Source organism: Streptomyces sp. CNT372 (assembly GCF_000377145.1).
Genome location: NZ_KB897779.1, coordinates 1 through 230,135 on the forward strand (window position 1 = coordinate 1; position 230,135 = coordinate 230,135).

Sequence of the window (230,135 nt, forward strand, 5' to 3'; positions counted from 1 at the left end):
GACACATCACAGGGAGCGGAACCAGCCGGGCGGAAAATACCCGACGGTTCACAGCGTCCTCGCTGTTGTGTTTCTTCAAAGGAACCTCGACCAACCAACAACTCACGTCGGCTGGACGGGGTATCAACTAATCTGGCGTTGATTTTTGGCACGCTGTTGAGTTCTCAAGGAACGGACGCTTCCTTTGTACTCACCCTCAGAACTTCTGTGGGCTTTCCTCCGGGCGCTTCCCTTCGGTCTTGCGTTTCCGACTCTATCAGACCGTTTCCCGATCCGATTTCCTCGGTTTCACTTTCCGCTTTCCGGCCTTTTCGGCCTTCCGGCGGTTCCGACTCTATCAGACTCTTTCGGGCCTGATTCCCAGTCAGCGGGATTGCTTCAAAGGCGTTCGCTTTCGCGCTTCCTTTTCGGCGGTTCCGACTTTATCAGAAGCATTTCGGCCGATCGAAATCAGCCGGAAGGATCCGGATAGAGATTCGGAGGGATGCTCCCGGATGGCGGATACCGCGTCGGGAGCGAGTGCGACTCTAAATGTTCACGCCCGGACAAGTCCAGTCCGAGGCAACCGTTAGAATCTACCTCCCCACGAGGGCCGTGTCAACAGTCTTCCTGGGGCGAAGAGGACCTTAGCAGCTCACGGCGGTGCCACGCACATCCTCCGCTCGCGTGCCGCTTCAGGCCGCGGTGGGCACCTCGGCGCTCCGGTCCGCCTCCTCCACGTCCCCGGTGTCGCCCTCGCGGGCAGCACGTCCGCCCAGGACGTAGACGTAGGCCAGGAAAGCCACCTCGGCGGCGACGCCGATCGCGACGCGTGCCCAGGTCGGAAGGCCGGACGGGGTCACGAAGCCCTCGATCACCCCGGAGACGAACAGCACCAGGGCAAGGCCGATCGCCATTCCGAGTGCGGCCCGTCCCTGCCTCGCGAGCGCTGTCCGGCGGCTCAGCGGGCCCGGGTCGATGACCGTCCAGCCGAGGCGGAGCCCTGTGCCCGCGGCGACGAACACCGCCGTCAGTTCCAGCAGACCGTGCGGCAGCACCAGCCCGAGGAAGGTGTCGAGCCGGCCTGCCGAGGCCATCAGGCCGATGCCGATACCGAGGTTGAGCATGTTGAGGAAGAGGATCCAGATCACGGGCAGGCACAGGAAGGCGCCGAGAGTGAGGCACATCGCCGCGGCCTGCGCGTTGTTCGTCCAGACCTGGGCGGCGAATGAGGCGGCCGGGTGGCTGGAGTAGTACGTCTCGTAGTCGCCGCCCGGCTTGGTCAGCTGTCGCAGCTCGTCCGGGGCGGCGATGGCTGACTGGACCTCGGGGTGCGCGCCGATCCACCAGCCGATCACCGCGGCGAGCAGCGTGGAGAGGACGGCCGTCGGTATCCACCAGTGGCGGGAGCGGTAGACGGCGGCCGGGAAGCCCGCGGTCAGGAAGGTGACCACGTCCCGCCAGCCGACGCGCCTCGTCCCCGTGACGGCGGAGCGGGCGCGGGCCACGAGCTGGGTGAGGCGTCCGACGAGGATCGGGTCGGGGGTACTGGACTGGATCAAGGAGAGGTGGGTGGCCGTGCGCTGGTAGAGCGCGACCAGCTCGTCCGCTTCGGCACCGGTGAGGTTCCGTCCCCGGCTCAGCAGAAAGTCGAGGCGGTCCCACTCTGCACGGTGGGCGGTGACAAAGACGTCGAGGTCCATGGTGGGCTGCTGCTCCCGGCACTTGGTGCGTACGGTCCGTCCTACTGCGGCGCGCTGCCGGTCAGCTTGGCAGACTGTCCCACAACCGGGGGCGGGAAGGCCGAGGAGCGCGAGGGGTGGCTGCGGTGAGCGGGCTGGTGACGGGGGACGCGGTCGTCCTGGGGCTGCATCCGGCGCGGTTGCCGAGCCGGGCACTCGCGATCGTGATCGATCTGGTCGTCGTATGGGCCGCCTATCTGATGGTGATGATGGGCATCGCCATGCTGTCGCTCGCTCTCGACGAGGCCGCGGCCACGGCCCTGTCCATCGCCGCGTTCCTTCTGGTTCTCGTCGGCACGCCGATCGCCGTGGAGACGCTGAGTCACGGACGTTCCCTCGGCAAGCTGGCCTGCGGGCTGCGTGTGGTGCGGGACGACGGCGGGCCCATCCGCTTCCGGCACGCCCTGGTACGCGGGGCGATGGCGGTGGTGGAGATCCTGCTGACCTTCGGCGTGATCGCGTGCATCGCCTCCCTGGCCTCCGCGCGCGGGAGGCGGATCGGGGACGTGTTCGCGGGGACGCTGGTGGTGCGCGAACGGGTGCCCGGGCGCCGGGACAACTCCTTCGTGCCACCTCCGCCGCCCTGGCTGGCCGGACGGTTCGGAGAGCTCGATCTCTCCGGTGTGCCGGACGAGTTGTGGCTCGCGATCCGGCAGTACCTGACCCGGATGAGGCAGCTGGATCCGCAGGTGAGCTGGTCCATGGCCCAGCGGCTTGCCGGGGACCTGGCAGCGCGTACGGGCTCGTCGGTGCCGCAGGGTGTCCCGCCGGCGGCGTATCTGGCGGCCGTGGTGCAGGAGCGGCAGGTGCGGGACGGGCGGCGGGCTCACGCGGCCGCCGCCCGGCGGGCCGAGGGTGTGCGGGCAGCGGCGGAGCGGTCGGCCGAGGCCCGGGCCCCGGAGACCTCACAGGGCCCGCCTGCACCAGTGGCCCCCGAAGCCTCAGCGGGAACGCGGCCGGAACCCTCACCGGCAGTGGACCGGGCCGCGCCGACGAGCACGGGCGGCACCGCGGGCGTTCGGGACAGGGGATCCGGGCCGGACCGGGCGACCGGCTTCGCGCCGCCGGCGTAGCGGGACGGGGCCTCTCGGCGGCGTCCCGCCAGGTCGGGGAAGCAGGTCGGGGAGCAGGTCAGGGGAAAACGGACGGCGGAGTGTCGAGGTCCTCCAGCTCGATTCCCGGCGCCGCGAGCACCACGTCCCCCGCGATGTGGAGAGTGTGGCGTGCCCCTGTGCCGAGGTCGTCGACGCGGTACTCGTCCACGGTCAGAGGACCGTTGTCAGTGGCGTGCGCTTCACTGTTCACCAGGGCCCAGGAGTGGTCGACGGTACGGGGTGCGAGGACGGGGTCCGTGAAGGCGACCAGGCGTACGCGGGTCGCCGGGGAATCGGGGTCGAGGCGCAGCAGCCGGGCGACGGCGACGAGGAACGCGGGGGAGGTGCCGGTGAAGGCGTGGGCGCGCACGTTGCCTTCGCTGGCGTGAGCGCCGCTGGGGTCCGTACGCACCCAGGTGACGCCGTCGAGTGCGGCGCCGCGGACCTGCCAGTCCGCCGCGTGGAGTTCGAGCCGGATGGGGCGGCCGAGATCGTCGAGGGCCAGATCGACGGTGCCGGTCTGCTCGCCGGAGGGGGTGAGTGTCCGGGAGACGTAGCGCCAGCCGGAAGGGCCGGGGGCGCACTGGAAGTGTTCTTCACCGAGGGGGGTGTGATCGTGCGGATCATGGAGCGAATAGCGACCGCGGGGCATGAGGCAGAGGTCCTTGGGCGATGAGGCGCGGCGCCGCGGGCGGCCGCGGGCGGTACGGAGCAGGCCCCCGGCACGGGGGTGCGGGGGCCTGCCTGGTACGTCACGTCCGCTGCCGGTTGCGGCCTGCGGGCGGAGGCCGCCGGCCGCAACCGGTGAGCGCGGGGCTCAGTAGCGGTAGTGGTCCGGCTTGTACGGGCCGTCGACCTCGACGCCGATGTACGCCGCCTGCTCGGGGCGCAGGGTGGTCAGCTTGACGCCCAGCGAGTCCAGGTGGAGGCGGGCGACCTTCTCGTCGAGGTGCTTGGGGAGCACGTAGACGTCGGTCGGGTACTCCTGCGGCTTGGTGAACAGCTCGATCTGGGCCAGGGTCTGGTCCGCGAAGGAGTTGGACATCACGAAGGAGGGGTGGCCGGTCGCGTTGCCGAGGTTCAGCAGACGGCCCTCGGACAGGACGATCAGGACCTTGCCGTCGGGGAACGTCCAGGTGTGGACCTGGGGCTTGACCTCGTCCTTGACGATGCCCGGGAGCTGCGCCAGGCCGGCCATGTCGATCTCGTTGTCGAAGTGGCCGATGTTGCCCACGATGGCCTGGTGCTTCATCTTGGCCATGTCGGCGGCCATGATGATGTCCTTGTTGCCCGTGGTGGTGATGAAGATGTCGGCCGTCTCGACGACGTCGTCCAGCGTGGTGACCTGGTACCCGTCCATCGCCGCCTGGAGGGCGCAGATGGGGTCGATCTCGGTGATGATCACGCGGGCGCCCTGGCCGCGCAGGGACTCGGCGCAGCCCTTGCCCACGTCGCCGTAGCCGCAGACCACGGCGGTCTTGCCGCCGATGAGCACGTCGGTGGCGCGGTTGATGCCGTCGATGAGCGAGTGGCGGCAGCCGTACTTGTTGTCGAACTTGGACTTCGTCACGGCGTCGTTCACGTTGATCGCCGGGAAGAGGAGGGTGCCGTCGCGGTGCATCTCGTAGAGACGGTGCACACCTGTGGTGGTCTCCTCGGTGACACCGCGGATCTCGGAGGAGAGCTGGGTCCACTTCTGCGGGTTCTCGCCGAGGGTGCGGTTGAGGAGGGTCAGGATGTGCGCGAACTCCTCGCTGTCGGCGGTCGACGGGTCCGGAGCGGAGCCCGCCTTCTCGAACTCGACGCCCTTGTGGACGAGGAGGGTGGCGTCACCGCCGTCGTCGAGGATCATGTTGGGGCCGCCGGTGGGCGTGTTCGGCCAGGTCAGCGCCTGCTCCGTGCACCACCAGTACTCCTCCAGCGTCTCGCCCTTCCAGGCGAAGACGGGCACGCCCTGCGGGTTCTCGGGGGTGCCGTCGGGGCCGACCGCGACGGCCGCGGCCGCGTGGTCCTGGGTGGAGAAGATGTTGCAGGAGGCCCAGCGGACCTGGGCGCCGAGAGCGACCAGGGTCTCGATGAGCACGGCGGTCTGCACGGTCATGTGCAGCGAGCCGGTGATGCGGGCACCGGCCAGGGGCTGGGCCTCCGCGTACTCCTTGCGGATCGACATCAGGCCGGGCATCTCGTGCTCGGCGAGGGTGATCTCCTTGCGGCCGAAGGCGGCGAGAGAAAGGTCGGCGACCTTGAAGTCCTGGCCGTTGGCGACAGTCGACATGCGAACTGCTCCTCGTGGTTCGGGTCGAGGTGTGTGGGCTGGCTCTGGCTCTGCTGCGGCCTGGGCATACGAATGCCCGGGCACCGGCAGGACAGTCCGTCGGAGGCCCTCTCTCCCTCGGCCGGCCCTCCGGGGACCGCCCGACCGCCATCAGCAGCGACGTCTGATACCTGTGACGAATCTACACCGATCAGCGCAGCGGACCCCAGCCCGCCGGGGTCGGGTTCCAGCCGGATTCGAGTGTCCCGGCGGGCTCGCCGGTGACCGGGAGGGGCGGGAGCGGGACCGGACGGGATCGCGGGCCCGCCCCGGGAGCGGGACCGGACGGGACGGGATCGCGGGCCCGCCCCGGGAGCGGCGGGCGTCCCCCGGGGGCGGTGGGCGTCCCTCCGGAGTCAGTCGGCGTCCCCGGCCGGGGGTTCGGCCGGGGACGGGGAGGTGGCCGACGGCTCGGGCGAGGACGCGGCGGACTCGCGGTAGATGTCGGGCTCCAGGTAGATGACCCGGGCGATCGGCACGGCCTCGCGGATACGGGCTTCGGCGGCGTCGATCGCCTCGGCGACCTCATGGGCCGACTCGTGCCGCTCCACCGCGATCTTGGCGGCGACCAGCAGCTCCTCGGGGCCGAGGTGCAGCGTGCGCATGTGGATGATGCGCGTCACGGTGTGGCCGTCGACGGTCGCCGCCTTGATCTTCTCGATGTCCTCCAGCCCGGCCGCCTCGCCCAGCAGCAGGGACTTGGTCTCCGCGGCGAGCACGATCGCGATGACGATCAGCAGGATGCCGATGCAGAGGGTCCCGATGCCGTCCCAGACGCCGTTGCCGGTGAGCAGCGCGAGTCCGACGCCGCCGAGGGCGAGGAAGAGGCCGACGAGCGCGCCCAGGTCCTCCAGCAGGACGACCGGGAGCTCGGGGGCCTTGGCGCGGCGGACGAACTGGGTCCAGCTCAGCTTGCCGCGGACCGCGTTGGACTCCTTGATGGCGGTCCGGAAGGAGATCGTCTCGGCGATGATCGCGAAGACCAGGACGCCGACCGGCCAGTACCAGGCCTCGATCGGGTGCGGGTCGTGGATCTTCTCATAGCCCTCGTAGATGGCGAACATGCCGCCGACGGAGAAGAGGACGATGGAGACGAGGAAGGCGTAGATGTAGCGCTCGCGGCCGTAGCCGAAGGGGTGCTGGGGAGTGGCCTCGCGCTGGGCCTTCCTTCCGCCGAGCAGCAGCAGGCCCTGGTTGCCCGAGTCGGCGAGGGAGTGCACGCTCTCGGCGAGCATCGACGAGGAGCCACTGAACAGGAACGCGACGAACTTCGCCGCCGCGATCGAGAGGTTGGCCACGAGTGCGGCCACGATCGCCCTGGTGCCGCCTGACGCGCTCATAGGTTCCGGATGTCCCTTCGTACCGACGACGGTCGCCTGCTGCCGGGGACCTCCCGGCCGTTGCGGTGGGCCATTGTCGCAGCCCCCGGGGAGCCCTCGGGTTCAGGCCACCACGGTCGCGCGGAACAGGGTGCCGGCGCCGTCCCCGGCACCCGCGACCCGGACCCGTTCCCCGGCCGGAACGAACGCCGACTCGCCCGCCGCGAGAGTGAGTTCACCCGTGCCGTCAGTGCTGTCCGGACCGCCGGCGCCCCCCTCGGGACCCGGGTCCTGGGTGCCGAGCGCGCTCACCGCGCCGGCCGTGCAGAGGAGGATCTGCGGGCCGGAGGTGGTCAGGTCGACGGCCTCCGCGCCGGGGGCGAGGACCAGCCGGGAGAGCCGGAACTCCTCGGCAGGCGTGTCGTAGACCTCCTCGCCGCCGGGCGTGGCCTCGGGGCGCAGCACCCCGGGGTCGCTCGCCTCGAAGCGCACGATGCGCAGCAGTTCGGGGACGTCGATGTGCTTGGGGGTGAGACCGCAGCGGAGGACGTTGTCGGAGTTGGCCATGATCTCGACGGCGAGCCCGTCGAGGTAGGCGTGCGGCACGCCCGCGCCGAGGAACAGGGCCTCGCCGGGCTGGAGGCGGACGTGGTTGAGGAGCATGGCCGCGATCACGCCCGGGTCGCCCGGGTAGTGGCGGGCCAGGGAGGCGTACGGGGCGTAGGGGCCGCCGAGGCGTTCCGCGGCGGCTGCGGCCTCGTGCACGGTCGCGGCCATCTCCTCGCGGTCCGCGCCGAGCACGGCGGTGAGGACCTCGCGCAGGGCGGACTCCTCGGGCTGGGCGTGCAGGAGGTCGACATACGGCTTGAGCGAGTCGACGTCGAGACCGGCGAGGAGGTCGGCGCTCTCGGCGGGCGGGCGGAAGCCGCAGAGCCCGTCGAACGGGGTGAGGGCGCAGACCAGTTCGGGCTTGTGGTTGGTGTCCTTGTAGTTGCGGTGGGGCGCGTCGACGGGGATGCCGGCCGCCTCCTCGGCGGCATGGCCCTCGGCCGCCTGGGTGCGGTCGGGGTGCACCTGGAGGGAGAGCGGTGCTCCGGCGGCGAGGACCTTCAGCAGGAACGGCAGCCGGGGGCCGAAGGCGGTGACTGCGGCGGGCCCGAGTTCGCGTTCGGGCGCCTCGCCGATCACCTCGTCGAGGGGGCCGCGCGGGGTGCCGGACGGCGCGCCGGGGTGGGCGCCCATCCACAACTCGGCCTGCGGTTCGCCGGTGGGGGCGGTGCCGAGCAGTGCCGGGATGGCGGTGGTGGATCCCCAGGCGTAGGGGCGCACGGTGTTGACGAGGCGGTCCATGGTGGTCCCTGGCTCTTCCTTGGTCCTGTTCGGCGGTGCGGCGTAGAGGCGGTCCGGCGTAGGGGCGGTTGGCGTACGGGCGGAGTCGGGCGGGGTGGTGGCGGCGTACCGGCGGAGATGGTGCCCGCCCGGTGCGGCTCCCCCGGAGACGGCGGGTTACACGCGTACGGACGGCGCGTTACGCGGGTCCGCTGTTCCCCGTGGCTCCCGCGCCGGTACCGCCGGAGTCCCCCGCGTCCGCGAGCGACAGGTACACGGCGGCGAAGTCGGTGACGGCGAGGAGTTCGGCGATGGACTCGAGTTCGGTGCCGGGTTCGGGTTCCAGCTCGCTCAAGGGCGTGTCGTGGCCGAGGGCCAGCTCCCGGGCGGCCGGGGCGGCGCTCAGCCCCCCGACGGGCCGGTCCCGCAGCAGGACCACCCGGGCTCGCAGGGCCTGCTGCTCCTCGACCCGGTCCCGGAAGAAGTCGTCGAGGTCGGCGCCCGCGGCGAACCCGCCGGCCAGGAGGACACCGTGGGCGGGCAGCGCCTCCGGCAGTTCGGCGGCGAGCGCCGGCCGTCCGGCGAGCTCGGCGAGGACGGAGGCGAAGCGCCGCCCGGCCGGGCCCGCGCCCGCGCCCTCGGTCCAGATCAGCGGCAGGCTGTCGGCCAGCTCGGCGGCGAGGGTCTTGGCCGGGTTGCTGTAGGTGGCGATGGCGGGGCCGCACCGCTCGGCCGTGCGGTCGAGGCGGTCGGCCACCTTGTCGAGGACCTCGGGGGACGCCTCCAGCAGACCGACGCGGTCGAGCAGGACGAGGAGCGGTGTGAACAGCGCCCACAGGGCCCCCGGGCTAGCCGCCTGGCCCTCCTCGTAGACCAGCTCGTGCGGTGCCGTCGCCATGGGCACGACCAAGCCGTGGGCGCCCTCGACGGCTTCGGCGAGCGGGGAGCGCTCCGGGGTGACGGCGACGACGGTGCAGCCGCGGCGGTATGCCTGCTCGGTGAGGAGCGCGAGGGCGGGTTCGCTGCCGTCGGTGGTGACGACGAGCAGCAGGTCCACGGGTCCCGCCCAGCCGGGCAGGGACCAGCGCAGGGCCCCGGCGGCGTGCGCGACGCCGGTGGGCCGCAGCGGGATCACCGGGGCGGACGCGCCGGCCAGGGCGCCGATCAGATCGGCGACGCCGACGGCGGCCGTGCCGGGCCCGGCCACCAGGACGGTGCGCGGACGCCCCTCCGGGGTGAGCGCCGCGATACCCGCCTCGGCGGCGTGCCGTGCGGCGGTGCGGACGCGTGCCCCGGCCTCGGCGGCGCCGCGCAGCAGACCGCGGTGATCGATGCGGGCGAGAGCGTCCGGCGCGTCGAGGAGTGACTCGTCGAGCATGGGATGGGGCCTCCGATCGCCGTACGCGGGCGGGGGGTCTGCGGTTGTGGCCGGTCCGGACGGGCGGACCGGGCGGAACGGCGGCCGCCTCGGGCCGAGTGCCCGGGTGCCGTCGGGTACCGGCCGGGCGAGCCGTTCCCGGACCGTCGCCGGGCCGGGCGGCCGTGGTGGCCGGTGCCGGCCGGGCGGCCGGTGACCGTGACCGGTCAGGCGCGATCGGTGGCCGGGCCCGGCGGGTCGGGCCGGGGCCGGTCAGGCGGGGCGGCGGGCCTCGTCGACCAGCAGGACCGGGATGCCGTCCCGGACCGGGTACGCCAGGCCGCAGTCCGCGCCGGTGCATACCAGCTCGGGGTTCTCGTCCGCCGTGCGGTCGTCGAGCGGAGCATGGCACGCCGGGCAGGCGAGGATCTCCAGGAGGCCGGCTTCGAGCGGCATGGCGGTGGTGTCCCTTCGGGGGCGGGTCGCAGGTCGAACGGGCCGGGGCTCCGGTGCGGGACCCGCGGTCACGGTCGTACTGATCAGGTCTCGTCAGCCTACCGCCGGGCGGAGGGCCGAGGCTCGTTCTGGCGTGGCCGTTCCGCCGGGCCGCCCCGGGCCCGGCGGAACGGCCGGGGACGGCTCGGCCGCCGACACGGGTCGGCAGACGCCCCTCGGGCGCCGCCGGCCGGTGAGGCTCACACCGGCGCCGCCGACCGGTAAGGCTCACGCCGGCGCCGCTCAGGCGCCGCCGCGCACCAGCGCCAGCACCTCGTCGCGGATCTTCGCCATGGTGGCCGCGTCCCGGGCCTCGACGTTGAGGCGCAGCAGCGGCTCGGTGTTGGAGGCGCGCAGGTTGAACCACCAGTCCCCGGCGGCGACCGTCAGGCCGTCCAGGTCGTCGGTCGTCACGTCGTCACGGCCCGCGAAGGCCGCCCGCACGGCGGCCGCGCGGGCGGTCTGGTCGTCGACCTCGGAGTTGATCTCACCGGAGGCCGCATAGCGGTCGTACTCGGCGACCAGGTCGGACAGCGGGCGCTCCTGCTCCCCGAGGGCCGCGAGCACGTGCAGGGCGGCGAGCATGCCGGTGTCGGCGTTCCAGAAGTCGCGGAAGTAGTAGTGCGCGGAGTGCTCGCCGCCGAAGATCGCGCCGGTGCGGGCCATCTCCTCCTTGATGAAGGAGTGGCCGACCCGGGTGCGGACCGGCTCGCCGCCCTGTTCGCGGACCACCTCGGGGACCGACCAGGAGGTGATCAGGTTGTGGATCACCGTGCCGCCCGGGTGTTTCGCCAGCTCCCGGCGGGCCACCAGGGCGGTGATCGCGGACGGCGAGACGCCCTCGCCTCGCTCGTCCACCACGAAGCAGCGGTCGGCGTCGCCGTCGAAGGCGAGGCCGAGGTCGGCGCCCTCGGCACGCACCCGGGCCTGGAGGTCGACCAGGTTCGCGGGGTCGAGGGGGTTCGCCTCGTGGTTGGGGAAGGTGCCGTCGAGCTCGAAGTACAGGGGCACCAGGGTCACCGGCAGGCGGCCGAAGACCGACGGGACGGTATGGCCGCCCATGCCGTTGCCCGCGTCGACGACCACCTTGAGCGGACGCATGCCCGCGAGGTCGACCAGGGAGAGGAGGTGGGAGGCGTAGTCCTCCAGGGTGTCCCGCTCCGTCACCGTGCCCTCGGCGGAACCGGTGGAACCGCTGGAACCGGCGGAAGCGGTGGGCGCGGGCTCCGGCGCGGTCCCCGCGGCCGACCAGCTCTCGACGAGGGCGCGGATGTCGGCGAGGCCGGTGTCCTGGCCGACCGGGGCGGCGCCTGCCCGGCAGAGCTTGATGCCGTTGTACTGGGCCGGGTTGTGCGAGGCGGTGAACATCGCGCCGGGCAGGCCGAGATGGCCGGACGCGTAGTAGAGCTGGTCGGTGGAGCAGAGTCCGATCAGGGTGACGTCCGCGCCCTGCCGGGCCGCCCCGCGCGCGAAGGCGCCGGACAGGCCGGGGGACGAGGGCCGCATGTCGTGGCCGACGACGATCGCGTCCGCGCCGGTCACCCGCACGAAGGCGGCACCGAACAGCTCGGAGAGGCCCTCGTCCCACTGGTCCGGCACCACTCCGCGGACGTCGTACGCCTTCACGATCTTGGACAGATCGGCAGCAGCCACGTTCCCCATCCCCCATCTCCCTGAAGTCTCGGCGATCGCAACAAACTACCCGCAGGGCGGCGCACCGGTCCGCCCGGATCGCACCTTTGCGCACCGCGGTGTCCGCAAGGTTTCACGTGCGGTGCTTCCGGGTGCCAACGCGACTGTTTGCGGCGCGGGTTGAGGAATCCGGTGTGTCGGGTCAGCAGCGGCAAGTCGCCGGACCGAGGACCGAGCCGAGGAACGTACCGATGAACGGACCGAGGAGCAGGCCGAGGACCGGGTTCAGTTGTCCGGGGAACGCAGGACCCGCAGATGCCCCCGGCGCGCGACCTCCATCGGGTCCGCCGTGCGTCGTCCGCCACCCTGTCCGCCCGCCTCGGCCGTACGCCCCTGGGGCCGGGCAGCCTCACGGACGGCGTTCGCCAGGGCTTCGAGATCGTCGCCGCTGGGACGCGCGGGGGCGGAGCCGTCGGTGAGACGCACGACCTCCCACCCGCGGGGCGCCGTGAGCCGCTCGCTGTGCTCCGCGCACAGGTCGTAGCAGTGGGGCTCGGCGTAGGTGGCGAGCGGGCCGAGGACCGCAGTCGAGTCGGCATAGACGTACGTCAGTGTCGCGACGGCAGGGCGGCCGCACGCGGTGCGAGAACATCGACGTACAGGGCTCACGACGTTGGACGGTACCGCACTCTTGAGCGGGCTGCGACGACTCTCCATCAGGTCACTCCCCCGTGTCGTGGTGTGGCATCCGGCAGTACGGCCGTCATGGCAACTGCCCTGACCTGCACGGAAAGAGAACCACACGGAGGACGACCGGACCACGTGCGGTCACGACTTGGGGTGAATCACGCCAATCGGCACGAGATCATCGATCGTACGGAGCGCACATTCGAGCCCAACCTCGGCCGAAACGTTCAACTGGCGACAACTCGTGTGCCGGACGCCGCCCGGCGATCGCTCCCGGCGCGGGAGAGTTACCCTGCGTGAGTGAAGGACAGCCCCGTACCCCCACCGCCACCGACCGATCCGAGGCCACGACACCGCGACCGCCACGGCCGGGGGATGCGCGGGCCCGTCGCCCCGCCGCAGGTCCCGCTCGCCGCGAGCCGGGCCGAGACCTTCCGCGATCTGGTGCAGGACTCGGTGGACCGCCTTGAGCGGCGCTGGCCCCAGCTCGCGGACGTCGACTTCCTGGTCCTGGAGGTGCCCGGCACCCAGGACGACGCGGTTCCGCTCGGCGGCGCGGTCCCGGCGGCCAAGGACCGTCCGGCGCGGATCATGGTCTACCGCAGGCCCGTCGAGATCCGGACGAAGAGCCGCGACGAGCGGGCACTGCTGGTGCACGAGGTCGTCGTGGAGCAGGTCGCCGAGCTGCTGGGCCTCTCCCCGGAGTCGGTCGACCCCCGCTACGGACAGGACTGACCGGACCGCTGCCGGGGCGGGCCGCCCCGGAGAACACAGGGCCGGGCCGCCCCGCACAACACAGGGCCGGGCCGCCCCGCACAACACCGGCCCGGACCGAGAGTCGGACAACACCGGGCCGACCGGGAGCAGAGGACGCCGCCCCGGGACCCCGCCGCCGCCCAGCCCCCGGCGGCTCAGTCGTCCAGGACCGAGAGGTCCTGCCGCGCCTCCGGCACCGACACCGTCCCCCGGTCGTCCAGCAGGTTCTGCACCGTGAACATCGGGATGCCGTCCTCCGGGATCTCCAGCAGCCGCGAGGCGTGCACCGGGCCGCCCGACAGGGTCCGCACGGTGACCGCGTAGGCGCCCTTGAGTCCCTCGGGCACCGGCGAGGTGATCGTCAGCGTCGTCCGGGACTTGACCGTGTACTTCTTCACCACCTGGGTGCCCGCCTCCGTACCGGCCGAGGCGGTGACCTCGACCTCGGCCGCCCTGCCCGGCGCGGTGATCGACAGCAGGGAGCCCCGGGACCGGTTGTCCGCGGCGGTCGCGCGCTCGCCGACGGGACCGGCCGCGGGGATGAAGGCGGTCTCCTTCTTCTCGTCCTTGCCGCGCACCACACGCAGCGCCGCCACCACGGGAACCGGTCCGCCGCCCTCGGCCGGGCTCAGGAGCAGGGACGCCGCCTCGCCCTTGGTGAGGTCGTCGAGGTCCAGGCGGGCGGTCATGCCCGACTTCACACGCAGGGTCTCGCGGCCGGCCGGGGTGATCGTCCCGGTGGGGCCCGCGAGTTGGACCTTCAGGGCCGCGTCGTCGTCTCCGGGCGCGAAGGCGACCAGTTCCACGGCCGTCGCGTCCGCAGGGACACCGGGCAGGACCACGGTGCCCGCCGGATCGCCGGAGGCGGCCAGCCAGTCGCTCCCCTCCGTGGCGTGGGCCGCGCGCACCACGGCCCCCACGCGGCCGGTCCGGGTGGTGACATGGACGGTGACGTCCTCGGCCTTGTCCGTGGTCAGCGTCGACAGCAGCACCGGTACGGCCGCACCCGGCGGGATGGTGACGCCGTCGCCCAGGGTGCTCTTGAGCTTGCCGTCCGTGCCGTACAGCTCGATGTCGGCGACGGCGCTCGCGTCGTCGGGGTTGGTGAGGTGGAGGTAGTCCTGGCGCTTCTCGGCGAGGGAGGCGCCGGGGAACCAGAAGTCGGTGTCGGGGGCGGTGCAGCTCACGCCGAGGAGCCCGCGGCCGTCTCCGGCGGAGACGGAGGTCGTCTGCTGGGTGGTCCAGCCGGGTGCGAGCGCGCCGGATGCGGTGCCGACGAGGGCCGGTGCGTCGCCCCCGTCCGCGTCGGCGGCGACGGGCTTGCCGGGTTCCTTGACCGAGACGACGGGCTTGCCTCCGGGGCCCTTCCCCGGCTCGTCCTTCTCGTCCTTCTCCTCGCCCTCCTCCCCCTTCTTGTCCGCGTCGTCCCCGGCCCTGTCGTCGGTGTCCGCCAACACGGAGGCGGAAGCGCGCAGTTCGGCCGCCGTGGCCTCGCCGTCGGCGGAATCACGGGCCGCGCCGCCGTCTTCGGCCCCGGCCGGGGTGTAGGAGATGTACCGGGTCTCGGCGAGCTCCGAGGTGCCCGGGGCGGGGCACAGCATGCTGGACCGCTCGACGGGCAGCCGGGCGGCGGTGGGGGCGGGGCCGCCTTCGCCACCGTCCGGCGCCGTCAGGGAGGCGACGCCGGTGACCGCAGCGAGAGCGGTGGCCACCGCGATCAGGGAGATGGTCGTGCGCTTCACTCGGACTCGCCTCGCGTCGTGCCGGGGGCCTGGGAGGGGGGTTCGGGGTACCGGTCGCCGTATCCGTACGGGTCACGGCCGTCCCGCGCGGGCTGCTGGTACGGGTCGCCGCCCCAGCCCTGCTCACCGGGGTACGGCTGCTGCCCGTCGCCCGCGGAGCCGGCGGGGTAGGGGTGGTCCGCGTACGGAGCGTCCGGATACGGAGCGTCCGGATACGCGGGGGACGCGGCGTCCGGGTAGGCCGGGTACGCGGCGTCCGGTTGGCCGTAGCCGCCGCGCTGGTAGGCGTCGCCGGGACCGTACGCGTACGGGTCCCGGGCGTCCCAGCCGCCGTACGGCTCACCCTCGCCCTGCCCCTGCCCCTGGCCTTGGCCCTGATCGGGGGCCGCCGGAACGGACGCGTACTGCCCGTCCCGTCCGTACGGCCCGGCGGCCCCGTAGGACTCCGGCTCCGGCCCGGGCTCCGGCGGGTACCCCGGTCCATCGTCCCCGGCACCCGCATCGGCCGCTGCCGCCTCCGCCTCCGCCTGCGCGCGCAGCCGCCGGGCCCGGCGGCCCTCGCCGGCCTCGGCCTGCGCCGGGACCGCCGGCGCCTCCTCGGGCAGGTCGTCGTCGATCTCCCGCCGCCGGCCCGGCAGGGCCAGCACCACCAGCACCAGGGCGAGGAAGGCCTGCGTCCAGATCCAGGCGGTGTGGGTCGCCGGGTCCTCGTGGGTCAGCACCAGCCGGCCGCCCTCGGCGGGCAGCTCGAAGCCCTGGGCCCAGCCGTCCACCGTGGTCTTCGTCAGCTCGCGGCCGTCGAGGGTGGCCCGCCAGCCCGCGGAGGCGGTGTCGGCGATGCGCAGCACGCGCCCCGCGCCGCCCTTGGGGATCTCGGCGCGCGCGCCGACCCGGTCGGAGGCGACGGGCAGCGGGTCGGCGCCCTCCTCGACCACCGTCGCGCGCGCCACCTGCCGGTCCACCCGCCACAGCGCACTGCCCTGGAGCTGGCTCAGCCGGCTCAGGCCGGGGGTGGCGTCGAGGACGCGGCTGGTCTCGCGGGGGACGCCGTCGCGGACCAGGACGTAGCGGATCGCGTACCCGCTGAGCTGGTTGGTCTGGTCGGCGCCGGAGCCCGCGACCAGGTTGGCGACGATCCGGTCCAGCCGGGGGTCGCTGCCGCCCGCCTCGGCCAGCTCGGCGTCGCCGAGGCGTCCGCCGGAGCCGCGGACCAGGGTGTAGGAGACCTCGGCCGCGGAGGTGCCGCCCAGGACGAGGGTGCGCGGCTGGTCGCGGGTGCCGCTCTCCTCGGCGACGAACGCGGGCACCTGGACGGGGTCCCGGCGGCCGATCGGGTCGGCCGCGCCGTTGATCATCCAGTTGACGGCGGCGGCGACGGGGGCGAGCGCGGCGGCCAGGGCGATCAGCGCGGCCAGCGGCTGCCGCCAGCCGAAGTTCTGCGCGGCGACCCGGGTGCGGCCGCCCTCGCCGCCGAGGACGGCGGCGGTCAGCAGCGCGAGGCCGTACACCAGAGTGAGCGGCCCGGCCCAGCCGGAGCCGTTGGCGACGACGGCGTACAGGAGTGCGGCGAGGGCGACGGCCCACGCGGTGCGGATGGCGAAGACGCGCTCGGCGCGCAGCAGGGCGCCGAGTGCCGCGGCGACGATGCCGAGCATCAGGATGCCGCTGGTGGTGCCGGGCCCGCCGGGGCTGATGCCGAGCAGGTCGAACGCGCCGGCCGAGCCGCTGCCGAGGTCCAGCCCGGCCTCCCGGAAGAACCGGGACGGGGACGTCAGCAGGTCCAGCGACCACGGGGCGAGGACGAGGATCGGGGTGCCGGTGGCGGCGAGGAAGCGCAGCAGGTAGGCGAGGAGGTCGCCGCGCCGCAGCACCAGGACGGCGAGCCCGGTGGCGACGGCCAGCGGCCAGACGACGGGGGTGAACGCGGTCGCGAAGGTCAGCAGCAGCGCATACGCCCAGGTCGCCCGCCAGCTCCCGCGGGCGCCGCCCTGGGCGCGCAGCCCGTGGGCGGCGACGGCGGCGCGGGCGATCAGCGGCAGCACGATCGCGAGGACGGCGGTGCCGAGGCGGCCGGCGGCGAGCGCGCCGGTGGCGGCGGGCAGGAAGGCGTAGGCGATGCTCGCCCAGGCGCGCAGCAGCCGGGACTCGACGAGCGGCCGGGAGGCGAAGTACGCGGTGAGGCCGGCGAGCGGCACCGAGCAGACCAGCAGCACGGTGAGCGCCAGCCCGGTGGAGCCGAGGAAGAGCCAGGACAGCACGGCGAGGACGGCCAGGTACGGGGGCGCGGTCTGGGTGCCGCCGGTGCCGACGGGGTGCCAGCCGTCCGCGTAGCGGGCCCACAGCTCGCCGACGCTCTCCGGGGCGGGCAGCAGCGCGCCGCCGGCCAGGGCGCCGCCGCCGTAGAGACCGCGGCAGGCGATCAGGGAGACCAGCAGCAGGACGCCGAAGAGGACGGGGGCGGGCTTGTGGGCGATCTTCTTCAGCCGGGAGAACTGCTCGATCTCCATGTAGTCGGCCTCGTCCCCGCCGGGGCCGGTTTCGACGACACCGCGGCGGGAGCCGCCCGAGTCCCCGTCCAAGCGGCCGAAGTTGGCGGCGACCTGCTCGACGGTGGCCCGTACCGTCGCGCCGGGCGGCGGGAAGAGGGGACGCAGTTCGCGGGCGTCGACCTCCCGGCGGGAGCGGCGGCGCCGGCCGGCGAGGATCCTCTCGGGCCGCAGCAGCACGCCGGAGAGGCCCATCACCTCGTCGACGGCCTGCCCGGGGATTTTGCCGACGAGGTAGGCGAGGGTGCGCAGCAGGGTGCCGACGATCAGGCGCAGCAGCACCCAGGGGAGGGCGATCCCGCGCGCGTTGGTCAGCAGGGTGTAGACGGCGCCGGCCTTGTCGACCCGGTGCGGGCTGGCGACCGAGCGCCCGGCGCAGTCGACGGTGCGGCGCTCGCGGGCGGACGCCTCCGCGTGCCGCAGCACGGCGTCGGGGGCGACGAGGACCCGGTGGCCGGCGGAGTGCACCCGCCAGCACAGGTCGACGTCGTCGCGCATCAGCGGCAGCCGGCGGTCGAAGCCGCCCAGCTCCTCGTAGACGTCGCGGCGGATGAGCATGCCGGCGGAGGAGACGGAGAGGACGGAGCGGACCTGGTCGTGCTGGCCCTGGTCCTGCTCGCGCCGGTCCAGGCCGGTCCAGCGGCGGCCGCTGTTGGCGATGGAGACGCCGGCCTCCAGGAGCTGCTTGCGGTCGTACCAGCCGCGCAGCTTGGGGCCGACGACGGCGGCGTACTCGTCGGAGTCGGCGACGCGCAGCAGTTCGGCGAGCGCGGTGGGCTCGGGCGCGCAGTCGTCGTGCAGCAGCCACAGCCACTGGACGGGTTCGCCGTGCGGCAGTTCGGGCAGCTCGTACGCCTCGTCGTGCCAGGTCCGGGTGACCGGGTCCCATCCGCTGGGGCGCTTGAGGTAGGGCAGGTCGTCCGGGGTGAGGACACCGGCGGTGCGGGCGGCCTCGTCGACGGCCGTGCCGAAGCCGGTGCGGCGGGCGAGGTGCAGGACACGGTCCGGGCCGAGGGCCTCGGTGAGCAGCGCTGCCGAGTCGTCGGCGCTGCCGGTGTCGGCGGCGACGGCGTTCTGCACGGGGCGTTCCTGGCCGAGGAGCCCGGCGAGGGCGTCGGGGAGCCAGCGGGCGCCGTCGTGGGAGACGAGCACGGCGGTGACGACGTGCCGGGGGAACTCGGGCGCGCGCGCCGGGACAAACGCTGCGGTGGTGGCGGACATCGAGGTACGGGCCCTCCGGCCGGGGGGTCGCCCCGAAGGGGCGTCGGTGCGTCAGGGACGGGGCCCCACACTAACGGCTGGCATGACGACGGTCCGCCGCCCGTGCGCGGGGCACGGACGGCGGACCGTTGCGTATGCGGGGATTTGTCCCTGTTTGCCGGGCACCGGAACGCCGGACGACGGCGGGGCGGGCGCCGGGCCGCCGGGCGACGGCGGGGTGCCCGCGGGTGCCGGGCGACGGCGGGGTGCCGCGGATGCCGGGCGGGGGGTGGGCGCAGGTGGGCGCCCGCCGGACACACGCCTCAGACGGCCGCCTTCTTCAGGCGGCGGCGCTCCCGCTCGGAGAGCCCGCCCCAGATCCCGAAGCGTTCGTCGTTGTTGAGGGCGTACTCAAGACATTCGGAGCGGACCTCGCAGGCGAGGCAGACCTTCTTGGCCTCTCTGGTGGACCCGCCCTTCTCGGGGAAGAAGGACTCGGGATCGGTCTGGGCGCACAACGCGCGCTCCTGCCAGCCGAGTTCCTCGTCCGCGTCCTCGACCAGCAGTTGCTGGAACAGCTCGGTCATCTGCGCCCCTCGTCTGTCTGTGCGTCCCCGTGATGTTGCCGGTATCGCCGCGATGGTTTACCGCAACGATCGTTTTCGGCCGAACGACACGAGTGAAATTACAAGTGTGTGGCTCCGAGCGAGTCAAGCCACGATCTGCTACTGGGCCCCGTATTCACTCTGCGGAACCAAGGCTATGCGGAAAGTGTTCAAATCACCAAAAACCTGACACATGCCAGCGGCCAACCCTTCGACGCCGTCTCAGGGAGAGAGACGTCCCGGACGGCGATCATGCTGCAATCGAGCCACCGAAGCGATCCGGATCACAGGAAGATCACAGGGCCCAACGACGTTTGCCCGCACGGTTGCTGGCGCATGTCTCCCGGGTCCCGGCTGCACAAACCTTTCTCTGGATTCAGTAACCGGATGTGATGAAACATTGCGGCCAAACCGGCCAATGAGTTGACAGTCGGTAAGGGGAACCGCCACCTTTGAGGGCATGCCAGTGACCTCAGCGCCCTTCGCGACCCGCCGCCGCGGGTTCCGCAGCGCTGTCCAGGCCCACTGTCGCTGTTGTCGCACCAGCTGTTGATCCAGCCACTGACGCCGTAGAAGCCCCCGGGGCTCCGGCTTCACCCCGCTTCTCCCGCACACCGCCTCCCGGCGGCACCCGCGCGGCCCTACGGCCCGCGCCGATCGTTCCGCGTCACCCGCCGACCTCCCCAGCCCGTCTGCCGAGGACCCCCGCACGATGAACAGCGACAGCGACCTCCAGATCGCCGGCGACATCCTCGCCGTCCAGCACCTGCTCCAGCCCGCCGCCGAGCACCCCTCCACCGTGGCCGGATTCGCCGGTCTCGCCCGCGAGATCGCCGCGGACCGCTCCCAGTGGGAGCACCTCGTCCGGTACGACGCCACCTCCCGCTGGTACCACCGGCTGCGCACCGGCCCGGGATACGAGGTCTGGCTGCTGAGCTGGGTCCCCGGCCAGGGCAGCGGGCTGCACGGTCACGGCGGTTCCTCCGGCGTCCTGACCGTCCTCACCGGAGAGCTGACCGAGCGCTCCCCGAGCGCGGGCAACGGCGAGGGCGGTGGCGCCGGCCGCGAGCGCAGGCTGACGGCCGGCTCACAGCGGGTGTTCGCGCCGGGTTACGTGCACGAGGTCACCAACGACTCCCTGGAGGGCGCGGTCAGCCTGCACGTCTACCACCCGGGCCTGACGGAGATGCCGATGCACCGGGCGTCGGCCCGCTGCACCGAGGAGCCCGCGCCGCTCGCGCAGGCGTGACGAGGTACCGACGTGCCGACGTACTGACGACGTGCCGACGTGACGAGCGGTGCGCGACGGCCGACGTGACGAGCGGTGCGCGGCGCCCGGTCCGGGACCGGACGGTCGGAGTGACCGGCCGGTGGACGGTGGGCGTCCGGCGGCAGTGACCGGCCTGCGACACTGTGCGCATGCGCATTGTGGTTCTGGCCGGCGGTATCGGCGGCGCCCGTTTCCTTCGCGGTCTGAAGCAGGCCGTGCCCGGGGCGGACGTCACGGTGATCGGCAACACCGGTGACGACATCCATCTGTTCGGGCTCAAGGTCTGCCCCGACCTCGACACCGTGATGTACACCCTCGGCGGTGGCATCAACGAGGAGCAGGGCTGGGGGCGTTCGGAGGAGACCTTCCAGGTCAAGTCCGAACTCGCCGCCTACGGTGTGGGACCCGAGTGGTTCGGCCTCGGCGACCGCGACTTCGCCACCCACATCGTCCGCACCCAGATGCTCGGCGCCGGCTACCCGCTCAGCGCGGTCACCGAGGCCCTGTGTGCCCGGTGGAACCCCGGTGTACGGCTGCTGCCCATGTCGGACGACCGGGTGGAGACCCATGTCGCCGTCACCCTCGACGGGGAGCGCCGGGTGGTCCACTTCCAGGAGTACTGGGTCAGGCTCCGTGCCTCGGTGGACGCCGAGGCGATCGTGCCGGTCGGCGCCGACCAGGCGAAGCCCGCGCCCGGGGTGCTGGAGGCGCTCGCCGCGGCGGACGTGATCCTCTTCCCGCCGTCGAACCCGGTCGTCAGCATCGGCACCGTCCTCGCCGTCCCCGGCATCCGCGAGGCGATCGCCGAGGCGGGGGTGCCCGTCGTCGGCCTCTCCCCCATCGTCGGGAACGCGCCGGTGCGCGGTATGGCCGACAAGGTGCTGGCGGCGGTCGGCGTCGAGGCGACTGCGGCTGCGGTCGCGCGGCACTACGGCTCGGGGCTGCTGGACGGCTGGCTGGTCGACACGGTCGACGAGGCGGCGGTCGCGGACGTGGAGGCGGCCGGGATCCGCTGCCGCGCGGTGCCGCTGATGATGACCGACGCGGAGGCCACCGCGGCGATGGCCCGCGCCGCCCTCGCCCTCGCCGAGGAGGTCCGCGCGTGAGAGGCGACGGCCTGCGGGTGTGGGCGCTGCCCGGTATCGGGGAGGTCCGGGCCGGGGACGACATCGCCAAGGCCGTCGCGGTCGCGGTGGGCGCCGCGGGCGCGGACACCGGCTCCGGCCCGGCGGACGGACCGGCGGACGGGCTGCGGGACGGGGACATCCTGCTGGTGACCTCGAAGATCGTCAGCAAGGCGGAGGGGCGTCTCGTCGAGGCCGCCGACCGCGAGGCGGCGATCGACGCGGAGACCGTCCGCGTGGTGGCCCGGCGCGGCCCGCTGCGCATCGTCGAGAACCGGCAGGGCCTCGTCATGGCCGCCGCCGGGGTCGACGCCTCCAACACCCCCGCCGGCACCGTGCTGTTGCTCCCCGAGGACCCGGACGCCTCGGCCCGCGCGATCCGGCGCGGACTGCGCGACCAACTCGGCGTGGACATCGGGGTCGTCGTCACCGACACCTTCGGGCGCCCCTGGCGGACCGGGCTCACCGATGTCGCGATCGGCGCGGCCGGCGTGCGGGTCCTGGACGACCTGCGCGGCGGGACGGACGCGCACGGCAACCCGCTCAGCGCGACGGTGGTCGCCACGGCGGACGAGCTGGCGGCGGCGGGCGACCTGGTCAAGGGCAAGGCGGCGGGGCTGCCGGTGGCGGTGGTCCGCGGACTCGGGCACCTGGTCGGCGAGGACGCCGACGACGGCGCCGGGGCGCGGGCCCTGGTGCGGCCCGCCGCCGAGGACATGTTCCGCCTCGGCACCTCGGAGGCCGTACGGGAGGCCGTCACCCAGCGGCGCACGGTCCGCGCGTTCACGGCCGAGCCGGTGGACGGCGCGGCTGTCCGGCGCGCGGTCGCCGCGGCGGTCACCGCGCCCGCCCCGCACCACACCACGCCGTGGCGGTTCGTCCTCCTGGAGTCGGCCGAGGCGCGGGTGCGGCTGCTGGACGCGATGCGGGACGCCTGGATCGCGGACCTGCGGCGGGACGGCAAGTCCGAGGAGTCGATCGCCCGCCGGGTCCGGCGCGGCGACGTCCTGCGGAACGCGCCCTGCCTGGTGGTGCCCTGCCTGGTCGCGGACGGCGCCCACATCTACGGGGACGAGCGGCGGGACGCGGCCGAGCGCGAGATGTTCGTCGTCGCGGCGGGGGCGGGCGTGCAGAACTTCCTGGTCGCACTGGCCGGGGAGGGGCTGGGCTCGGCCTGGGTCTCGTCCACGATGTTCTGCCGCGAGGTCGTGCGGGAGGTGCTGGACCTGCCGGCGGACTGGGACCCGATGGGGGCGGTGGCCGTCGGGCACCCGGCGCAGGCGCCGAAGGCACGGCCCGCCCGGGAGGCGTCCGACTTCATCGAGACACGCTGACGGGAAGGGTGCCGGCGCCTGCCCCGGAGGGCGGGCCGACCCGCCCGCCACCGGGCGGGGGCCCGGCGACCTACCAGCGGGCGATGTCCACGCGGCGCATCTTGGGCTCCCGGCGGGGCGGGGTGCGCCCCGCCAGCAGGACGAGGCGGGCCGCGCGGTGGCGCTGCCCCGCGTAGGGCGCGAGGAGTTCCAGCATCGCCGCGTCGTCCGCGTCCCGGTCCCCCGCGAGGGCGTATCCGACGATCCGGGGCAGGTGGAGGTCGCCCACCGTGATCGCGTCCGGGGCGCCGTGGCTGCGCTGGACCGTCTCCGCGGAGGTCCACGGGCCGATGCCCGGGACGAGTTCCAGACGGGCCATCGCCTCGGCCGGGGCCATGGTCACCGCCTCCTCCAGCCGGCGCGCCACCCGCACCGCGCGCAGGATCGTCGAGGCGCGCTTGTCGTCGACGCCCGCCCGGTGCCACTCCCAGGACGGGATCAGGGCCCAGGTGCGCGGTTCGGGCATGACATGCAGCTCCGGCGCGCCCGCCCCGGCCCCCGGCCCCGGCGCGGGCTCCCCGTGGGCGCGGACCAGGAGCCGCCAGGCCCGGTACGCCTCGTCGGTGGTGACCTTCTGCTCCAGGACGGACGGGATCAGGGACTCCAGCACCAGCCCGGTCCGCAGCAGCCGCAGGCCGGGCCTGCGGTGGCGGGCGGCGGCGACGAGGCGGTGGTGCGGGGTGAACGCGTCCGGCTCGTCGGCGGCGCCGAGGAGTTCGGGCAGCCGGTCCAGCAGCCACTCGGCGCCCGCGCCCCACGCCTCGGCCTCGACCGTCCCGCCGCACGGCGCCACCCGCAGCGTGCCCGGCCCCGCCGGGGTGCGCGTGGCACGCCACACGGAGCCGTCCGGGGTGGTGCGGAAGGTGGGGTCGGCGGGGCCGCGCCGCAGCGGGCCGAGGACCAGGCCGAGGTCGAGCGGCCAGGGCGGGACCCAGCTCCGGGTGCGGGCCGGAGCCGGGGCGGTGGAGCCGGTCGTGGTCCCGGCGGCGGGACCGGTCGTGGCCCCGGCGGCGGAACCGGTCGTGGCCCCGGCGGCGGTCTGGCGGGGCAGGCGGGCGGCGCCGCGCCGTGTGCCGGTGCGGCGGCTGCCCGGTTCGAAGCGCCCTGCCATGGCGCCAGGCTACTGGTCGGAGGAGAAACGGACCGAGCCCGCGGGCAGGACCGCGTCGCACCAGACGCGCACGCCCTCCCGGAGTTCGTTGTCCTCGCCCACGACCGCGCCGTCACCGACGACCACCCCGGACAGCACCGCCCGTGAGCCGATCCGCGCGCCCTCTCCTATCAGCGAGCCGGAGACGACGGCGCCCGGCTCGACGACCGCCCCGGCGAGGACCGCGCTGCCGTCGACACGGGCGCCCTCACCGATGACGGCACCCTCACCGACCACGGTGCCGCCGGTCAGCTTGGCGTCCGGGGCCACCCGCGCGGACGGCAGGACCAGCCGGTCGCCGCAGCGTCCGGGCACGGCCGGGGAGGGGGCGCGGCCCAGCACCAGGTCGGCGGAGCCGCGGACGAAGGCGCCCGGCGTGCCGAGGTCGAGCCAGTAGGTGGAGTCGACCATGCCCTGGAGGTGGGCTCCCGAGGCGAGCAGGTCCGGGAAGGTCTCCCGCTCGACGGAGACCGGCCGCCCGGCCGGGACGGAGTCGATGACGGAGCGGCGGAAGACATAGGCGCCGGCGTTGATCTGGTCGGTGACGATCTCCTCGGGGGTCTGCGGCTTCTCCAGGAAGGCCGTGACACGTCCCGTGGGATCCGTCGGCACCAGCCCGAAGGCGCGGGGGTCCTCGACGCGGGTGAGATGGAGGGACACGTCGGCACCGGTGGAGCGGTGGGTGCCGACGAGGGCCGGGATGTCCAGCCCGGTCAGGATGTCGCCGTTGAAGACGAGGACGGGGTCCTCGGGTCCCGAGTGGAGACGGGAGGCGACGTTGCGTATCGCGCCGCCGGTGCCCAGCGGCTCCACCTCGGTCACGTACTCGATGTGCAGCCCGAGGGCGGAACCGTCGCCGAAGTACGGTTCGAAGACCTCGGCGAGGTAGGAGGTGGCGAGCACGATGTGCTCGACGCCCGCGGCCCGGGCCCGGGCCAACTGGTGGGTGAGGAACGGGACACCGGCTGCTGGGACCATCGGCTTCGGTGTGCGGACGGTGAGCGGACGCAGCCGGGTGCCCTTGCCTCCGACCAGGAGAATCGCTTCTGGGGCCTGGTTCAAATCGGTCTCTGCTTCCTGCTGGGGCCGGGCGCGGTCGCTGGTTGGACCGGCCAGTGTAGGGGCAGTCCTGGCGACGGCCCCGGGCGGCGGGTGCGGCGGGCGGCGGCCCGCGCACGGCCCCGGCAGCGGCGCCTCAGCGGCCCTGGTAGGAGGCCGACGCGGTGCGCACGGAACCGAGCTTGTCGTACAGCTTGCCGCCGGGGCAGTCGGTGTTGAAGCCGTCGCGGTGTCCCGAGACGGTGTTCATCGACACCTTGACGCCCTTGGCGTACTTGCCGCTCCCTCCCGAGGTGAGGGTCACCTTGCCCTTCGGGTTCACTCCGTGCAGGCCGAGCTTCCAGGCGGTCAGCTTGGCCGCCGCCGTCACCACCGCCTGCGGCGGATTGGTGGAACTGTACGTCCCGAGTACGGCGATTCCGGTGCTGTTGGTGTTGAAACCGAGGGTGTGTGCCCCGAGGACCGGCTTGGCCACGCCTCCGGCCCGGCCTTCGTAGATGTTTCCGCACTTGTCGACGGCGAAGTTGTAGCCGATGTCCCGCCAGCCGCTGCTCACCGTGTGGTAGCGGTAGATACTGCGGATAACGGAGGGGGCCTGGGCGCAGGTGTAGTTGTTGCCCGTGGCGCTGTGGTGCACGAACGCGGCCTTGACGGTGCTGGTGTAGGCGAAGGTCTTCTCGCGCAGCGACTCGTCGGCGCCCCAGCCCTTGCGGGTGACGATGGCCGGGCGGGGCCCGATGTACGCCTGAGCCGTGACCTCGTCGACGACGAGAGCGCCGCTCGCGGCCGCTTCGGCCTCGGTCTCGGAGCGGCTGAGCTCGGGGATGAGGAGTCCGTCGCTCTGGGTGCGCCCGGCGGTGCCGTCCTCGGGTCCCGGGGGCGGTTCCCCGGTGCCGGGGCCCTCCGGGTCGTCGCCGGGGTCGACGAGTTCCAGGCGCAGTCCCTCGGGGAGTTCGCCGTGCCTGCCGTCGGCCGCCAGGACGCGGACCTCGACGCCGTCCGAGGCGCCGACCCAGAGAGGGGCGGTGGAGCCGCGGACGCTGCCGGAGTCGCTCTCGGCGGTGCCGGGGTCGGCGGCGTGGTCGGTGTTGTGGGTCTCGACCTCCTGCCAGCCGGACCAGTCACCGGTACCGATGGACCGGGTGCGGACCTCGACGGTGCCGTCGAGTTCGGCGGAGGAGTCCTCCCAGACCAGGCCCAGGAGGGAGAACGGCTCGGTCTCCTGGCGCGGCAGGCCCAGGGGGGCGGCGGCGCCCGAGCGTTCGGAGGGGTCGGAGGAGCTCAGCGGTTCCAGGGGTACGGAACGGGTGCTCCCGGGGGTGCCGGACGCGTCGTCGGATATCGCGGCGGCGACCGGGGTGAGGGTCAGAGGGAAGGCGAGCGCCGCTGCGCACGCCACCGTGATCGTTGATGCCAGATGTCCACGCATGCCAGCGATCCTGGAAGCGCCACGCCGTCCCCGCCTGCCGAAGGAGCCCGGCCGGGGGGCCGCCGACCGGGGGACCCGGTTCACCGGGACGGACGCCCCGGCGCGCGGGCCGGGCGTAGTCTTGCGCGCGTGAACGCCAGCGACCGCACCCCTGCCGACCTGCTGCGATCCGCCCTCGCCGCGGACCCGGCCCGCCCCTTGGTCACCTTCTACGACGATGCCACCGGTGAGCGCGTCGAATTGTCGGTTGCCACCTTCGCCAATTGGGTGGCGAAGACCGCCAATCTGCTCCAGGGTGACCTCGCCGCGGAGCCGGGAGAGCGGGCCGCCCTGCTGCTGCCCGCGCACTGGCAGACGGCGGTGTGGCTGCTGGCCTGTTCGTCGGTGGGGGTGGTCGCGGACGTCGGCGGGGACCCGGCCGCGGCGGACCACGTGGTCGCCGGGCCGGGCGGGTTCGAGGCGGGGCTCGCCTGCCGGGGCGAGCGGATCGCCCTGTCGCTCGCCCCGCTGGGCCGCAGGTTCCCCACCCCGCCCGAGGGTTGGGCCGACTACGCGGTGGAGGTGCCGAGCCAGGGCGACCGGTTCGCCCCGTTCGTCCCGGTGGACGCGGACGAGCCCGCACTCGTCGTCGGGAGTGAGCGGTTCACCGGCGCCGAACTGGTCGCGCGGGCGCGCGCGGACGCGGAAAGGCGGGGGCTGACGGACGGGTCCCGGCTGCTGTCGGAGCTGGCGTACGACACCTGGGAGGGGCTGTCGGCCGGGCTGTACGCGCCGCTGGCGGCCGGGGGTTCGGTCGTGCTGTGCCGGAACGCGGGCGGGTTGTCCGAGGAGGAGCTGGCCAAGCGCGTCGAGAGCGAGCGGGTGACCGCGACGGCCCGCTGACGGGCGAGGTGGGGCCCCGGGCGGGCGCGGGTCCGGTACGACCAACACTCCGGAAGCCCCGAGTCCACTCGTGTGGCGGACCGTCGGGCCCGGCCCTCCCCGCCTGGAGGTGAACTCCGGTGGATGATCGGCGACAAGAGTGTTTCATCGCACAACCAAGCGCCGGGTTCGGCCGTCTAGACCTTCGATCGGCGGCCCAGCGCGCTGCCGACGCCATGAAGGATGGATCCACACGTGACGGACAAGGCCGGCACTTCCGGTGACGGGTCCGCGACCCCCGACGAGGGGGACGCGGCCAAGCCGTCCGACGACACGGCGGCTGACGCCCAGCCGTCCGACGCACGGCCGTCCGACGCCCGGGCGGCCGGGGGCGACGGCGAGCTGCCCGGCCAGAGCGGCCGGTCGCGCTACTGGCTGCGGTGGGTCGCGCTCGGCACCTCCGTCGTGGTGCTCGCCGCGGCCGGCGCGGGCTGGTGGTTCTACCAGAAGCTCGATTCCAACATCACCACCGACACCTCCGCCGCCGCCGAGTTGGAGACCTACGAACGCGAGCGCCCCACCCCCGTCGCGACCGGTGCGCTGAACATCCTGCTGATGGGCTCCGACACCCGCGAGGGCGAGGGCAACGAGGAGTACGGCAAGGACGAGGCCGGCAGCCAGCGTTCGGACACCACGATCCTGCTGCACATCTCCGCCGACCGGCAGAGCGCCACCGCGATGTCCGTCCCCCGGGACCTGATGGTCACCATCCCCAGCTGCCGCAAGCCGGACGGGAAGCGCACCCGGGAGCAGATCGCCCAGTTCAACTGGGCCTTCCAGTTCGGCGGGGCGGCCTGCGCGATCCGGACCGTGGAGAAGTTCACCGGGGTGCGCATCGACCACCACATGGTCATCGACTTCCGCGGGTTCAAGGACATGGTGGACGCGGTGGACGGCGTCGAGGTCTGCCTGCCGGAGCCGATCGACGACAAGGCCGCCCGCCTCGAACTGCCCGCCGGCCGGCAGACCCTGCACGGCGAGGAGGCCCTCGGCTACGTCCGGGCGCGCAAGTCGCTGGGCGACGGCAGCGACACCGAGCGGATGGAGCGCCAGCAGCAGTTCCTGGGCGCGCTGGTGAAGAAGGTGCAGAGCAACGGCGTCCTGCTGAACCCGACCCGGCTCTATCCGGTGCTGGACGCGGCCACCAAGTCGATCACCACGGACCCGGGACTCGACTCGCTGCGGGACCTGTACGACCTGACCCGCTCACTCCGCAGCGTACCGACCGAAAAGGTGCAATTCCTTACCGTCCCGCGGCAGCCGTACCATCTCAACCCGAACCGGGACGAGTTGGTTGAGCCGGACGCGAGCGAGCTGTTCGAGCGGCTGCGCGAGGACACCCCCGTCACGGTCGTCCCCAAGAGCGAGAAGGAGAAGGAGGAGGAGAACGGCAAGACCCCCTCGCCCGACCCGACCTTCTCCGGCACGACGGCGGCGGAGGGCATGTGCGGGTAAAGCAATGGCCAAACACCAACCGAGAGCACAGGCGTATTGCGCGAATTGCCCGCTTGTAAGGCGTGAGGAATTTGTCACGGGCGTCGCTCATCCCTGAACTGGGCGGATAGTGTGACGCGATCCGGTACTTCCGACCCCGTGTCGCGCACTGCTGGATCGAAGGACTGAGCGCCTGGAGGGGGAGGCGCCCCGCGTGGCACCCGACGGAGGACTCAAGCAACCGTGGATGCGCAAGGCCGTGGACAGGCGGACGACATCGACCCCGCCGACCAGTGGGTGATGAACCCGGAGACGGGCAACTACGAACTGCGACTGAACCAATCCGGTACGCAGTCGACAGGTTCCCGCGCGTCCGCGTCCGCCGCAAGCGGCCCCGGCGGATCATCGCGGAAAGACGCGCGGACCGGCACCCCCCAGGCCACCGCCACCCGCAGCCGCACCGAGGCCCGGCGCTCTCGGGACACCCGGGCCCCGGAGGTCCCCGGCCAGCGCAGCCGGCGCGCGGGCGGCTCCACGAGCGGCTCCACGGGCGGCGGCCGGGTGCCGCAGCAGGCGGGCAGCCGACGCAAGCGCAAGCCGGCGAAGTCGCGGAAGAAGAAGGTCCTGCTGTGGACCGGCGGCACCCTGGCCCTGCTGATGGCGACCACGGCCACGGCCGGCTACCTCTACTACGAGCACCTGAACGCGAACATCACCTCGATCGCCGACGACGGCGCGGGCACCGGCGGCTTCAGCAAGGACCGCGCGATCAACATCCTGGTGATCGGCACGGACAAGCGCACGGGTGAAGGCAACAAGGGCTACGGCGACAACGACAGCCCGGGCCACGCCGACACCACGGTGCTGCTGCACGTCTCCAAGGACCGCACCAACGCGACCGCGATGAGCATTCCGCGCGACCTCATCACGGACATCCCGGACTGCCCCACGACCCAGGAGGACGGGTCCCAGGAGGTCATCCCGGGCGAGCGCAACGTCCGCTTCAACACCAGCCTGGGCCAGTCCGGCCGCACGCCGAGCTGCACCATGCGCACGGTCACCGAGATGACCGGCATCCCCATAGACCACTTCATGGTGGCCGACTTCAACGCGGTCAAGACGCTCTCCTCGGCCGTGGGCGGGGTGCCGATCTGCCTCGCCAAGGACATCAAGGACCCCAAGTCCCACCTGGACCTGCCCGCCGGCGAGCACACCATCGAGGGCGAGGAGGCCCTCGCCTTCGTGCGCACCCGGTACACCGTGGGCTTCGGCGGCGACCTGGACCGCATCAAGATCCAGCAGCAGTTCCTCAGCGCGCTGATGCGCAAGCTGAAGTCGAACGACACCCTCACCAGTCCGACGAAGCTGGTGAAGCTCGCCGAGGCCGGCACCAAGGCGCTGACCGTCGACTCCAAGATCAACGACATCATGAAGCTCCGCGACCTCGGCCTGGAGCTGGGCAAGTTCGACATGAAGAACCTGACCTTCGCCACCGTGCCGGTCGTGGACAACCCGGCCGAGACGGTGAAGGCCACGGTCGTCCTGGACACCCCCAAGTCCGACGCCCTGTTCTCCATGGTGAAGAACGACATCTCCCTCACCGAGGTAGAGCAGGAGAAGAAGGAGGCCAAGGCCAGGCAGGCCCAGCTCCTCAAGGGCGAGCGGGCCGAGGCGTCCGCGGTCCGGGTCGACGTCTTCAACGGCGGCGGCCCCACGGGCTCCGCGCAGAGGACCCTGGACTGGCTGCAGAACTCCGAGGGCGTCCTGAAGTCCACCAACAAGGGCAACGCCCCGGCCGAGGTCGCCAGGACGCAGCTGGAGTACGCGCCCAACCAGGCCGACCAGGCCCGCAAGCTGGCCGACCTGATGGGCCTGCCCGCCGCGGCGCTGAAGCCGGGCACCGAGGACGCCGAGGGGCTGGAGGCGATGACGCTGACACTGGGCCCCGACTTCCAGGGCGCGGGGGTGCCCATCAGCGGGCCCGCAAAGCTGCCGAAGGACGTTTCCCAGGTCCAGGCGGACAAGCAGGTCTGCGCCAAGTGACACCGAGGCCGCGGGGACGCCGACGTCCGCGCGGCCGGCACGCGGACGGAGACCTGTCCACGTGACCGCCACGGGGACGGCGTCGTCCGCGTGACCACCACGAGGACGGCGTCGTCCGCGTGGCAACGCAGCCCATGGGGACCGGCGGTCCCCATGGCATCGCAGCCGGGCTCATGGGGAGAGCCCGCACACAGGGGAGCCAGGGGTGGGACAGAGCAGGGTGCGTGAGGAGGGGACGCGGCGACGTGGACCACGCGCGGCCGGTGATCTCGGCTGGGACGAGAGCCAGTACGGCGACGCGTCCGGGCACGTCCCGGGCAGCCGCAGGGCTCCCGACGACGAGCAGGACGGCCCGGAGGACGGCGGGAGCGGCGCACGGCGCGCGGGAGCGGGCGGCGGACGCCGCAGCGGCCCGCGCCGCCGGGCGAAACGCGGCCGCCGGCGCATAGGCCGGTGGATCGCCCTCTGCCTCTCGGTGCTGATCCTCGGCACCGCCGGCGCGGGCTACCTCTACTACGAGCACCTGAACAGCAACATCCGCAAGGGCGAACGGAGTTCGGCCGACTCGGACGTGAAGAAGAGCGCACCCAACGCGGCGGGCCAGACCCCGCTGAACGTCCTGCTGATCGGCTCCGACAGCAGGAACTCCAAGGCGAACCTGAAGCTCGGCGGCTCGAAGCAGAGCGTCGGCGCAAAGCCGCTGGCGGACGTCCAGATGCTGCTCCACGTGTCGGCCGACCGGAGGAACGCCTCGGTCGTCTCCATCCCCCGCGACACCAAGGTCGACATCCCCACCTGCACCGATCCGGAGTCCGGGGAGAAGTTCGGCGCCACCCGGGACCTCATCAACACCACCCTCGGCCGCGGCGGCCCCGGCTGCACCCTGGCCACCTGGCAGGAGCTGACCGGCATCTACATCGACCACTGGATGATGGTCGACTTCGCGGGCGTGGTGTCCATGGCGGACGCGATCGGCGGCGCCGAGGTGTGCGTCAAGGACAACGTCTACGACGGCCCCAAGCCCGGTGTCCCCGGCGGCTCCGGGCTGCGGCTGGAGAAGGGGACCTGGCCGGTCCAGGGCGAGCAGGCCCTCCAGTGGCTGCGCACCCGGCACGCCTTCGAAAGCGACTTCGGCCGCTCCAAGGCCCAGCACATGTACATGAACTCGGTGATCCGGAAACTGAAGGAGCAGAACGCCTTCACCGACACCGGACAGCTCATGGACCTGGCCGAGACCGCCACCAGGTCCCTCCAGGTCTCCGAGGAGGTCGGCACCGTCAAGAAGCTGTTCGACCTCGGAATGACCCTCAAGGACGTGCCGACGGACCGGATCGCGATGCTCACCATGCCGCGCGTCCCCGACCCGGCCAACCCGAACGCCCATGTCCTGCCCGCCCCCGAGGAGACGGACCGGCTCTGGGAGATGCTCCGCGAGGACGTCCCCGTGGACGGGAAGGAGCCGACCTCCAAGCCCAAGCCGGCGCCGAAGGACGAGGCCGCCGAACCGTCCGACATCGGGATCATGGTCCGCAACGGCACCGGCGTGAACGGCCCGCCCGCACCCCGCCGGGCTGCCGCGGTCACCGGCCTGCTGGCCGGGAAGGGCTTCACGGGCGCCCGGGCGGACGCGACACCCGAGACCGCCCGGCGCACCCAGGTCCTCTTCCCCAGCGCCGACCTCGAAGGCGACGCCCACGCGGCGGCGAAGGCCCTGGGCATCCCGACGAGCGCGGTGCGCAAGTCGACGGAGGTGTCCGGCGTGACCCTGATCGTGGGCGCGGACTGGCGCACCGGCGACACCTTCCCGAAGCCCGAGTCGGCCGGACCGCCGAAGGACACGGAGACGGTCATGGGCGACGACGACAAGGCGTGCATGGACATCTACGCGCCCTACCGCTTCTGAGGCCGTCCTCGTACGGCACGGCCCCGGCCGCCCCTTCGAGGGGGCGGCCGGGGCCGTGCCGTGTCGTGTCGTCCGGGGCCGTGTCTCCTGCCGGGAGCGGCCCGGGTCGCGGGTCGGCCGAGGGCGCGCCGTCCGGGAGGGGCTGTCAGGCCGTCCGGGCCGTCAGGCCGTCTCGGTCTCGGTGGTGCGCGTCACGGCGGGGCGGCGGCTCGCGATGACCTTCTTCGCCAGGGACCGCGGGCTGGTCAGGAAGCCGTAGCCCCAGGACATGTGCATCGTGGCCAGCGCGACCGGGATCCGGAGCCGGGCCTTCGGCGACAGGCCGCGGCCCGCGGGCACCGAGCCCACCGTGATCGCCGCGAGGTACCCGCCCGGGACCACCAGCGCCCACGGAGTGAGCGCCGCGCCCGCGACCAGCCCGGCCGCGATGGCGCACACGGCGACCGGCGGGGCGAGATAGCGCAGGTTGATCGAGCCGGGGTGGTAGCGGGCGACCACATGGCGCCAGCGACCGTAGTCCTTGTACTGCTTGGCCAGCGCGCGCACCGAGGGACGCGGCCGGTACTGGACCTTCAGCTCCGGCGAGAACCAGATGAGTCCCCCGGCCTCGCGGATCCGGAAGTTCAGCTCCCAGTCCTGGGCGCGGATGAACTCGGTGTTGTAGCCGCCCTGCCTCTCCAGTGCCTCCCGCCGGAACACGCCCAGGTACACCGTCTCCGCCGGGCCCGCCGCGCCGCCGGTGTGGAAGGCCGCGTTGCCGACGCCGATCCGGGAGGTCATCGCGGCGGCGACCGCCTCCTCCCAGGCGTTCTCGCCCTCGGCGTGCATGATGCCGCCGACGTTCTGCGCGCCGGTCTCCTCCAGGAGGCGGACCGCGGTGGCGATGTAGTCCGGCGAGAGCATGCCGTGCCCGTCGACGCGGACGACGACCGGGTGCCGGGACGCGGCGATCGCGGCGTTCAGCGCGGCCGGGGTGCGTCCCGTCGGGTTCGGCACGGTGTGGACGCGGGGGTCCTCACGCACCAGTTCGGCGGCGATCTCGTCGGTGCGGTCCGTGGACGGCCCCAGCGCGATCACCACCTCCATCTCGCCGTCGTACTCCTGCTGGAGGATGTGACGGACCGAGTTGCGCAGATGCCGCTCCTCGTTGAGGACCGGCATGATCACGGAGACAGGGGGCGTGGCGTTCATCGCCCGCCACGTTACCGCGTTACCGCGTACGGGGGACCCGCAGGCGCGGCGGCCGGGGCCGGGGAGCGCGCACGCCTACGGTGCTGAGGATCCCCCTGTCGTCCGCGGAGGTGTCCCGTGCCCCCAACGCCCCGCCCCGGCCGCCCGGACCCTCGTGCGCCGCAGCCGCCCCGACGGCGTCCGGCGCCCCGCCCGGCCGGGGCCGGCGGGCGGGGCGGAGCCACCGGGAAACCCGCCGGGCAGGGCGGACGGGCCCGGCCCGCCGGACGCACGGGACGGCCTCGCTGGGGTGTGCGGGTCGTCACCTCCCTCTCGGTCCTGGTCCTGGGCATCGGCGGCATCGGGCACGCGGTGGTGACGAGCCTGGACAGCGGGATCGAGCGGGTGGACCCCTTCCGGGACATGAAGAACCGGCCGGACGGCGGCCACGGTATGAACATCCTGCTGGTGGGGACGGACGGCCGGGACCGGATCACCGCCGAGGAGAAGAAGAAGTACCGCCTGGGCGGCGTCGGCTGCCGCTGTACCGACACGATCATGCTGGTGCACATCTCCCAGGACCGGGAGCGCGCCAGCGTGGTGAGCCTGCCGCGGGACAGCTACGCGGAGATCCCCGACCATGTCGACGCCACCACCGGCAAGCAGCACAAGCGCCACCCGGTGAAGCTGAACGCCGCGTTCACCGAGGGCGGGCCCTCCCTGACCGTGCGGACCGTGGAGCACATGACAGGGGTGAAGATCGACCACTATCTGGAGGTCGACTTCACCAGCTTCATGCGGACCGTGGACACGGTCGGCGGTGTGGAGATCTGCACGGCCCGCCCGATGAAGGACTCCTACACGGGTCTCGACCTGGCAGTGGGCACCCATAAGCTCAACGGCGGGCAGGCCCTCCAGTATGTGCGCTCCCGCCATATCGACGGAGCCGCCGACCTGGGGCGGATGCAGCGGCAGCAGCGCTTCATGGCCGCGCTCATCCACCAGGCGACCAGCAACGGTGTGCTGCTCAACCCGGTGAAGTTCCGCTCGGTGGTCTCGACGATGCTCGACTCGGTGCGGGCCGACAAGAACTTCGGCCCCGAGCAGATGCTCGCCCTCGGCCGGGCGATGAAGGGATTCTCCCCCGCCTCCTCGGAGTTCACCTCGGTGCCGGTCGGCGATGTGAGCCACCCGGTCAAGGGCATCGGCTCCACCGTGAAATGGGACACCGCGAAGGCGAAGAAGCTGTTCCAGCTGGTGCGGGACGACAAGCCGCTCGCGCCGCGGCGCCCGAAGCAGCCGAGGGCGGCCCTGGTGGACGTCCCCCCGGACCGGATCCGGGTGCAGGTCTACAACGGCACGGCGACTCCGGGGCTCGGGGACCGGGTCGACAAGGCCCTCGACGCGACGGGCTTCGCGACCACCCGCTCCCCGCTGAACGCCCCGGGCACCGCGGGCGCCCCGCTGGCCAAGACCTATGTGACGTACGACCCGCGCTGGGACCGGTCGGCGAAGTCGCTCCAGACGGCGCTGGGCGGCTGCGAACTGCGCCCGGCGAAGGGGCAGGGCCCGACGATGAAGGTGATGGCGGGCGCGGACTACAAGGGCGTCACCCCGGTCCGCGCGGAGGACCGCAAGCCGGGCGCCTTCGGCGCGGTGACGGGCGACCAGGTGGTGTGCCCGTAACCCATGTGGACCGGGCACATGTGGACCCGGTCCGTGTGGACCGGGCACATGTGGGCCGGGTCCATGTGGACCGGGCACATGTGGACCCGGTCTATAGGGCGCCGGCCCGTGTGGACCCCGTCCATGCGGGCCCAGTTCGTGTGGACGGGGTCCGTGTGCGTCCCGCCTGTGTGGGCCCGCTCCATAGGGCGCCGGCCCATGTGGACCCGGCTCGTGTGGACCGAGCTCCTGGTGGGCTCAGTCGTCGATGCCCTCGGCCGCGCGCTTCTCGCGCAGCTCCTTGATCGCCCGGCGGCGCGCCAGCCGGTGCGTACGCCGGATCTGCGCCTCCTGGTAGCGACGGCGGTCCCGCTCCGTCTCCGGCACCACCGGCGGCACCACCCGCGGCTTCCCGTCCCCGTCCACCGCCGCGAAGACCAGGTACGCGGAACCCACCTGCGTCGCCGGCGTCGACTCGTTCCAGCGCTCTGCCAGGACGCGGACGCCGACCTCCATCGAGGACCGGCCCGTCCAGTTGACCTGTGCCTTCACATGCACCAGGTCACCGACCCTGACCGGCTCCAGGAACACCATCTCGTCCATGGAGGCCGTGACCGCCGGCCCGCCGGAGTGGCGGCCCGCCACGGCGCCCGCCGCGTCGTCGACCAGTTTCATGATCACGCCACCGTGCACCGTGCCCAGGAGGTTGGTGTCGCTGCCGGTCATGATGTGGCTGAGGGTGGTGCGGGACGCCGAGGTCGGCTTGCCCGGAATCTCGCTCTCCGGGCGGGGGGCCTGATCTGTCATGCCCTCCACCTTATGCCGGTCCGCGACCACCGCCGTCCGCGTCGGCCGGGGCCTTCGTCCCACCCGGCGCGGGCCCTTCGTTCCGGGGCAACGGGACCCCCGTTCCAGGACAACAGGACCCCTGCTCGGGGACAAAAGGGCCGCATTGCATCAGCTTCGCTACAGGCCCGGTGTGATTTACCACTCGGCCTGTCCGGGTGGGTCGAGCCACCGGCACACTGTTGCGCATGAGTGACTGGCATGGAGGCAACTCCCGCGGCGACGCCGCGGGCGGGGGCGGATGGTCGGACGACGGCGACGGCCGCGGCTACGGGCAGGGCAGCGCCGGGCAGCCCGAGAGCGCCCGCGTGATGCGCCACGTCCAGCGCCCCTCCACCCCCCGGCGGGGCTCCGTGCCTCCGCAGCAGCGCGGGTACGACCAGGGCGGCGGCCAGGGGTACGCCGAGCCCGGGTACGACAGCGGCTACAACACCGGCCAGGTCTACGGCAGCCCGCCCGGCGGCGGGCGGGTGCCACCGCAGGGCGGCGACCCGTACGGCCGCCCGGCCCCGGCTCCGGACTGGCGCCGCCGCATCAAGATCGGCGCGATCGTCGCTCTCGTCGCTGTGCTGGGCACCACCATCGGCACGTACTTCTGGGCGGACGGCAAGGTCCGTCGCGAGGTCGACCTGTCCAAGGTCATCGAGCGGCCCGGGGAAGGCGACTGCACCACCTACCTGATCGTCGGCTCGGACAGCCGTGAGGGCCTGTCCGCCGAGGAGAAGAAGCGGCTGCGCACCGGCTCCGCCGAGGGCAAGCGCACCGACTCCATGATGATCCTCGCCAAGTGCGGCAGCGGGAACACGATGATCTCCCTCCCGCGCGACTCCGACGTCGAGATACCGACCTTCGTGGGCTCGGAGTCCGGCAAGACCTTCCCCGGCACCGGCAGACGCGTGAAGCTCAACGCGGCGTACGCGGAGGACGGTCCGGAGCTGCTGGTCCGCACGGTCGAGCACAACACCGGTCTGCGGATCGACCACTACGCCGAGATCGGCTTCGCGGGGTTCGCGAACATCGTCGACGCGCTCGGCGGTGTGGAGATGAACATCGAGAAGGGCTTCAAGGACAAGAAGTCCGGCGCCGACTTCAAGGCGGGCACCCAGACCCTCGACGGCGAGCAGGCCCTCGCGTTCGTCCGCACCCGGTACGCGTTCGCGGGCAGCGACCTGGACCGCACCAAGAACCAGCAGAAGTTCCTCTCCACGCTGGCGAACCAGGCGGCGACGCCCGGCACGATCCTCAACCCCTTCACGCTCTACCCGACCCTCGGCGCGGGCCTGGACACCCTGATCGTCGACAAGGACATGTCCCTGTGGGACCTGGGGTCGATGTTCTTCGCGATGAAGGGCGTCAGCGGCGGTGACGGGAAGTCGATGAACATCCCGATCTCCGGCAGCCGCGGCGGCAACCTCGTCTGGGACAAGGCGAAGGTGCAGCAGCTGGTTAAGCAGATCCAGAACGACGAGAAGGTCACCGTCACCAGCCAGTGACCGCGCACGGCGAGGGGCCCTTACCGCATCGGCGGCTTCCGGTGGTACGGGCCCCTCGCCGTGTCCGGCCGGCTCCGGCACGGTCCTGGAAACACCTGCGCTCCGGGCCCCGGTCTGCGGCAGGATCGGTCCGTGCCGAACGAACCCGACGCCACCGCCATCGAGTTGAGCCAGGACGAACTCCGCGAGATCACGGGCTACGCGGCCGCGTGCGCCCGCGCGGTCCTGCCGGTCTTCGAACAGGACCGCCCCGAGGACCCGCGCCCGCGCGAAGCCCTCGACGCGGCGGGGCTGTTCGCCGGGGGCGGCCGGCGCACGGCGGCACTGCGGCAGAGCGCGTGGGCGGCCTACCGGTCCGCGCGGGAGGCCGCGTCGCCCGCCGCGGCCGAGGCTGCACGGGCGGCGAGCCATGCGGCGGGGGCCGCGTTCCTGCACCCCCGGGCCAGTGCCCACCAGGTGAAGCACGTCCTCGGCGCGGCGGCGCACGCGGCGCTCGTCGCGGAGCTGCTGTCCGGCGGGGACGGGGCCGCCGCCACGACGGCGCTGGAGCGGGCGCACCGCGACGCGCCCCCGGCGGTCGCCGCGGTCCTCGGCCGGCTGCCCGCCGCGCCGCCCGGGGGCGGGCGGGTCGGCGAACTCGTCCGCGCGCTGGACGCGGCGCTCCGCGCCTGAGCGGGGCCCTCGCGGGACAGGTGGGTCGGCGACCCACCGATGAGTTCCGGTGCCGCCCGCCGTCTACCCCTCAACACGATGAACCGGACCACACCGCCCCCGGAGGCACCCCATGAGGAAGATCGTCGCGCAGCTGTTCATCTCGGTCGACGGCGTCGTCGAGGACCCGCACGAGTGGCACTTCCCCTACTTCAGCGACGAGATGGGCGCGGCCGTGGACGCGGTGCTCGGGCAGGCGGACACGCTGCTGCTCGGCCGGGTCACCTACGACAGCTTCGCGGGCGCCTGGCCGGAGCGGGAGGCGGCCGGGGGCGAGGACGCGCCGTTCGCGAAGAAGCTCGGGGACGCGCGGAAGATCGTGGTCTCCCGGCGGACCCTCGACTTCACGTGGCGCAACTCCGAGCAGTTGCGGGGGGACTTCGAGGAGGCGGTCCGCGCGCTGAAGAGCGAGCCGGGCGACGACCGGATCGCGGTCAGCGGTTCGGTGTCGGTGGTGCGCTCCCTGCTCGCCGCGGGACTGCTCGACGAGCTGAACCTGCTGGTGCACCCGGTCGCGGTGCGCAAGGGCGAGCGCCTCTTCGACGAGGGCGACACGCCGGTGCCGCTGAAGCTGCTCTCCGCGGAGACCTTCGGGAGCGGGGTGCTCAACCTGGTCTACGGACCCGAGCCGGCCGCCGCCCCGGAGGCCGGTTACGAGGACGCGAAGGCGCATCTGCCGCAGTCCTGAGGAGGGGTGGTCGGCGGGCGCGCGTCCTGCGGCGTCAGACGCGGGCGTACTCGAGGAGCTGGCTGGTGTTCGTGCAGGTGCTGTGCGTGGACTGGCTGGTGGACGAGACCTGCACGGCGGAGGAGCTGCGGGACGTCTGCATCGGCGTGGTCCTCGGCGCCGTCCGCCCCTTCCTGTCCGAGGACCCGGCCGGCGACGCCCCGCGCCACGCCCCGGCCAGTGACCGGCCGGGGCGTCGCCGTGAAGGCTGGCGCGTTACGGCAGGTTGCGCGCCATCACGATCCGCTGGACCTGGTTCGTGCCCTCGTAGATCTGCGTGATCTTGGCGTCGCGCATCATGCGCTCGACCGGGTAGTCGCGGGTGTAGCCGTAGCCGCCGAGGAGCTGGACCGCGTCCGTGGTGACCTCCATGGCCACGTCGGAGGCGAAGCACTTGGCGGCGGCGCCCTGGAAGGTGAGGTCGGCGTCGCCGCGCTCGGACTTGGCGGCGGCCGCGTAGGTGAGCTGGCGGGCGGCCTCGATCTTCATGGCCATGTCGGCGAGCATGAACTGGATGCCCTGGAAGTCCGCGATCGGCTTGCCGAACTGCTTGCGCTCCTGGACGTAGCCCTTGGCGTAGTCGAGGGCGCCCTGCGCGATGCCGAGGGCCTGGGCCGCGATGGTGATGCGGGTGTGGTCCAGGGTCTTCATCGCGGTGGCGAAGCCCGTGCCCTCCTCACCGATCATGCGGTCGGCCGGGATGCGGACGTTGTCGAGGTAGACCTCGCGGGTCGGGGAGCCCTTGATGCCGAGCTTCTTCTCCGGGGCTCCGAAGGACACGCCCTCGTCGCCCTTCTCGACGACGAAGGCCGAGATGCCCTTGGAGCGCTTGGCCGGGTCGGTGACGGCCATCACCGTGTAGTACTCGGAGACGCCGGCGTTGGTGATCCAGCGCTTCACGCCGTTGAGGACCCAGAAGTCCCCGTCGCGCACGGCCTTGGTCTTCATGCCGGCCGCGTCCGAGCCCGCGTCCGGTTCTGAGAGGCAGTACGAGAACATGCCGTCGCCGTTGGCGAGGGGCGCCAGGTACTTCGCCTTCAGCTCCTCGGAGCCGGAGAGGATCACCGGCAGGGAGCCGAGCTTGTTGACCGCCGGGATCAGGGAGGAGGACGCGCAGACCCGGGCGACCTCCTCGATCACGATGACGGTCGCCAGGGCGTCGGCGCCCGCGCCGCCGTAGGACTCCGGTACGTGCACGGCGTGCAGGTCGGAGGAGACGAGGGCGTCCAGCGCCTCCTGCGGGAAGCGGGCCTCCTCGTCCACCGCGGCGGCGAAGGGCGCGATCTTCGCCTCGGCCAGGGAGCGGACCGACTCGCGGAGCATGTCGTGCTCTTCGGACGGGCGGTACAGGTCGAAGTCGGCCGATCCTGCCAAGGTGTCTCACTCCCCAAGATGCTAACTACCGTTAAGTAACCCAATTTTAGACGGGCCGCGGGGCCGGGGCATAGGTGAGTTTGGCGACAGCCCCGGTCAGGCCCGGATTCCGGGCCCCGGCTCCGCACCCGGGCCCCACGGACGGCCGCCCGTCGGGCCCCTCCCGCCGCGCGGTTATGCTCGGGCGCGCACGCCCGCCCGCATCAGTACTGGAGCACCGCATGGCCCTCAAGATCACCGTGATCGGCACCGGCTACCTGGGCGCCACCCATGCCGCCGCGATGGCCGAGCTCGGTTTCGAGGTGCTGGGGCTCGATGTCGTCCCCGAGAAGATCGAGCTGCTCTCCTCGGGCCGGGTGCCCATGTACGAGCCCGGTCTGGAGGAGCTGCTGGGGCGGCACGTCGCCGGGATCGAGGGCTCCACCGGGCGGCTGCGGTTCACCACCTCCTGGGAGGAGGTGGGCGCCTTCGGCGACGTCCACTTCGTGTGCGTGAACACCCCGCAGAAGCACGGCGAGTACGCCTGCGACATGAGCTTCGTGGACTCGGCCTTCGCCTCCCTCGCCCCGCACCTGGGCGGGCAGGCACTGGTCGTGGGCAAGTCGACGGTGCCGGTGGGCAGCGCGGACCGGCTGGCGCGGCTCCTCGCCGAGCAGGCGCCGGGCGAGGTGGAGCTGGCGTGGAACCCGGAGTTCCTGCGCGAGGGTTTCGCCGTGGACGACACCCTGCACCCGGACCGGATCGTGGTCGGCGTCCGCGGCGAGCGCGCCGAGAAGCTGCTGCGCGAGGTGTACGCGACGCCGATCGCGGAGGGCTCGCCGTTCGTGGTCACCGACTATCCGACGGCGGAGCTGGTGAAGACCGCCGCGAACTCCTTCCTCGCCACCAAGATCTCCTTCATCAACGCCATGGCCGAGGTCTGCGAGGCGGCCGGCGGCGACGTGGCCAAGCTGGCGGAGGCCATCGGGCACGACGACCGCATCGGAAGGAAGTTCCTGCGGGCGGGCGTCGGCTTCGGCGGCGGCTGCCTGCCCAAGGACATCCGGGCGTTCATGGCCCGCGCGGGCGAACTGGGCGCGGACCAGGCACTGACCTTCCTGCGCGAGGTCGACTCGATCAACATGCGCCGCCGGGGCCACATGGTGGAGCTGGCGCGTGAGGCGGTCGGCGGCGGCTCGTTCCTGGGCAAGCGCGTCGCGGTGCTGGGCGCGACCTTCAAGCCCGACTCGGACGACGTCCGGGACTCCCCGGCGCTCAACGTCGCGGGCCAGATCCAGCTCCAGGGCGGCCAGGTCACGGTCTACGACCCCAAGGGCATGGAGAACGCCCGCCGCCTCTTCCCGACCCTCGCCTACGCGGACACCGCCCTGGCGGCCGTACGCGGCGCGGACGTGGTGCTGCACCTGACCGAGTGGCGCGAGTTCCGCGAGCTGGACCCGGCGGAGCTGGGCGCGGCGGTCACCTCCCGCATCCTGCTGGACGGCCGCAACGCGCTGGACGCGGAGGCGTGGCGCGCGGCGGGCTGGACCTACCGGGCGATGGGCCGCCCGCGCGCCTGAGCCACGTCGACGGGCCCGAGCGGCGAGGTGCCCGAGCGCGGCGCCGGCTCCCGGCGGAAGCCGGCCCGGCGCTGGCGGCCTGAGTCCCGCCCGGCACGGCCGGGCGACACCGCATTCCGCCGACCGTGCCGGACGGGGCCGGGCCCACCGCATCCCGCTCGCCCTGCCCACCGGGCCCGAGCGCGGCGCCGGCTCCCGGCGGAAGCCGGCCCGGCGCAGGCGGCCTGCGCCCGGCACGGCCGTGCGCGCCGCGCCCCGCCGACCCGCCGAACGGGGCCGGGCCGGAACCCGCAGGGGTTCCGGCCCGGCCCCGTTCACGCGCCGTCGCCCGACGCCGCCGCCCCGGCTCGGCGTGCCCGGGCCCGGTAGGTGCGCATCTTGGTGCGGGCGCCGCAGACCGACATGGAGCACCAGCGGCGGCGGCCCGCCGGGCTGCGGTCGTAGTAGGCCCACTGGCAGTCCTCGGCCTCGCACGCCTTGAGCCGGAGCCAGGTGCCGGCGGCCGTGCCCTCCGCGATCGCCAGGGCGACCCGGCCGTGGAGGGTCGGCGGGTCGCCGGCCCTCAGGGCCGCCTCGCCCGCAGGGCCTACGCTCACCCGGAGCAGGGCCCCGGCGAGCAGGGCGTCGAGGGTGGTGGAGGTGCCGTGGCCCGCGTGGGCCAGGCAGGCGGCACGCAGTGCCTCCCGCAGCGCGCGCGCCGCGTCGATCTCCTCCGTGCCCGCGTCCGCCAGGCCGAAGCGCGCGCGGTTGGCGGCCGATTCCAGGGTGTCCGCGCCGGTCCCGACGTCCAGCGTGTTGACCAGGGCCTCGACGAGCGCGAGGCCGCCGGGCGCGGATTCCCTGTCGTTCATGCTTGCGACGTTACCGCCTTTGGGGGAGCATGCAGTAACGGTTACCTGTTGAGGCGCAGTACCGGTAACGCAGTACCGAAAGCGCGGCGCGGGTACGCGCCCAGGGCAGGTAACGCCGAGCCGGGAGACCGGCAGACCGGAGGAGCAGTCATGAGCATCGCCAAGCTGGGGGCCGTCGTCCTGGACTGTCCCGACCCCGTCGCGCTGGGCCGCTTCTACGCGGAGCTGCTCGGGGGCGAGATCGAGGACGACGGCGACGGCTGGGTCGACCTCTCGGGCGGGGCGGCGCCCCTCGCCTTCCAGGCCGCCCCCGGGTACACGCCCCCGAAGTGGCCGTCCGCCGAGCACTCGCAGCAGTTCCATCTGGACGTGACCGTGGACGACCTGGACGCGGCGGAGGCCCGGGTGCTGGCGCTGGGCGCGACCGCCCTCGACGCGGCCGACCACGCGCGTAGCTTCCGGGTGTACGCGGACCCGGCCGGGCACCCGTTCTGCCTCTGCGCCGGCTGAGGGACGGGACCCGTCCCGGGCCCGGGCTCAGCCGTTGAGCGAGTCGATCACGGCCCGGGAGGGCGCCGGGCGCGCGGCGGCCGTGCGGGCGGCGAACTCCGTGCCGCGCAGCACCCGGAGCACGTTCGCCCAGGTCAGCCCGGTGACCTCGGCCTCGCTCCAGCCGCGTTCCAGCAGCTCGGCGATCAGCCGGGGGAAGCCGGAGACGTCTCCGAGGCCGGGACCGTGGGGCAGGCCCGTGTCGTACGCCCCGGTCAGCGCGACGGTCTCGGCCCCGGCCACCGCGCGGACGCGGTCGAGTGCGTCCGCGACCTCGGCCGGGGTCCCGGTGCACGGGACCATGCAGACGCCGTGGCCCGCCCGCAGGGCACGCAGCAGGTCCTCGTCCAGCGGCTCGGGGTGGTGGGAGACCAGCGCCGGGGCCCGGGTCACGGCGAGGACGCGGCGCAGGGTCTGAGCCGGGCAGCCGGAGAGGTCGAGCAGGACACCCAGGCGGTTCGCCTCGCGCACCACCTCGTGGCCGAAGGGCGTCAGGCCCCCGGGACCGCCGGTCCAGCGGCTGCCGACCGGGGTGAGGGAGCGCACGCCGAGGGTGTGCAGGGCGCGCAGGGCGGCGAGTGAGTCGCCGAGCGCGGGGCCGGGCGCGGGCCCGAGCAGTACGGCGGTCCGGCCCCGGTTGCGGGCGTCGGCCACGTCGTCGGCGCGTACCGCGACGACCAGGCCCTCCGGGGCGCTCCGCACGGTCTCGCGGACGACGTCGATCAGGTCCAGCACCCCGGCCAGGTCCCCGGCCCCGGCGGTCCCGGAGTCCGCGCCGGGCGGGTGGAGGCACCAGAACTGGGCGCCGACTCCTCCGCGCCGCAGCCGGGGGACGTCGGTCTCCAGCAGGCTCTCGCCCGCTTCGAGGTCATGGAAGTGCATGCTCCGCAGAACGGGGGCGAGCCCGCTGCGGCCGTCCACGACGGGGTGCTCCCGCAGCAGCTCGCGGGCGCGTGCGAGGAAGCCGGGGACGCCGGGCGGGGCATCGGGGCCGGGCTCCGGGCTGCCGGTGGTGGGCGCCGGGCTGCCGGTGGTGGGCGCCGGCGGGTCCGGGTACGCGAGGTCGGCGTCGAGGGCCGCCAGCACGGCGAGGCCGTCGCCGTCACCGTCGCCGAGGCCCGGGGCGACGCGCCGGTCCGGGGCCTCGGCGCCGCCCGAGGGGTCGACGGTCGTCAGGGACGCGGACGACGCCGAGGGGGACTGGTCGGTGGACGTGGCGTCCTGCGGTTCTGCCATGGCGTGCTCCGGATTCTCGCCGGCCTGTGCCGCCGCCGCGGACTGCCCGGGAGGCCGGGGCCGGGCGGCGTTACGCCGCGCCTGGGCCGGGGCGGCGTTACGCCAACCGTGGCACGGGAGGACCGGCCGGTCGCGGCGGGGGCGGCTTCCGGTGGGCCGTTCGAGGGGCGCCCCCGCGACACGGGCGCGGACGGCGCCCGTACCGCGGGCGGTCCCGGCGGCGGGAGCGGCCGACGGCCCGGCCACGGGGTCCGTCGCGCCGCCCGGTCCGGCCCTCAGCCCTCCTCGTCGAGCCCGTCGAGCACGTCGATCGTCGCGTTCGACGGGCCCCGGACCGACCGCAGGTCCCGTGCCACGTCCTCCGCCGCCCGCAGCACCCGGACCGCGTTCTGCCAGGTCAGCTTGGCCAGGTCGGCGTCCGACCAGCCGCGGTGGAGCAGCTCCGCGACGAGGTTGGGGTAGCCCGCCACATCGTCGAGACCGGACGGCGTGAACGCCGTGCCGTCGAAGTCGCCGCCGATCCCGATGTGGTCGATCCCCGCGACCTCCCGCATGTGGTCCAGGTGGTCGGCGACCGTCGCCGCGGTCGCGGCCGGCCGGGGGTTGGCCGCCTCGAACGCCTCGTGGATCTTCATCGCCTCCGGCGTGGTCTCCAGCGGGTGCAGTCCGTGGGCGCGCATGTTGTCGTCGGCCGCCCGGGTCCAGTCCACAGCCGCGGGGAGGATGAACTTGGGCACGAAGGTGGCCATCGCGACGCCCCCGTTGGCGGGCAGCTGGGCCAGCACGTCGTCGGGGACGTTGCGCGGGTGGTCGCAGACGGCGCGGGCCGAGGAGTGCGAGAAGATCACCGGCGCGGTGGTGGCCTCCAGCGCGTCGCGCATCGTGGTCGCGGCCACGTGCGAGAGGTCGACGAGCATGCCGAGGCGGTTCATCTCGCGCACCACCTCGCGGCCGAACGGGGAGAGCCCGCCGACCCGGGGCTCGTCCGTCGCGGAGTCCGCCCAGGCGATGTTGTCGTTGTGCGTGAGGGTCATGTAGCGCACGCCCAGCGCGTACAGGGCGCGCAGGGTGGCCAGGGAGTTGTTGATCGAGTGGCCGCCCTCGGCGCCCATCAGGGAGGCGATCCGGCCCTCGCCGCGCGCGGTCTCCATGTCCTCGGCGCTCAGGGCGCGCGCAAGGTCCGCCGGGTAGCGGGTGAGGAGCTGGCCGACGGCGTCGATCTGCTCCAGGGTCGCGCTGACCGCCTGGTCGCCGGCGAAGTCGCTGCGCACGTACACCGACCAGAACTGGGCGCCCACCCCGCCGGCCCGCAGCCGGGGGAGGTCGGTGTGCAGCCGGCCCGTCTGGTCCCCGGCGATGTCCAGGCGGTCCAGGTCGTAACGGACGTGCCGGCGCAGCGCCCAGGGCAGGTCGTTGTGGCCGTCGACGACGGGGTGGGCGGCGAGCAGGTCGAGCGCCCGGGGCAGGAGATCCGTGGGGGACGTCATGGGGTCTTGCATGCCCACGCCGTCAGCCGCCGAAGCCGAACGAGTCGGCGCCGGCGACCTTGGTGCGCAGCCTCTTGCCCTTCTCGGTCGCCTGGTCGTTCAGTTCCTGCTGGAACGCGGTCATCCGGGTCATCAGGTCCGGGTCCTGGGTGGCCAGGATGCGGGCCGCGAGGAGACCGGCGTTGCGCGCGCCGCCGACCGAGACGGTGGCCACCGGGACCCCGGCGGGCATCTGCACGATGGAGAGCAGGGAGTCCATGCCGTCCAGGTACTTCAGCGGCACGGGTACGCCGATCACGGGCAGCGGGGTGACGGAGGCGAGCATGCCCGGCAGATGGGCCGCTCCCCCGGCACCCGCGATGATCGCCTTGAGGCCCCGGCCGGCCGCCTCCTCGCCGTAGGCGATCATCTCGCGGGGCATGCGGTGGGCGGAGACGACGTCGACCTCGTAGTCGATCTCGAACTCGTCGAGGGCCTGGGCGGCGAGCTCCATGACGGGCCAGTCGGAGTCCGAGCCCATGACAATGCCGACGACAGCGCTCATTCGGTGATCGTCCCTCGCAGGTAGCCGGCGGCGTGACGGGCGCGGTCCAGCACGTCGTCGAGGTCGTCGCCGTAGGTGTTGACGTGGCCGACCTTGCGGCCGGGCTTCACGTCCTTGCCGTACATGTGGATCTTGAGCTGCGGGTCCCGGGCCATGCAGTGCAGATACGCCTGGTACATGTCCGGGTAGTCGCCGCCCAGGACATTGCACATCACGGTCCACGGGGCGCGGGGACGCGGGTCCCCCAGCGGCAGGTCGAGGACGGCCCGGACGTGGTTGGCGAACTGCGAGGTGATCGCGCCGTCCTGGGTCCAGTGGCCGGAGTTGTGGGGGCGCATCGCGAGCTCGTTGACGAGGATGCGGCCGTCGGTGGTCTCGAACAGCTCGACGGCGAGGTGACCGGTCACGTCCAGTTCGCGGGCGATCCGCAGAGCCAGCTCCTGCGCCCGGCCGGCCAGCTCCTCGCTGAGTCCGGGCGCGGGCGCGATCACGGTGTCGCAGACGCCGTCGACCTGGCGGGACTCGACGACCGGGTACGCGACGGCCTGGCCGTGCGGGGAGCGGACGACGTTCGCGGCGAGCTCGCGCACGAAGTCGACCTTCTCCTCGGCGAGGACCGGCACCCCGGCTCTGAACGGGGCCTCCGCGTCGGCCTCGGAGCGCACGAACCACACACCCTTGCCGTCGTAGCCGCCGCGCACGGTCTTGAGGATGACGGGGAAGCCGCCGACCTCCTCGGCGAAGGCGGCCGCGTCGGCCGGGTCGGCCACGATGCGGTGCCGGGGGCAGGGGGCGCCCAGCTCGGTGAGCCGCTCGCGCATCACGCCCTTGTCCTGGGCGTGCCGCAGCGCGTCCGGGCCGGGGCGGACGGGAATGCCGTCGGCCTCCAGGGCGCGCAGGTGCTCGATGGGCACATGCTCGTGGTCGAAGGTGATCACATCGCAGCCGCGCGCGAAGGCGCGGAGGGTCTCCAGGTCGCGGTAGTCGCCGACGACGACGTCGCCGACGACCTGGGCCGCCGAGTCCTGGGGCGTGTCACTGAGGAGCTTGAACTTCAGGCCGAGGGGGATGCCCGCCTCGTGGGTCATACGGGCGAGCTGACCGCCGCCGACCATGCCGACTACCGGAAACGTCACCCCTTCAGGGTATCCGCCGACCGGAGCGCCCCCGTTCGCCGTATGTTCCGACAAGCGGTGTAGCGGACGTCACATGCACCCCGTGACTCCCGGGCGCCACGGGGAGGCCCTGGTTAGCATGGCGGTGTCGACACTGCCGCTCGACGCCGCCGACGGACGAGGCTGGACACCCACCATGAGCCAACGAGGCGGAGGACCGGGCGGGCGGCTGCGGCGGCTCGCCCGCGAGGCCGCCAAGTTCGGCGCGGTCGGCGGTGCGGGCCTCCTGGTCAACCTGGGCGTCTTCAATCTGCTCCGGCACACCACGGACCTCCAGGTGGTGCGCGCCTCGGTGCTGGCGACCGTGGTGGCCATCGCGTTCAACTACGTCGGCTTCCGCTACTTCACCTACCGGGACCGGGACAAGAGCGGCCGGACCCGGGAGCTGAGCCTCTTCCTGCTGTTCAGCGCGGCGGGCCTGGTGATCGAGAACGGCGTCCTGTACGCGGCGACGTACGGGTTCGGGTGGGACACGCCGCTGCAGAGCAACATCTTCAAGTTCCTGGGCATCGCGGTGGCGACCCTGTTCCGCTTCTGGTCGTACCGGACGTGGGTCTTCCGGGCGTTGCCCGCGCGGGAGGCGGTGCAGCAGGCGGAATCGTTCCTGGAGCAGCGCGGAACGCACGGGGCCCGGCGGACACCGGCCGGACGCCGCTGACACCTCCCCGGCACGGTGGCGCTCACCGGACGGTGGGTTTCTCCTCGCCCCGCTCGCGCGGTGACCGGCTGAGGAAGAGGGCGAAGACCGGCGGGTGCTGCTGGAGGAGTTCGAGCCGCCCCCCGTCCGCCTCCGCGAGGTCCCGGGCGACCGCGAGGCCGATACCGGTGGAGTTGCGGCCGCTGATGGTGCGTTCGAAGATCCGCGCGCCGAGCTGGGCGGGGACGCCGGGGCCCTCGTCGGTGACCTCCACGACCGCCTGGTTGCCGGTGACCCGGGTGCGGACTGCGACCGTCCCGCCGCCGTGCATCAGGGAGTTCTCGATCAGCGCGGCGAGGACCTGGGCCACCGCGCCGGGTGTACCGACCGCGCGCATCCCGTGCCGTCCGGAGTGCACCACGGCCCGCCCGGCGCTGCGGTAGGCGGGGCGCCACTCCTCCAGTTGCTGCTTGACCACCTCGTCGAGGTCGAAGGAGACGGCGGAGCCGATCCGGGGGTCCCGGGAGTTGGTGAGCAGCCGCTGCACCACGTCGGTGAGGCGTTCGACCTGGGCCAGGGCGATGCTCGCCTCCTCCTTCACGTTCTCCGGGTCCTCGGTGAGGGTGATCTCCTCCAGTCGCATCGACAGCGCGGTGAGCGGGGTGCGGAGCTGGTGGGAGGCGTCCGCGGCGAGGCGGCGCTCGGCGGTGAGCATCCGGGCGATCCGCTCGGCGCTCGCGTCGAGGACGTCGGCGACGCGGTCCAGTTCGGGCACGCCGTAGCGGCGGTGGCGGGGTCGCGGGTCGCCCGAGCCGAGGCGTTCGGCGGTCTCGGCGAGGTCGGTCAGCGGGGAGGCGAGGCGGTTGGCCTGGCGGACGGCGAGGAGCACGGCGGCGACCACGGCGACCAGGGCCACCGCGCCGATGATCAGCAGCGACCTGCCCACCTCGCGGGTGACGGCCGAGCGGGACTCCTCGACCACGATGTCCGTGCCCTGCTCCCCCTGTTCGGTGGCCCGGATCACACTGCCGGTGGGGCGCTTGCCGATCTCGATGGGCGCGCGGCCGGGGATGCGGATCTCGGCGTACCGGGTGATGTCGCCCTGCTGGGCGATGATGTCGGGGTTCACCGGCTCGCCGCCCACCAGCCGGGAGTCCACGATGCTCGCGAGCCGCAGCGCCTCGGACTCCACGCTCTCCTGGGCGCTGCTGCTGATGGTGCGCGTCTCGACGAGGACGAGGGAGACGCCGAAGACGGCGATGACGACGAGCACCACGGCGAGCGTGGAGTTGATCAGACGGCGGCGCATGTCTCCTGCGTATCAGGACTTCTCGAAGCGGAAGCCCACGCCGCGCACGGTGGCGATGTAGCGGGGGTTGGCCGCGTCGTCGCCGAGTTTCTTGCGGAGCCACGAGATGTGCATGTCGAGGGTCTTGGTGGAGGACCACCAGGTGGTGTCCCAGACCTCGCGCATCAGCTGGTCGCGGGTGACGACCCGGCCCGCGTCCCGGACCAGGACCCGCAGCAGGTCGAACTCCTTGGCGGTGAGCTGGAGCTCCTCGTCGCCCATCCAGGCGCGGTGCGACTCGACGTCGATCCGGACTCCGTGGGTGGCGGGCGCGGGCATCGGCTCGGTGGCGCCGCGGCGGAGCAGGGCCCGGACGCGGGCGAGGAGTTCGGCGAGCCGGAAGGGCTTGGTGACGTAGTCGTCGGCGCCGGCGTCGAGGCCGACGACGGTGTCCACCTCGTCGGCGCGGGCGGTCAGCACCAGGATCGGGACGGTGTGACCGTCGGCGCGCAGCCGCCGGGCGACCTCCAGGCCGTCCATGCCGGGCAGGCCGAGGTCCAGGACGACGAGGTCGATGCCGCCCGCGAGTCCGGCGTCGAGGGCCGCGGGCCCGTCCTCGCGCACCTCCACCTCGTAACCCTCACGGCGCAGGGCGCGGGCGAGGGGCTCGGAGATGGATGCGTCGTCCTCGGCGAGCAGTACACGCGTCATGAACCTGATGGTAGTCCGCACGGCGGGACGCCGGGGCGGGACGGAGAGGCCCATGACCTGGGACGGGCACTCCCTGGCGCTACCTGCCACTCAGAGGTGGCATCCTGATGACGACCTTCGATTCAGTGCAGCTGGTTCCGTATTTACCTGTGATCCATCTCTCAAGTCCTTCCATATGCGGCAGTGTCGTGGCGTATGGTGGCGAGACGTCTGAAGTAGTGCCCGGGGACCTTTGGCACGCGAGTGCACCAAAGGTCCCTTTGCTGCGCGGGGTTGGCCCCAACCGACGCCGTGCGGCGCACCAGAAGTGAATGACCTGTGGGCCGGGCCCTGTGCGCGAGGACGTGCGCGGGGTGTGGATCCCGGGGTGTGACGCCGCCCGTTTCCCGCTCGCCGGGACGCCCCCAGGCGTGGGCGCGCGGCCCGCCCCCGGTGCCGGCTGCCCCCACCGGGCGCACCACCGCTCACAAGGCGGCGCGTCCCGACACGAACAAGGATCGACATGGCGTCCAGCCTGACGAAGGACTCGGCCGGCACCCCTGGCTCCGAGAAGACCTTCTTCGGCCACCCCCGCGGTATGGCCACGCTCTTCATGACGGAGATGTGGGAGCGCTTCTCCTGGTACGGGATGCGCGCCATCCTCGTGCTCTACCTGGTCGCGGGTGTCCTCGACGGCCCGCTGGCGGGCCGTGAGGCGCTGGCAGCCTCGATCTACGGCGTCTACAACGCGGTCGTCTACATGGCGGCGATGCCCGGCGGCTGGATCGCCGACCGGCTGTGGGGCGCGCGGAAGGCCGTCCTCGTCGGCGGCATCGTCATCGCCCTCGGCCACTACACGCTGGCGATCCCGTCGGACGCCGCGTTCTTCGCCGGTCTGGCGCTCATCGCCGCCGGTACCGGCCTGCTGAAGCCCAACATCTCCGCGATGGTCGGCGGCCTCTACGAGGGCCAGCCGAGCGCGCGCCGCGACGCGGGCTTCACCCTCTTCTACATGGCGATCAACATCGGCGGCATGGCCGCGCCGCTGATCGTCGGCTACCTCGGTGAGAACGTCAACTGGCACCTCGGCTTCGCCGTCGCCGGTGTCGGCATGACCCTGGCCGTCGTGCAGTACGTCCTCGGCGGCCGCCACCTCGGCGACGTCGGCAAGGAGCCCGGCACCCCGGCCTCGCCGGAGGAGAAGCGCACCGTGCTGCGCAAGGTGCTCCTGTGGGGCATCGTCGCGGTGGCCGCGCTGGCGGTGGACATCGCCCTCGGCACCTACGACATCGAGCACATCGTGAACGTGCTCGCGGTCCTCGGCATCGTCGTGCCGGTCGTCTACTTCGTCGCGATGTACCGCAACCCGGCCCTGACGGCCGCGGACCGCCCGAAGATCCAGGCGTTCGCGTGGTTCTTCGCCACGGCCGTGCTGTTCTGGATGATCTACGACCAGTCCGGTTCGCTGCTGACGCTGTTCGCGGACGGCAAGACCGACCGCATGATCGGCGGCTGGGAGTTCCCGGCGTCCTGGTACCAGTCGGTCAACCCGGCCATGGTCATCGTCCTGGCGCCCGTCTTCGCGGGCCTGTGGGTCGCGCTGGCCAAGCGCAACCGCGAGCCCAGCACCCCGATGAAGTTCGCCCTGGCGATGCTCCTCATCGGCGGCTCCTTCGCCATCATGGGCCTCGCGGGCGCCGCGGCCGCGAACAGCGAGACCGGCAAGGTCACGGTCTTCTGGCTGCTGAGCGTCTATCTCGTCCAGACCATCGGTGAGATGTGCCTCTCGCCGGTCGGCCTCTCCCTCTCCACGAAGCTGGCGCCGAAGCAGTTCGTCGGCCAGATCATGGGTCTGTGGTTCCTCGCCACGGCGACGGGCAACGCCCTCAACGGCTGGACCACCAAGCTCAACGCCCCGCTGGGCGACGCCCTGTACTACTCCCTCTGGGCGGTCATCGCGGTGGCCACGGGCCTGGCCTTCATGATGGCCGGCCGCAAGATCCGCGCGCTGATGGGCGACGTGCGCTGACGACGTCCCCACCCGTACACGGCGAAGGCCGCCGCGCCGGAAAGGTGCGGCGGCCTTCGCCGTGTACGGGTACGCGTGCGCGTCTGCTCCTGCGTCTGCGACTGCGACTGCGACTGCGTCAAGAACTAGGCGGGGGCCGCCAGTTCGGCCCAGACCGTCTTGCCCGGGGAGTCCGGGGCGCGCAGGACGCCCCAGTCGAGGCAGAGGCGCTGGACGATGAACATGCCGTGGCCGCCCGGACGGCCCGCGCGGTGGGGGGTGCGGGGTGCGGGCTGGCCGGTGCCGTCGTCGGTGACCTCCAGGCGGAGGACCTTGCCGTCGGTGGCGACGCGGAGTTCTTCCGGGCCCTCGGCGTGCAGGCAGGCGTTGGTCACCAGCTCGGAGACGACCAGCAGGACGTCCTCCGCGGCGGCCCGGCGGTCGGCGGTGGCGGCAGGCAGCCAGCCCCAGTCGTACAGGGCCTGCCGGGTGAAGTCGCGGGCCATCGGGACGATGCCGCTCGCGTTGCGCAGCGTGAGGCGGCGCGTCGTGCCGCCCGCCGCTGCCGGGGCGGATACGGCGGGTGCCGCGCCCGCGCCCCCCGGCTCGGGGCCGAGGTCGCCCGGCGGCTGCTGCCGGGTGGTGCTCATCAGCGCTTCACCTCACCGATTCACCGGTTCACCAGTTCACATTGCTTGAGTACGCACGGTGGCGCGCGGGTGGCTCCCGGACGTCGTGCGTGCCGTGGGGTTCTCCTGCCCGGTCGAATCGGGACAACACCCACGAGGTCGCCGTTGCCCGCGTGAGACGTGCAACAGGCGGGAGGGCCGGTTCAGTCGGCCAGGGCCGCTTCCAGGGAGTCGTGCACGGTGAAGACCGCGTCCGCTCCGGTGATCTCGAAGACCCTCGCCACCACGGGCTGCATCCCGGCCAGATGGATCCCTCCTCCGCCGGCCTCGGCACGGAGCCGGGCCCCCAGCAGGACATTGAGCCCGGTGGAGTCGCAGAACTCGAGCGCGGAGCAGTCGACCACCAGCCGTACCCGGCCCCGGTCGATCGCCTCGTCCAAGGGGACACGCAGCAGCTCGGCCGTGTGGTGATCCAACTCACCCGCCGGCCGCACAATCTCGCTGCGCCCCTCGGTCCGAACCTCGACCTGAAGTCGGCCCCGGTTCACGCTGCCGACCGTCTCGCGGTCCATGCCCGTCCCTCTTCGCCGTGTCGTCGCTGCTCATCCACCGTCATGCCACATGTCACATCCCTCGCGGCGGGCAAGGGAACGACACCCGCCGAACATTACGCCTTTGCCGGTCCCACGGGTAGTCGAACCAGCCAACAATACGCACATACCGGACATTAGCCACTTGCGATCGGTCCCGCCGAACCGATAGGGCTAGTAAAGACACCAACCGACACGGCCGGCCTTGGAGGCGCCGCTCACCGCAGCAGCATGCACGGCATCGGCAGCCATACGCCGAGAACGATGGAGGACACCATGTCACCCCGGCTCGACGAACCGCGTACCCCCACCGCGCCGTCGGCAATCCACGAAACCGTCCCGGGCCCGCGCCACCACGCCGGCACGGAGGCCGCCGCCGAGGCGGACCCGGCCCCCGAGGGTCTGAAGGGCCTGGAAGGCCTGCCCGAGATCCCGGCGGCCGGCGAGCTCAGCGCGGTCGACGCGCGGGCCCTGTCCCGGACGCTCTTCGACCGGCTCGCCACCCTGGAAGAGGGCACCCACGAGCACGCGTACGTACGCGGCACCCTGATCGAGCTGAACCTCGCCCTGGTCAAGTTCGCCGCGTCCCGGTTCCGGACCCGCAGCGAGCCGATGGAGGACATCGTCCAGGTCGGCACGATCGGCCTCATCAAGGCGATCGACCGCTTCGAGCTCAGCCGGGGCGTCGAGTTCCCGACCTTCGCGATGCCGACCATCATCGGCGAGATCAAGCGCTTCTTCCGGGACACCTCCTGGTCGGTGCGGGTGCCGCGCCGGCTCCAGGAGCTGCGTCTGGACCTCGCCAAGGCGGGCGACGAGCTCGCCCAGCGGCTGGACCGCGCTCCGACCGTCGACGAGCTGGCCGGGCACCTCGGCATCCCCCGGGACGAGGTCCTGGAGGGCATGGCCGCGAGCAACGCGTACACCGCCAGCTCGCTGGACGCGCAGCCCGAGGACGACGAGGGCGAGAGCACGCTGGCCGACCGCATCGGCTACGAGGACCACGGCATCGAGGGGATCGAGTACATCGAGTCCCTGAAGCCGATGATCGCGAGCCTGGCACCGCGCGACCGCACGATCCTGTCCCTGCGCTTCGTGGCCAATATGACGCAGTCCGAGATCGGCGAGGAGCTGGGCATCTCGCAGATGCACGTCTCGCGTCTGCTGACGCGGACGCTGGTGAAGCTGCGCAAGGGGCTGACCGCCGAGCAGTGAGCCGGGCACGGCCCGTGACTCGTGCGCGCCGGTGAGCCGGGCACGGCTCGTGACTCGTGCGCGCCGGTGAACCGCGCCGCGGCCGGACCGGGCGGCGCCGCCCGGGAAGGCACCCGCAAGGGCCCGTTCCACGCCGGAACGGGCCCTGCGCATGTCTGCGGCCGTACCGGGCGCGCACCCGGGAGAGACTGGGCCCCGCTCTCCCCGCCGACCCCGCCGCCCACCCGAGAGGACCCGTCATGTCCGCCATGTCCGCCGTGCCGGCCGCGCCACCCGTCATCGCAGTCACCGGAGCCGGCGGCCGCCTCGGCGGGCGGGTGGCCCGCCGGCTCGCCGCGGCGGGCGCCGCGGTCCGGCTGCTGGGCCGGGACCCGGCCCGGCTGCCCGAACTGCCGGGCGCGGTCGCGGCCCCGCCCGCGGCCTACGGCGACGGCGAGGCGATGCGGCGGGCCCTGGACGGCGTGACGACGCTCTTCCTGGTCTCGGCGCGCGAGTCCCGCGACCGGGCCGCGGAGCACCGCACGGCGGTGGACGCGGCGGTCGCGGCGGGTGTGGAGCGGATCGTGTACGTCTCGTTCACGGGCGCGGCCCCGGACGCCACGTTCACCTTCGCGCGCGACCACTTCCACACCGAGCAGTACATCCGGTCGACGGGCCTGCGGCGCACCTTCCTGCGGGACAACCTCTACCTGGCCGCGATCCCGGCGATGACGGGCGCGGACGGGGTCCTGCGCGGCCCGGCCGGCCGGGGACGGGTCGCCGCCGTGGCGCACGACGACATCGCGGACGCGGCGACGGCCGTCCTCCTCGACGACCACGGCGCGCACGAACGGGCGGTGTACGACCTGACCGGCCCGACGGCCTTCTCCCTCGCTGAGGCGGCGGCCGAACTCAGCCGCGTGACCGGCCGCACGATCCGCTACCTCCCCGAGTCCCGCGAGGAGGCGTACGCCTCACGCGCCGGCTACGGCGCGCAGGACTGGGAGGTCACCGGCTGGGTGTCCTCCTACGAGGCCATCGCGGCAGGCGAGATGGCCCTCGTCTCCGACACGGTCCCCCGTCTCACGGGCCACCCCGCCCAGTCCCTGCACACCTATCTGACCTCCCACCCACGCAGCGTGGCCCACCTTCTGGGCTGAGGGCCGGGCGCACCCGTCGCGGACGGACCCATGGGGACCGGGCCCCTGCACACGGCCCGGAACGAGCCGGGCGCACCCGCCGCGCGGCGGCGGGACCGGGACCCGAGCCCCTGAGCGCGCCGCCGACCGCCCTGCGGGCAGTGGCAGCCGGGGCGGGCTCGGCCCGGCGGGCACCGGTCGAGCAGGCGCCGTCCCGGCTCGCCCGGACGAACGGCGAAGGCCGGGGCCACCCGCCGAGCAAACCGCGCGCGGTGGTCACCCCGCAGCGGACGACCTGGAGCACGCCGGCTCCGGTCGGGGCACAGACCCCGGAACGCCGGCCGCAACCGGACCGGTGTGGCCGGGGGCCACCGGCCCCGGGCACGCCCACCGCACACGGCCAGGAACGGGCCGGGCGCACCCGCCCGCGCGGCGGCGGGACCAGGACAGGGCGGGCCTCACGGGACCGCCCCCAAGGCGCGCGCCGCCGTCAGGCGGCCCGGCGGCCCTCGCGCCAGACCTCGGAGGTGAGGGGGACGCCCGGACGGTAGGCGAGGTGGACGTGGCTCGGGGCGGCGAGGAGGGTGAAGTCGGCGCGGGCGCCCGGGGAGAGGCGGCCGATGTCGGTGCGGCGCAGGGCCGCCGCGCCGCCCGCCGTCGCGGACCACAGGGCCTCGTCGGGGGTCATGCCCATGTCCCGTACCGCCAGGGCGATGCAGAAGGCCATCGACGAGGTGTACGACGAGCCCGGGTTGCAGTCCGTGGAGAGGGCGACCGTCGCGCCCGCGTCCAGCAGCCGGCGCGCGTCGGGCCACTCGGCGCGGGTGGAGAACTCCGCGCCCGGCAGCAGCGTGGCGACCGTGGAGCTGTGGGCGAGGGCGTCCACGTCCGCGTCGGTCAGATGGGTGCAGTGGTCGGCGGAGGCGGCGTCCAGCTCGACGGCGAGCTGCACCCCCGGGCCGTACGAGAGCTGGTTGGCGTGCACCCGCGGGACCAGGCCCTTCGCCTTGCCCGCGGTGAGCACCGCCCGCGCCTGGTCCCCGTCGAACGCGCCCTTCTCGCAGAAGACGTCCACCCAGCGCGCGTACGGGGCGCAGGCGTCCAGCATCTCGCCGGTGACCAGGGCGACATAGCCCGCCGGGTCGTCCGCGAAGTCCGGCGGGACGATGTGCGCGCCGAGGTAGGTGACCTCCTCGGTGTGCCGGGCGGCGATGCGCAGGGCGCGGGCCTCGTCCTCGGTGGTCAGCCCGTAGCCGGACTTGGTCTCGAAGGTGGTCGTGCCCTGGCGCAGCGCCTCGGTGAGGTGGTGGACGAGGTTGGCCTCCAGCGCGTCGTCGCTCGCGGCGCGGGTGGCCGCGACGGTGGTGCGGATACCGCCCGCCGAGTACGCCCGCCCGGACATCCGCGCGTTGAACTCGGCGGTCCGGTCCCCGGCGAAGACCAGGTGGGAGTGGGAGTCGACGAAGCCGGGGACGCAGGCCCGCCCGCCCGCGTCGTGGCGGACGTCGGCGTCCGGGGCCGCGGCCGCCGGTCCGGTCCAGGCGATGTGGCCGGACGGGTCGACGACGAGGGCCGCGTCCTCGATCAGGCCGAGCGGGCTGCCGTCGCCGAGGGCCGGGTCGTTGGTGACGAGGCTGCGGATGCCGGTGACGAGGGTGGTGGTCATGGGTCCTTCCGGGGTGGGTTCGGGACGGCCGACGGCGTACGGCGTACGGCGTGCGGACGGCGGACGGCGGACGGCGGACGGCGCGTCACGACCGCAGCGCGGCCACCGCCCCGGCGAGCGCGCGGGCCGCGTCCGGGACACGGGTGTGGACGCCGTCACGGACGATCCGCTCGCCGCCCACCACCACCTCCCGCACATCGGCGGCGGTCGCCGCGAAGACCGCGGTCTCGGCGCCCAGGCGCGACACCGGCCCGGCGGTGCGCACGGAGTCCAGCGCGACGGTGGTGAAGTCGGCGAGCTTCCCCGGCTCCAGCAGACCCGCGTCGGCCCGCCCGAGGGCCGCGTGCCCGTCCTCGGAGGCCGCCCGGAGCAGCGCGGCGGCCGTCCAGTGGCCCCGGGTGCGGCTGCGCAGCCGCTCGTTCAGCTCCATCGCGCGGGCCTCCTCGAAGAGGTCGATCACCGCGTGGCTGTCGCTGCCCAGGGAGAGCGGCGACCCGGCGGCGTGCAGCGCGGGGGCGGGGCCGATGCCGTCGGCGAGGTCGCGTTCGGTGGTCGGGCACATGCAGGTGCCGGTGCCGGAGCCGCCGATCAGGGCGATGTCCGCGTCCGTGAGGTGGGTGTTGTGGACGCCGGTGGTGCGCGGCCCGAGGACGCCGTGGTCGGCGAGGACGGCGGCCGGGGTGCGGCCGTGGGCGGCGAGGCAGGCGTCGTTCTCGGCGGTCTGCTCGGAGAGGTGGACGTGCAGGGGCGCGCCCCGCTCGGCGGCCCACTCGGCGACGGTGGTGAGCTGGTCGGCGGGGACGGCCCGCACGGAGTGGATGGCCGCGCCGATCCGGACGTGCTCGTTCCCCTTGAGCAGGGAGACCCGCTCGGCCCACGCCTCGGCGGTGCCGTCGGAGAAGCGGAGCTGGTGCCGGTCGGGGGCCGCGCCGAAACCGGAGGAGAGGTACGCGGTGTCCAGCAGGGTGATCCGGACGCCCGCCTCGGCGGCGGCCGCGATCAGCGCCTCCCCCATGGCGTTGGGGTCGGCGTAGCGGGTGCCGCCGGGCGCGTGGTGGACGTAGTGGAACTCGCCGACGGCCGTGATCCCGGCGAGGGCCATTTCCGCGTACACCGCCCGCGCGAGGGCGAAGTAGCTGTCCGGGGTGAGCCGGGACGCGACCTGGTACATGACCTCGCGCCAGGTCCAGAAGGTGCCGCTGCCGACCTGGACCGTGCCGCGCAGGGCCCGGTGGAAGGCGTGCGAGTGCGCGTTGGCGAGCCCGGGGAGCGTCAGCCCGCGCAGCACCGCCGCGCCGGGCGGGGGCGTCGTGGCTCCGGTGCGCACGGCGGTGATCCGGCCGCCGGAGACCTCCAGGGCGACGCCCGGCTCGACGTGGTCGCCGAGCCAGGCGTGCTCCAGCCAGTACGTGGTCACCTGCACGCCATGCCCTCCAGTACGTCGGCGAGTGCGCGGACCCCGGCCACGCAGTCGTCCTCCCGGGCGTGCTCGGCCGGGGAGTGGGAGACGCCGGTGGGGTTGCGCACGAACAGCATGGCGGTCGGGACGGTGCCGGAGAGGATTCCGGCGTCGTGTCCCGCGCCCGTGCCGAGGACCGGCACCGCGCCGCCGAGCAGCTTGTCCAGCTCGTCGCGGAGGGCGTGCCCGAACTCGATGACGGGGGTGAACGACTCGCGGACCACGGCCAGCTCCACCCCGTCCCGCTCGGCCCGCTCCCGGGCGGCGCGCTCCACGCCGGCGACCACGGTGTCCAGCGCGGCCTGGTCGGGGGCGCGGGAGTCCAGCCAGCCGCGCACCAGGGACGGGATCGCGTTCACGCCGTTGGGTTCGACCGCCACCTTGCCGAAGGTGGCGACCGCGCCGGCGAGTTCGGCCTCGCGGCGGGCGGCGAGGACGGTCTCCGCGTAGGTGAGCATCGGGTCCCGCCGGTCCACCAGGCGGGTGGTGCCGGCGTGGTTGGCCTCGCCCCGGAAGTCGAAGCGCCAGCGGCCGTGCGGCCAGATGGCACTGGCGATGCCGACGGCGTCACCGCTCAGGTCCAGCGCCCGGCCCTGCTCGACGTGGAGTTCCACGAACGCGCCGATGCGGCCCAGGCGTTCGGGGTCGGCGCCGATGGCTGACGGGTCGTACCCGGCGGTCTCCATCGCCCGGGGCAGGCTGATCCCCTCCGCGTCGCGCAGCTCGTACGCGGCCTCCCGGGTGAGCTGCCCGGCGGCGAGCCGGGAGCCGACACAGGCGAGCCCGAACCGGGCGCCCTCCTCGTCGCCGAAGTTGACGATGCCGAACGGTCGCGTGAACCGGGCACCCCGGTGGCGGAGTTCGTCGAGGGCGGCGAAGGCCGAGACGACTCCGAGGGGGCCGTCGAAGGCGCCGCCGTCCGGCACCGAGTCCAGGTGGGAGCCGGTGACCACGGCGTCCCCGGCGGCCGGGTCGCCCAGCCAGGCCCACTGGTTGCCGTTGCGGTCGGTCTCCACGGCCAGGCCCCGGGACTCGGCCTCGGCCCGGAACCAGGCGCGGCACTCGGCGTCCGCGCCGGTCCAGGCGTAGCGGCGGTAGCCGCCGGACTCCGGGTGGCGGCCGAGGGGGGCGAGGTCCGCCCACATGCCGTGGAAGGAGGTGCTCACGCGCCCTCGCCCCCGGCGGCAACGGCGTTCCCGGAGCCGTCGGCGCCAGCCTCGCGCATGGGCACCCGGACGCCCTTGTCCGCCGCGACGGTCTCGGCGATGTCGTAGCCCGCGTCCACATGGCGGATGACGCCCATGCCCGGGTCGTTGGTGAGGACCCGGCGGATCTTCTCCCCGGCGAGCGCGGTGCCGTCGGCGACGGTGACCTGCCCGGCGTGGATCGAGCGGCCCATGCCGACGCCCCCGCCGTGGTGGAGGGAGACCCAGGAGGCGCCGGAGGCGACGTTGACCATGGCGTTGAGGAGCGGCCAGTCGGCGATGGCGTCGGAGCCGTCGAGCATGGCCTCGGTCTCGCGGTACGGGGAGGCGACCGAGCCGCAGTCCAGGTGGTCGCGGCCGATGGCCAGCGGGGCGGCCAGTTCGCCGCTCGCGACCATGTCGTTGAAGCGTTCGCCGGCCTTGTCGCGCTCACCGTAGCCGAGCCAGCAGATCCGGGCGGGCAGGCCCTGGAAGTGGACCCGCTCGCCGGCCATCCTGATCCAGCGGGCGAGGGACTCGTTCTCCGGGAAGAGGTCGAGGATCGCCCTGTCGGTCTTCGCGATGTCGGCCGGGTCGCCGGAGAGGGCGGCCCAGCGGAACGGGCCCTTCCCCTCGCAGAACAGCGGCCGGATGTAGGCGGGGACGAAACCGGGGAAGGCGAAGGCCCGCTCGTAGCCCGCGAGTCGCGCCTCGCCCCGGATGGAGTTGCCGTAGTCGAAGACCTCGGCCCCCGCGTCCATGAAGCCGACCATGGCCTCGACATGGCGGGCCATGGACTGGCGGGCGCGGCCGGTGAAGCCCGCCGGGTCCTTGGCGGCCGCGTCCGCCATCTCGTCGAAGTCCATGCCGAGGGGGAGGTAGGCGAGGGGGTCGTGGGCGCTGGTCTGGTCGGTGACGATGTCGACCGGCGCGCCCTCGGCGAGCATCCGGGGCAGCAGCTCGGCCGCGTTGCCCAGCAGGCCGATGGAGAGCGGGCGGCGGGCGTCCCGGGCCTCGACCGCCAGGCGCAGGGCCTCTTCGAGGGAGTCGGCCCGCACATCGAGGTAGCGGTGTTCGATCCGGCGCTCGATGGCGCGCGGGTCGCAGTCGATGCAGATCGCGACGCCGTCGTTCATGGTGACGGCGAGGGGCTGGGCGCCGCCCATGCCGCCGAGCCCGGCGGTGAGGGTGATGGTCCCCGCGAGGGTGCCGCCGAACTTCCTGGCGGCGACGGCGGCGAAGGTCTCGTAGGTGCCCTGGAGGATGCCCTGGGTCCCGATGTAGATCCAGGAGCCGGCCGTCATCTGGCCGTACATGGTGAGTCCGAGCTGCTCCAGGCGCCGGAACTCCTCCCAGTTCGCCCAGTCGCCGACCAGGTTGGAGTTGGCGATCAGGACGCGCGGGGCCCACTCGTGGGTCTGCATCACGCCGACCGGCCGGCCGGACTGGACGAGCATCGTCTCGTCCTGCTTCAGCGTGCGCAGGGTGCGCACCATCGCGTCGAAGGAGCGCCAGTCACGGGCCGCCCTGCCGGTGCCGCCGTAGACGACGAGCTTGTCCGGGTGCTCGGCGACCTCGGGGTCGAGGTTGTTCTGGAGCATGCGCAGGGCGGCTTCCTGCTGCCACCCCAGGGCGCTCAGGTCCGTACCGCGCGGGGCCCGTACGGGGCGGGGTCCTGACATGGCGGTGCCTCCTCGGAACGCGTCGTGACTCGACGGCTGCGTGTTCAACTGGATATTCACATCCTGACCAGCTGAATAGTTCTAGTCAACCACCCGGGCGCCCCTGCGGGCCCCGGGGCCGGATGATTGGCTGGCGGGCATGACTCCAGAGCTCCGGGACCGGGCCGTCCGCGCCGCCGTGGAACAGGGACTGCTCAGCGACGAGCAGCCGGTGACCGCCCTCATCGACGTGGCCGGGGTGCGTGCCTCGGCGGCCGGGCTGCGGGAGGCGTTCGCCGCCGTCACCGACGCGCCCGTGCTGCACGCCTTCGCCGTCAAGGCGTCCCCGCTCGTCCCGGTGCTGGCCCTGCTGGCCGCCGAGGGCATCGGCGCGGAGGTCGCGAGCCCCGGTGAACTGGAGCTGGCCCGGGCCGCCGGGCTGCCGCCGGAGCGGATCGTGCTGGACTCACCCGCCAAGACGACCGCCGAACTGCGCGAGGCCCTGGCCCTGGGCGTCGCCGTCAACGCCGACAACGCGCAGGAACTCGCCCGGCTGGACGCCCTGCTGGCCGCGGCCCCCTCCGTCTCGCCGATCGGACTGCGGGTCAACCCCCAGGTCGGGGGCGGCTCGATCGGTGCCCTGTCGACGGCCACCGCGACCTCCAAGTTCGGTTTCGCGCTCGGCGACCCGGGAGCCCGGGCCGCCCTCGTCCGCGCCGTCCTGGACCGGCCGTGGGTGACCCGGCTGCACATCCACTCCGGCTCCCAGGGCATGTCCCTGACCCGCATGGCGGACGGGGTCCGCGCCGTGCACGCCCTCGCCGAGGAGATCAACGCCGCTGCCGGGCACCGGCGGATCGACACCCTCGACATCGGCGGCGGCCTGCCGGTCAACTTCGCCTCCGACGAGCACACCCCCACCCACCGGGAGTACGCCCGGCGCCTCGCCGAGGAGGTCCCCGGGCTGTTCGACGGGAGCTACGGCATCGTGACCGAGTTCGGCCGGTCCCTGGTCGCCAAGCACGGCCTCGTCCTCGCCCGGGTCGAGTACGCCAAGACCTCCGGCGGCCGCCCGATCGCGGTCACCCACGCCGGGGTCCAGGTCGCCACCCGCACCGTCTACGACCCGGTGTCCTGGCCGCTGCGGCTCCTCGCGTACGACGCCCGGGGCCTGCCGCGCACCGGAACGCCGGTCGAGCAGGACGTGGCCGGGCCGGCCTGCTTCGCGGGCGACCTGATCGCCGAGCGGCGGGCCCTGCCGCCGCTGGAGCAGGGGGACGTGGTCGCCGCCCTGGACACCGGCGCGTACTACTTCGCCAGCCACTACGGCTACAACAGCCTGCCCCGGGTGGCCGTGCACGGCTGGACCGCCGGGCCGGAGGGGATCGCCTTCCGGACCGTCCGCGAGGCCCAGTCCCGGGCGTCGATCGCGGCGGAGGCGGGGGCGGCGCACCGCGACGCCCTCCTGGGCTGAGCACCGGCCCCGGCGGGGCCGGGGGCGGACCGGGGGCGGCTGTCGCACCCCGGTGGTTCCATGGATCCATGACTACCAGCACCGTCGTCGTCGAGCGGCTGATCCAGGCACCCCCCGGGCCCGTGTGGGAGGCGCTGACCGACCTGAGCGGCTGGGAGGACACCCTCACCGGCGTGGAACGGATCGAGGTGCTCACCCCCGGCGGCTTCGACGTCGGCACCCGGTGGCGGGAGACCCGGCGGATGATGGGCAAGGAGGCCACCGAGGAGATGTGGGTGACGGCCAGCGAGCCGCCCGAGCGCTATGTGGTGGAGGCCGAGTCGCACGGCACGCACTACGTCTCGGAGTTCCGCCTGCTGACCTCCGGGCCGGAGACGACGACCGTGCGCCTGACCTTCTCCGCCGTCCTGCCGGGCGGGGTGCGGGGGCTCGCCGCACGAGTGCTGGGTCCGATCGCCGCGCGCGGAGTGCGCAAGGCGCTGCTCCAGGACCTGGACGACGTCGCACGGGTGGTGGAGACCCGCAGCCGCTGACCGGCCCCCTGCCGGCAGACCGCCTCCTCCCGGCTCCGCCGGGGCGTCGAAGACCGCCGGCGCCGCCCCGTGAAGACCGGCGCCGCGCCGTGAAGACCGACGCCGTGCCGGCCCTCGTCGAGCTCAGCGGTCTGCCGGTGATCCGTCCATGTCCGCGCCGGGGCGCTGATCGCCCTTTGCGTTGTCCTGCAGGACGTGAACAGGCTGTTCATGCGGCTGCGGCCGGAGGGCCGAGGGCCCCGGGCACCCCGCCGGCCGGGCGCCCGGCGGTTTTTGGCCGGGAAGCCTACCGACCCCGGGCAACTTCCGTTGGAAAATGCCAGAACTCCCCACGGACGAAGCCACGTTGCGTAACCTCTCCGTCACCGGTGCGCATCCGTGCGCAGCGTACCGAGGCGGGAGGGGAGTTCCACGTGCCCGGAATCGACGAGTGTCTGCTCCAGGCCATGGTGGTGCCCGGAGCGCGGGGTGCGGCCATCGTGGACTGGACCAGCGGTCTCGCCCTCGGCGCGGTCGGCGAGAGCCCCGGCGGCGACGCCGAGGCGACAGCCGCCGAGACGGCCGAACTGGCGCGCATGGCGGCGGAGTTCCCGTCCTTCGCCCCCGACGGACCGGACGGCGGACGGGCCTTCGGCGCCCCCGGCGGACCGCGCGGCCTCGGCCAGGTCCCGAGCGGCTTCCGGCCGGCCGGCACGCCACCCGGCGGGGGCGGCGCGGACGAGGGCGCCAAGGGGCTCCCCGTCGAGGACCTGATCGTCACCACCCGCACCGGCTACCACGTACTCAGGTTCGTGGAGACGACCTTCGACAGCAGTGTCTTCCTCCATCTGTGGCTCGACCGGGACACCGGGAACCTGGCCCTGGCCAGACTCCGGATGGCCGAGATCGCCGAGCGGCTGGTGCTCGGATGAGCCCGGCCACCGTCACCGCCCCCGCCACCGCCGCGAGCGCGGTCTCCCCGATGCTCGACCGGCTCGCCTCGGAACGCGCCACCGGCGCCCTCGTCCGCGACCACGGCGCCCTCTACCTGGTCGACGGACAGGTGGTGCACGCCGAGAGCCCGGCCGCGCCCGGACTCGACGTCCTGCTCACGGCGAGCGGGCGGCTGCCGGCCGAGGGCTGGCAGGAGGCCGTGGCCGAGGCGGGCGCCCGCCGGGAGGTGGCCCGCTTCCTCGTCGACAGCGGCCAACTCGCCGACGGGGAGCTGGAGATCTGCCATCTGGCCGCCCTCCACGACGCGGCCTTCTTCGCCCTGGCGCCGACCAGCGGACCGACCCGGTTCCGGTACGGGGTGTGGCACTGGATCGGCAGCATCCGGCCCGTACCGGCGGCGGACGTCGCCCGCGAGGCGCTGCGGCGCCGCGGTCTGCTGGACTCCGTGTGGCCCTACCCGGAAGTGGACACCGCCCCCCTGCGGCCCGCCCCCGCCGGCCCGGGGGCGTCCCCGCGCCAGCGCGCCCTGCTGGACCTCGCGGACGGCGTCCGGACCCCGGCAGCCATCGCGCGGACCCTGGGCCGCCCCGCGTTCAACACCCTGGTCGAGGTACGGCGGATGGCCGCCGCCGGGCTCGTCGAGACCCCGCCGGACCCGCTCGCCCAGGCCCCCGTGCGGCTCCCGGACTGGATTCCCCGGGTCTCCGACGACCCGGACATCGCCCTGTTACGCCGGCTCCGCGACGCACTGGAGGCAACCCTGTGAACCACCGCCCGACCCACCGGGCCCGGCGCGATCCGTCATGAGGCGTGCGCTGCGGCTGCGCGCCGAGAGGAGACTGCTCATGACGGCCGAGGCCGAAGTGCTCGGCGAGATCAGACGGTTGCGGGCCCGGCTGCCCCAGCTCACCGGGGCGCTCGCGGCCAGCGCCGACGGACTGGTGCTGGCGACGGACAGCCCCGAGGCGGAGCACGTGGCGGCGCTCACCGCCGCCGCGCTCGGGGTCGCCCTGCGCCTGACCGAGGCGACCGGTCAGGGCGGCTTCAAGGAGCTGCTCGTCCGCGGCGAGACCGGCTACGTCGCGACGTACTCGGCCGGTTCCTCGGCCGTGCTGACCGTGCTGGCCGAACCGCGGATCAACGTCGGCCGGCTCCATCTGGAGGCGCGCCGCGCCGGAGCCCGCATCGGAGACCTGGTCGACGGCGCCCTCGAACGGACCCAGGACGCCTGACCCATGGCCACCACACCGTCGGGGACGCCCTCGAACCCACCCGTACCACCGGTACCGCCTCTACCACCGGCACCGCCTGCACCACCGGCACGTCCCGCACGTCCCGCACCCCCCAAGACCCCACGCACACCGAAGACCACCGGCAGCACCAGAACCACACGGAAGGAAAGTGCGCCTGTCATGGCCAATACCGAAACCGCACTCAAGGAAGCGATGACGATCGAGGGCGCCGTCGGCGCCGCGCTCGTCGACTACACCAGCGGCATGGCGCTGGGCACCATCGGCGGCGGCAAGGAACTCGACCTCAACGTCGCCGCCGCCGGCAACACCGACGTGGTCCGCGCCAAGGTGCGCACCATGGAGCACCTGGGTCTGAAAGAGGACATCGAGGACATCCTGATCACCCTCGACACCCAGTACCACATGATCCGGCTCCTCAAGAGCCGCAACTCCAACGGCCTGTTCCTCTACCTCGCCCTCGACAAGGACCGGGCCAACCTGGCCATGGCCCGGCACCAACTCCGGCGGATCGAGGCGGATCTGGAGGTCTGACCGGGCGGCCCTCAGCGACGCCGCGCCCCACCGGGCGCGGCGTCGCCCGCCGCGACCCCCGTCGTGCGGAAGCCCTTCACCGCCCGGCCGCCGGGGCCGCCGGTCAGCCAGTCCGTGCGCACCCACAGCAGGGTCTCGCCGTCCCGCTCGCGGCGGCCGAGCCACACCGCCTTCGCCCACAGGCCCGCACCGGCCCCGGCCAGCACAAGACCGCCCGCGGCGGGCAGGGCGAACGAGGAGGCGAGGGCGGCCGGGAACGCGAGCAGCAGCCACCAGCGCCGGGCCCGGCGGCGCAGGCGCAGCGTCACCCGCCGGTCCTGGAGCAGATCGTGGCGGCCGGCCCGGTCGGCGCGGTCCGCGAGCTGCGTATAGCGCCGCCGGCGCACCAGGGCGACGACGACGGCCGTCACCAGGAACAGCACGGCGCCCGCCAGGATCCCGATCCGCCGCCCGGTGAGACCGGGGACGGCCGTGCCGAGGGCGGCGGCGAGCAGGCCCAGCCACCACAGCGGGGCCGCGCAGGCGCGTACGGCCACCGCCACCCGCGCCAGGGACTGCGCCCCGCGCTCACCCCGGGGCACGCGCCGCGCGCGCTCCCCCGTCTGCGTGCCCGCCGCCTTCCGCGGCGCTCCGCCGCCCGTCCGCGCCGCGCGTGCTGCCCGTGCTGCCCGTGCTGCCCGTGCCATGCAGGTGCTCCCTCCGCCCGGCCGCGCGCCGGGTCCGTCCGCAGGGTGGTGTGCCGGGCGGGCACGGTAGCGGCGCAATCTGAGCGGAAGCTGAGAATCCGCGCCGACGTCCCCCCGCGACGGGCGGGCGCGGCGGTCCGGCGGTCTCCGGCGGCACAGGACCCCCCGACGGGCGGCCCCCGGCGGACAGCACCCCGCCACGAGCGCGAACCCGGCGACCTGCAGCCCCGGCGATCGGCGGCGATTCCCGGCGACGGGCGGGGACCGCGGCCCGGCGGTCTCCGGCGGCACAGCGCCCCCCGACGGGCGGCCCCCGGCGGACAGCACCCCGCCACGGGCGGGGACCGCGGCCCGGCGGTCTCCGGCGGCACAGGACCCCCCGACGGGCGGCCCCCGGCGGACAGCACCCCGCCACGAGCGCGAACCCGGCGACCTGCAGCCCCGGCGATCGGCGGCGATTCCCGGCGACGGGCGGGGACCGCGGCCCGGCGGTCTCCGGCGGCACAGCGCCCCGGGGGCCCCGGGACGGACGGCCCCGCCGCCCCACCTACGCGGCCCCGAGCGGGCCGCCCCCTCCGCCCGCCTCAGTCGACGAACAGCCCACGCTCCGCCGCCTGCGCGTCGAAGTCCTCCAGACGGGCCTGCGCGTCCGGGAGCCCGTCGCACATCGCCTCCAGCAGCACCCGGCCCAGCAGCATCGGCGCGCAGGCCGTGTCGAAGGCCAGCCCGGTACCGACGGCGGCCGGGATCAGCAGGTCGCTGTGCGCGGCCACCGGCGCGAACGCCGAGTCGGCGACGGTCACCACGGTGAGCCCCGCGCCCCGCGCGTACTCCAGCGCCTCGACGACCTCGCGCGGGTGGCGGGGCAGCGCGAAGCAGAGCAGCGCGCTCGCGCCGGCCCGCCGGGCGCTGTCGATCCGGTCGGCGAGCATCGAGCCGCCCTCGTCCAGCAGCCGTACGTCCGGGTGCACCTTGGCGGCGAAGTACGCGAAGCCGCGCGCCTGCGAGGAGGCGGCGCGCAGCCCGAGAACGGGCAGCGGCCGGGAGGTGGCGAGCAGCCGGCCGGCCCGCTCCACCGGCTCGGGTTCGGCGAGCATCGCCGCGAGGTGCTGGAGGTTCTCGATCTCGGCCTGCACCGCCTGCTGGTACTCGTTGGGCGCGTCCTCGTCGGGAACGGCGGTCTCCGGCGGGGCGACCTCGCGCAGATGCCGGCGCAGCGCCGGATAGCCGTCGAAGCCGAGGGCGACGGCGAACCGTGTCACGGACGGCTGGCTGACCCCGGCGAGCTCCGCCAGCTCCACACTGGACAGGAAGGGCACGTCACCGGCCCTGCGGACCATGCTGTGCGCGATGCGCCGCTGGGTCGGGGTGAGCCGGTGCCCCTCGAAGAGCACCTGCAGCCGCGCGGCCGGGCTGTCGCTCATGTCCTGCCCCCTCGTCCGACCCCCGCCGCCGGGCCTTGCTGCCTATTCAGCCACCCTGAACTCTGCATGACGATATACAGGCCGGGCAAGCGGAACACCCCGCCCCGCGCCCCGGCCGGGAACCCCCCGAGGAAGACGGGGGTTGTCCCCACTGACGCGCGCGGGCCCGTGCTCGTAACGTGGGCGGCATGGACGCCCGGGACCCGGAGCTCAAGAAGGAGCTCGACGCAACCCTGAACGCCCGCCGCGAGCTGGGCGAGGAGTACGACGCGGCCCTGGTCGAGTCGTTCCTGGAGAAGGTCGAGCAGCGCCTCGACAGCACGGTGGACCGCCGTGTGCGCCGGCAGCTCGCCGAGCGGCAGATGGTCGTCGCACGGGGCGGGGCGCGCCCGGCGGCCCGCTCGTCCGGGTCGGACTTCGGGGAGCGCTTCGGTTTCGCGATCGTCACCCTGGTGCTGGCGGTCCCGCTCTCCGCGATCGGCGCGGCCCACGCGAACCTGGCCGGGCTGCTGGTGACCTGGCTCGGCATCGTGGGGGTGAACGCGGCACACGCGGCGCACCGGTGGCCCTGGCAGCGCGGGCGGGGCCCTTCGGGCCCGGAGGGCCGCCGGGACGACTGAGCCGCGCGGGAACGGCAACCCGGCGACGACGACAACACACGCGACGGTGGCGGGCGGATCTCCGAAGGATCCGCCCGCCACCGTCGTACGGGTGCGGCGGGGACCGCCGCACCCCCGGCGGACCGGGGGGCGGGACGACGGCGGTCCCCGCGAGGGACACGGACCGGGTCAGGGCCGGTCTCCGCGTCCGGGGCGTCCTGGAGGTCCGGGAGCCGCTCCGTAGTCCTGGACGCCGTCCGTGCCGGCCGGGTCACCTGCCCGGTCCCCCTGCCGACATCCACCAAGGTGCCGGACGCGTGTTAAGCCGGTGCTGCGCGGGCGTGACGCGCTCGTACCTTTTCGGCGAAGGCCGACGCGGCCCGCGCGGGCCCGGGTGGGGGCAGCCGCGCGGGCCCGCGCCTCACTTGGCGTCGCCGGCCAGGAAGGCGAGCAGGTCCTGACGGCTGACCACGCCGGTCGGCTTGCCCTCGACCAGCACGATCGCGGCGTCGGCCGCGTCGCCGAGGACCGACATCAGGTCCGCGACCGGCTCGCCGGAGCCGACCTGCGGCAGCGGCGCGGACATGTGCTTCTCCAGCGGGTCGTTCAGCGAGGCGCGCTGGGTGAACAGCGCGTCCAGCAGCTCCCGCTCCACGACCGAGCCGATGACCTCGGCGGCCATCACGTCCGGGTGGCCCGCGCCCGGCTTCACGATGGGCATCTGGGAGACGCCGTACTCGCGCAGCACCTCGATCGCCTGGCCGACGGTCTCCTCGGGGTGCATGTGCACCAGGCTGGGCAGCGCGCCGCCCTCCTTGTGGCGGAGCACGTCGGCGACCGAGGCGCCGCCGCTCTCCAGGAAGCCGTAGTCGGCCATCCACTCGTCGTTGAAGATCTTCGAGAGGTAGCCGCGGCCGCTGTCCGGCAGCAGCACCACGACCACGTCGTCCGGGCCCAGCTCGCGCGCCACGCGCAGGGCGGCGACGACCGCCATGCCGCAGGAGCCGCCGACGAGCAGGCCCTCCTCCTTGGCGAGGCGGCGGGTCATCTGGAAGGAGTCCTTGTCCGAGACGGCGACGATCTCGTCCGTCACGTTCGCGTCGTACGCGGTCGGCCAGAAGTCCTCGCCCACGCCCTCGACCAGGTACGGACGGCCGGAGCCGCCGGAGTAGACGGAGCCCTCGGGGTCGGCGCCGACGATGCGGACCTTCCCGTCGCTGATCTCCTTCAGGTACCGGCCGGTGCCGGAGATCGTGCCGCCGGTGCCCACGCCCGCGACGAAGTGGGTGATCCGCCCCTCGGTCTGCTCCCACAGCTCGGGGCCGGTGGTCTCGTAGTGCGAGCGCGGGTTGTTCGGGTTGGAGTACTGGTCCGGCTTCCACGCCCCGGGGGTCTCACGGACCAGGCGGTCGGAGACGTTGTAGTACGAGTCGGGGTGCTCGGGGTCGACGGCGGTCGGGCAGACCACGACCTCGGCGCCGTACGCGCGCAGCACGTTGATCTTGTCCGTGGACACCTTGTCCGGGCAGACGAAGATGCACTTGTAGCCCTTCTGCTGGGCCACGATCGCCAGGCCGACGCCGGTGTTCCCGCTGGTCGGCTCGACGATGGTGCCGCCGGGCTTCAGCTCGCCGCTCTGCTCGGCGGCCTCGATCATCCGCAGCGCGATGCGGTCCTTGACCGAGCCGCCGGGGTTGAAGTACTCGACCTTGGCGAGGACGGTCGCCGAGATGCCTTCGGTCACGTTGTTCAGCTTCACCAGCGGGGTGTCGCCGACGAGACTGATCATCGAGTCGTGGATGCGCACAATGTTCTCCGGGGTCTCCGTAATGGTCCCGCCAGCGTATGCCGGATGCGGACGTGATTGGGCGACGGCCCGTACGGGGCAGTTACGTCTTGTACGGGCACGACTGCGGCCCGCAGCGGTCGCGAGGAGGTTGGCTGTGTCGAGGGCGAGGGTGGCCAGGCGCATCGCGGCGGGGGCGGCATACGGCGGGGGCGGCATCGGGCTCGTCGGTGCGGCGGCCGTGGGGGTGCTGCTGGCGGAGGTCCAGCTGGCGAAGCGCTCCGTGGGCGGCGGGACGGCGCCGGTGCCGCCGAAGGGGAACGGGCTCTACGGGCTCTCCTTCGGCCGGGCGAACCCGCTGCACCTCGCCGTCCTGGGCGACTCCACGGCGGCGGGGCAGGGGGTGCGGCGCGCGGGCCAGACCCCGGGCGCCCTGCTGGCCTCGGGACTGGCGGCGGTCGCGGAGCGTCCGGTGGAGGTCCGCAACATCGCGCTGCCGGGGGCACAGTCCGACGATCTGGAACGCCAGGTCACGCTGCTGCTCGCGGACCGCACCCGCACCCCGGACGTGGCCGTGATCATGATCGGGGCGAACGACGTCACCCACCGGATGCCGCCCACGCAGTCCGTGCGGTACCTGGCCGCGGCGGTGCGGCGGCTGCGCACGGCGGGGGCGGAGGTGGTCGTGGGCACCTGTCCGGACCTGGGCACCATCGAGCCGGTGTACCAGCCGCTGCGCTGGCTGGCCCGCCGGGTGAGCCGGCAGCTCGCGGCGGCCCAGACGATCGTGGCGGTCGAGCAGGGCGGGCGCACGGTCTCCCTCGGCGACCTGCTGGGCCCGGAGTTCGCGGCCAACCCGCGCGAGATGTTCGGCGCGGACAACTACCACCCGTCCGCGGAGGGGTACGCGACGGCGGCGATGGCGATGCTGCCCACGCTCTGCGCGGCACTCGGGCTCTGGCCGGAGACGGACACCCTGGACGCCGGCCGGGACGAGGACGTCCTTCCGGTGGCCCGGGCAGCGGCGGAGGCCGTGTCCGAGGCGGGCACGGAGGTCAGCGGCGTCCGCGCCCCCTGGGCCCTCCTCAAGCACCGCCGCCGCCGTCGCCTCCCGGCGACGGAATCCGGGCCGGAAACCCCCGCCGCCACCCCGTCCGACCACCCGCCCCGCACCCAGGACCACGCGGGCCCCCGCTGACCGCGCACGACGCTCTGCGCCGCCCGGCGCTGGCCGCCGGCGGCCCGGCCTGGGGGCCGGCCCCACCGAGCCCGCCCGGCACGGTGCGGCGCGCTCACCACCCGGCCGACGCGGCTGGGGCCGGAACCCGGGCGGGTGGCCCGGCCTGGGCGGGCGGAGACCCGGTTTACGGGCGCGCGAGCGCCCCCTCGTGGCACACTCGTACTGAGCAAGCGCCCGCTTAGAAAAGAGGCCCGCATCACACGGCTCGCGCCGTGACCGCGGGCATACGGACCGGTAACTTCCCAGACAGCCCGCCCTGACTTCCCATGGAGCCGTGATGCCCGAAGCCGTGATCGTCTCTGCTGCCCGCTCGCCCATCGGCCGGGCCTTCAAGGGGTCCCTGAAGGACCTGCGGCCGGACGACCTGACCGCCACGATCATCCAGGCCGCGCTGGCGAAGGTGCCCGAGCTGGACCCGCGCGACATCGACGACCTGATGCTCGGCTGCGGCCTCCCCGGCGGTGAGCAGGGCAACAACCTCGGCCGCATCGTCGCCGTGCAGATGGGCATGGACCACCTGCCGGGCTGTACGGTCACCCGCTACTGCTCCTCCTCCCTCCAGACCTCCCGGATGGCACTGCACGCCATCAAGGCCGGCGAGGGCGACGTCTTCATCTCGGCGGGCGTCGAGATGGTGTCCCGCTTCGTGAAGGGCAACTCCGACAGCCTGCCGGACACGCACAACCCGCTCTTCGCCGAGGCGGAGGCCCGCACCGCCGCGGTCGCCGAGTCCGAGGGCTCGACCTGGCACGACCCGCGCGAGGACGGCCTCGTCCCGGACGCGTACATCGCGATGGGCCAGACCGCCGAGAACCTGGCTCGCTGGAAGGGCGTCACCCGCGAGGACATGGACACGTTCGGCGTCCGCTCGCAGAACCTCGCCGAGGAGGCCATCAAGAACGGCTTCTGGGAGCGCGAGATCACCCCGGTCACGACGCCCGACGGCACGGTCGTGAGCAAGGACGACGGGCCCCGCGCGGGCGTCACCCTGGAGGGTGTCCAGGGCCTGAAGCCGGTCTTCCGCCCCGACGGCCTGGTCACCGCCGGCAACTGCTGCCCGCTCAACGACGGCGCCGCCGCGCTCGTCATCATGAGCGACACCAAGGCGCGCGAGCTGGGCCTGACCCCGCTCGCCCGGATCGTCTCCACCGGCGTCTCGGGCCTCTCCCCCGAGATCATGGGCCTGGGCCCGGTCGAGGCGTCGAAGCAGGCGCTCCGGCGGGCCGGGCTGACCACGTCCGACATCGACCTGGTCGAGATCAACGAGGCCTTCGCCGCGCAGGTCATCCCCTCGTACCGGGACCTCGGCTTCGACCTGGACAAGGTCAACGTGAACGGCGGCGCGATCGCCGTCGGCCACCCCTTCGGCATGACGGGCGCCCGGATCACCGGCACGCTCATCAACAGCCTCCAGTTCCACGACAAGCAGTTCGGCCTGGAGACGATGTGCGTGGGCGGCGGCCAGGGCATGGCCATGGTCATCGAGCGGCTGAGCTGAGCCGTAGCGGAGGGTAGGGGTCGCCCGAGGAACGAGGGCGGCACTCCCCCACCCTCCGGCCGGGGGTGCCCCCAGCCCGCAGCGGTGGCGAACCTCAGCGCGACCACCAGCACGCGCGGCTGAGCCGAGCCGTAGCGGAGGGCCCGGCCGCGGCCGGGGATCCCGGTTCGTGACGCAATCTCCCCCAGGATGTGACCTGTCTCCTGGGGGAGAGGTCTTTTGGCAGGTCACAGGGTTGCACCGCTAAACATGGGGCCAAAAGTCCTGTCCATTTCGTGACGTAATGCACTGACAGAACGCGCCGGCTCATCGCAAGCTGAGGTAGGAAGTCGGGGGTATCGAGTGAAACCGGGAGTACGTCAGTGAGCGCCATGTCTCTTGCCCTGCTGCTGACCACGGCCGCCGCCACGGCCGTGGGCGCCGCTGCCCTGCACGCCGCCCACGGGCTCCGCAAGCAGGTCACGGCGCTGCGCACCGAACTCGCCGCGTCGTACGGCGTCGGCCGCACCGCGTCCGTCCCCCAGGCCCGCACCAGCGACACCGCCGAGATACGCGCGGCGGTCGCCGAGGCGCTCGCCGAGGAGCGGGAGCGGGAGCTGGCCGAGGCGCGCGCGTTCTGGGCGGCACAGGAGGCCAGGGACGCCGCAGACGCCTCCGCCCGCTTCCCCGGCGACTCCGCCCCGCTGGGCGGGCTGACCGGCTTCACCGGCATCAGCGAGGAGGTCACCGCCTTCTACGTGCCCCGCCAGGCCGACTTCGCCGGTCTGGAGGCCATGGACCTGGACGCCGTCGAGGCGCTGGACGACATGGCCGAGCTGCCCGAGGCCGCCGAGTTCGCGGAGGACTCCCCCGAGCTGGCCGCCGCCCGCCGCCGCCACCCCTCGCACCCGGACTTCGTCCCCGTGCAGACCCCCGTGGTCACCGACCACGAGCGCACCGTGGCGCGCCTGGAGGAGCTGGCCGAGTCCGGCACCGAGCTGACCGACGTCCGCCCGGGCCCGCTGGGCACCCTGGACGTGTACGTCTTCGCCGACGGCACCACCCTCTGCATGACCCCCGGCCACCGGGAGACCGCCGAGCAGCTGGCCGAGGCCCTGCGCGCGGGTGACACCCCGGTCCTGCTGGGCGGGTCCGGTGTCTCCGGCGCCTACGCCCTGACCTTCGCCTGCGGCGAGGAGAGCGTCTACATCCTCGCGGACCGGGTCATCGCGTCCCACTGAGCACACGGGCCCCGCGGGCCCGCCGGCGCGCCGCCGGCGCCGGGTCTCCGCGTCAGGCCCCCGCCCGTCCCGCGGCCGACTCCACCAGGGAGACGGCCGCACGCAGCTGCTCCTCCACGTCGGCCCCGCCCGCCCCCGCGTCGGCGGCCCGCAGCGCTTCGGCCAAATCCCGGCCCGCCACCAGCAGTTGGTCGGCCACCGCGAACACACCCGCGTCCGGCATGATCAGCGGCTCCCGTCCGCCGGGCCCGCCCGGGGCCTCCAGACGCTGCGCACGCAGGGACAGTTCCCGGGCGAGGGCGAGTCCTTCAGCCGCGGCGCCGCGCTGGAGCCGGCTCTGCGGAGCCGCCCGCAGCCGGTCGGAGAAGCGCACCACCGCATCGGTGAATTCCGTCGTATCGAGCACTCCGCGACCCTATGCGCCCTCTCGGGGCTGTTGCCAACGGCCGGACACTCGGGCACGGTGGCGGGAAGAGCACCACGCGCAATGCGTCCGGAGGCGCCGATGTCCCATGCATTCTCCGAAGAGACCCATCGAAACCTGCTCTCCCGCATCCCCGCTTGCACCGGTCGTGAGATCTCCGACTGGCTCCGCACCGTGGAGGAAGGCCCGTCCCTCTTCCGTTTCGAGGAGAAGGTGAGCTGGCTCCGCGGCGAACACGACCTCTCCTACGGCCACGCGAAGGCGATCATCCACGAGTACGACATGCGCCGCGCGGCGCGCAAGCTCCTGTAGCCCCGGCCACGCGAACGCCCACGCCTCGCACAAGCACAAGCACCCGCACCCGCACCCGCAAGCGAAAGGGCCCGCCCGGCAGTCGCCGGACGGGCCCTTCGCTGTGCTGTGCCACCGCGCCGGGGCGCGGAGCGGGAGGGTGCGTCAGTCGTCGCCCTGGAGGATCGACAGCAGACGCAGCATCTCCAGGTAGATCCACACCAGGGTCAGGGTGAGGCCGAAGGCCGCCAGCCAGGACTCCTCGCGCGGGGCGCCGTAGGTGATGCCGTCCTCGACCTGCTTGAAGTCCAGGGCGAGGAAGCAGGCGCCGAGGATGATGCCGATGACGCCGAACAGGATGCCCAGGCCGCCGCTGCGGAAGCCGAGGCCGTCACCGCCGCCGAAGACGGCGAACAGCAGGTTCACCATCATCAGCAGGATGAAGCCCATCGCGGCCGCCATCACGAAGCCGTAGAAGCGGCGGGTGACGCGGATCCAGCGCATCTTGTACGCGATCAGCACACCGGCGAAGACCGCCATCGTGCCGAGCACCGCCTGGGCGACGACGCCGTTGGCGATGTACGTGGAGACGGCGCTGGAGATGACGCCGAGGAAGACGCCCTCGAACGCGGCGTACGACAGGATCAGCGCGGGCGAGGCCTTGCGCTTGAACGCCTGCACGAGCGCCAGCACCATCGCGACCAGCGCGGCGCCGATGGCGATGCCGTACGACCGGCCGATGTTGGCCTCGTCGACCGGCAGCAGCACCCACGAGAGGATCGCGGTGAGCACGACCGTGCCCAGCGTCATCGCGGTGCGGGTGACGACGTCGTCGATCGTCATCGCGCCCGGGCGGGCGGGGGCCTGCGGGGCGCCGGCCTGGGTGTCCGCCGACGGGGCGTAGGGGTTCGTCGCGTACGGGTTGGTGCTGGGCTGGGCGTACGGGTCGCCCGCGCCCTGGGCGTACGGGTTCGCTCCTGCGGCGGGGCCCCCGGCCTGCGGCTGCTGCGCGTTGAAGCCGGCGTAGCCGTTGTCGCGGCTGAACCCCCGTCGCGAGAAGACCGGGTTGCTGCTCCTCATCTCACTCCTCCATGGCCACCGTGCGCGGCCTTGCCACAAGAGTAATGGGCGAGCAAAAGAATGACTCTAGTGCCCAGGGAGGATCTTTCGGCAATCGTTGCCCGATCCGCCAGGTGGGGGCCGTTGCCGGGGGCACCGCGGGGCCGGGCCGGGGCCCGCCCGGACGTGGAGGGGCGGCTCTTCGCGGCCTTGTGACCTTGTGACCTCGTGACAGGAGGGTTCACGCCGCGCCCGGGGGCCGCGGTTGGGCCGTCCGGGCCCCGGCGGGGGCGCCCTGGGAGGCGCCGGGCCCGGGTGCCGGGCCTCCCGGCGGTCCGAGGCGCAACCCCCGTCGGCCGTCAGCGGGCGGCCGGCGGGGCGATGGTGCGGGCGACGAGCTCCCGCAGCCGCGTCTCCAGGGCCCGCGGCGCGTCCGGGGTGAGCGAGGCCAGCGCGACCATCGCGGTGACGATCACGTCGCACAGCTCGCTGTGCACGTCCTCCCAGGTGTGGCTCGCCCCCTTGCGCGGGTTGGCGCCCATCGCCCCGTGCACCGCCTCGACGACCTCGCCGAACTCCTCCCCGATCTTGATCACCCGCAGCAGCCGCGCGGCCTCCCCGGACACCGGCACGGCCTCCGCGTCCAGCCACTCCACCAGCCGCCGCACATCGGCCCACGTACTCGCGTCCATCGCGCCCTCTCCCGCCCGGCCGCGCTCCGCACGGACCCGCGCACGCCTGCGCGGCGTGGTGCCCGGAGCCGGACTCGAACCGGCACGCCCCCGAGGGGCAGCGAGGTTTAAGCTCGCCGTGTCTGCATTCCACCATCCGGGCGTGCACGCGGTAGGCGTCAGCACAGGACCCTATCGGTGGTGATCGATCCGCCCCCGGGGTCCGTGGCCCGATGTTGCCCTGGACGGTGGGCTCCTGAGGGGCCGTCAGGGCAGGTGGGGCCGGTCGGTGCGGAGCAGGGGCGGCGTCCGGTGGGGGTCGGCGGGGGCGGGTGATTGACGGAAAAGCGCCGCCCGCGGGATCCGGCGCCGTGATGAGCCCGTGGGAGGGACGCCGTCATACCCGAGGATGACGGCGGGGCGGGTCCCGTCCGACCGCAGAGGGCCCCGGAAAGGGGCATCGGGAGTGACGATCCGGGGCAGCGGAGCGGACACGATGGAACGGTCCCCTTCAGCACGTCCCGACAGGAGCACTTCCGTGACCACCACCTCCCTCGCTCACCGCGCCACCGTCGTGGCCGCCCGCGCCACGGAACTGTCCAAGGTGTACGGACAGGGCGAGACCCAGGTGGTCGCCCTGGACCGGGTCAGCGTGGACTTCAAGCAGGCCGAGTTCACCGCGATCATGGGCCCCTCGGGCTCGGGAAAGTCGACGCTGATGCACTGCGTCGCCGGTCTCGACAGCTTCAGCTCGGGCTCGGTGCGCATCGGTGAGACCGAGCTCGGCTCGCTCAAGGACAAGCAGCTCACCCAGCTCCGCCGGGACAAGATCGGCTTCATCTTCCAGGCGTTCAACCTGCTGCCCACGCTCACCGCGAAGGAGAACATCACCCTCCCGATGGACATCGCGGGCCGCAGGCCCGACGCGGAGTGGGTGCAGCGGGTCATCGACATGGTCGGTCTGCGGGACCGGCTCGGGCACCGGCCGACCGAGCTCTCCGGCGGCCAGCAGCAGCGCGTCGCCGTCGCCCGCGCCCTCGCCTCCCGCCCGGAGATCATCTTCGGTGACGAGCCCACCGGGAACCTGGACTCCCGCTCGGGCGCCGAGGTGCTCGGCTTCCTGCGCAACTCCGTGCGCGAACTGGGCCAGACCGTGGTGATGGTCACCCACGACCCGGTCGCCGCCTCCTACGCGGACCGCGTGGTCTTCCTGGCCGACGGCCGGATCGTCGACGAGATGCTGAACCCGACCGCGGACGGCGTCCTCGACCGGATGAAGGACTTCGACGCCAAGGGCCGCACCAGCTGACACGCGCCGCCCCGGCGTCCGGCCGGCGCGTCCGCGCGCCCCGGCCCGCCACCCGGTGACCGGCTCCCCCTCCCGCCGGGCACCGCCCCCAGGAACCCCTCTCAGTCGTCGGACCCGCGGCCACCGCGCCACGGGCCCTGTCCGGCCTGCGCCGGCATCCCTCCCCAGGACTCACCATGTTCCGTACCGCCCTGCGCAATGTGCTCGCGCACAAGGCCAGGCTGCTGATGACCGTGCTCGCCGTGGTGCTCGGCGTCGCCTTCGTCTCCGGCACCCTGGTCTTCACCGACACCCTCTCCCAGGCCTTCCGCAACCAGTCCGCGAAGAGCTACGACGACGTGGCCGTCGCCGTGACCTCCTACGCGAGAGCGGACGAGCCGGGCAAGGAGCCCGGCCTCTCCCAGAAGACGGTCGACGAGATCCGCGGCCTGGACGGCGTCGCCAGTGCCTACGGCCGCGTCGACGGCTTCGCCGGCGTCGCCGACCCGGACGGCAGGCTGATCGGCGTCGGGTGGTCCAACAAGGGCTCCAACTTCGCCCCCGGCAAGGACGGCAAGGACCCGGCCTACACCTTCACCGAGGGCTCCGGCCCCGTGCGGGCCGACCAGGTCGCCCTGGACAAGGACTCGGCCGCCAAGGGCGAGTACCGGGTCGGCGACCGGGTACGCGTCGCGACCAACGGGCCGGTGCGGGAGTACACCCTCAGCGGGGTGTTCACCACCAAGGACGGCGCGGTCAACGCGGGCGGCAGCCTGGTCCTCTTCGACACCCCCGTCGCGCAGAAGCAGTACCTGACGCCCGGCTACTTCAGCACCCTGACCGTCACCGCCGCCCCCGGCGCGGACGCCGGCGCGATCCTGGACGCCGTCGAGCCGCTGGTCCCCGAGGACGCCGAGGCCCAGACCGGTCAGGCGCTCGCCGACCAGGAGGCCCGGGACATCGAGCGGGGCCTCGGCACGCTCAGCCAGGTACTGCTCGCCTTCGCCGGCATCGCCCTGTTCGTCGGTGTCTTCCTGATCTCCAACACCTTCACCATGCTGGTCGCCCAGCGCACCAAGGAGCTGGCCCTGATGCGGGCCGTGGGCGCCTCCCGCAGGCAGATCACCCGCTCGGTGCTGCTGGAGGCCGCGCTCGTCGGACTCGTCGCCGCCACCGCCGGCTTCGCCCTCGGCATCGGGCTGGCGCTGGGGCTGCGCTCCGGTATGAACGCCTTCGACATGAAGATCCCGGCCGGGCCGCTGGTCCTCTCGGCGACGCCGGTCGTGGCCTCCCTCGCGGTCGGTGTGCTGATCACCATGCTGGCCGCGTGGCTGCCCGGCCGCCGGGCCGCGAAGATCCCGCCGGTTGCGGCGATGAGCAGCGTCCACGCGGCCGCCACCACCAAGTCCCTGGTGGTGCGGAACTCCGTCGGCGCGGCGATCACCGCCCTCGGCGCCTTCGGGATCGTCGCGGGCGCCGGCACGGCCGGTGAGACGGGCCGCTACTACATCGCGGCGGGCGCGTTCTTCGCCCTCATCGGTGTGATCATCCTGATTCCGCTGCTGTCCCGGCCGGTCATCGCCCTGGTGCGGCCGCTGCTGGTGGGCCCGTTCGGGGTGTCCGGCAAGCTGGCGGGCCTGAACGCGGTCCGCAACCCGCGCCGCACCGGCGCGACCGCCTCCGCCCTGGCGATCGGTCTGACCCTGGTCACCGGCCTGTCGGTGCTCGGTGTGACCGTCGGGCAGGCGATCGACAGGACGACCACGGACCAGATCAAGGCCGACTACATGGTCACCATGGCGAACGGCGGCGACCTGGACCGGTCCGCGGTCACCGCCCTGGAGAAGGCCCCCGGCGCCGTGGCGGTCTCCCCGCAGCAGGCCGTCTACTTCGAGCTGGACGGCGAGTTCGCCTCCGCCTCGGCCGTCACCCCGGGCGCCGTCGAGAAGGTGCTCCGCGTCGACGTGGTCAGCGGCAGCACAGCCTCCCTCGCCAAGGGCCGGATCGCGGTCGCCGAGGACTCCGCGAAGAAGCACGGCTGGAAGGTCGGCGACCGGCTGCCGGTCGTCTACAACGACGAGAAGAAGGACACTCTGGAGGTCGGCGCGGTCTTCAAGGGCACCGAGTTCCTCTCCCCCGTCCTCGTGGACACCTCCGTGGTGAAGGAGCACGAGACCAAGCCGTACATCCGCGAGATCTTCGTGAAGACGGACGGGGGTCAGACGGCGGCCAACGAGAAGTCCCTGATCAGCGCGCTCGGTGAGAACCCGGCGATCAGCGTGATGGACCACCAGGACATCCGCGACCAGTTCGGCGGCATGATCAACACGATGCTGAACATCATGTACGCGCTGCTGGCGATGGCCCTGATCATCGCTGTGCTGGGCGTCGTCAACACCCTGGCGATGTCCGTCTTCGAGCGGCAGCAGGAGATCGGCATGCTCCGCGCGATCGGTCTGGACCGGCGCCGCGTCAAGCGGATGGTGCGGCTGGAGGCGGTGGTGATCTCCCTCTTCGGCGCACTGGTCGGCATCGGGCTGGGCTCGTTCCTCGGCTGGGCGATCGGCGAGTCGATCCGGGACAGCATCCCGGCGTACGAGCTGGTCCTGCCGTGGGGCCGGATCGCGGTCTTCCTGCTGCTGGCCGGGCTGGTGGGCGTTCTCGCCTCGCTGTGGCCGGCGCGGAGCGCGGCGCGGCTGAACATGCTCCGGGCGATCAAGACGGAGTAGCGTCCGGCGGACGCGAGGACGGCGGAGGGCCGGGCACCCAGGGCGGGCGCCCGGCCCTCGGCCGTTTCCCTGGCCCGGGCTCGGTTCGGCCGGGACCGGCCGGGGCAGCCCCCGGCGCCGGGGGCAGGGGCGCCGTCGGGTCGAGGGCCCGGGTGGCGCGCACCCCGGGCCCGGGGCTCAGGCGGAGCCGTCGGCCGTCCAGGCGCGGGTGCGGGGTGGCAGGCCGGAGGTGCCCCCGGGGAGGGGGCGGACGGCCACGACCTGGTTGACGCCGATGCGGTTGCGTTCGAACGCGAGGGCGCAGGCGGCCATGTAGAGCCGCCATACCCGGGCCCGCCCGGGGCTGGTGGTGCGGACCGCCGCGTCCCAGGAGGACTCCAGGTTGGCGACCCAGGCGCGCAGGGTGCGGGCGTAGTGCTCGCGGATCGCCTCCACGTCACGGACTTCGAGGCCCGCCTCCTCCAGCCCGGCCACCGTGCGGCCCAGCGGGAGGAGTTCGCCGTCGGGGAAGACGTAGCGGTCGATGAAGTCGTCGAGACGGTAGGCGGGCTCGTCGGGCTCGGGGCGGCGCGCGATCTGGTGGTTGAGCAGCCGGCCGCCCGGCGCGAGCAGGGAGTGCAGCTGCCGGGCGTACTCACCGAAGCGGACCTCCCCGACGTGCTCGGCCATGCCGACGGAGGAGATCGCCTCGTACGGGCCGTCCCGGACGTCCCGGTAGTCCTGCACCCGGATCTCCACGCGGTCGGTCAGGCCCTCCTCGGCGATCCGCTTGCGGGCGTAGGCGGCCTGCTCCCGGGAGAGGGTGACGCCGGTGACGCGGGCGCCGTACGCGCGGGCCGCGTGCAGGGCCATCGAGCCCCAGCCGCAGCCGACGTCCAGCAGCCGGTCGTCCGGGCGCAGGGCGAGCTTGCGGCAGACCAGGTCGAGCTTGTCCCGCTGGGCGTCCTCCAGGGTGCCGTCCGGCGCGTCCCAGTAGGCGCACGAATAGACCATCGACGGGCCGAGGACCAGCTCGTAGAAGGCGTTGCCCACGTCGTAGTGGTGGCTGACGGCCGCGCGGTCCCGGCGGCGGGTGTGCAGGGGCCCGGACCGCCGGCGCGACTCCTCGGGGGGCGGCGGGGGCGGGGGCAGCGGGCCCCCGAGGCGCAGCAGTTCGCGGGCCGCGGCGCGGGTCCGGGGGTCCCGCAGGGGGTGCACGGCCGGCGCGTCCGGCTCCCGGTCCCACAGGGTCCCGGCGAGATGGCCGAGAAGGGCGTAGAGGTCGCCGTCGACGTCGAGGTCCCCGGCGACCCAGGCGCGGGCGAGTCCCAGCTCGCCGGGGCGCCAGAGCAGCCGCCGCAGCGCACGGCGGTGGCGGACGACGAGGACGGGGCCGCCGGCCGGCGGGCCGGCCTCGCTGCCGTCCCAGGCCCGGACGCGGACCGGGAACGGCGTCCCCAGCAGTTCCTCGGCAAGAGTGGTCAGCCGCACTGCGGCACCGGCCATGGCACACACCTCCGTGACGCTGGATCCCACGCGATGCTTGCTCACGAAACGCTCACTACCGACAACAGGGTGACCGGTCGGGGGGCTTCCCGGCGACGGTGCGTACGACGGGAAGCGTCCCCGCGAAACGGGCCGCGGGGACGCTTCCCGGTGAGGGTCCGCACGGTGGCCGGGGCCGGGAACGCCGAAGGGGCCGCCTGCACCACGGATGGCAGGCGGCCCCTTCGGGGCTGTGCGGGGTCCTACGAGGCCTTGGCCTTCTCGGCCTCCGGCTTCACGGCGGCGGGCGCCGGGGCCGGCTTGGCCGCCTCGTAGAACTCCTCGCGCGGGGTCTCCATCGCACCGAGGGAGACGACCTCGCGCTTGAGGAACATGCCGAGGGTCCAGTCCGCGAAGACGCGGATCTTGCGGTTCCAGGTCGGCATGGCCAGACCGTGGTAGCCACGGTGCATGTACCAGGCGAGACGGCCCTTGAGCTTGATCTTCATCTTGCCCATGACGATCATCGCGACGCCCTTGTGCAGGCCGAGACCGGCGACCGCACCCTTGTTGGCGTGCTTGTACGTCTCCTGCGGGAAGCCGCGCATCCCGGAGATGACGTTGTCGCCGAGGACCTTCGCCTGACGCAGCGCGTGCTGGGCGTTCGGCGGGCACCAGGCGTTCTCGACACCGGCGGCACGGGCGGCCATGTCCGGGACCTGGGCGTTGTCGCCCGCGGCCCAGATGTAGTCGGTGCCGTTGACCTGGAGCTTCTCGTTGCAGTCGACGTGACCGCGGGGGCCGAGCGGCAGGCCGAAGCGGGCCAGGGCCGGGTTCGGCTTCACACCGGCGGTCCACACGATGGTGTTGGAGTCGACCTCCAGGCCGTTCTTCAGCACCACGTGGCCGTCGACGCAGGAGTCCATGGACGTCGAGAGGTAGACCTCGACCCCGCGGCCCTCCAGGTGCTCCTTGCCGTACGCGCCCAGCTTCGGGCCGACCTCGGGAAGGATCTTGTCGGCGGCGTCGACGAGGATGAAGCGCATGTCCTCGCGCTTGACGTTGCCGTAGTACTTGGCCGCGTCGCGGGCCAGGTCCTCCACCTCGCCGATCGTCTCGGCGCCGGCGAAGCCGCCACCGACGAAGACGAAGGTGAGCGCCTTGCGGCGGACCTCCTCGTCGGTCGTCGAGTCGGCCTTGTCGAGCTGCTCCAGGACGTGGTTGCGCAGGCCGATGGCCTCCTCGATGCCCTTCATACCGATGCCCTGCTCGGCGAGGCCGGGGATGGGGAAGGTACGGGAGACGGCGCCGAGCGCGATCACCAGGTAGTCGAAGGGCAGCTCGTACGCCTCACCGACCAGCGGGGCGATCGTCGCGACCTTGCGGTCCTGGTCGATGGTCGTGACGCGACCGGTGAGGACCTCAGCCTTGGGCAGCACGCGTCGCAGCGGGACGACGACATGCCGAGGCGAGATGCTGCCGGCGGCAGCTTCGGGGAGGAAGGGCTGGTACGTCATGTACGAGCGCGGGTCGACGACCGTGACGGTCGCCTCGCCGTACCGCATCTTCTTCAGGATGCGACGTGCCGCGTACAGGCCTACGTACCCACCGCCTACAACGAGGATCCGGGGACGCTCCGTGGTGCTCATGCCATCGAGTATCCACCCACCCCGGCACCCCCCTTCGTGAGCCCCTTCACAAGGTTGCCGGTGTGCTCTGCTACACTCCGCCGCCCACGTGACCCAGGTCATGGTGCCGGGAGGGAACCCGGAGGGGGCATGACACGTTGTGCACCCCGCGTGAGCTGGACCGAAGGGCCGTGGGCGCGGCCGCGTCCGCTTCTGGCGGGGCCCTGACGGGGGTGCGCGGAAGGCTCCCCGCCCGCACGCGCCCCGCCTTCCGAAGCCCAACGGGCGGCTGCGGAGGGGATTTCAAGGGCCGGAAGGGCCCGTCGGGACCGAATTCCTTGTGAAGAACTTCACGAACTTTCTTCCGAGGGCGTGCCCGGGGGCTCCACGGGTCGTGTTCCGGGAGCTGCGCGGGCCGTGTTCCGAGGGCTGCGCGGACCGTGCCCCGGGGCTTCCCGGGCCCGGTGCGGAGGGCTCAGTCGACCAGGCCGAGGCGGGCGGCCCGGACCCCGGCGGCGAAGCGGCTCTCGGCCCCCAGCCTGGCGACCAGCCCGGTGAGCAGCCGGCGCAGGGTCCGCTCCGAGCAGCCGAGCCGCCGGGCGATGGCCTCGTCCTTGGCGCCGGCCGCCAGCAGGGCCAGCACCTCGCGCTCCCGGGGCGTCCACTCCTCGGCGGGACCGGCGGAGCCGGCGCGACCGGCGGAGCCGGCGGACGCCCGGGCACCACGGCCGTGGGCGGTGTGCGGCTCGTAGGGCCGGGCGGTGCTCCAGTGGTGGTCGAAGACCTGCGCGAAGCAACCGGCGAGGCGGGCGCCGTGCAGGATCACGTCCTCCGCCTGCTCCCCGCGCGGCCGGGCGGGGCCCAGGGCAAGCACGGTGACCGCCCGGTCCACGACGTTCAGATGGAGCGGGACGGTGGGGGCGAGACGTATCCGCGCGCCGTGTTCCAGCAGGACGGAGAGATAGCGGGCCGCTCCGGTGAGGCGGGCGGCCCGGGTGGACACCAGCAGCAGCATGGAGACCCCGCGCTCCAGCATGCGCAGGTCCTGGGGGAGGTCCGCGTCCAGCACCTCGGGGGCGGCGAACGACGAGCGCATGGCGAGGATCTCGTTCCGGCACAGCGCGTCCAGGTCCTCCATCCGGCTGCGCAGCCGGGCGCGATCCGCGAAGAACTCCGCCTCCAGGGTCTCCCGGCCGGCCTGCCGCAGATCGGGCAGGAGCCGCAGGACGTCGCCGAGGGCGTCGAGGTTGCGGTGCAGGGCGCCGAGCTGGGCGCGCTGCCCGGCGAGCAGCTCGTGCAGGGCGCGCTCCGGCGCGCCGACGCGGTCGCCGGCGGGGCCGCCGTCGTCCGGACCGGCGATCAGCCGCCGCTCGGCCAGCCACCGCCGCACCTCGGGCGGCACCTGCCCGGCCCCGTCGCAGCCGTACGGACCGGGCCGCGGGGCCCGGTCGTCCCCACCGGGTTCGTCCCGCTGCGTGACCGGCATGCCGCCGACCCTAGGCGTCCCCGCCGCCCCCGACCAGGGCCCGGCCCTCGCACGCCCGGGCCTCGCGGGCCCGGCCCCTTCGCGCGGGTCCCCGGCCCGCCCTCGTGACCGGTTGGGGCCATGCCCGAAACGGCCGTGGTCAACGGGGCTCAGGCGGCGCTAAGTTGGCGCCTCGTACCGGTCGACGCACCCGAGCCGCCGGGCGGAGACCCCGTCCCCGCGGCCGGTGCCGCCCCCTCGCGAGGGGCCTCGTACCACCGCACAGCGTGCTGTTCCACCTTCCGCGCCACGCCCCGCCTCTCCGGCAGGCGGCCACCCACCGTTCTGCCCGCGGGGCGTGCGCTCCCCCACTCGCCGGCCCGGCGTCCCCGTGGCCGGTCCCACGAAAGGTGTCAGCTTCTCCATGCGCAGAACCCACCTCGGTGCCCTCGTCCTGGCCATGCCGCTGGCCCTGACCCCGGCACTCGGATCCGCCGCCTCCGCCGCCGAGCCCACCCCGCTCGTCGCGGTCGCCGACGCCCCGGCCGCCCAGGAGATCAAGGGCCGCTACATCGTCACGCTCGCCGAGGACGCCGACCCGGCGGCCGTGCTGAAGGCGCGGTCGCTCACCGCCCTGCACGTCTACGAGGAGGTCGTCAACGGCTTCGCCGCCGACCTGACGGCCGCCCAGCTCGCCCGGGTGCGGGCCGACTCCCGTGTGGTGTCCATAGAGGAGGACCAGAAGGTCGCCTCCGTCGCCACCCAGTACAACGCCCCCTGGGGCCTGGACCGCATCGACCAGCGCACCGGCCGGGACGGCTCGTACACGTACAACCGCAACGGTTCCGGCGTCACCGCGTACATCATCGACAGCGGGATCGACACCGCGCACGCCGACTTCGGCGGCCGGGCCCGCAACGTCTTCGACGCCTTCGGGGGCAACGGCCAGGACTGCAACGGCCACGGCACCCATGTCGCCGGCACGGTCGGCGGCAGCACCTACGGCGTGGCCAAGGGCGTCCAGCTCCGCGGTGTCCGGGTGCTCAACTGCCAGGGCTCCGGCTCCTTCTCGGGCATCATCGCCGGCTTCGACTGGGTACGGCAGAACGCCGTGAAGCCCGCCGTCGCCAACGCCTCCCTCGGCGGCGGCTATTCGCAGGCGCTGAACAACGCTGCCACCAGCCTGGCCAACTCCGGTGTCCACCTGGCCGTGGCGGCGGGCAACGACAACCGGAACGCGTGCAACTACTCGCCCGCCAGCGCCGCCGGGACCATCACGGTCGCCGCGTCCGACTCCTCCGACCGCAAGGCGGGCTTCAGCAACTGGGGCAACTGCGCCGACATCTACGCCCCCGGCGTGAGCGTCACCTCGGCCCGGGCCGGCGGCGGCTCCACCTCGATGAGCGGCACCTCGATGGCCTCGCCGCACGTCTCGGGCGTGGCCGCGCTCTACAAGTCGGCGAACGGGGACGCGTCCAGCGCCACCGTGAACAACTGGCTGATCTCCAACGCGACCGCCAACGTCATCGGCGGCAACGTCAGCGGCACCCCGAACCGGCTGCTGTTCAAGTCGACCCTCTGACGCCTCTGACGCCCTGACGCCCTGACCCGGCGTCCTCACGCCCCAAGCACCACAAGCACCAAGCCCCGGGGACGCCCCCCGGGGCCGCGATCCACTCCCGATCCGGCGCCGAGGAGGGGCACGGGGGAAGCCGGAAACCGCCCGGCCGGTCCGAAGCGACCGGCCGGGCGTCCGTCGTGGGCGTCCCGCCCGGGGCGGGCGCGCCGGCCCGTCGGCGCGCGGGTTCCGGCGCGCGGTGCCAGGCTGGGAAGGGGAGTGCCCCGCCCCCGAGCGGCGCGGGCCCCCGCCCCCACCGCTCCTCTCCCGGAAAGCGACGGCAACCATGATCACCACGGACTTCGTACCCGGTTCCCCCTGCTGGCTCGACCTGGGCGCGCCGGACGTCGGCGCCGCCGCGGACTTCTACGGTTCCGTGTTCGGGTGGACGGCCAAGGCCGCGGGCGGCGGGGACGAGGGTGGGGGCGACGGCGACTACCGGCTCTTCGAGCGGGACGGCAAGGTCGTCGCGGCGGTCGGCAAGCTCACCGAGGAGGGCGCCAAGTCGGCCTGGACCGCGTACTTCCACACCCCGGCCCTCGACGACACCGTACGCGCCGTCGAGCGGGCGGGCGGTTCGGTGCGCGGCGAGCCGTGGGGCGACACCGAGTTCGGCCGGCTCGCGCAGCTCACCGACCCGCAGGGCGCGCAGTTCGCCGTGTGGGAGCCGGGCGGCTTCGCCGGGTTCCAGGCCGTCGACGGCCCCGGCACCCTCGGCTGGATCGAGTTGATGACCACCGACTCGCCCGCCGCGCAGCGCTTCTACGGCGAGGTCTTCGGCTGGACCGGCCAGGACATGGAACTCCCCGGCGGCGGCGGGACGTACACGATGGTGACGCCCGCGGGGCAGCCGGAGGAGCGCATGTTCGGCGGGGTGATGGGCACCCCGGAGCTGTTCGCCTCGGGCGAGAACCGGCCCTACTGGCACCCGGTCTTCGTCACCGAGGACTGCGACGCGACCGTGGCCAGGGTCCGGGAGAGCGGCGGTTCCCTCTCCATGGGGCCCGAGGACGCGGAGGGCGTCGGCCGCCTGGCGGTGTGCACGGACCCGGCGGGCGCGGAGTTCGTCGTCCTCAAGCCGGAGGAGCCGGCGGGCTGACCACGGAACCCCGCCGGCCCGTCCGCGCGCCAGTGCGCCTGGTTCAGCTCCAGCCCTCGGCGGCCTTGTAGGCGATGCCGTCGGGCATCGCTCACGAACGCGCCTCGGCAGAAACCTAGGTGTACACATTAACGCGTACACTGGCCTCATGACTGAGAACACCGTGACCGTACGGGAAGCCCGCGCGCACCTCGCCGACCACATCAACCGGGCAGAGGAAGGCGTCCCGACCGTCATCACGCGCAATGGCGCCCCAGTGGCGGCCGTGGTGCCGATCTCGGACTTCGAAGCACTGGAGGAAGCAGCCGACGTGATGCTGGCGCGAGAGGCCGAAGCGGTGCTGGCCGAAGGCGGCGCCACCGTGACCATGGCGGAACTGCTGGCGGACCTGTTCACCGAGCAGGACGGCGAGGCGGCGTGAAGTACGCCTTCCGGTTCACCTCGGCGGCGCAGCGGCAGCTCCGGGCCATCAGCCGACCCGACGCCATGCGCATCCTGACCGCACTGACCGCACTCGGTGAGGACCCGTACCGCCAGGACGCCGACGTCAGGAAGCTCACCGGCCCGTCCGATCTCTGCCGGCTCCGGGTCGGCAGCTACCGGATCGCCTACCAGATCAACGACGGCGAAATCGTCGTCCTGGTCGTCAAGGTGGGCGACCGGCAGGACGTCTACCGGGGCCTGTGACGCCCCGCCCGGCATCCGCGTCGCCGGGCACCGCCCCTCAACGTGCCTCGCTCGCCGCGTAATAGGCGATGCCGTCGAGGATGTCGTGCTCGCTGACCACGACCTCCCGGGCCCCCACCCGCTCCATGACCGTCCGCAGCACCAGTGCCCCGGCCTGGATCACGTCCACCCGGCCGGGGTGCATCACGCCGATCGCGGCACGCTCGTCGTGGGTCGCGCTCAGCAGCGTCGCGGTGACCCGGGCGACCTCCTCGTAGGAGATCCGCGCGTGGTGGATGGCCTCGGAGTCGTACGCGTCGAGGCCCAGGGCGATCCCGGCGACCGTCGTCACCGAGCCGGCGAGGCCGACCAGGGTGCGCGCCTCCGTCAGCGGGACGGCCTCGGCCGCGAGGTCGAGGGCCGACTCGATGTCGGCGCGGATCGCCGTGATCTGCGCCTCGGTCGCCGGGCTGGACGGCGCGTGCCGCTCGGTGAGGCGGACGCAGCCGATGTCCACGGAGCGGGCGGCCCGGGCGTGGTCCTCGCCGACGACGAACTCGGTGGAGCCGCCGCCGATGTCCACGACCAGGTACGGCTTCGCCAGGTCGGTGCGGCCGGTGAGGGAGCGGGTGGCGCCGGTGAAGGAGAACTCGGCCTCCTGGTCCCCGGTGATCACCTCCGGCTCGGTGCCCAGGATGTCCAGGACCCCGGCGACGAACTCCGCACGGTTCTCGGCGTCACGGGAGGCGGAGGTGGCGACGAACCGGACGGTCTCGGCGCCCAGCTCCTTGATCACCCCGGCGTACTCGCGGCAGGCGGCGAAGGTGCGCTCCAGCGCCTCGGGGGCGAGCCGGCCGGTGCGGTCGACGTCCTGGCCCAGGCGGACGATGGTCATCCGCCGGTCGAGGTCGGTCAGCCGGCCGGTGGCGGTGTCCACGTCGGCGACGAGCAGGCGGATGGAGTTGGTGCCGCAGTCCACAGCGGCGACCCGGGTCACGCTCACGCGCCCGCCCCCTGGTCCCGGGCGTCGCCGGGGGCACCCTCCGGAGCGTCCCCGTCGCCGGGCTCCGGCGCGCAGCCCGTGACGCACGGACCCTTGCGCCACCACTCGGGGAGCATCGCCAGGGCCTCGTCGCCGAAGGGGTTCACCCCGGGGCCGGCGGCCAGCGAGTGGCCGACCAGGACATGGAGGCACTTCACCCGGTCGGGCATACCGCCCGCGCTGGGGAAGCCCTGAAGCACCTCGATCGCGTCCCGGCGGGCGATGTAGTCCTCGTGCGCCGAGCGGTAGGCGGCGGCCAGCTCCGGGTCGGTGGCGAGCCGCGCCTGCATCTCCTTCATGACGCCGTCGGCCTCCAGCGTGCCGATCGCGGAGGCGGCGCGCGGGCAGGTCAGGTAGTACAGCGTCGGGAAGGGGGTGCCGTCGGGCAGGCGGGGGGCCGTCTCGACGACGTCCGGCTGCCCGCAGGGGCAGCGGTGGGCGATCGCCCGCAGTCCGCGGGGCGGCCGGCCGAGCTGCTGCTCGAACGCGATGACGTCCGCGTCGCTCGGCGCGGTGTGCTCGGTGGTGGGAGGAGGGGTTTCCATGCCTGCCTTGCTGCTGTGTCCGCTGGTGAATGGGCTGGTGGGCGGGCCGCCCGCGCGGTGGCGGCCGGGCGGCGGCGGTGTCGGCGTGCCGCGCGCTAGGGGCGGTCGGCGTTGTCGACGCCGTTGAAGACGTTGGAGTACCAGGGGCGGTCGCCCGCCCCCGGGTCGCGGCGGCGCTCCTCGGCCGCCTCGGGGTCGATCACGGTGTAGCCGGTCTCGCCGGGGAGCAGGTAGTGCAGGTGCTCACGGGCGAGGCGCCGGACGTAGGCGTCGTCCTGGAGGCGGGCCTTCTCGTCCCGCAGGTGCGCGACCTGCCGGCGTGCCTCCTCCATCAGGCGCTCCTGCTCGGCGATCTCCGCGCGCTGGGAGACGTACTGCCGCATCGGGTAGGCGAGGGCGACGACCAGTGAGCAGACGACGAGCGCGAGGAACGCGGCCCGGCCGGTGAGCCGGGAGCGGCGGTCCTGGCGGCGGCTCTGGGAGCGGTAGACGCGGGCCGCGGTCTGCTCCCCGAGCAGCCGCAGCCTGGTCGCGGTGGAGAACCGGTCCGGCTCCGGCCTGCGCCCCATGGGTTCGCCTCCCCGACTTCCCGCTCCTCGCGCGCGCCGCTGCACACGCGTACGTCCCCGGACACGGTACGGGACCGGAGCCGGGGACGTACGGAGGCGGGGTCCCACCGCCCGCGCGGGGCGGTGGTGCCCACCGGAGAGCGTCAGCCCTCGTGGCGACCGTGCGCGTCGGTCGGCTTCGCGGCTGTACGCGTCAGCCCGCGCGACGGCTGTGCGCGTCAGCCCTCGTAGATGCTGTGCGTGTCAGCCCTCGAAGCGGAAGCGGGGGAACGCCGAACGGCCGGCGTACACCGCCGCGTCGTCCAGGATCTCCTCGATGCGCAGGAGCTGGTTGTACTTGGCGACGCGCTCGGAGCGGGCCGGGGCGCCGGTCTTGATCTGGCCGCAGTTGGTGGCGACGGCCAGGTCCGCGATGGTGACGTCCTCGGTCTCGCCGGAGCGGTGGGACATCATGCACTTGAAGCCGTTGCGCTGGGCCAGCTCGACGGCGTCCAGGGTCTCGGTCAGCGAGCCGATCTGGTTGACCTTGACGAGCAGGGCGTTGGCGGCGCCGTCCTCGATGCCGCGGGCCAGGCGCTCCGGGTTGGTGACGAAGAGGTCGTCGCCGACGATCTGGACCTTGGAGCCGAGGCGGTCGGTGAGGACCTTCCAGCCGGCCCAGTCGTCCTCGAACAGCGGGTCCTCGATGGAGACCAGCGGGTACGCGGCGGCCAGCTCCTCGTAGTACTCGGTCATCTCGGCGGCCGAGCGGGACTTGCCCTCGAACTCGTAGACGCCGTCCTTGTAGAACTCGGAGGCGGCGACGTCGAGCGCCAGCGCGATGTCCTTGCCGGGGGCGTAACCGGCCTCCTTGATCGCCTCGATGATGAGGTCGAGGGCGGCGCGGTTGGAGTCGAGGTTCGGCGCGAAACCGCCCTCGTCGCCGAGGCCGGTGGACAGGCCCTTGGTCTTCAGCACCTTCTTGAGGGTGTGGTAGACCTCGGTGCCCCAGCGCAGGGCCTCGGAGAAGGACTCGGCGCCGATCGGCGCGATCATGAACTCCTGGATGTCCACGTTGGAGTCGGCGTGCGAGCCGCCGTTCAGGATGTTCATCATCGGGACGGGCAGCAGGTGCGCGTTCGGGCCGCCGAGGTAGCGGAAGAGCGGCAGGTCGGACGCCTCGGAGGCGGCGTGCGCGACGGCGAGGGAGACGCCGAGGATGGCGTTGGCGCCGAGGGAGGACTTGTCCGGGGTGGCGTCCAGGTCGAACATCGCCTGGTCGATCAGGCGCTGCTCGGTGGCGTCGTAGCCGACGAGCTCCGGGCCGATCTGCTCGATGACGGCGAGGACGGCCTTCTCGACGCCCTTGCCCTGGTAGCGGTTCTGGTCCCCGTCGCGGAGCTCCAGGGCCTCGAACGCACCGGTGGAGGCGCCGGACGGAACGGCAGCACGACCGGTGCTGCCGTCGTCGAGGCCGACCTCGACCTCGACCGTGGGGTTGCCTCGGGAGTCCAGGATTTCCCGGGCTACGACGACGTCGATGGACGGCACGAGCATCTCCTTCTGGGATGTGACGCGAAATAGGTGCAGAGGTCTGCTTGGCCTTGCGGCAAGAGCCTAACCGCACCGGAGGGAAAGGCCCCCCGATGCCCGCTCCCTGGGACGGAAAAGGACATCAACAGCGGAGAAAGGGGTGGAACCCCAGCCTCCGCGCCCGGGGACCGGTCCGGCGGCGGACCGGCGGCCGTCCCGGAGCCGGTTGCCGGACCTCCGGGGGCGGCCGGGCACCCAGGGGGCGGCCGGGACAGCCGAAGGCCCCTGAGGGCTCGGCGGGCGGGCGGCCCCGGCGCCCGGACGGACGGAACCCCGGCCCGGCGTGTACGGGGGAAGGCACGCCGGACCGGGGTAGCCGGTGCCCGTCGGGGCGGGTGGGGGGAAGTCCGCCCGGTGACGGGAGGGAGGGGTCAGCTCAGGTGGAGCTGCTGACCGGGGTGGATCATGTCGGCGCTCTCCAGGATGTCCTTGTTGAGCTCGAACAGCTTCTTCCAGCCGCCGTCGACCTTCTCGGCCTCGGCGATCCTGCTGAGGGTGTCGCCGGGCTTGACCTTGTACTCGCCGTCGCCCTTCTTGAAGCCCTTGGCCCCGCCCTTCGGCGCGGACTCGGTCTTCGGGGCGGCCGGGGCGGACTTCTTCGGGGCCTCGGACCGCTCGGAGCGGGTGGTCGGGGCCTCGGCGCGCTCCTTCGGCTGCTCGGCGGCGCCGCCGCCGTACGGGGTGCTGGACAGGTTGACGCCGCAGCTCGGCCAGGCGCCCTTGCCCTGGCCCGCCAGGACCTTCTCGGCCACGGCGATCTGCTGGGACTTGGAGGCCTGGTCGGCGGTGGCGGCGTACGCGGTGCCGCCGTACGCGGCCCAGGTGGAGGCGGAGAACTGCAGACCGCCGTAGTAGCCGTTGCCGGTGTTGATGGACCAGTTGCCGCCGGACTCGCACTGGGCGACGGCGTCCCACTCGGAGGCCGTGGCGGCGGAGGCGGAGGTCGCGCCGATCAGCGGGGCGGCGACCGCCGCACCGGTGATGCCCACGAGGGCGGCGACACGGGTCATCTTCGACGGACGGCGGTGCTTGGCGATGCCGGAACGCAGCATGAATCGTCTCCTCACCGACGCCTACGAGGTGAGCTGTCGGGTTCGGGCCGGAAAGGTGCCCGGCCGCGCACTCGTGGTGCGCGGCTTCACCCCAAGCCGTTCTCGGCCCTCCCTCGCGGGCGGCCGGGACCGGCACTTACCTGGGTCCCCCGCTCCTGCCTACGGCGCTGTTCCAGCGACGACTGTTCCCCCCGACCGACGGCAGGATTCGGCGTGACGGTCAGCGGTGCCCACCGGTGGTGAGCGGTTCCGACCGTAAACACACGTCTCCCCGATGTTCAAAGAAGAACATCGGGGAGAAAACGGACGAACCGCCGGGCGAATGCAGGCTGTTTCCGCAGGTCGCGGTCGAGATGACCGAAATCGGCGGGCGAAAGGGGCCAGTTGCGGCAAAGAGACCCTTGTCTCACTTGCACAGAACGGACATTACCCGACGAAACGACAGGGCGAACTACTCCTGCTCCAGGCCGAGATCGAGGCTCTGACCGGGGAGGATGAGGTCCGGGTCGTCGCCCACGGTCGTCTCGTTCGCGGCGTAGAGAGCCGCCCAGCCACCCGGGACCTCCCGGTCGGCGGCGATCGTCCAGAGGCTGTCGCCGTCCTGGACCGTGTAAGTGCCCTCGGGTGCGGCCTCGGTCACGCCGTCACGTGCCGATCCGTCACCTCGTGAGGCATGGTGGCCGTTCTCGCGGGATACGTCCGCATTGTCCTGATCCGTGGCTTCCGAGGCCGGGGGCTCGGTCCCCTCGGGGGCCGGGGTGCCGCGGTGCTTGCCGGTGCCCTCGGGCACGGACCGCTCGCCCTCGGGGACGACGGAGCCGTCGGCGTCCGCGTCGGCGGAGGGGTCCACCTCCTTGGCGGGCTCCCCCTCCTTCTTGTCCGTGGCGTCCGGAGCGCCGCCCTCGGGCGCGCCCGTCCCACCGCCCGTCCCACCGGAGCCGGTGCCGTCGGTGCCGCCGGTCTCGCCGGCCGGGCCGCTCTTCGCCAAGTCGCCGTCCGTCGCGTCGGAGCCGGCGCCGTTGTCCGCGTCCGGGGTGGCGGAGGGGGCGGGCTCGGAGGGGAGCAGGTCGCCGGGCTGGACACCCGGGTCGGCGTCCCCGTCCGCCGTCAGGCCACCCACCACCGCGCACGCCTGCCACGCCTCGGGCCCCTGCGCCTGCAGCACCTTCTCGGCGACGGCGATCTGCTGGGACCGGCTGGCCAGATCGGCACGCTCCGCGTAGGCGGTGCCGCCGAAGTCCTCCCAGTTCTCCTGGGAGAGCTGGAGGCCGCCGTAGTAGCCGTTACCGGTGTCGATCGTCCAGTTGCCGCCGGACTCGCACTCGGAGACCCGGTCCCAGGTGGCGGCGTCGGCAGCGGACGCGGAGCCCGCGCCGAGCAGCGGGATGGCGATGGCCGATCCGGTCACCCCCGCCGCGACGACGATGGCCGGTGCCTGACGGGGGCGGCGGTGGCGTCCGTTCCCGGAGAGCATGCAGTTGCCTTTCGCGTGACTACGGGGACCCGTGTGACCTCGTGAGGTCTCCGGGTGGGGGTGAACGTAGTCGCATTCGAACGTGAGTCACAAGTCGATGCAGCGCAGATCACGTGAAAGTCACAGAATTGACGAACCGTCAGTTTGTTTGGGGCGTGAACTCAACGGGCAGAGTGCGCAATCCGCGCATGATGAGCCCCCCACGCCACCGCAAATCACCCGGATCACCCGCAAGGCGCAGATCGGGCAGCCGGGTCAGCAGTGTCGCCAGCGCGGTCTGCCCCTCCAGGCGGGCGAGCGGGGCGCCCAGGCAGTAGTGGATGCCGTGCCCGTACCCCAGATGCTGGTTGTCCCGGCGGGACAGATCGAGGGTGTCCGGCTCGGCGAATCGCGCGGGGTCCCGGTCGGCGGCCGCGAGCACCACGAGCACCGGGTCGCCGGCCGCGATGCGCTGCCCGCCCAGGGTCAGCGGCTCGGTGGCGAACCGCCAGGTCGCCATCTCCACCGGCCCGTCGTAGCGCAGGAGTTCCTCCACCCCGGTCGCCAGCAGCCCCTCCTCCCCCGCCGCCAGCGACGCCTGGAGCCGGGCCCGCTGCGCGGGTTGGTTCAGCAGGGTGTGGACACCGTTGCCGATGAGGTTGACCGTGGTCTCGAACCCGGCGAAGAGAAGGATGAACGCCATCGCGGCGGCCTCGTTCTCGGTGAGGTGCTCCCCGTGGTCGGAGGCGCGGATGAGGCCGGAGATGAGGTCGTCCTCCTCTTCCTCCCCCAGCGACTCCCGCTTGCGGTGGATGAGTTCGGCGAGATAGCCGCGCATCTTCTTCACCGAGCGGGCCACCCCGCCGCGCGGGCCGCCGCCGTGTCGGATCATCATGCCCGCCCAGTCCCGGAAGTCGTCCTGGTCCTCGCGCGGGACGCCGAGCAGGTCGCAGATGGCGTAGATGGGAAGCGGGAACGCGAACTCATGGATGAGGTCCGCCTCCCCGCGCCCGGCGAAGGCGTCGATGAGCCGGTCCGTCAGCTCCTGCACCCGGGGCGCGAACGCGGCGACCCGGCGCGGGGTGAACGCCTTCGCCACCAGCCGGCGCAGCCGGGTGTGGTCCGGCGGGTCGATGTTCAGCAGATGCGTCATCAGCTCCGCCTTGCGCTCCCCCGGGATCCCCGTCTTCCCCTTGGCGTGCGCGGGCTCGGCATGGTGCGCGGGGTTCTTGGACAGCCGCTGGTCCGCGAGCGCCTGCCGCGCGTCCCCGTAGCGCGTCACCAGCCACGCCTCCACCCCGGACGGCAGCTCCGTCCGGTGCACCGGCGCGTGCTCCCGCAGCCACGCGTAGGCGGGATAGGGATCCGTCGCGAACTCCCAGGTGAACAGCGCGGGCGCGACGGGGACGGGCGGGGTGACGGGCGGCTGGTCGTGCATGCGACGACGGTAGCGCCCCCGCCGTGATCACTCGTCCGGCGGACGTCCCGGCATTCCCCCTGGCCAGGCTGACGGTACGCGCCAGACTCCGTCGCATGGGAACGCTGATGAGTGCCGCAGCCGAGGACCGCCGGGACGAGCAGGACGACCGGGAGGGCCGGAAGGAGTCCGCCGGGGAGCAGTACGTCTTCCCGGTGCCGCCGCGCGGCGGGTGGACGGCGGACGACCTCGACCGGATCAAGGGCCTCCCTCCGCACACCGAGCTGATCGACGGGGGCCTGTTCTTCGCGAGTCCGCAGACCTTCTTCCACATGGCCGTGCTGCGCCTGCTGGAGAACGCGCTGGTGCGGCAGGCACCGGAGCATCTGTACGTGGTCCGGGAGATGACGACGAAGCTCGGCGAGCGCGACCGCCCCGAGCCCGACCTCATGGTGGTCCCCTGGAGCGCGCGGACCGGCCCCGAGCAGACCTGGTACGCCCCCGAGGACATCCTGCTCGCCGTCGAGATCGTCTCCGAGGAGTCCGTCCACCGGGACCGCGAGCTGAAGCCCCGCAAGTACGCCGCCGCCGGCATCCGCCACTTCTGGCGGGTGGAGAAGAACGGCGACGCACCGGTCGTCTACGTCTACGAACTCGACCCCGCCACCGGCACCTACGCCGTCACCGGCATCCACCACAGCCGGCTCAAGGCCGAGGTCCCCTACCCCCTCGACATCGACCTGACCTCGATGGACCGGCGCCGGGGCCCGGCGCAGGACTGACCGGCGAGGTCCCGCTCCCCGGGCGGCGGCAGCCGGCGGCCCCGCCGGGCTGCGCTCAGGCGGGGCCGGGGGCCTCCGGCCCCGCGGCGGACTCGGCCGTGCGGATCGCGTCGCGGTAGGCGCGGGCCGCCGCGCGGAGGGCGGCCTCCGGGTCGGTGCCGTCGGCCTCGGCGCGGACCGCGAGGCGGAGCAGGTCGTAGCCGATGCCCTCGCCCGCCGGAAGGTCCACGGGGAGATCCGCCGCGCGGACGCGGGAGGCGAGTTTCGCGGCGAGGGCCAGGCCGGGCTGGCCCAGCGGGACGCCGTCGGTGACCGAGGCGCGCTGCTTCTCGATCGCCTTGGTGCGCAGCCAGTGCGCGTGCACGTCCTCCGGGGTCTCGGCACTCTCGTCGCCGAAGACGTGCGGATGCCGGTGGATCAGCTTCTCGACGATCGTCGCGGCCACGTCGTCCACCGAGAACGGCTCCTCCTCGTCCTCCTCCGCGATCCGGGCGTGGAAGACCACCTGGAGGAGGACGTCCCCCAGCTCCTCGCGCAGCTCGGTGCGGTCGCCGTCCTCGATGGCCTCGACGAGTTCGTACGCCTCCTCGATGCCGTACTTCGCCAGGCCCCGGTGCGTCTGCCGCGAGGTCCACGGGCACTCGCGCCGGACCCGGTCCATGACCTCGACCAGGTCCAGCAGCCGGGCGCCCGGCAGGTCGTAGGAGCCGGGCAGCAGCTCCAGCTCCGGCATCGCCACCCGGCCCGAGCCGCCGAGGCGGGCCAGCCCGTCGGTCAGCGGCTGGTCCCCCGTGCCCGAGGTGACCACGACCACCGTCCGCCCGCCCGCGCACGCGGCCACCAGCTCCTCCGCGCCGGGCACCCCGTGCTCCACCGCGACGCCCGCCTCCCGCAGATACGGCAGCTGGGGGTGGGCCGCGTCGGCACAGAGCACCAGGTCCGCCGTGTGCAGGGCCTGCCAGGCGGGCCAGGACAGCAGCCCGGGGGCCACCCGGTGGCTCGCGGTGAGCAGGACGAGCCGGCCGGCGGAGGGCGACGGCGATGCGGAGGCCGACGGCGATGCGGAGGCGGACGCCGGTGCGGAGGCGGAGGGGGCGGAGGCTTCCTCGGTCATCCGTCGAACCTACCTCGGCCCCGCGTGCCTCAGGCCCCGGTCGCGGGCTCCGGCTCCTTGGTGACCTGGGTGATCCAGGGGGCCCGGTAGGCGCCGAGCTCCAGCTTGGCGTCGTTCCAGGCGCCGAAGCGCGGGTTGACGTCGATGTCGAGGGACCTCGCGGCGGCGGTGAACGCCTCGTTCATCTCCTGCTGGCCCTCGGGGGTGTTGGCCGCGCCCAGGGACTCGGCCAGCTTGCCCACCAGGACGTCCCGGCGGATCACGTCGTCCAGCTGGTCGGGGGCGACCCCGCGCTGCTGGAGGTACAGCTCGGCGAGCTGCTCCTCGCCGCCGGACTGCCCGGCGAGGGCGGCCCGGGCCTCCTGGACCTCCTTGCGGGTCACCGTCACCCCGGCGTCGTCGGCGGCCTTCGTGACCACCCGGTCCACGATCAGGTCGTACAGCTTGGCCCGGCCGAGCTGCCCGGTGTCCTTGATGAGCTGGGCCGCCTGCGCGGAGGACTGCTGAGCGTCGCGTACGTCCCGCACCTGCGCCTGCACGGTGGACACCTCGATCCGCTCCCCGCCCACGACGGCGGCGGCGCCGGGGTGGGCCTCGTTCCCGCAGGCGGAGAGGAGGGGGACGGCGGCGGCGAGGGCCGCGGTGAGGGTGAGCGCGGTGCGACGGCGGCGGTGCAAAGGAGCCTCCCGGGGAGAGTTTGTGCATCGGAGCACAAAGCCTTGCGGTGATCGATGGTAGGCAGTCGGAGTGGCGCAGGCCACTGGTTCGCCAAACGATTCGCCGAGGGCTACGGATGCGGTGCCCCGCGCACCCCGCGCGGCGCGTCCCGGGAGCCGGTACCCCGACGCTCATCCGGCGTTCACCCGCCGCTCACGCCCGCGTCAGCGGCCCCTCCCCCGGGCCGCCCTACCCTCGCCCGGTGACCACGCTCTCCGTCATCGTCCCCTGCTACAACATCTCGGCGTACGTCGCCGAGACCGTGGCGGGCCTGGTGAACAACGCGCGCGAGGACTTCGAGTTCGTGTTCGTCGAGGACCGCTCCACCGACGACACCTTCGAGGCCCTGACCGCGCTCACCGCCCGGCTCCCGCACAGCACCGTCGTCCGCCACGACGAGAACCGGGGCCTCGCCTCGGCCCGCAACACCGGCATCGACCGGGCGAGAGGGCGGTATCTGACCTTCCTCGACGGGGACGACTGGCTGGGCCCGGGCCACCTCGCCGCGCTGGTCGAGGCGATCGGCCGGCTCGGCGTCGACTTCGTGCGCACCGACCACGTCCAGGCGACCGGCACCCGGCGCACCCTCCAGCGCGCCCCCGAGGGCCGCCGGGACGTGCCCCTCGACCCGCGTTCCTCGATCCTCCCCGTCGACGAGTCGAGCATGGTCGACTACCCGTACGCCTGGGCCGGGATCTACGACGCGCGCCTTCTCGACCGGGGTCTGCTGCGCTTCACCGACGGACTGCGCACGGCGGAGGACCGGCCCTGGATCTGGCAGTTGCACCGCAGGGCCGAGTCGTACGCCGTGGTCTCCCAGCACCGGATCTTCTACCGGCGCGGGGTGGCGACCTCCCTCACCCAGATCGGGGACGTGCGCCAGCTCGACTTCGTCCGCGCCTTCGACCAGGTCCTGGACGAACTCGCGGACGACCCGGAACATGAGGCTCTGCTGCCCAAGGCGGTCCGCAGCTACTGCGCCGTGATCGCCCACCAGCTCCGCGACCGGCGCCGCTTCAGCCGCCCGGTCGCCCGTGAACTGATGACCCGCACCGCCGGCGCCCTCCGGCGGATCCCCGCCGCCGAACTGGAGCGGGCCCTGACCGGGCTCGACGACGAACGGCGCGCCCTCGTCCGGAAGGCCGCGGCATGACCGTCCAGATCTTCTGCGCCGCGACCCAGTACGCCGCGGCCACCGTCACCGCCGCGCTGCGCGCCGGGCTCTTCGGACCGCGCCCGGGCAAGCGCCGGATTCTGCTGGTGAGCGACACCTCGGCCGCCCCCGAGGTGGGCGTCCCGCTGGACCGGATGTCCGGATTCGACGCCCTGCGCGGGGAGTTCGACGAGGTCCGCTCCTGGAACTCGACGATCCGGCCGCACCACCCGGCCGGCTGGTCGCCGCGCGCCCAGGACGCGGTCCTGTGGGAGCGGAGCCTGCGGCTCGCCTGGGACCTCGGGGACGAACGGGTGGAGATCGCCTGCGAGTCCATCCAGGCCAACCCCTCCCGGGCGATCGCCACGATCTTCGCGGACAGCCCGGTCGACGTGTACGCGGACGGGCTGATGAGCTACGGCCCGACCCGCAACCACCTTCCGCTGCCGCTGAGCAGCCGGGTCCGGCGGCTGATCCACCTCGATCTGGTGCCCGGGCTGCGGCCGCTGCTGCTGGCGGAGTACGGCGTGGCGCCGGTCGCCGTCCCGGACGCGGAGTTCCGGGCGGTGCTCGCCGGGATCGGCGCGGCGGCCGAAGTCGGCGGACAGCACTCCACGGCGCTGCTGCTGGGTCAGTACCTGTCCGCGCTGGAGCTGATCACCCGGGACGAGGAGGAGGCGCTGCATCTGCGGATGCTGCGCGGCGCCGCCGCCCTCGGCCACCGCACGGTCACCTTCAAACCGCATCCCAGTGCCCCGGCCGACTCCACCCGCGCGCTGGAGGAGCTGGCGGCGGAGCTGGACGTCTCCCTGCACGTGCTGCGCGCCCCGGTGCTGGCGGAGACCCTGTACGAGCGGGCCAGGCCCGAGCTGGTGGTGGGCTGCTTCTCCACGGCGATGATCACGGCGGCCGCGTTCTACGGCATCCCGGCGGCCCGGGTGGGCACCGAACTGCTGCTGGAGCGGATCGCGCCGTACCAGAACAGCAACCGGGTGCCGCTCACGCTGGTCGACGCTCTGGTGCCCGAGGTGGGCGACCCGGAGCGGGCCGGGCGGCCGGTGGACCTCACGGCGGACGTGGGGGCGCTGGTGCGCGCGGTGGGGTACTGCATGCAGTCGCAGGCCCACCCGGGGCTGCGGGAGGAGGCGGCGGCGCTGCTGGCCTCGCTGCCCCAGGAGCGGCTGACCCGCTGGTTCAAGCGGCGGCGGCTCGCCGCGCTGAGCCTGCCGGGGGCACCGGCGCCGGTGCGCGGGGCGGCACTGCGGAGCAACCCGGTGGTACGGAAGGTGGCCCGCCGGCTGCGCTGAGCACGCGCCGGGGGCGGCGGCGGCCGGGGGCGGCGGCGGCCGTGGCGGCCGGAGACAGCGGGGCCCGTGGCGCCGGGGGCCCGGGGCCGCGGCCGTCAGCCGACCGGGGTGCGCTCCGGCTCCGGGACGGGCGGCGCGGGGGCGGGCGGTGGCACGGTCCGGCGGGTGGCCGGGCCGAGCATGATCAGGCGGGAGACCAGGAAGGTCACCGGGATCGCGCCCGCCGCCGCGAGCAGCGGCGCGTAGGTGCTGGCCAGGCCGAGCACGTCCACCAGGAGGTAGACGCCCGCGGTCGTGATCACGAAGTTCGCCGCGTTGCTCAGCGGGAACAGCAGGAACTTCCGCCAGGTGGGCCGGGTGCGGTAGGTGACGTACGAGGTCAGGAAGAAGGACACCACCATGGAGAGGGTGAACGCGGCGATGTGCGCGGCCACGTACGGCAGGACCGTCAGCAGCGCCCGGTAGAGGCCGTAGTACACCCCGGTGTTCACCGCGCCGACCGCGACGAACCGGATGATCTGGCCGCGTGTGGTCATCGCCCTGCCCGTTCCTCGCGCCCGTTCCGCGCGCCCGTTGCCTGCACTGCCCTGCCGTATCCGTCGTGCGCGCCGTTCGCGCCGTTCGCGCCGTTTACGCGGGGGAGGCGGGCGTCGGTCGTCTCCACCACGGGCAAGGGTGGCACATCCGCGCGCCGGGCCCGGCGCGCACCGGGCCCGGCGGCCCGTGTCAGGGGCGGAACCGCTGCTGTCGCTCCAGCGCGCGCCGCAGCTCCACCGGGAGCTGGTGGTAGGGCCCGTACGCCCGTTCCGCGTCGTAGAGCAGGGACTGGAACTGGTGCCAGGCGCCGGTGTGGTCGCCGACCGCGAGCAGCAGGTGTCCGATGCGGTGGCGGACCTGGAAGGCCCGGTCCCGGTCGGTCCGTTCGTAGTGCGGCAGCACGGCCCGGAACTCGGCGAGGGCGGCGGCCGGTTCGCCGAGCTGTTCCAGGCACTGGGCGGCGTCGTGGCGGTACTGGAGGGTCTGGGGGTCGGCCGGGCCCGCCTCGGCGGTGCGGTCGTCGGCGAGGCGGCGCAGCTCGGGCAGGGCGCGGCGGTACTGGCCGTCGTCCATCAGGGTCGCCGCGTACTGCTTGCGCAGGATGCGGACCACGGGCGAGCGCTCGCCGTGCTCCTCGGCGGCGGCCGGGAGGATGCGTCCGAGGATGTCCACGGCCTGGGTGATGCTGCCCTCGCCCAGCAGGCGCTTGACCTCGTCCACGGCGGCGGCGACATCGGGCCGGGGCGCGGCGGCCGGCACCGGGGGCACGGCCGGGGCCGGCGGGGCGCCCGCCCGGTCCGGCCAGGGGGCGTGGGGGCGCAGGAAGGGGCGGGTGGGGTCGAGCGGTCCGGCGGGCGCGCCGCGCGCGGGCAGCAGCGGGGCCAGCGCCTCGTAGACCTCCTGCGCGCCGGACGGGCGGTGCTGCGGGTCCTTGGCGAGCAGCCGCAGCACCAGGGCCTCCAGCTCCTCGGGCACCTCGGGGCGGGCCCGGCGCACGGGCACCGGGGGCTCGTAGAGGTGGCGGTGGAGGACGCCGAGGACGGTGGACCCGGCGAACGGCACGTTCCCGCTGAGGAGTTCGTGGAGCACCACGCCGAGGGCGTAGAGGTCGGTGTAGGGGCCGACAGCGCCGCCCATCGCCTGCTCGGGGGCCATGTAGGCGGGGCTGCCGATGGGGGAGCCGGTGTGGGTGAGGCGGGTGGTGTCGGTGTCGATGACGGAGGCGACGCCGAGGTCGAGGACGGTGACCGTGCCGTCCGGCTTCACCATCACGTTGCGGGGCTTGAGGTCCCGGTGGACGATCGGCACCGCGTGGACGGCGCCGAGGACCGCGCACAGCTGGGCGGCGACGGAGACGGCCCACTCCCACGGGTAGGGGTCGTGCTCGGCGAGGTGGTCGGCCAGGTCGGCGCCGTCGACGTACTGCATCACCAGGTACAGGTCGTCGTCGTCGCTGCCCGCGTCGTGCACGGTGACCAGGCCGGGGTGGCTGACCTGGGCGGTCACCCGGCACTCGCGTACGAAGCGGCGGCGCATCTCGTCGGCGGCGGTGGCGGCGGCCATGTGGTCGGGGCGCAGCAGCTTGACGGCCACGCGCCGGTCGAGGCGCTGGTCGTAGGCGGCCCAGACCTGGCCCATGCCGCCCTGGCCGATCAGTGCCGAGAGTTCGTAGCGGCCGGCGACGACGCGCCCGCTCACCGGCCGCCGTCCCGGTCGCGGGCCCCGCCGTCCCGGCCGTCCTGGTGGTCGCCGCCGCGCAGGAGGTCGCTCAGCTCGTCGAGTTCGGCGCGTACCTGGTCGATCCGGGCCTTGGGGCGCTCGGGCCCGGACCCGGGGGTGCCGGGGTGCGGGGTCCCGGGGGTGTGGGCGGGGCCGGGTATGCCGGTGCCGGGGCGGGGGGTGCCGCCCGGGGGCGGGGTGAGCTGCGGCGGGGGCGTGTGCCGCTGCGGGTGCGGTGTCTGCGGCGAGGGCGCCGGGTAGCCGTACCCGGGGGTGCGGGGGGTGAACGGGCCGGGGGTCGGGATCGTCGGCCCGTACGGCGAACCGGCCGGCGCGGGCCCCGTCCACCCGCCCACCGGGCGCGGCGGCTGGTAGTGGCGGATCTCGGCGACCAGATAGTGCACCGAGCCGCCGATCGCGAGACCGAGCATCAGCAGGATGAAGACGAAGTCCACCGCGTTGGGGTCCGCGTCGGCCGGGGCCCCGAACGCGCCGATCATCGCCACCGCGACCACCGCGAGGACCAGGGCCCCCGTGAACAGCACCCAGTCCAGGGTGCGGCGGCGCACGGCGGCCAGCCGCAGCAGCGCCCCCCACGCCAGGAACCCGAAGCTGACCAGCGCCAGCGCCACGAGGACGACGCGCACGACGACGAGCAGCGCGGTCGAGGGGCGCCGGGGCTGCGGCGGCGCGTAGCCGGGGCCGTGCATGTCCTGCTCCTGGGGTGCCTGTGGTGCCTGTGGTGGCGGTGGACCGGTGCGCCGGGCCGGGGAACACCGGTCGGCGGGGTGAAGCGTATACACCGACACCGCCGGGCGGCTGCGGGTTGTACGGAACGGACGCCGGACCCGGGTCACCCGGGGAGGACGCGGCCGTCCGTCAGCCCGTCGCAGAGGCCCTGGACGAGTTGCTCGCCGAGGCGTCCCGCGAGGCGCAGCGCGTCCTCGAACTCGCCCAGCGCGCGGAAGCGTTCGCCGTAGCGCCGCTGGTCGGCGAGGGGCAGCCGGGGCAGCTGGAGGCGGCGGACGTCGAGCCGGGTGGCGGTGGAGGCGTAGCTGCTCGCCTGGCGCTGGTTGGTGCTGCCGCGCAGGAAGCCGGCGAGGAACCAGGGGTCCAGGGCCGCCGGGTCGGGTCGCAGGAGCTGGAGGTTGCGGCCGAGGGCGGCTCCCGCGAGGGTCCCGTCGGCGACCCGGACGAGGGTTCCGGCGCCGAGTACGGGCACGATCACGTCACCGGCCGCCACCAGGACGGCCTCCTCCTCGGCGTCGCCCTCGGGCAGGGTGCCGGTCGGTCCGCGGCCGGCCAGGACGTCCTGCTCGGTGAGGACGGGGACGGCGTCGCCGGGCGGGGCCGTGCCCGGACCGCCGGCCCGCAGCACGAGGGCCCCGGCGCGGGCGAGTTCGCCGACCGTGGTGGACGGCCAGGGGAGCGGGCCCCCGGGCGGGGCGGGCCGTGCGGGCGGCGGGGTCAGTTCGGCGGCGCGGCCCAGGGTGCGGGTCAGGTGTTCGCGCACCCGCACGAGTTCGGCGGTGCCGCCGGCCGCCGCCGGGGGCGGCAGATGGCGGGCGGGGGCCAGGTCCACGTCGTCGTCGAGCAGTTCGATGACGGGGACGGACCGGCTGACTCCGGGGGCCTCCTCGACGGTGCCGTGCCGGTCGGCGGCGCGCCACGCGTCGAGGACCGTGGTGCGCAGGGCGGTCCAGTCGATGCGGTCCCGGCCGCCGCCGGCCGCGCCGGGGGTGCCGTCGGAGCCGGCCGCGGTGTCGACGACGAGGAGTTCGGGGACGGGCCGGTCCCCGGGGGCCGGGCGGCGCAGGACCCAGAGGTGGAGGGGGATGCCGTAGGGCGGTGCGGCGCCCGCGGGCAGGGCGACGACGGCGCGCAGGGCGCCGCGGCGCAGCAGCCCGGCGCGGACGCGGCGGCCGGAGCGGCGGGAGGCGGCGGCGGGGGGCATCAGCAGGACGGCGGTGCCACCGGGGCGGAGCCGGGCCAGGGCGTGCTGGACCCAGGCGAGTTCGGACTCGGTGCGGGCGGGGAGGCCGTACTCCCAGCGGGGGTCGTAGGCCAGTTCCTCGTGGCCCCAGTGGCGTTCGTTGAACGGCGGGTGGCACAGGACCACGTCCGCCGTGAGGTCGGGGTGGGCGTCGGCGCGCAGGGAGTCCCCGGCGGCGGCGTGCACGGGGGCGTCGCCGTGCAGGGCGAGGCGGAGGGCGGCGAGGGCGGTGAGGTCGGGGTCGGCGTCCTGGGCGTGGACGGCGGCTGGGCGCTCGGCGGCGCGCAGCAGGGCGCCGGTACCGGCGGCGGGGTCGAGCACGGTGCCGCCCGCACCGGCCAGGGCGGCCATCAGTTCGGCGGGGCCGGGCGGGGTGAGGGTGTACTGCCGGGGGTTGGCGTCGAGATGGCGGCCGAGCAGGAACTCGAAGGCCCCCCGGGCGCCGGTCCCCGCCGCGAGTTCGGCGACGCCCCGCAGCAGGGCGGTGGAGGAGGCCAGTTCGTCGGCGCCGGGGGCCGGTACGGGCCCCGGTTCGCCGAACCGGGCGGCCAGGGTCTCGGCGAGGACGGGCCGCAGCGCGGCGGCCAGCCGCTCGTCGGGGACGGCGGCGGCCGCGGTCCAGCGGGCGGGCCGGTCGTGGACGGCGAGGAGGGCGCAGCCGGCCTGCGTCAGCGCGGTGACGGCGCCGGCGGGGTGGGCGGCGAGGTGCTGCCACACCCGCTCGCGCAGCGGCACCTCGGCGAGCTTGCCCTGCTCGCGCAGCCAGCGCTCGACCTCGGCCAGGGCGAAGGAGGGGCTGGTCTCGGTGCCGCCCACGGGTCGGGGGAAGTCGGCGTGTCTGCGGCGCCAGTTGCTCACGGCGGCACGTCCGACCCCTGCCAGGCGGGCGATCCCGGCGGCGGTCACCTCTGCTGCGTTCTCCGGCATCCGAGTTTCCCCCTCGACGGGCCGACAGGTGGTCGCTGCTGTGATGGCGATCCTAGCGGCCCGACGGGACGCCATCCTTCACAGCATGACACCACCCCGCCCGACACTCTTGTGTTGACTCGGTTCACAGGCTCTGCTGTTATTGACCCATCGAAAGCGGATCTCCTTTACGTGATTCCTACATGTCCCCGGGGGGATACAGCCATGTCTCAGAGCACCCAGCAGTACGGCCCCGGCGAGCCGGGCTTCGGCCCCGGCACGGGCCCCGCGCCGTTCGCACCCCAGCAGCCGCCGCGCAACGGCCTCGGCACCGCCGCCCTCGTCCTCGGCATCATCGGCCTGATCCTGGGCATCGTCCCGTTCCTGTTCTGGCTCGGCGGGATCCTGGGCCTGCTCGCCCTGATCCTCGGCCTCGTCGGCCTCGGCCGCGCCAAGCGCGGCCAGGCCACCAACAAGGGCGTCACGATCGCCGGCACCGTGCTGGGCGGTCTGGCACTGATCGTGAGCGCGGTGGTGGGTGTGGTGACCGTGACGGCCGTGAAGGACGCGGTCGACGAGGTCAACAAGACGATCGAGGAGTCCGCCCCCAAGAAGCCGGCCCCGAAGGACAAGGCGGCCGGGGACGCGGACAAGGGCGCCGACGCCCCGGCGGACACGGCCGGCGACGGCAAGGGCGCGGTGGACGAGGCCCTGGAGGGCGGGGACGGCGTGGTCTACGACGACGACCTGACGGTGACCGTCTCCGCGCCGCGCGCCTACACGCCGGGCGAGTTCGCGGTCGGCCACACCAAGGGCAACAAGAGCTACCAGGTCACCGTCGAGATCGACAACGCCGGCAAGGAGAAGTTCGACGCCTCCCTGGTGATCGCCGAGGCCCGCGCGGGCGCGGAGGGCACCACCGCCGAGCAGATCTTCGACGAGAACGTCGGCGAGGGCTTCAGCGGCACGGTGCTGCCCGGCAAGAAGGCGACCGTGACCTACGCCTTCGACGTCCCGTCCGGCGCCAAGGCGATGACCGTCGAGGTCACGCCGGGCATCGACTACGACGCCTCGCAGTGGGAGCTGAAGCTCTGATCCACCGAGGGGGGAAGGTGCGGGCCGTCCGTCCGGGCGGCCCGCACCGCTGTGCGCGGGGGCCCGGGAGGCTCGGCGGTGGTGGTGGCGGTTGCGGTGGGGGCGACGGCGGCGGTTGCGGCGGGGCGACGGTCGCGGTGACGTGGCGTTGGCGGTGGCTCAGCCGCCGCACTGCCGCAGCATCGTCTCCTTGTCCGGCCCGGTGACCGGCAGTTCGTACTTCAGGGCCACCTGCGCGAAACGCACCGCGTAGGAGCAGCGGATCGACTTGTTCGGCGGCAGCCAGGAGGCCGGACCGGAGTCGCTCTTCGCGGAGTTGGCCCGGCCCTCGACCGGAAGCAGATTGAGCGGGTCGTTCGCGAGGCGGCGGCGCTGGGCGTCGTCCCAGCGGGCCGCACCCATCTGCCAGCCGTACGACAGCGGCACGACGTGGTCTATCTGGACCTCGGCCGCGTTCGCCTTCTTCCAGGCGATGTCCTTGCCGGTGTACGGGTCGTACAGGTCCATCGACACGACCACGCAGTCGGAACCCCTACGGAACTCGACGTCCTGCCCATGGAGTTTCAGCAGGTCGTTGCGGGTGTCGCAGCCGTTCCTCGCCAGCGGCACCCCGTCCGCCGTATCCATCCAGGCATAGCCGAACTCGTCCCGGTCGTAACCCGTCTTCGGACCGCGCCCCTTGGTGGCGACGCGGCCGATCAGCTCACGGGCCCGGGCCCGGTCCTTCTCCCCGGCGAGGGCGCCGAGGCCCGGCTCGGTGCCCTCCGGGTTGGCGAAGGGGCTGGCGCCCCGGGCCCCCGCCGCTCCCCCGCCGTCGGCGGGCCCGGCCGCGCCGCCGCCCCGGCCCAGGTCCTCGCAGCCGGTGAGCAGCACCACCGCGAGGAGCGCCGCCGCCCCGCCCCTGACTCCTCCACGTCCCGTCACGCCCCTACCGTACGCGGCCCGCGCACGGCGGTCACCGGGGCAGGGGGCCGCGGGGGCGGCGGTCCCCTCGCGTCAGGAGCCGAGGATGGTGGTCAGGAACTCGCCCGTCCACGCCAGCAGTTCCCGCCCGACGACCGGCTTGCCGCCGATCCTCCCGGTGGCCGGCCGCGGCACCAGGATCTGGCGCGCCGCCGGCTTGATCACCGTACGGGGGTGCAGACGCTTCAGCCGCAGCTCCTGGGACTCCCGCAACTCCACCGGCGCGAAGCGGATGTTGGACCCCTGGAGCACGATCTCGCCCACCCCGCAGGCCCGTGCCAGCATCCGCAGTCCGGCCACCAGGAGCAGGTTCTCAACTGGCTCCGGCAGCTTGCCGTAACGGTCCGTCAGCTCCTCGCGGACGGCGCGGATGTCCTCCTCCGAGTTCGCCGAGGCGATGGCCCGGTACGCCTGGAGACGCAGCCGCTCGCCCGGCGCGTAGTCGTGCGGGACATGCGCGTCCACCGGAAGCTCGATCTTGACCTCCAGCGGCGGCTCCTCCGCGGCCCCGCCGGCGCCTCCCTCCAGGGATGCCCGGTAGTCCGCCACCGCCTCCCCCACCATGCGCACGTACAGGTCGAAGCCGACACCCGCGATGTGTCCGGACTGCTCGCCGCCCAGCAGATTGCCCGCGCCCCGGATCTCCAGGTCCTTCATGGCGACGTACATGCCCGCGCCCATCTCGGTGTGCTGCGCGATGGTGGCGAGACGCTCGTGCGCGGTCTCGGTGAGCGGCTTCTCCGGCGGATACAGGAAGTACGCGTACCCCCGCTCCCGGCCCCGGCCGACCCGGCCGCGCAGCTGGTGGAGCTGGGAGAGGCCGAAGTTGTCGCCGCGCTCCACGATCAGGGTGTTGGCGTTGGAGATGTCGATACCGGACTCCACGATCGTGGTGGAGACCAGCACATCGAACTTCTTCTCCCAGAAGTCCACCACGACCTGCTCCAGGGCCTGTTCGGACATCTGGCCGTGCGCGGTCGCGATCCGCGCCTCCGGCACGATCTCCCGCAGCCGCGCCGCGGCCCGGTCGATGGACTCGACCCGGTTGTGGATGTAGAAGACCTGGCCCTCGCGCAGCAGTTCACGCCGGATCGCGGCGCCGATCTGCTTCTCCTCGTACGGGCCGACGAAGGTCAGCACCGGGTGCCGCTCCTCCGGCGGGGTGGTGATGGTGGACATCTCGCGGATGCCGGTGACCGCCATCTCCAGGGTGCGCGGGATGGGCGTGGCGGACATGGTCAGCACGTCCACATTGGCCCGGAGCTTCTTGAGCTGCTCCTTGTGCTCCACGCCGAAGCGCTGCTCCTCGTCGACCACGACCAGGCCCAGGTCCTTGAACCTGGTCTCCGAGGAGAAGAGGCGGTGGGTGCCGATGACGATGTCGACCGAGCCGTCCCGCAGCCCCTCCAGGGTCGCCTTCGCCTCCGCGTCCGACTGGAAGCGGGAGAGCGCCCGGGTGACGACGGGGAACTGGGAGTACCGCTCGGTGAAGGTGCCGTAGTGCTGCTGCACCAGCAGGGTCGTGGGGACGAGGACGGCGACCTGCTTGCCGTCCTGGACGGCCTTGAACGCGGCCCGCACCGCGATCTCCGTCTTGCCGTACCCCACGTCGCCGCAGATCAGGCGGTCCATCGGGACCGTCTTCTCCATGTCCTCCTTGACCTCGGCGATGGTGGAGAGCTGGTCGGGGGTCTCCGCGTAGGGGAAGGCGTCCTCCAGCTCCCGCTGCCAGGGGGTGTCCGGGCCGAAGGAGTGCCCGGGGGCGGCCATCCGCGCCGAGTACAGCTTGATCAGGTCGGCGGCGATCTCCTTGACCGCCTTCTTGGCGCGCGCCTTGGTCTTCGTCCAGTCGGCGCCGCCGAGCCGGTGCAGGGTGGGGGCCTCGCCGCCCACGTACTTGGTGACCTGCTCCAGCTGGTCGGTGGGGATGTAGAGCCGGTCGCCGGGCTGGCCGCGCTTGGCGGGCGCGTACTCGACGAGCAGGTACTCGCGGGTGGCGCCCTGCACGGTGCGCTGCACCATCTCGATGTAGCGGCCGACGCCGTGCTGCTCGTGGACGATGTAGTCGCCGGTCTCCAGGGTCAGCGGGTCGATCGTCTTGCGGCGGCGGGTGGGCATCCGCTGCCCGTCCTTGCCGGCCGCCTTCTGCCCGGACAGGTCGGTCTCGGTCAGCACCGCCAGCTTCAGCGCCGGATCGACGAAGCCGTGGTCGATGGAGCCGCAGGCGACATGCACCACGGAGGGTTCGATCGCGGTCAGGTCGGCGGTCAGCCGGGCGGCGATGCCCTCCCCGCCCAGCACCTCGACGGTGCGGGAGGCGGGGCCGTGCGCCTCGGTGACATAGACCGTGCGCCAGCCGTCCGCGAGCCAGCCCTTGGTGTCGGCGAGGGCCCGGGCGGTGTCGCCGCGGTAGGTCTCGGGGGCGTGCATGCCGAGGGTGACGGTGTCCTCGGCCAGCTCCTCGTCCACCGCGAACGGGGACACCGACCACCACATCACGCCCAGTTCACGGGCCCTGTCGCGGACGTCCGCGATACCCCACAGGGAGGCCGCGCCGACGTCGATCGGGGCCTCGCCCCCGCCGGCCGTCGCCGCCCAGGACGCCTGGAGGAACTCCTGACTGGTCGCCACCAGGTCGGCGGCCCGCGTGCGCACCCGCTCCGGGTCGCACACCAGGGCCAGGGCGCCCTCGGGGAGCACGTCGAGCAGCAGCTCCATCTCGTCGACGAGGACGGGCGCGAGGGACTCCATGCCCTCGACGGCGATCCCCTCGGCGATCTTTCCGAGGAGTTCGCCCAGCTCGGGGTGGGCCTCGGCGAGCGCGGCGGCCCGGCGGCGCACCTCGTCGGTGAGCAGCAGCTCCCGGCAGGGCGGCGCCCACAGCCCGTGCTCGGCGACCTCCAGCGAACGCTGGTCGGCCACCTTGAAGTAACGGATCTCCTCGACGTCGTCGCCCCAGAACTCCACCCGCAGGGGGTGCTCCTCGGTGGGCGGGAACACATCGAGGATGCCGCCGCGGACGGCGAACTCGCCGCGCTTCTCGACCAGTTCGACCCGGGAGTACGCGGCGGCCGCGAGACCGTCCACGATCTGCGCCAGGTCCGCCTGCTGCCCGGTGCGCAGGGCGACGGGCTCCAGGTCGCCCAGGCCCTTGACCTGCGGCTGGAGCACGGAGCGGATGGGGGCGACGACCACGCTCACCGGCCCGGCGGCCGGGTCGTCGGCGGACGGGTGGGCGAGCCGGCGCAGCACGGCGATACGGCGGCCGACGGTGTCGGAGCGGGGCGAGAGCCGCTCGTGCGGCAGGGTCTCCCAGGACGGGTACTCGACGACCCCGTCCCCGGGGAGGAGCGAGCGCAGCGCGGCGGCCAGGTCCTCGGCCTCCCGGCCGGTGGCCGTGACCGCGAGCACCGTGCGGCCGGTCTCCCGGGCGAGCGCGGCCACAGCGAAGGGCCGCGCGGCGGGCGGCCCCACCAGATCGACATCCGTGCGGTGACCGTCCGCGGCCGCCTTGACCGCACCGGCGAGTGCCGGATCACGGACGACGGCGTCGAGGAGACCGTGCAGGCTCATGGGATTTCCGTCCAGAAAGCGAGGGGGTGTGCAACGCGAAGGGCCCGACACGTCTCACGGGCCGGGGGTCCCCACCCTACGGCGTCCCTCCGACAGCCGCGCGGGGTAATCATCACGGCACCGGGCGCGCAAGCGCGCCGGGACGGGGTGAGGGCCGGGGGTCGCCGGGCCCGGGGGCGGCTTCGGGCCGAGGCACGGATTCGGTCGCGGGTCCAGCCCCGGGGCGAGCGCCCGGGGGCGCGGGCGGCTTCGGGCAGGGCCGCCCGGCGCGCGCGGCTGCGGCGTGCTCGGCGCCCAGGCCGGCGGAGCCACGCGGGCACACGCAACCCGGCCGCTGCGCGCAGCTCCCGCGTCGGCGGGGACGCGAGACCCATGTGCGGGACTGCGAAAGCGGTCCCCGACCACGCGGACCCGGCACTCCGGGTCCGGCATCGCGCGTCCCGGCACGCGGACGCGGGCCCGGCACGGGGTCAGCGCCCGGCCCGGTAAGGGAAGCGGGCCCGGCACGGGTGAGCGCCCCGGCAGGCCGGGGCCGGAACCGCGGGCGCACGCCCGGGCGGGCCTGCCCGGGCCTCGGGGCCCGGCGCGGCCCGGACCCCGCGCACGCGCGCCCCGGCCCCGGGTCCGTGGGGACCCGGGGCCGGGGCGGTGCCGGGCGGGGCCCGGGGTGCGGGCCCCGGAGGGCTACTCGGTGGCGATCGCGTTCAGGACGTTCATCCGACCCGCGCGGAACGCCGGCACCAGCGCGGCGAAGAGGCCCACGAACGCCGACCCGATGAACACCGCGGTGATCGTCGGCCACGGGATCTCCAGGACGCCCAGGCCCTCCAGCGCCAGCAGCTTCTGCGCCGCCGTGCCCCAGCCCATGCCCAGGCCGAGGCCGAGCAGTGCGCCGAAGAGGGCGATGACCACGGACTCCAGGCGGATCATGCGGCGCAGCTGGCGGCGCGAGAGGCCGATCGCGCGCATCAGGCCGATCTCCCGCGTCCGCTCCACCACCGACAGCGCCAGGGTGTTGACGACACCGAGGACGGCGACCACGATCGCCAGCGCCAGCAGGCCGTAGACGATGTTCAGCAGCTGCCCGATCTGGTCCTTCAGGTCCTGCTTGAAGTCGGTCTGGTTCTGCACGGTGTACTGCGGGTACGCCGCCAGCGACTCCTTGAGCGAGGCGTACGCCTCCTTCTCCTTGCCCTCCTCCGCCTTGGCGAACATGATCATGTTCGCGGGCATCCGGTCCGCCGGCACGTACTCCTGGGCCGTGGTGATGTTGGTGTACATCGAGCCCCTGTCGACATTGGTGTCGTCCGAGGTGATCGCGGCGACCTTCAGCTCCGCGGTCTTCCCGCCCCCGAACTCCACCTTCATGGTGTCGCCGACCTCGACCCCGTGCTTCTGCGCGTAGTCCGAGCCGACCGACATCGCGTTCTTCCCGTACGCGGCGGGCAGCGCGCCCGCCGTCGTCTCGCGGCGCAGGTCCTGCGCGTACGTCGGGTCGGCGGCGACCAGGTGCTCCTTCTCCGCGGTGCCGCCCGGGGCGGTGAGCTTCACCGGGAGGACGCGGTACTCGGTGACGTGCGCGATGCCCGGGGTGCTCTCCAGCGCCTGCTGCGCCTTGGGCACGATCGGCGCCCCGTCGTTCGCGGCGGACTGGACGATGAAGTCCGCGCCGACCGACTTGTCCAGCTCCTCGGTCGCGGAGGCGACCATCGAGGAGCCGACCACCGACAGACAGGCGACCAGCGCCAGTCCGATCATCAGCGCCGCGCCGGTGGCGCCCGTACGTCGCGGGTTGCGCAGCGCGTTGCGCTCCGCCATCCGCCCGACCGGACCGAAGACCCGCAGGACGACGGCGCCGATGACCCGGACCACGACACCCGCGAGCACCGGTCCGACGACCACGAAGCCGATCAGGGTGAGCAGCACGCCGAGGCCGAGGAAGGCCGAGCCCTCGGACGCCTTCTCCGCCTGCGTCGCCGTGTACAGGGCCACCGCGCCCACCAGGGTCAGCACACCGCCGATCGCGCCGCGGACCTTCCCCGCGCGCCCGTCCGCCGGGGTCCCCGCGTCCCGCAGGGCGGCCATCGGGGAGACCTTGCCGGCCCGCCGCGCGGGCAGGTAGGCGGCGACGACGGTGACGACGACGCCGAGCACCAGCCCGACCACCGGGGTCGTCCACTTCACCGTGAGGTCGTCCGTGGAGAGGTTCATGCCGACCGCGGACATCAGCTCCATCAGCCCGACGGCCAGCCCCACCCCGGCGCCGACGCCGGCGATCGAGCCGACGACCCCGAGGAGGACCGCCTCGATCAGCACCGAGCGGTTGACCTGCCTGCGGCTGGAGCCGATGGCCCGCATCAGGCCGATCTCGCGGGTGCGCTGGGCGACCAGCATGGAGAAGGTGTTGACGATGAGGAAGACGCCCACGAGCAGCGCGATCCCGGCGAAGCCGAGCATCGCGTACTTCATCACGTCGAGGAAGGAGCCGATCTCCTCACGGCCCGAGTCGGCCGCCTCCTTCGCCGTCTGGAGCTTGTAGGGGCCGTCCAGCGCGGCGGCCACGTCGCCCTTCAGCCGCTCGTCGGCGACGCCGGGCGCGGCGGTGACGTAGACCTGGGTGAACAGCCCCTCCTTGCCCAGGAGTTCACGCTGCGCGGTGGCTGTGTCGAAGTAGACGACCGCGGCACCGGGGTTGGTGACCGTGAAGGCGGCGATGCCGGAGATCTTCGCCGTGAAGTCGCCGGTGACGGCGATGGTGCGCAGTTCGTCACCCAGCTTCAGACCGTGCTTGTCGGCCGTGTCCGCGTCGACCATCACCTCGGTGGGGCCGCGCGGGGCGTGGCCGGAGGCGATCTTCATCGACTTGAGCTCGTGGTCCGTCCAGTTGGCCGCGATGGTGGGCGCGCCGGTGGTGGACCCCATGTTCTTGTTCTCGGAGTCGACCACGGTCACGCTCAGGCTGGTGACCGCGCCCTGGGCGGACTCGACGCCCGGCACGGCGCGGACCGTCTCCACGAGGGAGGCGGGCAGCGTCTGGGGGCGGCCGGTCGCCGGCATGCCGTTGTCGTTCTCGTCGCCGGACTCCTCGGGGCTGACGGTGACATCGGCCGAGGAGACGGCGAAGAGCTTGTCGAAGGTGGTGTTCATCGTGTCGGTGAACACCAGGGTCCCCGAGACGAACGCGACGGACAGCAGTACCGCCACCGCGGAGAGCGCCATCCGGCCCTTGTGGGCGAGGAAGTTGCGCAGGGAGGTCTTCAGGACGCTCATGACGTGCGCCCCTCGGCACCCGCGGCCGGGCCTCCGGCTGCACCGGGACCGGTGGCGGGCTGCTGCGGGGCGCCGGCACCCGGGCCGGAGAAGCGCCGCATGCGGTCGAGGACGGCCTCCGCGGTGGGCCGCTCCATCTCGTCGACGATCCGGCCGTCCGCGAGATAGAGGACCCGGTCCGCGTAGGCGGCGGCGACCGGGTCGTGGGTGACCATGACGATGGTCTGGCCCAGCTCGTCGACCGAGCGGCGCAGGAAGCCCAGGACCTCGGCCCCGGCACGGGAGTCCAGGTTGCCGGTGGGCTCGTCGCCGAAGATGATCTCGGGCCGGGCGGCCAGCGCGCGGGCGACCGCGACACGCTGCTGCTGGCCGCCGGAGAGCTGCGTCGGCCGGTGCTTCAGCCGGTCGGCGAGGCCCACCGTCTCCACGACGCGGTTCAGCCAGGCGGCGTCGGGCTTCCGGCCGGCGATGTCCATGGGGAGGGTGATGTTCTCCAGCGCGTTCAGCGTCGGCAGCAGGTTGAACGCCTGGAAGATGAAGCCGATCCGGTCGCGGCGGAGCTGTGTGAGCTTCTTGTCCTTCAGGCCGGTGATCTCGGTGTCGTCGACGTAGATCTGGCCGGAGGTCACGGTGTCGAGGCCGGCGAGGCAGTGCATCAGCGTCGACTTGCCGGAACCCGACGGGCCCATGATCGCGGTGAACTGCCCGCGCCGGATGTCCACGTCGACGTGGTCGAGCGCGACGACCCGCGTCTCGCCCGCCCCGTACGCCTTGACGACCTGCCGTCCCCGCGCGGCGACGGCCGTCCGCCCTGAAATGTCCCCGTCCGAGGGGGTGGTCACAGCCGTGGTCACGGTAGGTCTCCTAGCTCTGGGATGCGGTTGGCTCCGGGATGCGGTGGACGACGCGGACGGACAGGCTGCCGCCGCGGGCGTTTCGCGCGTTGCGCCGTAGGGCGAAGTCTTGCTGCCGGGGAGGAGGAAATCGCTGGTGCGCGGCGCAGTCCCGGTGCGGGGGTTTTCCCCACCCCCGGGTGACCGGCGCCGCGCCCCGGTCCCTTCGCCCTGGCATAAAGCCACCGTAAGGAGAGGACCCCTCGCTTCTCGTCGTCCGCCGGGACGAACGGTCCCTGGGCAGAAATAGGGGGCCGCCCCTAAGGGCTCTCCACCCCTGGGTGGAGAGCCGTCTCCTCCTCGCCCCGGCCGGGCGGAGGCGGCCGGGCCGGGGGCGACGCGCACAGGATCGTCACCGAAACGACATACCGTACGGTCGGTAACCCCTTACGACATCCTCTACCGCTGAGTAACGTACGCGGACCACTCAGCGCCACCCGCACCCGTCCCCTGCTGGGCGGCAAGGAGCACGTCGATGTCGTACCACCACCCCCTGTCCGAACCGCCACCGCCCAGAAACCGCGCCGACGGACGCCACCGGCAGCCCGGCCACGGCCCGGGCAACACCCCCGGTCACACCGGTCCCACCGGTCCGGCCGACCCCGCCTGGGCCGACCCCATGGAATGGGGATCCCCCGCGTACACCCCGTACGCCCCGTACGCCGCCCCGGCCGGCGGCGCGCCCGCGTACGACCCCTTCGCCACCGACCACCGCGACGCCTTCCCGGAGCCCGGCCGCCAGGGCCCGCCCACGGGACACCCGGCCACCCCGGGCCCCCGCGCTCACGGCGACGGACCGGGCGGCCACGGCGGCGACCGCGAGGGCATCCGGCGCCTCGGCTCCGCCTACAAGCTGCTCCGCCGCGTCTCCACCCTCGCCGCACTCGGCTACTTCGTGCTCTACCTGCTCCTCTCCGCCTACGCCCCCGACCTCATGACCACCGCCGTCAGCGGCGGCCTCACCGTCGGGGTCCTGCTCGGACTCGTCCAGCTGCCCGTCGCCCTCGCCGCCATCGCCGTCTACGAACGCATCGCCCGCGTCCGCGTCGACCCCCGCGCCCGGGAGGTCCGCGAACGGGCCGGGGCGGCCGGGACCGCACCCGCCGCGGCCGGCCGCCCCGCCCGCCGCCGCACGGCCGGAGGTGCCCGGGCATGAACGGCCTCACCGGATTCAGCTCCGACGCCCAGACCCTGTCCCTGATGGCGTTCATCGCCGTCATCACCGTCACGCTCCTGCTCTGCGTGATGACGGGACCCGACCGGGACGACCTCGGCGAGTTCTACACCGGCTACCGCTCCCTCTCCCCCGTGCAGAGCGGCCTCGCCATCGCGGGCGACTACATCTCCGCCGGCACCGTCCTCGGCACCGCCGGCATCGTCGCCCTCCTCGGCTACGACGGCCTCTCACTCACCCTGAGCACCGTCCTCTCCCTGGTCCTGATGATGTTCCTGCTGGCCGAACCCCTGCGGAACGCGGGCCGGTTCACCATGGGCGACGTCCTCACCCGGCGCTCCCCCGGCCCCGCCGTACGGATCACCGCCGCCGCCGTCACCCTCACCGCCCTGCTGCCGCTGGTGATCTTCCAGCTCGCGGGCGCGGGCGACCTCCTCGCCGTCGTCCTCGGCTTCCACGCCGACGGCTTCAAGACGGGCGCGATCGTCTTCCTCGGCCTGCTGATGATCGCCTACGCGGCCATCGGCGGGATGAAGGGCACCGCGTTCATCCAGATCGTCAAGACGATCGTCCTCCTCGGCGCCTCCACCGCCGTCGCCGTCCTGGTCCTCGAACGCTTCGACTTCAGCCTGCCCACCCTGCTCGACGCCGCCGCCCGCGGCAGCGGCGCCGGGGAGGCGTACCTCTCCGCGGGTCTCCAGTTCGGCGGCGACGACCTCGACATGATCAGCGCGCAGCTCACCGTCGTCCTCGGCGCGGCCGTCCTGCCGCACATCACCATGCGCATGTTCACCGCGCGGGACGCCACCGCCGTACGGCGCTCGATGTCCTGGGCCGTCTCCACCGTCGTGGTGACCTGCCTGCTCATCGCGGTGATCGGCTTCGGCGCGGCGGCACTGGTGGGCCGCGAGACCCTGCTCGCGGGCGACCCGCAGGGCAAGACCGCCTATCTGATGGTCACCCAGGCCGTCCTGGGCTCCGACCCGAGCGCCGCCGGGACCCTGCTGTTCACGGCCGTCGCCACCGCCGTCTTCCTCACCCTGCTCGCCTCCGTCGCCGGGATCACCCTCGCCTGCGCCAACACCCTCGCGCACGACCTGGTCGCGCACGGGCTGCGCCGGGCACGCCTCTCCCACGCCGCCGAGATGGCCGTCGCCCGCGGCACGGCGGCCGGCGTCGGACTCGTCGCCCTCGCGGTCGCGGCCGGGGCCCGGCACCTCAACCTCCAGGCCCTGCTGATGCTCTCCTTCTGCATCGGCGCCTCCGCCGTCGCCCCGGCCCTCGTCTACAGCCTCTTCTGGCGGCGCTACTCGCGCTCCGGACTCCTCTGGACCCTGCTCACCGGCACCGGCTCCGCCCTGCTGCTGATGACCGGCACCACCCTGGTCTCCGGCTCACCCGGGGCGGTCTTCCCCGACGCCGACTTCGCCTGGTTCCCGTACACCACGACCGGCCTGGTCTCCGCGCCCCTCGGCTTCCTGGCCGGCTGGTTCGGCACCGTCCTCGGCGAACGCCGCGGGGGCGACGGGGGCCGGGACGCCGAACGGCTGCGCTACGAGGCCGTCGAGCCGACCATCCTCGCGGGCGTCCCGGCTCCCGGACGCGACCCGGAACCCGTCTCCTGACACGTGCCAGTGCTCCTCGGTCACGGGCCACGGGCCACGACCACGGACAACGAACCACAGGCAGTGACCACAGGTAAGGCCCACCGGCGACGAACAACTGCGACGACCACGGGCGACGACCACGGGCAAGGCCTACGGGCGACGACCACGGGCGGGCGCCCCGGCGGTGAACTCCGCCGGGGCGCCCGCCCGTCGATCCGCTACTGCCGACCCGCTACTGCCGACCCGCGCTGGGCCGGCTCACAGCAGGCCGTCCCACATCTGCTCCAGCAGCACCGACCACCAGCTCTCCGGCGAGGACAGCGCCGCCGGGTCCAGCGCCGCCACGTGCGCCTGGAAGTCGACCGTCCAGCGACCCGCCTGCTCCGGGGTGAGCCCGAACCGCAGCCGCCACATCCGGCCCAGCAGCGCCATACAGCGCACGAACTCCGGCAGACCGGTGTTCACGAACTGCGGCGCCACCGACTGCCCGCCGGGACCCGCCTCCACCGGCACGGCCACGATGTGCGCCGTGCCGTACTGGACGCAGATCGCCCGCCCGAAGTCACTGCCCAGCACCAGGTACGAGCCGGCGTCCGGGGCCGGCTGCACCTGCCGCTGCGCCGCCAGCTCCGCCAGCGTCGGCACCACCGGCTGGGCCGGCTGCGCCCAGAAGAACGGGTTGAAGTCACCCGGCAGTCCCGCCCACACCAGGGTCGCCGCCACGATCTCCGGCACCCCCTGACGCGAGACCGCCCGCTGGTCGAACCGGCACAGCCCCTGCGGCCCGAACGCGGCGGCCAGCTCGTGCGCCACCCCCTCCGGCGGAACCGGCGGCGCGGGCGGCACCTGCGGCAGCGGCGCCCGCACCGGCGCCGGACGCGCCGGACCGTCCGCGACCTGGTGCAACTCGCCCTGGTGGGCCAGCAGTTGCCGCATGCCCTGCTGGCGCGAGGCATGGTCACGACCGTACGGGGCGATCGACGTGATCCGGGCCTGCGGCCACGTCTCACGGATCATCCGCGCACAGTACGCACCCGGCAATTCGCAGGACTCCAACTCGGTGTGCAGCTCCAGCACCTGCTGCGGCGGCACGTTCATCGCACGCAGCTCGTGCAGGATCTGCCACTCCGGGTGCGGGGTGCCCGGCGCCGAACGCCGGATCAGCTGCGCCTCGGAACCGTCGGCCGCCCGGTAGCGCAGCACCGCCTGGTAGCCGGGGCCGACCGTCGGCACACCGGAGGGCTGCTGCGGATAGCCGTACCCGCCGGGCGCGCCCGGCGGCGGGCCGGGAGGCTGCGGCGCACCCGGACCCACGGGCGAGGGGCCGGCGAGCATCGTCGCGGCATGGTGCACACCACCACCGGGGGGCGGGGTCCCACCGGGCGGCGGGGTCGAACCCGGCGCGGGCGGCGGGCCGGGCGGCCCCGGGGGCTGCGGCGCGCCCGGACCCGCCTGGGCCGGACCGGCCAGCATCGTCGCGGCATGGTGGACACCGCCCGGAGGAGGGGTCGCACCCGGCGGCACGGGCGGCGGCGTGGAGCCCGGCGCGGGCGGTGGGCCCGGCGGGCCCGGGGGCTGCGGCGCACCCGGACCCGCCTGGGCCGGACCGGCCAGCATCGTCGCGGCATGGTGGACACCGCCCGGAGGAGGGGTCGCACCCGGCGGCACGGGCGGGGGCGTCGAACCGGGCGCGGGGGGCGGGCCGGGGGGACCCGGGGGAAGCGGCGCACCCGGACCGGACTGCGGGGTGAGCTGCGTCGGCAGATAGCCGCCTGCCGGCGCACCCGGCGCACCCGGACCCGACGGCGGAGGCGTCGCCCCCGGCCGCGCACCGGGCGCACCCGGGGCCCCGGGCGGAGGCGGCGGGGCCGCGCCACCGCCGCCCCGCGCACCGCGCGGCGGCAGGACGGCCTTGCTGGTGGCCGCGTCGGCGATGTCGGCGGCGCCGGGAGGCGGCGTCGCACCGGCGGGCGGCGCCACCGGGGTACCGGGGGCGGCCGGGGTTCCCGAGGTGCCAGGGGCGCCCGGCGGGGGCGCCGAGCCCGGACCGGCCGGACCGGTCCGGCCGTCGGCTCCGGGTGTGGCGGCCTGCGGGGAGAGCGCCGGGGAGACGGCCGTCGGCGGCAACTGGCTGCCGCCGGCCATCAGCGCCGTCGGCGCGTCCGGCGCCACCGGCGGAGGTGTGTCCGCCCGGTCCGGCGAGACCGGCGGCGCGAACACGGTGGCCGGCAGCGGCACGGACACGTCGTCCCCGCCGTCCGTGCTGGTGTCCGTCCACCCGGTGCCACCGCCCGAGGACGACGAGGCGGACACCCCGTCGTTGGCCGTCGGCTCGTGATCGGCCCCGCCCGCGGCGGGCCACGACGGCGACGCGGCCGGCACACCACCACCCTGGGAGCCCCCCGCGGGCGGCCAGGCGGACGACGCCGGGACCTCGCCCTCCCCGGAACGGGCCGGGGCGGGAACATCGGAAGGCTCCGACGGGCCGGGCACCGGAGCGTCCGCCTGAGGCGCGGCCGCGCCGGGGACCACGGAACCGTCGGCCGGGCCCGAACCCGCGGCGGCGGAAGCAGCGGCACCCGCACCTGAACCCACACCGCGACCCGACCCGCCGGACGCCCCCGAAACCGGAGCCGAACCCGCGCCCGGACCAGAGGTCGACGCCGAACCCGTGCGCCGGTCCGGAATGCCCAGCCGGTCCGCCGCCTCCTGCAACCACTCCGGCGGACTCAGCAGGAACGAGGTCTGATTCAGATCGATCCGGTCCCGAGCCTGCCCGTCGGCGGCCGGGGCCGGCACGACGGCCGCCCCGTACTCCTCCTCGTACCGGCGGATCACCTCACCCACCGGCAGCCCGGGCCACAGCGTCACCTCACCGCTGTCCCGCGCGATCACCAGCCGCTGCCGCCCGCCGTCGCCACGGACACCGCCCTCGCGGTCCTCCGCCCACACCACGAACCCCAGCTCGAACTCCCGCACCCGCACCTCACGGTGCTGATACGCGGGCACATCGCCGTTCACCCACTCCTCGGCGCGCTCCTGCGCCTGCGCGAACGTCACCATCGGTCGCTCACCCCTCGCCCGGCTCGGGCACCGGCACCGCTCGCGCGAAACCGCCGTCCACCATCAGATTCGCCACGGTCTCCAGCTCCGGCGGACTGCCCGCCAGCCGCTGCAGGAACGCGTCGAAATCCTCCCCGCACGGCAGCAGCAGTCGCTCCACCCGCTCCTGCACACTCCAGCCGTCCTGATCCCGCGCGTCGTCGTACGCGCAGAACCACACCGAGCCGACGTCCGGGCCCCGCACCCTCAGCGCCAGGATCCCGCCCTGCACGAAGGCCACACCCAGGTAGTCCTTCGTCAGATGGTCCCGCAGGCACTTGTTCGCGTACACCAGGTCATTGACCGCGGCCTCGTCCCGGACGGTCAGGAACGGCTGGTCCACCAGCAGCCCCAGCTCCGCGTCGAGCGCCACACCCACCGGCGCACAGCCGGCCGCCGCCTTCAGAAACGCGCGGTACGGGCCCGGCAACCGGTACCCCAGGTCCTCCTCGACCCCCTGCACCTGCGACTCCGACACGCTCACCGCGTTCCTCGGCAGCCCGAAGTGCGCCGGCCGCGTCTCCTGCAACGGACGCGTGCCCCGCTTGCCCTGATCCACCCCGGCCGTCGCCAGGCCGCCGTGATGACGCAGCAGCGCCTTCACCTCCACCGGCACCAGCTCCAGACGGCGCGAATCCGGCACGTGATGCCACGTCCACCCGTGCGGCGTCGCCACCGGCGGCGACGACTCCCACAAGGGGTGCCCGGCCGCATGCAGCGCCGCGTTCGCCGACACGTAGTCGGTCAGCCGCAACTCGTCCACACCGAAACCCTCCGGCGGCTCCGCGACCTCCGCGGCAGCCCGGGCGTACGGCGAGAAGTCCGGAAAACCCGACTCGTCGACCCGCACCCCCCGAGGATGGCGCTGCGCCCGGACCGGATCCGGGAAGTGCACGACCTGCCCGGCGTAGGCCGCGTTCGGTGGCGCGGTACGCGCGCCGGACCCGGGGCTCATGGCTGCCCCCAGGTCCTGCCGACCTGTCGTCATGGCGATTTGCCCCCTGTGGCATCTGGCTGGTTCGACACAGCCTATGCGGTACGGCAAGAGAGCCCACCGGCCCGCCGCCCCCGTAACGAACAGTCACTTTCGGGTGACCCAAAGCCCATCCGGCGACACGTTTCAGCGACCCAGCTTCCACACCGCCGGTCCCGTTTGGCAGGCTGTTCCCTCGCATACTCGGGGGAGTGCACGGAGGGGACCCACAGCACCATGCACACAGCGCCACCAAGCCAGGCACACGGCACCACCGGTGACCCACGCCTCAGCTGGAGCAGCGACGACGCGGCACGCCCGCCCGGACTGCGCCACCGCCGCGACGGCATCCTGCCCGCCGTCGCCGCCGCCCTCTCCGTACGGGGCGAGACCCTCACCGGCACCGCCGGCAAAGGAGACCAGCCACCACCCCTCCACCCCCTCGTCCAGGACTTCCTCGACACCCTCACCAGCGGCCAGCGCGAACGCTTCACCGGCCGCTGCCCCGAAGCCATCCTCATCTCCCGGCACCTCACCGCCGCCGAGACCCAGCGCTCCAAACGCGCCCAGCGCAAACCCCTGAGCCAAAGCGAAGCCCGCCGCTCCCTCAAACACGCCAAGCTCACCGCCCGGCACATCCGCGAGGACGGCGACCCCCTCCACGGCAGCTACGCACCCCCCTGCCGCTCCTGCACCGCCCTGCTCGACCACTTCGGCGTACGCGCCGTCGACCCCACCGCGCCCCAGCACGGCTGACCGCCACGGCAGGCCCCCAACGGCCGGCACCACAAGAACGGCTGACACCCACACCGATGCCCGACCATCTGAGCACCACGCGTTTCCCCGTCGCCGTCGACGCCGCCCTGCGCGAAGCCGGCTGGCAACCCGGGCGTTGGGACATAAAGCAGGCCGAGCACTGGGCCGACAGCCTCCGGGCCCACTCCTCCCCCGCCGGCCACCGGCACAGCGTCTTCCCCGCCGTCGTCGAAGCCTGGGCCGAATTCGGCGGCCTCACCCTCACCGCCCCCGGACCCGGGCGCCAGCACGCCCCCGCGCCCGTCCACTTCGACCCTCTCGCCGGCCTCCACCTCGCCCGCACCTTCGGCGACCTCGGCCGCGCCCTCGACACCGAGATCTCCCCCCTCGGCCGCGAAGGCGACCACCAGGCCGTCCTCGCCATGGACACCGAAGGACGCGTCTACAGCCTCGACCACACCGGCGACTGGTACCTCGGCCCCGACATCGACCAGGCCCTCACCACCCTCGTCAACGGCATACAGCCCACGCGCCTCACCGCCGCCGCCGACTGACACCGGCACCGGCACCGGCAACCGCATCGGAACCGACACCGGACAGGCACGGACTGGCACGGACTGGCACGGACTGGCACGGACTGGCACGCACCGGCCGGGGGCAGGACGCCGGGGCCCGGCGCCCCCGGCCCGGGAGACTCAGGCCACCCGCGCACCGTCCCGGTCCGGCAGCACCGCCGACACCCGGAACCCCCCCACCTCCGTCGGCCCCGACACGAACACCCCGCCCAGCGCCGTCACCCGCTCCCGCATCCCCACCAGACCGTTGCCCCCACTCGGCAGCCCCGGACCGCCGCCCACACCCGAAGACCCCGGCGCACCGTTCTCCACCTGCATCGCGACCTCCGCCTCCCGATGCGCCAACCGCACCCGCACCGTCGCCCCCGCCGCATGCTTGTGCACGTTCGTCAACGCCTCCTGCACCACCCGGTACGCCGTCTGCTCCACCTCCGGCGCATAACCCCGCGCATCCCCCTGCACCGCGAAATCCACCACCATCCCCGCCTGCCGCGACTGCCCCACCAGACCCTCGATGTCCGCCAACGACGGACCGTCCTGCGCCGCCGCCGCGGCCGCAGCCGCAGCCGCCGCACCCACCGCCGCCAACGGCACCGGCTTCACCTCCAGGGCCGCCGCACCCTCACCCGCGCGCAGCACCCCCAGCATCTCCCGCAACTCCGTCAACGCCTGCCGGCCCATGTCCCCCACCAGCGCCGCGTTCTTCACCGCCTTCTGCGGATCCTTCAACGCCACCGCCTGCAACGCCGCCGCATGCACCACCATCAACGACACCCGGTGCGCCACCACATCGTGCATCTCCCGCGCGATCCGCGTCCGCTCCTCCTGACGCGCCCACTGCGCCCGCTCCTCCGCCCGGTCCGCCAGCAGCGACAACTCCTGCTCCAGGCTGTCCGCCCGCTCCCGCAGGCTCTCCATCAACCGCCGCCGCGCCCCTATGTACAGACCGAACAGCACCGGCGGCGCCGTCAGCCCGAGCGACAGGAACACGGACGTCAACGGCACGTACCACGCCCCGTAGTCCACCGTCCCGGCCTGCACGTCCTGCCGCACCCGCACGAACGTGACAATGAACGTCGCCGTCAGCGACATCCCCGCCAGCGTCCCCACGATCCGCCGCGGCACCTCCGAGGCCGCCAGCGTGTACAGCCCCACCACGGCCATCAGATAGCCCATCTCGGCCGGCGTCGTCGCCACCGACACCAGCACCACCGCGATCGGCCACCGCCGCCGCAGCACCAGCACCGACCCCACGACCAGACCGAACAGCACCCCCAACGGCACCGGCAGAGCGGCCTGATCCGCGAACCCCACCCCCTGCCCGGCACACTCGGCGGCCGACGCCACCGCCAACCCCACATCCAGCACGGCACTGCGCCGCCGCTCCCACCACAGCCACGCCCGGGCGGTCGAACCCGTGGCGTCCTGCTCTGCCCCCGTTGCGGTCATGCTTCCCAGACTACGGGCGGGCCAACGCCGATTCCGTGGCGTACGGAAGCGCGCGGGTTGCGCACACTGTCCCCGAATGCACCCGAAACACTCGAACTGGTGAATCGATCAGGAATTCGACCCGGACCGCATCATTCCGGGTGAAGATCACCCCATGAAACGCGACACGGGCCTCCGGGCCGACTTCACCGACCTCCGCGACCAGGCCGTCGCCCTCCGCCGCGAGGGCCTCAGCCTCCGCCAGATCCGCGACCGCCTCCACATCCACAACAACGACCTCCTCCACCGCCTCGTCAAAGGCGAGCCCCCGCCGGAATGGACCAAACGCCCCAACGCCAAGGACGACCTCCGCGCCCGCGCCCGCACCCTCCGCCTCGACGGCATGACCTACGACCAGATCCAACTCGAACTCGGCTGCTCCAAGAGCTCCATATCCCTCTGGGTCCGCGACCTCCCGAAACCGCAGCGCCGCTCCCCGGCGGAGCAGGCGCGGCTCGCGAGCCGCAAGCGCTGGGATCACGAGCTTGCGGTCCGGGACCGCGCCCGCCAGGAGACCAAGGAAGCCGCCCGCGCCAAGATCGGCCGGCTGACCGACCGTGAACTGTTCCTGATCGGCGTGGGGCTCTACTGGGCGGAAGGGACGAAGGACAAACCACACGCCCGACGAGAACAGGCGATCTTCGTCAACAGCGACCCCGGCGTGATCACGACGTACCTCGCCTGGCTGGCCCTCCTGGGGGTCGAGCAGGGCCGCATCAAGTACCGCCTCATGATCCACGAGACGGCGGACGTCACCGGCGCGCAGCGGTACTGGGCAGACCTCGTCGGCGCGGAACCGTCCTCATTCGGCAAGACCACGCTCAAGAAGCACAACCCCAGAACCGTCCGCAAGAACGTCGGCGAGGACTACCGGGGTTGCCTCGTGGTCGGCGTCGCGAAGAGCGCCGATCTCTACCGTCGCATCGAGGGGTCCTGGTACGGCATAGTAGGGGCTGCGTCCGAGGGCTTCCCGCCAAAACGGACATAAAGCCCATCCCGGGTCGTCTAAGGGCAAGACGTCAGATTTTGGTTCTGATCATGGGGGTTCGAGTCCTCCCCCGGGAGCCCCATCCTCGGTTCGGGTCCTGACCTCCACGGTCAGGACCCGCACTCGTTTCCCGTTCGAAACCCCCCGGTATCCTTCGGAGGTCACCCCCACCCGAAGCCGAAGGGCACCACCGTGAGCGCCAACCGCCCGGCCGCCGTCGTCGTTCTCGCAGCGGGTGAGGGCACCCGCATGAAGTCGAAGACCCCCAAGGTCCTGCACGAAATCGCCGGCCGTTCGCTGCTCGGGCATGTCGTCGCGGCGGCACGGGAGCTGGCGCCCGAGCAGTTGGTCGTGGTCGTGGGGCATGCGCGCGAGCAGGTCGAGGCACACCTCGGGGAGCACTGGTCGGGCACGCGTACCGCGTTCCAGGCCGAGCAGAACGGCACCGGCCATGCCGTGCGCATGGGCCTGGAGGAGCTGGGCGGGGAGCCGCGCGGCACGGTGATCGTGGTGTGCGGGGACACTCCACTGCTGACCGGCGGGACGCTCGCGGCGCTGGCGGCGACGCACGAGGCGGACGGCAACGCGGTGACGGTCCTGTCGGCCGAGGTGCCGGATGCGACGGGTTACGGGCGGATCGTGCGGGACGCGGCCTCGGGCGCGGTCACGGAGATCGTGGAGCACAAGGACGCCTCGGAGGAGCAGCGGGCGGTCCGGGAGATCAATTCCGGGGTGTTCGCGTTCGACGGCGCCCTGTTGGCGGACGCGCTGAAGAAGGTGCGGACGGACAACAGCCAGGGCGAGGAGTATCTGACGGATGTGCTCGGGATTCTGCGGAGTGCGGGTCACCGGGTGGGTGCGTCGGTGGCGGCGGATCACCGGGAGATCCTGGGGATCAACAACCGGGTGCAGCTGTCCGAGGCTCGGGGTCTGCTGAACGCGCGGTTGCTGGAGCGGGCGATGCTGGCGGGTGTGACGGTGGTGGATCCGTCGTCGGTGCTGGTGGATGTGACGGTGACGTTCGAGCCGGACGCGGTGGTGCATCCGGGGACGCAGTTGCTGGGTGCGACGCATGTGGGTGAGGGCGCGGAGGTGGGTCCGAACACGCGGTTGCGGGACACGGCGGTGGGTGCGGGTGCCCGGGTGGACAACACGGTGGCGGAGTCGGCGGAGGTCGGTGAGGGCGCGTCGGTGGGTCCGTTCGCTTATCTGCGGCCGGGTACGCGGCTGGGTGTGAAGAGCAAGATCGGCACGTATGTCGAGACGAAGAACGCGACGATCGGTGAGGGCACGAAGGTGCCGCATCTGTCGTATGTCGGGGATGCGACGATCGGCGAGTTCACGAACATCGGGGCGGCGAGTGTGTTCGTGAACTACGACGGTGAGGCGAAGCACCACACGACGATCGGCTCACACTGCAAGACGGGGTCGGACAATATGTTTGTGGCTCCTGTCACGGTGGGGGACGGTGCCTACACGGCCGCGGGGTCGGTGATCACGAAGGATGTGCCGGCGGGTTCGCTGGCCGTCGCCCGTGGCCAGCAGCGGAATATCGAGGGCTGGGTGGCTCGTAAGCGGCCGGGAAGTGCTGCCGCGCAGGCCGCGGCGGCGGCGGCGGAGGGTGTCGCCGGGGAGAACTGACCGGAAACGGGTGCGTCGAACTCGGCGTACCGTGATACGTGCACACAAATTCGGCTGGCTCGTGTCAGGACCTTCCTGGGCTCCCTGGGTTGCCGCGGCCAGAGAACACGTCTGAGGAGACAGTGCTGTGACCGGGATCAAGACGACCGGCGAGAAGAAGTTGATGCTCTTCTCCGGCCGCGCCCACCCCGAGCTGGCCGAGGAGGTTGCGCACCAGTTGGGTGTGGGCCTCGTCCCGACGAAGGCTTTCGATTTCGCCAACGGTGAGATCTACGTCCGCTTCCAGGAGTCGGCCCGTGGTGCGGACTGCTTCCTGATGCAGAGCCACACGGCTCCGATCAACAAGTGGATCATGGAGCAGTTGATCATGATCGATGCTCTGAAGCGGGCCTCGGCCCGGAGCATCACCGTGATCATTCCGTCGTACGGCTATGCGCGGCAGGACAAGAAGCACCGTGGGCGTGAGCCGATCTCGGCGCGGCTGATCGCGGATCTGCTGAGGACGGCGGGCGCGGACCGGATCCTCACGGTGGATCTGCACACGGACCAGATCCAGGGCTTCTTCGACGGTCCGGTGGACCATCTGTCGGCGCTGCCGGTGCTGGCGGACTACGTGGGCGCGAAGGTGGACCGGTCGAAGCTGACCATCGTGTCTCCGGACGCGGGCCGGGTGCGGGTGGCGGACCGGTGGTGCGACCGGCTGGACGCGCCGCTGGCGATCGTGCACAAGCGCCGGGACAAGGACGTCGCGAACCAGGTGACGGTCCACGAGGTCGTGGGTGAGGTCAAGGGCCGGGTGTGTGTCCTGGTCGACGACATGATCGACACGGCGGGCACGATCTGCGCCGCGGCGGACGCGCTGTTCGCGAACGGTGCGGAGGATGTGATCGTGACGGCGACGCACGGCATCCTGTCGGGTCCGGCGGCGGACCGGCTGAAGAACTCGAAGGTGAGCGAGTTCGTGCTGACGAACACGCTGCCGACGCCGGGTGAGCTGGAGCTGGACAAGATCAAGGTGCTGTCGATGGCGCCGACGATCGCCCGTGCGGTGCGTGAGGTCTTCGAGGACGGTTCGGTGACGAGCCTCTTCGAGGAGGACGAGTAGCAGCGTGGTTCCGCTCGGCCGGTAGCGGGATTCCGCTCGGCGGACGGCCCCCGGTGATCCATTTGGGCCACCGGGGGCCGCCGCGTAGACTGCGTGAGTTGCTCGGCGAGGGAGGCCGCACTTCTGGTGCGGCGGTCCGTTATCGACGCGCTCTTCGTAGCAGGCCAGTCGTGGCCGGGTGACCGCCACCATTCTGCTTCTGCATATACGAGGAGTGCACATGTCCGAGGTGAAGCTCGCCGCCGAGGTCCGCGCGGAGTTCGGCAAGGGCGCCGCCCGCCGTATCCGCCGTGACAACAAGGTTCCCGGTGTGCTGTACGGCCACGGTTCCGAGCCGGTCCACGTGACCCTGCCGGGCCACGAGCTGCTGCTGGCGCTGCGTACGCCGAACGTTCTGATCTCCCTGGACATCGAGGGCAAGAACGAGCTGGCCATCCCGAAGGCCGTGCAGCGCGACCCGCTGAAGGGCTTCCTGGAGCACGTCGACCTGCTGCTGGTCAAGCGCGGCGAGAAGGTCACGGTCGAGGTTCCGGTGCAGGTCGAGGGCGACCTGGCCCCGGGCAACTACCTGCTGGAGCACGTTCTGAACGCGCTGCCGGTCGAGGCCGAGGCCACCCACATCCCCGAGTCCGTGTCGGTCTCGGTCGAGGGCCTGGAGGCCGGTGCCTCCGTCCTGGCGAAGGACATCGCGCTGCCCAAGGGCACCGCGCTGGCCGTCGAGGAGGACGCGGTCGTCCTCCAGGTTCTGGCCGCGCAGGCCGAGGAGCCGGCTGAGGGCGCCGAGGGCGAGGGTGAGGGCGACGCGGCCGCCGAGGCCTGAGTCGTAAGCTCTGTGTGACCGGGGTGGCGGGCTGCGGCCCGCCACCCCGTCTTTTTCTGTCGGGCCGGTGACGAGGAGACGCGGCGCTGATGTCGGATGTGAACGCCCCCTGGCTGATCGTGGGGCTCGGCAATCCCGGTCCGGGGTATGCGGCGAATCGCCACAACGTGGGGTTCATGGTGGCGGATCTGCTGGCGGGCCGGGTGGGTGGTTCGTTCAAGCGGGCGCAGAAGGCGCAGGCCCAGGTGCTGGAGGGGCGGATCGGTGCGCCGGGGCCGGCGGGCCGGCGGGTGGTGCTGGTGAAGCCGATGTCGTACATGAATCTGTCGGGTGGTCCGGTCACGGCGCTGCGGGACTTCTACAAGGTGCCCACGGCCCAGGTGGTGGCGGTGCACGACGAGTTGGACATCGACTACGGGGTGCTGCGGCTGAAGCTGGGCGGCGGGGACAACGGGCACAACGGTCTGAAGTCGATGACGAAGGCGATGGGTCCGGACTACCACCGGGTGCGGTTCGGGATCGGGCGGCCGCCGGGGCGGATGCAGGTGGCGGACTTCGTGCTGAAGGACTTCTCCTCGACAGAGCGCAAGGAGCTGGACTGGTTCGTGGACCGGGCGGCGGACGCGGTGGAGTGTCTGGTGCTGGACGGTCTGGAGCGGGCGCAGGGGACGTACAACTCCTGAGCTGCGCAGGCCCGGCCGGCGGGTCGGGGCCGGGCGGCGAGTCGGAGCCGGCAGGTCGGGGCCGGTCGGCCGGGGGGCGGGCCCGGGGGCGAGTTGACCGATGGTGGGCCCATGGCCAAGGATCGCGGGCCATGAAGCGGAACTCCTCCGGCCGGTTGATCATTCATGCCCGTAACGCGGTGATGGCCCTGGTGGCGCTGATCCTGCTGGTTGCGGGCTTCTGGACGTCGTGGGGCGACGCGCAGCACATCCTGCTGTCCAAGGGCCGGGAGCACGGCACGCTGACGGTGGAGCGCTGTGCGGACGGGGTGTGCACAGGCCCGTACGCGCCGGTGGCCCCCGCCCCGGACCGGGACGCGGTGACGATCGAGGAGTCGGTCGCGGTGAAGAAGGGCGAGGTGCTGGCGGTGGTGCTGCGGCCGGGGGGCACCGAGGCGCTGCGGACGGGCCCGGCGGGCGGTCTGTACGCGTGGCAGCCGCTGGGGGGTGCGCTGCTGCTGGCGGCGCTGGTGATCGGGGGCGGGCTGCGGCTGGCGCGTCCGGCGTGGATCTCGGCGGGTCTGGGCGGCGCGCTGCTGGTGGGGTCGTTCCTGGCGCTGTGAGCGCAGCCCGCATACGACGGCGCCCCCGTCCGGAGGAGTTCCGGGCGGGGGCGCCGTTGTGTGGGTGCGTGGTGGGTCAGCCGGTGTTGCGGAGGCCGGCGGCGACGCCGTTGACGGTGAGGAGCAGGGCCCGCGCGAGGAGCGGGTCCTGCTCCTCGCCGCGTTCGGCGGCGTCGCGCTGGCGCTTGAGCAGGGCGACCTGGAGGTAGGAGATGGGGTCGAGGTAGGCGTCCCGGATGCCGAAGGTCTGGGCGAGGACGGGGTTGGAGCCGAGGAGCTCGTCGTTGCCGGTGATGTTGAGGATCTCGGCGACGGTGCGGGCGTGTTCGGCCTCGATGGTGTCGAAGACGTGCTTGAGGTGGTCGGGCACGAGGGTGTCGACGTAGTGCCGGGCGATGCGCAGGTCGGTCTTGGCGAGGGTCATCTCGACGTTGGAGACGAAGTTCCGGAAGAAGTGCCAGTGCTCGTACATCTCGGCGAGGACGGTGTCGAGGCCGGCTTCGCGCAGGGCCCCGAGGCCGGAGCCGACGCCGAACCAGCCGGGGACGATCTGCCGGGACTGGGTCCAGCCGAAGACCCACGGGATGGCGCGGAGTCCGTCGAGGCCGGCGCCGGAGTCGGGGCGGCGGGAGGGCCGGGAGCCGAGGTGGAGTTCGGCGAGCTGGTCGACAGGGGTGGCGGCGAAGAAGTACGCGGGCAGGTCCGGGTCGTCGACGAGACGCCGGTAGGCGTCGTGGGCGGCGTCGGAGACGGTGTCCATGGCCGCGTCCCAGCGGGCGAGGGCCTCGTCGGACTGGCGGGGCGCCGTGTGCAGGGCGGAGGCCTGGAGGGTGGCGGCGACGGTCAGTTCGAGGTTCTCGCGGGCGAGGGAGGGGATGAGGTACTTGTCGGAGATGACCTCGCCCTGCTCGGTGACCTTGATCTCGCCCTCCAGGGTGCCCCAGGGCTGGGCGAGGATCGCGTCGTGGGAGGGGCCGCCGCCGCGGCCGACGGTGCCGCCGCGGCCGTGGAAGAGGCGCAGGCGCACGCCGTGCCGGTGGGCGACGTCGCGGAGCCGGCGCTGGGCGCGGTGGATCTCCCACTGGCTGGTGGTGATGCCGCCGAACTTGGAGGAGTCGGAGTAGCCGAGCATGACCTCCTGGACGTCGCCCCGCAGGGAGACGAGCCGCCGGTAGGAGGGGTCGGCGAGCATGCCTTCCAGGATGACGTCGGCGGCCTTGAGCTCGTCGGTGGTCTCCAGCAGGGGGACGATGCCGATCTTGGCCCAGCCGGCGTGGAGGTCGATGAGTCCGGCCTCGCGGGCGAGGACGGCGGCGGCGAACACGTCGTCGGCGCCCTGGCACATGGAGATGATGTAGGACTCGATGACCTCGGGCCCGAAGCGTTCGAAGGCTTCCTTGACGGTGTGGAAGACGCCGAGGGTCTTCTCGCCGGCCGCGTCCAGGGGTGCGGGGGTGGGGGCGAGGGGGCGGCGGGAGCGGAGTTCCTTGGCGAGGAGCTTCTGCCGGTAGTCGCGGGGCATGTCGGCGTAGCGCCAGGACTCCTCGCCGAGCCGGTCGAAGAGCTGGCCGAGGGCGTGGTGGTGGGCGTCGGCGTGTTCGCGGACGTCCATGGTGGCGAGCTGGAGGCCGAAGGCGGAAAGGGTGCGGATGACGCGGTCCATGCGGCCGTCGGCGAAGAGTCCGCCGCGGTGTTCGCGCAGGGAGGTCTGGATGAGGGTGAGGTCCTCGATCAGCTCGGCGGTGCCGAGGTAGTCGCGGCCGTCCTCGTGGGGGGTGCCCTTGGCGAGGCGTTCGCGGGTGTTGAGGAGCTTCTGGCGGATGCAGGTGGCCTTGAGCCGGTAGGGCTCCTCGGCGTTGAGGCGCTTGTAGCGGGGGCTGATCTCCGGCAGGCGCTCCAGGTCGGTCTGGAGGGAGGTGAGGAGTTCCTCGGTGGCGCCGGCGTAGCGGATGGAGTTGGAGAGCAGTCCGCGCAGGTAGTCGATGACCTCGATGGCGTCGGTGATGCCGTGTTCGTGCTGGAGGATGAGCACGTCCCAGGTGACGGACGGGGTCACGTTGGGGTTGCCGTCGCGGTCGCCGCCGATCCAGGTGCCGAAGGTCAGCGGGCGGGTGCCGGGCGGGAGTTCGACGCCGACGCGTTCGAGTTCGGCGGCGAGGTCCTCCAGGACGTCGCCGACGGCTCCGGCGTGGAGCTCGTCGAGGTAGTAGATGGCGTTGCGGGCCTCGTCGGCGGGTTCGGGCCGTACGACGCGGAGTTCGTCGGTCTGCCAGATGAGGTCGATGTGCTCGGCGAGGCGGAGGTCGTGGCGGCGCCGGTCGGCGGCGATGCCGGGGTTCTCCAGGAGTTCGGCGATGCGGCGGAGCTTGTTGAGGACGGAGCGCCGGGCGGCCTCGGTGGGGTGCGCGGTGAAGACGGGGCGCACATTGAGGTTGGCGACGGTCTGGCGCAGGTGCTCGGGGTCGGCGTCCTTGAGCCGGTCGGCGGTGCGGGAGAGCAGTCCGCCCTCGGCAGTGCGGCGTTCGCGCAGTTCGCGTCCGCGGTGGACCTGCTCGGTCACGTTGGCCAGGTGGAAGTAGGTGGAGAAGGCGCGGACGAGCTTGGCCGCGGTCTCCAGGTCGGTGGCGCCCAGCAGCTCGGCCGCGGCGTCGCCGTCCTCGCGGGTGAGGGCTCGGACGCGTTCGACGAGGTCGAGAAGTTCGTGCCCCTCCTGGCGGACCAGGGTCTCGCCGAGGAGATCGCCCAGTCGGCGGATGTCGGCGCGCAGCTCGGCGGAGGCGGTAGGGGTCTTGTCGGCACTGCTCACAGGTGCGGCTCCTTGCAGTGTTTGAGCACGTCTGGAGGGGTTCTGGAGGCTTGCGGACCGCGCTGTCCGACGTCCCCAAGGATAGGTGTCCATTTTCCCGGCGTTGTCCACAGGTCTCTTGCCGTGATGCTGAGCACTGCCATACTTACGTCGCCGTAGGTTACGGTCCCGTAGGCGCGGGATCGTCCGCGTGCCTGTGCGGGCCGCTGTCGCGGCCGCCCCGTCCCCCGTCTCCCCACCCCCAGGGAATCTTTATGACCACTGGTCCCGACCTGCTGGACGATGCCACCTCGGCGCCGCCCGCCACCGTCTCGTCCGCCACTCTCGGTGGGGACAGCAAGCGGTCGATCGAGCAGATCGCGCTGCTGCTGTTCATCACGGTGCCGTTCCTGGCCCTGCTCGCGGCGGTGCCGCTGGCCTGGGGCTGGGGGGTGAGCTGGCTCGATCTGGGGCTGATGGTGGCGATGTACTACATCGGCTGCCACGGCATCACGATCGGTTTCCACCGGTACTTCACGCACGGTTCGTTCAAGGCGAAGCGGCCGCTGCGGATCGCGCTGGCGGTCATGGGGTCGCTGGCGGTGGAGGGTCCGCTGGTGCGCTGGGTGGCGGACCACCGCAAGCACCACAAGTTCTCGGACGCGGAGGGCGACCCGCATTCGCCGTGGCGGTTCGGGGAGACGGTCCCGGCGCTGATGAAGGGCCTGTGGTGGGCGCACATCGGCTGGATGTTCGACGAGGAGCAGACGCCGCAGCAGAAGTACGCGCCCGATCTGATCAAGGACCCGGCGCTGCGCCGGATCTCGCGGCAGTTCGTGCTGTGGACGATCGTGTCGCTGGCGATCCCGCCTCTGGTGGGCGGGCTGGTGACGATGTCCTGGTGGGGCGCGTTCACGGCGTTCTTCTGGGGTTCGCTGGTGCGGGTCGCGCTCCTGCACCATGTGACGTGGTCGATCAACTCGATCTGTCACGCGGTCGGGAAGCGTCCGTTCAAGTCGCGGGACCGGTCGGGGAACGTGTGGTGGCTGGCGGTGCTGTCGTGCGGTGAGTCGTGGCACAACCTGCACCACGCGGATCCGACGAGCGCGCGGCACGGAGTGCTGCGCGGGCAGATCGACTCCAGTGCGCGGCTGATCCGCTGGTTCGAGAAGGCGGGCTGGGCGTACGACGTGCGGTGGCCGCAGCAGGACCGGCTGGACGCCCGGCGTGCGTCCGCCCAGGACAAGAGCCGTGCCGCCGAAGCGGCATGATGGACGTCGTGGCGAGTGACGGCAGCAGCAGTGCGGACAAGACCAGGTCCACCGGCAGGCGGGCCCGCCGGGTACGGATGACGGGCGCCGAGCGCCGGGAGCAGTTGCTCGACATCGGGCGGACCCTGTTCGCGGAGCGGGGGTTCGAGGGCACGTCGGTGGAGGAGATCGCGGCGAAGGCCGGGGTGTCGAAGCCGGTGGTGTACGAGCACTTCGGCGGCAAGGAGGGGCTGTACGCGGTCGTCGTGGACCGGGAGATGCGCCATCTGCTGGACATGGTGACGGGCGCGCTGACGGCGGGGCATCCGCGGGAGCTGCTGGAGCAGGCGGCGTTCGCGCTGCTGGACTACATCGAGACGTACACGGACGGGTTCCGGATCCTGGTGCGGGACTCGCCGGTGGCGCAGTCGACGGGCACGTTCGCGTCGCTGATCAGTGACATCGCCACGCAGGTCGAGGACATCCTGGGGATGGAGTTCAAGAACCGGGGCTTCGATCCGAAGCTGGCGCCGCTGTACGCGCAGGCGCTGGTGGGGATGGTGGCGCTGACGGGTCAGTGGTGGCTGGACGCGCGGCGGCCGAAGAAGGCCGAGGTGGCGGCGCATCTGGTGAATCTGGCCTGGCACGGGCTGGACGGTCTGGAGCAGAAGCCGCGGCTGATAGGCCACCGCAAGAGCTGAGAGCCGGGTGTGTGACGCGTGTGACGGCGCCCCGCAGCGGATCTCCCGCTGCGGGGCGCCGTCGTCGTGTTCCGGGGCGCCGGCGGTTCGCCGGGCCCGGCCCGGTCAGGGGGCCGGGACCGGGGTGCGGCCGGCGGGTCAGGAGACCTTGCGTGCCACGGCGAAGATACGGCGGAAGGGGAACACCGTGCCGTGCGGGCCGGGCGGGTAGGCGGCGCGCAGCAGGTCCCGGTACTCGCCGAGGAACGCCTCGGTGGCCTCGGGGTCGTCGGCGAGTTCGGTGAGGACGGGGCGCAGGGCGGTGCCCTTGACCCAGTCGAGGACGGGGTCCTCGCCGCCGAGGAGCTGGTAGTAGACGGTCTCCCAGGCGTCGGCGTCGCAGCCGAGGTCGGCGAGGCGGACGAGGTAGTCGGCGGGTTCCAGGATGTGGATGTAGCGGCGGCCGTGGGTGCCGAGGCGGTCGCGCCAGCGGGGGGTGTCGCAGAGTTCGCCGAGGAGGGCGTGGCTGGGGGAGGTGAAGTTGCCCGGGACCTGGAAGGCGAGGGTGCCGCCGGGGGTGAGGCCGTCGATCCATGCGGCGAACGACTCGGGGTGGTTCGGGACCCATTGCAGGGCGGCGTTGGAGACGATCAGGTCGTAGGGCTCGTCGGGGGTCCAGTGGGCGGCGTCGGCGGGGCGGAAGTCGAGCCAGCCGCCGCCACCGGTGGCGCCGGCGTGGTCCTTCTCGGCCTGGGCGAGCATGTCCCGGGAGAGGTCGAAGCCGGTGATACGGGCGTCGGGCCAGCGGTCGGCGAGCAGGGCGGTGACGTTGCCGGGGCCGCAGCCGAGGTCGGCGATACGGAGCGGGCGGCTGCCGTTGGGCAGCACGGGTATGCGGGCCAGCATGTCGAGGAAGGGACGGGTTCGGTGTCCGGAGTGGCGCAGGTACTGCTGTGGGTCCCAGACGGGCGCGGAATACATGGTCGATCCCCCTTGCAGGAACGGTGTGCCGAAGCGGAACGGAGCTCCGGCGCGACCCTGCCCAATAGTCCCCCAAAATATATCTCGATATCAAGAGACTTCACGTCGAGGGAACCACTACACTGATCGACATGGAGGACGAGGTCGATCGACTGGTCGCAGCATGGCGCCGTGAGCGCCCCGACCTCGATGTGGAACCGCTGGAGGTGCTCAGCCGCATCTCCCGGCTCGCCCGGCATCTCGACCGCGCCCGGCGGCTCGCGTTCGCCGAGCACCAGCTGGAGCCGTGGGAGTTCGACGTGCTGACCTCGCTGCGGCGGGCAGGCGCACCGTACCAGCTCTCCCCCGGGCAGCTGCTCACCCAGACCCTGGTCACGTCGGGCACGATGACCAACCGCATCGACCGGCTGGCCAAGAAGAACCTGGTCGAGCGGCTGCCGGACCCCAGTGACCGCCGCGGGGTGCTGGTGCGGCTGACCCCTGAGGGGCGCGACCGCGCCGACCAGGCACTGGCCGGGCTGCTCGCCCAGGAGCGGGCGATCCTCTCCGAGCTGTCCCGGGCACAGCGCGCCGAGCTGGCCGCGCTGCTACGCCAGTTGACCGCCCCGTTCGACAACCTCCCCTGACGGCTCGGCCGAGAGATCGGCCGGACCGACCCCCGCCCGGCGGGCCAGGGCGACGGCGGCCAGGGTGGAGTGCACCCCGAGCTTGCCGAGCACGTTCTGCATATGCGTCCGGACGGTGTGCGGTGACAGGAAGAGGCGCTCGGCGACCGCCTTGCGCCCCAGGCCCGCGACCATGCACCGCAGGACCTCCTGCTCGCGCGGGGTCAGCGACTCGACGAGCTGCTCGCTCTCGGTGCGGTGCTTGCGGGCCGCGGTGAGCTCGCGCAGGACGCCGGTGAGCAGGGCGGGCGCCAGATGGGTCTCGTCCCGCAGGACCCCGCGGATCACCGCGAGGAGCCGCTGGAGCGAGCAGTCCTTGGCGACCCAGCCCGAGGCCCCGGCCTGGAGGGCGAGGGCCGCGCGGGCCGCGTCGTCCTTCTCGGCGAGGACCACCGAGCGAACCGGGACGCGGTGCGCCCGCACCCCCGAGACCAGCGAAATCCCGTCCACCACGCCCTCCTCGCCGCCCCGCGCGACGGTGACCGCGCGGGGCGCGGGCACGGCGGGCATGCCGAGGTCCGCGTCGACGAGCATCACGTCGAAGCGGCGGCCCTCCGCTACCGCCCGTTCCAGGCAGCGCAGCGCGGCGGGGCCGCTGCCGGCGGCCGCGACCTCCACGTCGGGCTCCGCGGCGAGCGCCGCGGCCAGCGACTCGGCGAAGATCCGGTGGTCGTCCACGACCAGGACCCGGATTCGAACCACATGCACCCCCAGTGCCGGGGAGACGGATCCGCGCGGGCACGGCGCCCGGGACGTCGGTGCAGCAGCGGAGCCGGCCGCCGCCGTGCTCCGATGGATACCCCGCCCCTGGCCGCCGTATCCGGCGGTCTCGCCCCCTGAACAACACCGGCCCCCACCGGCGTTGCCTTCAGGGTACGGACGACGGGGCCCGGTGGAAGGGCTTTCGCGGAACTGATCGCCCTCGGTGGTGCGGGTGTGACGCACAGGCACGGCAGCGACGCACGGGCCGGGTCCGCCGGTACGCGGCCCGGCCGGGGGATCCGGCGCGGGCGCGGCCCGGTCGGGGGCCCCGCCCGTGCGGGGGCGCGTCCGCCTCAGGAGACGCGGTGCGCGCCCGCCGACGGGACCGCCGGGAAGACCCGGGGCGCGGTGAGGGAGCGCTCCTCGAACGCGCCGAGGATCTGCTCGGCCACCGCCGTGGAGGCGGCCGCCTCGGTGAGCACGATCGCCGACCCGCCGAAGCCGCCACCGGTCATCCGGGCGCCCAGCGCCCCGGCCGCCAGCGCGGAGTCCACGACGAGGTCCAGTTCCGGGCAGGAGACCCGGAAGTCGTCGCGCAGCGAGGCGTGGCCCTCGGTGAGGGCGGGCCCGATGGCCCGGAAGTCCCCGGCCTCCGCGAGGCGGGTGACCCGCTGCACCCGGTGGTTCTCGGTGACGACATGGCGCACCAGGGCGCGGACCTCCGCGTCGTCGATCCGCGCGAGGGCGTCCGCGAGGGCCTCGTGGGGCACGTCGCGCAGGGCGGTGACGCGGAGGGCGGCGGCGCCCGCCTCGCAGCCGGCCCGGCGGCGGCCGTACGCGCCCGCGCTGTGCGCGTGCGTGACCCGGGTGTCCACGACGAGGAGTTCCAGGCCGTGCGCGGCGAGGTCGAAGGGGATCTGCCGCCGGGACAGGTCGCGGGCGTCCAGGTGCAGGGCGTGGCCCTCGACGCAGCATGCGGAGGCCGTCTGGTCCATGATCCCGGTCGGCGCGCCCACGTAGGCGTTCTCGGCGCGCCGGCAGAGGAGGGCCAGCGGGCCCCGGTCCAGGCCGAGTTCATAGAGGTCGTTGAGGGCGAGGGCGGTGACGACCTCCAGGGCGGCGGAGGAGGAGAGTCCCGCGCCGGTGGGGACGGTGGAGGTGTAGCGGACCTCCAGTCCGCCGACCCGGTGGCCCGCCTCGGCCAGGGCCCAGACCACGCCCGCCGGGTAGTCGGTCCAGGTGCCGGTGCGGCGGCCGGGCGCGAGGCCGGCGACCCGGAGTTCGACCGGGTCGCCGGGGGCGTCGGCGGAGTGGAGCCGCAGCACGCCGTCGTCACGGCGCGCGGCCGTCGCCACGGTGGTGTGCGGCAGCGCGAAGGGCATCACGAAGCCGTCGTTGTAGTCGGTGTGCTCACCGATCAGATTCACCCTGCCGGGTGCTGCCCACACACCGTCCGTCATGACGCCTCTTCACTCCTGCGAGCGAACGCCCAGGCGTCGGAAACGATGCCGGCCAGGTCGGCGCGGCTCGGTCGCCAGCCCAGGCGGTCCTGGGCGACGGCGCTCGCGGCGACGAGCACCGCGGGGTCGCCGGGGCGGCGCCCGGCGAGGACCTCGGGCACCGGGTGGCCGGTGACCTTGCGGGCGGTCTCGACGACCTCGCGGACCGAGAAGCCGTTGCCGTTGCCGAGGTTGCAGATCAGGTGCTCGCCCGCGGTGGCCGCCTGGAGGGCGAGCAGATGGGCGTCGGCGAGGTCGGCGACATGGATGTAGTCGCGGACACAGGTGCCGTCGGGGGTCGGGTAGTCGTCGCCGTAGACGGAGATGTGCTCACGGCGGCCCAGGGCGACCTGGAGGACGAGGGGGATCAGGTGCGACTCGGGGTCGTGGCGTTCGCCGAGGTCGCCGTAGGCGCCGGCGACGTTGAAGTAGCGCAGGGAGACGGCGGCCAGCCCGTGGGCGGCGGCCTCGGCGCCGATCATGTGGTCGACGGCGAGCTTGGTGGCGCCGTAGGGGCTGGTGGGGGTGGTGGGGTCGGTCTCGGTGATCGGGGTGGAGACCGGTTCGCCGTAGGTGGCCGCGGTGGAGGAGAAGACGAGGGTGCGCACCCCGGCCGCGCGCATGGCGCCGAGCAGGGCCATGGTGCCGCCGACGTTGTTCTCCCAGTACGCCTCGGGCCGGGCGACGGACTCGCCGACCTGGGAGAACGCGGCGAAGTGGAGGACGCCGTCGTAGGAGCCGTCCAGGTGGCGGGCGGCGTCCTGGATGCGGCCCTCGATGAAGCGGGCGCCGGCGGGCACGCCCTCGCGGAAGCCGGTGGACAGGTCGTCGAGGACGACGACCTCGTGGCCGGCCTCCAGCAGATGCTGGGCCACCACACTGCCGACGTATCCCGCTCCGCCGGTGACCAGGTACTTCTTGCTCACTTAACTCGCAACCTCTCGCAGTCGCTCGGCCGCCCTCTCCGGCGGCACGTCGTTGATGAACACGCTCATACCGGACTCGGAACCCGCGAGGAACTTCAGCTTGCCGGAAGTGCGGCGGACGGTGAAAAGCTCGAGATGGAGGGCGAAGTCGTCCCGCCCCTCGCCGGTGAACGGGGCCTGGTGCCAGGCGGCGACATAGGGCGTGGGCGGTTCCCCGGGGCCGAAGATCCGGTCGAAGCGCCGCAGGAGTTCCAGGTAGAGCCGCGGGAACTCGCTGCGCGCGGCCTCGTCCAGGGCCCGCAGGTCGGGCACCCTGCGCCGGGGGTAGAGGTGCACCTCGTAGGGCCAGTGGGCGGCGTAGGGGACGAAGGCGGTCCAGTGCTCGCCCTCGGCGACGACCCGGACGCCGTCGGCGCGTTCGCGTTCCACCACGTCGTCGAAGAGGTTGCGGCCGGTCCCGGCGCGGTGGGCGGCGGCGGAGCGGAGCATCAGCGCGGTGCGCGGGGTGGTGAAGGGGTAGCCGTAGATCTGGCCGTGCGGGTGCTGGAGGGTGACCCCGATCTCGGCGCCCCGGTTCTCGAAGCAGAAGACCTGCTCGACGGCGGGGTCGTGGGCGAGGGCGGCGGTGCGGTCGGTCCAGGCGTCCAGCACGAGCCGGGCCTGTTCCTCGGTGAGGTCGGCGAAGGACGCCTTGTGGTCGGAGGTGAAGCAGACGACCTCGCAGCGGCCCGAGTCGCCGGCCAGGGAGGGGAAGCGGTTCTCGAAGACGGCGACGTCGTAGTCCCCGGCGGGGATCTCGGTGAGCCGGCCGTCGCGTGAGGGGCAGAGCGGGCACTCGTCGGCGGGCGGGTGGTGGGTGCGGCCCTGGCGGTGGGAGGCGACGGCGACGCTGTCGCCGAGCAGGGGGTCGCGGCGGATCTCGGCGGTGGTGGAGACCGGGCCGAGGGGGCGGGTGTCGGCCGCGTCGCGGACGGTGTCGTCCCGCAGGTCGTAGTAGAGCAGCTCCCGCCCGTCGGCGAGCCGGGTCGACGTCCTCTTCACTCGGCGCTCCTCCATCCCCCTTCCCACGCAAGCAAACACAAACAATCACAACCGAACACATGCGGTCAAGCGTCACACTGGTCCAGCGGGACGGGCCGGGCCCGCTCAGCGGGGGCCGGGCCCGCTCAGCGGGACGGGCCGGGCCCGGGTGACGGATATCCGGGGGACGGGTGGCCGGTCGGCGTGTGTCCGGTCGGCGGGGACGCCCCGTACCCCACCCGGTCCAGCAGCCCGGTCCGGGCCGCCAGCGCGGCGGCCTCCAGCCGGGAGCCCACCCCGAGCTTCATCAGCACCCGCTGCACATGGGTGCGTGCCGTGCTGGACGCGATGCCCATGCCGGCCGCGATCAGCCGGGTGTCCTCCCCCTCGGCGACCCGGACCAGCACCTCGACCTCGCGCGGGGTGAGCATCGCCAGCAGCCGCTGCCCCTCGTCGTCCGGCTGCGCCGCCGGGTTCAGCAACTCGGCGAACGCGCCCTGGAGCAGCGCCGGCGCGACCACCGCCTCCCCCGCCCGGGCCTTCACCAGCGCCCGTTCCACGCCCTCGATGCGCTCGTCGTGCCGGACGTAGCCCGAGGCACCGGCCGCGAACGCGGCCGCGATCCCGCGCGGATTCGGCACCGGCCCGAGGACCACCACCGCCACCTGCGGCCGCTCCCGCTTGATCCGCACCACCGGGTCGAAGGCCCCCGGGGCCGCGGGCGCCTGGGTGCCCAGCAGGCACACCTCCGGCGCCCGGGCGACCACCAGTTCGGCGGCCCCCGCGGCGGGCGCGGCGGCGGCCAGCACCCGGTGCCCGCGCAGTTTCAGCGCCGAGGCGAGCGCCTCGGCGAGCAGTCTGTGGTCGTCGACCACGATGAGCCGCACGCCCATCGACCAACCCTCCCCGTCGGAGCAGGCCCCCCGGCCTCCTGACCCGGCAAGCTACACGCTCCGGCGGGTGCGCGGGCCCGGATCACGCAGATGGCCGCGGGCCCGGGCCCCACCGGTGTGCGGTGGGTGCCCGGGCCCGTGGGGGACGCCGGTGGCGAGGCGGTCAGTCCGCGACCGTGAACGCGATCGCGAGGTACTTCTTGCCGAAGGCGGAGTCGTTCTCCCGGGGCTTGCCCAGCAGTTGCTGCGAGATGAAGAGCCGGCCTGCGTGGTAGCGGTACTCGGAACCGTTCTCGGTGAAGCTGGTCTCCGCGTCGCGGACCGAGCGGTCCGCGGGGTTGTCCAGCAGCAGCGTCTCCTTGAAGGTGGCGCCGTCGATCGAGACCACCTGGCCGCCCTTGTTGTACGGCGGCCACTTGTAGACGATCAGGTTGCCGCCGTCCATGCGCAGGGGCAGGGAGTGGTAGCCGTCGCCCGCGTCGGCGCGGTCGGCGGTGGCCTTGCCGGTCCTGAGGTCGAAGGAGACGATCTCGTTGGTCCGGCCGGGGGCGTCGCCGGCGTTCTCGTGCTCGGCGGTGGGCAGGTAGAGCTTGCCGTTGCCGACGAGGACGAACTGGCAGCCCTCCACGCCGTCGCTGGCGGAGCAGCGGGCCAGGTAGTCGTCACCGGAGGCGGCGATCTTGGCGAGCAGCTTGCCGGACTTGGCGTCGATGGAGAAGAAGTCCGAGATGCCGAAGGTACCGGTGTCGCCGACGTCGGCCGCGACGACCAGCGGGTCGCTGGAGACGACCCGGGCGTCCTCCACACCCTCGGGCATCGCGTACGTGGACAGCGGGGTGCCGTTCTCCGGGTTCACCGGCTGGACGACCGCCTTGCGGCTGCCGTAGTCGCCACAGCTGCGGACGGCGACGAGGGCCTTGCCTCCGCCGTAGCCGAGGTCGCGGCACTGCTCGGCGTCGACGGTGGGCTTCCAGCGGACGGCGCCGGTGTTGAGGTCGAACGCGCCGCCGCCGTAGATGCCGCCCGCGGCCACGGTGGTGCCGCTGATGGTGACCTCGTCGAACGGGACCTTGTCGTCACCGCGGGTGGCGCCGGTGATGGACTTGCTCCACTTGAGCTCACCGGTGTCGAGGTTGATGACCCCGACCTCGGTGCACTGCACGAAGTTCTTCTTCTCGGTGCGCTTCTCCGCCTCGAAGACGATGGCGGTGAGGTTGTCCGCGGTCTGGTGGCGGGAGGCCGCACACACCTGGCCGGGCAGCTCGGTCGTCCACAGCACGCTGCCCTTGCCGGCGTCGTAGGCGACGACCGACTCGGCGCCCGGCTTCACGAAGGCCTTGTCGGTGACCCAGGAACCGGGCACCCCCATCAGGTCCTTCCGGGCCGGCTCGGGGAGCTGGTAGGCGACCTTGGCCGAGGTGTTGGCGCCCGGCTTCTCCTTGCCGGGGCCGTCGGGCGCGGGCTCGGCCTCGGGGCCCTCGCCGCCTCCGGAGGCGCCGCCCGAGCTGTTCTTGGCCTCGTCCTTGGTGCCGTCGCCGTCACCGCCGGCGTTGGCGTAGACGACACCGCCCACGACGATGAGCACGATCGCCGCCGCCGCCGCGATGATGATCTTCATCTGGGCGCTCAGCCCGCCCCGGCCGCCACCCCCGCCGCCCTGCGGCTGCATGGGCTGCGTCGGGTAGGTGTACGGCGGCCGGCCCGGGGCGCCGCCCTGCTGCGGGTAGCCGTAGGGCTGGGTCGGCGCGCCCTGCTGCGGATGGCCGTACGGCTGCTGGGCCGGGGGCTGTCCGGCCGGAGCACCGGGCGGGGGCGTCTGCGGCGGCGTCTGCGGGTAGCCGTACGCTCCTGCGCCCTGCGGCGGGGTGGCCGGGCCCGGGTAGCCGTACGAACCGGCGCCCTGGGGCGGCTGGTTCGCGGGCTGCTCCGGCGGCGGGGTGGGGGCGCCGAAGCCGCCCGGGGCCGGTGCGGCCGGTGGCTGCGCGGGCGCGGCCGGGGGCTGGTCGGCGGGCTGCTTGGTGAGCGGGTCCGGAGAGCCGGCCGGGGGCTGCGGCGGCTGGTGGGGAGGCGGGCCGGGCGGCTGGTTCGGCGGGGGCGGCGGGGACTGGTTCATCGGGGTGGGTACCTCGTACGGGATGAAGGAGCGGAGCGGGGACGGGAAGGGGTGAGGCCGACGGGCCGGGGCCCGGACCGGGCACCGGGACCGGTCCGGGGGCGCGGCGGCCCCGGACCGGTCCCGGTGAGGGTCACTCGCCGAAGGCCATCATGGTCTTGGTCTCCAGCTCCTCCTTGTCGTTGCTCGCGCTCACCCGCCCGCTGGCGATGAAGAACCGGCCGTCGGCGTAGGCCATCTTCGGCGAGTAGAAGGAGCTCTCGATCCGCGAGGTCGAGGCGGGGTTCTGGAGCAGCGTTTTCGGGGCCCCGCCGGAGGACGGGATGGTGGCGACGGTGCCGCCGGCGTCGTAGCGGGCGCCCATGTAGACCAGCACCTCGCCGCCCTCCATGCGCAGCGGCGTCATCTGGCGCTCGGCCGGGGCCTTGGAACGCCATGTGGCCTTGCCGGAGTCGAGACTGAAGGCGACGACCTCGTTGGCGGTGCCGTAGCCGGTCTCGGTCGCCATGTAGAAGTTCTTTGCGTCGGCGGCCACACCGGTGCAGCCCTGGAGGTTCTGGCCCCAGACCACGAAGGAACCACCGCAGCGGGGCGCGTACTTGTCCTTGCCGCCGTCGATGGTGGCGCGGGGCCTGCCCTTGTCCGTCAGGGAGATGATGGACCACTTCTTCGGCTCGTTCTGGGTGATCGAGACGACCAGCGGGCTCTGCGAGTAGACCTTGTCGATCTCCCAGCCCACCGGGGTGCTGTACGTCCACCTGGGCTTGCCCGAGGCCGGGTCGATCTCCTGGAGCTGCTGCTTGGGCTTCTTGTAGTCGCTGGTCTTGCAGCTCGCGGCGGCGATGAGCTTCTCACCGCCCGCGAAGGCGCCCGGCTTGCAGTCGCCGGACGGGGTGCCGAAGAGCTGCTTGCCGTCGGTGAGGGAGAAGCCCCAGGAGTTGCTGCCGCCGCCGACCGCGAGGGTGTTGCCGGTGATGGCGAGGGTGTAGTCGGCGAGGGAGGAGAACGGTCCGCCGTCGGGCTTGGGGATGGACTTCTTCCACCCGGCCTTGCCGGTCTTGAGATCGACCATCTGGAGGTCGTTGCACTTGGCCTTGTCGCTCAGGCCGTCCTCGACGCCGAAGACGATCTTGCCGTCCGGGGAGGCGTTCACCGGCGCGGAGCACACCTTGGTGTCGACCGGCACACTCCACTTCTTGCTGCCGTCGGTCACCGAATAGCCCGCGATCTCGCGGTACATGGCCTTGACGACGGTGTCCCCGACGGTCCACAGGCCGTGCACGTCGGAGCCGTTGCGGGGCAGGTCGACGTCGTTCTTCGTGAGGAACAGGACCTTGGACTCGCCGTCCTTGCGGCCCGCGTTGAGGTCCTCGGCGCCACCCTCGGAGTCGCCCTCGCCCTTGCCGTCGCCCTGGTCGACGGTGGCCGAACCGGTCGGCTTCGGGGCCTCGCTGGACTTGCTGACGGCGGGCTTGTCGTCCCCGTCGCCGCTGAAGGCGACGTACGTGCCGCCGCCGATCAGGAGCAGACCCGCGGCCGACGCGGCCACGATGACGCCGGTCTTCCCCTTGAAGAAGCCGCCACCGCCGCCGGACGGCGGGGTCGGCGCGCCCGGGTACTGGGGCTGCGTCGGGTAGCCGTAGGGGCCGGGCTGCTGCCCGTAGGGGCCCGGCTGCTGGCCGTACGGACCGGACTGCTGCGGGCCGTACGGTCCCGGCTGCTGGCCGTACGGGCCCGGCTGGCCCTGCTGCGGATAGCCGTAGCCCTGCGGCGCGGGGGCCGCGCCCTGCGGGTAGCCGTAGCCCTGCTGCGGCGGGGTGCCCGGAGGCGGTCCGGGCGGGGCCGGCGGCATCTGGGGCGGCTGGGCGGGCGGCTGCGGAGGCTGCGCGGGCGGCTGTGCGCCGCCCTGCGGGTCCTGGGGGGCCCCGAAGCCCGGCTGCGGCGGCTGTGTCATGGCGTACTTCTCCTCCGGTCTGCTGCTTCCGGCGCCCCCGTACGGCTCACGCCCCGGGCGCTGCCCGGAAGGTCCCCCACCCCCGTCTGCACCGGCTCGCGGGCGCGGGCGTGCGCCCCCGTCCGGAAGGAGTTGATCGGACTTCTCCGTCGCTTGTGTTCCGTCGCTTCGTGTTCGCGCCGTTTCACGTTCGCGCCGTTCACGTTCGCGCCGTTCACGTTCGCGCCCGGCCGAGGCCGGGCGCGTTTCTTTGTATCACCCGCGACGCAGAACGAGCGGGTTCGGTTCTCCCCTGTTCCCAAGGGAGGACCGGCCCGTGATGCTGTTGTTACGCGCTTTCCACGGCTTCTTTACCGATGCCTTCAGGCCACGGCGCGGGGGGTGGTCCTGGCCACCGGCAGCGCGCTCGGCGCCGTGACGTCCCCGGTCCCGGCCCGCGCGGCGGCTGCCGCCTCCGGGAGGCACCAGAAAGCCGAGGCCACACGGCCCCGGCCCGACGCCTTTCAGGCGTCCTCGGCCAGTTCCAGCCAGCGCGATTCCAACTCCTCGCGTTCGTTCGCGAGTTCACGCAGCTGCGCGTCCAGTTCCGCGACCTTCTCGAAGTCCGTGGCGTTCTCGGCGATGTGCGAGTGGAGGGTGGTCTCCTGGTCGGAGACCTTGTCGAGCCGGCGCTCGATGCGCTGGAGTTCCTTCTTCGCCGCCCGGGAGTCGGCCGCGGACCTCTCCTTGCCGGCCGGACTTCCGCCCGCGGGTGCGGCCGGCGCCGGAGCCGGCGCGGTCGTCTCCGTCATCCGCGCACGGCGCTCCAGGTACTCGTCGATGCCGCGCGGCAGCATGCGCAGGGTGCCGTCGCCGAGGAGGGCGAAGGTCCGGTCGGTGGTGCGCTCCAGGAAGAACCGGTCGTGCGAGATGACGACCATCGAGCCCGGCCAGCCGTCGAGGAGGTCCTCCAGCTGTGTCAGGGTCTCGATGTCGAGGTCGTTGGTGGGCTCGTCGAGGAAGAGGACGTTCGGCTCGTCCATCAGCAGCCGCAGCAGCTGGAGGCGGCGGCGCTCACCGCCGGACAGGTCCCCGACCGGGGTCCACTGCTTCTCCTTGCCGAAGCCGAACTGCTCGCAGAGCTGCCCGGCGGTCATCTCCCGGCCCTTGCCGAGGTCCACGCGGTCGCGCACCTGCTGCACGGCCTCCAGCACCCGCAGGGTCGCGGGCAGTTCGGTGACGTCCTGGGAGAGGTACGCGAGCCGCACGGTCCGGCCGACGACGACCCGCCCGGCGACCGGCTGCGCCTCGCCCTGGGTGCCGGCGGCGTCCGCGAGGGTGCGCAGCAGGGAGGTCTTGCCGGCGCCGTTGACGCCGACGAGGCCGATGCGGTCGCCGGGGCCGAGCTGCCAGGTGAGGTGCTTCAGCAGCACCTTGGGCCCGGCCTGGACGGTGACGTCCTCCAGGTCGAACACCGTCTTCCCGAGCCTGGCCGAGGCGAACTTCATCAGCTCGGAGGTGTCCCGGGGCGGGGGCACGTCGGCGATCAGCTCGTTCGCCGCTTCGATGCGGTAGCGGGGCTTGGAGGTGCGCGCGGGAGCGCCGCGGCGCAGCCAGGCCAGCTCCTTGCGCATCAGGTTCTGGCGCTTGGCCTCCTCCGTGGCGGCGATCCGCTCCCGCTCGGCGCGCGCGAAGACGTAGTCGCTGTAGCCGCCCTCGTACTCGTAGACGTCGCCGCGCTGCACGTCCCACATCCGGGTGCAGACCTGGTCGAGGAACCAGCGGTCGTGGGTGACGCAGACGAGGGCGGAGCGGCGGGCCTGGAGGTGGCCCGCGAGCCAGGCGATGCCCTCGACGTCGAGGTGGTTGGTGGGCTCGTCGAGGACGATCAGGTCCTGCTCCTCGATGAGCAGCTTGGCCAGCGCGATACGGCGGCGCTCGCCGCCGGAGAGCGGGCCGATGACCGTGTCCAGCCCCTGCGGGAAGCCGGCCAGCTCCAGCCCGCCGAACAGCCCGGTGAGGACGTCCCGGACCTTGGCGTCCCCCGCCCACTCGTGGTCGGCCATGTCGCCGATGACCTCGTGCCGGACGGTGGCGGCGGGGTCGAGGGAGTCGTGCTGGGTCAGCACACCGAGCCGCAGCCCGCCGCTCTGGGTGACCCGGCCGGTGTCCGGGTCCTCCAGCTTGGCGAGCATCCGGATGAGGGTGGTCTTGCCGTCGCCGTTCCGTCCGACGACGCCGATGCGGTCGCCTTCGGACACGCCGAGGGACACGCCGTCCAGCAGGGCACGGGTGCCGTACACCTTGGTGACTGCCTCGACATTGACCAGGTTGACGGCCATTTCTCTCCTGCCAGGGGTAACGATCGACCTCCCAGCCTAGTCCCCGCGCGGGGTGCGCCCGGCCGGGGCGGATTCCCGGCCCGGCGGGGAGGGGGCGGGGCCGCTTCGGCGCCCGGCGGGGACGGGTCGGGGCACCGGGGTGGGCTTCCGGCCGGTCGTCGCGCCCCCGGTGCGGACCCCGCGGCCCGCGCGGGCGACCAGGAGCCGTCCGCCGAGGGTCATGGCGACCGCGAGCGGGGCGGTGACCGGCACCGCGATCAGGGTCGCGCTGTGTCCCTCCAGCAGGCCGCCGAAGCCGGTCATCGACAGGCCGAGGACGCCGAAGAGGCTGAGCGCGATCCCGGTGGCGGCGACCGGACCGGTGCCGGGCGGCGGCGGCGCGGCCGGCGCCGCCGACGGACGCTCGAAGCGGCGGAACACCGCGACGAGCAGGCCCGTCAGCACCGCCGCGGCCGCGATCCGCAGGGGCGTCTGCGCCCACCACGCCCCGCTCGCCGGTTCCGGCAGCGCCACTCCGGCGGCGAGGAGCGCCCCGTACACGCCGAGCATCGCGGTCAGATGCCACAGGAACGCGGTCATCGCGATGCCGTTCGCCGCGACGACGGCCCGCCAGATCCGGGCCCGGCGCACCAGGCGTCCGCCCGGGCCGCGCAGCATCTCCACCGCGCCGACCAGCCACAGTCCGTGGCAGAGCAGGGCCAGCGTCGGCGGGGCCATGTTGGAGACCTTCTCGCCGGGCATCCCGACCATCGACAGCGGATACGGCCCGAGGGCGACGAGTGCGGCGGCCCCGGCGAGCCCGGCGGCGGCGAGCACCACCGGCCGGGTGAGCCTGCCGTCGGCGCGCAGGAAGCCGAGCTGGTGGACGGCGAGCCAGACGAAGGCGAAGTTCAGGAACTCCAGGTAGGGCACTCCCGCGCCGAACCGCAGGAGGTCCACCAGGGCCGCCGCCCCGGCGAGCGCGCCGAACGCGCCCCAGCCCCACCGCTCGTGCAGCCGCAGCAGCGGCGGGGTGAAGGCGACCATGGCCAGGTAGATGCCGATGAACCACAGCGGCTGGGTCACCAGACGCAGCGCGACCCCGGTCAACCCGTCTCCACCGCCCAGCAGTTGTACCACCAGCGCCAGGGCGCCCCAGGCCAGGACGAAGACCGTGGTGGGCCCCAGCAGCCGCTGGAGCCGGCCGCGCAGGAAGGCGGCGTACACGGAGCCCTCGGGGTGGCGGCGGCTCAGGGAACGGTAGGAGAGGGCGTGCGAGAAGCCGCCGACGAAGAAGAAGACCGGCATCACCTGGAGCAGCCAGGTCAGGACCTGGAGCTCCGGCACCACGGCGAGGAGGTTGCCCACCCGCGCGTCGCCCCCGTCACGGCCGCCGTCCCGGCCGCCGGTGGTGACGGCGGCCATCAGCCAGTGGCCGCCGACGACGGTCGCGAGGGAGGCGACGCGCAGCAGGTCGACGTAGCGGTCCCGGGTGTCGGGCGTGCTCTCGGCGAGGGCGCGCACGGTGGTGGTCGTCATGCGCCCCACGCTGCCGGGCCGCGCGGGGGCGCCGGCAGCGTTCGGATACTCAGATCGGGGTGAGTACCCACGGGGCGGGGCGGGGCGGGTTGGGGCCGGCGGCCCTCGGCCGGGACCGTTCCGGGCCGGCTCCCGGGGCGGGGCGCGGCGGGCTGGGCGGGTCCGGGGCGGGTCAGCCCGTGACCACCGTGGCGCCCGGCGCCGGGGCGACGGCCGGGCGGGCGGCGCGGCAGGTGCCCGAGGCGTCGAGGGCCGCGGCGACCGACCGGGCCGACTCCGCGTCCTTCACCAGGAACGCGGTCGTCGGTCCGGAGCCCGAGACGAGCGCGGCCAGCGCGCCCGCCGCCGTGCCCGCCGCCAGGGTGTCGGCGAGCGAGGGGCGCAGGGACAGCGCGGCGGGCTGGAGGTCGTTGGCGAGGGAGTCCGCGAGGGCGGCGGTGTCACCGGTGCGCAGGGCGTCCAGCAGTGCGGGCGACGCGACCGGTTCGGGCACGGCGGCCCCCTCGTTCAGCCGGTCGAACTCCCCGTACACGGCGGGTGTGGAGAGGCCGCCGTCGGCCATCGCGAAGACCCAGTGGAAGGTGCCGCGCACCTCCAGCACGGCCAGCCGCTCGCCCCGGCCGGTGCCCAGGGCGGCGCCGCCGACCAGACTGAACGGCACGTCGGAGCCCAGCTCGGCGCAGATGGCGAGGAGTTCGTCCCGGCTGGAGCCGAGGCCCCAGAGGGTGTCGCAGGCGAGGAGGGCGGCCGCGCCGTCGGCGGAACCGCCCGCCATACCGCCGGCGACGGGAATGTCCTTGGCGATGTGGAGGTGGACCGCGGGCTCGATCCCGTGCCGGGCGGCGAGGAGGGCGGCGGCGCGGGCGGCGAGGTTGGTGCGGTCCAGCGGCACCTGGTCGGCGCCCGGGCCGGTGCAGGTGACGGTCAGCGTCTCGGCCGGGGTGGCGGTGACCTCGTCGTAGAGGCCGACGGCGAGGAAGACGTTGGCGAGGTCGTGGTAGCCGTCGGGGCGGGCTCCGCCGACGCCGAGCTGGACGTTGACCTTGGCCGGGACGCGGACCGTCACGCCCGTGCCCGTAGCCGTCCCGCCGCCCGTCGCCGTCACGCCCGTGCCCGTAGCCGTCCCGCCGCCCGTGCCGGCCGTCGTCCGTGCGCTCACTGCTTCGCCTCCGCGATCCGTGCGAACTCCTCCACCGTCAGGGCCTCGCCGCGTGCCTGGGGCGAGATCCCCGCCTTCACCAGCGCCTCCTCGGCCGCCGCGGGTGACCCGGCCCAGCCCGCGAGCGCGGCGCGCAGCGTCTTGCGCCGCTGCGCGAAGGCCGCGTCGACGACGGCGAAGACCTCGTCCTTGCTCGCGCTGGTCGCGAGCGGTTCGGCGCGGCGCACCAGGGAGACGAGGCCGGAGTCGACGTTGGGCGCGGGCCAGAAGACGTTCCGGCCGATGGCCCCGGCGCGCTTGACCTCGGCGTACCAGTTGGCCTTCACCGATGGCACGCCGTACACCTTGTTGCCGGGCGCGGCGGCGAGCCGGTCCGCGACCTCGGCCTGGACCATCACCAGCGTGCGCTCGATGGTCGGGAAGCGGTCGAGCATGTGGAGCAGCACCGGGACGGCGACGTTGTACGGCAGGTTCGCGACGAGCGCGGTGGGCGGCGGTCCGGGCAGTTCCCGGACGTGCATCGCGTCGGAGTGCACGAGCGCGAAGCGGTCGGCCCGGCCGGGCAGCCGCGCGGCCACGGTCGCGGGGAGCGCGGCGGCGAGTACGTCGTCGATCTCGACGGCGACGACCCGGTCAGCGGCCTCCAGCAGCGCCAGGGTCAGCGACCCGAGCCCGGGGCCCACCTCGACGACCGTGTCGGAGGGCTCGACCCCGGCGGTGCGCACGATGCGGCGGACCGTGTTGGCGTCGATGACGAAGTTCTGACCTCGCTGCTTGGTGGGACGTACGCCCAGCGCGGCGGCCAGTTCACGGATGTCGGCGGGGCCGAGCAGGGCGTCGGGATCAGTGGTGCTCACCGATACAGCCTACGGCCGCGGCGTGCGCGCGTACGCCCACGGGGCGGGGGCCTGCCGCGGCCGGTCGGGCGCGGGGTGCGGGGCGAGGCCCTGGCCTGCCCCGCCCGGGCCGGGCGCGGGGGCCCGCCCCGGCAGGGCCCCCGGCCCGCGTCCCGGGGCTGGTTCCCGGCCGGGCCCGCCCCGCCCGGGCCGGGCGCGCGGGGCGCGGGGCGAGGTCCGGGCCTGCTCGGTCGGGCGGGGTGGCGGCCGGCCGAGCCGGGGTACGCGGTGCGGGGTGCCTTACCGAGGGTGCGGCACGGGCTCGCCGCCCCGCGACGCGATACGGCTCGGCGGCACCCCACGACGCGGTCCGGCTCGGCACCCCGCGGGGTGACCGGCCCGGTCCGCGCCCGCCGGGAAGGGGGGCGGGCTCGGCGCCCGGGGCAGGTTCCCGGCCGGGGCCTGCCGCGAGCGCGCCCCGACCCGGGGTGCCCGGCCGTCAGCCGCGCCCCGGCCCAGAGTTGCCCGGGCCCTCAGCCGGCGCCCGCCTGGGCGCGCAGGCGGGCGAGCAGGCTCTCGACGGCGGTGCGGTCCGGGGCGTCCACGGGCGGCGGGGCCGCCGGGCCGGCGCGGCGGATCTCGACCGTCTCGCCGTCGGTCAGGGCGGCGCCTGGCGCGGGGGCGACGGTGTCGTGGGCGGCGACGGTCACGGCCTCCTCCGCGAGGAGTTCGGCGACGTCGTCCGCGAAGGTGCGGACCGTGCGGGAGTCCCCGTCCACCGAGATCCGGACCGCCTTGTCGTCGGCGACGAACGCGGTGGTGCCGCCCGCGAGCACGGCGACGACGAGGGCGCGCGAGACCAGCCGGCCGAACCCGTCCGGCCCCTCGGGCCCGCCGCGCCGCCGCCGGCCGCCTCGGGTCGCCGGGGACCGGACCGCGCGATGCCCGGCCGCCCGGCCGCTCGCGGGGGACCCGGTCGGCTGGGCGGTGACGCGGCCGCCCTCCGGCCCGGGCGGCGGGGACGGTGCGCGTCCCGGCACCGTGACCGGGGCGGACACGGTCGGGTGGGCGGTCGCGCGCACGCCCCCCGCGGCCGGGGCGGGCCGGGGGCCGCCCCGGGCGGTCGGCGCGCCGGGCCGAGCCGCGCGACGCCCGGCCCCGGTCCCCGCGGCCGGCGTCGGCCCGGGTCCCGGTGCGGCCGCGGGCGGCGGGCCAGAGGGCCGGGCAGCAGGTGCCGCCGCCCCGCTCACGTCGAGGTACGGCAGCGTCGGCGCGTACGCGGTCGCGAGGCGCGTGTCCACCAGTGTCGGGGCCGGGGGCGGGGTCAGGGCCGGACCCGGGGGTGCGGGCCGCCGGGCGGGGCCCGGGACCCGGACCGCCACCGTCGGCTGCGCCGCCCGGTGGCGGTCCTGCGCGTCGCCCACTCCGCCCACGTTGCCCACGCCGTTCCGTCAGCCGGCTGATCCCATCGCCCCGATGGGCCCGGACAGTAGTCGACGGCCGGTCACTGTCCAAAGCGGCACGAACACGCACGGTTGCGAGGCACCGCCCCGCGCGCCCCCGCCGCCCGCCCCCGGTCAGTAGTCGAACGCGCGCGCCGTGTTCGCCGCCACCGCCCCCGCGAACGTGTCCTCGTCGAGGCCCTTGACCTCGGCCATGGCCCGGAGGGTGACGGGAATCAGATAGGGCGCGTTGGGCCGCCCCCGGTACGGCACGGGCGTCAGGAACGGCGCGTCCGTCTCGACGAGGACGAGTTCCGTGGGCGCGACGACAAGCGCGTCCCGCAGCGGCTGGGCGTTCTTGAAGGTCACGTTTCCCGCGAAGGACATGAAATACCCCGCGGCCGCACAGATCTCGGCCATCTCCGCGTCGCCGGAATAACAGTGGAAGACGGTGCGCTCCGGCGCACCTTCCTCCGCGAGAATGCGCAGCACATCCGCGTGCGCCTCCCGGTCGTGAATGACGAGCGCTTTTCCGTGGCGTTTCGCGATCTCGATATGCGCGCGGAAAGAGCGTTCCTGGGCGGCGATTCCGTCCGGGCCGGTGCGGAAGAAGTCCAGCCCGGTCTCGCCCACGGCCTTCACCTCGTCGAGCGCGGCGAGCCGGTCGATCTCGGTGAGCGCGTCGTCCAGCGCCGCGTCCCCGCCCGCCTCGCGCGCCCCCTGCCGCGACCACCCTCCCCCAGGCCCAGGGGCCTGGGAGGTGCCCCCATGGTCCCCCAGGACGATCCGGGGCGCCTCGTTCGGGTGCAGGGCGACGGCCGCGTGCACCTGCCGGTGCGCGGCGGCCGTCTCGGCGGCCCAGCGGGAGCCCTTGAGGTCGCAGCCGACCTGGACGACGGTCGTGACACCGACCGCGGCGGCCCGGGCGAGCGCCTCCTCGACGGTGCCGTCCTGCATGTCCAGGTGGGTGTGGGAATCGGCGACCTCCACCCCGAGCGGCTCGGGCAGCGGAGGGGGTGCGGACTTCGAGCTCATGGGCGCGATCCTACGAGGCGCGCCGGGCGCGCCGCTGACGAGCCCCGCACACTCCGCGCACCCGGGACGCCCCGGGGCGCGGGTCACCCGCGGTGCTGGAAGGGGTGCAGGAGGTCGGAGAGGTGCCGCTGCCGGGGCGCCCCGGCGGCCGTATCACCCGACGACGGGTCGCCGCCCCCGGTCTCCTCGCCGCCCTGCCCGCTGCCGGCGCCCTGCACGCCGCTCGGGGTGCCCTGCCCGCTCGCGCCCGGCCCGGTCCCCTGCCCGCCCTGCGCGTCCTGCCCGCCCTGCTCCATGAGGGCCATCACGGACGAGACCCGGCCCGCCCGCATGATCCGCACGACGTGGCCCCCGCAGTTGAGACAGGTGGGGCTGGACAAGGGGGACGGCACGCGCTGCCCGTCGGCCTTGTAGACGACGAACGGCTGCCCCCTGCCGTCGACATGGTGCTCGATGTCGTAGGACTGCTCCCAGCCGTGCCCGCAGCGCATGCAGGCGAACGAATACGCCTCGTGCACCACGGCGGTTCCGGTGGTGCCGGTGGTCTCGCTCATGCCAGCTCCTCTCCACTGTGTCCAGTGGACGCCTTTTCCGGCGGGAGCGCATCGGCGCCTGTCGATTAATGGTGCGGACTTGGGAATTTCCATGCACGAAAGAGCCAGGGCGCGGTCTGCGCTTTACCTTTCACCATAGTCCTTTACGTTCCCTGCCGACTCAAGGGGCCTTTCGATCCGCGTTCTTTGCCGCCACGACGGCATCGAACACCTCGCGCTTGGGCAGGCCCGCCTCGGCGGCCACCGCCGCGATCGCCTCCTTGCGCCGCTCCCCCGCCTCCTCGCGCACCCGCACCCTGCGCACCAGTTCCCCGGCGTCCACCTCACCGGGCGCGGGCTCGGGGGCGCCCTCGACGACGACGGTGATCTCCCCGCGCACGCCCTCGGCGGCCCAGGCGGCGAGTTCGCCGAGGCCGCCGCGCCGGACCTCCTCGTACGTCTTGGTCAGCTCACGGCAGACGGCGGCGCGCCGCTCGGCGCCGAAGACCTCGGCCATCGCGGCGAGGGTGTCGTCGAGGCGGTGCGGGGCCTCGAAGTAGACGAGGGTGCGGCGCTCGGCGGCGACCTCGCGCAGCCGGCCGAGGCGTTCGCCCGCCTTACGGGGCAGGAAGCCCTCGAAGCAGAAGCGGTCCACGGGCAGCCCGGAGAGCGCGAGGGCGGTCAGCACGGCGGACGGCCCGGGGACGGCGGTGATCGGGACGTCCCGCTCGACGGCGGCGGCGACCAGCCGGTAGCCGGGGTCCGAGACGGACGGCATGCCCGCGTCCGTCACCAGGAGCACCCGCGCGCCGCCGACCAGCGCGTCGACCAGTTCGGGGGTGCGGGCGGACTCGTTGCCCTCGAAGTAGGAGACGACCCGGCCGGTGGTCTGCACCCCGAGGGCCTGGGTGAGGCGGCGCAGCCGCCGGGTGTCCTCCGCGGCGACGACGTCCGCGCCCGCGAGTTCGGCGGCGAGCCGGGGCGGGGCGTCGGCGACGTCGCCGATGGGGGTGCCTGCGAGGACGAGGGTGCCGGGCTTGGAAGTCACCCGGCCATCCTCCCAGGCGGCCACGGCACCCACGCGCCCGTCCCGTCGCCGGGGCTCGCGCCGGCGCACCCCGGCACGACGCCCGCACATCCCGCCCCCGCGTCCGTGCCCGCCACGCGCCCCGCCCGCAGCCGCGTTCCCTACGATGGCGCGGTGACCAGTACCGCGCCACAGACCATCGAGGGCAGGGACGCCGGGCAACCGCCGCCCGACCGGCTGCGCAGGCTGCGCCGCTTCGGCTACGCCGCGCCGCCCGTGACCGGCCTGCGCGACCGCCTCGTCCCGCCCTACACGCGCCCCACCCCCGCCTTCTGGCAGGTCTTCGGCGTCCGGCGCGGCGACGGGGACCGGCTGGCCGCGGTCGCCGCGTGGGCGGGTCCGCTGCTGGTGGCGCTGGTCGCGGGTGTGCTCCGGTTCTGGAACCTGGGCAAGCCCCACGCGGTGATATTCGACGAGACGTACTACGCCAAGGACGCCTGGGCGCTGATCAACCAGGGGTACGAGGGAAGCTGGCCGAAGGACGTCGACAAGACGATTCTGCGGGACGGCTCGGCCGTGCTGCCGCCCGTCGACCCCGGGTACGTGGTCCATCCCCCGGTCGGCAAGTGGGTCATCGGCATCGGGGAGAAGCTCTTCGACTTCACGCCGTTCGGCTGGCGCTTCATGGTGGCGGTGCTCGGCACCCTCTCGGTGCTGATGCTCTGCCGCATCGGCCGCCGGCTGTTCCGCTCCACCTTCCTCGGCTGCCTCGCGGGCCTGCTGCTCGCCGTGGACGGTCTGCACTTCGTGATGAGCCGCACCGCCCTGCTCGACCTGGTGCTGATGTTCTTCGTGCTGGCCGCGTTCGGCGCGCTGCTGCTGGACCGGGACCGGACCCGGAGGCGGATGGCGGACGCGCTGCCGGTGGACGACGAGGGGGTGCTGCGCCCGGACGCGCGGATCGCGCAATCCCTGCGGATGGGCCCGCGGCCCTGGCGGCTGGCGGCGGGCGTGCTGCTGGGCCTGGCGGCCGGCACCAAGTGGAACGGCCTGTTCGTCATGGCCGCGTTCTGTGTGATGAGCGTGCTGTGGGACGTCGGCATGCGCCGCACCGCGGGCGCGGTCCGCCCGTACGCGGCGGTGCTGCGCCGTGACCTCGTCCCGGCGTTCGTCTCGACGGTCCCGGTCGCGCTGGTCACCTACCTGGCGACGTGGACGGGCTGGATCGTCACCGACAAGGGCTACCACCGGCAGTGGGCGAGCACCGGGCCCGGCCGGGACAGCTCCTGGGGCCGGCTGTTCCCGGACTGGCTGCGCAGCCTGTGGCACTACGAGGCGCAGGTGCTGGACTTCCACGTGGGCCTGACGGACGGGCACACCTACGAGTCCAACCCGTGGAGCTGGCTGGTGATGGGCCGGCCGGTCTCGTACTACTACGAGGACGTACAGCCGGGCCGCGACGGCTGCCCGGCGGGCACGGTCGACAAGTGCGCGAGCGAGGTCCTGGCGCTGGGGACGCCGCTGCTGTGGTGGGCGGGGTGCTTCGCCCTCGCATACGTCGCCTGGCGCTGGCTCTTCCGCCGCGACTGGCGCGCGGGCGCGATCCTGTGCGCGTTCCTCGCGGGCTGGGCGCCGTGGCTGCACTACCAGGAGCGCACGATCTTCGTGTTCTACGCGGTGGTGTTCGTGCCGTTCCTCTGCCTCGCGGTCGCCATGATGATCGGCGCGATCCTGGGCCCGCCCGGCTCGGACGAACGCCGCCGGGCGGTGGGCGCGATCGGGGCGGGGGTGCTGGTGCTGCTGATCGTCTGGAACTTCATCTACTTCCACCCGCTCTACACGGGCGCGCCGATCCCGCTGGACGACTGGCGCAACCGGATGTGGCTGGACACCTGGGTGTAGACCGCCGCCCGCCACACGAACCGGGCTCGGCCCGGGGCTCACCGGCCCGGGCCGGGCCCGGTTCGTCTCCGGCTGAACCGCCGCGCGAGCGGCGTCCCCGCGTCGGACCGTTCAGACCTTCCCGCCGCGGATCACGGCTGCTCGTTGTGGTGGGGCTCGTCGCCCCCGGTCGTCACCAGCGGCGGGATCGTCTCCCCGACTCCCATGGGGCCCCGGTCTGCCCCCTGTGACATGGTGGTCGCTGTCCACCCTAGGGAAGCGAGGGGTCCCAGATGGCCGAGAACGCCCGGCAGATCGCCGACAGGCTGCGGGAGGAGATCCGCTCGGGCGAGCTGGCTCCCGGAGCCCGGCTGCCCGGCGAACCGGCCCTGGTGCGCGAGTACGGCGTCGCCAAGGAGACGGCCCGCCGGGCGCTGACCCTGCTGGTGACGGAGGGGCTTGCCGTGCGGCGGCGGGGCAGCGGCACGTATGTGCGTGAGTTCCGTCCGATCCGGCGGGCGGCCGGACGGCGCCTCGCGGAGGACGGCTGGGCGGCGGGCCGGTCCGTCTGGGCGACCGACCTCGGGGACCGCCCGCTGAGCGTCACCGGTCTCGACGTCCGCGAGCTTCCCGCTCCCGCCCACGTCGCGCGCGTTCTCGGCCTGGACGAGGGCACGCCCGTCGTCGTGCGGGACCGGCTCTTCGTCGTGGAGGACGAACCGGTCCAGCACGCGGTCTCCTACCTCCCCGCCGCCCTCGTCCGGGACTCCGCCATCGCCCGGCCCGACACCGGTCCGGGCGGCACCTACGCGCGCCTGGCCGAACTGGGCCTGAAGCCCGTGCGGTTCACGGAGGAGCTGCGCGCCCGGATGCCGAGCCGGGAGGAGTCCGAGCGCCTGCGGCTGGCCGAGGCCACCCCGGTCGTGGAGATCTGCCGCACCGCCTTCACGGTGGACGACCGCCCGGTGGAGATGAACCGGATGCTGCTCGACGCGGGTGTCTACGTCCTGGAGTACCAGGTCAGCGGCTGACCCCCACCCTCTTCCGTCACGCACAGCTCACGACCGAACACGTTTCGATTGACCTCCCTAGGGAGATACCCCTATAACTTCCCTAGGGAGAAATTCTGGGGCGTCTGTCGCTTGTGCGACCTCGCGCGCCCGGAACCAGCGACGCGGAGGTGGCCCGATGGAAAGGGAAGCGGCGGCAGACGGCTCGGTCGTGGTGTGCCGGTGGGCGCGCGACCGGCGGAGTGCGGGCCGGGCGCGGGCCGCGTTACGGAAGTCGCTCGCCGAGTGGGGGCTGAGCGCGATCGAGGACAGGGCCGTGCTCGTGCTGTCGGAGCTGGTCACCAACGCGGTGCTGCACGGCGGACCTCCCGGCCGGGAGGTCGAGACGCGGTGGTCGCCGACGGCGGAGGGCCTGCGCGTCGAGGTGCACGACGCGGGCGACGGCCGGCCCGAACTGCGCGCCCCGGAGCCGGACTCCGAGGGCGGGCGAGGTCTGCACCTCGTCGCCGCCCTTGCGCACCGCTGGGCGGTCGGCGAACGGTGCGGGCCGGGGAAGGTGGTCTGGGCAGAGGTGCACGCACAGGAACCGGACAGCCGTGGCCGGAACGGGTCCGGTCGCGTCCCGGTCGGATAACGGGGGACCCCGGGCGCCACGGGTGTCCCGTAGGGTGCGGCCGTACGCGCTTTCTTGAACGTGTTCACAGGGAACGGTCACGGCGGCGCGGCGCACGCACTCTGGGGAGGGGGCTGCACAGTCATGCGCAGCGGAGCGAAAGTCGCCGTCGTGGGCGGCGTGTTCGCCGTGGTGGCGACCGGTGTCGGGTACGCGGGGTGGAACCTCTTCGAGGGGATGACCGGCGGCGGGGACGGGCAGGTGTCCACGCGGTCCGCCCCCGCGCCGAGGAAGACCGGGCCGCCGGACGCCGGGGAGATCGAGGCGACCGCCAAGGGCTTCCTCGCCGCGTGGGCCGCCGGGGACGGACCGAAGGCCGCGCAGCTCACCAACAACGCGGCCGCCGCCGAGCCGCTGCTCAGCGGGTACGCGGCGGAGGCGCACATCACCGAGGCGGTGATCACGCCCGGGCAGGCGACGGGCGCGCAGGTGCCGTTCACGGTGAAGGCGACCGTCGCCTATGAGGGCGTGAGCGAGCCGCTCACGTACTCCTCCTCGCTGACCGTCGTCCGCGGGCTCACCACCGGCCGGGCGCTGGTGGACTGGAAGCCGTCCGTGGTGCACCCGGAACTCGGCGAGGGAACGTCACTGCGGACCTCCGAGTCGGCCGCGCCGCCGATCAAGGCGGTCGACCGGAACGGCGTCGAGCTGACGAAGGAGAAGTTCCCCTCCCTCGGCGGGGTCCTGGACGAGCTGCGGGAGAAGTACGGCGCCGCGGCGGGCGGGACCGCCGGTGTCGAGCTGGTGGTCACCTCCGCCGACGGCAGCCGCCCGGACAAGCCCCTGCTCACACTGACGAAGGGCGAGCCGGGCCGGGTCGAGACCTACCTGGACGCGGGGGTGCAGGCCGCCGCCGAGCAGGCGGTGAAACGGTACGCCAAGGCGTCCGTCGTCGCTGTGGAGCCCAGCACCGGGCGCATCCGGGCCGTCGCCAACAACCCGGGAGGCGGCTTCAACACCGCGCTCCAGGGCGGCCAGGCACCCGGCTCCACGATGAAGATCGTGACGGCGGCGATGATGCTGGACCGGGGGCTGGTCCGGGGCGCCGACTCGCCCGTCGAATGCCCGCCGACCGTCACCTGGGAGCGCGAGTTCCAGAACCTCGACAAGTTCGAGGTCCCGAACGCGACGCTGCGCAGCGCCTTCGCCCGCTCCTGCAACACCACCTTCATCAAGCCGGTGAAGCCGCTCGGATCCGGGGCCTCCGGCACGGCGCTGGGCGAGACCGCGCGGAAGTACTTCGGCATCGGGCTGGAGTGGCGCTCCGGCGTGGTGACCCGGGACGGCTCCGTGCCGGCCTCCACCGGCTCGGAGACCGCCGCGTCCTACATCGGTCAGGGCCGCATCCAGATGAACGCGCTCAACATGGCGTCCATCGCGGCCACCGTGAAGAACGGCGGCTTCCGCCAGCCCGTGATCGTCCCGCAGTCCCTCGACGGCCGCGAACTGGCCACCGCACAGCCGCTGCCGGCCGGTACCGCGGCCACCCTGCGGCAGCTGATGCAGGCGGCCGCGACCGGCAACGGGACGGGTGCCCGGGCGATGGCCTCCGTCGCCGGGGTGAAGGGCGCGAAGACCGGATCGGCGGAGGTGGACGGCCAGGGCGACTCCAACGCCTGGTTCACCGGCTACGCGGGCGACCTCGCGGCGGCGGCCGTGGTGACGGCGGGCGGGCACGGCGGCGACGCGGCGGGCGACGCGGTGGCGACGGTCCTCCGGGCGCGGTGAGCCCGTGCGGGCGGGAGCGGTCACGGTAGGAAGCACGGCTCCGCCCCGCACCCCGTGAACCCTGTGACCCCCGTGCACCCCGTGAACCCCGTGAACCGGTCCGGCACCCACCGCGTCCCTCCCCGCATGGGCAGCACACGGAGAACCGACGGCACCGCCCCCGGGGAGCGCGCCACCACGACACGAACCACCCCGGCGGCCACGACCACCCCGACGGCAGCAACCGCCCCCGGCGCGACGCGCGGCCCGCGCGCCCCCGGCGGGAAGGGCAGCCGCGCGCCCCGCGCCCGGGCCGCCCTCGCGCGCCGGGGTGGCCGGTTGCTCCGCTTCACGGTGCTGGAGGCCCGCTGCTGCGCCTTCGCCGTCGCGCTCGTCGGCGGCATCGCCGTGTCGGGGATGCTCCCCGGGCTCCCCCTCCCCCGCTACGACCTGCTCCTCCTCTACGGCATCGGACTGACCGTCCTCGCCTGGCGCCTGGGCTGGGACAGCACCAGGGACGTCGCCGTGATCGCCGCCTGCCATGCCATCGGGCTGCTCTTCGAGCTGGTCAAGGTGCGGATGGGTTCCTGGAGCTACCCCGAGGAGGCGTGGACCAAGGTCGGCGGCGTGCCGCTCTACGGCGGCTTCCTCTACGCCGCCGTGGGCAGCTATGTCTGCCGTGCCTGGCGGCTGTTCGACCTGCGGCTGACCGGCTACCGCCCGCGCCTGATGGCGCCTCTCGCGGCGGCGGTCTACGTCAACTTCTTCAGCCACCACTGGCTGCCCGACGCCCGCTGGGTGCTCGCCGCCCTGCTGCTGGCGGCGACCGCGGGCACCTGGGTGCGCTTCCGCGTCGGCGCGGAGGACCACCGGATGCCGCTGGCGCTGTCCTTCGTGCTGATCGGCTTCTTCCTCTGGGTCGCCGAGAACGCGGCGACCTGGGCGGGCGCCTGGAGCTACCCGCACCAACTGGACGGCTGGGAGCCGGTGTCGGTGGCCAAGGTCGGCGCGTGGGCGCTGCTGATCACGGTCACCTTCGTGCTGGTGGCCCGGGCCCCGGGCCGCACCCCCGGCCCGGTCACGGACGCTCCGGGTCCGGGCCGGACGCTCGCTCCACCGCCCGGTGGAAGCCCGTGTGGACCGCCAGCAGCCCGCCGTCGACCCGCAGAGTGGTGCCGGTGATCCAGGCCGCGTCCCGGGAGGCGAGGAAGGCGACGGCCGCCGCGATGTCCTCGGGCTCCCCGACCCGGCCCAGCGGGTAGACCTCGGCCAGCGCGTCGAGGACGTCGGCCCGCCCCTCCCAGGCACGGGTGCGCACGGTCCCGGGGTTGACCTGGTTGACGCGCACCCCGCGCGGGGCCGCCTCGCCCGCCAGGGTCCGGGTCAGCGAGGCGAGGCCGGCCTTGGCGGCGCTGTAGGCGTGTCCGCCGAAGGACTGCTCGGCGTTGACGGACCCGATGTTCACGATCGCGCCCCGCCCGGACGCACCCCGACCCTGCGAACCCGGCCCACCGGACGCCACCCGCCCCGGCGCGCCCCGCTCCGCCGGGCCGCCCCCGGCCAGGTACGGCAGGGCGGCCCGCGCGCAGCGCATCGCGCCGCCGAGGCAGATGTCGATGTCCCGGGCCCAGCCCTCGTCCGGCAGTTCCTCGAACGGGCCCTGGTGGTCCAGCGCGGAGAACGCGTTGTTGACGAGGACGTCCAGCGAGCCGAAGGTCCCGGCCGCGTACGCGACGGCCGCCTCGACCGAGTCCCGGTCCGCCACGTCCACGCGGTACGCCTCGGCGCCGTCGACGGCCGAGGCCGTCTCCTTCGCCGCGTCCGCGTCGACGTCGGCGACCAGCACCCGTGCGCCCTCCGCCGCCAGCCGGCGGACGGTGGCCGCGCCGATACCGCGCGCCCCGCCCGTGACGATCGCCCCGTACCCCTCGAAACGCCCCACGTCCGCACCCCTGCCCTCGTGCCGTCGCCCGCCTCGTGTCCCCGCGCCCGTGCGTCGACCGCCCCGGGCGCCCGGGGTCACAGCGTGGAACGTACCGCGCGGATCAGCGCCTGCGCACGGGGGTCGGCGGTGACTCCCTTGCGCATCCCGTTGGTGACGTAGCCGAGCGCGATGCCCGACTCCGGGTCGGCGAAGCCGAGGGAGCCGCCGCGGCCGGGGTGCCCGAAGGACCCGGGGCCCAGCAGCGGGGCGGCGGGCCCGTGCAGCATGAAGCCCAGGCCGAAGCGGGTGGCGACGACGAGGACCCGGTCCGGCCCCGCGGACTCCTCGGTGCGGGCGAGGGTCAGCGTGGCGGGCGCGAACAGCCGCGCGCCGCCGTCGACCTCGCCGATCGTGGCCGCGTAGAAGCGGGCCAGGGCGCGGGCGGTGGAGATCCCGCCCGAGGCGGGCAGGCCCGCGGCCCGGTACGCGGGGTCGTTCTCGTCCGGCAGCGGCCGGATCGCCGAGAAGGCCCGCCGGGTGAGCGATTCCGTGTCCTCGTAGGCCGCCGCGACCGAGCGCTTGGGGCGCAGCCGCAGCCCGCCCCCGGCGGCCGGGGCGGGCTCGGCGACGGGACCGATCCGGCCGACGCGGTGGGCCTCCTCGGCGGGCAGGCCCATCCAGAAGTCGAGCCCCAGCGGCCGGGCTATCTCCTCGGCGACCCAGCGGCCGATGGTCCGCCCGGTGACCCGGCGCACCAGTTCGCCCAGCAGCCAGCCGTAGGTGTGCGCGTGGTAGCCGTGCTCGGCGCCCGGCTCCCAGACGGGCGCCTGCGCGGCGAGGGCCGCCGGTCCGGATACCCCGTCCAGGGCCTCGGCCGGGGTGAGCGGCCGGTCCAGGACGGGCAGTCCGGCCCGGTGGGAGAGGAGGTGGCGGACGAGCAGGCGCTCCTTGCCGGCCGCCTTGAACTCCGGCCAGTAGGTGCCGACGGGCGCGTCCAGGTCGATCTGGCCGCGCTGGTGGAGCAGGAGGACCACGGCGGCGGCGACGCCCTTGGTTGCGGAGCGGACGATCTGCGCGGTGTCCACGGCCCACGGCTCGGCGCCGTCCACGTCCCGGGTGCCGGCCCAGAGGTCGACCACCTTCCGGCCGTGCCGGTAGACGGCGACGGCCGCGCCGCGCTCGCCGCGCTGCTCGAAGTTGCGCACGAAGGCGTCGGCGACCGCCTCGTAGCCCCCGGCCGCCGTGCCCCGGACGTCCACCACGTCTGCTCCTTCGCTGCCGTCCATCTCCCCCATGGTGCAACGCCCCCGGGGAACCTCCGCTTCCGGGGGCGGGGGCAGCGGAAGCGGAGGCACCCGGCCCCGGCCCCCGCCCTCCGGACCCGGGCGTCAGCTCAGGACGATGGAGACGTCGATGTTGTCCCGGACGGCGTTGGAGTACGGGCAGACCTGGTGCGCCGCCGAGACCAGGCGGGTGGCGAGGTCCTGGTCGACGAGCGGCAGGGAGACGCTGAGCGCCACGGCCAGCCCGTAGCCGCGCGCGTCGTTGGGGCCGATGCCGACCTTGGCGGCGACGGTGGAGCCGCTGAGATCGAGTCCGGCGCGGCGGCCCACGAGGACCAGGGCGTTGTGGAAGCAGGCGCTGTAGCCGGCCGCGAAGAGCTGCTCGGGGTTGGTGCCGTCGCCGTCCCCGCCGAGGGCGACGGGCATCGCGACCCGCAGGTCGATCTGCCCGTCGTGGCTGGTGACATAGCCTTCCCGCCCGCCGTGCGCGGTCGCCTCCGCCACATGGAGGATGGTGGTGGGCCGGGTGCCGGGGGTGTCCGGGCGGGTGTCGATCCGCTCGCCGCCGGTCTGCTCGCTCACGCGCCCGACTCCGCCGTCGCGGCCTCGGCCAGCCGCCGCAGTTCGGTGCGCAGCCGGGCGATCTCCTTGCCCCCGAGCCCGGTGCTGCGCATCAGCCCGGCCGGGACACACTCCGCCCGCCCGCGGAGCGCCGCACCCTCCTCGGTGAGGACCAGCCGCACCGAGCGCTCGTCGGCGGCCGAGCGTTCCCGCCGCACCAGCCCGGCCGACTCCAGCCGCTTGAGCAGCGGCGAGACCGTCCCGTAGTCCAGGCGGAGCGCGGCGGTGAGTTCCTTGACGGGCACCTCGCCGCGTTCCCAGAGGACGAGCATCGCCAGGTACTGGGGGTAGGTGAGGCCCAGTTCGGCGAGGAGCGGCCGGTAGGCGGCGGTCACCGCGCGCTGGGCCGCGTACAGGGCGAAGCAGAGCTGGTCGTCGAGGAGCAGGGAGACGGGCTGCTCCCCCGCCGTCGTCCGGTCGTCAGTCACCCGCCCATTCTCACGGACCGGCAGCCCGGCCGTTCCCACGGACCGGCCGGACGCCCGTTCCCAGGGGCCGGCCGGACGCCCGTTCTCAGGGACCGGCCGCCGGGGCACGCACGGACCGGGGGTCGAAGCCGAACGGCAGCTCCAGCCGGTGCGCCCGCATCAGCTCGGCGTCGCGGAGGAGTTCACCGGTCGGGCCGTCCGCCGCGATCACGCCCTCACTGAGGACGACCGCGCGGGGGCACAGCTCCAGGGCGTACGGGAGGTCGTGGGTGACCATCAGCACGGTGACGTCCAAGGCCCGCAGGATGTCGGCCAGTTCGCGCCGGGAGGCCGGGTCCAGGTTGGAGGAGGGCTCGTCCAGGACCAGGATCTCCGGTTCCATCACCAGCACCGTCGCCACCGCGACCCGGCGGCGCTGCCCGAAGGAGAGGTGGTGCGGGGGGCGGTCGGCGAACTCCGCCATGCCGACCCGGTCCAGCGCGGCCATGACCCGCTTCTCCAGCTCCGCCCCGCGCAGCCCGCCCGCCGCCGGTCCGAAGGCGACGTCCTCGCGGACCGTGGGCATGAAGAGCTGGTCGTCCGGGTCCTGGAAGACGATGCCGACCCGGCGGCGGATCTCGGCGAGGTGGCGCCGCTCGACGGGCAGCCCGGCGACGGCGACCGTGCCGACCCCGCCGGTCAGGATGCCGTTGAGGTGGAGGACGAGGGTGGTCTTGCCCGCGCCGTTCGGGCCGAGGAGGGCGACCCGCTCGCCCCGCGCCACGGTGAGGTCGACCCCGAACAGGGCCTGGTGCCCGTCGGGATAGGCGTACGCAAGGCCCCGCACCTCAAGCGAGGGCGGCGCGGCGGGGCCCCGGGGCGGCGCGGGCTCACGCGTCGGTTCGTCGGTCACAGGGACCATCCCAGCAGACAGACCACCAGCGCGAGCGCGGGCAGCACGGCCGCGTACGCCCACTGCGCCCGGCTCGCCCCCGCCTCGTCGAGCAGGGGCATCGCGCCGGTGTAGCCGCGGCTGACCATCGCGAGGTGCACCCGCTCCCCGCGCTCGTAGCTGCGGATGAACAGCGCCCCGGCCGACTTGGCGAGCACACCCCAGTGCCGTACCCCCCGTGCCTCGAAGCCGCGCGAGCGCCGGGCGACGGACATCCGGCGCAGCTCCCCGGCGATCACGTCCCCGTAGCGGATCATGAACGAGACGATCTGGACCAGCAGGGACGGCAGCCGCAGCCGCTGGAGGCCGGCGACCACGGAGCGCAGTTCGGTGGTGGAGGCCAGCAGCACGGAGGCGGCGACGCCGAGGGTGCCCTTGGCCAGGATGTTCCACGCGCCCCACAGTCCGGGCACGCTCAGCGCCACCCCCAGCACCTCGGTCCGCTCGCCGGGCACCACGAACGGCATCAGCAGGGCGAAGGCGACGAAGGGCACCTCCACCAGCATCCGCTTCAGCAGATGGCCGGGCGGGACGCGGGCGAGCACGGCGACCCCGGCGAGCAGCGCCGCGTACAGGCCGAAGGCCCAGACCGCCTGGCGCGGGGTGGAGACGACGATCAGCACGAAGCACAGGACGGCGACGAGCTTGCAGTGCGCGGGGAGCCGGTGCACGGGCGAGTCCCGTGGCACATGGAGGGCGTGCGCGTGCCCGGCTCCCATGTCAGGCGGAGCTTCCGGCCGTGTCCCGGTCCCCGCTCCCCGGCTGCCCGCCGCCGCCCCCGGAGCCGGTCCGGCGGCGGCGCACCACGATGAAGACGCCGGTGCCGGCGACGACGGTCGCGCCGACGCCGATCACCCCGGCGACGCCGCCGGAGAGGCGTGGGTCGGTGATGTCCGCGACCGCGTAGTCGGCGAGGGGCGAGTCGGCGGTGTGGTGCTCCTCGACGGACCTGTCGAAGCCCTTGTCGGAGGCGACCCGCTCCAGACCGTCGGGGTTGGCGGAGGCGTAGAAGGAGACGAAGCCGGCCAGGACCAGGGAGGCGACGAGACCCCCGGTCCAGACCTTGCGGGGCGAGCGGGCGCGCGCCGGGGCGGGCTCGGCGGCCGGGGCGTCGACCAGTTCCCCGCCGACGCGCAGCTTCAGCGGGGCGGCAAGTCCCCGGGCGCCGTACACCAGGTCGGGCCGGACCGCGAGGACGGCGCTCACGGTCAGTGCGGTGATCACCGCCTCCCCGATCCCGATGAGGACGTGCACGCCGGTCATGGCGGCGAGCACCGAGCCGATCGGGACCTCGGTGACCCCGCCGAGCGCGTAGAGCAGGACGAAGGCCGCCGCGGAGGCGGGGACGGAGAGCAGGGCGGCGACGAAGGAGGCGACGACCACGGAGCGCCGGGTGCGCGGCAGGAGGGCGGTCAGACCGCGGAAGACGCCCCAGGCGACGAGCACGGTGACGATGCCCATGAGCACGATGTTCACGCCGAGGGCGGTGAGGCCGCCGTCGGCGAAGAGGACGCCCTGCATCAGCAGGACGACGGAGATGCAGAGCACCCCGGTGTACGGGCCGACCAGGATCGCCGCGAGCGCACCGCCGAGGAGGTGTCCGCTGGTGCCGGCGGCGACCGGGAAGTTGAGCATCTGCACGGCGAAGACGAAGGCGGCGACCAGGCCGGCGAGGGGCGCGGTGCGTTCGCCGCCGATCGGCCCGGCCGGCTCCCCGCCCAGCTCGCGGCGGGCGCCGCGGAGGCTCACGGCGACGGCGCCGGCGGCGACCACGCCCGCCGCGACCGAGACCGGTGCGTCGATGAATCCGTCGGGGACATGCATGTGCGCCTCCGCTCCGGACAGAAGTACAACCGTCCAATGATAGAGACCTGTTGCAAAGGACTCGCAAGAGCGCAGAGGTCACAGATGAACATGCCCCTCAGGAGCGGGTCGAGCACTCCGCGCAAAATATGGGACATTAGAGGATAAAGCAGACGAGTGTGAGGAGCCGGTCGATGTCCCCCGCCGTCACAGAGCACGCCCGAGGTCGGATCGTCACCGACGCTCCCCAGCACCGCGCCGTCCGGGTGTCCCTCCGCTACGACCCGGTCGCGGACCCGCAGTCCGTCTGCTTCGCGTTCCCGAGCGGCCGGGAGTGGACCTTCCCCCGCGAGCTGCTGGAGGCCGGGCTGAAGGCCCCGGTCCGGCGCGGGGAGGTGGAGGTCTGGCCGTGCGGCCGGGTGCAGGCGGTCGTCGAGTTCCACACGAGCGACGGCGTCGCCGTGGTCCAGTTCGACGCGAAGACCCTGAAGCGCTTCCTCCGCCACACCGACGCGGTGACGACCGCCGCCGCCAGGGGCTGACCGCGCCCGCTCGACGCTCCCGACCACGAAGCAAGGCCGTTTCCGCGGGACCCCGGGGTCCCGCGGAAACGGCCTTCTCGCTACGCGGCGGCCCCCGTCCCCACGGTGCCGCCGCGTCGTCCGGGAGCTCGCTCCTCCGGCTCCGGACGGACCGCGCGGTCCGTCCGGAGCCGGCCCCCGGCGGCCTGCCGGCCCGCCGGGACTCCCGGAGTCCAGGGGTGCGGGCCGGACGGGCCGGCCCGCACCGGGTGGGGTCAGACGCGGACCAGTTCCCGGTCCTCGTCGGGCTCGTCGGAGCCGTCGCCGGGCTCCGCCTTGTGGAGCTTGTCGCCCTCCACGTCCAGGTCCGGCAGGACCCGGTCCAGCCAGCGCGGCAGCCACCACGCCTTGCGGCCGAGCAGCGCCAGCACCGCCGGCACGATCGCCATCCGGACGACGAAGGCGTCGAAGACCACCGCGATCGCGAGACCGAAGCCGATCATCTTGATCATCTGCTCGCTGGAGCCGATGAAGCCCGAGAACACCGCGATCATGATGACCGCCGCGGCCGTGACCACCCGGGCCCCGTGGCGGAAGCCGGTGACGATCGCCTCGCCGGGCCGCTCGCCGTGCACGTACGCCTCGCGCATCCGCGTCACCAGGAAGACCTCGTAGTCCATGGCGAGACCGAAGACCACACCGATCATGAAGATCGGCATCATCGACATGATCGGACCGGTCTGCTCGACGCCGAACACCGAGCCCAGCCAGCCCCACTGGAAGACCGCCACGACCGCGCCGAGCGCGGCGACCACCGAGAGCAGGAAGCCGAGAGCGGCCTTCAGCGGCACCAGCACCGAGCGGAACACGACCATCAGCAGCAGGAACGCCAGGCCCACCACGAGCGCCAGATAGGGCAGCAGGGCGTCGTTCATCTTCTGCGAGAAGTCGGTGTTCATCGCGGTGGCACCGGTGACGTAGACGTTGTCGCCGCTCTTCTCCCGGATCTCGTGGACCAGGTCCTCGGTCTCCACCGAGGACGGGCGGTCCTTCGGGACCACCGTGATCATCGAGGTGTCGCCGGCCTTGTTCGGGGTCGGCGGGGTGACCGCGGCGACCCCGTCCATACCCTTGACGGTCTCCACCGTGCGGTCGGCCTCGGCCTTGTCGCCGTCGACCACGACCATCAGCGGACCGTTGAAGCCGGGACCGAAGCCGTCGGAGAGCAGGTCGTACGCCTTGCGCTGGGTGGTGCTGACCGGCTGGGAGCCGTCGTCGGGCAGGCCGACCTCCAGGGAAGCGGCCGGTACCGCGACGGCGCCGAGGCCGACCACGCCGACGAGCAGCACCGCGACCGGGCGCCGGAGCACGAACCGGGCCCAGCGGGTACCGGCGTTGGGCTTGTCGGAGACCTGCTTGCCCTGCCGGACCTTCCGGCCGACCACCTTGTCCCCGGCGAAGCCGAGCAGCGCCGGGATCAGGCTGAGGGCGATCAGGACGGCGATGACCACGGTGCCGGCGGCGGCGAAGCCCATCTTGCTGAGCATCGGGATGTTGACCACCGCGAGGCCCACCAGGGCGATGACCACGGTCAGACCGGCGAAGACCACGGCCGATCCGGCGGTGCCGACGGCCCGCCCGGCGGCCTCCTCCCTCTCCCGGCCCTCGGCCAGTTCGGCGCGGTAGCGGGAGACGATGAACAGCGCGTAGTCGATGCCGACCGCGAGGCCGATCATCATCGCGAGGGTCGAGGTGGTGGTGCCGAGGTCCAGCACGTTCGCCAGGGCGGTGATCGTGGAGATGCCGATACCGACGCCGATGATCGCGGTCAGCAGCGGCAGCCCGGCCGCGACCAGCGAGCCGAAGGTGATCACCAGGACGATCCCGGCGACGATGACGCCGATGATCTCGCCCGCTCCGGTGTGCGGAATGGCCTGGAGCGCGTCGCCGCCGATCTCGACCGTCAGCCCGTCCGCCCGGGCCTCCTCACCGGTCTTCGTCAGCGCGTCGCGGGTCTCGTCGGTCAGCTCCATCGAGTTGACCTTGTAGGTGACGGAGACGTACGCGGTCGAGCCGTCCTGCGAGACGGCCTTGACGGCGTAGGGGTCGGTGACCTGGGCTATCTGGTCGGAGCCGGACTTCAGCGCGGCGACCGCGTCGGCCACCTCGGCCTTCGGGCCGGCGTCGGTCATCTTCTGCCCCTCGGGGGCCTTGAAGACGACCCGGGCGGTGGCTCCGTCGGCGCTGCCGCCGGGGAACCGTTCCTCCAGCAGGTCGAAGGCGCGCTGCGCCTCGGTGCCTGGGATCGAGAAGGACGAGGAGGTCGCGGCGGGCGCCATGGCCGCGCCGGTGCCGGCGATCGCCAGCAGGGCCACCCACAGCAGGGCGACGAGTCGGCGGCGCCGGAACGCCAGCCGGCCGAGTTTGTAGAGGAACGAGGCCACGAGGGCTACTCCCGTGTGTGAGGTGAACAGGGCAGGGGGAGCCGGCCCGACGACGAGAGCGGCGCGTCAGGTGCTGCGGGTGCTTGGTGCCTGGTGCCTGGTGCTTCGGGGAAGCGGACTTGCGGGATCCGGGTCGTGCGGGATCCGGGGGACGGTGCGGAGACGGGGAGCTCCGCGGCACCGGAGGCGGGGACGGGCACTCCGGGTGCTGTCCGGAGCGGGGAGACTCCGGGGCCGGAGCGGGGAGACTCCGGCGGGTCTTTGGATCAGGCGGATCGGATGGATCAGGCGGATCAGGCGGATCGGATGGAGCAGGTGGATCAGGTGTGCAGGACGGGCAGGACGACGGCGTCCAGGTACTCGCTCAGAAAGGCGCGGTCGGGGATCCGGTCCTCGATGAGTTCGCGGGTGACGAACGCGCCGATGAGCATATGGACGACATAGGGCAGAGCCGGGTGGTCCTGGCGGACCTCGCCCCGCTCGACCGCTCTGCGCAGCACCGCGTCCAGCCCGGTCATCTCGGGCTCGACCAGCAGTTCGCGCAGCGCCTGGTGGAGGTCGGGTGACGTGTGGACGGCCTGGAAGAGGCCCCGCATCAGCGCGGAGTCCTTCTCCATCTGACAGTCGTCCGTGCGATCGATCATCGCCTCCAAGTCCCCGCGCAGGGACCCGGTGTCGACGTCGGCCGCATGGACGGGCTTGCTGTGCCGCATGGCCTTGACGACCAGTTCGGCCTTGCTCCCCCACTGGCGGTAGAGGGTGGCCTTGCTGGCCCGCGTCCGGGCGGCGACGGCGTCCATGGTGAGGGCGTCGTAGCCGACCTCGCGCAGCAGGTCGAGCACGGCGTCGTACAGCTCCGCCTCGCGTTCGGGGGTGAGCCGGCTGCGTGGTGTCGCCATGCCGCCTCCTCACGTCCCGGGCGCGGACGCCAACTGAACGAAACCGTTTCGTACACGACGACGGTAGCCCATCCCTCCCGCGAAACGAAACCGTTTCGCTTGTGGACTGGGTCACCCCGCGGCCCGGCGGCGCGACACGCCCGCGAGTTGCCGCGCCCCGGGCCCCCGGAAAGCATTGGGGGGTGAGTGACGACGCCGCGTATCTCCGCTTCCCGCATCTGCACGAGGACCTGCTGTGCTTCGCCGCCGAGGACGATCTGTGGGTCGCCCCCCTGGTCCCGGAGGGGCAGCGGCCCGGCCGCGCCTGGCGGTTGACGGTGGACCGCACCCGGGTGGGCCATCCCCGCTTCTCCCCCGACGGCACCGGCATCGCCTACACGAACTGGCGCAGCCTCGACCCCGAGGTCCACCTCGTGCCGGTGGACGGCGGGCCGGCGAGGCGGCTCAGCTACTGGGGCTCCACCGACACCCGGGTCTGCGGCTGGACACCCGACGGCCAGATCCTCGCGGTCTCCTCGCACGGCCAGCCCTTCTCGTACTTCTCCTGGGCCTACAGCCTCTCCGTGGACGGCGCCCCCGGCGGGCGGCTGCCCTGGGGCCCGGTCGCGGACATCGCCGTGACGGACGTGGCCGAGGGCCCCTCCCAGGCCGGTGGCGCGGGCTGCGAGCGGCGCACCCTGCTGCTGACCGGCAAGCCGCCGCACGAGCCCGCCGCCTGGAAGCGCTACCGCGGCGGGGCGACGGGCCGGCTCTGGCTGCACGGCGAGCGGCTGCTGCCCGATCTGGACGGGCACCTCGACTCCCCGATGTTCGTCCGCGGGCCGGGCGCGGACCGCTGGGCGCCGGAGGAGGGCGGGCGCATCGCCTTCCTCTCCGACCACGAGGGTGTGGGCAACCTCTACTCCTGCCTGCCGGACGGCACCGACCTGCGCCGCCACACCGACCACGACGCCTTCTACGCCCGCCACGCCGCCAGCGACGGCCGCCGGGTCGTCTACCAGTGCGCGGGCGACCTGTGGATCGTCGACGCGCTCACCCCCGGCTCCGAGCCCCGGAAGCTGGAGGTCCGCCTCGGCGGCCAGCGCGCCGGGCGCCGCCCGTACCAGGTCCCGGCCGCCGCGCACGTGGACGCGCTCTCGGTCGACGAGACCGGCCGGGCCAGCGCCGTCGGGGTGCGCGGCAGCCTGTACTGGCTCACCCACCGCGACGGCCCCGCCCGCACCATCGCGGACACCCCCGGCGTCCGGGTCCGGCTGCCCGGGATGCTGGGCAGCGGCGGCCAGGTCGCCTATGTCACCGACGCGGGCGGCGAGGACGCCGTCGAGATCGCCTCCCTGCCCCGCGCCACCGGCGACCGGCCGGCCCGCCGCCTCGCCGAGGGCCGACTCGGCAGGGTCCTGGAACTGGTCCCGGACCCGGACGGGGACCGGATCGCGGTGGCCTCGCACGACGGGCGGCTGCTCCTGGTCGACGCGGACGAGGAGGGCACCGGCGAGGTGACCGAGCTGATCCGCTCGCTCAACGGCCCCGTCCGCGACCTGGCGTTCTCCCCCGACGGCGGGTGGCTGACCTGGTCCCACCCGGGTATCGGCCGCTCCCTGCGCCAGATCAAGATGGCCCGGATCGCGGACCGCACGATCGTGGACGTCACCAACGGCCGCTTCGAGGACGAGAACCCGGTCTTCACCAGCGACGGCCGCTACCTCGCCTTCCTCTCCTGGCGCGGCTTCGACCCGGTGTACGACGTGCACACCGGCGACCTGTCCTTCCCCCTCGGCTGCCGCCCGTACCTGGTCCCGCTGTCCTCGGCGACCCCGTCCCCCTTCGCGCTCACCCCGGAGGGGCGTCCGGCGGCGGGCGGTCTCGATCCGCTCGGCGGCGGGGAGGCGGGGGACGGGACGGTGATGGTGGAGACCGAGGGGCTGGAGAGCCGGGTGGTGCCCTTCCCGGTCGCCGCGTCCAAGTACTCGGCGCTGCACCCGGTGAGCGGCGGCGGGCTGGTGTGGCTGCGCTGGCCGATCTCGGGCGCGCTGGGCGAGACCTTCGCCAACCCCGCGGACACCTCCGGGCGTCCGACCCTGGAGCACTTCGACCTGGCCAAGGCGCGCAGGACCGAACTCGTCGACCATCTGGACTGGTTCGCGGTCAGCGGCGACGGCAGCCGGCTGGTCGTGGTGGACGAGGGCGAGCTGCGCGCGGTGCCCGCCACCGAGTCCGGCGACAGCGACTCCACCGTCTACCTCGACATGCGCCGCATCCTGCACGAGGTGGACCCGCCCGCCGAGTGGCGGGGGGCCTTCGACGAGGCGGGCCGCATCATCCGCGCGTACTTCTGGGACCCGGACCTGTGCGGGATCGACTGGGACGGGGTGCTCGCCCAGTACCGGCCACTGGTCGAACGGGTCTCCTCCCCCGACGAGTTCGCGGACCTGCTGCGGGAGGTGATGGGCGAACTGGGCACCTCCCACGCCTATGTCACCGCCGGACGGCGCAACGAGGGGCCGGCCCACTACCAGCGGGCGATGGGCCTGCTCGGCGCCAACCTGGTCTGCCGGGACGGGAAGTGGGTGGTGAAGCGCATCCTGCCCGGCGAGTCCTCCGACTCCAAGGCGCGCTCCCCGCTGGCCGGCACGGGCATCCGCGAGGGCGCGGTGCTCACCCATGTCGACGGCCGCCCGGTGGACCCGGTCACCGGGCCTTACCCGATGCTCGCGGCGGCGGGCGGCACCACGGTGGAGCTGACCTTCCTCCCGGCGGAGGCGGGCGGGGGCACGGCGGTGGCTTCGGACGATGGCTCGGCCGCGCCCTCGGGCGGGGCGGCGGTGGCTTCGGACGATGGCGCGGGCCCGGACGCGGGCCCGGCTCCGGGCACGGCGGGTCCCGGCGCGCGGCCGCGCCGGGTGGCGGTGGTGCCCCTGATCGACGAACGCCCGCTGCGATACCAGGACTGGGTGGCCAAGCGGCGGGACGTGGTCCGGGAGCTGAGCGGCGGCAAGTGCGGCTACCTGCACATCCCCGACATGGGCGGCTCGGGCTGGGCGCAGTTCAACCGCGACCTGCGCCTGGAGGTGTCCCGCCCGGCCCTGATCGTGGACGTGCGCGGCAACGCGGGCGGCCACATCAGCGAGCTGGTGATCGAGAAGCTGACCCGGAAGATCCTCGGCTGGGACCTCACCCGGGACGCCCAGCCGGTCAGTTACGCCTCCAACGCGCCGCGCGGCCCGGTCGTCGCCATCGCCGACGAGGCGACCTCCTCCGACGGGGACATGATCACGGCGGCGTTCAAACTCCTGGGCCTCGGACCGGTGGTGGGCACCCGGACCTGGGGCGGGGTGGTCGGGATGACGGGCCGTCACCGGCTGATCGACGGCACGGTGATCACGGTGCCGATGAACGCGGCCTGGTTCGACGCGTACGGCTGGTCCGTGGAGAACCACGGCGTGGAACCGGATCTGGACGCGCTGCGCACCCCGCTGGACTGGGCGGAGGGCCGTCACACGGACATGGACGACGCGATCCGGCTGGCGCTGGACCTGCTGCGGTCCAGCCCGGCGGCGGAGCCCCCGGACCACTCGGCGGTCCCGGACCTGCGCCGCCCGAAGCTGCCCCCGCGCGACTGACGGGGGCGGCGCACGGCCCGGGGCCGGGTGCGCGGGCCCCCCGCACACCCGGCCCCGGCGCGGGAACCGACCCGTGCCGTCAGGCGGGCGTCTCAGGCGGGCGCGTCCGCCGGGCGTTCCGCCTCGTCGGCGGCTCCGCCCGCCCCCACCAGGCCGGTCGGGACGGTGGCCAGCCGCGGCTCGAAGCGGCGCATCTCCCGCTGCCCCACCGTCGCGATCAGCCCCGGCAGATACCCGCGCACCGACTGCATCCCGCGCAGCCACCACTGCGCGTACACATGGGCCGAGCGCCGCTCGATGCCTGAGACGATCCGGTCCACGGCCGGGCCGAGCGGGTACGTCCGGTTCGACGGCCACGGCAGCCGCTGCCGCAGCTCGCGCATCACGTCGTCCTGGTCCGCGCCGCGCACCATGTCCGTGTCCGTCCAGGACAGATAGCCGACGCCGACCTTCACCCCCCGGTAACCGACCTCGGCGCGCAGGCTGTGCGCGAACGCCTCCACGCCCGACTTGGACGCGCAGTACGCGGACATCATCGGCGCGGGCGTGATCGCGGCGAGGGAGGCTATCTGGAGGAAGTAGCCGCGGCTCTCCAGCAGGACCGGCAGGAAGGCCCGTCCGGTCACCGCGCTGCCGATCAGATTGACCTCGATCACCCGCCGCCACGCCACCGGGTCGGAGTCGAGGAACGGCCCGCCGGCGGCCACGCCCGCGTTGGCGACCACGACGTCCACCTTGCCGAAGCGCTCCTTCACCTCCCGGGCGACCCGGGCCATGGCCTCGTGGTCGGTGACGTCCGCGTGCCAGTGGTCGCAGTCGCTGTGCAGCCGGGCCGCGACCTTCTTCAGCTCGTCCGGCTCCAGGCCGACCAGCGCCACCTTGGCGCCGCGCGCCGAGAGCTTGCGGGCCAGCAGTTCGCCGACGCCGCGCGCGGCGCCCGTGACGACCGCGACCTGTCCGTCGAGGCTCTGCCTGCTCATGCTGCCTCCTCCTCGGCCGGCGCCCCGCCGGCCCTCGTCGTCCCCGGCGCGCCGCCGGACACCCGTTGTCCCGGTACCCCGGCCGAACCGCCGCCGGGCGACCCGCCGGCGTCCGGCCCGTGGGCCTCCGACCCGCCGGCGTCCGGCCCGTGGGCCTCCGCCCCACCCGCCGACAGCCCTGCCACGCGCACGAGTTCGCGGATCTTCGCGGTGACCGCCTCCGGCGCCTCCACCGGGGTCATGTGCCCCATGCCCGCCAGCTCGACGAGTTCCCGGCACTGCGGGAGGTCGAGCGCGAGCCGCTTGGCGTGCACCAGCGGGGTCAGCCGGTCCACCGTTCCGGCCAGGACGATGACGGGCAGGTCGAGCGCGCGCACGCCCTCGTCCAGGTCGAGATCGCCGAGCACCTGCGACCAGTCCACCCGGGCCCGGCGCGGGCAGGCGTGCACGATGCGGGCGCAGGCGTCGACCCGCTCCGGCGCCGAACCGGGCCCCATCGTGGCGTACTTGAGGATGGCGCGGGAGACGGGTGTGACCGGCCCGAGGGGCGCCCTGGCGCCCAGGACCAGGTGGGTGAGCCGGCTGCGCAGCGGACCCGGCCGCAGCGGCACCACCAGCGACTCGTCGGCCAGCCGGGCGCTGCCCGTGCTGCACAGCAGCACCGCGGCGGCGTGCTCGCGGAAGGCGGGGCGGGTCGCCGCCGCCATGATGGTCATACCGCCCATGGAGTGGCCCGCGACCACGGCCCGTTCGCCCGGTGCGAGGACGGTACGGAGCACCGCCTCCAGGTCGTCCGCGAGCCGTTCCGTGCCGACCTCGGCCGCCGGGGTGCGGCCGTGGCCGCGCTGGTCGTAGGCGACCACCCGGTGGTCGGCCGCGAGGTCCCGGATCTGGGCCGCCCAGAAGTGGGTGGAGCAGGTCCAGCCGTGCGCGAGGACCACGGTCGGAGCGCCCTCGGGGCCGTGCACCTCCACGTGGAGGTGCGAGCCGTCGGCAGAGACGGCGGTGAGCTCGTGCGCGGGGACGGGCGGTGCCCCCGCCCGCTTCAGCAGCCTGCTCATGCCACGGCCTCCTTGCCGGCCCGGCCGGCCCTGCCCGTCGCGGACGCCTCGTCCGTCGCGGACGCGGGGGCCGCGGCCGGGACGGCGGCGGGGCGGGGCCGGCGCACGACCTCGTACTCGGACAGGTCCACCCGCCGGGTGGCGTTGCGGAACTCGGTGGTCGTGCCCGGCCAGATCGTGGTGTTGCGGCCGCTCGCGTCCAGGTACCAGCTGGTGCAGCCGCCGGTGTTCCACACCGTGCGCTTCATGCGCTCCTGCACCCGCCGGTTCCACGCGTGCACGGCCGAGGCCCGGGCGGAGAGCACGCTGTTCTCGCCGAGGACGGTCAACTGGCGCAGGTAGTCGGCCATGTAGTTCAGCTGGGACTCGATCATCAGGATCATGGAGGAGTTCCCGAGGCCCGTGTTGGGGCCGATGATGGTCATCCAGTTGGGGAACCCGGCCGCGGTCGCGCCGCGCAGCGACTCCATGCCGTCCTTCCACGCCTCCGCCAGCGTGATCCCGTCGGCGCCCACCACCCGGTCCGCGATCGGCATGTCGGTGACGTGGAAGCCGGTGCCGAAGACGATCGCGTCGACCTCGGCCTCCGTCCCGTCCGCCGCCACCACGGTCGAACCGCGCACCTCGCTCAGCCCGGAGGCGACCACGTCCACGTTGGGCTGGGCGATCGCCGGGTAGTAGGTGCTGGAGAGCAGGATGCGCTTGCAGCCGATGCGGTAGTCGGGCGTCAGCTTGGCCCGCAGCGCCGGGTCCTTGATGGACTTGGCCATGTTCGCCTTGGCGAGCCGCTCCACCAGGCCGAGTTCGTTCGGCCGCTTGGTGAACGCCTGGACCTGGAGCTCCCGGATGCCCCAGAGCAGCCCGCGCCGGGCCGCGCCCGTGAACGGGAGCTGCCGGTGCAGCCAACGCTCGGCCCCCGAGATCCTGCGGTCGACCCGGGGCATGACCCACGGCGGGGTCCGCTGGAAGAGCGTCAGGTTCGCGACCTTCGGCTGGATCGCGGGCACGATCTGGATCGCCGAGGCGCCGGTGCCGATCATGGCGACGCGCTTGCCGGTCAGGTCGTAGTCGTGGTCCCAGCGGGCCGAGTGGAAGACCTTCCCGGGGAAGGTGTCCAGACCGGGGATGTCCGGCGTCCTGGGGTCGGAGAGCGGCCCGGTCGCGGAGACCACGACCTGCGCGGTGAAGCGTCCCCGCGAGGTCTCGATCTCCCAGCGGGCGGTGTCCGCGTCCCACTCCATCCGCAGCACCTCGTGGTTGAGCCGCAGGTGGGGGCGGAGCCGGAAGGTGTCCGTGACGTGCTCCAGGTACGCCCGGATGTGCTCCTGGCCGGAGAAGGTCCGCGGCCACTCGGGGTTGGGCGCGAAGGAGAACGAGTAGAGGTGGGACGGCACGTCGCAGGCGCAGCCCGGGTAACTGTTGTCACGCCAGGTGCCGCCGACGGAGTCCGCCCGCTCCAGCACCACGAAGTCGGTGATCCCCTCGCGGCGCAGCCGGACGGCGGCGCCGAGGCCGCCGAAGCCGGATCCGATCACCGCCACACGTACGTGCTCGTGCTGCCGCTCCTGCTGCTCGGTCATGCCTGTGCCTCCCGCTGAAACCGCCGAACGTCCCGTGTCGCCGTTCCGTGAGGGGCGACGCCCCCACGGAAACGCTGCCACCAATCACTGGCATGGTTGGGAGAGTAGAGCAGCGGCATACCGAGCGGTAGGGGTAGGACCCGACAAGTTACCGGCGGTACAACATAGGCTTCCGGTGTGACTGGAGCGCGTGAGTACCGCATGGAGGAATTGGCCGAGGCGGCCGGCATCACGGTGCGCACCCTGCGCTTCTACCGCGAGCGGGGGCTCATACCGCCGCCCCGCCGCGAGGGCCGGATCGCCTGGTACGACGACCACCACCTGGCCCGGCTGCGCACCATCGCGGGCCTGCTGGAACGCGGGCACACCCTCAACGGCATCGCGGACCTGGCCGCCACGTTCGACAGCGGACGAGACGTGGGCGAGGCCCTCGGACTCGTCGAGCCGACCGAGGAGACCCCGGTCCGGCTCACCCCGGAGGAGCTGGCCGACCACTTCGAGGGCGAGGTCACCCCGGAGAATCTGGCGAAGGCCCTGGAGCTGGGTTACCTGGCCGTCGACGGCGACGAGCTCGTGCACGTCAGCCGGCGCCTGCTGGACGTCTCGGCCGCGCTGGTGCGCGAGGGCGTCCCGCTCCCGGCGGTCATGGAGGCGGGCGTGCGCATCCGCGAGCACGCCGAGGCGCTGGCCGACCTCTTCGCCGAGGTGATGCTGAAGCACGCGGACGGGGCGGCGGACGTGGAACGGCTCCGTCCGCTCGCCAAGAGCGTGGTCGACGCGGAGCTATCCATGGCGATGGACCGCCGCCTGGCGGGCGAGCGCGCGCCGGGACCGCGCCCGCCGGGGCCGACGGCACCCGCCTGACGGGTCCGGGGCTGGGCCTACCCGGGCCCGCCTGACGGGTTCAGGGCGGTGCCTGCCCCGGCCCGCCCGACGGGTCCGGGGCGGGCCGGGTCAGGCGAGGCGGTAGACCGCGCTCACCGGCGCGTGGTCGCTCCACCGCTCCGCGTGCGTCGCCGCCCGCTCGACCCACGCCTTCACCGCGCGCTCCGCGAGCCCCGGCGTCGCGACCTGCAGATCGATGCGCCAGCCCGTGTCGTTGTCGAAGGCGCGCCCGCGGTAGGACCACCAGGAGTACGGCCCCTCCTGCTCCGGGTGGAGGGCGCGGACCACGTCCACGTACCCGGCCTCGTCGTAGACCCGCGAGAGCCAGGCGCGCTCCTCCGGCAGGAAGCCCGCGCTCTTGCGGTTGGCCCGCCAGTTCTTGAGGTCCGCCTCCTGGTGGGCGATGTTCCAGTCGCCGCAGACCACGACCTCGCGGCCGTCCGCCGCCGCGCGCTCCCGCAGCCCCTTCAGGTACGGCAGGAACTCGTCCATGAAGCGGACCTTCTCGTCCTGCTTCTCGGTCTCCGCCTCACCGGACGGCAGATAGAGGCTGGCGACCGTGACACCGGGCAGGTCCGCCTCCACGTACCGGCCGCTGCCGTCGAACTCGGCCGAGCCGAAGCCGGTCCGGACCGCGTCCGGCTCCCGCCGTGTGAAGAGCGCCACACCCGCCCGGCCCTTGGCCGAGGACGGCGCGAAGACCGTGGACCAGCCCTCGGGGCTGTGCACCTCGGCGGGGAGCTGCTCCTTCTCGGCGCGCACCTCCTGGAGGCACACGACATCGGCGGAGGTGCCGGCCAGCCACTCCACGAAGCCCTTCTTGGCGGCGGCCCGCAGACCGTTCACGTTCACGGAAGTCACGGTGATCAAAACATGCTCCTGCAGAGTGGCTGTTCATCATGGGGTCAGGAACCGTCGGCCCACGGGCCAGGTTCCCACACCGGCCGGCGCGCGACTCGCGGCCCGGTCGGGGCACGCACGAGCGGGGACCTGGTGCAGCAGCCGCCTCGACAGGCTGTCCCTGCGGTCCAAAGATCACCACACGGCGCCACCGCCGACCGCGGGACAGAGCGCTCGTGTTCGACAGGCCCGGACCCGGCCGCCGTCGCGGCGTCGACCGGACCTGTCAGCGCCCGTACGACAACGCCCTGGTGGAGAGCGAGATCGGCCGGTCCGAGGGCGAACCGGCGTCTCTACCGAGGCCGGGGCGGTTCGCAGAGCGGTTCAGCAGCCGGTGACCTGGGCCAGGAGCGAGACGAGTCGTGTGATTGAGGCCGGCGTGAGGGCTGCGTAGCCGATGATCAGGCCGCCGCGCGCGTCTGGCGGGGATACCAGACGGCATTCCGCGAGCCCCTGGACGTCGAATCCGTTGCCGCGCAACAAGGCCAGCACGGTCGACTCATCCACTCCGGGTGGGAGCTCCGCCAGCAGGTGCAGGCCACTGGCGTCGCCGCGCACCACGATGTCTGACGCGGTAGCAGCGAGTTCGGCGACCAGGTGCGAGCGCCGCGCATGGTAGTTGCGGCGCATCTGGCGGACGTGCCTGTCGTAGTTGCCGGTCAGCAGCATGTGCGCGAAGGCCAACTGGTCCATCGCCTGCCCCGACCCGTTCGTCGTGGCACGGCGTTCCACGAGGCGTTGGTGCCAGGTCTGCGGGCCGGTCATCCAGCCCAGCCGCAGCGCGGGGGCCAGAGTCTTACTGACCGAGCCCAGCAGGACGGTCACATCCGGGGCCAAGCCCTGCAGACATCCGACAGGGTCGCGGTTGTAGCGGAACGCGCCGTCGTAGTCGTCCTCGATGAGCAGGACGTCGTGCGCACGGGCCAGGTCGATGAGAGCACGTCTGCGCGGAGCCGACAGCAGCACACCGGTCGGGTACTGATGCGCCGGCGTGAGCAGGACCGCACCCAGCCGGCCCGGCTCTTGAACGGAATCCACCATGATGCCCTCGTGATCCACCGGTATCCCGACCACGTCGAGCCCCAGCCCGGCCATGAGGTCGCGCGTACCAGGACTGGCCGGGTCCTCTACGGCGATACGCTGCCGACCGGTCGCCGTCAGTACGTCGGCGAGCAGCGCCAACCCCTCGGCGACTCCGTTGACCACCAGCATCAGCTCCGGATCGACCACCGCGCCCCTCGTACGACGCAGGTGCCCAGCCAGCTCGACACGCAGCTTCTGATGTCCCCGGGGGTCCCCGTAGCTCAGATCCGCGTTGCCCATGGTGCTGAGCGCGTGCCGGTACGAGGCGAGCCATTTGGTACGGGGGAAGCCACTCAAGTCCGGCAGGCCGGGGCGGGCCACCGGGGCCGGCGCCGACAGCTGCGGCGGTGCCGGGCTCGCTCTGGTGACCGAGTCGGCGACCCACGTACCGGCACCCTGGCGTGCGAGAAGGAAACCTTCGGCGAGCAGTTGCTCATATGCGGCAACGACCACGCCCCTGGAGACGCCGAACACATCAGCCACCGACCGGCTGGGCGGCATGAGCGTGCCCGACGGCATGTCTCCGGTGCGAATCAGATCACGCAGCAGGCCAATGAGCCGCAGTGCCAGCCCGCCGGAACCGCCACCCTCCAGATCGCCGAGCGCGATGCGCAGTTCCTCCGCCGAGCACCTGCGAATTGGTCCCTCGAAGTGCCCTGCGGATTGGCTCTTGCGACGGTCCATTACCCCATCCTAACTTCGCCGCATGATGAGAGGTAGCGTGTTCGCGGCTTCCGCGATGATCATGGTCGGCAGCTCGGTCGCCGTAATGGGGTTGCTCCGCCACTTCCCCGTCTACGCTGGTCAGGCACTGCGGTTCGCACTCGCCGCAGCCTTGCTTCTGATCGTCCTGAAGAGACAGGAACGCCGTAACGGCGAGCGTCCTCCGAAGGTGACCGGTCCGCAGTGGCTGCGCATCGCCGTGCTGGCCGCGATCGGAATGGTCGGCTTCAATGTCGCGGTCGCGGCGGCCGAGCGGCATACCGATCCGGCACTGGTCGGCGTGATCGTCGGCTGCGCACCTGTGGTCATCGCCCTGACAACCCCACTACTGGCCAGGACGTCCCCGAGTGGACGCATCCTGCTCGCAGGCGTGGTCGTCACAGCCGGCGCCGCAGTGGCGCAGGGCCTCGGTTCGTCCGCCAGTCTCCTCGGCGTGGCCCTCTCCGTGGGGGCACTGTTCGGAGAGGTCGCCTTTGCTCTGGTCGCGACGCCGCTGCTCGCGACCCTTGGCCCCTTGCGCGTCTCCACCTACGCGTGTGTGGCAGCCGTCCCCCTCTGCCTGATCGGCATGATCACGACGGGCCAGTACGCGGTGCCCGACACGCGTGAACTGATGGCGCTGGTCTGGCTCGGCGTGGTGGTCACCGCATGTGCGTATGTGCTGTGGTTCACCTCCGTCAGCGCGATCGGCCCCGAGCGGGCCGGCCTGTTCACGAGCCTCATCCCCATCAGCGCCGTAGGCGTCACCGCGCTGATCGGGACCGGCGAGCCCACTTCGGGTCACGTGATCGGCGCGATCGTCGTTCTTCTCGGGCTGCTGGTCGGCCTGACCGCGAGCAAGGAGCCAGAGCTCGTCGTGGCCGGCCACCGCGGGTGAGCCCTCCTTCGGCAACCCTCTTCGGGCGGCTGCCCGACAGTTCTCGGCTCGGCCGCCGACGGAGCCGGGGCCGTCTCGGTGCCTGTGGCGAGGCTGCTCCGGCTGAGGGCCAGGGTGCCCTCTCGGGCGGACGCCGGATGCCACCGCTCCGGTCTGGGGGTGCTCGCAGGGGGACGGGTGGGTCTGCTGGTCAGCAAGAATTCGGTGGCGGCAGCCGTCACTGGCTGCCGCGTCCCGGTCAGGCCCCGTGCCGCGCGCCGTACGCCGAGGTCGGCGGTGGGTGCCTACGGGCGGCGGGTGAAGGAGTGCAGCCGGTCGACCTGGGTGAAGCCCGCCCGGTCGTACATGCCGTTGGCCGCGGTGCGGTCCCGCTCCGGATCACCGGCGGGTGCGTCGTCGTCGACGTAGAGACCTCGCGGGCGCCGAGTCCGGCCAGCACGTCCAGGGCGGAGCCGAGCAGGGCCAGGCCCATGCCCCGGCCCCGGGCGGCCGGGGTGACGCCGATCCACCACAGCACGCCGATCCCGGCGACCGGTCGCCCGATGGTGGCCTCCGCCAGGAGTTCCCCGCCCTCCCGCACCTCCAGCTGCTTGCCCGGCGGGTCCTCGCAGTCCTGAACGGTGCAGTTCCCGGCGTGCGGCAGCCCGGCGATCGGCAGCCGCGCGCGCATGTAGCGCCACACGTCACGGCCGGTGAGACCGGCACGCTCGAGAGCCGCCCGAGTGGCCTGGCGGTGGCCGGCCGGCAGGCCCTCCAGCCCAAGGGTCAAGGCGGAGGCGAACTCGAAGGCGTGCACCTCGCGCCGGCCGAACTGGTCGAGTGCGCGGGCGATCAGGGCCTGCGCGACGACCCGCTCCTCACGGCAGTGCAGCCACAGGACGAACCCGGCCCCGTCGCCGGGGCGGATGGCGTAGGAGACGACGCCGAGCACCACGCCTGTCTCGTCGCAGACCACCTCGGTGACCGGCGGGGCCAGCTCGGCCCACCATCCGCCGTCGATGAACGAGCGGCCTGCCAGGGCCTGGTCGAGCATCGCGGGCGTGGTGATCGGCTGGCCGGGCAGCCGGTCGGCGCCGACCAGGTCGAGCACGGCCGGCTCGTCGCCGGTCCGGTAGGGCCGCACCCACAGCTGTGTTGCCGCGCGGGATGTCGTGAACGCCACGAGTGTGGTCACCTTCCTTGCCGTCTTCCCCCAGCCTGGCCCCGCCGCGACAGCGGCCTGCCACTCACCCCGTCACACAGGCCAGGTGCGAAACGTTCCAGCGGCGCATGACGTCACGGTGATCATGGGCAGCCTCCCGACCCCGGGGCCGGGAGCCGGGCACCTTTCGGACAGCCGTACGCTTTTCAACATGCAGCTCAGACCCACGGCCTTCGACCACCCCGACGCGGTGAAGCTCAACGACCGGGTCCAGCTCGAGTACATCGAGCGCTACGGCGACGGCGAGGGCGACGCCACGCCCCTTGACGCGTCCATGTTCGTGCCCCCGCGCGGGCTCTACCTCCTCGCGTACAACGGCGACCACCCCCTGGCCACCGGCGGCTGGCGCACCCAGGACGCCAACGACATGGGGTACTCGGACGGTGACGCCGAGCTCAAGCGCATGTACGTGGTCCCCGAGGCCCGCGGCCTGGGCCTCGCCCGCCGCATCCTGGCCGCCCTGGAGGACGACGCCCGCGCCGCCGGCCGCGTCCGCATGGTCCTGGAGACGGGCGACATGCAGCCCGAGGCCATCGCCCTCTACGCCTCCAGCGGCTATGAGCCCTGCGCCAAGTTCGGCCACTACCGCTACTACGAGAGCAGCCGCTGCATGGCCAAGCCGCTGCGCCTCGCGGCCTGACCCTCCGGGCCCGGCCCCCGCCCACCCCACGCCGCCCTCACCGCCCGGCGGTCGTAGGTCCCGGTGGGGACGGCACCCTGGCCCGTAGCCCTCCCGGAGGACCGCAGGAGGGTCACGGAGGGGGACTACGACGGCCCCCTCCCCCGCCTACCGTCATGATCACCGAGCTGTGAAGGACAGTGACATGACGGTTCATCAGACGACGGCGGCCCGGCCGGAGGCTCTCTCCCCGCCCCTGCCCCCGCCCGCGGCGGACGGTGGCGGCCCTGACAAAGGGACCGGCGAAGCGGCCGGCACAGGGGCCGGCGGCAAGGCGTTCGCGCCCGAGTACCAGGGGGCCCTGGGCTCCCTGTCGGTCAACTCCTCGCTCCACGAGGTCGTCGAGCGCGGCCTCGCGGAACTGCGGGCCGCCGAGGCCGCCGGCGACCACCGGGAGTCCGCGCGCTGCGGGATAGCCGTCGCGGAGGCGTACCGCCGACTGGGCCGGATCGAGGACGCCGAGCGGATATGGAAGTCCAGCTACCGCACCGCCCGCGTGGCGGGCGACCTCGGCGGCATGGCCTGGGCCGCCTGGAGCGGCGGCACCCTCGCACGGCAACGCGGTGCGCTCCCCCTCGCGTACCGACTGCTGCGCATCGCCGCCGACCTGGGCGAACGCGGCGGGGACGTGGTCGCCCGTGGCTACTCGCTCGCCGGGCTTGCCGAGACCGGCCGCATCCAGGGCGACTACGAGGCCGTGGGCCGCCTGCACGAGCAGCTGCTCGCCGAGGCGCGCCGCCGGGGCGAGGCCCGCCACACGGTGTGGGCGCTGGAAGGCATCGCGCAGATGCACCGCAACACCGGCTCCTTCGACACCGCCCTCGCCCTCTTCGAGGAGGCGGCCCGGACGGCCGAGCGCGCCGACGACCGGCGCGGCCGCGCCTGGGCGCTGCGCGGGGTCGCCGATGTGCTCTCCGCCCGCGACGGCGACACGGACCGGGCCCTCACCCTGCTGGCCCAGGCCGCGGAGCTGTGCCGGGAGATACGCCTGGCGGGCGCCCTGGCGTACAACCGCAAGATGCGCGGCAACGTCCTCTACCGGGCCGGGCGTTACACGGAGGCCCGGGAGGAGTACACACGCGCGCTGGCGGAGTTCCGGGAGATGGAGGAGGCGCGGGGCACGGCGCTCGCCCGGCTGGGTCTGCTCAAGTCCCGGGCCAGGCTGGGCCGGGACGCCGCGGAGACCGCTTCCGAGCTGGCGGACCTGCACGGTGAGCTGCGCCGGATCGGCCTGCTGCACGCGGACCGGGTGGTCGTGCGGGCGGCGAAGGAACTGGGCGTCGAACCGCCGCCGGGAGCGGAGGCGGAGGCGGAGGCCGCGGGCACGGGGACGGTGGTCACGGGCACGGGCAAGGGGGCGGTGGCCACGGACACGGGGGCGGTCCGATGAGCCCTGGCCGTTCCGCCGCCGCCCCGCCCGCTCCCCCGGCCCCACCGGTCCGTGCCGAGGAGGCGCGGTCCGCCCTGGACCGCTGCCGCGCGCTGGCCCGCCCGGCCCTGTCCCGCGCACTCGGCGAACTGGACCCGTGGACCGGGGAGATGGCCGCGTACGCCCTCGGATGGCAGGACGTGCACGGCGCCCCCGCGCCCGGCGCCTCCCAGGGAAAGGGCGTCCGCCAGACCCTCGCCGTGCTGGGCGCGGAGGCGGCCGGCGCACCGGGTGCGGCGGGCGTCCCGGCGGCGGTCGCGGTCGAACTCGTCCACGCCTTCTCCCTGCTGCACGACGACCTGATGGACGGCGACGAGACGCGCCGCCGCAGGCCCACGGTCTGGAAGGCGTACGGCCCGGGGCCGGCGGTCCTCGCGGGTGACGCGCTGTTCGCCCTCGCCGTGCGGACGGTGGCGCACACCCCGGACGCCGTCGCCCCCGCCGCGATGCGCCGGCTCTCCGTGGCCCTGGCCGATCTGGTCCGGGGACAGGCGCAGGACCTGGTGCACGAGGACCGCCCCTGGCAGGGCGCGGGCGCGGTGAGCCCGCAGGAGTACCGGGTCACCGCGGAGCTCAAGACCGGTTCCCTGCTCGGCTGCGCGGTGGCGACGGGCGCGCTCCTGGGCGGGGCGGACGAGGAGGCCGTGGAGGCCCTGGACCTGATGGGACGTCATGCGGGCGTGGCGTTCCAGCTCGTGGACGACGTCCTCGGCATCTGGGGCGACCCGGCCGCGACGGGCAAGCCGGTCCACGGCGATCTGCGGCGCCGCAAGAAGACCTACCCGGTCCTCGCCGCCCTCGCGTCCGGCGACCGCGCGGCCCGTGACCTGGCCGCCCTGCTGTCCGACCCGGCGTGCGGCCCGGCCCCGACGTTCGCCCCGAAGCCTGCGTGCGACTTGACGCCGGCGTGCGACACGGACCCGGCGCGGGCCGGGGGACGGGGCGCCGGGCTCCCGGGTGACGCGGACGACGCGTGGGCGGCGCGGGCCGCCGCGCTGGCGGAGGCGGCGGGCGGACGATCGGCGGCCCTGGCCGAGGCGGGCCGCCATCTCACCGCCGCCCGCGCCGGCCTGCGCGCCGCCCCCCTCGCACCGGGTGCCGCCCGCACGATCGACGCCCTGCTGACCCGCCTCCACACCCGCACGGGCTGACCCGGCTCCACACCCGCACGGGCTGACCCGCCTCCACATTCGCACGGGCTGACCCGCCTCCACATTCGCAGGGGCTGACCCGGCTCCGCGCGCACCCGCAAACGCCGAGGTCCCGGCCCGACACCAGGTCGGACCGGGATCCCGGACACCGCACGGTCCGTGGCCGTCAGGCGGTGGCGTCCGGCTCCCTCCTGCGTCGCCGCGTCCACCACACCAGCGCCCCGCCGGCGGCGGCGATCGCCGCCGCGATACCCGAGATCAGGCCGACGGGCGTGTCCGAACCGGTGTCGGCCAGGTCCCCGCCCGGCCCCTTGCCCGGCTCCCTGCCCGGCGGCACCGGCTGCGGGGAGCCGTCACCCGGCCCCGAGGGGTCCGGCGCCGGGTCCGACGGCGGCGGCCCGCCGGGCTCCCCCGGCTTCGTCGGGGAGGGCGTCGGCGTCGGCGTCGGATCGGACCCGTCGCCGCCACCGCCCGGGTTGTTCCCGGCGGTGTTGCCGCCGAGGTAGAGGGTGCCGGCGTTCTCGGCGTCGTCCGTCATCGCCCGGACCGAGGTGTCCTTGGTGCGCGGCAGATAGCGGTGCTCGGCCTTGAAACGCTGGGCGGAGACGTTCCGCTTCGGCGCCTTGGACATGTCGACCCCGCCGACGATGTAGATCATCGTCCCGCCGGCCGTGGGCACGTCGTACTGGAACTCGCCCTCCGTGTAGATCTTCCGGTACTTCTGGAACAGCTCGTTCTTGTCCCACTTCTCGTTCGGCGCGCGCAGCGGCCACCGGGAGACGTCGTCGCTGTCGATGATCTTCCGGTAGTCCGTGGGCGCGGCCGCGTCCTGCTGGCGGACGAACTCCGCGGCGACCCGTGCGTTGTAGACGCGCCGCAGGTCCGCGTAGTGCGGGGCGGTGTTGATCTGCTTCTCGACCGCCGGGACGATCATGGCGTCGATCACCGCCTGGGCGGCCCGGGTCTGTGCCTCGTCGGGTGTGCAGATCGGCTCACCGGGTCCGGGCGTCTGCGTCGTCTGCGCGGTGGACTTCAGGCGCAGGGGCGCGTCCAGGATGTAGATCCCGCCGTCCTGCTCGCGCACCTGGGCGGGCTTGGGCTCGATCCAGTTCCGCAGGCCCGGCATACAGGGCTTGCCGTCCTCCTTCGGCAGGGCCGCCCAGTAGCGCCGGCCGAGATCCGTCGCCGGGTCCATGGCCTTGTAGAAGTCGTGCTTCATCCGGAGGTCGGCTTCGAGCAGGACCCGCCCGGCGTCGGTCCTCCCGAAGCGCGCGTCCATGATCCGGTCGGGCTCGTCCGGGTTGAGGTTGACCCAGAACTTGTCCGGCGTCAGGGCCAGCCAGGTGTTGAACGCGTCGGAGATGAGCTGGGCCTTGGCCTTGCCGCCCCAGCCGGAGTTCTCCTCCGGGTCCTCCTTGGCGCTGAAGGCGTAGTCGACGCCCTTGCCCTTGACCGGCTTGCCGACGTACTTCAGCTCCAGGGTGGAGAAGTCCACCCCGCCCGGTCCGCGCAGCGCGCTCCGCCCCGGGCACCTGACGCGCGGCCTCGATCTGGCGGCGCATGGTCTCCGGCGTCGGCTGCGAGCGGTTGATCATGTCCGCGCCGCCGGTGCGCGCCCCGGGCTGTCCGGGCGGTGCCATCAGCCCGTTGCCCGGCTTGTGGGGGCTGCCGCCGGCCGGGGGCCTCTCCACCGCCGAGGACAGGTGCTGGTAGGTGGTGATGGCGCGGGACGGCGCGTTGCCCCGCAGTTCGTTCACGAACTTCGTGGTCCCGGCCTTCTGCTGCTGGCCGTGCACGATGGTGTAGCGGGACCCGTTCCACTTCGGGTCCTTGGACCAGGCGCGGTCCTTCGGCGCCTGCTTGGGGTCGTGCTTGCCGTTGGACTTGATCTCGACGATGTGGTTGGTGCGCTTGTTGTACGCGTCCAGGGTCCGCCGGTGCTCGACTCCGGTGTCCGGGTCCTTGAAGACCACGTCCTTCTGGCAGATCCAGTCCGGGCCCACCAGCCCCATGTCCCGTACGACCTTGGCCTCGTAGGCCTTGCCGCGCGGGTCGTGGCCGGACGGCGGTATGTACGCCTCGCGCAGCCAGGTGCCGAAGTCGGCCCAGCGGTCCGGGTAGTTCTTGCGGGCTTTCTCCCAGTAGGCGTAGACCCGCTCCCTGGTGCCCTTCCTGTAGTCGTCGGGGTTGTCGCTGAACTCGCCCGGCTCGGGGGCGGGCAGCCCGTCCCACCTCAGTCCGCCGTTGACGTAGTCGTAGGTGTCCCAGAGCGCCTTGACGCGGGAGGCGTCACCCGCGGGCAGTCCGCCCGGGCGCACCCCCTTGATGCCGTACAGCTCGTCGCAGCGCTTGCCCGGGTTGAGCGGCTTCGGGCCGGGCGCCGCGCCGGCCGTTCCGGTGAGCGCCGGCAGCGCGCCGAAGGACATCACCGCGGCGCAGGCGGCGGCGACGGCGGTGCGCGTGAGCGTGCGCAGGCGGCCTTGTCGTGATCGTGGTGTCGTTGGGTGCACGTCGATTCCCTGAGGGCCCCCACAGGGCAGTCTCCCGCACGGCACCAGGGCCCCCGTGGTCGATTGGCACCGGCGAGAACCGTCACCCTAGGGGTGTCATGCACCTGAAATTCTGGGGTTCGGCCGGCCTGTCGCCGACCAACTCCGTTTGTCCACAGGATCGTTGCAAGCGGTACCGGGCACCACCGTTAGAGTCGCCCGGTATGGGCTTCGAGAACGACGAGGACGGCTCCGCGGACGAGTTCGACGACGGCGTCGACGACGAGGCCACGTGGCTCGCCGACCAGGAGAGGCAGCACGCGGTGGACCGGCTCCGCTGCGACAACCCCGTCCTGAACGAGTGGCTGGCCGCGCGGCGGGCCGCGTTCCCGGCGTGGGCACAGCGGTACGGCGGCGACTGGGACTTCGGCCTCGCCTCGCTCGACCGGCTCGAAGCCCTCCTGCGCTCCTCCTTCTCCTCCTACGAGGAGGCCCGCTCGCAGCAGGACGACCCCTTTCTGCTGGGCGCCGCCTGGTACCTGGGCGAGGTGCACAACCGCGCCTGCGGCACCGTCTGGCAGCTCCACCCGGACGCGCCGGACCACCCGCCGTACACGGCGCAGCCGTTCGTGAAGGTCCCCTGGGAGCGGAAGGACGAGTACGAGGACGCCGAGGGCATCGAGGACGACGCCCGCCCCCTGTACGCCCCGGCCGACGGCATCTGCCGCCTCTTCACGGACGGCCCGCCCCGGCATCTGCGGGACGCGTTGGACCGCTACGACCCGACGGCCTAGTTCCGGGCCCGGAGCGAGGGCCCCTCGCTCCGGAACGACGAAATCCCGCCCAGCTGGATGAGCTGAACGGGATCCCGTGAACCGTCCGACCGGAGTCGTACGAGTCGTTGTGGACCTGTGGGGATTTGAACCCCAGACCCCCTCGATGCGAACGAGGTGCGCTACCAGACTGCGCCACAGGCCCTTGCGACGTGTGAAACTCTAGCATCCCGATCGCGGTGCTCAAAAATCCGTATCCCCGCGGCCTTCGGGCGGAGTGCCGGCCCTCCCGGACCCGCTCCCACCTGCGGCCCCGCCCCGGGGTGATCACACGTCCGGCGGTCGCGCCGACCGCCGGGCCCGTGATCGTCCGGCACGCGCGACGCCCCCGTGCCGGGGCCGGCACGGGGGCGTCGGAGGCGGGGACCGGGCCGTGCCGGGTCACTCGTTGGCGGCGCGGGGGCGGTCGTCGTCCGCGTACTGGTCGAACAGCGGGGTGCGGCCCCGGTCGCGGGAACGGCGCTGCTGCGGCGGGCGGCGCCCGGACGGCGACTCGGTCACCGGCGGGGTCACGGGCTCCTGCGGATCCTGCCGCGCCTGCTCCCGGTGCCGGGACTGGGCCGGCTCCGCGGCGGAGGAACGGGCCGAGCTCCAGGTCTCCGGATCGCTGACGTCCACCCCGCTCGTGGCACGCGGGGCGACCGGCGCGGTGACGTACGTGGGGAGGGGCACCGGGACCGGGTCCCAGCTGTCACCCGTCGCCGGACCGCGCTGACGGCGCTGCTGGTCGACCCACTCCGCGTGGTCGGTCTGCTCGACGAGGGCGCGGCGGCCGGCCTCCTGCGGGGAGATCGCGGGCTCGGGCTGCGGCTCCGCGTGCGGGGGCGGCTCCCCGTCGGACTCCTCGGCGCGCGCGCCGGACTGCCTGCCCCGCGGCCCCTTCTCGCGCAGCCGCTGGGCCGCCGCCTCGGCCTGCCGCCGGTCCATCACATAGGCGAAGCGCCGCCGCTCCTGCTTGCGCAGGTGGGCGATGTAGCTGCTCAGCAGCACCGCCGGGACGGCCGGCGCCCACAGCAGCCCGAGTCCCCCGACGGCCGCGACGACCGCGCCCGCGGTGAAGGCCACGAAGAGGACGGAGGTGGTGCGTCTGCGCCGCGCCAGGACCTTGCTGCGCCGTGCGCGCTCGGCGGCCGCCCGGTTCTGGCGGCCGGGCGGGCGCACGGGCGCGGACCGCGCGGACCGGCGGGGCCGTTCCGCGGGGGCCGGAGCGTCCTGGCGCGCGGGCGCCGGGGCGGTGTCCTGGCGCACTTCGGTTCGGGGCGCGGCGAAGGCCCGGACGTCCACGGAACTCAAACGGTCCGTGGCCGCGTCCGGGTCGACGTCGTACTCGGGCTGCTCGGCCGTGCGTCCCCGCTGGTCCTTGGCGTAGCGCCGCTCCATCCCAGCCCGGCCGGACAGCAGCCGGATGGCGGTGGAGAAGCGTTCCGTCGGACGGGCTTCGTTGAGCTCGTCCTGCCTGCGGAGCCACATCGGCACCAAGTAGGCGGCCCAGGCCCCGACGATGACTGCGTAGATGAGGCCGCTGCTGCTCACGCATCACACGGTAGAGGGATTCGCGCAACGGCATCCGCCAATTGGCCCGGTGTGTCGCACGATCTGGCTGATATCACGGACTTTTTTTGTGATTACTCAGATCGGATCAGGATCGACGTCGACCAATTTCGAACACTTATTTTATTTCTTGTGCCGTTCCGGGCGGCGGCCCGGGTGTGGTCCGCGTTCGTGCCTGGTGCCAGCGCCGGAGCAGCCCGTCGGGCACCTCCTCGGCCGTCAGGGCGAACACCAGATGGTCGCGCCAGGCGCCGTCGATGTGCAGATAACGGGGGCGCAGACCCTCCTCGCGGAATCGGAGTTTCTCCACGACCCGGCGGCTGGGCACGTTCTCGGGGCGAATGCAGACCTCGATCCGGTGCAGACCGACCGCCCGGAAGCAGTGGTCCGCCGCCAGCGCCACGGCCGTGGGCATCACCCCGCGGCCCGCGACCTCACGGTCCACCCAGTAGCCGACGTGTCCGGAGCACATCGAGCCCCACGTGATCCCCGCTACCGTCAACTGCCCCACCAGCCGCCCCTGGTACTCGATCACGAAGGGCAGCATCCGGCCGGCGTTCGCCTCGGCACGCAGATGGCGGACCATCTGACGGTACGTGGGGCGCCGCGCCACCGGGCCACCCGGGGCGGGCGGCGGAATGGTCGCCTCCCAGGGGCGCAGCCAGTCCCGGTTGCGCCGGTTGACCTCCCGCCAGATCCGTTGGTCGCGCAGCTTTATGGGGCGCAGGACGACATCGCCGTCCGCCAGGACCACGGGCCAGGTCACGTTCATGACGCCGGGCGCACCGGGGCGTCGTGCGAGCCCGAGCCGTTGGGCCGGGGGCCGTCAGGGGCGGAGGCGTCCGGGGCGGAAGCGTCCGGGGCGGAAGCGTCTGCCGGGGCACCCTCCGCCGCGGCGTTCTCCGCCGGACGCGTGTGGTCGCCGCCGCGGATCTGGTCGACGGCGTGCTTCAGCAGGTGCTCCAGGACGGCCAGCCCGTCCCGGACCCCGCCGGTGGAGCCGGGCAGGTTGACGATGAGCGTGCGGGAGGCCACCCCGGCGAGCCCCCGCGAGAGGGCCGCGGTGGGCACCGTGTCCCGCCCGTACGCCCGGATCGCCTCCGCGATGCCCGGCACCTCGCGGTCGAGCAGCGGACGGGTGGCCTCCGGGGTGCGGTCCGTGGGCGAGAGGCCGGTGCCGCCGGTGGTGACGATCACGTCGTACGCGGCCTCGACCCCGTCGCGCAGGGCTTTGGCCACCGGGTCGCCGTCGGGCACCACCCGGGGGCCGTCGACCGCGAAGCCGAGGACCGTGAGCTTCTCCGCGATCAACGGCCCGCCCCGGTCCTCGTAGACCCCGGCGGCGGCCCGGTTCGACGCGGTGACGACGAGGGCACGGTAGGCGGCCGTGGCGTGCTCCGTGGTGGCGGTGGCGCTCACGAGTCCGCCCCTTCGCGCGTCCAGTCGCCGGACTTGCCGCCCGTCTTCTCCTCGACGCGGACGCCGGTGATGACCGCCGCCTTGTCGACCGCCTTCACCATGTCCACCACGGTGAGCGCGGCCACGGAGACCGCCGTCAGGGCCTCCATCTCCACGCCCGTGCGGTCCGTCGTCTTCACGGTGGCGGCGATCTCGACCGCGTCGTCCGCGACCGAGAGGTCCAGCTTCACCCCCGAGACCGCGAGCGGGTGGCACAGGGGGATGAGGTCGGGGGTGCGCTTGGCACCCATGATCCCGGCGATCCGTGCGGTGGCGAGGGCGTCCCCCTTGGGCACGCCCTCGCCGCGCAGGAGGTCGACCACCCGCGGGGAGACGAGGACGCGGCCGGTGGCGCGGGCGGTGCGCTCGGTCACGTCCTTCCGGGAGACGTCGACCATGCGGGCCGCCCCCGCCTCGTCGATGTGCGTCAGCCTGCCTTGCGTGCTCATGTGCGCCAGCGCTCCCGGTTCGGACCCGTCAGGGCCTTGTGTGGGCAGACACGCTACCGCCACCGCGCCCTCCTCACCCGAGGAGGACCACCTCGACGTCCGTCCCCGGCTCCACCGAGGTCACCGCCTCCGGGACGACGATCAGGCAGTCCGCGTGTGCCAGGGCGGCCACGAGGTGGGACCCGGCGCCGCCGACCGGTGCCACCCGGCCCTTCTCCTCGTCGTAGGCGCCCCGCAGGAACTGGCGCTTGCCGTCCGGGGAGGTCAGCGCCTTGTCCGCGACCAGTTCGGCCCGGACCCGCGGGCGGTGCAGGTCGGGCAGCCCCATCAGACGCCGGATGGCGGGGCGGACGAACAGTTCGAACGACACATAGCTGGAGACGGGGTTGCCCGGCAACGCGAGGAGCGGGGTGTGCTCCGGGCCGATGGAGCCGAAGCCCTGGGGCTTGCCGGGCTGCATGGCCAGCTTCCGGAAGTCGATACCGCTGCCCGGCACGTCCTCGTCCCCGACGGAGGCCAGCGCCTCCTTGACCACGTCGTACGCCCCGACACTCACGCCGCCCGTGGTCACCAGGAGGTCGGCGCGGATCAACTGGTCCTCGATGGTGGCGCGCAGCGTCTCGGCGTCGTCGGTGACGGCGCCGACGCGGTAGGAAAGGGCGCCGGCGTCTCGGGCCGCGGCGGCCAGCGCGAAGCTGTTCGAGTCGTAGATCTGCCCCTCGGCCAACGGCTCGCCGGGCTGGACCAGTTCGCTCCCGGTGGACAGGACGACCACCCGCGGACGGGGGCGCACCCGCACGGTGCCGCGGCCGATGGCGGCGAGCAGGCCGATCTGCGGCGGTCCGAGGACCGTCCCGGCGGGGAGGGCGAGGTCGCCCGCCTGCACATCACTGCCCCGGGCACGCACATGGGCGCGCTCCTCGGCCGGCCGGTGCACCCGGACCTCGCCACTCCCGCCCTCGGGGGCCTCACCGGCCGGGCGCATGGTGGTGACCGCGCCGCCGCCCGCGCCGCCGTCGGTCCACTCGACCGGGACGACCGCCTGGGCGCCCGGGGGCAGGGGGGCGCCGGTCATGATCCGCGCGGCCTGGCCGGGGCCGACCGTGGGGAGCCCGCCGCTGCCCGCCGCGACATCGCCGATGACGGTGAGGACGGCGGGGAACTCCTCGCTCGCCCCGGCCACATCGGCGACGCGGACCGCGTAGCCGTCCATGGAGCTGTTGTCGAACGGGGGCAGCGCGACCGGCACGGTGACGTCCTCGACCAGGACGCAGCCCTGCGCGTCCGGAAGCTGGAGCTCGATCGGGTCCAGCGGGCGGACCGCGGCGAGGATGTCCTCCAGGTGGTCGTCGACCGACCAGATCGTGCTGCTCACCGTGTCACATCTCCTCGGTCACGAAACTGCGAAGCCAGGCGCGGAACTCGGGGCCCAGGTCCTCACGTTCGCACGCGAGTCTGACAATGGCACGCAGGTAGTCGCCGCGGTCGCCGGTGTCATAGCGGCGGCCCTTGAAGATCACGCCGTGCACGGGTCCGCCGTCGCGGGGGGCGGACGGCGCGGAGCCCCCGTTCGCGTGGTGCGGGGCGCCGGTGCCGTGCGCGTCGGCCAGCTTCTGGATCGCGTCGGTCAGCTGGATCTCGCCGCCGCGGCCCGGTTCCGTCTCGCGCAGTATGCCGAAGATCGCGGGGTCGAGGACGTAGCGGCCGATGATCGCCAGATTGCTGGGGGCCTCGGCCGGGTCCGGCTTCTCGACCAGTTCGGTGATCTGGACGACGTCGTCCTCGCCGGTGGGCTTCACGGCGGCGCAGCCGTACTGGTGGATCTGAGCCGGGTCGACCTCCATCAGCGCGATCACGCTGCCGCCGAGACGGGCCTGCACCTCGACCATGCGCGCGAGCAGGGGGTCGCGCGGGTCGATGAGGTCGTCGCCGAGGAGGACGGCGAAGGGCTGGTCGCCGACGTGCGGGGCCGCGCACAGGACCGCGTGGCCGAGACCGCGCGGATCGCCCTGCCGGACGTAGTGCATGGTGGCGAGGTCGCTCGACTCCTGCACCCGGGCCAGCCGGCCCGCGTCCCCCTTGCGGGACAGGGCCTCCTCCAGCTCGTAGTTGCGGTCGAAGTGGTCCTCGAGGGGGCGTTTGTTACGGCCCGTGATCATCAGGACGTCGGAGAGGCCGGCGGAGACGGCCTCCTCGACGACGTACTGGATCGCGGGTTTGTCGACCACGGGGAGCATCTCTTTGGGGGTGGCCTTCGTGGCAGGCAGGAACCGGGTGCCGAGGCCGGCGGCGGGGATGACAGCCTTGCTGATCCCGGGGTTCGACTGAGTCATGCGGAGCACCATAGCGACAGTGCATGGGAGGAAGATGATGCTCCGGTTAACTTCGTCCTCATACAGGCGTATACGAGAGGTTCACAGACGGCCAATGAGCACCGACATGTCAGGAAAGAGTGCCCTGCGGGCCGAACTCCTCGCCTCCCGGCGGCTGCTGTCCGCCGAGGACGTGCGCGCGGCGGCGGCGGTGCTCGCCCGGCACGCCCTTCTCCTGCCGGAGCTGGCCGGCGCCGGGACGGTTGCCGCCTATGTCTCGGTCGGCAGTGAGCCGGGGACCCGTGCGCTGCTGGAGGCCCTGCGTGCCCGGGGCACCCGCGTCCTGCTGCCGGTGCTCCTGGCGGACAACGACCTGGACTGGGGCGTCTACCGGGGGCCCGACCACCTCGCCCCGGCCGGCCGGGGACTGCTGGAGCCGGACGGGGAACGCCTCGGCCCGGCGGCCGTGACCTCCGCGGACGCCGTCCTGCTGCCCGGCCTCGCCGTCGACGGGCACGGCATGCGCCTGGGCCGCGGGGGCGGTTCGTACGACCGGGTGCTGGCCCGTCTCGCCGCCGCGGACGCCGACCCCGCCCTGGTGGTGCTCCTCTACGCGAACGAGGTGGTCGCGGCGGTCCCGGCGGAACCGCACGACCGCCCCGTCCACGCGGTCGTCACCCCTCAGGGCGTGCGGCGCTTCACGGAGCCGACGTGGTGTCCGGCGGGAGAAGCCTGAGCCGGTCCACCGTCGCCTTCTCGACGGCGGCGGGGCTGTAGGCCCAGTCCAGCAGCTCGCCATCGGCCCACTTGTCGGTCTGGTCGGTGTAGTGCGCGTTGTAGGCGTGACCCGACGCCCCGGTGAGGTTGATCCACCGGGACCGGTCCCAGTCGCCGACGTTGAGGACCATCCGCATCGAGGGGACCCAGATCACCCCGTACCCGGAGGCCGCGTTCCATCCGGTGGCGTTGACCGCCGCCTCGCCGCCGCCGAGCTTCCAGGGGCCGCGGTTCAGTATGCGCTGGAGGAAGCCGGGGCCCTCGGTGCCCAGGGTCTGGTTCTTGAGGTTCAGCTGGTGCAGGCGTCCCCAGCTCCAGCTGGATGCGTCCTTGCCCATCTCGGCGGTGAGTTCCCAGCGCGCGTCCTCCATGGCCCGGGCGAGCAGTCCGTCCCGGGTGTCGGTGGGGTCGTCGGTGCGGGTGCCCGGGGTGCGCCACCACTCGTTGTCCGCGTCGTTGAGCAGCCGGCGCACCACCTCGTACCAGCGGTCGCCGCCGTCGGGCTGGGCGGACCCGGAGTCCCGCTGGCCGCACTCGCGCACGCGCTCGGTCAGGTCGTCGTCGGGCGCGGTGCTGTCGGCGGGGAGGACGTTCAGGCACTCGCCCTCGATCCGGAGCTCCTTGGGCAGCTTGTTGCCGAAGGCGAGCTTGAGGACGTTGCGCCAGACGGCGTTGAAGTAGGCGGCGGCGCCGGAGTCCGGCTCCTGGGTGTAGTCCCAGCCCTCCAGCAGCTTCTGGGCCTCGCGGACGTAGGGGTCGGAGACGTCGATCTTCAGTAGGTAGGGCGTCAGCAGCTTGGCAATCTCACTGCTGTTGTCCATCTGCATGGACCGCATGTCCTCGGTGGAGATCTTGCCGCCACCGCGGATCTTGGACTCGACGAGGTCGTTGATGCGCTGGCTGCGGGCGCCGTAGCCGTAGTCCTCCGAGATCAGGTAGGGGTACTTCTCCGCGTCGATCACGGCCTGGTTGGCGGTGACGATGTAGCCGCGGCGGGGGTTGTACTCGTAGGGCAGCTCGTCGAAGTCGATGAAGCCGTCCCACTTGTACTCCGGGTCCCAGCCGGGGGCGGGGACGGTGCCGTCGCCCTCGGCCCGGACCGGGATCTTTCCGGGTGCCTGGTAACCGATGTTGCCCTTGGTGTCGGCGTAGATCATGTTCTGCGAGGGGACCTCGAAGTCCCGGGCAGCGGCGCGGAAGGACGTGAAGTCCTTGGCGCGGTTCAGGGCGAAGACGGCGTCCATGCTCTTGCCGGGCTGGAGCGCGGTCCACTGGAGCGCGACGCCGTAGCCGGAGCCGCGGTCGGGCGCCGCGTTGGAGACCGGGGCGCGGTCGCCGACCTTGGCGAGTTCGTCGCTGCGGTCCGAGACGAGCGGGCCGTGCCCGGTGGAGCGGACGGTGATCGTCTTGTCCGAGCCTCCGGCGACCTTGATGACCTCCTTGCGGGTGGTCAGCTTCTTCTCCCGGTCACCGACCAGGTAGGAGTCGCCGTTGAGCTTCTCCAGGTAGAGGTCCGTGACATCGGCGCCGAGGTTGGTGAAGCCCCAGCCGATGTCCTGGTTGTGACCGATGACCACACCGGGCATACCGGAGAAGGTGTATCCGGCGACGTCGAAGGAGCACTGCGGGGACACCTTCCGGCAGTGCAGGCCCATCTGGTACCAGAGGGACGGCAGCTGCGGCGCGAGGTGCGGGTCGTTGGCGAGGAGGGGCTTGCCCGTCGTCGTGTACGTGCCGGCGACGACCCAGGAGTTGGAGCCGATGCCGCTGCCGTTCGGGCCGAGCAGCTCGGGGATGGCGTCCAGGGTGTCGGACAGGGCGCCCAGCTGGGAGTTGAGGCCCGCGGCGGCGCCGGCGGTGCTGCCGCCACCGGTGCCGGTGCCCGTACCGGTACCGCCCGTGCCGTTGCCCGTACCGGACCCGGTGCCCGTTCCCGTGCCGTCTGATCCCGTGCCCGTTCCCGTGCCGTCTGTTCCGGTGCCCGTTCCCGTGCCGGTCCCGGTGCCGTCCGTGCCGGAGCCGTTCGCGGTGCCGGAGGGCCGGGCCTCGGGGTCGAAGGCTCCCGTCGCCGGGTCGATACCGCCGCCGGGGACGATCGGCTTGTTCCGGTCGAAGGGGTAGGCCGGGTAGAGGTCGCGGATCTGTTCGTCGCTCAGGCGGCTGGTGAGGAGCGAGCGGTCGATCTCGTCCTGCATGTTGCCGCGCAGGTCCCAGGCCATGGCCTTCAGCCAGGCCACGGAGTCGACCGGGGTCCACTGCTCGGGCTTGTAGTCGTTCTCGAAGGCGAGGGCGGCGTACTCGACGGAGATCTCCTCGGCGGAACGCCCCTTCAGGTAGGCGTTGACGCCGTCCGCGTAGGCCTGGAGGTACTTCTTGGTCTGCGGCGAGAGCTTGGTGTCGTACTCCTGCTGCGCGACGCGGCGCCAGCCGAGGGTGCGCAGGAAGGCGTCCGTCTCGACCTGTCCGGACCCGAACATCTCGGACAGCCGGCCCGAGGTCATGTGCCGGCGGACGTCCATCTCCCAGAACCGGTCCTGCGCCTGGACGAATCCCTGGGCGCGGAACAGGTCTTCGTCGCTGTCGGCGTAGATCTGCGGGATGCCGTAGTTGTCACGCCGGACCTCGACCTCGCCGTCCAGGCCCTCGATGGTGAGCGATCCGGTGGTCTGGGGGAAGGAGGCGCGAACGGTGCTCACGCTCCAGTAGGCCCCGTACCCGACACCCGCGACGAGCGCCAGCACCAGGACGAGCACGAGCAGTCGGGCGCGTCGCCCCTTCTTCTTCTTGGGGGAAGAGGCTGTTGTGTTGGCGGGCATCGCTGTCCTTCGAGGGGCAGGGTGGTCCTGGGAATGCTGAGGCAACTCTAGGCGCAGCGGCCGACCGGCCCGGACGCGGTATCCACAAGGCACCCTGCTTCCCTGATGATCAGATATTCACGCCGTCAAGGAAACGTTAAAGCTTAGGTAAGGTAACGAAGTACCGCTGCCGGCACGACGTCCGTTGCCACGCCGGGCGCGAGGGAAGGATCGGCCACTGACTGTCCACCAGCTCAATGAACTTCTGCTCATCTGCTCGCTCGTGCTGCTCATCGCCGTCGCGGCGGTACGCATCTCGTCCCGGAGCGGGCTGCCCAGCCTGCTGCTGTATCTCGGGATCGGGATCGCGATGGGTCAGGACGGCCTGCTCGACGTCCACTTCGACGACGCCGAGCTGACGCAGGTGATCGGCTACGCCGCACTCGTGGTGATCCTGGCCGAGGGTGGCCTTGCCACCCAGTGGAAGGAGATCAGACCGGCTCTGCCCGTAGCCGCCGTGATGTCGACGGTCGGCGTCGCGGTGAGCGTGGGCGTCACGGCCGCGGGCGCCCACTATCTGATCGGCCTCGAATGGCGCCAGGCACTCATCATCGGTGCGGTGGTGTCCTCCACGGACGCCGCGGCCGTCTTCTCCGTGCTGCGCAAGGTGCCGCTCCCGTCCCGGGTGACGGGTGTGCTGGAGGCGGAGTCGGGCTTCAACGACGCCCCGGTCGTGATCCTGGTCGTGGCCTTCTCCACGGCCGGTCCGATCGACGACTGGTACGTCCTGGTGGGGACGATCGCCCTGGAGCTCGCGATCGGCGCGGCCATCGGCCTGGCGATCGGCTGGCTCGGCGCCTACGGCCTGCGGCATGTGGCGCTGCCCGCGTCCGGTCTGTACCCGATCGCGGTCATGGCGATCGCCGTCGTCGCCTACGCGGCGGGCGCGATGGCGCACGGCAGCGGGTTCCTCGCCGTCTACCTCGCCTCGATGGTCCTCGGCAACTCCCGGCTTCCGCACGCGCCGGCGAACCGCGGCTTCGCCGAGGGGCTCGGCTGGATCGCCCAGATCGGCATGTTCGTCCTGCTCGGGCTCCTGGTGACGCCGCACGAGCTGGTGGACGACTTCTGGCCGGCCGTGGTGGTGGGCCTGGCCCTCACCCTGGTCGCGCGGCCGCTGTCGGTCCTGGTCAGCCTGGCGCCGTTCCGTCTCCCGTGGCAGGAGCAGGCCCTGATGTCCTGGGCCGGGCTTCGCGGAGCGGTGCCCATCATCCTGGCGACCATCCCCATGGTGGCGGGGGTGCCGGGCAGCGACCGCATCTTCAACATCGTCTTCGTCCTGGTCGTCGTCTACACCCTGATCCAGGGGCCGACGCTGCCGTGGCTCGCCAGGGCCCTGCACCTCGGAAGTTCCACGGAGGCGGCCGATCTGGGAGTGGAGTCGGCGCCGCTGGAGCGGCTGCACGGACATCTGCTGTCCGTGGCCGTTCCCGAAGGCTCCCGGATGCACGGGGTGGAGGTCGGGGAGCTCCGGCTGCCGCCGGGTTCCGCGGTCACCCTCGTGGTGCGGGAGGAGAAGAGCTTCGTGCCCGGACCCACGACCGTGCTGCGGCACGGGGACGAGCTGCTCGTCGTCGCCACCGACCCGGTGCGTGACGCGGCGGAGCGGCGGCTGCGCGCCGTGGCGCGGGGCGGGAAGCTGGCCGACTGGCTGGGCACGGGCGGCTCAGCGTCGCGCCGCTCCCCTTCGAGGAGAATGCCCGACAAGCACGGAATGCGGTGAAGTGTAGGGGTCTCTCAGTGGGCGCCACCGATTCCCAGGCGGAACAGGTCTGAGCCCCTGTACCATGAAGGCACACTGATCGACCAACTCTGCCTGACGCAGAGCTGGCGCGACCGTATGGCGGCCGCGGAGTCCCCCGCTGTGGACCCCGGTATCTACCGCAGTTCCGCGCAAGAGGACAGCTCTCGGCAGCTCCCGGCATCCCGGCGAGCGCTACCAGGCGGCAGAAAGGCAAGGGCCGTGGCATCCACGGTCGCGTCCGGCAAGCGCCCTGGCTACGGGCAACTGCTCCGCACCCCCGGAGCATGGACGTTCCTTCTCCCGGGCTTCGCCGCGAGGCAGCCCTTCGCGATGCTGACCATCGGCATCGTCCTGCTGGTCCAGCACACCACCGGCTCCTACGGCAGCGCCGGCGCCGTAGCCGCGGTCACGGGCGTCTCGATGGCCCTGTTCGCACCGCAGAGCGGCAAGCTCGCCGACCGGTTCGGCCAGCGCGCCGTCCTGCTGCCCGGCGTAATGGTGCACGCTCTCTCGGTGTCCGCGCTGACGGCACTCGCTCTGGCAAACGCCCCGCTGTGGGCCCTCTTCGCGGCCGCCGTGCCGGCCGGCGCCTCGGTGCCGCAGGTCGGGCCGATGGTCCGCGCCCGGTGGGCGGCACGCCTCCAGGGCTCGCCGCTGCAGCAGACCGCGGCGGCGTTCGAGTCCGTGACGGACGAGTTCACCTTCGTGGTCGGCCCGGTCCTCGCGACCGCCCTGTGCACGGGCGTCCACCCGGCGGCCGGTCTGATCGCCGAGGCCGGGCTCACGCTCGTGGGCGGCCTGCTCTTCGCCGCCCAGCGCCGCACCCAGCCCGCCCACGGCCACATCGCCGGGACGAGCCGCCGGGCCTCCGCCCTGTCGGTGCCCGGCGTGCGGGTGCTCGCCGTCGCCTTCCTCGGGATCGGCTCGGTCTTCGGCGGGATGCAGGTCTCCCTCACCGCGTTCAGCGAGGAGATCGGGCAGCCCGGCGTGAACGGCCTCCTCTACGGACTCTTCGCCGCGGGCAACATGCTCGCCGGTGTCGCCGTCGGCGCCATCGCCTGGAAGAGCGGCCCCCGCCGTCGCCTCATCGTCGGGTACGCCGCGCTCACCCTCGCCGCCTCCCTGCTGTGGACCGCGCACTCCGTGGCCCTCCTCGGCGCGCTCGGTCTGGTGGTCGGTCTGTGCATCGCTCCCTCCCTGATCACCGGCTACACGCTGGTGGACTCGCTGGTGCCGGCCTCCGCCCGCACGGAGGCGTTCACCTGGCTGACCGGCGCCGTCGCGCTCGGGCAGGCCGCCGGTGTCACGGTGGCCGGGCGGCTCGCCGACGGCTACGGCGCGAGCGCCGGATTCGCCGTGCCGCTCGCCGGTACCGCGCTGGCGCTGGCCACCCTGGTGGCCCTGCGCTCCCGGCTCACTCCGGCGACGCCCGGACGGGTGGCGGCACGTGGGATCGGTCACCGAGTGCCGGTGACGGTGGACTGATCCCGCGGAATACGTCACTATGGACCGTCGTTAGCACTCATCGAGTGAGAGTGCCAGGAGGAAGACAGTGCCGACCTACCAGTACCAGTGCACCGAGTGCGGCGAGGGCCTCGAGGCGGTGCAGAAGTTCACCGACGATGCCCTGACCGTCTGCCCGAGCTGCGACGGACGCCTCAAGAAGGTGTTCTCCGCGGTCGGCATCGTCTTCAAGGGCTCCGGCTTCTACCGCAACGACAGCCGCGGCTCCTCGTCGAGCAGCTCCCCGGCGTCGTCCACCTCGAAGACGTCCGACACGAAGTCGTCCACGGCTTCCGCCTCGTCCACGTCCTCGACGTCGTCGAGCACCGGGTCCGCCACCGCGTCGAGCTCTTCCGGCTCGGCCGCCTGACACCTCCGTCCGACTGTCCGGCCACGGCCGGGCGGCAAGACGACGCCTGACGCGCGTGCTCGCGTCACGGCGGCCCGTGCCCTCCCCGGACCCCGTCCCGGCCTCCGCCGGGAGCGGGGTCCAGGGCGTGCGGGGCCCCGGATACTGTGGCCGCCATGGCGACCAACGCGAACGCAGGCCCCGGTACCGGCTCCCGTGCCACCACTGCGGAGATCAGGGCGGAGATCGGGGTCATCGGCGGCTCCGGCTTCTACTCCTTCCTCGACAACGTGACCGAGGTCCAGGTCGAGACCCCGTACGGCTCCCCGAGCGACTCCCTCTTCCTCGGCGAGGTCGCCGGCCGGCGGGTGGCGTTCCTGCCCCGGCACGGGCGCGGCCACCACCTCCCGCCCCATCGCATCAACTACCGCGCCAATCTGTGGGCCCTCCGTTCTCTCGGTGTGCGGCAGGTCCTCGGACCCTGCGCGGTGGGCGGGCTGCGGCCCGAGTACGGCCCGGGCACCCTTCTGGTGCCGGACCAGTTCGTGGACCGGACGAAGGCACGGGCACAGAGCTACTTCGACGGCCTGCCGCTGCCGTCCGGCACCGTCCCCAACGTCGTCCATGTCTCCCCCGCCGACCCCTACTGCCCCCGGGGACGGCGAGTCGCGCTCGAAGCCGCGCGGGGACGCGACTGGGAGCCGGTGGACGGCGGCACCCTCGTCGTCGTCGAGGGCCCGCGGTTCTCGACCCGGGCCGAGTCCCGCTGGCACGCGTCCATGGGCTGGTCCGTCGTCGGCATGACCGGGCACCCCGAGGCGGTCCTCGCCCGCGAGCTGGAACTCTGCTACACCTCCCTGACTCTGGTCACCGACCTCGACGCGGGAGCGGAGGCCGGTGAGGGCGTCTCCCACGAGGAGGTGCTCAAGGTCTTCGCCTCCAACGTCGACCGGCTGCGGGACGTGCTGTTCGACGCGGTGGCGGCCCTTCCCGCGAACAAGGACCGGGACTGCCTGTGCCGGAACGCTCTCGCGGGAATGGACCCTGGTTTCGAACTTCCCTGACCCTCATCCCGGAACACACACGGGCACCCCAACTCACCCGCAGCAGCGACGGAGTTGTCCACAACCCCCGGCTTGTCCACAGGCTCGAACGCGGACCGGCGGAAACGTGGATCGTGAGCGGAGCCGGACACGGGCAACAGGCCCGGTCCCCGCTCACGACTGGTGGTGTTCCATGTCCTTCCACACCTGCGTCCCCCGCTCCTCCCGTACACCCGGCCCGGCCGGCGGCGGCCCCGAAGTCCCGGTGGGCGCCGGCCCGACGGCCGCCCCCGACGCTTCGGACACCTCGGCACGGGGCGGGCCGGCCGGGTTCCCGTGGCTGCCGGCCGACCCGCAGGCGCCGGGCCCGGTAGGCGTCCCGCCGTTCCCGCCGCTCCGTGTGCGGCGCAGCGGTCTGCGACTGCGCCGGGCGCTGCGCAGGCAGCGGGGGACGATGGCCGCCGGGCTGGCCGTCACCGCCGCGGCGCTGGCCGCGACCGCCGCGGGCCAGTCCGAGGGCCACGCCGGCCGACGGACACCGGACGCGCCGGGGACGGCGGCGCTGACCGCCGCCGCGCCCGCCCGCAAGCGGCCCGCCGACGAGGAGCTGGTGTCCGCCCCGGTCCGCATCGCCGACGCCGCCACCGTGCGGCTGCTGCGCCCCGGAGACCGGGTCGATGTGATCGCCGCCCCGGAGACCCCCTCGGAGGGCGGGCCCGCGGCCGAGATCGTGGCCGTGGACGTCCGGGTCGACGAGGTGCCGGCACCCGACGCCGCCGCTCCGGAGGCGGGCGCGCTGGTCGTGCTCTCGGTCCCCCGGGACACGGCCGCCGCCCTGGCCGGCGCGGGCACGACCTCCCGGCTGGCGGTGACACTGTGCTGACCCGCACGCACTCTCACTCTCACTCGCACAGGCACAGGCACAGGCACAGGCACACGGCGTGTCACGCACGCACTCGTACTGACGTATCGTCAGGTCACCTGTTCGCGGGTGCGGATTGGACAGGACGGCCCGGGGCTGCCGTAGGTTTCCCCCCTGTCCCCCTCCCCTACCGCACATGCGAAAAGAGGCTCATCCGTGAGCGACAGCAAGCCGAGTCTGATCGACGGCTTCAAGGCCTTCCTGATGCGTGGCAACGTGATCGACCTGGCCGTGGCCGTCGTGATCGGTGCCGCCTTCACCAACATCGTCAACGCGGTGGTGAAGGGTGTGATCAATCCGCTCGTCGGAGCATTCGGCACCAAGAATCTCGACTCCTACACCTCGTGCCTGAAGGCCCCCTGCACGATGGTCGACGGCGAGATGGACGGCATCCAGATCGCCTGGGGCTCGGTCCTCGGCGCCACCCTGCAGTTCCTGATCACGGCCGCCGTCGTGTACTTCCTGATGGTCCTGCCGATGGCCAAGTACCTGGCCCGCCGCGAAGCACAGCGGGCGGCGAAGGAGGGCGCGCAGGAGATGGTCGAGGTCAGCGAACTGGAGGTACTCAAGGAGATCCGCGACCATCTGGTCGCCCAGCGCTCCGGCAGCGACAGCGTCACGCCGAGCACGCCCGGCCCCTCGGCACCCCGGAACGGGGACTGACCTCCCACCGCAGGAATGGGACGCGAGGCCGCCGCCCGGTCCTCGCCAACGCGGGCCCGGCCGGCAGCGGGGTCTCAGAAGTGGTGGGGCGGCTTCTCGTCGAGAAAGCGTGCCAGGTCGGTGGCGCTGTCGCCGCCATGAGGCCGCTCACCCCACCCACGGTCCGTATCGTCCGCGGACTGCTGGTCCAGCGGATCGTCGAAGATCAGAGCCGGCTTCGGATGCGGCCGGCCGGGCGTCTTCGCATCTCGCGGTCCGGGGGCGGGGGCGGTGCTCATCCCTCCAGGGTACGGCCGGCCCGCCGCCCGCCGACCCGCCCCGGCGGCACCGGTTCCGGCGCCCTCCCGAGCCCCGCGCCCCCTGCGGCCGTCTCCTGGCCGACGCGGCTGGCTCGGACAGCGGTCTGGCCGGCGCGGCCGGCCCGGTCAGCGGTCTTGGGGTCGACCCACCGGATCGCCAGGGCCACCAGGAAGGGCAGGCAGAGAGATCCTGCTCCCCACCAAGCGGCCGCGGTCTCTCCCTGCATCCAGCTGGTGACGACCACGGTCAGCGCCCACAATCGGCCGACGACCACCGTGCACGCCGGCACGATCCACTCGGTGAGCCGGGAGGACCGCTCGGGCTCCTGGCCGGTGCCCGCACCGGGTCCCGGCGCGGGCAGGGCAGTATGCGGGTCGCCGTAGCCGCTCGTGGGGCGGACCTGAGGGTAGCGCTCGCGCCCCGGGCCTGTTCAGCCGCGGATCGGCGCTCCGGGCCGGTGGGCGCAGGGGCGCCCACCGGGCTCCGCTCGCCCGTGCTCCGCCCAGAGGCCGTCAACTACGGTGGCTTCATGGGCCACCACCACAGCTCCGTACCGCGGAGCACACCGAGCGGGCCGGCGGGCGGACTGACCGATGTACGGGGCCTGCGGGTCGGCCACGCGGCCGTCCCCGGCCCCGGGGCCCTCAGCGGTACGACCGTCGTCCTCGCACCGGAGGGCGGCGCGGTCGCGGCCGTCGACGTCCGGGGCGGCGGGCCGGGCACCCGGGAGACCGACGCACTCGACCCCCGCAACCTCGTCCAGCGTGTCGAGGCCGTCGTCCTCACCGGCGGCAGCGCGTACGGCCTGGATTCCGCGGCCGGGGTGATGGCCTGGCTGGAGGAGCGGCACCGGGGTGTGCGGGTGGGGCCGGACCCGGCGCAGGTGGTTCCCGTCGTCCCGGCCGCCTGCGTCTTCGACCTGGGCCGCGGCGGCGAGTGGAAGGCCCGGCCGACGGCCGCGACCGGGCGGGCGGCCGTCGCGGCGGCCGCCGTGCAGGAGGAGGGCGCACCCGTGGCGGAGGGCTCCGTCGGCGCCGGGACGGGCGCTGTCATCGGCGCGCTCAAGGGCGGGGTCGGGACGGCGAGCCGGGTGCTGGACTCCGGGATCACGGTCGCGGCGCTCGTCGTCGCCAACGCGGCCGGTTCCGCCGTGGACCCGCGCACGGGCGCGCTCTACGGCGCGCACGTCACCGAACGCGCCGCCGAACCGGCGCCGGAGGTGCACGCGGCGGCGCTGCTCCGCGTCGCCGAGGCCCGGGAGCGGCAGGGACCGCAGCCGCTGAACACGACGCTCGCCGTGGTCGCCACCGACGCGGACCTGACCCGCGCCCAGGCGCACAAACTGGCGGGCACCTCGCACGACGGCATCGCCCGCGCCGTCCGCCCGGTCCATCTGATGAACGACGGCGACACGGTGTTCGCCCTGGCCACGGGCGTACGGGCGCTGGACGCCGGCAATCCGCTCGCCCTCAACGACATCCTCGCGGCCGGCGCGGACGTGGTGACCGAGGCGATCGTCCGGGCAGTCCGCGCGGCCCGGGGAGTCGACGGGTCCGGCGGGTTGTTCCCCGCCTACCGGGACCTCTACGGCACCGGCTGACGGCCCCGGCCGCCCGGCGCGGAGACATACGGCGGACGGGAACTCCCGTCCGTGCGCCCGTCGTTTTACCTGAAGCTTGACCGCACTGTCCGCCCCAGGCGCTACGTTGAGCAATCGCAAAGTGACGTGTGGCGACGGCCTGGAGACCCTCTTGAACGATCCCATCGACCCGCACGAGACCACCGGAACCCACATCGCGCGACTCCTCGGCCGGGCGCTCAACTCCTTCGACCTGCCCGACGCCGTGGTGGAGCGCCTCGAATCGGCGCTGGCACACGCCGGTTCACTGCACTCCTCGCACCACTCCTCGGGGTTCCACCGGTCGCTGTACCGCCATGCCTACCTGCTGAGCGACGGCAGTCCGCTCGTCCTGTGGGAGCTGGTGCACAGCACCGGCCGGGAGGAGGCGGAGCAGCACGAGGTGTACGCGGAGGAGCAGGAGGCCCGGCTCGCCGCCTCCCGCCTCCCGGCCGGGTTCCCCGGACTCGGGGACGACGAGGGGCGGTTGGGCCAGGGGCCGTTCGGCGCGGGGCCGTTCGCACCGGACGCCGACGCGCCCGCCTCCGACCTCGACGCGGACCTCGATCTGCTCGCCGCGCTGATGTCCCCGCCTCCGCCGCCCCTCCCGCCGGTGTACACGATCGACGACTCCCCGGACCACGCCCGCCGGGTGCTGCGCCGCGCGGAGAACGCGGACCGTCCCGGCGAGCGCACGGCGCTGCGGCTCCGCGCCGCGTTCGCGCACCACATCACCCAGGTCTTCGGCCGGCAGTACCGGGTCGACGGCAAGGACGCCGGATTCACGCTCTACGAGCACGCGTTCCTGCTCATGGACGGCACCGAGACCAGCCTGTGGGAGGTCGAGCACACGGCCACCCCCGACGGCCGCCATATGTGCGAGGTGTACGAGGAGGAGCGAGCGGCCCGCCAGGCGATGGAACTCCGCGCCCAGGTCCGCTGACCAGGACCCGTCAAGGGCTGCGGACTCCGGCGCCCGGGGCCCGCCGCCCGGGGCACTGACGTACCGCGCGCCGGGTCCCGCGGCCCTGTCGGGGCCCGGGACCCGGCGCGCGGCGGCCGGGAGGCGGAGGGTCAGCGGGTGAGCGCGGGCTCCGGTTCGCCCGCTCCCCCGGTGGCATGACCGGGGGCGTGACCGGCGGGCGACGCGTCGGCCGCCGTCCCCGGCCCCTCGCCGGGACCGTCCCCGTCCGCGACCGCCGCGGTCTCCTGGTGCTGCTTGGGCCGGGCCGGGAGCGCGAACATCAGCAGGAAGATCGCCCCGAGGACCGCCGCGACCCACCACAGCGAGTGCCGGAACGCGTCGGAGAACACCGCCCCCACGGCCCCCGCCGCGCCGGGCGAGGGGTGTGCCTCGTCGACCGTGCCGAAGAAGACCACCGAGACCAGCCCCAGTCCGAGGGCGTTGCCCATCTGGGTCGTCGTGTTGATGAGCCCGGACGCCGATCCGGCGTGCTCCCGCGGCACTTCGGACAGGACCGCGTCGGTCAGGGGCGCCACGATCAGGCCCATGCCGAGACCCATCACGACCAGCGGCAGCACCATCTGCCACGGTTCGATCGCGGTGCCGTACCGGCCGGCCTCCCAGATGTAGAGGAGCAGCCCGAGGGCCATCGTCGCCGCGCCCGCCTGGAGGACCTTGCGCCCGAAGCGCGGCACCAGGAGCTGCACCGAGAGGCCCGCCGCCACCGACACGGCCACGGAGAACGGCACCCCGGTCACGCCCGCCTTCAAGGGGCTCCAGCCCAGGCCGATCTGCATGTACAGCGTCCACACCAGGAAGAAGATGCCGAGCACGATGCCGAAGGTCAGCTGCACGGCGATACCGGCGGCGAAGCTCTTCACCCGGAACAGGGCGAGTTCGACCAGCGGGGAGCCGTCCCGGCGGGCCTTGCGGCGCTCGTACAGCACGAAGGCACCGAACACCGGCAGGCTGCCCACCATGCACAGGTGCCCCCACAGCGGCCAGTCCAGCTCCCGTCCACGGGTGAGCGGGTAGATCAGCATCAGCAGGCCGAGGGTGATCAGGGCGACGCCGACGAGGTCGAGGCGCAGCGCCTTCGCGGCGCGTGACTCGGTGATGTACGTGCGGCCCAGCAGGAAACCGGCGATGCCGACCGGCAGGTTGATCAGGAAGATCGGCCGCCATTCGAGGCCGAACAGGTTCCACTGGGTCAGCAGCGCCCCCAGCAGCGGACCGGAGACCGCGCCGAGTCCGACGACGGCTCCGAACAGGCCGAAGACCTTGCCCCGTTCGTGCGCGGGGAAGGTGACATGGACGATGGAGAGCACCTGCGGCACCATCATCGCGGCCGACGCGCCCTGGAGCAGCCGGGCCGCGACCAGGGTCTCCGCGTTCGGGGCGAACCCGCAGAGCGCGGACGCGGCGGTGAACGCGGCGATGCCGACGAGGAAGAGGCGCTTGCGGCCGTAGATGTCGCCGAGCCGGCCGCCCGTGATCAGACCCGCCGCGAAGGCGAGGGCGTATCCGGCGGTGATCCACTGGATCGCGCCGAAGGATGCCCCCAGGTCCCCTTCGATGCTGGGGATGGCGATGTTGACGATGGTGACGTCGACCAGGTCCATGAAGGCGGCCGTCATGACCACGGCGAGGGCGATCCACCGCCGCCGGTCCCCCACCGCGCCCGCACCCGGAGCCGGCCCGCTCCCCGTTGCCGGGCCCCCCTCCGTGTGCGCCAGGTGCGCGCTCGTATCCGTACCCGTCGTCGTGGCCGCGTCCTCGGCCCTGGGCTGCTGTGAACTCATGCGAGAAGTCTGTCGGCCATATAGGTCAGATCATGTCCTGTACGAGGAGCATCCTGGACCCATGACGGACACACCGGCACGGCTGCTGAATCTGCTGTCACTGCTCCAGACGCCACGCGAGTGGCCCGGGAGCGAACTGGCCGAGCGCCTGGAGGTCAGCGCGCGCACCATCCGGCGGGACATCGACCGACTGCGCGCCCTCGGCTACCCGGTCGAGGCCACGAAGGGCGCCGTCGGCGGCTACCGGCTGGTGGCCGGTGCGGCGATGCCGCCGCTGCTGCTCGACGACGAGGAGGCCGTCGCCATCGCAGTGGGGCTGCGGGCCGGCGCCGGGCACGCGATCGAGGGGGTGGAGGAGGCGTCCGTACGGGCGCTCGCCAAGCTGGAGCAGGTGCTGCCGTCCCGGCTGCGCCACCGGGTGTCGACGCTCCAGGCGGCGACGTTGCCGCTGACCCGGGGCGACGGCGCGTCGATCGACCCCCGCACCCTGACGGTGATCGCGGGCACGGTGACCGGGCACGAGCACCTGCGGTTCGCCTACCGGGCGGGCGACGGTGCGGAGAGCCGGCGGCAGGTGGAACCGTACCGGCTGGTGTCCACGGGACGGCGCTGGTACCTGGTCGCGTACGACCTCCAGCGAGACGACTGGCGGACCTTCCGGGTGGACCGGGTGACGGAGCCGTTCGCGACGGGTGCGCGGTTCACCCCCCGCGAGGCGCCGGTGGGGGACGCGGCGGAGCTGCTGAGCCACACGATGTCCCGGCCGCAGCAGGAGCACGAGCTGGACGTGGAGTTCCAGGCGCCGGCGTCGCTCGTCGCGGCGAAGCTGCCGGGAGAGCTCGGCCCGCCGGAACCGACGGGGGAGAGCAGTTGCCGGCTGCGCGGGCGCTCAGTGGACTCGGTGGAGTGGCTGGCGATGCGACTGGCCCTGGTGGACTGCGAGTTCACCGTGCACGGACCGGAGGTGCTGCGGCAGCACATGGCGGCGCTGGCCGGCCGCCTGGCCCGCTCCGCACCGCCCGGGCCCTGACGGCACGCCGACCGGGCGGGGCACCCCGGACACGCAACCGCGCCCGGCGGCCCGGTTCGGGCCGCCTCGCGGGGTTGCGTCAGGCCGCCGCGTCGAAGCCCGTGTCGCGGGCCATCTTCTTGAGTTCCAGCAGCGCGTGCTTCTCGATCTGGCGGATCCTCTCGCGGGTGAGGCCGTGCTCCTTGCCGACCTCGGTGAGGGTGCGCTCGCGGCCGTCCTCGATGCCGTACCGCATGCGGATGATGGAGGCGGTGCGGTTGTCCAGCTTGCCGATCAGGCCGTCGAGCTCCTCGCTGCGCAGCAGTGTGAGCACCGACTGCTCCGGGGACACCGCCGAGGTGTCCTCCAGCAGATCGCCGAACTGGGTCTCGCCCGCGTCGTCCACGGACATGTTGAGGCTGACGGGGTCACGGGCCCAGTCCAGGACGTCCGTCACCCGCTCCTCGGAGGAGCCCAGCTCCGCGGCGACCTCGGCTGCCTCCGGCTCGCGCCCGTGCTCGCGGTTGAACTCGCGCTGCACACGGCGGATCCGGCCGAGCTCCTCCACCAGGTGGACGGGGAGCCGGATGGTCCGGGACTGGTCGGCTATGGACCGGGTGATCGCCTGCCGGATCCACCACGTGGCGTACGTGGAGAACTTGAAGCCCTTGGCGTAGTCGAACTTCTCGACCGCGCGGACCAGGCCGGCGTTGCCCTCCTGGATCAGGTCGAGGAGGGGCAGCCCGCTGCGCGGGTACCGGCGGGCGACGGCGACGACGAGCCGGAGGTTGGAGCGGATGAAGACGTCCTTCGCGCGCTCCGCGGCCTCGGCGAGCGCCTCCAGCTCCTCCCGCGTCGCCTTGGTGTCGCTCTGCACCACCCCGTCGAGGATCTGGCGGGCGTACACCCCTGCCTCAATGGTCTGGGACAGCTCGACCTCCTTGGCGGCGTCGAGCAGGGGCGTGCGCGCGATCTCGTCGAGGTACATGCCGACCAGGTCGCGGTCGGCGATCTCCCCGCCCACGGCGCGAACGCTGCTTGCCCTGTCGGCCCCTCCGGACTCGGACTGCCGACGGGCGACGGCACGGGTTGCCATGCGAGCTCCCTTGCTGAGTAGGTCGCGACACCCTCTCGGGTGCCCTGCATCCGATGGAAACAACGACTGGAATCAGGACAGAATTCCCATGCGAGGCATCGATTTTCGCGATCATGCAGTACCCTGTCCGGCTCCCGCCCCCCGGCCGGGGCCCCACCCACCGCAGATCCGCAGGTCAGGGCGAGAGGGCCGAGGGACCCGCGCCCTGGACGGCCGCGTCCGGCCGCACCGGGCGTGAGACCACCGTCACCCTCGGGTACCGGGTTCCGCCCCGCGGACAACGCCGTCCGCGTCTGCGCTTCTGCCCCACTAGACGTCCGGTACCCCCGCGCGGTTGCTCAGGATGCCCGTTTTGTCGTCGCGACCCCGCGCGACCCCCCCAGCCGACTCGCGCGCGACCTCATCCGCCGGTTCGCGCGCGACCTCCTCAGCCGACTCGCGCGACCTCGTCAGCCGAACTGGACGGACCGCTTGGCGAGTCCCATCCAGAAGCCGTCGATCACGCTCCGCCCCTGGTCCAGCTCCCCTTCCGACGCCCCCAGGGTCACGAAGAGGGGCGCGAAGTGCTCGGTGCGCGGGTGGGCCAGGCGCCCGGCCGGCGCCTTGTTCCCGAAGTCGAGGAGGGCGTCGACGTCCGCGCCCGCCAGCGCCTCACGCCCCCAGTCGTCGAACTCGGCCGACCAGGCCGGGACCCCGTCGTGCCGCAGGGCGGCCAGGTTGTGCGTGAAGAAGCCGCTGCCGACGATCAGCACGCCCTCGTCGCGCAGCGGCGCGAGCCGCCGCCCGATCTCCAGGAGCCTGCCCGGATCGAGGGTGGGCAGGGAGATCTGAAGGACGGGGACATCCGCCTCCGGGAACATCTCGACCAGGGGGACGTACGCGCCGTGGTCGAGCCCCCGGTCGGGCACGTCCTGGACCGGCGTCCCGGCCCGGCGCAGCAGTCCGCGCACCGCGTCGGCGAGGGCGGGCGCGCCGGGCGCCTCGTAGCGGACGCGGTAGTAGCGCTCGGGGAAGCCCCAGAAGTCGTGGACGAGGGGAAGGGTTTCGGTCGCGCCGAGGGCGAGCGGGGCCTCCTCCCAGTGCGCGGAGACGACGAGGATCGCGGTGGGGCGGGGGAGTTCCGCGGACCAGGCGGCGAGTTGCCCGGGCCAGAGCGGGTCGTCGGCGAGGGGTGGGGCGCCGTGCGACAGATAGAGGGCGGGCATGCGCCCGCTCGCGGGTACGCGCTCCCCCACGGACGGGCGCTCCGGCGCGGGTACGCGCCCCCCGGCGGGCACGGCGGCGGCGTTCATGGCGGCTCGGACTCCTGTTCAACTTGAAAGTTCAAGCTTGCAGTACCGAACACCCTAGGCCAAATTAGTTCAACTTTCAATTATAGGGTCGTAGAGTGGATCCATGAACTTGGCATCCACTGGTGACAAAGGCGTCGCACCCCGATGGCTGACCGAGGACGAGCAACGTGTGTGGCGCTCGTACCTCCACGCCACCACTCTCCTGGAGGACCACCTCGACCGCCAGCTCCAGCGGGACGCGGGCATGCCGCACGTCTACTACGGCCTGCTCGTGCAGCTGGCGCAGGCACCGCGGCGCCGGATGCGGATGACCCGGCTGGCGATCGACGCGAAGATCACCCGGTCCCGGCTCTCGCACGCAGTCGCCCGGCTGGAGAAGAACGGCTGGGTGCGCCGCGAGGACTGCCCCTCCGACCGGCGCGGCCAGAACGCCGTGCTCACGGACGAGGGGTACGACGTCCTGAAGCGCACCGCGCCCGGTCATGTGGAGGCCGTGCGCCAGGCGATGTTCGACCGGCTCACCCCCGAACAGGTCCGCCAGCTCGGCGAGATCATGCAGGTCATAGCGGAGGGCCTGCAACCGCAGGACACCGGCGCCGACCTCCCCTGGCTCCGCTGAGAGCAGGGCACGGCTGAGAGCACGACGCGGGTGAGCGCAGGACGGTTGGAGCGCGACGCGGGTGAGGCAGCACGCAGGTTGGAGCACGACGCGGGTGAGCACAGGACGCGGGCGCCGACGGGCAGGCGCCGCCCGCACCCACGGCAAAGGGCCCGGCCCGGGGTGGTTCGCCCCGGGCCGGGCCCTCCGACGTGGCGCCTCTCCGCACTCGCGGCCCCGGCGCCGGGGTCAGTGCGCGACCACCGGCACCCTGACCTGGTCCTCGGCGCCTCCCCCGGCGCCCGGCCCGGCACCAGCCGGACCCATGTCCGGACGGCCCGTGCTGACGAGGGCTGCGGCGATCGCGGCAGCCGCCACGAGAATGCCCACGGCCCACCAGATCGCGGACGAGAAGCCGTGCACCATGCCCTGCAGCTCCAGCAGCCGCGGGTCCCGCGCGTCGGCCGCGTGCGAGGCGATGTACGAGGTGGTGGCGGAGGCGGCGATGGTGTTCAGCAGCGCCGTGCCGATCGCGCCGCCCACCTGCTGCGAGGTGTTGACCATCGCGGAGGCGACACCGGCGTCGGCCGGGTCCACCCCGTGTGTGGCCAGCGACATCGCGGGCATGAACGCCGTACCCATGCCGAGGCCCAGCAGCACCTGGGCGGGCAGGATCAGGCCGGCGTAGGAGCTGTTCACGTCGAGCTGGGTCAGCATCAGCATGCCGGCCGCGGCGACCAGGAAGCCGGGCGCCATCAGCAGACGCGGCGGCACGCGCGTCATCAGCCGGGTGCCGATCTGGGTCGAGCCCACGATCATGCCGACGATCATCGGCAGGAAGGCGAAGCCCGTCATGACCGGGGAGTACTCCTTCACGACCTGGAGGTAGAAGGTCAGGAAGAGGAACAGCCCGAACATCGCGATGATCGCGAGGCCCAGCGACAGGTAGACACCGCCACGGTTGCGCTCGGTCAGCACCCGCAGGGGCAGCAGCGGCGAGGACACCTTGGCCTCGGTGACGACGAAGGCCAGCAGCAGGACGGCGGAGGCGATGAACATGCCGACGGTCAGGCCGTCCGACCAGCCCGCCGACTCGGCACGGGTGAAGCCGTAGACCAGCGCGACCAGACCCAGGGTGGAGAGGACCACGCCCGGCAGGTCGAGCGGCGAGCGGTTGCGGGCGCCGGAGGGCTCACGGATCACCAGGTAGGCGCCGATCGCCGCGACGATCGCGAACGGGATGTTGACGAAGAAGGTCCAGCGCCAGTTCAGGTACTCGGTGAGGAAGCCGCCCAGGATCAGGCCGACCGCGCCACCGCCACCGGCGATGGCTCCGTAGATGCCGAACGCCTTGGCGCGCTCCTTGGCGTCGGTGAACATCACGGCCAGCAGCGACAGGGCGGCCGGGGCGAGCAGGGCGCCGAAGGCACCCTGGAGGGCGCGGGCGCCGAGCATCATGGCCTCGCCGGTAGCGGCGCCGCCGAGCGCGGACGCGGCGGCGAAGCCGAGCAGCCCGACGACGAAGGCGCGCTTGCGGCCCCAGATGTCGGCGATCCGGCCGCCGAAGAGGAGCAGTCCGCCGAAGGCGAGGGCGTAGGCGGTGATGACCCACTGCCGGTTGCCGTCGGAGATGCCGAGGTCCTGCTGGGCGGTGGGGAGCGCGATGTTCACGATCGTCGCGTCCAGCACCACCATCAGCTGGGCGAGGGCGATGAAGACCAGGGCCTTCCAGCGGTTCGGATCAGGGAGGGAGAGATCGGGCGTTTTCGGCATGGGTCGGGCCACCTAGGTGTTCGCTGAGGGCACGCGGAGCCGCGCGTGCCGGTGAGAGGTCCCGTCGCACGCACGGCGCGTGTGGCGGTGAGGTCCGCCCGGCGGGGTCGCGTCGGCGGGACGCCCCCGGGCGGGGTGAGGTCGTGGGTCACGCGGGACGGGGTTCTGCCGTCCGGTGCGCGTGCCGCGGGGTCGGGCGGCCCGGGGGCCGCGAAGCGAGGTCAGGCGGCGCGTGGGCCGCGTGCGGTCATGGAGTGCTCCGCAGGTCGTCGAAGGTCGCTGCCGAACCGGGCAGGGTGGAGCGCGCGGGCGCCTCCAGTCCGTCCAGGAAGAGCTGGAGATGGCGGTGGACGAAACGGTCCATGTTCGGGCACACGGTGCCGGGCAGGGGCCTGGTCAGCTGGGAGAGCGCGACCATCAGATCGCCCACGGCGACGTCCCCGCGCATCCGTCCGGCCGACTGGGCCCGCCGGACGAGACCCTGGACGGCCTCCTCCAGACGGTCCTTCCCGGCGAGCAGATCGGGGTGGTCGCTCTCGAAGGCGCCGGAGAGCATCGGACACAGGGCGCCGATGCGCTCGTCGGCCGCGGCGTGCACGAACCGCCGCAGCGCCGCGAACGGGTCGGCCTCCTCGGCCGTCGCCGTCCCGGCCGCCGCCGTGGTCCGCGCCATCACGGACAGCACGACCTCGCGGACGAGCACGGCGCGGTCGGGGAAGTGGCGGTAGAGCGTGGCGTTGCCGATGCCCGCGCGGCGGGCGATCTCGTCGAGCGGGACGTCCGGCCCGTTCTCGACGAACATCTCGCGCGCGGCCGACACGATCCGCTCCCTGTTGCGCAGGGCGTCGGCCCGCGGGCGCGGGGTGCGGCGCGCTTCGGTGGCGGCGGGGCTCACGGCTCCACGTCCTTCCGGTCGGTCCCGCCGGGGCGGGTGGGTTCCCCCGGGCGGGTCGGTCCCGCCTGAGCGGGCCGGCTCCACCAAAGCGGGGAGGGCTTCCCCGTTTCGCGGGGACACGAGTGCAAACGGGGAAGCAGTCCCCGCTTATTTCCCCAGGTCGATGTGACCTGCGCCACACTTCAGCGATCCAATCGCGCTGCCCGAAAGACCCCTCGATCGGCTCAGTCCGGCGCGCGCCCCCCGGACCCCCGGCACAGGCTGAGCCGCAGAGCGCAGCGAGGGTCCGGCCTGCTGCCGCGGACCCGAGGCGGACGCATGCAGCAGCCCCACCACCGGATATCCGGCGGGAGCAGCACCCGGTCGCAGCGGCCGGGGGGCAGTGCGCCGCACCCCCGTCCGCGCCGCCTCGGGGCCCTGGCCGCCATCGCCGCTCTCGCCCTGGCAGCCCTGACCACGGCGAGCGGGACACTTCCCGCCTCCACCCGCGCGACCGCCGGCCCGGACGCCGCACCGGACGCCACCGGGCTGGGCCCCTGCCGCCTGCCGGCCCCGCTGGGCGTCCAGATGTCGGTGGGACTGCCCACCCCCGAGGGCTACACGCCCTCCACCGGCGAGATCAGCGCCCTCAACCTGATGATCGACTTCCCGGACGCGGAGGGCGAGGGCTCGGCGCTCGACCGGCTCGCCGAATTCTTCCCGCAGACCTCCGAATGGTTCCGCACCAGTTCCTACGGGCGGCTCAGCTACCGGCCCCACGCCCCGGTGGGCGACTGGCTGCGCATGCCCCGCCCGTTCACCGACTACGGCATAGAGCGCGGCTCCCCCTACGAGCCCGGCTACCGGGAGCTCGTCGAGGACCTGGTCGAAGTAGCGGACCCCGAGGTCGACTTCAGCGCCTACGACCTGGTCAACGTCCTCGTCACCCCCAACGCGGGCCCCTCGGCGCTGGACACCGTGCTCTCCGTGACCTTCTCTGGCAACGGCGAGGCCCCGCACGCGGACGGGGTGCCGCTCGCCAACACCTCGTTCGTCTACAGCCGCCAGGACGACGGCTCGGGCTCGTACGAGGAGACCGGCTACCGCGTCCTCCCGCACGAGAACGGCCACGTCTTCGGCCTGCCCGACCTCTACACGGCCGAGGGCGGCGGTGCGGTCGGCCACTGGGACATCATGTCCGAGGACTGGGGGGCCAACAACGACCTGCTCGGCTGGCACAAGTGGAAGCTCGGCTGGCTGGACAACGAGCAGATACGCTGCGCCGCCGCCCCCGGCACCACCGAGTACGCGCTGACCCCCCTGGCCACCCCGGGCGGCTCCAAGATGGCCGTGGTGCCGCTCGGCGAGGACACCGGCTACGCCGTCGAGGTGCGCACCAGGGGCGGCAACGACGACGAGGTGTGCCGTCCCGGCGTGCTGGTCTACAAGGTGCGCTCCGGGGTGGACACGGGCCAGGGCCCGATCACCGTCGCGGACAGCAGGCGGGACAGCGGCGGCTGCACCCGCAGCCCCAATGTGCACGCCGAGTTGTCCGACGCCGCCTTCGTGCCGGGCGAGACCTTCACGGACGACAAGCACGGGGTGCGCATCGCGGTGGTCGGCGAGGAGAAGGGGACGTACCGGGTCCGGATCACCCGCTCCTGAGCCCGACGCCTGGTGCCCGGCGGGCCGCGTGGGGCGTTACGCGTCCGGCGTCCGGCGGGCCGCGTGGGGCGTTACGCGTCCGGCGTCCGGCGCCGGGCGTCCGACATCAGCCGTCAGGCGTCAGGCATCCGGCGCCAGCCGTCAAGCGTCAGCCGTCAGGCGTCAGGTGTTCGGCGTCAGCCGCCAGGGGCGAACTCCGCGCGGAGGGCCTGCTTGAGGATCTTGCCCGTCGCGTTGCGCGGCAGGGGCGCCTCCCGCAGGACCACCCGCGACGGCACCTTGTACGCGGCCAGCGTCCGGCCGGCGTGGGCCCGCAACTCCTCCGGCCCGGCCGCCGCGCCGGGGCGGAGCCGCACCACCGCGGCCACCTCCTCCCCCAGCCGCGCGTGCGGCACCCCGAGCACCGCGCAGTCCACCACGTCCGGGTGCGCGTGCAGCACGCCCTCCACCTCGACGCAGTACACGTTCTCGCCGCCGCGCAGGACCATGTCCCGCAGCCGGTCCACGACGGTGACCGTGCCGTCGCCGGTGCGCCTCGCCAGGTCGCCGGTGCGCAGCCAGCCGTCCCGGAACGCGTCCGCCGTCGCGGCCGGGTCGCCCCAGTAGCCGCGCACCGTGCCCTGGCCGCGCAGCCACAGCTCGCCGACCTCGCCGTCCGGCAGCACACCGCCGTCCGGACCCGTGATCCGGACCTCCACGGCGGGTGCGGGACGGCCCGCGCTGTCCGGCCGGGACCGGTATGCGTCACCGGAGCCGGCCAGGACGCCACCGCTGGTCTCGGTCAGCCCGTAGCCGTTCCGCGGTTCGATCCGGTGGCCGTGGGCGGCGGTCAGCCGGGCGAGGAGACCGGGCGGCGGGGGCGCGCCGCCGGTGCCGAGGTGGGTGAGGCTAGCGAGCGCGGACCCGGCCCGCCCGGCCGCGTCCAGCAGGTCGAGAGCGGTGGTCGGGACGCCCGAGAAGTGGGTCGCGCGGTGTGTGTCGATCAGCCGGACGGCGGCGTCCGCGTCCCACTTCGGCATCAGCACCAGGGTGCCGCCGACGCCCATCGTCGCGTAGACCGTGGTGAACGCGGCGACGTGGAAGAACGGGAAGGTGGTCAGCGCGACCGGGGTGCCGCCCTGGCCGGGCAGCAGTCCGCGCCCGAGGGCGGAGACCGTGGCGTGGTAGCGGGGGTGGACGGTGGCGCCCGCCTGGGCGAGGTGGGTGGCGACCGCGCCCCGGGGGCGTCCGGTGGTGCCCGAGGTGTAGAAGACGGTGGCGTCCGACTCCGGCAGCACATCGACGTCCGGGGGCCCGGCGTACGGGTCTGGCGGGCCGAAGTCCTCGTAGCGGTCCACCCCGTGGGGCGTGCCCTCCGGGCCGGGGCCACCGTGGAAGAGGACGCAGCGCGCCCCGGTCCGCCGGCGCCAGGCGTCGACGCGCGGCAGGTGTTCCCCGTCGACGAGGAGCGCGCGGGGGGCGCAGTCGTCGAGCGCGTACGCCAGCTCCCCTTCGGTCCAGTGCGTGTTGAGCGGTACGGCGACAAGGCCCGCCAGCTGCGTTGCCCAGAAGGCGATCTGCCACTCGGGGTGGTTGCGCATCACCAGCGCTGCCCGGTCGCCGGGGGCGAGCCCGTGGGCGCCGGTGAGATGGCGGGCGAGCGCGCTCGCGGCGGCGAAGAACTCGCCGTAGGTGTACGAGCCCGTCTCCGCGAGGAGGAACGGCCGGTCCCCGTACGCCCATGCCGTCTCCGCGAACTCCCGCAGGGAGCGCGGCCCGGATACGTACTCCAGCGCGCCGTCCTCGCCGCGGACGACCTCGAAGGGCGCGCCGGGGGCGGTGAGCCGGGCGAGCCACGGGTCGGGCGGCCCGACCCCGGACGCGGAAGGGGACGCGGGCGTGGGCGTGTTCGGCACGCGGCGACGCTATGCGGGGCCCGCCCCCTGGTCAAGGCGGGTACGGACGGGGCGCGTGCTCCCGGCGGGCCGGGGCGGGCTCCGCCCGGACCGGCCCGGACCGCGCGTCTCGTGGGCTCCTCGCCGGACTCTCCGACCGGCCCGTCGGGCACCGGGCCGGGGCGCCGGGCCGGGCGCTGGATCCCGCGCCCGCGCCTTCGCCCGCGTGTGCGCCCTGCGCGTGCGCCCTGCGTGTGCCGGTGGTACCGCGTCTCCGGACGGCTTGGCGGTTGCAGGGGCGGGCCCGCGAGGAGGAGGGCCCGGTCCGCCCGGGCGGCTGACCGGCCCTCCAGGTCTCCTGCACGCCACGCGGGCGCGGGCGGAGAAACGTTCCCCCAGCCGCGCCCGGTCCGTGGCCCGGTCCGTCCGCGTACGTCGCCGGCGTGTCCCTTGCGTCGCCGACGCGTCCAGCGACCGGCCCGGCCTTCCCTACTCGGACTTGACCTCGATCGTCCCGTCGTCCGACGACCCGGCACCCGGGGCCGAGGCCCCCGCGACCGCTCCGCCCGCCGCCGGCGTCCCGTCCTTCTGGGTGATCCCCTGAAGCAGCTGTGCCAGGTCGACACCCGTGGTGGAGCCGAGAAGTTCGAGCCCTTGGGCGACGTTGTCGGCGACCGCGCGCGGCAGACGACCGGCGCCGTCCGTGGAGATGACCGTCATCTTGTCGATGGCGGACAGCGGCTCGGCCGCCTTGCCGACGACCTGCGGCAGCACCTCGACGAGCATCTGCAGCACGGCCGCGTCGCCGTACTGGGCGAAGGCGTCCGCCTTCTTCCGCATGGCCTCCGCCTCGGCGGAACCCTTCGCCGCGATGGCCGCGGCCTCCGCCTCACCCTCGATCCGCACGGCGTCGGCGAGCGCGGCGCGGTGCGCCTTCTGGCCCTCACCCGTCAGCCGGTCACGCTGGGCATCGGCCTCGGCCTGCTTGACCAGGGCGATACGCCGGGCCTCGGCCTCCTGCTCGGCCTGGTAGCGCGCCGCGTCGGCGGGCTTGCGGACCTGGGTGTCCAGCTCGCGGTCGGTCAGCGCGGCCTGGCGCTCGGCGACCTTCTCCTGCTGGCTGAGGATCTCCTGCCGGCGGTCGGCCTCGGCGAGCGGGCCGGCCGCGGCGGCGCGGGCGGCGGCCTCGTCCGTCTCGGCCTTGATCTCGGCCTGCTTGAGCTCGAAGGTCCGCTGCGCGATGGCGATCTCCTCCTCAGCCTTCAGCCGCGCCTGCTCGGACGCGCGCCGGGCGACGGCCTCGGCGATGTCCGCCTCCTGCTTGGCGCGCGCGGCCTCCGGACGGCCGAGGTCCTCCAGGTAGGTGCCCTCGGTGGTGATGTCCTGGATCTGGAAGGCGTCCAGCACCAGGCCCTGCCCGGACAGGCTCGCCTCCGCCTCCTCGGCGACCTGCCCGGCGAAGGCGGCGCGGTCGCGGATGATGTCCTCGACCGACATCCGGCCGACGATGGAACGCAGCGCGCCGGACAGCACCTCCTGGGTGAAGCCGACGATGCCGCCCTGCTGCATCAGGAAGCGCTGCGCGGCGGCCCGGATGGAGTCCTCCGTGCCGCCGACCTTGACGATCGCGACACCTTCGAGGTTGACCTTCACGCCTCGCAGGGTGACCGCGCCGCGCACGGCGACGGGGATGTGCCGGCTGGACAGGTCGAGCGTGAACTTCTGCTGCACGAACGGCACGACGAAGACGCCGCCGCCGACCACGACCTTCTGGCCGCTGTTGTCGGTGAACACCCGGCCCGTCTCCGGGTCGGTCGACGTCTTCCCGCGGCGGCCGGTGACGATGAACGCCTCACTGGGACCGGCGACCTTGTACCGCGTGACGACGACGAGGGCGAGCAGCACGAGGAGTACGGCGACTCCCACCACTGCGGTGAGTACAGGGCTCATGGCGAATCCCCTTGAGTGGAACCGGACAAGTACAGGTCGGTGGTGCGGCCGTGGATCCGCCCTCGGAGGGGGGCGGGCCGTCGGGCCGACAGCCGGTGCTGTCGCCTACGTCGGAGCGTCAGCGGTCCACGGGGCGGACCGCCACGGACGTCGGACTGAGCACCGACTCGACCCAGACCTCGGTCCCGCGCGCCACCGGGGTGGCGCTCTTCGCGGCGTACTTCACGGGCTGCCCGGCGAGGTACACCAGCACCTCGCCGTAACCGGCGGACGGAATCCCGGTCACGACCGTCCCCGAGCTGCCGACCAGGTCGTCGCCGCGAGGTGTGTCCGCGTCGCCGTCCCGCAGCAGGGCGCTGCTGAAACGCCAGGTCAGCCAGCCCGCGCCGGCCCCGGCCACCACACCGACCGCGGTGGCGACCCCGGCGCCGAGCCCCGTGGTCCCGAGCGTGATCGCACCGGCGAACCCGAGCATCGACACGAAGCCCGCGATCACCGGGAGCGAGAGCAGCCCGTCCAGGCCCCCACCGATCCCGTCGAAGAGGCCCTCCAGGAGCCCGTCGAAGATCAGCGACAGCGCGAGGACGACCACGCCGGCAATGCCGAGTCCGAGAAACCAGCCCATGCCCGACCACCCCGTCCCACGCACTGCACCACTCGGTACAACACGATGGTTTCACGTTCCTGCGGGACATTTCACTGCCCGATCCCGGCAATTTTCCCCCACCTTCCCTGCGGCCCCCTCCCGACGGGCGGGACCTGCGACGTTCCGTACGCGCACGATCACCCGCCCCTCCCGCGCCGGGCAGACAACCCCCGGTACGCACCGCACCCCACCCGCTACACTGTCGGCGGTGGCCCAGCCCTCCGGCCGGACCTACCACCTGTCGGACCCCACCCCGCACCGCCTGCGGGCCGGCCACCCGACGGAACCCCGCCTTCGTAGCTCAGGGGATAGAGCACCGCTCTCCTAAAGCGGGTGTCGCAGGTTCGAATCCTGCCGGGGGCACCAGCCAAAAGGCCCCGGACCGATCATGGTCCGGGGCCTTTGACATCCACTTCTGACATCAACGAGGGCGATCACCCACGACCGGGCCGCCTCTTGAGCAGCCGATCCATGTGGCTGATGGCCTCGCGCTGGGTGTCCTGCACGACGTGCGTGTACACGTCCATGGTGATGCTGATCTGGCTGTGCCCGAGGATCTCCATCACTACGCGAGGAGCCACCCCGGCAGCGGTTAGCAGCGTGGCGCACCCGTGCCGGGCGTCGTGCAGCCGGATCACGCGGAGGCCGGCGGACTCGGCGACGCGGGTGAAGGAGCGATACACGTTGCGCGGCTCGACCTGGCGCCCGGTTCGGGTGGTGAAAACGTAGCCCGACTCGTGCCACTGCTCTCCCGCCTTGACGCGCGCGGCCGACTGCCGCATCCGGTGCCAGCGCAGCGGGGCGATGCAGAGCGCGGGCAGCGGGACGACGCGTCGACGGCGGCTCTTGGGGTCGTCGTCGTACAGGACACCACGGCGCCGCTGGGTCTGCTGGCGGACGTGGAGGACGCGGTTTTCAAGGTCGAGGTCAGACCAGCGGAGACCGATGATCTCCCCCCGGCGCAGGCCCATGGCGATGGCGAGCACGAAGGCCGCGTAGAGCGGGTCTCTGCGGGACGCGGCGAGGAAGGCGAGCGTCTCGTCCAGGCTCCAGGGCTTCAGCTCCCGGTTGTCCGTACGGGGCGGCTCGACGAGCTTGGCGACGTTGCGTGTGATCAGCTCCTCGCGGCAGGCGGAGGACAGGGCGGAACGCAGAACGCGGTGCGATTCCTTGGCCGTTGCCGCAGTGGTCTCCTTCTCCAGACGGACGAGAAAGCGGCGCACGTCGGCGACGGCGAGGGATTCGAGCCGCTTGGAGCCGAGCAGCGGCACCAGGTAGAGCCGGACGTGCGACTCGTACTTGTCGTACGTGCTGAGCTTCCGCCGAGGCTTGATCACGTTGTCCAGCCAGTACGGCAGCCACTCGGAGAGCTTGGCCGAGCGAGTCGGCACGGGCACGCCCTGGTCGACCTTGGCGAGCAGTTCCCGGCGCTTGGTGTCGCACTCCTGCCAGGTCTTGCCGTAGGCGAACTTACGGGCACGCGTGCCGTCCGGCTGAAGCACGTAGACGGCGCACTGATAGCGGCCGTCCTTGCGCTTGGTGATCGTGCCCGCCCCGTTCGGGTTGCGCTTGCGCTGGCCAGCCATCAGGCAGACTCCTCAATCTGGCCGAGTACGAAGTCCCGGACTGCGTCAGCGGGGATGCGGCGGGCACCGTCGATCTTGATCGAGATCAGGCGGCGAGTTCGGATCAGGTCATAGACCTTTGAGCGTCCGACCTTGAGCCGCGCCATGACGTCGGGCACGGTCAGCAATTCAGGGGTGGCAGTGGTCATGCTGCGGCTCCTTCCAGGGCGAGTTGATCGCGTAGGGCTTCGCGGGCTGTTTCGCGGTTGTGCTGGAGGTCGCGGGCGATGGTGGCTGCGAGGGCCGATTCGCCGGGGGTGTGGCCGTGTCCGGCGTACTGCCAGTCGGCGAGGACGAGCACGGTGTCCGGCTCGCGGTCGTCCAGGGCGAGCGCTTCGCGTTCCTGCGCGGCGCGGTAGTCGGCGCGTGTCTGGCGGAGGGCGCCGAGGGTGGTGGAGTAGCGGCGGGACTTGGAGGAGAAGTGGCCGCGGAAGCCGAGCATGTGAGCCCAGGCCCACAGGCGGCGGTCGGGATACAGCGGGTCGAGCCGCTTGCATGCCTGGATGAGGCGGCGGGTGTGGTCGGGGACCTGGTGGCGGTCGAGTTCGGAGAGCTCGCCGATGCGGCGGTCCAGGGTTCCGGTGCTCTCGGCCGCCTTGGTGGCGTACTTGGCGACGTAGGAGGCCACGGCCTGTTCGGTGATGTCGGAGCCGTCGCCGAAGGCCTTGACCGGGCGTACGTCGAGCTGTCTGCCCCAGCGGAAGGTGCGGGCAGGCTGGTCGTCGGCGGCGGGGACCGAGACCGAGGTGTAGGAGTGCGCGGCAGCCGCCCGGATGGCGTCGGTGAGGAGGTCGACCGTGGCCCAGGACGGCGGTGGCGTGTCCGGACCGTCCGGGCCGTCGATGCGGATCACGGCGTGAAAGTGCAGGGCCCCGCGCTTTTGGAACTCGGCGACCTTGCCGTACGACAGCCGGGCCGTTTCCTTGAGCTCTCGCTGTGTCAGGCCCGCGCGGGCTGCGACCTCGCGGCGGAGCCGGTTGGTGAAGCGCTGCCACAGCTGGCCCGCGTGGTTGTTGAAGAGGACGGCGCCCGCGTAGTCGTAGGTGGCCGGGTCGAGGGCGGTGCCGAGGGCGGGATCGTCGGCGGAGTGGTGGGTGCCGCAGCGGCAGGCGCCATGGTCGGGGCGGTTGTGGACGCGGCCGAAGGAGGGGGCGGTGAGGGTGGCGAAGACGCGCGGGTGGTCGCGGACGGTGGCGGGGATGTCGCGGCGGTCGTCACCAGCGAGGCCCGCACGGATGAGGTGGTAGGTGTCGCCCGCGTAGGTCCAGGCACAGGACGGGCAGCGGGAGGCGCGGCGGTTGCCGCAGGCGAGGCGGAGGCGTCCGCCCGGCTCGTTCTCGGTGGCGTAATGGTGCAGGGTCTCGCCGGTGACCTTGTCTTTGGCAATCGTCCAGCCGGTGAGGTGGATGGGGTCGGCGCAGCCGCCGGTGCGGCGGATCTGCTCGTGCCAGCGGTCGTAGTCGGACGCCGAAGCCACCCTCAGCAGGTCGCCGAGGGTGGTCGGGTCGAGCAGCAGGTCAGGCACGGGCACCCTCCCGGGTGCTGCGGGTGCGAGTGGTGCCGGTGCCCTGGCAGGCCGGGCAGCGCGCGGTGATGGTGCGCAGGTGACCGCGGGCGTCACGGCCGCCGAGGGTGATGGCAGCGGAGGCGTGCCCGTCGCAGTGGGGG

Annotated in this window: 191 protein-coding genes, 4 tRNA genes, 1 pseudogene and 1 riboswitch (1 of these 197 running past the window's edge); of the genes and pseudogenes, 80 read left to right on the top strand and 116 right to left on the bottom strand. The window is 73.4% G+C overall.

Going from position 1 to position 230,135, the window contains the following annotated elements; genetic code table 11:
• Window positions 1-674: 674 nt before the first annotated feature.
• Window positions 675-1,682, bottom strand: coding sequence for a stage II sporulation protein M (locus C593_RS0107965; RefSeq protein ID WP_018846767.1), 1,008 nt, complete (start codon window positions 1,680-1,682; stop codon window positions 675-677).
• Window positions 1,683-1,807: 125 nt separating this feature from the next.
• Here C593_RS0107965 and C593_RS0107970 point away from each other — a divergent pair, with 125 nt between their 5' ends.
• On the top strand, window positions 1,808-2,794 hold the full coding sequence (locus C593_RS0107970; protein WP_020610259.1) for an RDD family protein: 987 nt from the start codon (window positions 1,808-1,810) through the stop codon (window positions 2,792-2,794).
• A gap of 58 nt (window positions 2,795-2,852) precedes the next feature.
• Here the strand turns inward: C593_RS0107970 and C593_RS0107975 are convergent, their stop codons facing one another.
• The 8 genes from C593_RS0107975 to C593_RS0108010 form a co-directional block, all read right to left on the bottom strand.
• On the bottom strand, window positions 2,853-3,467 hold the full coding sequence (locus C593_RS0107975) for a hypothetical protein (RefSeq protein WP_018846769.1): 615 nt from the start codon (window positions 3,465-3,467) through the stop codon (window positions 2,853-2,855).
• A gap of 165 nt (window positions 3,468-3,632) precedes the next feature.
• The gene (ahcY, locus tag C593_RS0107980; RefSeq protein ID WP_018846770.1) at window positions 3,633-5,090 is read right to left on the bottom strand and encodes an adenosylhomocysteinase; all 1,458 of its coding nucleotides are present in this window, start codon (window positions 5,088-5,090) and stop codon (window positions 3,633-3,635) included.
• 395 nt (window positions 5,091-5,485) lie between these two features.
• The gene (locus C593_RS0107985; protein ID WP_018846771.1) at window positions 5,486-6,469 is read right to left on the bottom strand and encodes a cation diffusion facilitator family transporter; all 984 of its coding nucleotides are present in this window, start codon (window positions 6,467-6,469) and stop codon (window positions 5,486-5,488) included.
• 102 nt (window positions 6,470-6,571) lie between these two features.
• The gene (gene manA / locus C593_RS0107990) at window positions 6,572-7,798 is read right to left on the bottom strand and encodes a mannose-6-phosphate isomerase, class I (RefSeq protein WP_018846772.1); all 1,227 of its coding nucleotides are present in this window, start codon (window positions 7,796-7,798) and stop codon (window positions 6,572-6,574) included.
• Between the two features lie 178 nt (window positions 7,799-7,976).
• A complete protein-coding gene (locus C593_RS0107995; protein WP_018846773.1) occupies window positions 7,977-9,155 on the bottom strand; it encodes an SIS domain-containing protein in 1,179 nt (392 codons plus the stop codon).
• 252 nt (window positions 9,156-9,407) lie between these two features.
• On the bottom strand, window positions 9,408-9,590 hold the full coding sequence (locus tag C593_RS0108000; RefSeq protein ID WP_018846774.1) for a Trm112 family protein: 183 nt from the start codon (window positions 9,588-9,590) through the stop codon (window positions 9,408-9,410).
• Between the two features lie 282 nt (window positions 9,591-9,872).
• Window positions 9,873-11,291 (bottom strand): phosphomannomutase/phosphoglucomutase, encoded by a 1,419-nt coding sequence (locus tag C593_RS0108005; RefSeq protein ID WP_018846775.1) that lies wholly within the window; start codon window positions 11,289-11,291, stop codon window positions 9,873-9,875.
• 255 nt (window positions 11,292-11,546) lie between these two features.
• Complete coding sequence (locus C593_RS0108010) at window positions 11,547-11,978, bottom strand: DUF3499 domain-containing protein (protein ID WP_078521282.1); 432 nt, start codon at window positions 11,976-11,978, stop codon at window positions 11,547-11,549.
• A gap of 345 nt (window positions 11,979-12,323) precedes the next feature.
• On the opposite strand from C593_RS0108010, the gene C593_RS0108015 reads away from it, so the two are divergent.
• Window positions 12,324-12,683, top strand: coding sequence for a metallopeptidase family protein (locus C593_RS0108015; protein WP_018846777.1), 360 nt, complete (start codon window positions 12,324-12,326; stop codon window positions 12,681-12,683).
• 176 nt (window positions 12,684-12,859) lie between these two features.
• Here C593_RS0108015 and C593_RS0108020 read toward each other — a convergent pair whose 3' ends face one another.
• The 3 genes from C593_RS0108020 to C593_RS0108030 all read right to left on the bottom strand — a co-directional run bounded on the left by C593_RS0108020 (window position 12,860) and on the right by C593_RS0108030 (window position 18,779).
• Window positions 12,860-14,446: a DUF5719 family protein gene (locus tag C593_RS0108020; RefSeq protein WP_018846778.1), complete on the bottom strand. Its 1,587-nt coding sequence runs from the start codon at window positions 14,444-14,446 to the stop codon at window positions 12,860-12,862.
• Complete coding sequence (locus C593_RS0108025) at window positions 14,443-18,213, bottom strand: glycosyltransferase family 2 protein (RefSeq protein WP_018846779.1); 3,771 nt, start codon at window positions 18,211-18,213, stop codon at window positions 14,443-14,445. Before C593_RS0108025 ends, C593_RS0108020 begins: the two co-directional genes overlap by 4 nt.
• Window positions 18,214-18,515: 302 nt before the next feature.
• Complete coding sequence (locus C593_RS0108030; protein ID WP_018846780.1) at window positions 18,516-18,779, bottom strand: WhiB family transcriptional regulator; 264 nt, start codon at window positions 18,777-18,779, stop codon at window positions 18,516-18,518.
• A gap of 730 nt (window positions 18,780-19,509) precedes the next feature.
• Here C593_RS0108030 and C593_RS0108035 point away from each other — a divergent pair.
• From C593_RS0108035 to C593_RS0108045, 3 genes are all read left to right on the top strand, one after another.
• Window positions 19,510-20,046, top strand: a complete 537-nt coding sequence (locus C593_RS0108035) for a hypothetical protein (protein WP_018846781.1) — start codon at window positions 19,510-19,512, stop codon at window positions 20,044-20,046.
• 170 nt (window positions 20,047-20,216) lie between these two features.
• Entirely contained in the window at window positions 20,217-21,173 is a 957-nt protein-coding gene (cofD, locus tag C593_RS0108040; RefSeq protein WP_018846782.1) for a 2-phospho-L-lactate transferase, read from the top strand.
• On the top strand, window positions 21,170-22,525 hold the full coding sequence (locus C593_RS0108045) for a coenzyme F420-0:L-glutamate ligase (RefSeq protein WP_018846783.1): 1,356 nt from the start codon (window positions 21,170-21,172) through the stop codon (window positions 22,523-22,525). The genes cofD and C593_RS0108045 overlap by 4 nt, the downstream gene beginning before the upstream one ends.
• Window positions 22,526-22,595: 70 nt before the next feature.
• On the opposite strand, the gene C593_RS0108050 is transcribed toward C593_RS0108045, so the two are convergent.
• The 3 genes from C593_RS0108050 to C593_RS0108060 all read right to left on the bottom strand — a co-directional run bounded on the left by C593_RS0108050 (window position 22,596) and on the right by C593_RS0108060 (window position 26,202).
• Complete coding sequence (locus C593_RS0108050; protein ID WP_018846784.1) at window positions 22,596-23,675, bottom strand: 3-methyladenine DNA glycosylase; 1,080 nt, start codon at window positions 23,673-23,675, stop codon at window positions 22,596-22,598.
• A 9-nt stretch (window positions 23,676-23,684) separates the two neighbouring features.
• Window positions 23,685-24,776, bottom strand: coding sequence for a mannose-1-phosphate guanylyltransferase (gene manB / locus C593_RS0108055; RefSeq protein ID WP_018846785.1), 1,092 nt, complete (start codon window positions 24,774-24,776; stop codon window positions 23,685-23,687).
• Between the two features lie 133 nt (window positions 24,777-24,909).
• Window positions 24,910-26,202: a peptidoglycan recognition protein family protein gene (locus tag C593_RS0108060; protein ID WP_026277478.1), complete on the bottom strand. Its 1,293-nt coding sequence runs from the start codon at window positions 26,200-26,202 to the stop codon at window positions 24,910-24,912.
• A 129-nt stretch (window positions 26,203-26,331) separates the two neighbouring features.
• Between C593_RS0108060 and C593_RS0108065 the strand changes: the two genes are divergently transcribed.
• The 4 genes from C593_RS0108065 (at window position 26,332) to C593_RS0108080 (ending at window position 32,503) form a co-directional block, all read left to right on the top strand.
• On the top strand, window positions 26,332-27,084 hold the full coding sequence (locus C593_RS0108065; protein ID WP_018846787.1) for a TIGR03089 family protein: 753 nt from the start codon (window positions 26,332-26,334) through the stop codon (window positions 27,082-27,084).
• A gap of 234 nt (window positions 27,085-27,318) precedes the next feature.
• Window positions 27,319-28,578, top strand: coding sequence for an LCP family glycopolymer transferase (locus tag C593_RS0108070; RefSeq protein WP_018846788.1), 1,260 nt, complete (start codon window positions 27,319-27,321; stop codon window positions 28,576-28,578).
• Window positions 28,579-28,800: 222 nt separating this feature from the next.
• Window positions 28,801-30,600 carry an LCP family protein gene (locus tag C593_RS0108075; RefSeq protein ID WP_018846789.1) on the top strand — a complete coding sequence of 600 codons (1,800 nt, stop codon included), beginning with the start codon at window positions 28,801-28,803 and terminating at the stop codon, window positions 30,598-30,600.
• A 205-nt stretch (window positions 30,601-30,805) separates the two neighbouring features.
• Window positions 30,806-32,503 carry an LCP family protein gene (locus C593_RS0108080; protein ID WP_078521289.1) on the top strand — a complete coding sequence of 566 codons (1,698 nt, stop codon included), beginning with the start codon at window positions 30,806-30,808 and terminating at the stop codon, window positions 32,501-32,503.
• 162 nt (window positions 32,504-32,665) lie between these two features.
• On the opposite strand, the gene C593_RS0108085 is transcribed toward C593_RS0108080, so the two are convergent.
• A complete protein-coding gene (locus C593_RS0108085; RefSeq protein WP_018846791.1) occupies window positions 32,666-33,694 on the bottom strand; it encodes a glycosyltransferase family 2 protein in 1,029 nt (342 codons plus the stop codon).
• Window positions 33,695-33,811: 117 nt separating this feature from the next.
• Here C593_RS0108085 and C593_RS0108090 point away from each other — a divergent pair, with 117 nt between their 5' ends.
• Window positions 33,812-35,359, top strand: a complete 1,548-nt coding sequence (locus C593_RS0108090; RefSeq protein ID WP_486591089.1) for an LCP family protein — start codon at window positions 33,812-33,814, stop codon at window positions 35,357-35,359.
• A 237-nt stretch (window positions 35,360-35,596) separates the two neighbouring features.
• On the opposite strand, the gene C593_RS0108095 is transcribed toward C593_RS0108090, so the two are convergent.
• Window positions 35,597-36,145, bottom strand: coding sequence for an acyl-CoA thioesterase (locus C593_RS0108095; RefSeq protein ID WP_018846793.1), 549 nt, complete (start codon window positions 36,143-36,145; stop codon window positions 35,597-35,599).
• A 227-nt stretch (window positions 36,146-36,372) separates the two neighbouring features.
• Between C593_RS0108095 and C593_RS0108100 the strand changes: the two genes are divergently transcribed.
• From C593_RS0108100 to C593_RS0108110, 3 genes are all read left to right on the top strand, one after another.
• Window positions 36,373-37,677 (top strand): LCP family protein, encoded by a 1,305-nt coding sequence (locus C593_RS0108100; RefSeq protein ID WP_018846794.1) that lies wholly within the window; start codon window positions 36,373-36,375, stop codon window positions 37,675-37,677.
• 132 nt (window positions 37,678-37,809) lie between these two features.
• On the top strand, window positions 37,810-38,349 hold the full coding sequence (locus C593_RS0108105; RefSeq protein WP_018846795.1) for a putative immunity protein: 540 nt from the start codon (window positions 37,810-37,812) through the stop codon (window positions 38,347-38,349).
• A gap of 112 nt (window positions 38,350-38,461) precedes the next feature.
• Entirely contained in the window at window positions 38,462-39,076 is a 615-nt protein-coding gene (locus tag C593_RS0108110; RefSeq protein ID WP_018846796.1) for a dihydrofolate reductase family protein, read from the top strand.
• 255 nt (window positions 39,077-39,331) lie between these two features.
• Here the strand turns inward: C593_RS0108110 and C593_RS0108120 are convergent, their stop codons facing one another.
• Complete coding sequence (locus C593_RS0108120) at window positions 39,332-40,489, bottom strand: acyl-CoA dehydrogenase (protein ID WP_018846798.1); 1,158 nt, start codon at window positions 40,487-40,489, stop codon at window positions 39,332-39,334.
• A gap of 221 nt (window positions 40,490-40,710) precedes the next feature.
• On the opposite strand from C593_RS0108120, the gene C593_RS0108125 reads away from it, so the two are divergent.
• Window positions 40,711-42,048 (top strand): UDP-glucose dehydrogenase family protein, encoded by a 1,338-nt coding sequence (locus C593_RS0108125; RefSeq protein WP_018846799.1) that lies wholly within the window; start codon window positions 40,711-40,713, stop codon window positions 42,046-42,048.
• A gap of 314 nt (window positions 42,049-42,362) precedes the next feature.
• On the opposite strand, the gene C593_RS0108130 is transcribed toward C593_RS0108125, so the two are convergent.
• On the bottom strand, window positions 42,363-42,899 hold the full coding sequence (locus tag C593_RS0108130; protein ID WP_018846800.1) for a CGNR zinc finger domain-containing protein: 537 nt from the start codon (window positions 42,897-42,899) through the stop codon (window positions 42,363-42,365).
• A 150-nt stretch (window positions 42,900-43,049) separates the two neighbouring features.
• Here C593_RS0108130 and C593_RS0108135 point away from each other — a divergent pair, with 150 nt between their 5' ends.
• Entirely contained in the window at window positions 43,050-43,409 is a 360-nt protein-coding gene (locus C593_RS0108135) for a VOC family protein (protein WP_018846801.1), read from the top strand.
• A 27-nt stretch (window positions 43,410-43,436) separates the two neighbouring features.
• On the opposite strand, the gene C593_RS0108140 is transcribed toward C593_RS0108135, so the two are convergent.
• The 4 genes from C593_RS0108140 to C593_RS0108155 all read right to left on the bottom strand — a co-directional run bounded on the left by C593_RS0108140 (window position 43,437) and on the right by C593_RS0108155 (window position 47,851).
• Entirely contained in the window at window positions 43,437-44,684 is a 1,248-nt protein-coding gene (locus tag C593_RS0108140) for a membrane dipeptidase (protein ID WP_018846802.1), read from the bottom strand.
• Between the two features lie 275 nt (window positions 44,685-44,959).
• Window positions 44,960-46,171, bottom strand: coding sequence for a dipeptidase (locus C593_RS0108145; RefSeq protein WP_018846803.1), 1,212 nt, complete (start codon window positions 46,169-46,171; stop codon window positions 44,960-44,962).
• Between the two features lie 22 nt (window positions 46,172-46,193).
• Window positions 46,194-46,715 (bottom strand): 5-(carboxyamino)imidazole ribonucleotide mutase, encoded by a 522-nt coding sequence (gene purE, locus C593_RS0108150; protein WP_026277480.1) that lies wholly within the window; start codon window positions 46,713-46,715, stop codon window positions 46,194-46,196.
• A complete protein-coding gene (locus C593_RS0108155) occupies window positions 46,712-47,851 on the bottom strand; it encodes a 5-(carboxyamino)imidazole ribonucleotide synthase (RefSeq protein WP_078521292.1) in 1,140 nt (379 codons plus the stop codon). Before C593_RS0108155 ends, purE begins: the two co-directional genes overlap by 4 nt.
• Window positions 47,852-48,026: 175 nt before the next feature.
• On the opposite strand from C593_RS0108155, the gene C593_RS0108160 reads away from it, so the two are divergent.
• On the top strand, window positions 48,027-48,548 hold the full coding sequence (locus C593_RS0108160) for a GtrA family protein (RefSeq protein WP_026277481.1): 522 nt from the start codon (window positions 48,027-48,029) through the stop codon (window positions 48,546-48,548).
• A 22-nt stretch (window positions 48,549-48,570) separates the two neighbouring features.
• Here C593_RS0108160 and C593_RS0108165 read toward each other — a convergent pair whose 3' ends face one another.
• Window positions 48,571-49,836: an ATP-binding protein gene (locus C593_RS0108165; protein ID WP_018846807.1), complete on the bottom strand. Its 1,266-nt coding sequence runs from the start codon at window positions 49,834-49,836 to the stop codon at window positions 48,571-48,573.
• A gap of 12 nt (window positions 49,837-49,848) precedes the next feature.
• Window positions 49,849-50,526 (bottom strand): response regulator transcription factor, encoded by a 678-nt coding sequence (locus C593_RS0108170; RefSeq protein ID WP_018846808.1) that lies wholly within the window; start codon window positions 50,524-50,526, stop codon window positions 49,849-49,851.
• A 502-nt stretch (window positions 50,527-51,028) separates the two neighbouring features.
• On the opposite strand from C593_RS0108170, the gene C593_RS0108175 reads away from it, so the two are divergent.
• Window positions 51,029-52,534, top strand: a complete 1,506-nt coding sequence (locus tag C593_RS0108175) for a peptide MFS transporter (protein WP_018846809.1) — start codon at window positions 51,029-51,031, stop codon at window positions 52,532-52,534.
• 125 nt (window positions 52,535-52,659) lie between these two features.
• On the opposite strand, the gene C593_RS0108180 is transcribed toward C593_RS0108175, so the two are convergent.
• On the bottom strand, window positions 52,660-53,163 hold the full coding sequence (locus tag C593_RS0108180; RefSeq protein WP_018846810.1) for an ATP-binding protein: 504 nt from the start codon (window positions 53,161-53,163) through the stop codon (window positions 52,660-52,662).
• 182 nt (window positions 53,164-53,345) lie between these two features.
• Window positions 53,346-53,714, bottom strand: coding sequence for an STAS domain-containing protein (locus C593_RS0108185; RefSeq protein WP_018846811.1), 369 nt, complete (start codon window positions 53,712-53,714; stop codon window positions 53,346-53,348).
• Between the two features lie 282 nt (window positions 53,715-53,996).
• Here C593_RS0108185 and C593_RS0108190 point away from each other — a divergent pair, with 282 nt between their 5' ends.
• Window positions 53,997-54,947, top strand: a complete 951-nt coding sequence (locus C593_RS0108190; RefSeq protein ID WP_018846812.1) for an RNA polymerase sigma factor SigF — start codon at window positions 53,997-53,999, stop codon at window positions 54,945-54,947.
• Window positions 54,948-55,186: 239 nt separating this feature from the next.
• On the top strand, window positions 55,187-56,086 hold the full coding sequence (locus C593_RS0108195; protein ID WP_018846813.1) for an NmrA family NAD(P)-binding protein: 900 nt from the start codon (window positions 55,187-55,189) through the stop codon (window positions 56,084-56,086).
• 469 nt (window positions 56,087-56,555) lie between these two features.
• Here C593_RS0108195 and hutI read toward each other — a convergent pair whose 3' ends face one another.
• The 4 genes from hutI to hutU all read right to left on the bottom strand — a co-directional run bounded on the left by hutI (window position 56,556) and on the right by hutU (window position 62,056).
• Window positions 56,556-57,731 (bottom strand): imidazolonepropionase, encoded by a 1,176-nt coding sequence (gene hutI / locus C593_RS0108200; protein ID WP_018846814.1) that lies wholly within the window; start codon window positions 57,729-57,731, stop codon window positions 56,556-56,558.
• 85 nt (window positions 57,732-57,816) lie between these two features.
• Complete coding sequence (locus C593_RS0108205; protein WP_018846815.1) at window positions 57,817-59,154, bottom strand: formimidoylglutamate deiminase; 1,338 nt, start codon at window positions 59,152-59,154, stop codon at window positions 57,817-57,819.
• Window positions 59,145-60,335 carry an allantoate amidohydrolase gene (locus C593_RS0108210; RefSeq protein ID WP_026277484.1) on the bottom strand — a complete coding sequence of 397 codons (1,191 nt, stop codon included), beginning with the start codon at window positions 60,333-60,335 and terminating at the stop codon, window positions 59,145-59,147. The genes C593_RS0108205 and C593_RS0108210 overlap by 10 nt, the downstream gene beginning before the upstream one ends.
• Window positions 60,336-60,352: 17 nt before the next feature.
• On the bottom strand, window positions 60,353-62,056 hold the full coding sequence (gene hutU, locus C593_RS29085; protein WP_037745159.1) for a urocanate hydratase: 1,704 nt from the start codon (window positions 62,054-62,056) through the stop codon (window positions 60,353-60,355).
• A 139-nt stretch (window positions 62,057-62,195) separates the two neighbouring features.
• On the opposite strand from hutU, the gene C593_RS0108220 reads away from it, so the two are divergent.
• The 6 genes from C593_RS0108220 (at window position 62,196) to C593_RS0108245 (ending at window position 66,759) form a co-directional block, all read left to right on the top strand.
• Window positions 62,196-63,509, top strand: coding sequence for a hypothetical protein (locus C593_RS0108220; RefSeq protein ID WP_018846818.1), 1,314 nt, complete (start codon window positions 62,196-62,198; stop codon window positions 63,507-63,509).
• A 68-nt stretch (window positions 63,510-63,577) separates the two neighbouring features.
• Window positions 63,578-64,042, top strand: a complete 465-nt coding sequence (locus tag C593_RS0108225; protein WP_018846819.1) for an SRPBCC family protein — start codon at window positions 63,578-63,580, stop codon at window positions 64,040-64,042.
• A 413-nt stretch (window positions 64,043-64,455) separates the two neighbouring features.
• Window positions 64,456-64,953, top strand: a complete 498-nt coding sequence (locus C593_RS0108230; protein ID WP_026277485.1) for a hypothetical protein — start codon at window positions 64,456-64,458, stop codon at window positions 64,951-64,953.
• The gene (locus tag C593_RS0108235) at window positions 64,950-65,741 is read left to right on the top strand and encodes a hypothetical protein (RefSeq protein WP_018846821.1); all 792 of its coding nucleotides are present in this window, start codon (window positions 64,950-64,952) and stop codon (window positions 65,739-65,741) included. Before C593_RS0108230 ends, C593_RS0108235 begins: the two co-directional genes overlap by 4 nt.
• A 79-nt stretch (window positions 65,742-65,820) precedes the next feature.
• Window positions 65,821-66,207 carry a roadblock/LC7 domain-containing protein gene (locus C593_RS0108240; protein WP_018846822.1) on the top strand — a complete coding sequence of 129 codons (387 nt, stop codon included), beginning with the start codon at window positions 65,821-65,823 and terminating at the stop codon, window positions 66,205-66,207.
• Window positions 66,208-66,387: 180 nt separating this feature from the next.
• Window positions 66,388-66,759 (top strand): hypothetical protein, encoded by a 372-nt coding sequence (locus tag C593_RS0108245; RefSeq protein WP_018846823.1) that lies wholly within the window; start codon window positions 66,388-66,390, stop codon window positions 66,757-66,759.
• A gap of 11 nt (window positions 66,760-66,770) precedes the next feature.
• Here C593_RS0108245 and C593_RS0108250 read toward each other — a convergent pair whose 3' ends face one another.
• Together C593_RS0108250 and C593_RS0108255 are read right to left on the bottom strand one after the other, a co-directional pair.
• Complete coding sequence (locus tag C593_RS0108250; RefSeq protein ID WP_018846824.1) at window positions 66,771-67,340, bottom strand: hypothetical protein; 570 nt, start codon at window positions 67,338-67,340, stop codon at window positions 66,771-66,773.
• A 689-nt stretch (window positions 67,341-68,029) separates the two neighbouring features.
• Complete coding sequence (locus C593_RS0108255) at window positions 68,030-68,869, bottom strand: MurR/RpiR family transcriptional regulator (RefSeq protein ID WP_018846825.1); 840 nt, start codon at window positions 68,867-68,869, stop codon at window positions 68,030-68,032.
• Window positions 68,870-69,057: 188 nt separating this feature from the next.
• Here C593_RS0108255 and C593_RS0108260 point away from each other — a divergent pair, with 188 nt between their 5' ends.
• The gene (locus C593_RS0108260; protein WP_018846826.1) at window positions 69,058-69,489 is read left to right on the top strand and encodes a hypothetical protein; all 432 of its coding nucleotides are present in this window, start codon (window positions 69,058-69,060) and stop codon (window positions 69,487-69,489) included.
• 400 nt (window positions 69,490-69,889) lie between these two features.
• On the opposite strand, the gene C593_RS0108265 is transcribed toward C593_RS0108260, so the two are convergent.
• Window positions 69,890-71,275 (bottom strand): cystathionine beta-synthase, encoded by a 1,386-nt coding sequence (locus C593_RS0108265; RefSeq protein WP_018846827.1) that lies wholly within the window; start codon window positions 71,273-71,275, stop codon window positions 69,890-69,892.
• Window positions 71,276-71,426: 151 nt separating this feature from the next.
• Here C593_RS0108265 and C593_RS0108270 point away from each other — a divergent pair, with 151 nt between their 5' ends.
• The 3 genes from C593_RS0108270 to C593_RS0108280 all read left to right on the top strand — a co-directional run bounded on the left by C593_RS0108270 (window position 71,427) and on the right by C593_RS0108280 (window position 75,212).
• Window positions 71,427-72,452 (top strand): SGNH/GDSL hydrolase family protein, encoded by a 1,026-nt coding sequence (locus tag C593_RS0108270; protein WP_018846828.1) that lies wholly within the window; start codon window positions 71,427-71,429, stop codon window positions 72,450-72,452.
• A 319-nt stretch (window positions 72,453-72,771) separates the two neighbouring features.
• A complete protein-coding gene (locus tag C593_RS0108275) occupies window positions 72,772-73,992 on the top strand; it encodes an acetyl-CoA C-acetyltransferase (RefSeq protein WP_018846829.1) in 1,221 nt (406 codons plus the stop codon).
• Window positions 73,993-74,363: 371 nt separating this feature from the next.
• Window positions 74,364-75,212, top strand: a complete 849-nt coding sequence (locus C593_RS0108280; RefSeq protein WP_018846830.1) for a hypothetical protein — start codon at window positions 74,364-74,366, stop codon at window positions 75,210-75,212.
• 52 nt (window positions 75,213-75,264) lie between these two features.
• On the opposite strand, the gene C593_RS0108285 is transcribed toward C593_RS0108280, so the two are convergent.
• A complete protein-coding gene (locus tag C593_RS0108285) occupies window positions 75,265-75,618 on the bottom strand; it encodes a hypothetical protein (protein ID WP_026277487.1) in 354 nt (117 codons plus the stop codon).
• Between the two features lie 99 nt (window positions 75,619-75,717).
• Here C593_RS0108285 and C593_RS0108290 point away from each other — a divergent pair, with 99 nt between their 5' ends.
• Window positions 75,718-75,948: a DUF4287 domain-containing protein gene (locus C593_RS0108290; protein ID WP_018846832.1), complete on the top strand. Its 231-nt coding sequence runs from the start codon at window positions 75,718-75,720 to the stop codon at window positions 75,946-75,948.
• A 144-nt stretch (window positions 75,949-76,092) separates the two neighbouring features.
• Here the strand turns inward: C593_RS0108290 and C593_RS0108295 are convergent, their stop codons facing one another.
• The 3 genes from C593_RS0108295 to C593_RS0108305 all read right to left on the bottom strand — a co-directional run bounded on the left by C593_RS0108295 (window position 76,093) and on the right by C593_RS0108305 (window position 77,820).
• Window positions 76,093-77,007, bottom strand: coding sequence for a Bax inhibitor-1/YccA family protein (locus tag C593_RS0108295; RefSeq protein ID WP_018846833.1), 915 nt, complete (start codon window positions 77,005-77,007; stop codon window positions 76,093-76,095).
• Between the two features lie 338 nt (window positions 77,008-77,345).
• Window positions 77,346-77,678, bottom strand: coding sequence for a MazG-like family protein (locus C593_RS0108300; protein WP_018846834.1), 333 nt, complete (start codon window positions 77,676-77,678; stop codon window positions 77,346-77,348).
• A 56-nt stretch (window positions 77,679-77,734) separates the two neighbouring features.
• Window positions 77,735-77,820: transfer RNA gene (locus C593_RS0108305), tRNA-Leu, on the bottom strand.
• A gap of 333 nt (window positions 77,821-78,153) precedes the next feature.
• Here C593_RS0108305 and C593_RS0108310 point away from each other — a divergent pair.
• Entirely contained in the window at window positions 78,154-78,966 is an 813-nt protein-coding gene (locus C593_RS0108310) for an ABC transporter ATP-binding protein (RefSeq protein WP_486591090.1), read from the top strand.
• A gap of 176 nt (window positions 78,967-79,142) precedes the next feature.
• Entirely contained in the window at window positions 79,143-81,674 is a 2,532-nt protein-coding gene (locus C593_RS0108315) for an ABC transporter permease (protein WP_018846836.1), read from the top strand.
• 177 nt (window positions 81,675-81,851) lie between these two features.
• Here the strand turns inward: C593_RS0108315 and C593_RS0108320 are convergent, their stop codons facing one another.
• The 3 genes from C593_RS0108320 to C593_RS0108330 all read right to left on the bottom strand — a co-directional run bounded on the left by C593_RS0108320 (window position 81,852) and on the right by C593_RS0108330 (window position 86,252).
• On the bottom strand, window positions 81,852-83,159 hold the full coding sequence (locus tag C593_RS0108320) for an SAM-dependent methyltransferase (RefSeq protein ID WP_018846837.1): 1,308 nt from the start codon (window positions 83,157-83,159) through the stop codon (window positions 81,852-81,854).
• Window positions 83,160-83,401: 242 nt separating this feature from the next.
• Window positions 83,402-84,787 carry an NAD(P)/FAD-dependent oxidoreductase gene (locus C593_RS0108325; RefSeq protein ID WP_037745162.1) on the bottom strand — a complete coding sequence of 462 codons (1,386 nt, stop codon included), beginning with the start codon at window positions 84,785-84,787 and terminating at the stop codon, window positions 83,402-83,404.
• A 454-nt stretch (window positions 84,788-85,241) separates the two neighbouring features.
• A complete protein-coding gene (locus C593_RS0108330) occupies window positions 85,242-86,252 on the bottom strand; it encodes a helix-turn-helix domain-containing protein (RefSeq protein ID WP_018846839.1) in 1,011 nt (336 codons plus the stop codon).
• 403 nt (window positions 86,253-86,655) lie between these two features.
• Here C593_RS0108330 and C593_RS0108335 point away from each other — a divergent pair, with 403 nt between their 5' ends.
• From C593_RS0108335 to C593_RS0108350, 4 genes are all read left to right on the top strand, one after another.
• A complete protein-coding gene (locus C593_RS0108335) occupies window positions 86,656-87,813 on the top strand; it encodes a S8 family peptidase (protein WP_018846840.1) in 1,158 nt (385 codons plus the stop codon).
• A 322-nt stretch (window positions 87,814-88,135) separates the two neighbouring features.
• Window positions 88,136-88,948 (top strand): VOC family protein, encoded by an 813-nt coding sequence (locus tag C593_RS0108340; protein WP_018846841.1) that lies wholly within the window; start codon window positions 88,136-88,138, stop codon window positions 88,946-88,948.
• Between the two features lie 148 nt (window positions 88,949-89,096).
• The gene (locus tag C593_RS0108345) at window positions 89,097-89,369 is read left to right on the top strand and encodes a type II toxin-antitoxin system Phd/YefM family antitoxin (RefSeq protein WP_018846842.1); all 273 of its coding nucleotides are present in this window, start codon (window positions 89,097-89,099) and stop codon (window positions 89,367-89,369) included.
• Window positions 89,366-89,635 (top strand): type II toxin-antitoxin system RelE family toxin, encoded by a 270-nt coding sequence (locus C593_RS0108350; protein ID WP_018846843.1) that lies wholly within the window; start codon window positions 89,366-89,368, stop codon window positions 89,633-89,635. The genes C593_RS0108345 and C593_RS0108350 overlap by 4 nt, the downstream gene beginning before the upstream one ends.
• 37 nt (window positions 89,636-89,672) lie before the next feature.
• Here the strand turns inward: C593_RS0108350 and C593_RS0108355 are convergent, their stop codons facing one another.
• The 7 genes from C593_RS0108355 to C593_RS0108385 form a co-directional block, all read right to left on the bottom strand.
• On the bottom strand, window positions 89,673-90,611 hold the full coding sequence (locus tag C593_RS0108355) for a Ppx/GppA phosphatase family protein (protein ID WP_026277488.1): 939 nt from the start codon (window positions 90,609-90,611) through the stop codon (window positions 89,673-89,675).
• A 2-nt stretch (window positions 90,612-90,613) separates the two neighbouring features.
• Window positions 90,614-91,201: a DUF501 domain-containing protein gene (locus C593_RS0108360; RefSeq protein ID WP_018846845.1), complete on the bottom strand. Its 588-nt coding sequence runs from the start codon at window positions 91,199-91,201 to the stop codon at window positions 90,614-90,616.
• A gap of 95 nt (window positions 91,202-91,296) precedes the next feature.
• The gene (locus C593_RS0108365; RefSeq protein ID WP_018846846.1) at window positions 91,297-91,770 is read right to left on the bottom strand and encodes a septum formation initiator family protein; all 474 of its coding nucleotides are present in this window, start codon (window positions 91,768-91,770) and stop codon (window positions 91,297-91,299) included.
• A gap of 243 nt (window positions 91,771-92,013) precedes the next feature.
• Window positions 92,014-93,300 carry a phosphopyruvate hydratase gene (gene eno / locus C593_RS0108370; protein ID WP_026277489.1) on the bottom strand — a complete coding sequence of 429 codons (1,287 nt, stop codon included), beginning with the start codon at window positions 93,298-93,300 and terminating at the stop codon, window positions 92,014-92,016.
• A 413-nt stretch (window positions 93,301-93,713) separates the two neighbouring features.
• Window positions 93,714-94,394, bottom strand: coding sequence for a LysM peptidoglycan-binding domain-containing protein (locus tag C593_RS0108375; RefSeq protein ID WP_018846848.1), 681 nt, complete (start codon window positions 94,392-94,394; stop codon window positions 93,714-93,716).
• 3 nt (window positions 94,395-94,397) lie between these two features.
• Window positions 94,398-94,571: riboswitch (cyclic di-AMP (ydaO/yuaA leader) on the bottom strand.
• Between the two features lie 274 nt (window positions 94,572-94,845).
• Complete coding sequence (locus C593_RS0108380; RefSeq protein ID WP_018846849.1) at window positions 94,846-95,868, bottom strand: transglycosylase family protein; 1,023 nt, start codon at window positions 95,866-95,868, stop codon at window positions 94,846-94,848.
• A 139-nt stretch (window positions 95,869-96,007) separates the two neighbouring features.
• The gene (locus C593_RS0108385; RefSeq protein WP_018846850.1) at window positions 96,008-97,285 is read right to left on the bottom strand and encodes a cytochrome P450; all 1,278 of its coding nucleotides are present in this window, start codon (window positions 97,283-97,285) and stop codon (window positions 96,008-96,010) included.
• Window positions 97,286-97,392: 107 nt separating this feature from the next.
• On the opposite strand from C593_RS0108385, the gene C593_RS0108390 reads away from it, so the two are divergent.
• Window positions 97,393-98,046 (top strand): Uma2 family endonuclease, encoded by a 654-nt coding sequence (locus C593_RS0108390; RefSeq protein WP_018846851.1) that lies wholly within the window; start codon window positions 97,393-97,395, stop codon window positions 98,044-98,046.
• A gap of 55 nt (window positions 98,047-98,101) precedes the next feature.
• Here the strand turns inward: C593_RS0108390 and C593_RS0108395 are convergent, their stop codons facing one another.
• A complete protein-coding gene (locus tag C593_RS0108395; RefSeq protein WP_018846852.1) occupies window positions 98,102-99,160 on the bottom strand; it encodes a nucleoside triphosphate pyrophosphohydrolase in 1,059 nt (352 codons plus the stop codon).
• A 29-nt stretch (window positions 99,161-99,189) separates the two neighbouring features.
• Window positions 99,190-99,837 (bottom strand): SurA N-terminal domain-containing protein, encoded by a 648-nt coding sequence (locus C593_RS0108400; protein WP_018846853.1) that lies wholly within the window; start codon window positions 99,835-99,837, stop codon window positions 99,190-99,192.
• 242 nt (window positions 99,838-100,079) lie between these two features.
• Here C593_RS0108400 and C593_RS0108405 point away from each other — a divergent pair, with 242 nt between their 5' ends.
• Together C593_RS0108405 and C593_RS0108410 are read left to right on the top strand one after the other, a co-directional pair.
• Complete coding sequence (locus C593_RS0108405; RefSeq protein ID WP_018846854.1) at window positions 100,080-101,030, top strand: glycosyltransferase family 2 protein; 951 nt, start codon at window positions 100,080-100,082, stop codon at window positions 101,028-101,030.
• Window positions 101,027-102,337, top strand: coding sequence for a polysialyltransferase family glycosyltransferase (locus C593_RS0108410; protein ID WP_018846855.1), 1,311 nt, complete (start codon window positions 101,027-101,029; stop codon window positions 102,335-102,337). The genes C593_RS0108405 and C593_RS0108410 overlap by 4 nt, the downstream gene beginning before the upstream one ends.
• Before the next feature lie 95 nt (window positions 102,338-102,432).
• Here the strand turns inward: C593_RS0108410 and C593_RS0108415 are convergent, their stop codons facing one another.
• The 4 genes from C593_RS0108415 to C593_RS0108430 form a co-directional block, all read right to left on the bottom strand.
• The gene (locus C593_RS0108415; protein WP_018846856.1) at window positions 102,433-102,873 is read right to left on the bottom strand and encodes a GtrA family protein; all 441 of its coding nucleotides are present in this window, start codon (window positions 102,871-102,873) and stop codon (window positions 102,433-102,435) included.
• Window positions 102,874-103,063: 190 nt separating this feature from the next.
• Window positions 103,064-104,572, bottom strand: a complete 1,509-nt coding sequence (locus C593_RS0108420) for a serine/threonine-protein kinase (protein ID WP_018846857.1) — start codon at window positions 104,570-104,572, stop codon at window positions 103,064-103,066.
• Window positions 104,569-105,303 carry a hypothetical protein gene (locus tag C593_RS0108425; RefSeq protein WP_018846858.1) on the bottom strand — a complete coding sequence of 245 codons (735 nt, stop codon included), beginning with the start codon at window positions 105,301-105,303 and terminating at the stop codon, window positions 104,569-104,571. Before C593_RS0108425 ends, C593_RS0108420 begins: the two co-directional genes overlap by 4 nt.
• Window positions 105,304-105,446: 143 nt before the next feature.
• Window positions 105,447-107,513: an N-6 DNA methylase gene (locus C593_RS0108430; RefSeq protein WP_018846859.1), complete on the bottom strand. Its 2,067-nt coding sequence runs from the start codon at window positions 107,511-107,513 to the stop codon at window positions 105,447-105,449.
• A gap of 204 nt (window positions 107,514-107,717) precedes the next feature.
• Between C593_RS0108430 and C593_RS0108435 the strand changes: the two genes are divergently transcribed.
• Window positions 107,718-108,587, top strand: a complete 870-nt coding sequence (locus C593_RS0108435; RefSeq protein WP_018846860.1) for a DUF4352 domain-containing protein — start codon at window positions 107,718-107,720, stop codon at window positions 108,585-108,587.
• Between the two features lie 159 nt (window positions 108,588-108,746).
• On the opposite strand, the gene C593_RS0108440 is transcribed toward C593_RS0108435, so the two are convergent.
• From C593_RS0108440 to C593_RS0108455, 4 genes are all read right to left on the bottom strand, one after another.
• Window positions 108,747-109,511 (bottom strand): HNH endonuclease family protein, encoded by a 765-nt coding sequence (locus tag C593_RS0108440; RefSeq protein ID WP_051093648.1) that lies wholly within the window; start codon window positions 109,509-109,511, stop codon window positions 108,747-108,749.
• A 72-nt stretch (window positions 109,512-109,583) separates the two neighbouring features.
• Entirely contained in the window at window positions 109,584-113,123 is a 3,540-nt protein-coding gene (gene mfd / locus C593_RS0108445) for a transcription-repair coupling factor (protein WP_018846862.1), read from the bottom strand.
• Window positions 113,124-113,807: 684 nt separating this feature from the next.
• Window positions 113,808-116,393, bottom strand: coding sequence for an ABC transporter permease (locus C593_RS0108450; RefSeq protein ID WP_018846863.1), 2,586 nt, complete (start codon window positions 116,391-116,393; stop codon window positions 113,808-113,810).
• Window positions 116,390-117,247, bottom strand: a complete 858-nt coding sequence (locus tag C593_RS0108455) for an ABC transporter ATP-binding protein (protein WP_018846864.1) — start codon at window positions 117,245-117,247, stop codon at window positions 116,390-116,392. The genes C593_RS0108450 and C593_RS0108455 overlap by 4 nt, the downstream gene beginning before the upstream one ends.
• 514 nt (window positions 117,248-117,761) lie before the next feature.
• On the opposite strand from C593_RS0108455, the gene C593_RS30920 reads away from it, so the two are divergent.
• Together C593_RS30920 and C593_RS0108465 are read left to right on the top strand one after the other, a co-directional pair.
• Window positions 117,762-118,442, top strand: coding sequence for a DUF485 domain-containing protein (locus tag C593_RS30920; protein WP_018846865.1), 681 nt, complete (start codon window positions 117,762-117,764; stop codon window positions 118,440-118,442).
• Window positions 118,439-120,085 (top strand): sodium/solute symporter, encoded by a 1,647-nt coding sequence (locus C593_RS0108465; RefSeq protein WP_018846866.1) that lies wholly within the window; start codon window positions 118,439-118,441, stop codon window positions 120,083-120,085. Before C593_RS30920 ends, C593_RS0108465 begins: the two co-directional genes overlap by 4 nt.
• A 240-nt stretch (window positions 120,086-120,325) precedes the next feature.
• On the opposite strand, the gene C593_RS0108470 is transcribed toward C593_RS0108465, so the two are convergent.
• On the bottom strand, window positions 120,326-123,130 hold the full coding sequence (locus C593_RS0108470; protein WP_018846867.1) for an SUKH-4 family immunity protein: 2,805 nt from the start codon (window positions 123,128-123,130) through the stop codon (window positions 120,326-120,328).
• 7 nt (window positions 123,131-123,137) lie between these two features.
• Window positions 123,138-124,157, bottom strand: a complete 1,020-nt coding sequence (locus C593_RS0108475) for an SMI1/KNR4 family protein (RefSeq protein ID WP_026277490.1) — start codon at window positions 124,155-124,157, stop codon at window positions 123,138-123,140.
• A gap of 222 nt (window positions 124,158-124,379) precedes the next feature.
• Here C593_RS0108475 and C593_RS0108480 point away from each other — a divergent pair, with 222 nt between their 5' ends.
• The gene (locus C593_RS0108480) at window positions 124,380-124,898 is read left to right on the top strand and encodes a YwqJ-related putative deaminase (RefSeq protein ID WP_018846869.1); all 519 of its coding nucleotides are present in this window, start codon (window positions 124,380-124,382) and stop codon (window positions 124,896-124,898) included.
• 56 nt (window positions 124,899-124,954) lie between these two features.
• Entirely contained in the window at window positions 124,955-125,452 is a 498-nt protein-coding gene (locus C593_RS0108485) for an SUKH-3 domain-containing protein (RefSeq protein ID WP_018846870.1), read from the top strand.
• Between the two features lie 141 nt (window positions 125,453-125,593).
• On the opposite strand, the gene C593_RS0108490 is transcribed toward C593_RS0108485, so the two are convergent.
• Window positions 125,594-126,922 (bottom strand): histidine kinase, encoded by a 1,329-nt coding sequence (locus C593_RS0108490; RefSeq protein ID WP_018846871.1) that lies wholly within the window; start codon window positions 126,920-126,922, stop codon window positions 125,594-125,596.
• A gap of 154 nt (window positions 126,923-127,076) precedes the next feature.
• On the opposite strand from C593_RS0108490, the gene C593_RS0108495 reads away from it, so the two are divergent.
• The 7 genes from C593_RS0108495 (at window position 127,077) to C593_RS32930 (ending at window position 132,800) form a co-directional block, all read left to right on the top strand.
• Complete coding sequence (locus C593_RS0108495) at window positions 127,077-127,949, top strand: hypothetical protein (protein ID WP_018846872.1); 873 nt, start codon at window positions 127,077-127,079, stop codon at window positions 127,947-127,949.
• Between the two features lie 6 nt (window positions 127,950-127,955).
• A tRNA-Gln gene (locus tag C593_RS0108500) sits at window positions 127,956-128,026 on the top strand.
• A 115-nt stretch (window positions 128,027-128,141) separates the two neighbouring features.
• Window positions 128,142-129,590, top strand: a complete 1,449-nt coding sequence (gene glmU / locus C593_RS0108505) for a bifunctional UDP-N-acetylglucosamine diphosphorylase/glucosamine-1-phosphate N-acetyltransferase GlmU (protein ID WP_018846873.1) — start codon at window positions 128,142-128,144, stop codon at window positions 129,588-129,590.
• Window positions 129,591-129,717: 127 nt separating this feature from the next.
• Window positions 129,718-130,695 carry a ribose-phosphate diphosphokinase gene (locus tag C593_RS0108510; RefSeq protein ID WP_018846874.1) on the top strand — a complete coding sequence of 326 codons (978 nt, stop codon included), beginning with the start codon at window positions 129,718-129,720 and terminating at the stop codon, window positions 130,693-130,695.
• A 220-nt stretch (window positions 130,696-130,915) separates the two neighbouring features.
• Window positions 130,916-131,515, top strand: coding sequence for a 50S ribosomal protein L25/general stress protein Ctc (locus C593_RS0108515; RefSeq protein ID WP_018846875.1), 600 nt, complete (start codon window positions 130,916-130,918; stop codon window positions 131,513-131,515).
• Window positions 131,516-131,604: 89 nt separating this feature from the next.
• Entirely contained in the window at window positions 131,605-132,198 is a 594-nt protein-coding gene (pth, locus tag C593_RS0108520) for an aminoacyl-tRNA hydrolase (protein ID WP_018846876.1), read from the top strand.
• A 131-nt stretch (window positions 132,199-132,329) separates the two neighbouring features.
• Window positions 132,330-132,800 carry a hypothetical protein gene (locus C593_RS32930; RefSeq protein ID WP_018846877.1) on the top strand — a complete coding sequence of 157 codons (471 nt, stop codon included), beginning with the start codon at window positions 132,330-132,332 and terminating at the stop codon, window positions 132,798-132,800.
• Between the two features lie 76 nt (window positions 132,801-132,876).
• On the opposite strand, the gene ppc is transcribed toward C593_RS32930, so the two are convergent.
• A complete protein-coding gene (ppc, locus tag C593_RS0108530) occupies window positions 132,877-135,606 on the bottom strand; it encodes a phosphoenolpyruvate carboxylase (RefSeq protein WP_018846878.1) in 2,730 nt (909 codons plus the stop codon).
• Window positions 135,607-135,860: 254 nt separating this feature from the next.
• Here ppc and C593_RS0108535 point away from each other — a divergent pair, with 254 nt between their 5' ends.
• A complete protein-coding gene (locus C593_RS0108535) occupies window positions 135,861-136,856 on the top strand; it encodes a fatty acid desaturase (protein ID WP_018846879.1) in 996 nt (331 codons plus the stop codon).
• Window positions 136,856-137,536 (top strand): TetR/AcrR family transcriptional regulator, encoded by a 681-nt coding sequence (locus C593_RS0108540; protein ID WP_018846880.1) that lies wholly within the window; start codon window positions 136,856-136,858, stop codon window positions 137,534-137,536. Before C593_RS0108535 ends, C593_RS0108540 begins: the two co-directional genes overlap by 1 nt.
• Before the next feature lie 138 nt (window positions 137,537-137,674).
• On the opposite strand, the gene C593_RS0108545 is transcribed toward C593_RS0108540, so the two are convergent.
• A complete protein-coding gene (locus tag C593_RS0108545; protein WP_018846881.1) occupies window positions 137,675-138,496 on the bottom strand; it encodes a trans-aconitate 2-methyltransferase in 822 nt (273 codons plus the stop codon).
• Window positions 138,497-138,627: 131 nt separating this feature from the next.
• Between C593_RS0108545 and C593_RS0108550 the strand changes: the two genes are divergently transcribed.
• A complete protein-coding gene (locus C593_RS0108550; protein WP_018846882.1) occupies window positions 138,628-139,122 on the top strand; it encodes a MarR family transcriptional regulator in 495 nt (164 codons plus the stop codon).
• Here the strand turns inward: C593_RS0108550 and C593_RS0108555 are convergent.
• From C593_RS0108555 to rsmI, 15 genes are all read right to left on the bottom strand, one after another.
• Entirely contained in the window at window positions 139,084-139,863 is a 780-nt protein-coding gene (locus C593_RS0108555; RefSeq protein ID WP_026277491.1) for a response regulator transcription factor, read from the bottom strand. The genes C593_RS0108550 and C593_RS0108555 overlap by 39 nt on opposite strands.
• A 353-nt stretch (window positions 139,864-140,216) precedes the next feature.
• Window positions 140,217-141,323, bottom strand: a complete 1,107-nt coding sequence (gene galK / locus C593_RS0108560; RefSeq protein WP_018846884.1) for a galactokinase — start codon at window positions 141,321-141,323, stop codon at window positions 140,217-140,219.
• Window positions 141,320-142,288 (bottom strand): UDP-glucose 4-epimerase GalE, encoded by a 969-nt coding sequence (gene galE / locus C593_RS0108565; protein WP_018846885.1) that lies wholly within the window; start codon window positions 142,286-142,288, stop codon window positions 141,320-141,322. Before galE ends, galK begins: the two co-directional genes overlap by 4 nt.
• Complete coding sequence (gene galT / locus C593_RS0108570) at window positions 142,289-143,329, bottom strand: galactose-1-phosphate uridylyltransferase (RefSeq protein WP_018846886.1); 1,041 nt, start codon at window positions 143,327-143,329, stop codon at window positions 142,289-142,291.
• 125 nt (window positions 143,330-143,454) lie between these two features.
• Window positions 143,455-144,201 (bottom strand): response regulator transcription factor, encoded by a 747-nt coding sequence (locus C593_RS0108575; protein ID WP_018846887.1) that lies wholly within the window; start codon window positions 144,199-144,201, stop codon window positions 143,455-143,457.
• Window positions 144,202-144,364: 163 nt separating this feature from the next.
• On the bottom strand, window positions 144,365-146,314 hold the full coding sequence (locus tag C593_RS0108580; protein WP_018846888.1) for an outer membrane protein assembly factor BamB family protein: 1,950 nt from the start codon (window positions 146,312-146,314) through the stop codon (window positions 144,365-144,367).
• 133 nt (window positions 146,315-146,447) lie between these two features.
• Window positions 146,448-148,268 (bottom strand): outer membrane protein assembly factor BamB family protein, encoded by a 1,821-nt coding sequence (locus tag C593_RS0108585; protein WP_018846889.1) that lies wholly within the window; start codon window positions 148,266-148,268, stop codon window positions 146,448-146,450.
• A 503-nt stretch (window positions 148,269-148,771) separates the two neighbouring features.
• Window positions 148,772-150,589: an ABC-F family ATP-binding cassette domain-containing protein gene (locus C593_RS0108595; protein ID WP_018846891.1), complete on the bottom strand. Its 1,818-nt coding sequence runs from the start codon at window positions 150,587-150,589 to the stop codon at window positions 148,772-148,774.
• A 36-nt stretch (window positions 150,590-150,625) separates the two neighbouring features.
• Window positions 150,626-152,107 (bottom strand): acyltransferase family protein, encoded by a 1,482-nt coding sequence (locus C593_RS0108600; protein ID WP_018846892.1) that lies wholly within the window; start codon window positions 152,105-152,107, stop codon window positions 150,626-150,628.
• Between the two features lie 172 nt (window positions 152,108-152,279).
• Window positions 152,280-153,173, bottom strand: a complete 894-nt coding sequence (locus C593_RS0108605) for a 4-(cytidine 5'-diphospho)-2-C-methyl-D-erythritol kinase (protein WP_018846893.1) — start codon at window positions 153,171-153,173, stop codon at window positions 152,280-152,282.
• 89 nt (window positions 153,174-153,262) lie between these two features.
• The gene (gene rsmA / locus C593_RS0108610) at window positions 153,263-154,123 is read right to left on the bottom strand and encodes a 16S rRNA (adenine(1518)-N(6)/adenine(1519)-N(6))-dimethyltransferase RsmA (RefSeq protein WP_018846894.1); all 861 of its coding nucleotides are present in this window, start codon (window positions 154,121-154,123) and stop codon (window positions 153,263-153,265) included.
• A gap of 512 nt (window positions 154,124-154,635) precedes the next feature.
• Window positions 154,636-155,184, bottom strand: a complete 549-nt coding sequence (locus C593_RS31425; protein ID WP_078521337.1) for a ubiquitin-like domain-containing protein — start codon at window positions 155,182-155,184, stop codon at window positions 154,636-154,638.
• 495 nt (window positions 155,185-155,679) lie between these two features.
• Window positions 155,680-156,579 (bottom strand): TatD family hydrolase, encoded by a 900-nt coding sequence (locus tag C593_RS0108620; protein WP_018846896.1) that lies wholly within the window; start codon window positions 156,577-156,579, stop codon window positions 155,680-155,682.
• A gap of 83 nt (window positions 156,580-156,662) precedes the next feature.
• Complete coding sequence (locus tag C593_RS0108625) at window positions 156,663-157,133, bottom strand: hypothetical protein (RefSeq protein WP_018846897.1); 471 nt, start codon at window positions 157,131-157,133, stop codon at window positions 156,663-156,665.
• A 160-nt stretch (window positions 157,134-157,293) separates the two neighbouring features.
• The gene (rsmI, locus tag C593_RS0108630) at window positions 157,294-158,160 is read right to left on the bottom strand and encodes a 16S rRNA (cytidine(1402)-2'-O)-methyltransferase (RefSeq protein ID WP_026277492.1); all 867 of its coding nucleotides are present in this window, start codon (window positions 158,158-158,160) and stop codon (window positions 157,294-157,296) included.
• A 153-nt stretch (window positions 158,161-158,313) separates the two neighbouring features.
• Here rsmI and C593_RS0108635 point away from each other — a divergent pair, with 153 nt between their 5' ends.
• The 5 genes from C593_RS0108635 (at window position 158,314) to C593_RS30925 (ending at window position 164,592) form a co-directional block, all read left to right on the top strand.
• Window positions 158,314-160,041: a phospholipid carrier-dependent glycosyltransferase gene (locus C593_RS0108635; protein ID WP_018846899.1), complete on the top strand. Its 1,728-nt coding sequence runs from the start codon at window positions 158,314-158,316 to the stop codon at window positions 160,039-160,041.
• 272 nt (window positions 160,042-160,313) lie between these two features.
• Window positions 160,314-161,051, top strand: coding sequence for a GntR family transcriptional regulator (locus C593_RS0108640; protein WP_018846900.1), 738 nt, complete (start codon window positions 160,314-160,316; stop codon window positions 161,049-161,051).
• A 157-nt stretch (window positions 161,052-161,208) separates the two neighbouring features.
• Window positions 161,209-161,664 carry an ATP-binding protein gene (locus C593_RS29100; RefSeq protein WP_018846901.1) on the top strand — a complete coding sequence of 152 codons (456 nt, stop codon included), beginning with the start codon at window positions 161,209-161,211 and terminating at the stop codon, window positions 161,662-161,664.
• A 123-nt stretch (window positions 161,665-161,787) separates the two neighbouring features.
• Window positions 161,788-163,431 (top strand): penicillin-binding transpeptidase domain-containing protein, encoded by a 1,644-nt coding sequence (locus C593_RS0108650; protein WP_026277493.1) that lies wholly within the window; start codon window positions 161,788-161,790, stop codon window positions 163,429-163,431.
• Window positions 163,432-163,749: 318 nt separating this feature from the next.
• Window positions 163,750-164,592, top strand: a complete 843-nt coding sequence (locus tag C593_RS30925; RefSeq protein WP_199790012.1) for a DUF817 domain-containing protein — start codon at window positions 163,750-163,752, stop codon at window positions 164,590-164,592.
• Here the strand turns inward: C593_RS30925 and C593_RS0108660 are convergent.
• From C593_RS0108660 to C593_RS0108690, 7 genes are all read right to left on the bottom strand, one after another.
• Window positions 164,489-165,352 (bottom strand): SDR family oxidoreductase, encoded by an 864-nt coding sequence (locus C593_RS0108660; RefSeq protein WP_018846904.1) that lies wholly within the window; start codon window positions 165,350-165,352, stop codon window positions 164,489-164,491. The two genes, C593_RS30925 and C593_RS0108660, sit on opposite strands and share 104 nt — an antisense overlap.
• Before the next feature lie 77 nt (window positions 165,353-165,429).
• Window positions 165,430-166,620: a serine hydrolase domain-containing protein gene (locus C593_RS0108665; RefSeq protein WP_037745220.1), complete on the bottom strand. Its 1,191-nt coding sequence runs from the start codon at window positions 166,618-166,620 to the stop codon at window positions 165,430-165,432.
• A 102-nt stretch (window positions 166,621-166,722) separates the two neighbouring features.
• Entirely contained in the window at window positions 166,723-167,199 is a 477-nt protein-coding gene (locus tag C593_RS0108670) for an organic hydroperoxide resistance protein (protein ID WP_018846906.1), read from the bottom strand.
• Window positions 167,196-167,666 carry a MarR family transcriptional regulator gene (locus C593_RS0108675; protein ID WP_026277495.1) on the bottom strand — a complete coding sequence of 157 codons (471 nt, stop codon included), beginning with the start codon at window positions 167,664-167,666 and terminating at the stop codon, window positions 167,196-167,198. Before C593_RS0108675 ends, C593_RS0108670 begins: the two co-directional genes overlap by 4 nt.
• An 85-nt stretch (window positions 167,667-167,751) precedes the next feature.
• On the bottom strand, window positions 167,752-168,567 hold the full coding sequence (locus C593_RS0108680) for an ABC transporter ATP-binding protein (protein ID WP_051093649.1): 816 nt from the start codon (window positions 168,565-168,567) through the stop codon (window positions 167,752-167,754).
• Complete coding sequence (gene cbiQ / locus C593_RS0108685) at window positions 168,555-169,316, bottom strand: cobalt ECF transporter T component CbiQ (protein WP_018846909.1); 762 nt, start codon at window positions 169,314-169,316, stop codon at window positions 168,555-168,557. Before cbiQ ends, C593_RS0108680 begins: the two co-directional genes overlap by 13 nt.
• A 1-nt stretch (window position 169,317) precedes the next feature.
• On the bottom strand, window positions 169,318-170,421 hold the full coding sequence (locus C593_RS0108690; RefSeq protein ID WP_018846910.1) for an energy-coupling factor ABC transporter permease: 1,104 nt from the start codon (window positions 170,419-170,421) through the stop codon (window positions 169,318-169,320).
• Window positions 170,422-170,594: 173 nt separating this feature from the next.
• On the opposite strand from C593_RS0108690, the gene C593_RS0108695 reads away from it, so the two are divergent.
• On the top strand, window positions 170,595-170,942 hold the full coding sequence (locus tag C593_RS0108695) for an SsgA family sporulation/cell division regulator (RefSeq protein WP_018846911.1): 348 nt from the start codon (window positions 170,595-170,597) through the stop codon (window positions 170,940-170,942).
• A gap of 254 nt (window positions 170,943-171,196) precedes the next feature.
• On the opposite strand, the gene C593_RS0108700 is transcribed toward C593_RS0108695, so the two are convergent.
• Window positions 171,197-173,365: an MMPL family transporter gene (locus tag C593_RS0108700; RefSeq protein WP_018846912.1), complete on the bottom strand. Its 2,169-nt coding sequence runs from the start codon at window positions 173,363-173,365 to the stop codon at window positions 171,197-171,199.
• Between the two features lie 320 nt (window positions 173,366-173,685).
• Window positions 173,686-174,264, bottom strand: a complete 579-nt coding sequence (locus C593_RS0108705; protein WP_018846913.1) for a TetR/AcrR family transcriptional regulator — start codon at window positions 174,262-174,264, stop codon at window positions 173,686-173,688.
• A 182-nt stretch (window positions 174,265-174,446) separates the two neighbouring features.
• Between C593_RS0108705 and C593_RS0108710 the strand changes: the two genes are divergently transcribed.
• Window positions 174,447-177,884 (top strand): S41 family peptidase, encoded by a 3,438-nt coding sequence (locus C593_RS0108710; protein ID WP_018846914.1) that lies wholly within the window; start codon window positions 174,447-174,449, stop codon window positions 177,882-177,884.
• Window positions 177,885-177,976: 92 nt separating this feature from the next.
• Here the strand turns inward: C593_RS0108710 and C593_RS0108715 are convergent, their stop codons facing one another.
• The 3 genes from C593_RS0108715 to C593_RS0108725 are packed head-to-tail and all read right to left on the bottom strand — an operon-like array spanning window position 177,977 to window position 181,505.
• Entirely contained in the window at window positions 177,977-178,864 is an 888-nt protein-coding gene (locus C593_RS0108715; RefSeq protein WP_018846915.1) for an SDR family oxidoreductase, read from the bottom strand.
• Entirely contained in the window at window positions 178,861-179,925 is a 1,065-nt protein-coding gene (locus tag C593_RS0108720; RefSeq protein ID WP_018846916.1) for an alpha/beta fold hydrolase, read from the bottom strand. The genes C593_RS0108715 and C593_RS0108720 overlap by 4 nt, the downstream gene beginning before the upstream one ends.
• Window positions 179,922-181,505: a flavin-containing monooxygenase gene (locus C593_RS0108725; RefSeq protein WP_018846917.1), complete on the bottom strand. Its 1,584-nt coding sequence runs from the start codon at window positions 181,503-181,505 to the stop codon at window positions 179,922-179,924. Before C593_RS0108725 ends, C593_RS0108720 begins: the two co-directional genes overlap by 4 nt.
• A 201-nt stretch (window positions 181,506-181,706) precedes the next feature.
• Between C593_RS0108725 and C593_RS0108730 the strand changes: the two genes are divergently transcribed.
• The gene (locus C593_RS0108730) at window positions 181,707-182,369 is read left to right on the top strand and encodes a MerR family transcriptional regulator (RefSeq protein WP_026277496.1); all 663 of its coding nucleotides are present in this window, start codon (window positions 181,707-181,709) and stop codon (window positions 182,367-182,369) included.
• A gap of 90 nt (window positions 182,370-182,459) precedes the next feature.
• Here the strand turns inward: C593_RS0108730 and C593_RS0108735 are convergent, their stop codons facing one another.
• Window positions 182,460-183,260: an exodeoxyribonuclease III gene (locus C593_RS0108735; RefSeq protein WP_018846919.1), complete on the bottom strand. Its 801-nt coding sequence runs from the start codon at window positions 183,258-183,260 to the stop codon at window positions 182,460-182,462.
• Between the two features lie 354 nt (window positions 183,261-183,614).
• Window positions 183,615-185,057, bottom strand: a complete 1,443-nt coding sequence (pdxR, locus tag C593_RS0108740) for a MocR-like pyridoxine biosynthesis transcription factor PdxR (protein WP_018846920.1) — start codon at window positions 185,055-185,057, stop codon at window positions 183,615-183,617.
• Window positions 185,058-185,094: 37 nt separating this feature from the next.
• Between pdxR and C593_RS29110 the strand changes: the two genes are divergently transcribed.
• The gene (locus C593_RS29110) at window positions 185,095-185,973 is read left to right on the top strand and encodes a DMT family transporter (RefSeq protein WP_018846921.1); all 879 of its coding nucleotides are present in this window, start codon (window positions 185,095-185,097) and stop codon (window positions 185,971-185,973) included.
• A gap of 238 nt (window positions 185,974-186,211) precedes the next feature.
• On the opposite strand, the gene C593_RS29115 is transcribed toward C593_RS29110, so the two are convergent.
• Window positions 186,212-187,135, bottom strand: a complete 924-nt coding sequence (locus tag C593_RS29115; RefSeq protein WP_486591091.1) for a GNAT family N-acetyltransferase — start codon at window positions 187,133-187,135, stop codon at window positions 186,212-186,214.
• Window positions 187,136-187,325: 190 nt separating this feature from the next.
• Between C593_RS29115 and C593_RS0108755 the strand changes: the two genes are divergently transcribed.
• The 3 genes from C593_RS0108755 to C593_RS0108765 all read left to right on the top strand — a co-directional run bounded on the left by C593_RS0108755 (window position 187,326) and on the right by C593_RS0108765 (window position 190,433).
• On the top strand, window positions 187,326-187,814 hold the full coding sequence (locus tag C593_RS0108755; protein WP_018846923.1) for a GNAT family N-acetyltransferase: 489 nt from the start codon (window positions 187,326-187,328) through the stop codon (window positions 187,812-187,814).
• 184 nt (window positions 187,815-187,998) lie between these two features.
• Entirely contained in the window at window positions 187,999-189,243 is a 1,245-nt protein-coding gene (locus C593_RS0108760; RefSeq protein ID WP_018846924.1) for a tetratricopeptide repeat protein, read from the top strand.
• Window positions 189,240-190,433 (top strand): polyprenyl synthetase family protein, encoded by a 1,194-nt coding sequence (locus C593_RS0108765; protein ID WP_018846925.1) that lies wholly within the window; start codon window positions 189,240-189,242, stop codon window positions 190,431-190,433. The genes C593_RS0108760 and C593_RS0108765 overlap by 4 nt, the downstream gene beginning before the upstream one ends.
• Before the next feature lie 166 nt (window positions 190,434-190,599).
• Here the strand turns inward: C593_RS0108765 and C593_RS32935 are convergent, their stop codons facing one another.
• A complete protein-coding gene (locus C593_RS32935) occupies window positions 190,600-191,928 on the bottom strand; it encodes a hypothetical protein (RefSeq protein WP_158686808.1) in 1,329 nt (442 codons plus the stop codon).
• Window positions 191,929-193,146: 1,218 nt separating this feature from the next.
• Here C593_RS32935 and C593_RS0108775 point away from each other — a divergent pair.
• Window positions 193,147-193,716: a hypothetical protein gene (locus tag C593_RS0108775; protein ID WP_018846929.1), complete on the top strand. Its 570-nt coding sequence runs from the start codon at window positions 193,147-193,149 to the stop codon at window positions 193,714-193,716.
• A gap of 110 nt (window positions 193,717-193,826) precedes the next feature.
• On the opposite strand, the gene C593_RS0108780 is transcribed toward C593_RS0108775, so the two are convergent.
• From C593_RS0108780 to C593_RS0108810, 7 genes are all read right to left on the bottom strand, one after another.
• A tRNA-Ala gene (locus C593_RS0108780) sits at window positions 193,827-193,900 on the bottom strand.
• A gap of 236 nt (window positions 193,901-194,136) precedes the next feature.
• On the bottom strand, window positions 194,137-195,288 hold the full coding sequence (gene sepX, locus C593_RS0108785) for a divisome protein SepX/GlpR (RefSeq protein ID WP_018846930.1): 1,152 nt from the start codon (window positions 195,286-195,288) through the stop codon (window positions 194,137-194,139).
• A gap of 136 nt (window positions 195,289-195,424) precedes the next feature.
• Window positions 195,425-196,078, bottom strand: coding sequence for a GNAT family N-acetyltransferase (locus tag C593_RS0108790; protein WP_018846931.1), 654 nt, complete (start codon window positions 196,076-196,078; stop codon window positions 195,425-195,427).
• Window positions 196,075-196,725: a MogA/MoaB family molybdenum cofactor biosynthesis protein gene (locus tag C593_RS29130; RefSeq protein WP_018846932.1), complete on the bottom strand. Its 651-nt coding sequence runs from the start codon at window positions 196,723-196,725 to the stop codon at window positions 196,075-196,077. Before C593_RS29130 ends, C593_RS0108790 begins: the two co-directional genes overlap by 4 nt.
• Entirely contained in the window at window positions 196,722-197,213 is a 492-nt protein-coding gene (moaC, locus tag C593_RS0108800) for a cyclic pyranopterin monophosphate synthase MoaC (RefSeq protein ID WP_018846933.1), read from the bottom strand. The genes C593_RS29130 and moaC overlap by 4 nt, the downstream gene beginning before the upstream one ends.
• Before the next feature lie 73 nt (window positions 197,214-197,286).
• The gene (gene glp, locus C593_RS0108805; protein ID WP_018846934.1) at window positions 197,287-198,588 is read right to left on the bottom strand and encodes a molybdotransferase-like divisome protein Glp; all 1,302 of its coding nucleotides are present in this window, start codon (window positions 198,586-198,588) and stop codon (window positions 197,287-197,289) included.
• A 4-nt stretch (window positions 198,589-198,592) separates the two neighbouring features.
• Entirely contained in the window at window positions 198,593-199,546 is a 954-nt protein-coding gene (locus C593_RS0108810) for a UTP--glucose-1-phosphate uridylyltransferase (protein ID WP_026277497.1), read from the bottom strand.
• Between the two features lie 94 nt (window positions 199,547-199,640).
• On the opposite strand from C593_RS0108810, the gene C593_RS0108815 reads away from it, so the two are divergent.
• A complete protein-coding gene (locus C593_RS0108815; protein ID WP_020610267.1) occupies window positions 199,641-200,261 on the top strand; it encodes a 5-formyltetrahydrofolate cyclo-ligase in 621 nt (206 codons plus the stop codon).
• Here C593_RS0108815 and C593_RS0108820 read toward each other — a convergent pair.
• The gene (locus C593_RS0108820) at window positions 200,224-203,118 is read right to left on the bottom strand and encodes a penicillin acylase family protein (protein WP_018846937.1); all 2,895 of its coding nucleotides are present in this window, start codon (window positions 203,116-203,118) and stop codon (window positions 200,224-200,226) included. The two genes, C593_RS0108815 and C593_RS0108820, sit on opposite strands and share 38 nt — an antisense overlap.
• Before the next feature lie 262 nt (window positions 203,119-203,380).
• Between C593_RS0108820 and C593_RS29135 the strand changes: the two genes are divergently transcribed.
• From C593_RS29135 to mscL, 6 genes are all read left to right on the top strand, one after another.
• The gene (locus C593_RS29135) at window positions 203,381-204,880 is read left to right on the top strand and encodes a potassium/proton antiporter (protein ID WP_018846938.1); all 1,500 of its coding nucleotides are present in this window, start codon (window positions 203,381-203,383) and stop codon (window positions 204,878-204,880) included.
• A 240-nt stretch (window positions 204,881-205,120) separates the two neighbouring features.
• Complete coding sequence (locus C593_RS0108830; protein WP_018846939.1) at window positions 205,121-206,386, top strand: MFS transporter; 1,266 nt, start codon at window positions 205,121-205,123, stop codon at window positions 206,384-206,386.
• Between the two features lie 67 nt (window positions 206,387-206,453).
• The gene (locus C593_RS0108835; RefSeq protein WP_018846940.1) at window positions 206,454-206,774 is read left to right on the top strand and encodes an FmdB family zinc ribbon protein; all 321 of its coding nucleotides are present in this window, start codon (window positions 206,454-206,456) and stop codon (window positions 206,772-206,774) included.
• A 155-nt stretch (window positions 206,775-206,929) separates the two neighbouring features.
• On the top strand, window positions 206,930-207,817 hold the full coding sequence (locus C593_RS0108840) for an S-methyl-5'-thioadenosine phosphorylase (RefSeq protein WP_018846941.1): 888 nt from the start codon (window positions 206,930-206,932) through the stop codon (window positions 207,815-207,817).
• Window positions 207,818-207,989: 172 nt separating this feature from the next.
• A complete protein-coding gene (locus C593_RS0108845) occupies window positions 207,990-208,679 on the top strand; it encodes a hypothetical protein (protein WP_018846942.1) in 690 nt (229 codons plus the stop codon).
• Window positions 208,680-208,874: 195 nt separating this feature from the next.
• A complete protein-coding gene (gene mscL, locus C593_RS29140) occupies window positions 208,875-209,381 on the top strand; it encodes a large conductance mechanosensitive channel protein MscL (RefSeq protein WP_018846943.1) in 507 nt (168 codons plus the stop codon).
• Window positions 209,382-209,455: 74 nt separating this feature from the next.
• Here the strand turns inward: mscL and C593_RS0108855 are convergent, their stop codons facing one another.
• Together C593_RS0108855 and C593_RS33645 are read right to left on the bottom strand one after the other, a co-directional pair.
• Window positions 209,456-209,659: a hypothetical protein gene (locus tag C593_RS0108855; RefSeq protein ID WP_018846944.1), complete on the bottom strand. Its 204-nt coding sequence runs from the start codon at window positions 209,657-209,659 to the stop codon at window positions 209,456-209,458.
• A 155-nt stretch (window positions 209,660-209,814) separates the two neighbouring features.
• Window positions 209,815-210,148 (bottom strand): annotated as a pseudogene (locus C593_RS33645) (hypothetical protein); the annotation flags it as partial.
• Window positions 210,149-210,210: 62 nt separating this feature from the next.
• Between C593_RS33645 and C593_RS0108865 the strand changes: the two are divergent.
• Both C593_RS0108865 and C593_RS0108870 read left to right on the top strand, forming a co-directional pair.
• Window positions 210,211-211,281, top strand: coding sequence for a P1 family peptidase (locus C593_RS0108865; protein ID WP_018846946.1), 1,071 nt, complete (start codon window positions 210,211-210,213; stop codon window positions 211,279-211,281).
• Window positions 211,282-211,432: 151 nt separating this feature from the next.
• A complete protein-coding gene (locus tag C593_RS0108870; protein WP_018846947.1) occupies window positions 211,433-212,242 on the top strand; it encodes a DUF6227 family protein in 810 nt (269 codons plus the stop codon).
• A gap of 131 nt (window positions 212,243-212,373) precedes the next feature.
• Here C593_RS0108870 and C593_RS0108875 read toward each other — a convergent pair whose 3' ends face one another.
• Window positions 212,374-214,065, bottom strand: coding sequence for an MFS transporter (locus C593_RS0108875; RefSeq protein ID WP_486591092.1), 1,692 nt, complete (start codon window positions 214,063-214,065; stop codon window positions 212,374-212,376).
• A gap of 61 nt (window positions 214,066-214,126) precedes the next feature.
• Between C593_RS0108875 and C593_RS0108880 the strand changes: the two genes are divergently transcribed.
• Window positions 214,127-215,095 (top strand): helix-turn-helix transcriptional regulator, encoded by a 969-nt coding sequence (locus tag C593_RS0108880; RefSeq protein WP_018846949.1) that lies wholly within the window; start codon window positions 214,127-214,129, stop codon window positions 215,093-215,095.
• A gap of 79 nt (window positions 215,096-215,174) precedes the next feature.
• Here the strand turns inward: C593_RS0108880 and C593_RS0108885 are convergent, their stop codons facing one another.
• Window positions 215,175-216,170: a sigma-70 family RNA polymerase sigma factor gene (locus tag C593_RS0108885; RefSeq protein ID WP_026277501.1), complete on the bottom strand. Its 996-nt coding sequence runs from the start codon at window positions 216,168-216,170 to the stop codon at window positions 215,175-215,177.
• A gap of 449 nt (window positions 216,171-216,619) precedes the next feature.
• Window positions 216,620-217,375: a DODA-type extradiol aromatic ring-opening family dioxygenase gene (locus C593_RS0108890; protein ID WP_037745269.1), complete on the bottom strand. Its 756-nt coding sequence runs from the start codon at window positions 217,373-217,375 to the stop codon at window positions 216,620-216,622.
• Window positions 217,376-217,565: 190 nt separating this feature from the next.
• Here C593_RS0108890 and C593_RS0108895 point away from each other — a divergent pair, with 190 nt between their 5' ends.
• Window positions 217,566-218,081 carry a MarR family transcriptional regulator gene (locus C593_RS0108895; protein WP_026277503.1) on the top strand — a complete coding sequence of 172 codons (516 nt, stop codon included), beginning with the start codon at window positions 217,566-217,568 and terminating at the stop codon, window positions 218,079-218,081.
• 228 nt (window positions 218,082-218,309) lie between these two features.
• Here C593_RS0108895 and C593_RS0108900 read toward each other — a convergent pair whose 3' ends face one another.
• Together C593_RS0108900 and C593_RS0108905 are read right to left on the bottom strand one after the other, a co-directional pair.
• Complete coding sequence (locus tag C593_RS0108900; protein WP_018846953.1) at window positions 218,310-219,833, bottom strand: MFS transporter; 1,524 nt, start codon at window positions 219,831-219,833, stop codon at window positions 218,310-218,312.
• Between the two features lie 247 nt (window positions 219,834-220,080).
• Window positions 220,081-220,728, bottom strand: a complete 648-nt coding sequence (locus tag C593_RS0108905; protein ID WP_018846954.1) for a TetR/AcrR family transcriptional regulator — start codon at window positions 220,726-220,728, stop codon at window positions 220,081-220,083.
• A gap of 318 nt (window positions 220,729-221,046) precedes the next feature.
• Here C593_RS0108905 and C593_RS0108910 point away from each other — a divergent pair, with 318 nt between their 5' ends.
• Entirely contained in the window at window positions 221,047-222,372 is a 1,326-nt protein-coding gene (locus tag C593_RS0108910) for a M6 family metalloprotease domain-containing protein (RefSeq protein WP_018846955.1), read from the top strand.
• A gap of 176 nt (window positions 222,373-222,548) precedes the next feature.
• Here C593_RS0108910 and C593_RS0108915 read toward each other — a convergent pair whose 3' ends face one another.
• The 3 genes from C593_RS0108915 to C593_RS0108925 form a co-directional block, all read right to left on the bottom strand.
• Window positions 222,549-224,267 carry a class I adenylate-forming enzyme family protein gene (locus C593_RS0108915; RefSeq protein ID WP_018846956.1) on the bottom strand — a complete coding sequence of 573 codons (1,719 nt, stop codon included), beginning with the start codon at window positions 224,265-224,267 and terminating at the stop codon, window positions 222,549-222,551.
• 468 nt (window positions 224,268-224,735) lie between these two features.
• Window positions 224,736-226,196 (bottom strand): flotillin family protein, encoded by a 1,461-nt coding sequence (locus C593_RS0108920; RefSeq protein WP_026277504.1) that lies wholly within the window; start codon window positions 226,194-226,196, stop codon window positions 224,736-224,738.
• 118 nt (window positions 226,197-226,314) lie between these two features.
• Window positions 226,315-226,821: a hypothetical protein gene (locus C593_RS0108925; protein ID WP_018846958.1), complete on the bottom strand. Its 507-nt coding sequence runs from the start codon at window positions 226,819-226,821 to the stop codon at window positions 226,315-226,317.
• Between the two features lie 311 nt (window positions 226,822-227,132).
• Here C593_RS0108925 and C593_RS0108930 point away from each other — a divergent pair.
• Window positions 227,133-227,208: transfer RNA gene (locus tag C593_RS0108930), tRNA-Arg, on the top strand.
• 68 nt (window positions 227,209-227,276) lie between these two features.
• Here the strand turns inward: C593_RS0108930 and C593_RS0108935 are convergent.
• The 4 genes in view from C593_RS0108935 to C593_RS0108950 are tightly spaced (each overlapping or abutting the next) and all read right to left on the bottom strand, a layout consistent with a single transcriptional unit that may run on beyond the window.
• Window positions 227,277-228,428 (bottom strand): site-specific integrase, encoded by a 1,152-nt coding sequence (locus C593_RS0108935; protein WP_018846959.1) that lies wholly within the window; start codon window positions 228,426-228,428, stop codon window positions 227,277-227,279.
• Window positions 228,428-228,616 (bottom strand): helix-turn-helix domain-containing protein, encoded by a 189-nt coding sequence (locus C593_RS0108940; protein WP_018846960.1) that lies wholly within the window; start codon window positions 228,614-228,616, stop codon window positions 228,428-228,430. Before C593_RS0108940 ends, C593_RS0108935 begins: the two co-directional genes overlap by 1 nt.
• The gene (gene repSA / locus C593_RS0108945; protein ID WP_018846961.1) at window positions 228,613-229,992 is read right to left on the bottom strand and encodes a replication initiator protein RepSA; all 1,380 of its coding nucleotides are present in this window, start codon (window positions 229,990-229,992) and stop codon (window positions 228,613-228,615) included. Before repSA ends, C593_RS0108940 begins: the two co-directional genes overlap by 4 nt.
• Window positions 229,985-230,135 carry the 3' portion of a hypothetical protein gene (locus C593_RS0108950; RefSeq protein WP_018846962.1) on the bottom strand. 29 nt of this gene lie beyond the right edge of the window, so the window shows 151 of its 180 coding nt (coding positions 30-180); the start codon falls outside the window, past its right edge; it ends in the stop codon at window positions 229,985-229,987. The genes repSA and C593_RS0108950 overlap by 8 nt, the downstream gene beginning before the upstream one ends.

Bases quoted from the DNA above. Each gene is read 5' to 3' on its own strand.
- C593_RS0108840 (WP_018846941.1), top strand. From the start codon at position 206,930: ATGGCGACCAACGCGAACGCAGGCCCCGGTACCGGCTCCCGTGCCACC.
- purE (WP_026277480.1), bottom strand. From the start codon at position 46,715: ATGAGCGCTGTCGTCGGCATTGTCATGGGCTCGGACTCCGACTGGCCC.
- C593_RS0108195 (WP_018846813.1), top strand. From the start codon at position 55,187: ATGTCCGCCATGTCCGCCGTGCCGGCCGCGCCACCCGTCATCGCAGTC.
- C593_RS0108925 (WP_018846958.1), bottom strand. From the start codon at position 226,821: ATGGGCTGGTTTCTCGGACTCGGCATTGCCGGCGTGGTCGTCCTCGCG.
- galK (WP_018846884.1), bottom strand. From the start codon at position 141,323: ATGACGGACGGTGTGTGGGCAGCACCCGGCAGGGTGAATCTGATCGGT.
- C593_RS0108025 (WP_018846779.1), bottom strand. From the start codon at position 18,213: ATGTCCGCCACCACCGCAGCGTTTGTCCCGGCGCGCGCGCCCGAGTTC.
- C593_RS0108775 (WP_018846929.1), top strand. From the start codon at position 193,147: ATGGGCTTCGAGAACGACGAGGACGGCTCCGCGGACGAGTTCGACGAC.
- C593_RS0108730 (WP_026277496.1), top strand. From the start codon at position 181,707: ATGGAGGAATTGGCCGAGGCGGCCGGCATCACGGTGCGCACCCTGCGC.
- C593_RS0108295 (WP_018846833.1), bottom strand. From the start codon at position 77,007: ATGAGGAGCAGCAACCCGGTCTTCTCGCGACGGGGGTTCAGCCGCGAC.
- moaC (WP_018846933.1), bottom strand. From the start codon at position 197,213: ATGAGCACGCAAGGCAGGCTGACGCACATCGACGAGGCGGGGGCGGCC.
- C593_RS0108390 (WP_018846851.1), top strand. From the start codon at position 97,393: ATGAGTGCCGCAGCCGAGGACCGCCGGGACGAGCAGGACGACCGGGAG.
- C593_RS0108765 (WP_018846925.1), top strand. From the start codon at position 189,240: ATGAGCCCTGGCCGTTCCGCCGCCGCCCCGCCCGCTCCCCCGGCCCCA.
- C593_RS0108880 (WP_018846949.1), top strand. From the start codon at position 214,127: ATGACGGACACACCGGCACGGCTGCTGAATCTGCTGTCACTGCTCCAG.
- C593_RS0108235 (WP_018846821.1), top strand. From the start codon at position 64,950: ATGAGCCCGGCCACCGTCACCGCCCCCGCCACCGCCGCGAGCGCGGTC.
- C593_RS0108690 (WP_018846910.1), bottom strand. From the start codon at position 170,421: ATGCATGTCCCCGACGGATTCATCGACGCACCGGTCTCGGTCGCGGCG.
- C593_RS0107975 (WP_018846769.1), bottom strand. From the start codon at position 3,467: ATGCCCCGCGGTCGCTATTCGCTCCATGATCCGCACGATCACACCCCC.
- C593_RS0108935 (WP_018846959.1), bottom strand. From the start codon at position 228,428: ATGGCTGGCCAGCGCAAGCGCAACCCGAACGGGGCGGGCACGATCACC.
- C593_RS0108435 (WP_018846860.1), top strand. From the start codon at position 107,718: ATGTCTCAGAGCACCCAGCAGTACGGCCCCGGCGAGCCGGGCTTCGGC.
- C593_RS0108255 (WP_018846825.1), bottom strand. From the start codon at position 68,869: ATGAGCGACAGCCCGGCCGCGCGGCTGCAGGTGCTCTTCGAGGGGCAC.
- C593_RS0108380 (WP_018846849.1), bottom strand. From the start codon at position 95,868: ATGCTCTCCGGGAACGGACGCCACCGCCGCCCCCGTCAGGCACCGGCC.
- C593_RS0108125 (WP_018846799.1), top strand. From the start codon at position 40,711: ATGGCCCTCAAGATCACCGTGATCGGCACCGGCTACCTGGGCGCCACC.
- C593_RS0108720 (WP_018846916.1), bottom strand. From the start codon at position 179,925: ATGAGCAGGCTGCTGAAGCGGGCGGGGGCACCGCCCGTCCCCGCGCAC.
- C593_RS0108085 (WP_018846791.1), bottom strand. From the start codon at position 33,694: ATGAACGCCACGCCCCCTGTCTCCGTGATCATGCCGGTCCTCAACGAG.
- C593_RS0108335 (WP_018846840.1), top strand. From the start codon at position 86,656: ATGCGCAGAACCCACCTCGGTGCCCTCGTCCTGGCCATGCCGCTGGCC.
- C593_RS0108430 (WP_018846859.1), bottom strand. From the start codon at position 107,513: ATGCCGGAGAACGCAGCAGAGGTGACCGCCGCCGGGATCGCCCGCCTG.
- C593_RS0108855 (WP_018846944.1), bottom strand. From the start codon at position 209,659: ATGAGCACCGCCCCCGCCCCCGGACCGCGAGATGCGAAGACGCCCGGC.
- C593_RS0108865 (WP_018846946.1), top strand. From the start codon at position 210,211: ATGGGCCACCACCACAGCTCCGTACCGCGGAGCACACCGAGCGGGCCG.
- C593_RS0108275 (WP_018846829.1), top strand. From the start codon at position 72,772: ATGCCCGAAGCCGTGATCGTCTCTGCTGCCCGCTCGCCCATCGGCCGG.
- C593_RS0108060 (WP_026277478.1), bottom strand. From the start codon at position 26,202: ATGCGTGGACATCTGGCATCAACGATCACGGTGGCGTGCGCAGCGGCG.
- C593_RS0108100 (WP_018846794.1), top strand. From the start codon at position 36,373: ATGAGTGACTGGCATGGAGGCAACTCCCGCGGCGACGCCGCGGGCGGG.
- C593_RS29100 (WP_018846901.1), top strand. From the start codon at position 161,209: ATGGAAAGGGAAGCGGCGGCAGACGGCTCGGTCGTGGTGTGCCGGTGG.
- C593_RS30920 (WP_018846865.1), top strand. From the start codon at position 117,762: ATGTCGTACCACCACCCCCTGTCCGAACCGCCACCGCCCAGAAACCGC.
- C593_RS0108490 (WP_018846871.1), bottom strand. From the start codon at position 126,922: ATGACCGCAACGGGGGCAGAGCAGGACGCCACGGGTTCGACCGCCCGG.
- C593_RS32930 (WP_018846877.1), top strand. From the start codon at position 132,330: ATGAAGCGGAACTCCTCCGGCCGGTTGATCATTCATGCCCGTAACGCG.
- C593_RS0108340 (WP_018846841.1), top strand. From the start codon at position 88,136: ATGATCACCACGGACTTCGTACCCGGTTCCCCCTGCTGGCTCGACCTG.
- C593_RS0108480 (WP_018846869.1), top strand. From the start codon at position 124,380: ATGCACACAGCGCCACCAAGCCAGGCACACGGCACCACCGGTGACCCA.
- C593_RS0108410 (WP_018846855.1), top strand. From the start codon at position 101,027: ATGACCGTCCAGATCTTCTGCGCCGCGACCCAGTACGCCGCGGCCACC.
- C593_RS0108895 (WP_026277503.1), top strand. From the start codon at position 217,566: ATGAACTTGGCATCCACTGGTGACAAAGGCGTCGCACCCCGATGGCTG.
- C593_RS0108035 (WP_018846781.1), top strand. From the start codon at position 19,510: ATGAACAGCGACAGCGACCTCCAGATCGCCGGCGACATCCTCGCCGTC.
- C593_RS0108415 (WP_018846856.1), bottom strand. From the start codon at position 102,873: ATGACCACACGCGGCCAGATCATCCGGTTCGTCGCGGTCGGCGCGGTG.
- C593_RS0108845 (WP_018846942.1), top strand. From the start codon at position 207,990: ATGTCCTTCCACACCTGCGTCCCCCGCTCCTCCCGTACACCCGGCCCG.
- C593_RS0108360 (WP_018846845.1), bottom strand. From the start codon at position 91,201: ATGGAAACCCCTCCTCCCACCACCGAGCACACCGCGCCGAGCGACGCG.
- C593_RS0108300 (WP_018846834.1), bottom strand. From the start codon at position 77,678: ATGGACGCGAGTACGTGGGCCGATGTGCGGCGGCTGGTGGAGTGGCTG.
- pth (WP_018846876.1), top strand. From the start codon at position 131,605: ATGTCGGATGTGAACGCCCCCTGGCTGATCGTGGGGCTCGGCAATCCC.
- C593_RS0108290 (WP_018846832.1), top strand. From the start codon at position 75,718: ATGTCCCATGCATTCTCCGAAGAGACCCATCGAAACCTGCTCTCCCGC.
- C593_RS0108225 (WP_018846819.1), top strand. From the start codon at position 63,578: ATGACTACCAGCACCGTCGTCGTCGAGCGGCTGATCCAGGCACCCCCC.
- C593_RS0108185 (WP_018846811.1), bottom strand. From the start codon at position 53,714: ATGGACCGCGAGACGGTCGGCAGCGTGAACCGGGGCCGACTTCAGGTC.
- C593_RS0108550 (WP_018846882.1), top strand. From the start codon at position 138,628: ATGGAGGACGAGGTCGATCGACTGGTCGCAGCATGGCGCCGTGAGCGC.
- C593_RS0108315 (WP_018846836.1), top strand. From the start codon at position 79,143: ATGTTCCGTACCGCCCTGCGCAATGTGCTCGCGCACAAGGCCAGGCTG.
- C593_RS0108375 (WP_018846848.1), bottom strand. From the start codon at position 94,394: ATGCTGCGTTCCGGCATCGCCAAGCACCGCCGTCCGTCGAAGATGACC.
- C593_RS0108515 (WP_018846875.1), top strand. From the start codon at position 130,916: ATGTCCGAGGTGAAGCTCGCCGCCGAGGTCCGCGCGGAGTTCGGCAAG.
- C593_RS0108585 (WP_018846889.1), bottom strand. From the start codon at position 148,268: ATGACACAGCCGCCGCAGCCGGGCTTCGGGGCCCCCCAGGACCCGCAG.
- C593_RS0108365 (WP_018846846.1), bottom strand. From the start codon at position 91,770: ATGGGGCGCAGGCCGGAGCCGGACCGGTTCTCCACCGCGACCAGGCTG.
- C593_RS0108695 (WP_018846911.1), top strand. From the start codon at position 170,595: ATGTCCCCCGCCGTCACAGAGCACGCCCGAGGTCGGATCGTCACCGAC.
- C593_RS0108015 (WP_018846777.1), top strand. From the start codon at position 12,324: ATGCGCGGGCCCGTCGCCCCGCCGCAGGTCCCGCTCGCCGCGAGCCGG.
- C593_RS0108005 (WP_018846775.1), bottom strand. From the start codon at position 11,291: ATGGGGAACGTGGCTGCTGCCGATCTGTCCAAGATCGTGAAGGCGTAC.
- C593_RS0108140 (WP_018846802.1), bottom strand. From the start codon at position 44,684: ATGGCAGAACCGCAGGACGCCACGTCCACCGACCAGTCCCCCTCGGCG.
- C593_RS0108815 (WP_020610267.1), top strand. From the start codon at position 199,641: ATGAGCACCGACATGTCAGGAAAGAGTGCCCTGCGGGCCGAACTCCTC.
- C593_RS0108450 (WP_018846863.1), bottom strand. From the start codon at position 116,393: ATGAGCGTCCTGAAGACCTCCCTGCGCAACTTCCTCGCCCACAAGGGC.
- C593_RS0108190 (WP_018846812.1), top strand. From the start codon at position 53,997: ATGGAGGACACCATGTCACCCCGGCTCGACGAACCGCGTACCCCCACC.
- C593_RS0108715 (WP_018846915.1), bottom strand. From the start codon at position 178,864: ATGAGCAGGCAGAGCCTCGACGGACAGGTCGCGGTCGTCACGGGCGCC.
- C593_RS0108325 (WP_037745162.1), bottom strand. From the start codon at position 84,787: ATGAGCACCACGGAGCGTCCCCGGATCCTCGTTGTAGGCGGTGGGTAC.
- C593_RS0108640 (WP_018846900.1), top strand. From the start codon at position 160,314: ATGGCCGAGAACGCCCGGCAGATCGCCGACAGGCTGCGGGAGGAGATC.
- C593_RS0107985 (WP_018846771.1), bottom strand. From the start codon at position 6,469: ATGAGCGCGTCAGGCGGCACCAGGGCGATCGTGGCCGCACTCGTGGCC.
- C593_RS0108885 (WP_026277501.1), bottom strand. From the start codon at position 216,170: ATGGCAACCCGTGCCGTCGCCCGTCGGCAGTCCGAGTCCGGAGGGGCC.
- C593_RS0108760 (WP_018846924.1), top strand. From the start codon at position 187,999: ATGACGGTTCATCAGACGACGGCGGCCCGGCCGGAGGCTCTCTCCCCG.
- C593_RS0108050 (WP_018846784.1), bottom strand. From the start codon at position 23,675: ATGGCAGGGCGCTTCGAACCGGGCAGCCGCCGCACCGGCACACGGCGC.
- C593_RS0108575 (WP_018846887.1), bottom strand. From the start codon at position 144,201: ATGGGCGTGCGGCTCATCGTGGTCGACGACCACAGACTGCTCGCCGAG.
- C593_RS0108220 (WP_018846818.1), top strand. From the start codon at position 62,196: ATGACTCCAGAGCTCCGGGACCGGGCCGTCCGCGCCGCCGTGGAACAG.
- C593_RS0108890 (WP_037745269.1), bottom strand. From the start codon at position 217,375: ATGCCCGCCCTCTATCTGTCGCACGGCGCCCCACCCCTCGCCGACGAC.
- mfd (WP_018846862.1), bottom strand. From the start codon at position 113,123: ATGAGCCTGCACGGTCTCCTCGACGCCGTCGTCCGTGATCCGGCACTC.
- C593_RS0108535 (WP_018846879.1), top strand. From the start codon at position 135,861: ATGACCACTGGTCCCGACCTGCTGGACGATGCCACCTCGGCGCCGCCC.
- C593_RS0107965 (WP_018846767.1), bottom strand. From the start codon at position 1,682: ATGGACCTCGACGTCTTTGTCACCGCCCACCGTGCAGAGTGGGACCGC.
- C593_RS0108030 (WP_018846780.1), bottom strand. From the start codon at position 18,779: ATGACCGAGCTGTTCCAGCAACTGCTGGTCGAGGACGCGGACGAGGAA.
- C593_RS0108165 (WP_018846807.1), bottom strand. From the start codon at position 49,836: ATGCGCCGCCGTCTGATCAACTCCACGCTCGCCGTGGTGCTCGTCGTC.
- C593_RS0108245 (WP_018846823.1), top strand. From the start codon at position 66,388: ATGGCCAATACCGAAACCGCACTCAAGGAAGCGATGACGATCGAGGGC.
- C593_RS0108545 (WP_018846881.1), bottom strand. From the start codon at position 138,496: ATGTATTCCGCGCCCGTCTGGGACCCACAGCAGTACCTGCGCCACTCC.
- C593_RS0108320 (WP_018846837.1), bottom strand. From the start codon at position 83,159: ATGGCCGGTGCCGCAGTGCGGCTGACCACTCTTGCCGAGGAACTGCTG.
- C593_RS0108385 (WP_018846850.1), bottom strand. From the start codon at position 97,285: ATGCACGACCAGCCGCCCGTCACCCCGCCCGTCCCCGTCGCGCCCGCG.
- C593_RS0108725 (WP_018846917.1), bottom strand. From the start codon at position 181,505: ATGACCGAGCAGCAGGAGCGGCAGCACGAGCACGTACGTGTGGCGGTG.
- cbiQ (WP_018846909.1), bottom strand. From the start codon at position 169,316: ATGGGAGCCGGGCACGCGCACGCCCTCCATGTGCCACGGGACTCGCCC.
- C593_RS0108600 (WP_018846892.1), bottom strand. From the start codon at position 152,107: ATGACGACCACCACCGTGCGCGCCCTCGCCGAGAGCACGCCCGACACC.
- C593_RS0108820 (WP_018846937.1), bottom strand. From the start codon at position 203,118: ATGCCCGCCAACACAACAGCCTCTTCCCCCAAGAAGAAGAAGGGGCGA.
- C593_RS0108280 (WP_018846830.1), top strand. From the start codon at position 74,364: ATGTCTCTTGCCCTGCTGCTGACCACGGCCGCCGCCACGGCCGTGGGC.
- C593_RS0108900 (WP_018846953.1), bottom strand. From the start codon at position 219,833: ATGCCGAAAACGCCCGATCTCTCCCTCCCTGATCCGAACCGCTGGAAG.
- C593_RS0108755 (WP_018846923.1), top strand. From the start codon at position 187,326: ATGCAGCTCAGACCCACGGCCTTCGACCACCCCGACGCGGTGAAGCTC.
- C593_RS0108620 (WP_018846896.1), bottom strand. From the start codon at position 156,579: ATGAGCTCGAAGTCCGCACCCCCTCCGCTGCCCGAGCCGCTCGGGGTG.
- C593_RS0108160 (WP_026277481.1), top strand. From the start codon at position 48,027: ATGAGCCAACGAGGCGGAGGACCGGGCGGGCGGCTGCGGCGGCTCGCC.
- C593_RS0108875 (WP_486591092.1), bottom strand. From the start codon at position 214,065: ATGAGTTCACAGCAGCCCAGGGCCGAGGACGCGGCCACGACGACGGGT.
- C593_RS0108790 (WP_018846931.1), bottom strand. From the start codon at position 196,078: ATGAACGTGACCTGGCCCGTGGTCCTGGCGGACGGCGATGTCGTCCTG.
- C593_RS0108475 (WP_026277490.1), bottom strand. From the start codon at position 124,157: ATGACGACAGGTCGGCAGGACCTGGGGGCAGCCATGAGCCCCGGGTCC.
- C593_RS0108595 (WP_018846891.1), bottom strand. From the start codon at position 150,589: ATGGCCGTCAACCTGGTCAATGTCGAGGCAGTCACCAAGGTGTACGGC.
- C593_RS0108665 (WP_037745220.1), bottom strand. From the start codon at position 166,620: ATGGACGGCAGCGAAGGAGCAGACGTGGTGGACGTCCGGGGCACGGCG.
- C593_RS0108010 (WP_078521282.1), bottom strand. From the start codon at position 11,978: ATGGAGAGTCGTCGCAGCCCGCTCAAGAGTGCGGTACCGTCCAACGTC.
- C593_RS0107995 (WP_018846773.1), bottom strand. From the start codon at position 9,155: ATGCTCGACGAGTCACTCCTCGACGCGCCGGACGCTCTCGCCCGCATC.
- C593_RS0108180 (WP_018846810.1), bottom strand. From the start codon at position 53,163: ATGAGCACCACCCGGCAGCAGCCGCCGGGCGACCTCGGCCCCGAGCCG.
- ahcY (WP_018846770.1), bottom strand. From the start codon at position 5,090: ATGTCGACTGTCGCCAACGGCCAGGACTTCAAGGTCGCCGACCTTTCT.
- C593_RS0108345 (WP_018846842.1), top strand. From the start codon at position 89,097: ATGACTGAGAACACCGTGACCGTACGGGAAGCCCGCGCGCACCTCGCC.
- C593_RS0108540 (WP_018846880.1), top strand. From the start codon at position 136,856: ATGGACGTCGTGGCGAGTGACGGCAGCAGCAGTGCGGACAAGACCAGG.
- C593_RS0108650 (WP_026277493.1), top strand. From the start codon at position 161,788: ATGCGCAGCGGAGCGAAAGTCGCCGTCGTGGGCGGCGTGTTCGCCGTG.
- hutI (WP_018846814.1), bottom strand. From the start codon at position 57,731: ATGACCACCACCCTCGTCACCGGCATCCGCAGCCTCGTCACCAACGAC.
- C593_RS0108130 (WP_018846800.1), bottom strand. From the start codon at position 42,899: ATGAACGACAGGGAATCCGCGCCCGGCGGCCTCGCGCTCGTCGAGGCC.
- C593_RS0108910 (WP_018846955.1), top strand. From the start codon at position 221,047: ATGCAGCAGCCCCACCACCGGATATCCGGCGGGAGCAGCACCCGGTCG.
- manA (WP_018846772.1), bottom strand. From the start codon at position 7,798: ATGGACCGCCTCGTCAACACCGTGCGCCCCTACGCCTGGGGATCCACC.
- C593_RS0108170 (WP_018846808.1), bottom strand. From the start codon at position 50,526: ATGACGCGTGTACTGCTCGCCGAGGACGACGCATCCATCTCCGAGCCC.
- C593_RS0108465 (WP_018846866.1), top strand. From the start codon at position 118,439: ATGAACGGCCTCACCGGATTCAGCTCCGACGCCCAGACCCTGTCCCTG.
- C593_RS0108240 (WP_018846822.1), top strand. From the start codon at position 65,821: ATGACGGCCGAGGCCGAAGTGCTCGGCGAGATCAGACGGTTGCGGGCC.
- C593_RS0108495 (WP_018846872.1), top strand. From the start codon at position 127,077: ATGAAACGCGACACGGGCCTCCGGGCCGACTTCACCGACCTCCGCGAC.
- C593_RS0108395 (WP_018846852.1), bottom strand. From the start codon at position 99,160: ATGACCGAGGAAGCCTCCGCCCCCTCCGCCTCCGCACCGGCGTCCGCC.
- C593_RS0108110 (WP_018846796.1), top strand. From the start codon at position 38,462: ATGAGGAAGATCGTCGCGCAGCTGTTCATCTCGGTCGACGGCGTCGTC.
- C593_RS0108625 (WP_018846897.1), bottom strand. From the start codon at position 157,133: ATGAGCGAGACCACCGGCACCACCGGAACCGCCGTGGTGCACGAGGCG.
- C593_RS0108330 (WP_018846839.1), bottom strand. From the start codon at position 86,252: ATGCCGGTCACGCAGCGGGACGAACCCGGTGGGGACGACCGGGCCCCG.
- pdxR (WP_018846920.1), bottom strand. From the start codon at position 185,057: ATGGACCGTCGCAAGAGCCAATCCGCAGGGCACTTCGAGGGACCAATT.
- C593_RS0108680 (WP_051093649.1), bottom strand. From the start codon at position 168,567: ATGGTCCCTGTGACCGACGAACCGACGCGTGAGCCCGCGCCGCCCCGG.
- C593_RS0108310 (WP_486591090.1), top strand. From the start codon at position 78,154: ATGGAACGGTCCCCTTCAGCACGTCCCGACAGGAGCACTTCCGTGACC.
- hutU (WP_037745159.1), bottom strand. From the start codon at position 62,056: ATGTCAGGACCCCGCCCCGTACGGGCCCCGCGCGGTACGGACCTGAGC.
- C593_RS0108485 (WP_018846870.1), top strand. From the start codon at position 124,955: ATGCCCGACCATCTGAGCACCACGCGTTTCCCCGTCGCCGTCGACGCC.
- C593_RS0108470 (WP_018846867.1), bottom strand. From the start codon at position 123,130: ATGGTGACGTTCGCGCAGGCGCAGGAGCGCGCCGAGGAGTGGGTGAAC.
- C593_RS0108000 (WP_018846774.1), bottom strand. From the start codon at position 9,590: ATGCCGCTCGAAGCCGGCCTCCTGGAGATCCTCGCCTGCCCGGCGTGC.
- C593_RS0108145 (WP_018846803.1), bottom strand. From the start codon at position 46,171: ATGACGTCCCCCACGGATCTCCTGCCCCGGGCGCTCGACCTGCTCGCC.
- C593_RS0108095 (WP_018846793.1), bottom strand. From the start codon at position 36,145: ATGACAGATCAGGCCCCCCGCCCGGAGAGCGAGATTCCGGGCAAGCCG.
- C593_RS0108920 (WP_026277504.1), bottom strand. From the start codon at position 226,196: ATGAGCCCTGTACTCACCGCAGTGGTGGGAGTCGCCGTACTCCTCGTG.
- C593_RS0108940 (WP_018846960.1), bottom strand. From the start codon at position 228,616: ATGACCACTGCCACCCCTGAATTGCTGACCGTGCCCGACGTCATGGCG.
- cofD (WP_018846782.1), top strand. From the start codon at position 20,217: ATGCGCATTGTGGTTCTGGCCGGCGGTATCGGCGGCGCCCGTTTCCTT.
- C593_RS0108705 (WP_018846913.1), bottom strand. From the start codon at position 174,264: ATGGCGACACCACGCAGCCGGCTCACCCCCGAACGCGAGGCGGAGCTG.
- C593_RS0108810 (WP_026277497.1), bottom strand. From the start codon at position 199,546: ATGACTCAGTCGAACCCCGGGATCAGCAAGGCTGTCATCCCCGCCGCC.
- C593_RS0108260 (WP_018846826.1), top strand. From the start codon at position 69,058: ATGGACGCCCGGGACCCGGAGCTCAAGAAGGAGCTCGACGCAACCCTG.
- C593_RS0108210 (WP_026277484.1), bottom strand. From the start codon at position 60,335: ATGTGGGCGGACCTCGCCCCCCTCGGCCGCCACCCGGAGTCCGGCGGC.
- C593_RS0108175 (WP_018846809.1), top strand. From the start codon at position 51,029: ATGGCGTCCAGCCTGACGAAGGACTCGGCCGGCACCCCTGGCTCCGAG.
- C593_RS0108425 (WP_018846858.1), bottom strand. From the start codon at position 105,303: ATGCACGGCCCCGGCTACGCGCCGCCGCAGCCCCGGCGCCCCTCGACC.
- C593_RS0108580 (WP_018846888.1), bottom strand. From the start codon at position 146,314: ATGAACCAGTCCCCGCCGCCCCCGCCGAACCAGCCGCCCGGCCCGCCT.
- C593_RS0108135 (WP_018846801.1), top strand. From the start codon at position 43,050: ATGAGCATCGCCAAGCTGGGGGCCGTCGTCCTGGACTGTCCCGACCCC.